General features: G+C 58.8%; 196 protein-coding genes, 2 tRNA genes, 3 pseudogenes and 1 riboswitch. Of the genes and pseudogenes, 95 read left to right on the plus strand and 106 right to left on the minus strand.

The window, feature by feature from the left end:
- Positions 1-47: 47 nt before the first annotated feature.
- Positions 48-1,490: an MATE family efflux transporter gene (locus tag ASQ50_RS09845; RefSeq protein WP_058092807.1), complete on the plus strand. Its 1,443-nt coding sequence runs from the start codon at positions 48-50 to the stop codon at positions 1,488-1,490.
- Here ASQ50_RS09845 and ASQ50_RS09850 read toward each other — a convergent pair.
- Complete coding sequence (locus ASQ50_RS09850; RefSeq protein ID WP_058092808.1) at positions 1,466-2,470, minus strand: GGDEF domain-containing protein; 1,005 nt, start codon at positions 2,468-2,470, stop codon at positions 1,466-1,468. The genes ASQ50_RS09845 and ASQ50_RS09850 overlap by 25 nt on opposite strands.
- Before the next feature lie 244 nt (positions 2,471-2,714).
- Here ASQ50_RS09850 and ASQ50_RS09855 point away from each other — a divergent pair, with 244 nt between their 5' ends.
- Complete coding sequence (locus ASQ50_RS09855) at positions 2,715-3,839, plus strand: HD-GYP domain-containing protein (protein ID WP_058092809.1); 1,125 nt, start codon at positions 2,715-2,717, stop codon at positions 3,837-3,839.
- A gap of 21 nt (positions 3,840-3,860) precedes the next feature.
- Here ASQ50_RS09855 and fghA read toward each other — a convergent pair whose 3' ends face one another.
- Together fghA and ASQ50_RS09865 are read right to left on the minus strand one after the other, a co-directional pair.
- Entirely contained in the window at positions 3,861-4,706 is an 846-nt protein-coding gene (gene fghA, locus ASQ50_RS09860; protein ID WP_058092810.1) for an S-formylglutathione hydrolase, read from the minus strand.
- A 29-nt stretch (positions 4,707-4,735) separates the two neighbouring features.
- Entirely contained in the window at positions 4,736-5,167 is a 432-nt protein-coding gene (locus ASQ50_RS09865) for a CBS domain-containing protein (RefSeq protein ID WP_058092811.1), read from the minus strand.
- A gap of 198 nt (positions 5,168-5,365) precedes the next feature.
- On the opposite strand from ASQ50_RS09865, the gene ASQ50_RS09870 reads away from it, so the two are divergent.
- Positions 5,366-6,727, plus strand: a complete 1,362-nt coding sequence (locus ASQ50_RS09870; RefSeq protein WP_058092812.1) for an alanine/glycine:cation symporter family protein — start codon at positions 5,366-5,368, stop codon at positions 6,725-6,727.
- Between the two features lie 155 nt (positions 6,728-6,882).
- Positions 6,883-7,536: a peroxiredoxin gene (locus ASQ50_RS09875; RefSeq protein ID WP_058092813.1), complete on the plus strand. Its 654-nt coding sequence runs from the start codon at positions 6,883-6,885 to the stop codon at positions 7,534-7,536.
- An 84-nt stretch (positions 7,537-7,620) separates the two neighbouring features.
- Here the strand turns inward: ASQ50_RS09875 and ASQ50_RS09880 are convergent, their stop codons facing one another.
- The 3 genes from ASQ50_RS09880 to ASQ50_RS09890 all read right to left on the minus strand — a co-directional run bounded on the left by ASQ50_RS09880 (position 7,621) and on the right by ASQ50_RS09890 (position 10,288).
- Positions 7,621-8,403, minus strand: coding sequence for a MetQ/NlpA family ABC transporter substrate-binding protein (locus ASQ50_RS09880; RefSeq protein ID WP_058092814.1), 783 nt, complete (start codon positions 8,401-8,403; stop codon positions 7,621-7,623).
- A 200-nt stretch (positions 8,404-8,603) separates the two neighbouring features.
- A complete protein-coding gene (locus ASQ50_RS09885; protein WP_058092815.1) occupies positions 8,604-9,281 on the minus strand; it encodes a methionine ABC transporter permease in 678 nt (225 codons plus the stop codon).
- Entirely contained in the window at positions 9,281-10,288 is a 1,008-nt protein-coding gene (locus ASQ50_RS09890) for a methionine ABC transporter ATP-binding protein (protein ID WP_058092816.1), read from the minus strand. The genes ASQ50_RS09885 and ASQ50_RS09890 overlap by 1 nt, the downstream gene beginning before the upstream one ends.
- A 210-nt stretch (positions 10,289-10,498) precedes the next feature.
- On the opposite strand from ASQ50_RS09890, the gene ASQ50_RS09895 reads away from it, so the two are divergent.
- Entirely contained in the window at positions 10,499-11,920 is a 1,422-nt protein-coding gene (locus ASQ50_RS09895; protein WP_058092817.1) for an HDOD domain-containing protein, read from the plus strand.
- Between the two features lie 27 nt (positions 11,921-11,947).
- Here the strand turns inward: ASQ50_RS09895 and ASQ50_RS09900 are convergent, their stop codons facing one another.
- Both ASQ50_RS09900 and ASQ50_RS09905 read right to left on the minus strand, forming a co-directional pair.
- Positions 11,948-12,556 carry a hypothetical protein gene (locus ASQ50_RS09900; RefSeq protein ID WP_058092818.1) on the minus strand — a complete coding sequence of 203 codons (609 nt, stop codon included), beginning with the start codon at positions 12,554-12,556 and terminating at the stop codon, positions 11,948-11,950.
- 142 nt (positions 12,557-12,698) lie between these two features.
- Positions 12,699-14,186, minus strand: coding sequence for an amidase (locus tag ASQ50_RS09905; protein ID WP_058092819.1), 1,488 nt, complete (start codon positions 14,184-14,186; stop codon positions 12,699-12,701).
- Positions 14,187-14,285: 99 nt separating this feature from the next.
- On the opposite strand from ASQ50_RS09905, the gene ASQ50_RS09910 reads away from it, so the two are divergent.
- Positions 14,286-15,053: a TSUP family transporter gene (locus tag ASQ50_RS09910; RefSeq protein ID WP_058092820.1), complete on the plus strand. Its 768-nt coding sequence runs from the start codon at positions 14,286-14,288 to the stop codon at positions 15,051-15,053.
- Here ASQ50_RS09910 and ASQ50_RS21735 read toward each other — a convergent pair.
- Positions 15,050-15,619: a GGDEF domain-containing protein gene (locus ASQ50_RS21735; RefSeq protein WP_227513300.1), complete on the minus strand. Its 570-nt coding sequence runs from the start codon at positions 15,617-15,619 to the stop codon at positions 15,050-15,052. The genes ASQ50_RS09910 and ASQ50_RS21735 overlap by 4 nt on opposite strands.
- A gap of 15 nt (positions 15,620-15,634) precedes the next feature.
- Positions 15,635-17,404, minus strand: a complete 1,770-nt coding sequence (locus ASQ50_RS09915) for a cache domain-containing protein (protein WP_227513301.1) — start codon at positions 17,402-17,404, stop codon at positions 15,635-15,637.
- A 155-nt stretch (positions 17,405-17,559) separates the two neighbouring features.
- On the opposite strand from ASQ50_RS09915, the gene ASQ50_RS21635 reads away from it, so the two are divergent.
- The 10 genes from ASQ50_RS21635 (at position 17,560) to ASQ50_RS21800 (ending at position 24,674) form a co-directional block, all read left to right on the plus strand.
- The gene (locus ASQ50_RS21635; RefSeq protein ID WP_058092821.1) at positions 17,560-18,345 is read left to right on the plus strand and encodes a MotA/TolQ/ExbB proton channel family protein; all 786 of its coding nucleotides are present in this window, start codon (positions 17,560-17,562) and stop codon (positions 18,343-18,345) included.
- Positions 18,332-18,727, plus strand: coding sequence for an ExbD/TolR family protein (locus ASQ50_RS09925; protein WP_058092822.1), 396 nt, complete (start codon positions 18,332-18,334; stop codon positions 18,725-18,727). The genes ASQ50_RS21635 and ASQ50_RS09925 overlap by 14 nt, the downstream gene beginning before the upstream one ends.
- Entirely contained in the window at positions 18,724-19,134 is a 411-nt protein-coding gene (locus tag ASQ50_RS09930; RefSeq protein ID WP_058092823.1) for an ExbD/TolR family protein, read from the plus strand. The genes ASQ50_RS09925 and ASQ50_RS09930 overlap by 4 nt, the downstream gene beginning before the upstream one ends.
- A complete protein-coding gene (locus ASQ50_RS09935) occupies positions 19,131-19,871 on the plus strand; it encodes an energy transducer TonB (protein ID WP_058092824.1) in 741 nt (246 codons plus the stop codon). Before ASQ50_RS09930 ends, ASQ50_RS09935 begins: the two co-directional genes overlap by 4 nt.
- A gap of 296 nt (positions 19,872-20,167) precedes the next feature.
- Complete coding sequence (locus ASQ50_RS09940) at positions 20,168-21,004, plus strand: formate/nitrite transporter family protein (protein WP_058092825.1); 837 nt, start codon at positions 20,168-20,170, stop codon at positions 21,002-21,004.
- Entirely contained in the window at positions 21,001-22,731 is a 1,731-nt protein-coding gene (locus ASQ50_RS09945; RefSeq protein WP_058092826.1) for a bifunctional protein-serine/threonine kinase/phosphatase, read from the plus strand. The genes ASQ50_RS09940 and ASQ50_RS09945 overlap by 4 nt, the downstream gene beginning before the upstream one ends.
- 204 nt (positions 22,732-22,935) lie before the next feature.
- The gene (locus ASQ50_RS09950; RefSeq protein WP_058092827.1) at positions 22,936-23,454 is read left to right on the plus strand and encodes an Hcp family type VI secretion system effector; all 519 of its coding nucleotides are present in this window, start codon (positions 22,936-22,938) and stop codon (positions 23,452-23,454) included.
- Positions 23,455-23,508: 54 nt separating this feature from the next.
- Positions 23,509-23,856, plus strand: a complete 348-nt coding sequence (locus ASQ50_RS09955) for a hypothetical protein (RefSeq protein WP_058092828.1) — start codon at positions 23,509-23,511, stop codon at positions 23,854-23,856.
- Between the two features lie 10 nt (positions 23,857-23,866).
- Entirely contained in the window at positions 23,867-24,316 is a 450-nt protein-coding gene (locus ASQ50_RS21010) for a hypothetical protein (protein ID WP_156509997.1), read from the plus strand.
- Positions 24,317-24,395: 79 nt separating this feature from the next.
- Positions 24,396-24,674 (plus strand): type II toxin-antitoxin system HicB family antitoxin, encoded by a 279-nt coding sequence (locus ASQ50_RS21800; protein WP_068351466.1) that lies wholly within the window; start codon positions 24,396-24,398, stop codon positions 24,672-24,674.
- Here the strand turns inward: ASQ50_RS21800 and ASQ50_RS09965 are convergent.
- Genes ASQ50_RS09965 through ASQ50_RS09985 form a run of 5 tightly spaced genes read right to left on the minus strand, consistent with a single transcriptional unit; the run spans position 24,649 to position 32,957 of the window.
- Positions 24,649-27,918 carry a type I restriction endonuclease subunit R gene (locus tag ASQ50_RS09965; RefSeq protein ID WP_058092829.1) on the minus strand — a complete coding sequence of 1,090 codons (3,270 nt, stop codon included), beginning with the start codon at positions 27,916-27,918 and terminating at the stop codon, positions 24,649-24,651. The two genes, ASQ50_RS21800 and ASQ50_RS09965, sit on opposite strands and share 26 nt — an antisense overlap.
- Positions 27,911-28,816 (minus strand): nucleotidyl transferase AbiEii/AbiGii toxin family protein, encoded by a 906-nt coding sequence (locus ASQ50_RS09970; protein ID WP_058092830.1) that lies wholly within the window; start codon positions 28,814-28,816, stop codon positions 27,911-27,913. Before ASQ50_RS09970 ends, ASQ50_RS09965 begins: the two co-directional genes overlap by 8 nt.
- Before the next feature lie 47 nt (positions 28,817-28,863).
- Positions 28,864-29,484, minus strand: coding sequence for a type IV toxin-antitoxin system AbiEi family antitoxin domain-containing protein (locus ASQ50_RS09975; RefSeq protein ID WP_058092831.1), 621 nt, complete (start codon positions 29,482-29,484; stop codon positions 28,864-28,866).
- A gap of 54 nt (positions 29,485-29,538) precedes the next feature.
- Positions 29,539-30,852, minus strand: coding sequence for a restriction endonuclease subunit S (locus tag ASQ50_RS09980; RefSeq protein WP_068351469.1), 1,314 nt, complete (start codon positions 30,850-30,852; stop codon positions 29,539-29,541).
- Positions 30,849-32,957 (minus strand): N-6 DNA methylase, encoded by a 2,109-nt coding sequence (locus ASQ50_RS09985; protein ID WP_058092832.1) that lies wholly within the window; start codon positions 32,955-32,957, stop codon positions 30,849-30,851. Before ASQ50_RS09985 ends, ASQ50_RS09980 begins: the two co-directional genes overlap by 4 nt.
- Positions 32,958-33,111: 154 nt before the next feature.
- Here ASQ50_RS09985 and ASQ50_RS09990 point away from each other — a divergent pair, with 154 nt between their 5' ends.
- On the plus strand, positions 33,112-33,810 hold the full coding sequence (locus ASQ50_RS09990; RefSeq protein WP_227513302.1) for a hypothetical protein: 699 nt from the start codon (positions 33,112-33,114) through the stop codon (positions 33,808-33,810).
- A gap of 7 nt (positions 33,811-33,817) precedes the next feature.
- Here the strand turns inward: ASQ50_RS09990 and ASQ50_RS09995 are convergent, their stop codons facing one another.
- Entirely contained in the window at positions 33,818-36,493 is a 2,676-nt protein-coding gene (locus ASQ50_RS09995) for a nitrate reductase (RefSeq protein ID WP_058092834.1), read from the minus strand.
- Positions 36,494-36,979: 486 nt separating this feature from the next.
- Here ASQ50_RS09995 and ASQ50_RS10000 point away from each other — a divergent pair, with 486 nt between their 5' ends.
- The 3 genes from ASQ50_RS10000 (at position 36,980) to ASQ50_RS10010 (ending at position 40,420) form a co-directional block, all read left to right on the plus strand.
- The gene (locus tag ASQ50_RS10000) at positions 36,980-38,344 is read left to right on the plus strand and encodes a CmpA/NrtA family ABC transporter substrate-binding protein (RefSeq protein WP_058092916.1); all 1,365 of its coding nucleotides are present in this window, start codon (positions 36,980-36,982) and stop codon (positions 38,342-38,344) included.
- Positions 38,345-38,356: 12 nt separating this feature from the next.
- Complete coding sequence (locus ASQ50_RS10005) at positions 38,357-39,349, plus strand: ABC transporter permease (protein WP_058092835.1); 993 nt, start codon at positions 38,357-38,359, stop codon at positions 39,347-39,349.
- A 192-nt stretch (positions 39,350-39,541) separates the two neighbouring features.
- Positions 39,542-40,420: an ABC transporter ATP-binding protein gene (locus tag ASQ50_RS10010; protein ID WP_058092836.1), complete on the plus strand. Its 879-nt coding sequence runs from the start codon at positions 39,542-39,544 to the stop codon at positions 40,418-40,420.
- A 50-nt stretch (positions 40,421-40,470) separates the two neighbouring features.
- On the opposite strand, the gene ASQ50_RS10015 is transcribed toward ASQ50_RS10010, so the two are convergent.
- On the minus strand, positions 40,471-41,769 hold the full coding sequence (locus ASQ50_RS10015; RefSeq protein ID WP_058092837.1) for a nitrate regulatory protein: 1,299 nt from the start codon (positions 41,767-41,769) through the stop codon (positions 40,471-40,473).
- A gap of 364 nt (positions 41,770-42,133) precedes the next feature.
- Here ASQ50_RS10015 and ASQ50_RS10020 point away from each other — a divergent pair, with 364 nt between their 5' ends.
- The 3 genes from ASQ50_RS10020 (at position 42,134) to nirD (ending at position 46,443) form a co-directional block, all read left to right on the plus strand.
- A complete protein-coding gene (locus tag ASQ50_RS10020) occupies positions 42,134-43,363 on the plus strand; it encodes an NAD(P)/FAD-dependent oxidoreductase (RefSeq protein WP_058092838.1) in 1,230 nt (409 codons plus the stop codon).
- A gap of 27 nt (positions 43,364-43,390) precedes the next feature.
- Positions 43,391-45,904 (plus strand): nitrite reductase large subunit NirB, encoded by a 2,514-nt coding sequence (gene nirB / locus ASQ50_RS10025; RefSeq protein WP_058092839.1) that lies wholly within the window; start codon positions 43,391-43,393, stop codon positions 45,902-45,904.
- Positions 45,905-46,074: 170 nt separating this feature from the next.
- The gene (gene nirD / locus ASQ50_RS10030; protein ID WP_058092840.1) at positions 46,075-46,443 is read left to right on the plus strand and encodes a nitrite reductase small subunit NirD; all 369 of its coding nucleotides are present in this window, start codon (positions 46,075-46,077) and stop codon (positions 46,441-46,443) included.
- Positions 46,444-46,462: 19 nt separating this feature from the next.
- Here nirD and ASQ50_RS10035 read toward each other — a convergent pair whose 3' ends face one another.
- Positions 46,463-47,128, minus strand: a complete 666-nt coding sequence (locus tag ASQ50_RS10035) for a nitroreductase (RefSeq protein WP_058092841.1) — start codon at positions 47,126-47,128, stop codon at positions 46,463-46,465.
- A 145-nt stretch (positions 47,129-47,273) separates the two neighbouring features.
- Here ASQ50_RS10035 and ASQ50_RS10040 point away from each other — a divergent pair, with 145 nt between their 5' ends.
- Positions 47,274-49,151: an MFS transporter gene (locus ASQ50_RS10040; RefSeq protein WP_058092842.1), complete on the plus strand. Its 1,878-nt coding sequence runs from the start codon at positions 47,274-47,276 to the stop codon at positions 49,149-49,151.
- Here ASQ50_RS10040 and ASQ50_RS10045 read toward each other — a convergent pair.
- Positions 49,132-52,287 (minus strand): efflux RND transporter permease subunit, encoded by a 3,156-nt coding sequence (locus tag ASQ50_RS10045; protein WP_058092843.1) that lies wholly within the window; start codon positions 52,285-52,287, stop codon positions 49,132-49,134. The genes ASQ50_RS10040 and ASQ50_RS10045 overlap by 20 nt on opposite strands.
- Positions 52,287-53,351 carry an efflux RND transporter periplasmic adaptor subunit gene (locus tag ASQ50_RS10050; RefSeq protein ID WP_058092844.1) on the minus strand — a complete coding sequence of 355 codons (1,065 nt, stop codon included), beginning with the start codon at positions 53,349-53,351 and terminating at the stop codon, positions 52,287-52,289. The genes ASQ50_RS10045 and ASQ50_RS10050 overlap by 1 nt, the downstream gene beginning before the upstream one ends.
- Before the next feature lie 186 nt (positions 53,352-53,537).
- On the opposite strand from ASQ50_RS10050, the gene ASQ50_RS10055 reads away from it, so the two are divergent.
- On the plus strand, positions 53,538-54,905 hold the full coding sequence (locus ASQ50_RS10055) for a WS/DGAT/MGAT family O-acyltransferase (protein WP_058092845.1): 1,368 nt from the start codon (positions 53,538-53,540) through the stop codon (positions 54,903-54,905).
- On the opposite strand, the gene ASQ50_RS10060 is transcribed toward ASQ50_RS10055, so the two are convergent.
- Together ASQ50_RS10060 and ASQ50_RS10065 are read right to left on the minus strand one after the other, a co-directional pair.
- Positions 54,906-55,313 (minus strand): NINE protein, encoded by a 408-nt coding sequence (locus tag ASQ50_RS10060; protein WP_058092846.1) that lies wholly within the window; start codon positions 55,311-55,313, stop codon positions 54,906-54,908. It abuts the gene before it with no gap.
- A gap of 143 nt (positions 55,314-55,456) precedes the next feature.
- Complete coding sequence (locus tag ASQ50_RS10065) at positions 55,457-56,563, minus strand: AraC family transcriptional regulator (RefSeq protein WP_058092847.1); 1,107 nt, start codon at positions 56,561-56,563, stop codon at positions 55,457-55,459.
- A 229-nt stretch (positions 56,564-56,792) separates the two neighbouring features.
- Here ASQ50_RS10065 and ASQ50_RS10070 point away from each other — a divergent pair, with 229 nt between their 5' ends.
- Positions 56,793-57,686, plus strand: a complete 894-nt coding sequence (locus tag ASQ50_RS10070) for a metal-dependent hydrolase (protein ID WP_058092848.1) — start codon at positions 56,793-56,795, stop codon at positions 57,684-57,686.
- 183 nt (positions 57,687-57,869) lie between these two features.
- Here ASQ50_RS10070 and ASQ50_RS10075 read toward each other — a convergent pair whose 3' ends face one another.
- From ASQ50_RS10075 to ASQ50_RS10095, 5 genes are all read right to left on the minus strand, one after another.
- Positions 57,870-58,643 (minus strand): class II glutamine amidotransferase, encoded by a 774-nt coding sequence (locus ASQ50_RS10075; protein WP_058092849.1) that lies wholly within the window; start codon positions 58,641-58,643, stop codon positions 57,870-57,872.
- A 50-nt stretch (positions 58,644-58,693) separates the two neighbouring features.
- Entirely contained in the window at positions 58,694-59,800 is a 1,107-nt protein-coding gene (locus ASQ50_RS10080) for a GGDEF domain-containing protein (RefSeq protein WP_058092850.1), read from the minus strand.
- Between the two features lie 94 nt (positions 59,801-59,894).
- Positions 59,895-60,710, minus strand: coding sequence for an SDR family NAD(P)-dependent oxidoreductase (locus ASQ50_RS10085; protein ID WP_058092851.1), 816 nt, complete (start codon positions 60,708-60,710; stop codon positions 59,895-59,897).
- A gap of 131 nt (positions 60,711-60,841) precedes the next feature.
- On the minus strand, positions 60,842-61,447 hold the full coding sequence (yfbR, locus tag ASQ50_RS10090) for a 5'-deoxynucleotidase (protein ID WP_058092852.1): 606 nt from the start codon (positions 61,445-61,447) through the stop codon (positions 60,842-60,844).
- Positions 61,448-61,470: 23 nt separating this feature from the next.
- Entirely contained in the window at positions 61,471-64,290 is a 2,820-nt protein-coding gene (locus ASQ50_RS10095; protein WP_082888472.1) for a DUF748 domain-containing protein, read from the minus strand.
- 176 nt (positions 64,291-64,466) lie between these two features.
- Between ASQ50_RS10095 and pdxH the strand changes: the two genes are divergently transcribed.
- Genes pdxH through ASQ50_RS10120 form a run of 5 tightly spaced genes read left to right on the plus strand, consistent with a single transcriptional unit; the run spans position 64,467 to position 67,247 of the window.
- Positions 64,467-65,102 carry a pyridoxamine 5'-phosphate oxidase gene (gene pdxH, locus ASQ50_RS10100; protein ID WP_058092854.1) on the plus strand — a complete coding sequence of 212 codons (636 nt, stop codon included), beginning with the start codon at positions 64,467-64,469 and terminating at the stop codon, positions 65,100-65,102.
- The gene (locus ASQ50_RS10105; protein ID WP_058092855.1) at positions 65,071-65,832 is read left to right on the plus strand and encodes a 4'-phosphopantetheinyl transferase family protein; all 762 of its coding nucleotides are present in this window, start codon (positions 65,071-65,073) and stop codon (positions 65,830-65,832) included. The genes pdxH and ASQ50_RS10105 overlap by 32 nt, the downstream gene beginning before the upstream one ends.
- A 15-nt stretch (positions 65,833-65,847) precedes the next feature.
- Positions 65,848-66,432, plus strand: a complete 585-nt coding sequence (locus tag ASQ50_RS10110) for a DNA-3-methyladenine glycosylase I (protein WP_058092856.1) — start codon at positions 65,848-65,850, stop codon at positions 66,430-66,432.
- Positions 66,433-66,489: 57 nt separating this feature from the next.
- A complete protein-coding gene (locus tag ASQ50_RS10115; RefSeq protein ID WP_058092857.1) occupies positions 66,490-66,795 on the plus strand; it encodes a DUF6482 family protein in 306 nt (101 codons plus the stop codon).
- Positions 66,792-67,247 carry a DUF3429 domain-containing protein gene (locus ASQ50_RS10120; protein ID WP_058092858.1) on the plus strand — a complete coding sequence of 152 codons (456 nt, stop codon included), beginning with the start codon at positions 66,792-66,794 and terminating at the stop codon, positions 67,245-67,247. Before ASQ50_RS10115 ends, ASQ50_RS10120 begins: the two co-directional genes overlap by 4 nt.
- 2 nt (positions 67,248-67,249) lie before the next feature.
- On the opposite strand, the gene ASQ50_RS10125 is transcribed toward ASQ50_RS10120, so the two are convergent.
- The 8 genes from ASQ50_RS10125 to ASQ50_RS10160 all read right to left on the minus strand — a co-directional run bounded on the left by ASQ50_RS10125 (position 67,250) and on the right by ASQ50_RS10160 (position 78,012).
- Positions 67,250-68,242, minus strand: a complete 993-nt coding sequence (locus ASQ50_RS10125; protein WP_058092859.1) for an RNA polymerase sigma factor RpoD/SigA — start codon at positions 68,240-68,242, stop codon at positions 67,250-67,252.
- Between the two features lie 241 nt (positions 68,243-68,483).
- Positions 68,484-69,935 carry an aspartate kinase gene (locus tag ASQ50_RS10130; protein WP_058092860.1) on the minus strand — a complete coding sequence of 484 codons (1,452 nt, stop codon included), beginning with the start codon at positions 69,933-69,935 and terminating at the stop codon, positions 68,484-68,486.
- Between the two features lie 50 nt (positions 69,936-69,985).
- Entirely contained in the window at positions 69,986-71,254 is a 1,269-nt protein-coding gene (gene ectB / locus ASQ50_RS10135) for a diaminobutyrate--2-oxoglutarate transaminase (RefSeq protein ID WP_058092861.1), read from the minus strand.
- Between the two features lie 180 nt (positions 71,255-71,434).
- Positions 71,435-71,950, minus strand: coding sequence for a diaminobutyrate acetyltransferase (ectA, locus tag ASQ50_RS10140; protein ID WP_058092862.1), 516 nt, complete (start codon positions 71,948-71,950; stop codon positions 71,435-71,437).
- Positions 71,951-72,097: 147 nt separating this feature from the next.
- Entirely contained in the window at positions 72,098-73,054 is a 957-nt protein-coding gene (locus ASQ50_RS10145) for a hypothetical protein (protein ID WP_058092863.1), read from the minus strand.
- Positions 73,055-73,075: 21 nt separating this feature from the next.
- A complete protein-coding gene (locus ASQ50_RS10150) occupies positions 73,076-74,479 on the minus strand; it encodes a sodium:solute symporter family transporter (protein ID WP_058092864.1) in 1,404 nt (467 codons plus the stop codon).
- Between the two features lie 283 nt (positions 74,480-74,762).
- The gene (locus ASQ50_RS10155; RefSeq protein ID WP_058092865.1) at positions 74,763-75,734 is read right to left on the minus strand and encodes a radical SAM protein; all 972 of its coding nucleotides are present in this window, start codon (positions 75,732-75,734) and stop codon (positions 74,763-74,765) included.
- An 82-nt stretch (positions 75,735-75,816) separates the two neighbouring features.
- A complete protein-coding gene (locus tag ASQ50_RS10160) occupies positions 75,817-78,012 on the minus strand; it encodes an FAD-dependent oxidoreductase (protein WP_058092866.1) in 2,196 nt (731 codons plus the stop codon).
- A gap of 189 nt (positions 78,013-78,201) precedes the next feature.
- Between ASQ50_RS10160 and ASQ50_RS10165 the strand changes: the two genes are divergently transcribed.
- From ASQ50_RS10165 to ASQ50_RS10175, 3 genes are all read left to right on the plus strand, one after another.
- Positions 78,202-78,822 (plus strand): RNA polymerase sigma factor, encoded by a 621-nt coding sequence (locus ASQ50_RS10165; protein WP_058092867.1) that lies wholly within the window; start codon positions 78,202-78,204, stop codon positions 78,820-78,822.
- Positions 78,816-79,091 carry a zf-HC2 domain-containing protein gene (locus ASQ50_RS10170; protein WP_058092868.1) on the plus strand — a complete coding sequence of 92 codons (276 nt, stop codon included), beginning with the start codon at positions 78,816-78,818 and terminating at the stop codon, positions 79,089-79,091. Before ASQ50_RS10165 ends, ASQ50_RS10170 begins: the two co-directional genes overlap by 7 nt.
- Positions 79,092-79,186: 95 nt before the next feature.
- The gene (locus ASQ50_RS10175) at positions 79,187-79,858 is read left to right on the plus strand and encodes a TVP38/TMEM64 family protein (RefSeq protein ID WP_058092869.1); all 672 of its coding nucleotides are present in this window, start codon (positions 79,187-79,189) and stop codon (positions 79,856-79,858) included.
- 30 nt (positions 79,859-79,888) lie between these two features.
- On the opposite strand, the gene ASQ50_RS10180 is transcribed toward ASQ50_RS10175, so the two are convergent.
- Entirely contained in the window at positions 79,889-80,563 is a 675-nt protein-coding gene (locus ASQ50_RS10180; protein ID WP_058092870.1) for an FAD-binding oxidoreductase, read from the minus strand.
- 241 nt (positions 80,564-80,804) lie between these two features.
- A complete protein-coding gene (locus ASQ50_RS10185) occupies positions 80,805-81,356 on the minus strand; it encodes a carboxymuconolactone decarboxylase family protein (RefSeq protein WP_058092871.1) in 552 nt (183 codons plus the stop codon).
- A 120-nt stretch (positions 81,357-81,476) separates the two neighbouring features.
- Between ASQ50_RS10185 and ASQ50_RS10190 the strand changes: the two genes are divergently transcribed.
- On the plus strand, positions 81,477-82,082 hold the full coding sequence (locus tag ASQ50_RS10190; RefSeq protein ID WP_058092872.1) for a TetR/AcrR family transcriptional regulator: 606 nt from the start codon (positions 81,477-81,479) through the stop codon (positions 82,080-82,082).
- A 58-nt stretch (positions 82,083-82,140) separates the two neighbouring features.
- On the opposite strand, the gene ASQ50_RS10195 is transcribed toward ASQ50_RS10190, so the two are convergent.
- Both ASQ50_RS10195 and ASQ50_RS10200 read right to left on the minus strand, forming a co-directional pair.
- A complete protein-coding gene (locus tag ASQ50_RS10195; protein ID WP_058092917.1) occupies positions 82,141-82,992 on the minus strand; it encodes a UDP-2,3-diacylglucosamine diphosphatase in 852 nt (283 codons plus the stop codon).
- Between the two features lie 135 nt (positions 82,993-83,127).
- Entirely contained in the window at positions 83,128-83,751 is a 624-nt protein-coding gene (locus ASQ50_RS10200; RefSeq protein ID WP_058092873.1) for a YbhB/YbcL family Raf kinase inhibitor-like protein, read from the minus strand.
- Positions 83,752-84,078: 327 nt separating this feature from the next.
- On the opposite strand from ASQ50_RS10200, the gene ASQ50_RS10205 reads away from it, so the two are divergent.
- The gene (locus ASQ50_RS10205) at positions 84,079-85,389 is read left to right on the plus strand and encodes an NAD(P)/FAD-dependent oxidoreductase (RefSeq protein WP_058092874.1); all 1,311 of its coding nucleotides are present in this window, start codon (positions 84,079-84,081) and stop codon (positions 85,387-85,389) included.
- Between the two features lie 25 nt (positions 85,390-85,414).
- Here the strand turns inward: ASQ50_RS10205 and ASQ50_RS10210 are convergent.
- Positions 85,415-85,488 (minus strand) — tRNA-Gly (locus ASQ50_RS10210).
- 71 nt (positions 85,489-85,559) lie between these two features.
- On the opposite strand from ASQ50_RS10210, the gene ASQ50_RS10215 reads away from it, so the two are divergent.
- The 3 genes from ASQ50_RS10215 to ASQ50_RS10225 all read left to right on the plus strand — a co-directional run bounded on the left by ASQ50_RS10215 (position 85,560) and on the right by ASQ50_RS10225 (position 88,441).
- Positions 85,560-87,272, plus strand: a complete 1,713-nt coding sequence (locus ASQ50_RS10215) for a potassium/proton antiporter (protein ID WP_058092875.1) — start codon at positions 85,560-85,562, stop codon at positions 87,270-87,272.
- A gap of 123 nt (positions 87,273-87,395) precedes the next feature.
- Positions 87,396-87,950 (plus strand): L,D-transpeptidase family protein, encoded by a 555-nt coding sequence (locus ASQ50_RS10220; protein WP_197492728.1) that lies wholly within the window; start codon positions 87,396-87,398, stop codon positions 87,948-87,950.
- Between the two features lie 209 nt (positions 87,951-88,159).
- Complete coding sequence (locus tag ASQ50_RS10225) at positions 88,160-88,441, plus strand: Lpp/OprI family alanine-zipper lipoprotein (protein WP_058092877.1); 282 nt, start codon at positions 88,160-88,162, stop codon at positions 88,439-88,441.
- A 75-nt stretch (positions 88,442-88,516) separates the two neighbouring features.
- Here the strand turns inward: ASQ50_RS10225 and ASQ50_RS10230 are convergent, their stop codons facing one another.
- The 8 genes from ASQ50_RS10230 to ASQ50_RS10265 all read right to left on the minus strand — a co-directional run bounded on the left by ASQ50_RS10230 (position 88,517) and on the right by ASQ50_RS10265 (position 96,791).
- Positions 88,517-89,296 (minus strand): slipin family protein, encoded by a 780-nt coding sequence (locus ASQ50_RS10230; RefSeq protein WP_058092878.1) that lies wholly within the window; start codon positions 89,294-89,296, stop codon positions 88,517-88,519.
- Between the two features lie 42 nt (positions 89,297-89,338).
- Positions 89,339-90,799 (minus strand): NfeD family protein, encoded by a 1,461-nt coding sequence (locus tag ASQ50_RS10235; protein ID WP_058092879.1) that lies wholly within the window; start codon positions 90,797-90,799, stop codon positions 89,339-89,341.
- Between the two features lie 22 nt (positions 90,800-90,821).
- Positions 90,822-91,574, minus strand: a complete 753-nt coding sequence (locus tag ASQ50_RS10240) for an SDR family oxidoreductase (RefSeq protein ID WP_058092880.1) — start codon at positions 91,572-91,574, stop codon at positions 90,822-90,824.
- Positions 91,575-91,617: 43 nt separating this feature from the next.
- Positions 91,618-92,658 (minus strand): L,D-transpeptidase family protein, encoded by a 1,041-nt coding sequence (locus ASQ50_RS10245; protein ID WP_058092881.1) that lies wholly within the window; start codon positions 92,656-92,658, stop codon positions 91,618-91,620.
- 60 nt (positions 92,659-92,718) lie between these two features.
- Positions 92,719-93,288, minus strand: a complete 570-nt coding sequence (locus tag ASQ50_RS10250; protein ID WP_058092882.1) for a TMEM165/GDT1 family protein — start codon at positions 93,286-93,288, stop codon at positions 92,719-92,721.
- Positions 93,289-93,373: 85 nt separating this feature from the next.
- Positions 93,374-93,478: riboswitch (yybP-ykoY riboswitch) on the minus strand.
- Between the two features lie 46 nt (positions 93,479-93,524).
- Positions 93,525-94,916, minus strand: a complete 1,392-nt coding sequence (locus ASQ50_RS10255) for a DHA2 family efflux MFS transporter permease subunit (protein WP_058092883.1) — start codon at positions 94,914-94,916, stop codon at positions 93,525-93,527.
- 3 nt (positions 94,917-94,919) lie between these two features.
- Positions 94,920-95,345, minus strand: coding sequence for a MarR family transcriptional regulator (locus ASQ50_RS10260; RefSeq protein ID WP_058092884.1), 426 nt, complete (start codon positions 95,343-95,345; stop codon positions 94,920-94,922).
- A gap of 162 nt (positions 95,346-95,507) precedes the next feature.
- Positions 95,508-96,791: an MFS transporter gene (locus tag ASQ50_RS10265; RefSeq protein WP_058092885.1), complete on the minus strand. Its 1,284-nt coding sequence runs from the start codon at positions 96,789-96,791 to the stop codon at positions 95,508-95,510.
- 248 nt (positions 96,792-97,039) lie between these two features.
- Here ASQ50_RS10265 and ASQ50_RS10270 point away from each other — a divergent pair, with 248 nt between their 5' ends.
- The 4 genes from ASQ50_RS10270 to ASQ50_RS10285 all read left to right on the plus strand — a co-directional run bounded on the left by ASQ50_RS10270 (position 97,040) and on the right by ASQ50_RS10285 (position 101,900).
- Positions 97,040-97,942 (plus strand): WYL domain-containing protein, encoded by a 903-nt coding sequence (locus tag ASQ50_RS10270; RefSeq protein ID WP_058092886.1) that lies wholly within the window; start codon positions 97,040-97,042, stop codon positions 97,940-97,942.
- A gap of 9 nt (positions 97,943-97,951) precedes the next feature.
- The gene (locus ASQ50_RS10275; protein WP_058092887.1) at positions 97,952-99,712 is read left to right on the plus strand and encodes an ExeM/NucH family extracellular endonuclease; all 1,761 of its coding nucleotides are present in this window, start codon (positions 97,952-97,954) and stop codon (positions 99,710-99,712) included.
- Positions 99,713-99,824: 112 nt separating this feature from the next.
- The gene (locus tag ASQ50_RS10280; RefSeq protein ID WP_058092888.1) at positions 99,825-100,712 is read left to right on the plus strand and encodes an alpha/beta fold hydrolase; all 888 of its coding nucleotides are present in this window, start codon (positions 99,825-99,827) and stop codon (positions 100,710-100,712) included.
- Between the two features lie 144 nt (positions 100,713-100,856).
- Positions 100,857-101,900, plus strand: a complete 1,044-nt coding sequence (locus ASQ50_RS10285) for an AraC family transcriptional regulator (RefSeq protein ID WP_058092889.1) — start codon at positions 100,857-100,859, stop codon at positions 101,898-101,900.
- 43 nt (positions 101,901-101,943) lie between these two features.
- Here ASQ50_RS10285 and queE read toward each other — a convergent pair whose 3' ends face one another.
- Positions 101,944-102,600: a 7-carboxy-7-deazaguanine synthase gene (gene queE, locus ASQ50_RS10290; protein ID WP_058092890.1), complete on the minus strand. Its 657-nt coding sequence runs from the start codon at positions 102,598-102,600 to the stop codon at positions 101,944-101,946.
- A complete protein-coding gene (gene queC / locus ASQ50_RS10295; protein WP_058092891.1) occupies positions 102,600-103,265 on the minus strand; it encodes a 7-cyano-7-deazaguanine synthase QueC in 666 nt (221 codons plus the stop codon). Before queC ends, queE begins: the two co-directional genes overlap by 1 nt.
- A gap of 150 nt (positions 103,266-103,415) precedes the next feature.
- Between queC and ASQ50_RS10300 the strand changes: the two genes are divergently transcribed.
- Positions 103,416-103,928, plus strand: coding sequence for a hypothetical protein (locus ASQ50_RS10300; protein ID WP_058092892.1), 513 nt, complete (start codon positions 103,416-103,418; stop codon positions 103,926-103,928).
- Here ASQ50_RS10300 and ASQ50_RS10305 read toward each other — a convergent pair.
- The gene (locus ASQ50_RS10305) at positions 103,897-104,133 is read right to left on the minus strand and encodes a hypothetical protein (protein ID WP_058092893.1); all 237 of its coding nucleotides are present in this window, start codon (positions 104,131-104,133) and stop codon (positions 103,897-103,899) included. The genes ASQ50_RS10300 and ASQ50_RS10305 overlap by 32 nt on opposite strands.
- A gap of 571 nt (positions 104,134-104,704) precedes the next feature.
- On the opposite strand from ASQ50_RS10305, the gene ASQ50_RS10310 reads away from it, so the two are divergent.
- Positions 104,705-104,977, plus strand: a complete 273-nt coding sequence (locus ASQ50_RS10310) for a hypothetical protein (RefSeq protein ID WP_058092894.1) — start codon at positions 104,705-104,707, stop codon at positions 104,975-104,977.
- A 25-nt stretch (positions 104,978-105,002) separates the two neighbouring features.
- On the opposite strand, the gene ASQ50_RS10315 is transcribed toward ASQ50_RS10310, so the two are convergent.
- Genes ASQ50_RS10315 through ASQ50_RS10325 form a run of 3 tightly spaced genes read right to left on the minus strand, consistent with a single transcriptional unit; the run spans position 105,003 to position 109,525 of the window.
- A complete protein-coding gene (locus tag ASQ50_RS10315) occupies positions 105,003-105,416 on the minus strand; it encodes a response regulator (RefSeq protein WP_058092895.1) in 414 nt (137 codons plus the stop codon).
- Positions 105,417-105,444: 28 nt separating this feature from the next.
- A complete protein-coding gene (locus tag ASQ50_RS10320; RefSeq protein ID WP_058092896.1) occupies positions 105,445-105,990 on the minus strand; it encodes a hypothetical protein in 546 nt (181 codons plus the stop codon).
- Positions 105,983-109,525, minus strand: a complete 3,543-nt coding sequence (locus ASQ50_RS10325) for a 7TM diverse intracellular signaling domain-containing protein (RefSeq protein ID WP_058092897.1) — start codon at positions 109,523-109,525, stop codon at positions 105,983-105,985. Before ASQ50_RS10325 ends, ASQ50_RS10320 begins: the two co-directional genes overlap by 8 nt.
- 164 nt (positions 109,526-109,689) lie before the next feature.
- On the opposite strand from ASQ50_RS10325, the gene ASQ50_RS10330 reads away from it, so the two are divergent.
- Entirely contained in the window at positions 109,690-110,703 is a 1,014-nt protein-coding gene (locus tag ASQ50_RS10330) for a hypothetical protein (protein ID WP_227513138.1), read from the plus strand.
- Between the two features lie 2 nt (positions 110,704-110,705).
- On the opposite strand, the gene ASQ50_RS10335 is transcribed toward ASQ50_RS10330, so the two are convergent.
- From ASQ50_RS10335 to ASQ50_RS10345, 3 genes are all read right to left on the minus strand, one after another.
- On the minus strand, positions 110,706-110,933 hold the full coding sequence (locus ASQ50_RS10335; protein ID WP_058092899.1) for a hypothetical protein: 228 nt from the start codon (positions 110,931-110,933) through the stop codon (positions 110,706-110,708).
- Positions 110,934-111,041: 108 nt separating this feature from the next.
- Entirely contained in the window at positions 111,042-112,328 is a 1,287-nt protein-coding gene (locus ASQ50_RS10340) for a serine hydrolase domain-containing protein (protein WP_058092900.1), read from the minus strand.
- 74 nt (positions 112,329-112,402) lie between these two features.
- Positions 112,403-113,623 carry a GGDEF domain-containing protein gene (locus ASQ50_RS10345; RefSeq protein WP_058092901.1) on the minus strand — a complete coding sequence of 407 codons (1,221 nt, stop codon included), beginning with the start codon at positions 113,621-113,623 and terminating at the stop codon, positions 112,403-112,405.
- 162 nt (positions 113,624-113,785) lie between these two features.
- Here ASQ50_RS10345 and ybaK point away from each other — a divergent pair, with 162 nt between their 5' ends.
- Positions 113,786-114,256, plus strand: coding sequence for a Cys-tRNA(Pro) deacylase (ybaK, locus tag ASQ50_RS10350; protein ID WP_058092902.1), 471 nt, complete (start codon positions 113,786-113,788; stop codon positions 114,254-114,256).
- A gap of 96 nt (positions 114,257-114,352) precedes the next feature.
- On the opposite strand, the gene ASQ50_RS10355 is transcribed toward ybaK, so the two are convergent.
- The 6 genes from ASQ50_RS10355 to ASQ50_RS10380 form a co-directional block, all read right to left on the minus strand.
- Positions 114,353-116,596, minus strand: coding sequence for an NADP-dependent isocitrate dehydrogenase (locus ASQ50_RS10355; protein WP_058092903.1), 2,244 nt, complete (start codon positions 116,594-116,596; stop codon positions 114,353-114,355).
- Positions 116,597-117,061: 465 nt separating this feature from the next.
- The gene (locus ASQ50_RS10360; protein ID WP_058092904.1) at positions 117,062-119,050 is read right to left on the minus strand and encodes an acetoacetate--CoA ligase; all 1,989 of its coding nucleotides are present in this window, start codon (positions 119,048-119,050) and stop codon (positions 117,062-117,064) included.
- A gap of 16 nt (positions 119,051-119,066) precedes the next feature.
- Positions 119,067-119,846 carry a 3-hydroxybutyrate dehydrogenase gene (locus tag ASQ50_RS10365; protein WP_058092905.1) on the minus strand — a complete coding sequence of 260 codons (780 nt, stop codon included), beginning with the start codon at positions 119,844-119,846 and terminating at the stop codon, positions 119,067-119,069.
- Between the two features lie 57 nt (positions 119,847-119,903).
- Entirely contained in the window at positions 119,904-121,274 is a 1,371-nt protein-coding gene (locus ASQ50_RS10370) for a TRAP transporter large permease (protein WP_058092906.1), read from the minus strand.
- 15 nt (positions 121,275-121,289) lie between these two features.
- A complete protein-coding gene (locus ASQ50_RS10375) occupies positions 121,290-121,904 on the minus strand; it encodes a TRAP transporter small permease subunit (RefSeq protein WP_197492678.1) in 615 nt (204 codons plus the stop codon).
- Positions 121,905-121,980: 76 nt separating this feature from the next.
- Positions 121,981-123,066 (minus strand): TRAP transporter substrate-binding protein, encoded by a 1,086-nt coding sequence (locus ASQ50_RS10380; protein WP_058092907.1) that lies wholly within the window; start codon positions 123,064-123,066, stop codon positions 121,981-121,983.
- On the opposite strand from ASQ50_RS10380, the gene ASQ50_RS21015 reads away from it, so the two are divergent.
- On the plus strand, positions 123,056-123,367 hold the full coding sequence (locus ASQ50_RS21015) for a hypothetical protein (RefSeq protein ID WP_156509999.1): 312 nt from the start codon (positions 123,056-123,058) through the stop codon (positions 123,365-123,367). The genes ASQ50_RS10380 and ASQ50_RS21015 overlap by 11 nt on opposite strands.
- A gap of 19 nt (positions 123,368-123,386) precedes the next feature.
- Here the strand turns inward: ASQ50_RS21015 and ASQ50_RS10385 are convergent, their stop codons facing one another.
- Complete coding sequence (locus ASQ50_RS10385; RefSeq protein WP_058092919.1) at positions 123,387-124,799, minus strand: sigma-54 interaction domain-containing protein; 1,413 nt, start codon at positions 124,797-124,799, stop codon at positions 123,387-123,389.
- 239 nt (positions 124,800-125,038) lie between these two features.
- On the opposite strand from ASQ50_RS10385, the gene ASQ50_RS10390 reads away from it, so the two are divergent.
- Positions 125,039-125,959, plus strand: a complete 921-nt coding sequence (locus ASQ50_RS10390; protein ID WP_227513139.1) for an alpha/beta hydrolase — start codon at positions 125,039-125,041, stop codon at positions 125,957-125,959.
- Here ASQ50_RS10390 and ASQ50_RS10395 read toward each other — a convergent pair.
- A complete protein-coding gene (locus ASQ50_RS10395) occupies positions 125,936-126,295 on the minus strand; it encodes a DUF6164 family protein (RefSeq protein ID WP_058092908.1) in 360 nt (119 codons plus the stop codon). The genes ASQ50_RS10390 and ASQ50_RS10395 overlap by 24 nt on opposite strands.
- Positions 126,296-126,378: 83 nt before the next feature.
- On the opposite strand from ASQ50_RS10395, the gene ASQ50_RS10400 reads away from it, so the two are divergent.
- From ASQ50_RS10400 to ASQ50_RS10420, 5 genes are all read left to right on the plus strand, one after another.
- Positions 126,379-127,791 (plus strand): DUF2868 domain-containing protein, encoded by a 1,413-nt coding sequence (locus tag ASQ50_RS10400; RefSeq protein WP_058092909.1) that lies wholly within the window; start codon positions 126,379-126,381, stop codon positions 127,789-127,791.
- Complete coding sequence (locus tag ASQ50_RS10405) at positions 127,788-129,218, plus strand: GTPase/DUF3482 domain-containing protein (protein WP_058092910.1); 1,431 nt, start codon at positions 127,788-127,790, stop codon at positions 129,216-129,218. The genes ASQ50_RS10400 and ASQ50_RS10405 overlap by 4 nt, the downstream gene beginning before the upstream one ends.
- 50 nt (positions 129,219-129,268) lie before the next feature.
- Positions 129,269-129,664, plus strand: a complete 396-nt coding sequence (locus ASQ50_RS10410; RefSeq protein WP_058092911.1) for an ectoine synthase — start codon at positions 129,269-129,271, stop codon at positions 129,662-129,664.
- 11 nt (positions 129,665-129,675) lie between these two features.
- A complete protein-coding gene (locus tag ASQ50_RS10415; RefSeq protein WP_058092912.1) occupies positions 129,676-130,866 on the plus strand; it encodes a CynX/NimT family MFS transporter in 1,191 nt (396 codons plus the stop codon).
- 69 nt (positions 130,867-130,935) lie between these two features.
- Positions 130,936-133,026: a site-specific recombinase gene (locus tag ASQ50_RS10420; protein ID WP_068351472.1), complete on the plus strand. Its 2,091-nt coding sequence runs from the start codon at positions 130,936-130,938 to the stop codon at positions 133,024-133,026.
- A gap of 64 nt (positions 133,027-133,090) precedes the next feature.
- On the opposite strand, the gene ltrA (ASQ50_RS10425) is transcribed toward ASQ50_RS10420, so the two are convergent.
- The 4 genes from ltrA (ASQ50_RS10425) to ASQ50_RS10445 all read right to left on the minus strand — a co-directional run bounded on the left by ltrA (ASQ50_RS10425) (position 133,091) and on the right by ASQ50_RS10445 (position 139,261).
- On the minus strand, positions 133,091-134,458 hold the full coding sequence (ltrA, locus tag ASQ50_RS10425) for a group II intron reverse transcriptase/maturase (protein ID WP_058092913.1): 1,368 nt from the start codon (positions 134,456-134,458) through the stop codon (positions 133,091-133,093).
- A 457-nt stretch (positions 134,459-134,915) separates the two neighbouring features.
- Positions 134,916-136,193, minus strand: coding sequence for a group II intron reverse transcriptase/maturase (gene ltrA, locus ASQ50_RS10430; protein ID WP_068351385.1), 1,278 nt, complete (start codon positions 136,191-136,193; stop codon positions 134,916-134,918).
- A gap of 904 nt (positions 136,194-137,097) precedes the next feature.
- The gene (locus ASQ50_RS10440) at positions 137,098-138,273 is read right to left on the minus strand and encodes a type III PLP-dependent enzyme (RefSeq protein ID WP_058091864.1); all 1,176 of its coding nucleotides are present in this window, start codon (positions 138,271-138,273) and stop codon (positions 137,098-137,100) included.
- A 169-nt stretch (positions 138,274-138,442) separates the two neighbouring features.
- On the minus strand, positions 138,443-139,261 hold the full coding sequence (locus tag ASQ50_RS10445; RefSeq protein ID WP_058091863.1) for an ATP-grasp domain-containing protein: 819 nt from the start codon (positions 139,259-139,261) through the stop codon (positions 138,443-138,445).
- Positions 139,262-139,408: 147 nt separating this feature from the next.
- Between ASQ50_RS10445 and ASQ50_RS10450 the strand changes: the two genes are divergently transcribed.
- Complete coding sequence (locus tag ASQ50_RS10450) at positions 139,409-139,780, plus strand: DUF6746 family protein (RefSeq protein WP_058091862.1); 372 nt, start codon at positions 139,409-139,411, stop codon at positions 139,778-139,780.
- 11 nt (positions 139,781-139,791) lie between these two features.
- On the opposite strand, the gene hrpB is transcribed toward ASQ50_RS10450, so the two are convergent.
- From hrpB to ASQ50_RS10485, 7 genes are all read right to left on the minus strand, one after another.
- The gene (gene hrpB, locus ASQ50_RS10455; RefSeq protein ID WP_058091861.1) at positions 139,792-142,266 is read right to left on the minus strand and encodes an ATP-dependent helicase HrpB; all 2,475 of its coding nucleotides are present in this window, start codon (positions 142,264-142,266) and stop codon (positions 139,792-139,794) included.
- Positions 142,267-142,640: 374 nt separating this feature from the next.
- Complete coding sequence (locus ASQ50_RS10460) at positions 142,641-143,843, minus strand: YbfB/YjiJ family MFS transporter (protein WP_058091860.1); 1,203 nt, start codon at positions 143,841-143,843, stop codon at positions 142,641-142,643.
- Positions 143,844-143,956: 113 nt separating this feature from the next.
- Positions 143,957-144,619, minus strand: a complete 663-nt coding sequence (locus ASQ50_RS10465; protein ID WP_058091859.1) for an SCO family protein — start codon at positions 144,617-144,619, stop codon at positions 143,957-143,959.
- Between the two features lie 34 nt (positions 144,620-144,653).
- Positions 144,654-145,574 carry a heme o synthase gene (gene cyoE, locus ASQ50_RS10470; RefSeq protein WP_058091858.1) on the minus strand — a complete coding sequence of 307 codons (921 nt, stop codon included), beginning with the start codon at positions 145,572-145,574 and terminating at the stop codon, positions 144,654-144,656.
- Positions 145,571-146,629, minus strand: a complete 1,059-nt coding sequence (locus tag ASQ50_RS10475) for a COX15/CtaA family protein (protein WP_156510065.1) — start codon at positions 146,627-146,629, stop codon at positions 145,571-145,573. The genes cyoE and ASQ50_RS10475 overlap by 4 nt, the downstream gene beginning before the upstream one ends.
- A gap of 64 nt (positions 146,630-146,693) precedes the next feature.
- On the minus strand, positions 146,694-147,335 hold the full coding sequence (locus ASQ50_RS10480) for a hypothetical protein (RefSeq protein WP_058091856.1): 642 nt from the start codon (positions 147,333-147,335) through the stop codon (positions 146,694-146,696).
- A complete protein-coding gene (locus tag ASQ50_RS10485; RefSeq protein WP_058091855.1) occupies positions 147,316-148,053 on the minus strand; it encodes an SURF1 family protein in 738 nt (245 codons plus the stop codon). Before ASQ50_RS10485 ends, ASQ50_RS10480 begins: the two co-directional genes overlap by 20 nt.
- 96 nt (positions 148,054-148,149) lie before the next feature.
- Between ASQ50_RS10485 and ASQ50_RS10490 the strand changes: the two genes are divergently transcribed.
- Complete coding sequence (locus ASQ50_RS10490; protein ID WP_058091854.1) at positions 148,150-148,359, plus strand: twin transmembrane helix small protein; 210 nt, start codon at positions 148,150-148,152, stop codon at positions 148,357-148,359.
- Between the two features lie 15 nt (positions 148,360-148,374).
- Here the strand turns inward: ASQ50_RS10490 and ASQ50_RS10495 are convergent, their stop codons facing one another.
- The 4 genes from ASQ50_RS10495 to coxB are packed head-to-tail and all read right to left on the minus strand — an operon-like array spanning position 148,375 to position 152,662.
- Positions 148,375-149,262 carry a cytochrome c oxidase subunit 3 gene (locus tag ASQ50_RS10495; RefSeq protein ID WP_058091853.1) on the minus strand — a complete coding sequence of 296 codons (888 nt, stop codon included), beginning with the start codon at positions 149,260-149,262 and terminating at the stop codon, positions 148,375-148,377.
- A 16-nt stretch (positions 149,263-149,278) separates the two neighbouring features.
- Entirely contained in the window at positions 149,279-149,881 is a 603-nt protein-coding gene (locus ASQ50_RS10500; protein ID WP_058091852.1) for a cytochrome c oxidase assembly protein, read from the minus strand.
- A 15-nt stretch (positions 149,882-149,896) separates the two neighbouring features.
- Positions 149,897-151,480 carry a cytochrome c oxidase subunit I gene (ctaD, locus tag ASQ50_RS10505; RefSeq protein WP_058091851.1) on the minus strand — a complete coding sequence of 528 codons (1,584 nt, stop codon included), beginning with the start codon at positions 151,478-151,480 and terminating at the stop codon, positions 149,897-149,899.
- A 57-nt stretch (positions 151,481-151,537) separates the two neighbouring features.
- Positions 151,538-152,662 (minus strand): cytochrome c oxidase subunit II, encoded by a 1,125-nt coding sequence (gene coxB / locus ASQ50_RS10510; protein ID WP_058091850.1) that lies wholly within the window; start codon positions 152,660-152,662, stop codon positions 151,538-151,540.
- A 217-nt stretch (positions 152,663-152,879) separates the two neighbouring features.
- On the opposite strand from coxB, the gene ASQ50_RS10515 reads away from it, so the two are divergent.
- The 5 genes from ASQ50_RS10515 to ASQ50_RS10535 all read left to right on the plus strand — a co-directional run bounded on the left by ASQ50_RS10515 (position 152,880) and on the right by ASQ50_RS10535 (position 157,405).
- Positions 152,880-154,202 carry an MATE family efflux transporter gene (locus ASQ50_RS10515; RefSeq protein WP_156510000.1) on the plus strand — a complete coding sequence of 441 codons (1,323 nt, stop codon included), beginning with the start codon at positions 152,880-152,882 and terminating at the stop codon, positions 154,200-154,202.
- A 185-nt stretch (positions 154,203-154,387) separates the two neighbouring features.
- Positions 154,388-155,029: a hypothetical protein gene (locus ASQ50_RS10520; RefSeq protein WP_058091848.1), complete on the plus strand. Its 642-nt coding sequence runs from the start codon at positions 154,388-154,390 to the stop codon at positions 155,027-155,029.
- 96 nt (positions 155,030-155,125) lie between these two features.
- Positions 155,126-155,512 (plus strand): DoxX family protein, encoded by a 387-nt coding sequence (locus ASQ50_RS10525; RefSeq protein ID WP_058091847.1) that lies wholly within the window; start codon positions 155,126-155,128, stop codon positions 155,510-155,512.
- Between the two features lie 225 nt (positions 155,513-155,737).
- Positions 155,738-155,968: a DUF1653 domain-containing protein gene (locus ASQ50_RS10530; protein WP_058091846.1), complete on the plus strand. Its 231-nt coding sequence runs from the start codon at positions 155,738-155,740 to the stop codon at positions 155,966-155,968.
- A 114-nt stretch (positions 155,969-156,082) separates the two neighbouring features.
- Positions 156,083-157,405 (plus strand): Na+/H+ antiporter family protein, encoded by a 1,323-nt coding sequence (locus ASQ50_RS10535; RefSeq protein ID WP_058091845.1) that lies wholly within the window; start codon positions 156,083-156,085, stop codon positions 157,403-157,405.
- 381 nt (positions 157,406-157,786) lie between these two features.
- Here ASQ50_RS10535 and ASQ50_RS10540 read toward each other — a convergent pair whose 3' ends face one another.
- Both ASQ50_RS10540 and prlC read right to left on the minus strand, forming a co-directional pair.
- The gene (locus tag ASQ50_RS10540; RefSeq protein ID WP_058091844.1) at positions 157,787-158,032 is read right to left on the minus strand and encodes a YheV family putative zinc ribbon protein; all 246 of its coding nucleotides are present in this window, start codon (positions 158,030-158,032) and stop codon (positions 157,787-157,789) included.
- Between the two features lie 55 nt (positions 158,033-158,087).
- Entirely contained in the window at positions 158,088-160,133 is a 2,046-nt protein-coding gene (gene prlC, locus ASQ50_RS10545) for an oligopeptidase A (RefSeq protein ID WP_058091843.1), read from the minus strand.
- A 201-nt stretch (positions 160,134-160,334) separates the two neighbouring features.
- On the opposite strand from prlC, the gene ASQ50_RS10550 reads away from it, so the two are divergent.
- Positions 160,335-160,874: a gamma carbonic anhydrase family protein gene (locus tag ASQ50_RS10550; protein WP_058091865.1), complete on the plus strand. Its 540-nt coding sequence runs from the start codon at positions 160,335-160,337 to the stop codon at positions 160,872-160,874.
- Between the two features lie 249 nt (positions 160,875-161,123).
- Complete coding sequence (locus ASQ50_RS10555; RefSeq protein WP_058091842.1) at positions 161,124-161,579, plus strand: Hsp20/alpha crystallin family protein; 456 nt, start codon at positions 161,124-161,126, stop codon at positions 161,577-161,579.
- A 20-nt stretch (positions 161,580-161,599) separates the two neighbouring features.
- Here the strand turns inward: ASQ50_RS10555 and ASQ50_RS10560 are convergent, their stop codons facing one another.
- The 8 genes from ASQ50_RS10560 to ASQ50_RS10595 form a co-directional block, all read right to left on the minus strand.
- Positions 161,600-161,917, minus strand: coding sequence for a PA4642 family protein (locus ASQ50_RS10560; RefSeq protein WP_058091841.1), 318 nt, complete (start codon positions 161,915-161,917; stop codon positions 161,600-161,602).
- A 109-nt stretch (positions 161,918-162,026) separates the two neighbouring features.
- Positions 162,027-162,860, minus strand: coding sequence for a flagellar motor protein MotB (locus tag ASQ50_RS10565; RefSeq protein WP_058091840.1), 834 nt, complete (start codon positions 162,858-162,860; stop codon positions 162,027-162,029).
- A 3-nt stretch (positions 162,861-162,863) separates the two neighbouring features.
- Entirely contained in the window at positions 162,864-163,637 is a 774-nt protein-coding gene (locus tag ASQ50_RS10570; protein WP_058091839.1) for a motility protein A, read from the minus strand.
- Positions 163,638-163,672: 35 nt separating this feature from the next.
- The gene (aroE, locus tag ASQ50_RS10575) at positions 163,673-164,500 is read right to left on the minus strand and encodes a shikimate dehydrogenase (RefSeq protein WP_058091838.1); all 828 of its coding nucleotides are present in this window, start codon (positions 164,498-164,500) and stop codon (positions 163,673-163,675) included.
- Positions 164,490-165,419: an oxygen-dependent coproporphyrinogen oxidase gene (gene hemF, locus ASQ50_RS10580; RefSeq protein WP_058091837.1), complete on the minus strand. Its 930-nt coding sequence runs from the start codon at positions 165,417-165,419 to the stop codon at positions 164,490-164,492. The genes aroE and hemF overlap by 11 nt, the downstream gene beginning before the upstream one ends.
- Before the next feature lie 8 nt (positions 165,420-165,427).
- Positions 165,428-166,000 (minus strand): L-threonylcarbamoyladenylate synthase, encoded by a 573-nt coding sequence (locus ASQ50_RS10585; RefSeq protein WP_058091836.1) that lies wholly within the window; start codon positions 165,998-166,000, stop codon positions 165,428-165,430.
- A gap of 45 nt (positions 166,001-166,045) precedes the next feature.
- Positions 166,046-167,191: a DNA-processing protein DprA gene (gene dprA, locus ASQ50_RS10590; protein ID WP_058091835.1), complete on the minus strand. Its 1,146-nt coding sequence runs from the start codon at positions 167,189-167,191 to the stop codon at positions 166,046-166,048.
- A gap of 84 nt (positions 167,192-167,275) precedes the next feature.
- Positions 167,276-168,292, minus strand: coding sequence for a LysM peptidoglycan-binding domain-containing protein (locus ASQ50_RS10595; protein WP_058091834.1), 1,017 nt, complete (start codon positions 168,290-168,292; stop codon positions 167,276-167,278).
- Positions 168,293-168,588: 296 nt separating this feature from the next.
- Here ASQ50_RS10595 and def point away from each other — a divergent pair, with 296 nt between their 5' ends.
- The 18 genes and pseudogenes from def to ASQ50_RS10680 all read left to right on the plus strand — a co-directional run bounded on the left by def (position 168,589) and on the right by ASQ50_RS10680 (position 189,324).
- Positions 168,589-169,095, plus strand: coding sequence for a peptide deformylase (def, locus tag ASQ50_RS10600; RefSeq protein ID WP_076657205.1), 507 nt, complete (start codon positions 168,589-168,591; stop codon positions 169,093-169,095).
- Positions 169,096-169,175: 80 nt separating this feature from the next.
- Positions 169,176-170,111 (plus strand): methionyl-tRNA formyltransferase, encoded by a 936-nt coding sequence (gene fmt, locus ASQ50_RS10605; protein ID WP_058091832.1) that lies wholly within the window; start codon positions 169,176-169,178, stop codon positions 170,109-170,111.
- A gap of 2 nt (positions 170,112-170,113) precedes the next feature.
- Complete coding sequence (rsmB, locus tag ASQ50_RS10610; protein ID WP_058091831.1) at positions 170,114-171,415, plus strand: 16S rRNA (cytosine(967)-C(5))-methyltransferase RsmB; 1,302 nt, start codon at positions 170,114-170,116, stop codon at positions 171,413-171,415.
- The gene (gene trkA / locus ASQ50_RS10615) at positions 171,412-172,815 is read left to right on the plus strand and encodes a Trk system potassium transporter TrkA (protein ID WP_058091830.1); all 1,404 of its coding nucleotides are present in this window, start codon (positions 171,412-171,414) and stop codon (positions 172,813-172,815) included. Before rsmB ends, trkA begins: the two co-directional genes overlap by 4 nt.
- A 135-nt stretch (positions 172,816-172,950) precedes the next feature.
- Positions 172,951-173,973, plus strand: a complete 1,023-nt coding sequence (gene glyQ, locus ASQ50_RS10620) for a glycine--tRNA ligase subunit alpha (RefSeq protein WP_058091829.1) — start codon at positions 172,951-172,953, stop codon at positions 173,971-173,973.
- Positions 173,973-176,054, plus strand: coding sequence for a glycine--tRNA ligase subunit beta (gene glyS / locus ASQ50_RS10625; protein WP_058091828.1), 2,082 nt, complete (start codon positions 173,973-173,975; stop codon positions 176,052-176,054). Before glyQ ends, glyS begins: the two co-directional genes overlap by 1 nt.
- Positions 176,055-176,141: 87 nt before the next feature.
- Positions 176,142-176,218, plus strand: a tRNA-Pro gene (locus ASQ50_RS10630).
- 119 nt (positions 176,219-176,337) lie between these two features.
- Complete coding sequence (gene hsdR / locus ASQ50_RS10635; RefSeq protein ID WP_058091827.1) at positions 176,338-179,865, plus strand: type I restriction-modification system endonuclease; 3,528 nt, start codon at positions 176,338-176,340, stop codon at positions 179,863-179,865.
- Between the two features lie 253 nt (positions 179,866-180,118).
- Positions 180,119-181,303: an AAA family ATPase gene (locus ASQ50_RS10640; RefSeq protein ID WP_058091826.1), complete on the plus strand. Its 1,185-nt coding sequence runs from the start codon at positions 180,119-180,121 to the stop codon at positions 181,301-181,303.
- Positions 181,304-181,309: 6 nt separating this feature from the next.
- On the plus strand, positions 181,310-181,474 hold the full coding sequence (locus tag ASQ50_RS21020; RefSeq protein WP_156510001.1) for a hypothetical protein: 165 nt from the start codon (positions 181,310-181,312) through the stop codon (positions 181,472-181,474).
- Positions 181,475-181,553: 79 nt separating this feature from the next.
- Positions 181,554-181,871 (plus strand): IS66 family insertion sequence element accessory protein TnpA, encoded by a 318-nt coding sequence (tnpA, locus tag ASQ50_RS10645; protein ID WP_058092800.1) that lies wholly within the window; start codon positions 181,554-181,556, stop codon positions 181,869-181,871.
- Positions 181,871-182,239: an IS66 family insertion sequence element accessory protein TnpB gene (tnpB, locus tag ASQ50_RS10650; protein ID WP_058092799.1), complete on the plus strand. Its 369-nt coding sequence runs from the start codon at positions 181,871-181,873 to the stop codon at positions 182,237-182,239. Before tnpA ends, tnpB begins: the two co-directional genes overlap by 1 nt.
- A gap of 45 nt (positions 182,240-182,284) precedes the next feature.
- Positions 182,285-183,907, plus strand: a complete 1,623-nt coding sequence (gene tnpC, locus ASQ50_RS10655) for an IS66 family transposase (RefSeq protein WP_058092798.1) — start codon at positions 182,285-182,287, stop codon at positions 183,905-183,907.
- Positions 183,908-183,912: 5 nt separating this feature from the next.
- Positions 183,913-184,176: a hypothetical protein gene (locus tag ASQ50_RS10660; protein ID WP_058092633.1), complete on the plus strand. Its 264-nt coding sequence runs from the start codon at positions 183,913-183,915 to the stop codon at positions 184,174-184,176.
- Positions 184,177-184,390: 214 nt separating this feature from the next.
- A pseudogene (locus ASQ50_RS10665) lies at positions 184,391-186,013 on the plus strand (N-6 DNA methylase).
- Positions 186,010-187,428, plus strand: a complete 1,419-nt coding sequence (locus ASQ50_RS10670) for a restriction endonuclease subunit S (RefSeq protein WP_058092632.1) — start codon at positions 186,010-186,012, stop codon at positions 187,426-187,428. The pseudogene ASQ50_RS10665 and the gene ASQ50_RS10670 overlap by 4 nt, the downstream one beginning before the upstream one ends.
- A 265-nt stretch (positions 187,429-187,693) precedes the next feature.
- Positions 187,694-188,473, plus strand: coding sequence for a HipA family kinase (locus ASQ50_RS10675; protein ID WP_058092631.1), 780 nt, complete (start codon positions 187,694-187,696; stop codon positions 188,471-188,473).
- Positions 188,470-189,324 carry a DUF3037 domain-containing protein gene (locus ASQ50_RS10680; RefSeq protein ID WP_068351479.1) on the plus strand — a complete coding sequence of 285 codons (855 nt, stop codon included), beginning with the start codon at positions 188,470-188,472 and terminating at the stop codon, positions 189,322-189,324. The genes ASQ50_RS10675 and ASQ50_RS10680 overlap by 4 nt, the downstream gene beginning before the upstream one ends.
- A gap of 46 nt (positions 189,325-189,370) precedes the next feature.
- Here the strand turns inward: ASQ50_RS10680 and ASQ50_RS20805 are convergent, their stop codons facing one another.
- Positions 189,371-189,553 (minus strand): lipocalin family protein, encoded by a 183-nt coding sequence (locus tag ASQ50_RS20805; protein WP_227513141.1) that lies wholly within the window; start codon positions 189,551-189,553, stop codon positions 189,371-189,373.
- Between the two features lie 156 nt (positions 189,554-189,709).
- Between ASQ50_RS20805 and istA the strand changes: the two are divergent.
- Positions 189,710-190,348, plus strand: a pseudogene (gene istA, locus ASQ50_RS10690) (IS21 family transposase); the annotation flags it as partial.
- Positions 190,349-190,459: 111 nt separating this feature from the next.
- Here istA and ASQ50_RS10695 read toward each other — a convergent pair.
- From ASQ50_RS10695 to ASQ50_RS10705, 3 genes are read right to left on the minus strand one after another with little or no spacing between them, the layout of a single operon-like run.
- Positions 190,460-191,476 carry a tyrosine-type recombinase/integrase gene (locus ASQ50_RS10695; RefSeq protein WP_058092803.1) on the minus strand — a complete coding sequence of 339 codons (1,017 nt, stop codon included), beginning with the start codon at positions 191,474-191,476 and terminating at the stop codon, positions 190,460-190,462.
- Positions 191,473-192,462 carry a tyrosine-type recombinase/integrase gene (locus tag ASQ50_RS10700; protein WP_058092802.1) on the minus strand — a complete coding sequence of 330 codons (990 nt, stop codon included), beginning with the start codon at positions 192,460-192,462 and terminating at the stop codon, positions 191,473-191,475. The genes ASQ50_RS10695 and ASQ50_RS10700 overlap by 4 nt, the downstream gene beginning before the upstream one ends.
- Positions 192,459-193,721: a site-specific integrase gene (locus tag ASQ50_RS10705; protein ID WP_068351350.1), complete on the minus strand. Its 1,263-nt coding sequence runs from the start codon at positions 193,719-193,721 to the stop codon at positions 192,459-192,461. Before ASQ50_RS10705 ends, ASQ50_RS10700 begins: the two co-directional genes overlap by 4 nt.
- Before the next feature lie 141 nt (positions 193,722-193,862).
- On the opposite strand from ASQ50_RS10705, the pseudogene ASQ50_RS10710 reads away from it, so the two are divergent.
- Together ASQ50_RS10710 and istB are read left to right on the plus strand one after the other, a co-directional pair.
- A pseudogene (locus ASQ50_RS10710) lies at positions 193,863-194,771 on the plus strand (Mu transposase domain-containing protein); the annotation flags it as partial.
- An 11-nt stretch (positions 194,772-194,782) separates the two neighbouring features.
- The gene (istB, locus tag ASQ50_RS10715; RefSeq protein WP_058092926.1) at positions 194,783-195,538 is read left to right on the plus strand and encodes an IS21-like element ISSpu5 family helper ATPase IstB; all 756 of its coding nucleotides are present in this window, start codon (positions 194,783-194,785) and stop codon (positions 195,536-195,538) included.
- A 97-nt stretch (positions 195,539-195,635) separates the two neighbouring features.
- Here istB and ASQ50_RS10720 read toward each other — a convergent pair whose 3' ends face one another.
- Positions 195,636-196,010, minus strand: a complete 375-nt coding sequence (locus ASQ50_RS10720) for a lipocalin family protein (protein ID WP_082888473.1) — start codon at positions 196,008-196,010, stop codon at positions 195,636-195,638.
- A 136-nt stretch (positions 196,011-196,146) separates the two neighbouring features.
- Between ASQ50_RS10720 and ASQ50_RS10725 the strand changes: the two genes are divergently transcribed.
- Positions 196,147-196,518, plus strand: coding sequence for a VOC family protein (locus tag ASQ50_RS10725; RefSeq protein ID WP_058093060.1), 372 nt, complete (start codon positions 196,147-196,149; stop codon positions 196,516-196,518).
- An 81-nt stretch (positions 196,519-196,599) separates the two neighbouring features.
- On the opposite strand, the gene ltrA (ASQ50_RS10730) is transcribed toward ASQ50_RS10725, so the two are convergent.
- From ltrA (ASQ50_RS10730) to ASQ50_RS10745, 4 genes are all read right to left on the minus strand, one after another.
- Positions 196,600-197,877: a group II intron reverse transcriptase/maturase gene (ltrA, locus tag ASQ50_RS10730; RefSeq protein ID WP_068351385.1), complete on the minus strand. Its 1,278-nt coding sequence runs from the start codon at positions 197,875-197,877 to the stop codon at positions 196,600-196,602.
- A gap of 773 nt (positions 197,878-198,650) precedes the next feature.
- A complete protein-coding gene (locus tag ASQ50_RS10735) occupies positions 198,651-199,043 on the minus strand; it encodes a globin domain-containing protein (RefSeq protein ID WP_058090942.1) in 393 nt (130 codons plus the stop codon).
- A gap of 122 nt (positions 199,044-199,165) precedes the next feature.
- A complete protein-coding gene (locus tag ASQ50_RS10740) occupies positions 199,166-201,424 on the minus strand; it encodes an ATP-dependent DNA helicase (protein WP_058090941.1) in 2,259 nt (752 codons plus the stop codon).
- Positions 201,421-203,133: a VRR-NUC domain-containing protein gene (locus ASQ50_RS10745; protein WP_058090940.1), complete on the minus strand. Its 1,713-nt coding sequence runs from the start codon at positions 203,131-203,133 to the stop codon at positions 201,421-201,423. The genes ASQ50_RS10740 and ASQ50_RS10745 overlap by 4 nt, the downstream gene beginning before the upstream one ends.
- Positions 203,134-203,235: 102 nt before the next feature.
- Here ASQ50_RS10745 and ASQ50_RS10750 point away from each other — a divergent pair, with 102 nt between their 5' ends.
- Positions 203,236-203,706, plus strand: coding sequence for a hypothetical protein (locus tag ASQ50_RS10750; RefSeq protein ID WP_058090939.1), 471 nt, complete (start codon positions 203,236-203,238; stop codon positions 203,704-203,706).
- 16 nt (positions 203,707-203,722) lie between these two features.
- Complete coding sequence (locus tag ASQ50_RS10755) at positions 203,723-203,950, plus strand: hypothetical protein (RefSeq protein WP_058090938.1); 228 nt, start codon at positions 203,723-203,725, stop codon at positions 203,948-203,950.
- Between the two features lie 5 nt (positions 203,951-203,955).
- Here the strand turns inward: ASQ50_RS10755 and ASQ50_RS10760 are convergent, their stop codons facing one another.
- A complete protein-coding gene (locus tag ASQ50_RS10760) occupies positions 203,956-204,396 on the minus strand; it encodes a DUF4864 domain-containing protein (RefSeq protein WP_082888474.1) in 441 nt (146 codons plus the stop codon).
- A gap of 149 nt (positions 204,397-204,545) precedes the next feature.
- On the opposite strand from ASQ50_RS10760, the gene ASQ50_RS10765 reads away from it, so the two are divergent.
- From ASQ50_RS10765 to recD, 4 genes are all read left to right on the plus strand, one after another.
- Positions 204,546-204,836 carry a DUF6482 family protein gene (locus tag ASQ50_RS10765; RefSeq protein ID WP_058090937.1) on the plus strand — a complete coding sequence of 97 codons (291 nt, stop codon included), beginning with the start codon at positions 204,546-204,548 and terminating at the stop codon, positions 204,834-204,836.
- A gap of 177 nt (positions 204,837-205,013) precedes the next feature.
- The gene (gene recC / locus ASQ50_RS10770) at positions 205,014-208,607 is read left to right on the plus strand and encodes an exodeoxyribonuclease V subunit gamma (RefSeq protein ID WP_058090936.1); all 3,594 of its coding nucleotides are present in this window, start codon (positions 205,014-205,016) and stop codon (positions 208,605-208,607) included.
- Positions 208,604-212,329, plus strand: a complete 3,726-nt coding sequence (gene recB, locus ASQ50_RS10775) for an exodeoxyribonuclease V subunit beta (RefSeq protein WP_058090935.1) — start codon at positions 208,604-208,606, stop codon at positions 212,327-212,329. Before recC ends, recB begins: the two co-directional genes overlap by 4 nt.
- Positions 212,326-214,575, plus strand: a complete 2,250-nt coding sequence (gene recD / locus ASQ50_RS10780; protein ID WP_058090934.1) for an exodeoxyribonuclease V subunit alpha — start codon at positions 212,326-212,328, stop codon at positions 214,573-214,575. The genes recB and recD overlap by 4 nt, the downstream gene beginning before the upstream one ends.
- A 127-nt stretch (positions 214,576-214,702) precedes the next feature.
- Here the strand turns inward: recD and ASQ50_RS10785 are convergent, their stop codons facing one another.
- On the minus strand, positions 214,703-216,496 hold the full coding sequence (locus ASQ50_RS10785) for an ABCB family ABC transporter ATP-binding protein/permease (protein ID WP_058090933.1): 1,794 nt from the start codon (positions 216,494-216,496) through the stop codon (positions 214,703-214,705).
- A gap of 252 nt (positions 216,497-216,748) precedes the next feature.
- On the opposite strand from ASQ50_RS10785, the gene ASQ50_RS10790 reads away from it, so the two are divergent.
- The 4 genes from ASQ50_RS10790 (at position 216,749) to ASQ50_RS10805 (ending at position 222,880) form a co-directional block, all read left to right on the plus strand.
- Positions 216,749-218,506, plus strand: coding sequence for an ABC transporter transmembrane domain-containing protein (locus tag ASQ50_RS10790; RefSeq protein ID WP_058090932.1), 1,758 nt, complete (start codon positions 216,749-216,751; stop codon positions 218,504-218,506).
- A gap of 60 nt (positions 218,507-218,566) precedes the next feature.
- The gene (locus ASQ50_RS10795) at positions 218,567-219,844 is read left to right on the plus strand and encodes an aspartate aminotransferase family protein (protein WP_058090931.1); all 1,278 of its coding nucleotides are present in this window, start codon (positions 218,567-218,569) and stop codon (positions 219,842-219,844) included.
- A gap of 435 nt (positions 219,845-220,279) precedes the next feature.
- Positions 220,280-222,016, plus strand: a complete 1,737-nt coding sequence (locus ASQ50_RS10800; protein ID WP_058090930.1) for a carbohydrate-binding module family 20 domain-containing protein — start codon at positions 220,280-220,282, stop codon at positions 222,014-222,016.
- 102 nt (positions 222,017-222,118) lie between these two features.
- Entirely contained in the window at positions 222,119-222,880 is a 762-nt protein-coding gene (locus ASQ50_RS10805) for a VC0807 family protein (RefSeq protein ID WP_058090929.1), read from the plus strand.
- Positions 222,881-222,968: 88 nt separating this feature from the next.
- Here ASQ50_RS10805 and gyrB read toward each other — a convergent pair whose 3' ends face one another.
- From gyrB to dnaA, 5 genes are all read right to left on the minus strand, one after another.
- Entirely contained in the window at positions 222,969-225,383 is a 2,415-nt protein-coding gene (gene gyrB, locus ASQ50_RS10810) for a DNA topoisomerase (ATP-hydrolyzing) subunit B (protein WP_058090928.1), read from the minus strand.
- Positions 225,384-225,451: 68 nt separating this feature from the next.
- The gene (recF, locus tag ASQ50_RS10815; protein WP_058090927.1) at positions 225,452-226,594 is read right to left on the minus strand and encodes a DNA replication/repair protein RecF; all 1,143 of its coding nucleotides are present in this window, start codon (positions 226,592-226,594) and stop codon (positions 225,452-225,454) included.
- Between the two features lie 98 nt (positions 226,595-226,692).
- A complete protein-coding gene (locus ASQ50_RS10820) occupies positions 226,693-227,964 on the minus strand; it encodes an ABC1 kinase family protein (protein WP_058090926.1) in 1,272 nt (423 codons plus the stop codon).
- Positions 227,965-227,982: 18 nt separating this feature from the next.
- Positions 227,983-229,086, minus strand: a complete 1,104-nt coding sequence (gene dnaN / locus ASQ50_RS10825) for a DNA polymerase III subunit beta (RefSeq protein WP_058090925.1) — start codon at positions 229,084-229,086, stop codon at positions 227,983-227,985.
- Between the two features lie 53 nt (positions 229,087-229,139).
- Positions 229,140-230,594 carry a chromosomal replication initiator protein DnaA gene (dnaA, locus tag ASQ50_RS10830; protein ID WP_412535741.1) on the minus strand — a complete coding sequence of 485 codons (1,455 nt, stop codon included), beginning with the start codon at positions 230,592-230,594 and terminating at the stop codon, positions 229,140-229,142.
- Positions 230,595-230,686 lie beyond the last annotated feature (92 nt).

A 230,686-nucleotide genomic window follows, 5' to 3' on the forward strand; every position in this document is an offset into this window, starting at 1 on the left:
GCCTCTGACAGGTACAACCCTGACGAACCAACATCGAAACCAGCACCATGGACGAAAACCACCAACCGTTACCCGAAGCCCGACAGCCCCTTGTTCGCCGCACGCTGGCGGAATGGAGAACCCTGGCCATTCTGGGCGGGCCGATCCTGATTGCCCAGGTGGCACAGATGGCCAATGGGGTTATTGATACCGTTATGGCGGGCCACGCCAGCGCTCGGGATTTGGCCGCGGTAGGCATTGGCAGCAGCCTGTGGATGCCACTATTCCTGTTTTTCATGGGCATGCTGGGGGCGCTGCAACCGATCATTTCCGGCTACAACGGTGCCCGGCAGCACTCGAAGATCATGCCGGCCACCTGGCAGGGCATTTACATCGCAGCCGGCGGCACGGTGATCATGGCGTTGTTGCTGACCAACGTACACCCGGTACTGGCGATGCTGAAGATGGATACAGAGACTGCCGGCATCACCCAGGGATACCTGAACGCCTTCGCCTGGGGCATTCCAGCCCTGCTTCTTATGAACGCTCTGCGGGGACTCACTGACGGCCTCGGCCACACCCGGGTAATCATGGCTTTCTCTGTACTCAGCACGCTGATCAACCTGCCGCTGAACTACATCTTCATTTACGGCAAGCTAGGCCTGCCCGCCATGGGCGGTGTGGGCTGCGGCTGGGCGACATCGCTGTCCAACGGGACGGCCGCCATTGCCTTACTGATCTACCTGAACCGGAGCCGTACCTTCCGCCAGTTTCACCTGCTGGCCGACTGGGTGAAGCCCAACTGGCGGGGAATTCGCTACATTCTGGGTATCGGCGTGCCGATTGGCTTCACCATTTTTGTCGAAGCCAGCATGTTTTCGGTCATTGCCCTGTTCCTGGCGCCCCTGGGGCCGGTGATCGTGGCGGGACATCAGATTGCGCTGAACGTGGTGTCGTTGTTGTTCATGCTACCGCTGAGCATAGGCATGGCACTGACGCTGCGGGTGAGTTTTCTGGTGGGTGCCCGGGCGCCGGATACCGCCCGGCTGATTTCCCGTAGCTCGCTCATCCTGGCCTCGGCGGTTGCCCTGATCTTTGCCACGTTGCTGTTTGTGTTCTCCGCACAGATCGCCGCACTCTACACCGGCGACCAGGCCGTGCGGGATGTCACCATTCGCCTGCTGGCGTTTGCCGCCATGTTCCAGGTTGCTGATGTGATTCAGGTAACCTGCATCAGTGCGCTCAGGGGCTATAAGGACACCCGCATTCCCATGTTCATTATGCTGTTTTCGTTCTGGGGGGTTGGCCTGCCACTGGGCTACGTTCTGACCTTTACAGACCTGCTTTGGCCGGCGTTGGGAGCGGCGGGGTTCTGGGTGGGGCTGACGGCGGGGCTGACCTCCGCCAGTGTTTTGCTGGGTTGGCGATTGTTCCGCTACCGGCCCGGAAACCACCATCACGGCGAACCCGACAGCCGGACTTCAGTTCAAGCCGGTTCGGCCACCAACTGAGTGTTCTTATCTGCAAATACAATCCGATCCCGCCCGGTCTCCTTGGCCTGATACAGCGCTTCATCAGCCCTCGCCAACCAGCTCTCCACGCTCTCGCCGTGGCCCAGCAAGGCGACACCAAATGACGAAGTGACCGGGCCACCGGGGTACTTGAGATGCCTGCGCAACACCTGTTGCAGGTTGTTCATAACCGCCTGCAGGCTGGACCCATCCACACCGGGCAGCAATAACACGAACTCCTCACCGCCATAACGGAACAGCTGATCAGACTTTCGTGTGTTGCGTTCAATCAGCGCCACCAAGTCCGTCAGCACATTATCACCGACGCCATGACCATACACATCGTTGATTTTCTTGAAGTGGTCGATATCAAGCATCACCAGGGCATAGGGTAGCCCGGATCGCTCAGCATTGGCGGCAGCCGCATCCAGCTCCTCATCCATGGAGCGGCGGTTCTTGACACCGGTCAGCGGGTCAATAGTGGCCAGGTGCTCCAAGCGTTCCCGCTGATCCTGGTTACGATAGGCAAAGACATAGGCACAGGCGCTGACCACCGTCGCCGTGGTCGCAAACGTCCACATTTGAACCGTTGAGCTGAAAGCCGTTTCAATCGACATCAGCGCCAGAACGGATAGCAGGTTCAGAATGGCCGCAAGTCGGCTGGATACAAGAAAGAAGGTTGTTACCAGGCAAGGGAATATCCAGAACAAACCCGCCTCACCCATAACCGCACCAACGGTGACCGCGCCCGCGCAGATGATAATCGCCAGGAACATGCCGCTGCGGTATGTGTCTCCGGTGACCCAGGCATAAGCGAGGCTGCCAACGATGCCAGACAGAATCCCGAGATCAACAAAACCGGCGAGCGGATTACCCTCGACAAATCGCAGGATCACGAACGGCGTGATGCCAACGATGGCACTGATGCCAAGCAAAGTGATGATCGATAATCGGAAATCATTTTTTAGCCGATGAAACATTCAGGGTGCGTCCGACTATGGTCTTAGTTAGTACACAAGCTTAGCGTAAGCTATGAAAGGGGGCGCTACCGGGCTACGATTCTTAACAATTCTATCTCTGAACACGACACAAAGTGACATGCATCACAAAAATGTGTCGGTTAGTATTCTAAATAAGCAAGCCTCTGCCGGTTTTGACGTCAGACTATTGAAAGAAGTATTTCGAAGAACAAGAATCGCTCTAAGACACCGTGGGATACTCAAATTGGATTCACTCATTCGCATCGCCCCTGGGGCATTGACCATAGGCCGCCCATTACCCTGGGATGTTTTCGACGCCGATGGAAACGTCTTGCTGCGTCAGGGCTATGTTATCCAGACCAATACCCAACTGGAGCAATTGTTTGAGCGGGGCCGGTTCAAACCCCGGAAAATCGAACGGAAAAAGGAAAAGATTCAGGAGGACCAACGGCAGCGTAACCCGTTTGCCGACTACGCTGACCTGCTGGCCACCCTGGAAGCAACCCTAAACGCCATCACCAGCGAAGATCCGTCTGCGCAAAAACGCTTGCTGGGGCTGGCGCGAATGCTAGAGCGCACCTGTCAGGAAGCCCCGGAAGCCAGCCTGGCCCTGGTGCATCTGTACTCCATCGGCCCCACCATTCACGAACAGATTCTTTTCTACGGCATTCTTTGCCACTTCACCGCCAAGGCATTTGGGCTGGATGAAAAACGTACCAGTGTGCTGACCGCGGCGGCCCTGACCGCCAACCTGGCACTGGTACCGGTGGCCGACCAGCTAAATGCCTCCACCCGCGTACTCACCGACGACCAGCGGGCGGTTATCCGCAAACACCCGCACCGCAGCATCCAGGCACTGACCTCCGCCGGCATCACCAATAAACTGTTGCTTAAAATCATCGCCCAGCATCACGAGCAGGCCGATGGCTCCGGCTATCCAGACGGATTAAGTGGCACTGATATTCTGCCAGAGGCGGAAATTCTGGCTCTGTCAGAACGTTATGTGGCGATGATCACCAAGCGCGCCTACCGCAACCGAATGACCATCACCGCTGCCCGCAAATTGATTGCCACCCTCGGTGACGGCAAGGTCCGCCCTGCCATTCCACGGTCACTGTTGCAAGTGCTCAGCGAATACCCGCCCGGCATGCTGGTGCGACTCGACAATAACGAAGTCGGCGTGGTGACCGGCCGCGCCGTCAGGGCCAGGGGACCGTTTGTCAAAGCGATTTTCGGGCCTCGGGGCAACCGCTACAGCGGGACGTTTGAACGCGACACCAGCATTCCCGAATACAACATCCAGAGCCCCGAAGAGCCAGAAGAAATGCCCTCCATGGATTTCAGCCTGCTCTGGGGCTTTCGCAACTGAAATCCGCCGAGGATAGCGGTCTCATGCCAATCCCAAAGCCTTGGCGTGATGATTCAGGTGATCCTCAATGAACGAGGCAATGAAGAAATAGCTGTGGTCGTACCCACGGTGCATGCGAAGGTTGAGGTGGTGATGGAACGTCTCACAGACATCCGCTAACGTTTCCGGGTTCAGCTGGGTTTCCAGAAACTCATCGGCCGTGCCCTGGTCCACAAGTAGCGGCAGCCGCTCCTTTGCGGTCGGAATCAGGCGGGTCGCATCCCATTCTTCCCAGTGGCTCTGGTCATCTCCAAGATAACCCTTCAGGGCTTTCTGCCCCCATGGGCACGCCATCGGGTTGGCAATTGGCGCGAACGCCGATACCGATTTGTAATACCCCGGATTCTTCAGGGCACAGATCAAAGCTCCGTGACCGCCCATGGAATGGCCGCTGACTGCCCGTTCGCCGCTGAGCGGCAACTCATCCTCGACCAGTTGGGGCAACTCCTTCACCACGTAATCGTACATGCGGTAGTGGGGTGCCCAGGGCTGTTCTGTGGCATTCACGTAAAAGCCCGCGCCACTGCCAAAATCGTAACTGTCGTGCTCGCCAGGCAGGTCCAGGCCCCGGGGGCTGGTATCCGGGCACACAATCGCCAGGCCCAGCCTGGCGGCCAGTTTCTGGGCACCGGCTTTCTGCATAAAATTCTGGTCGGTGCAGGTCAGTCCGGACAACCAATACAGCACTGGCGCTGGTTTGCCTTTCTCGCCCAGAGCCGACGGCGGCAGAAACACCGCAAACTCCATATCGCACTGGAGCGTGGCGGAAAAGTGGCGATAGCGGCGGTGCTCGCCGTCAAAGCAGACGTTGGTGGCTAAGAGTTCCATAACATTCCTGGCATTTGTGAGTGGACACGTCAGTCCTCAGCGTTGGCAAACCGCTGTTTCTCAATGGTATTACCGGATTTAGCCAGCTGGGACAATATCGCTGTACGGGTGACAATCCCCACCAGTTTGCCATGATCAACCACCGGGTACACTTTCGGCTTTCCGGCCCCCAGATTCTGCGCCAGATCAATCACCGACATCTCCGGCGATACCGTCAGCGGTTTATGGAACATCACATCGTCTACTATGGGTTCGCCCTCGCTGTGGTAGTTGCTCACCAACAGGGAATGAATGCAGTCCTGCTCCGACACAAAACCCAGAACCTGACGTTTGTCATCCACCACCGGCAAACCGGTGACATGGTTGGCCAGCAATGTCTTGACCACCTTGGTCAGCGGTGTGCCGCAGCGAATAGGCTCAATGTGATTCCACATGACTTCCGAGATTTTCAGTGAGCGCATAGACTGTCCCTTTTCGGTTTCTTTCAAGGCGCCGGAATTGGCACCACCGTTACTCTAAACATAGGCAATGGTGGGCAAAATGGACAACCCTCAGGATCAAAACGGTTTACACCACAAAATAGCCGACTAAACTCAACAGGTTATGCCCTCTGGGGCTCTAATCATATGACCTATCCGTGGTAAACAGTGGGAGAACCCATGGAACCCATTTCTGAATTTGTAAGTCAAATCAATAGCCTGGTCTGGGGACCGCCTATGCTGGTGATGATCCTCGGGGTTGGGCTATTTCTCAGTATTGGTCTGAAACTGATGCCAATCCTGAAACTGGGTGCCGGTTTCCGGCTGATGTGGAGCGGCCGTGCCCGCGGTGACGAGGACGATGGTGATATTCCGCCATTCCAGGCCCTGATGACCGCCCTGTCAGCCACCGTAGGCACGGGTAACATTGCAGGGGTTGCCACCGCCGTGTTCCTGGGCGGCCCGGGCGCCCTGTTCTGGATGTGGCTGACCGCCCTGGTGGGCATGGCCACCAAGTACGGCGAGGCCGTGCTGGCCGTGCGCTACCGGGAAGTGGATGAGCGTGGTGCCCATGTGGGCGGCCCCATGTATTACATCCGCAATGGCCTGGGCAAGAAATGGGCCTGGCTTGGGGTGTTGTTCGCGATCTTCGCCTCCATTGCCGCTTTCGGTATCGGCAATACGGTACAAGCCAACTCGGTGGCGGATGTGTTGTCTGCCAACTTCGGCCTGCCCCACTGGATCACCGGCGTTCTGCTGATGATTATGGTGGGCCTGGTGCTGATTGGCGGCATCAAGCGTATTGGCCAGGTGGCCAGTGCCCTGGTGCCATTTATGGCGGTGTCTTACGTGCTGGTTGGCCTGATTGTTCTGGCCATCAATGCCAGTGAAATTCCCGCAGCCGTCAGCATGGTGTTCAGCTATGCCTTCAGCCCGGCCGCAGCCGAGGGGGGCTTTGCCGGTGCCGCTGTCTGGGCGGCTATCCGCTTTGGTGTCGCACGCGGTATCTTCTCCAACGAAGCGGGCCTGGGTTCTGCGCCCATCGCCCATGCCGCCGCCCAGACCAAGAACCCGGTCAAGCAGGGCATGGTCGCCATGCTGGGCACCTTCATCGATACCATCATTGTGTGCAGCATCACCGGCCTGGTGATTATTACCTCCGGCGCCTGGACCTCCGGCGAGACGGGTGCGGCCCTCACCTCCCTGGCCTTTGAAACAGGCCTCCCCGGCTTCGGCAACTACGTGGTAGCGATTGCCCTGGCGATTTTCGCCTTCACCACCATCATTGGCTGGTCGTTCTATGGTGAACGCTGCATCGAGTTCCTGTTTGGTGTGAAGGCCATCGTGCCTTATCGGGTGTTGTGGATTGTCGCCATCCCCGTGGGTGCCACCATCAACCTGGGCTTTATCTGGCTGGTGGCCGACACCCTCAACGCGATGATGGCGCTGCCCAACCTGATCGCCCTGCTGTTACTCAGCCCGGTGGTGTTCAAACTCACCCGGGAGCACTTTGAGAAGCAGAAGGCATTGGGTGTGAAATAGTCGGCATCTAAGTCTGGTGCTCATAAGGATGTGAGCAAACCGTTGGATGCTCTGGATCAAATCGCCCTTGCATTCAGGGCATCCATCGCCACAGTGTCTAACGTACACAGAAAATAACACCGTGTTTGCCAACAACCTGTCTGAGGAGAACGACTATGAGTTTGCGTCTTGGAGACACTGCACCGGATTTTGAACAGGATTCCAGCGAAGGCACCATTCGCTTCTATGACTGGCTTGGTGACAGCTGGGGGGTTCTGTTCTCACACCCTGCCGACTTCACACCGGTATGCACCACGGAACTCGGCCTGACCGCCAAACTGAAAGACGAATTCGCCAAACGTGGCGTCAAGGCCATTGCCCTGAGTGTCGACCCGGTTGACTCCCACAAGGACTGGATCAAGGATATCAACGAAACTCAGGGCTGCACCGTCAACTTCCCGATCATTGCCGACCACGACAGCAAGGTGGCCAAGCTGTACGACATGATCCACCCGAACGCCGACAGCACCCTGACCGTGCGTTCGCTGTTTATCATTGATCCGAACAAGAAGGTGCGCCTGATCATTACCTACCCGGCATCCACCGGTCGTAACTTCAACGAGGTGCTGCGGGTTATCGACTCCCTGCAACTGACCGATGACCACAAAGTGGCTACGCCAGGTAACTGGGAAAAAGGCGGCGATGTGGTGATTGTGCCGTCACTGCAGGATGAAGACGAGATCAAACAGCGCTTCCCGAAGGGCTACAAGGCGGTGAAATCCTACCTGCGGATGACTCCAGACCCGTCCTCTAACTGGAGCGGTGACTGATCCTCGCTTTTCAGTAAGTTTTGTGCCAGTAAAAAGCCGGGCAGTTCTCACTGCCCGGCTTTTTCATTATCGGGTACCCGGATGTCAGAATGCCGGTACTACTGCACCTTCGTATTTTTCTTTGATGAACTCGCGAACGGCGTCTGATTTCAGCGCATTGGCCAGTTTCTGCATGGCGTCGCTGTCCTTGTTGTCCGGGCGGGCAACCAGGATGTTTACGTAAGGGGACTCGGCACCTTCAATCACCATGGCATCTTCAGACGGGTTCAGGCCGGCTTCCAGGGCGTAGTTGGTGTTGATCAGGGCCATGTCGACCTGGTTCAGGATACGCGGCAGGGTAGCGGCTTCCAGTTCGCGGAAGTTCAGGCGCTTGGGGTTGTCGGCAATGTCACGGGGTGTGGCGGTGATTTTGCTTTCGTCTTTCAGGGTGATCAGGCCGGCTTCCTGAAGCAGCAGCAGGGCGCGGCCGCCGTTGGTGGGGTCGTTGGGGATGGCCACTACGGCACGATCTTTCAGTTCGTCGAGGGAGCTGATTTTGCTGGAGTAGGCACCGAAGGGCTCAACGTGGATGCCGGCAACGGTGACCAGGTTGGTGCCACGGCCGCTGTTGAATTCGTCCAGGTACGGCTGGTGCTGGAAGAAGTTGGCGTCCATCCGCTTCTGGTCAACCTGGATGTTGGGCTGTACGTAGTCGGTGAAGACTTTCACATCCAGCTCAACACCTTGTTCGGCCAGCGCCGGCTTCACAAATTCCAGCAGCTCAGCATGGGGGACCGGAGTAGCGGCTACGGACAGTTTCTCTGCAACAGCAGCAGAGGAGAAAGTTGCTACGGCAGCGATGGCTACCAGAGTTTTCTTCAGATTCATTATTGCGTTCTCCTGTGGAGCATCGTGTTTAACTTTGGTTTACGGCACGCTGCTAGGAGGTTCCTTCCGAAAAACGCCCGTAAATACGTCCATGTAGGGCTCCGTCGCGCCATCCCTGGCGCTCCAGGTTTTCGGAAGGAACCTCCCAGCAGCCTGCCTATACCGGACTTTGGAATTGCCTGCCCGGCTCAATCACAGTCTTACTTTCTGCTGAAATACAGCACCAGACGATCACCAACCATCTGGAGTACTTGTACGAAAATCACCAGTAACGCGACGGTGATCACCATCACGTCGGTCTGGAAACGCTGGTAACCGAAGCGGATGGCCAGGTCGCCCAGGCCGCCGCCACCGATGACGCCAGACATGGCCGCGTAGGAGACCAGGGTGATGGCCGTCACGGTAATACCGGCGATGATGCCCGGAAGCGCTTCCGGCAGCAAGGCGCCGAAGATGATCTGGCGCACGTTAGCACCCATGGCCTGAGTGGCTTCGATGATGCCGCGGTCGACTTCCCGCAGGGAGGTTTCCACCAGGCGGGCGAAGAAGGGGGCACCGCCAGCCACCAGTGGCGGGATGGCGCCGGCCACGCCCAGTGACGTGCCAATGAGCAGTACGGTGAACGGGATCATCACGATCAGCAGGATGATGAAAGGCACGGAACGCAGTACGTTGACCACGAACGACAACACCGCGTAGGCCACCGGTTGTTCCAGGAGCTGGCGTTTGCCGAACAGGAACAATAATACGCCAATGGGCAGGCCGATCAGTACGCTGAACAGCAGGGACATGCCCACCATCACCAGGGTGTCCCAGCTGGCCCAGCCGATTTCCAGCCAGTCGACGTTGCCCATGAGGGTTTCCATTAAAGCTTCCATCAGCGCACTACCTCCACGTGAACATCGGCGGCTTCCAGCGCCTGCATGGCGACGTCGAGATCACCGCCCACCAGTGACAGGGTCAGCTGGCCGTAGGGGGTGTCTTTGATGTGATCGATCCGGCCGGAGAGGATGCTGAAGTCTACGCCGGATTCCCTTGCCACGCTGCCCAGCAGGGGTTTGTAGGTGGATTCGCCCTTGAAGGTCAGGCGCAGGATGCGGCCTTCGGCTTTCTGCAGGTCTTCCTGGAGTTCGTTGCGGTCGATGTTTTCGCTTTCGAACACAAAATCCCGGGTGGTGGGATGCTGGGGGTGCAGGAACACCTCGCTCACCGGGCCCATTTCCACGACGCGACCAGCGTCCATTACGGCTACCCGATCGCACACCCGGCGTACCACATCCATTTCGTGGGTGATCAAGACAATGGTCAGGCCCAGCTCTTTGTTAATGTCACTCAGCAGTTTCAGCACCGACTGGGTGGTTTGCGGGTCCAGTGCGCTGGTGGCCTCGTCGCATAGCAGAATGGTGGGGCGGCAGGCCAGGGCACGGGCGATACCAACGCGTTGTTTCTGGCCCCCGGACAGCTGAGACGGATACTTGTCGGCGTGGTCGGTCAGGCTCACCCGGGCCAGCAGTTCCTGTACCCGCTCCCGTATCTCGGTTTTGCTGTAGATGCCCGCCAGCTTCATCGGAAACGCGATGTTGTCTGCCACGGTTTTGGACGACAGCAGGTTGAAGTGCTGGAAGATCATGCCCACTTTGCGGCGGAAGGCTCTCAGTTCCGCAGAGTTGTACCGGGTAATGTCTTCGTCATCGATCAGGATGCGGCCGCCGGTGGGCGGTTCCAGCAGGTTGATCAGCCTTACGAGGGTGGATTTACCCGCGCCGGAATGGCCGACGATGCCGAATACCTCGCCGGTTTCAATGGTCATACTGGTAGGGTGCAGCGCGGGGATCGCCCGGCCGGCCACCTGGTATGACTTCTGTACCTGGTCAAATACAATCACGATCAGTGCCTTGGTCTTTGCCTTTGGAGTGCGTAGGGCGCGCAGCCGAAAACCGGCGATTATAGCCTATTCGATGACCAAACCCGAATCCCGGCGGTGTGTAGTTGCCCTTACACAAAAAGCTACCTGACACATCAGCCTGCCCTCAGCTAAACTGCTATTTGAAAAGAACATTAATAAACGACCACCCGTCCGAGGCGCGCCAGACCTGTGACTACATTGTCCGAGAATACGCCCTCAAGGATGAATTCCACCCAGGCATGGGTTTCCTACCTCAGCAAGGTAGAATTGCCGGTGTTGGCCAACACCCTCCGGCAAATCAACGAACTGACCGACAGCCGCAACAGCACAGTGAACGAACTGGCGAATGTCATTCTGAATGATGCCCAGTTGACCTCCCAGGTGCTTCGGCTTTCCAACACGGTGTTCTACAACCAGACCCGAACCCAGGTGAGCACGGTCAGCCGGGCCATCACGCTGATCGGTTTCGATGCCGTGAAGTCCATGGCGATTTCCTCGCTGATTGTCGACACCCTGCTCAAACGCAACGACCGGCCCCATTTGCTGCGCTGCCTCGCCCGCGCTATTCACGCAGCCGTTCAGGCCCGGTGCCTGATGCCCAAACGCACCGAACATGCGCTCGAAGAAGTGTTCATCGGGGCCTTGCTGATGAACATCGGTGAGCTGGCATTCTGGTCCTGCGAAACCGATCAGGCGACCGAGCTGGAAGAACGCCTGCGGCTGGACGAACCGCCCGTGGAGGCACAGAAGGCTGTGCTGCACACCACTTTTACCGAGATCACCCGGGGCCTGGTGGAAGCCTGGTCTCTAGGACCGTTTATCCGTGAAGTGGTTGCTCCCGGCAAGGCCAATTCCATGGCAAGCAGCCTGGTGCGCAGTACCGTGGAAATGGCCACGGTGTCCGAGCATGGCTGGAGCGGGCCAGAGATGGACAAGGTGCTGGAACGGTTGTCGGCAGATGTTGGAGAAAGCCCCGCCGCCATCCGGGACCAACTGAAGGTCAACGCCCAGGAAGCCACCAAAGTAGCCGTGTCTCTGGGCATTCCGCAGGTCACGGCGTTGCTGCCCGGCAATCAGGAGAGCGCCGCCGGACACGGCGCCGAAGCCCCGGTTATGGACCCCGCCCTGCAATTGCAGATTCTGCGAGATCTGACTCAAACACTCGCTGAAAAACCCGATATCAACGAAGTGTGCCAGTTGGTGATCGAAGGCATTCACCGGGCTATCGGAATGCAACGGGTAGCCCTGCTGATGAGTGACCGCACCGGACAAGACCTGATTCCCAGAAAGGTAGGCGGTCGTGGTACCGAAGAGTGGCGCGAACACCTGATTATCCACAAGGATGGCACCGGGCCACTGGGAGAGCTTTTACCCCATGGCACTTGTGCCATCTACAAACCCGGCAAACAGGCGGGCGGTGTTCCCTATGACCGCTGGCTGGGCAAAGTGCCGGCCCTGGTAGGCTCGCTTACCGCCAAGGGCCGACTGGTGGGCCTGTTCTATGCCGATAATGCGGCGGCGGGCTATGTGCCGTCGGAACAGCAGTTGGCAGCCTTTTCGCACTTTATCCAGAATGCACAACTGTGCCTGACCCTGATCTCCTCTCGCTGAGATCGGGTCAGGCCATGTTTTCGTCGTTCAGTGCAACGCCCGCATCTGCCGCGGGTAGAGCGCCGCGCTGACCTCGGGTTCTTCCAGCAAATCCGCCAGCTCGCGGTCGATATCGGTTTCCTCGCCTTCGTCTGGCAAAGGTTCGAACAGGGTGCTCAACCAGGCAGCCACGCTTGGCGCGCTGTCTCTGTCGTAGTCGGTGGACAGCGCTTTGATCCGGCGAAAGCCGATAATGCGCTGATGTTTGGGATCGCGGATTTGTTCAAAGCCCCGCCAATAGATTCTGTCTCGGGTGTGCAGCTGAACAAACAGGGTGTCGATGGGACCGTTATCATCATCGGCACTGTCTTCATCCTCTGCCTGGGCCTGGGATGTTTCGGCATCGGTCGGTTTTCGACGGATGGTGGTCCAGGCCGGGTAGAGTACCGCTACGGCGTCGGCTTCCACATGTTCGCGGGCCGCCCGCAGAATCAGACCCCAGCGGGCCTTGTCGGCATCGGTTTCCAGAGAGTTGATGGGCAGGTCGTAGCTCTGCTCACTGGACAGAACTATGGCCATCATCGGGGCGTCCAGTTCCCCCATGGCTTCGGCCTGTGCTACGGATACCAGATCGTCGATTGCCATCGATTGGTTCATAAGATGCTCGCCTCCTCGATGCCATCAGGGTAGTCAGGGAATCAGATCCCTGTGTTACAGCATAGCCTGTTCCACCAGTAAAGATAAACGTGGAGTTTGCCGGCGCGGATCACAACCCCGCACGGGAGTTTGTGTCACCGCGTCAGAATGCGTTTTCCAGGCGTTCGTAATTGGCGAACCAGGGGTTTGCTTCCTCAAGCTGGGCGGCCAGCTGCAACAGTCGATCCTCGCGGCCATGGGCGGCGCCGAACTGGACCCCTACCGGCAAACCATCGCGGGTCCAGTGCATGGGTACCGACATCGCCGGCGTGCCGGTCAGGTTCGCAAGCTGGGTAAAGGGCGTTCGGGCCAGGCTTTCTAGCGCCATCTGGTCCACCTGGCCGCTACGATGGACCAGTTTGCCCGCTTTCAGGGTTAGCACCAGCCTGGCGATCAGCTTGAGGTGGGCCGGCGTATCCATTTCACCGATCCTGGCCGGCAACTGGCCGGTGGTCGGGGACAGGTACAGGTCAAAACGCTCGAAGAATGCGCCCAAGGCACGGGAGAAATCGTTCCACTGCTGGCGACGACGAACATAATCCGGCAACGGCATTGTACGCCCCAACATACCCAGTAACCGGGTCTCCAGCTCAAAATCCTTGTCCTCGGCACCGAACTGCTCCCGGGCCCTGTCCATCATTGAGGACACTTCACCAAAGTAAAGGGCCAGGTAGCACCGTGCCAGGGCCATGCCGTCAAATTCCGGCCGGGCATACTCGACATGATGCCCCAGACCTTCCAGCATACGGGCGGTTTCTTCGACGGCAGCCACACACTCCGGCGCTACCTCGGTGTCGTAAGGCGACGAGGTAAACACACCAATCCTCAGCCGCCCCGGCGATTGCTGCATCAGGTCCAGCCAGGAACCCTTCGGTTCCGGAATGCAGAACGGGTCGCCACTGGCTGCACCGGCCAACACATCCAGCATGCTGGCGCTGTCTCTCACCGTCCGGGACACCACATGGTCGGTCGAAGCGCCGGTCCAGGCCTCTCCGGCGTGGGGCCCTACAGAGATCCGGCCGCGGGATGGCTTTAGTCCAAACAGCCCGTTGTAAGCTGCCGGAATGCGGATGGACCCACCGCCATCGTTGGCTCCGGCCATGGGAACAACACCGGCGGCTACCGCGGCACCGGAGCCACCACTGGAGCCCCCGGGCGTCAGTTCTGTGTTCCATGGGTTGCGGCTCGGGCCCCAAAGAGCAGACTCGGTGACGGCCTTGAGGCCGAACTCCGGCGTTGCCGTGCGACCGATAAACACCAAGCCGGCCTTACGGGCACGTTGTACGAACTGTGAGTCCCGGCTCGGAATATTCTTTCGCATGGCCCGGCTGCCATAGGTGCAAGGTTGCCCGGACTGTTCCTGGGCCAGGTCTTTCAGCAGCAGGGGTACACCAGAAAACGGCCCATGAGACACCGGCGCTTGCCCCATGGCGTCTGAGTACTGGGGATGGCAAATGGCGTTCAGGGCCCCATTGACATGATTGGCCCGCTCCACCGCAGCGTCGGTCACTTCTCTGGGTGTCACGTCGCCCCGGCGGATCAGATCAGCCAGCGCTGTTGCGTCGTATCTCAGGTATTCGGACTGGTTCATGGCTCACCACCCTGCTTGTTGTTATTTAGCCGCCCACACTGGACTTTTTAGACATAAACCGGAAACTCAGGAGCTTACGCCAATCCCAAAGTGAGTTCCATGGACCTGACCCTGTTTCCTGAGGCCATTAGCCCGAGCATTGCTATTTTCCTGCTATTGGCCTCTGCGGTGACCTCAATGCTGACCGCTGTGCTCGGTGCCGGTGGTGGCGTTTTGCTGCTGGTGCTGATGGCATCCTGGATGCCACCGGCGGCGATAATTCCGGTGCATGGCATGATTCAGCTTGGCTCCAATACCGGCCGGGCAGTGCTGACCCGGCACCACATCGACTGGAAGGTTATTGCTGCCTTCACGCCCGGCGTGGTCGCCGGCGCAGCCGTGGGCGCCTGGCTATTGGTGGATTTACCCGCGCACCTCTGGCAGTTGTTCATCGCCCTATTCGTGTTGTACCTGTGCTGGGGGCCGAAACTGCCCAAAGCATCGTTCGGGCCGATTGGCATTTTCGTGGCTTCCGCCGTTACCAGTTTTGTTAGCCTGTTTGTGGGCGCCAGCGGCCCTTTGGTGGCCGCCTTTATCAAGCAGATTCACCGGGATCGCTTTAAAACCGTGGCCACCTTCGCCGCTGCAATGACCTTGCAACATGCGCCCAAAGCGCTGGTCTTCGGGGTTGCCGGATTCGTGTTCTCGGACTGGCTGCTGTTCATTCTCGCCATGATTGCCTGCGGCTTCACCGGCACCTGGCTGGGGCTGCACGTTCTGAAATCCATCACCAACCGGTGGTTCAGCCTCGCCTTCAACCTGGTACTGACACTGCTGGCGCTGCGCCTGCTGTGGCAAGCGGCGGAGTCCGCCGGCTGGTTGACCTAAAGTCCCGTGTCGTCAGGCGGGGCGGGCACTGAGACCACCGCATTGCGCCCCCGAGATTTGGCGATATAGCACCCTTCATCCGCCCGTGCCATGACCTCCCTCGGGCCGCTGTCGCCAGCAGACACCGGCGTGAGCCCAATGCTTACAGTGACACCGAAAGAACGGCCATCATGCTGGACTTTCAGCGCCTCGACCCGGCTGCGCAGGTTTTCTGCCAGGGCTTCGGCCCGTTCCAGACCACATCCGGGCAACAGAACCGCAAATTCATCACCACCCAACCGAGCGACGGTATCCGATTGGCGAACCGCGCTCTGGAACAGCTCCGCCAGGCGTTTCAACAGGTCGTCGCCCACCAGGTGGCCGCCCTGGTCATTGACCGGTTTGAAATGATCCAGATCGATCATCATCAAGACAGGGGGCGTCGCCTGGTGTGGCGCCTCAGCCAGCGCTTTCAGCAACGCGGCAGTGAAAGCCCTGCGGTTCACCAGTTGGGTCAGCGCATCGTGGGTAGCCTCCCAGGAGAGTCGTTCTTCTTCCCGACGCCGTTCGCTGTCGTCCCTCAGCACAAAGACCAGGCGTTCCTAATGCTCACCCCTGCGCAAGTGCAACATGGTGAGATCAATGTCGAAGACCTGACCCTGCGAGTTTTCCAGAGTAACGTACCGGTTATCGATTTCCTCGCCTTCCTGAAACTCCTCCGGCTCCATCTTGTGGTTGTCATAACGAAAGGTCACGGTCTCGAAGAAGTTCTCACCAATGCAATCATCGCCCAACGCAAGAAATTCGCCGGCCGCGTCGTTGGCGTACCGGATCAGGCCTGCCTTGTCGACCATCAGAACGCCTTCTTGCAACACATCCAGGATCGAATCGGCCCTCTGCTGCTCTTCCCGGAGCGCCTGCTCAAAGCGCATTTCACGGGTGACATCCCGCACAATCGTGATGGTGCCAAGCGTCTGGTCCGGCAGGTCAATGACCGAGGTCATGGTATCTACCCAGACATACCCCGGTGAACGGGTGGTCAGCAACCGCAGGCGTCCGCGATAAAACCTGCGGCGGGTCAATGCCCGGCGCCAGCCCGCCAATGCTGTGTCGCGATCTTCATCCGCCACTTTCGAGGTAAGGTAGCGCTGGGTAACCTGTTCAGCCGTTTCACCGAGAATGTTCAACAGCGCCGGGTTAACAAATTCAATCCGGCCGAGAATATTGGAGTGGACAATGCCAATGGGGGCATCCTGGGTCAGTGAACGGAAGAACGCCTCCCGCTCCGCCAATGATCGCAGAATCTCGTCGCGCTCATGGTGGACCATGTTGAAAACCCGGGCTACATTCCGGATTTCCCGCCCTCCGATTTCCGAGACCGGCATCTGGCGTTCCCCGGTATGACGCTGATAGATCTGCAAGCTCAGATCGCGCAGTGGCCGCAACAAGCGATGGAAGAACCAGAATGCCAGGGGGACCAACACAACCAGTACCGACAGCAGTGTCCAACTGAAAGCGTCGCGCATACGATTGACCGACGCGAAGGCATCCGTCTCGGGCCAGACCGCCGCCACAAACCAAGGCACTTGGGCCATTTGCTCATAGGCAGTGATGGTCGGCATTTGCTGGTCAGACTCATCGCGAAGTGTACCTTCAAAGCCCTCCATGGCACGTACAATAGAGCTCTGCCCGGCATCCACCGGCACCATAACCCGACCGTCTCGGCCATCAGCCAGTACCACCCCCTGCCGGGTTATCAGGCGCAGATAGCCTGCATCCCCCACACGAATCCCGGAGATATCGCTCATGAAGTTGTCACCATCGAGCAGAATCAACCCGCCAATCATGCCGGTGAAACGTTTACGGTGATCAAAAAGTGGCGCGGCAATCATTACACCTGGCTCACCATCAATGTGAGTCAGGTAAGGCTCGCTGATAATCGGCACTAGCTGGCTGGAAACGGCTTTGAAGTATGGCCGTTCCGAGGCATTGAAACTGGGGATCAGGTAATCAAGGGGATTGGCGGCCAGTAGCTTACCCTCGGCATCCATTATAAACAGAGCATCAAACAGCCTGAGCAACGAGGCCTGCTGGCGCAGTATCACTCGCGCCCGATTCCGGAGCAGGGCTTCGGAGGCCGGGATTTCACTGGCAACGTGAGAGAGAACGTCACGCCGCAGGGCAAGTTTCTGGTCGAGGTCACGAGCCACCATTTCGACAATCGCTTCCACTTGCTGGTGCGCCTGATGCTCCAGTTCAGCCCGGCTCAGCGCAGAACCAATGCTGGCCACCACAACCGCGGTCACCAACACAAAAGCCACTACCAGGGCAACTGCCCGATTCGCCAGACTCGCAAACCACAACTTTATCAAATAACCAACCTCATGCTGTCCAAACCATACACACCGCATTCTACGAACTTTATGAAAGTGTAGCACAGACAGGTTTTTCCAATCAGATTCCCGCTTGTAATTTCAGTGATAATCGTTATTATTTAGATCTATTTTCATTTTCCGAGCGATTCTGTATGGATTCCATCAGCCCTGCATCCGCCGCACTGGCCCAGCACGGCCCCCTTGCCCAACTGATCGACATGGGCGGACCGGTGATGATTGTGCTCATCGCCATTGCCGTTATTGGCCTCGTCACCTTCGTTTATCTGATGCTTTTCGGCGCCTTGTACGCACCCCGATACACCCGCAAGCTGAAGCACCTTACCCAGCAGTGGCAGTCCTCCCCGGCAGATACCCGGCCCGAAAAGGTGCGGGAGCAGGCAGGCTTTTTGGGCCGTTGTAATCCTCTGATGCATTTGATGGTGAATACCATGTCGGCCTGCAAAGGCACCGCAAACACCACAGCGGTTCGGGAGACCGCCGTGCGGGATGCCCAACACGCTCTGGAACCCTTTGAAGCGCCGCTCAAGATCATTGAAGTGATCGCAGCCCTGGCGCCACTGCTTGGCCTTCTGGGCACGGTTATGGGCATGATGGAAGCCTTCAGCGCCATGGCCGCAACCGATGGTCGTGCCAATGCCAGCCAGCTCAGTGGCGGTATCTACGAAGCGCTGACCACCACTGCCGCAGGCCTGGTCATTGCCATTCCATTTGCGGCACTGGCGGCGTGGGTGGAGTTTCGCCTGCGACGCATTCACAAGGTTATTAACAGCACCCTGGTAAGCGTGTTTAACGTGCTGCCGGCCACAGAGCCGCAGCCTGTTACCGAGCAATCAACAGTTGCTTCGGAGCAGGCCGCTCAAGCCAGCCATAGCTACGACACCGCAGACAACCCGCGTTTTGCCCATGCAGCTGGTTGAGCCCCGACCAAACAGACCCATACCGATCCGGATTACACCACTAATTGATGTGGTGTTTATCCTGCTGGTGTTTTTCATGCTCACCACCAGGCTGTTACCTGTGGATTACCTGGAACTGGGCAACGACACCAGCCAGCGCAGCACCACCGCAGGCGACCCCCGCCCGGAACTCCGGGTAGAGGTAGATGGCCGCATCCTTTGGCAGAACACCCGCTACAGCCTGCAGGAGCTGGTGCCGGCCCTGACCGCCGCCGGCGTTTCCGAAGCGAACCTCGAGACGGCTCCGGAGGCCAGCCTGGCCAGCTTTACCCGCACGCTGAGCACGCTGGATAACGCCGGCATCACCCCCCACTGGAAACGTCGCGGCACACCCGAATCATGACCGACCTGGTTCCACCCCCCGCCACCTCCGGAAAAGGTCTGCTGGAACGTGTTGAAGATGCGTTGCTGCCGCTGATCAATCTGGTGTTCCTGTTGTTGATGTTCTTTATTGTTGCCGGCCAGCTCACTGAAGACCCATTACCGGAACTGCCGGGAAGCTCGCAGCTGAAAGAAGAGCGCGCTCCAGAGGCAGATCTGATGGTCAAGGCCGATGGCAGCTGGACAGTGGGTGGAGAAACGGTCAGCCGGAACCGACTGCTGGCAAGTTTGCCCGAACCTGAAGATCAGGCGTCTTTGCGCATTGCCGCCGACCAAAGCCTCACCATGGCGGACCTGGAAGACCTGTTGGGTGTTCTGGAAGCCGGCGGTTACACCGATGTGCTGCTACTGACGGAGCCTGGGGCATGACAACCGCAGGCCGGGGACCGAAAACTCTGATTCTGACCGCCGCCATTGTGGCGACGGTAGCCACACTGGCGCTGATGGCACCGGACGAACCCATGGAACTTCCGGTGCTGGGCGACAGCGCTGTCAACACTGCTCCGGCCATCCGGATCAGCCTTGCTGGCCGACAATCGCCAGAACCTCAACAGGAGCCCGTGGCGGAACCGGAACCCACCCCGGAACCCGAGCCAACACCGGAACCTGAGCCAGAACCCGAGCCAGAACCTGAGCCAGAACCCGAGCCAGAACCCGAGCCAGAACCGGCTCCGGAGCCAGAGCCCGTTGCCGAGCCAGTCAGCGAGCCCAGCACGCCAGCACCCACGGATTCAGCGGCTGTAGAAGAAGCCGGGGAGGAAGCAGATGCCGATAACAGCCAGGATGCGATACCCCTCCAGAACGCCGGGAATTCCAGCGATGTCGACAGCTACCTGAGCAAACTCAGCCGCCACCTGGCCCGCTATTACGAATACCCCCGGCGGGCCCGCCGCCTCGGGCAGGAAGGCACCCCGGTGATCGTCTTCGAATTTGCCCGTGACGGCTCGCTGGTCAGCCATTCGCTGCGAGACAGCTCCGGGCATCAACTGCTTGATGACTCAGCCATGCAGATGCTCGCCCAGGCAGCGCCCCTGCCCAAGGTTCCGGACACCATGCGCGGCCAGACGTTTACCTACGCGCTGCCCGTTCGCTTCAGCTTGCGCTGAACCCGCACCACAGAAGCGCAGATCGCACTGAGTCGGTGCAGGCCGGCAAACATCGTCCCGGGCACACAGCCCGCCGTCCTTTTATTACTTACTGAAATAAAAGCCTTTTCCCCGAAAAGCCCAGAGCTGGCACGGTGCCTGCTGAGTCCTGGTCAGCAGATCGAATTTGTCTGCCCAAACAGCAATCTTTCAGACGACGGCGTCTGCTCATGCCTGCCATTCACGGCAGCCCATGGGCGTCGTCGTTTTTTTTCGCCCACGGAAAAGCGGGCAAAGAAGGAACCAGGGGATAACCTATGTCTTACATCATGCCTTCGGAATTTGTCACCAAAATGGTGGACACCGGTGAATCAAAAATCTACATGGCTACCCGGGATGTACTGATCCGAGCGTTCATGGCTGGCGCCATTCTGTCCCTGGCAGCGGTATTCGCAGTCACCGTTGCCGTTCAGACAGGCAGCCCGCTGATTGGCGCCATGCTGTTCCCGGTGGGCTTCTGTATGCTCTACCTGATGGGTTTTGACCTGCTCACCGGGGTGTTCATGCTCACCCCCCTGGCACTGCTGGACAAACGCCCGGGGGTGGATACCCGCGGCATTCTTCGCAACTGGGGCTGGGTATTCCTTGGCAACTTTGCCGGCGCTTTAACCGTCGCTGTCATCATGGCCTTTGTCTTCACCTACGGCTTTAATACCGAACCCGGCGTGGTTGGCGACCGCATTGCTGCCATTGGCAAAGAGCGCACGCTAGGCTACGCGGAACATGGTGTGGCCGGCTGGTTTACCATTTTTCTGCGGGGCGTACTCTGTAACTGGATGGTGTCGATGGGCGTGGTCGGGGCGATGATCTCAACCACGGTACAGGGCAAGGTGCTGGCCATGTGGATGCCAATCATGCTGTTCTTCTACATGGGCTTTGAGCATTCCATCGTCAACATGTTCCTGTTCCCCTTTGCCCTTCTGATGGGCGGTGAATTCGGCATCATGGACTACTTCGTCTGGAACGAAATTCCCACCGTACTGGGCAACCTGGTTGGCGGCCTGTCGTTTACTGGTCTGACCCTCTATGCCACCCATGTGCGCACGGCTCCCAAGCGCACTCTGCCAGAACGCTTTAACACCAATGCGGTATGACCTCACAGCTCGCGGTCTCCACCGGCCAGCACACTGACCCGGGGCCCAAGCCGGTCAACCAGGATTTTCATGGACTGGTGATCCCGGGCGACCATCAGCTGGGCACCAAGGGTATCGCGGTGGCAATTGCCGATGGCATCAGCTCCAGCAACGTCAGCCATATTGCCAGCGAATCGGCCGTCGCGGGCTTTTTGAACGACTATTACGCGACACCGGACAGCTGGTCCGTAAAACAGTCTGCCCAGCGGGTGCTTCGGGCTACCAACGCCTGGCTGCACGCCCAGACCCGGCAAAGCCGCTACCGTTATGATCAGGACAGGGGCTACGTCTGCACCCTCAGTGTGCTGGTACTGAAATCGGCGACAGCCCATCTGTTCCATGTTGGCGATGCCCGTATTTATCGGTCGCAGGGGGGCTCGCTGGAGCAGCTAACCACCGATCACCGGGTATGGTTGTCACAGGAAGACAGCTGCCTGAACCGGGCCATGGGGCTGAGCCAGCAGGTCGACATCGACTACCTGGCGGTGCCGGTATGGCCGGGTGATACTTTTTTGCTGGCGACTGACGGCGTCTATGAACATCTGACCGAGCGTGACATGGCCGGCATTATCCGTGCGGCCGGTGACGACCTGGACGCCGCCGCCGGAGAGCTGGTCTGCCGCGCTCTTGCCGCTGGCAGCGACGATAATCTGAGTGTGCAGCTGGTTCATGTAAATTCGGTTGCCGCCGGAAAGAGCAGCGACGAAGTCGCACGGGATGTTCAGCAGTTGCCCTTCGCCCGGGAACTGGCACCGGGGCAGGTACTGGATGGTTATCGTATTGTGCGGCCGATTCACGCCAGTAGCCGCAGCCAGGTTTACCTGGCCGTCGATGACGCCAGCCATCAGCAAGTCGCCCTGAAAGTGCCGGCCATGGAACTGCGCGAAAACCCGGCGGGGCTGGAGCAATTTGCCACCGAGCAATGGGTAGCCCAGCGCATCGACAGCCCTCACGTGGTGAAAGCGTTTGCGCCGGAACGCCCACGCAGCTGCCTGTACCTGGCCACCGAGTACGTTCAGGGCATCAGCCTGCGGCAATGGCTTCTGGACCACCCGGCGCCGGCACTGGAAACCGTGCGCCAGTTGGTGGAACAGATTGCCCGGGGGTTGCGGGCGTTTCACCGTCTGGAAATGGTGCACCAGGACCTGAAACCGGAGAATATCCTGATCAACGGCGAGGGCACCGTGGTGCTCATCGACTTCGGCGCCACCCGCATCGCCGGCCTGCAGGAACTCCATGACCACGATGAGCCCACCTGGCCCCGTGGCGCTGCACTTTACAGCGCCCCGGAAGCCTTTCTCGGTGAAACTACCGGCTGGCAGGCGGACCAGTTTTCCCTGGGCGTAATCGCCTATCAGATGCTGACCGGCCAGCTACCCTACGGCACCCGCGTACCGGGTATTCGCAATCACCGCCAGTTGCGTCAGCTTAGATACCATCCCGCTCGCCTGCACCGGGAGGACCTGCCAGCCTGGATTGACCACGCCCTGGCCCGTGCCCTGCACCCGGAACCCCACAAACGCTACCCGGCCCTGTCGGAGTTCCTGTTCGACCTGCGCCAACCCAATCCACAGTGGCAGCAGCATCACCAAAAACCCTTGATGGAGCGCCACCCGGTGGCCTTCTGGCAGGGAACGTCTGCGCTGTTGTTACTCGCCTTGCTGGCATCATTCGCCTGGCGCCCCTGAGCGGGCAACTTTTTGCCCGGCCAGCAAAAGCTCGCCCATGGGCCAAGCAAGGGTTTGCTCACGACAAATTTCAGTGTCGCCACAAATTACTTAGGCGATTGTATTCAATCGTTTTTTTAGAGTTGGCACAGCGCTTGTAACCAGTAAGCGCGTCCAGGGAACAGCCCGGGGACAAACATTCACTTAAACGTCATGGAGCAGACTATGCCAACTCCTTGTTATATCAGCATCGAAGGTAAAACTCAGGGTAACATCACCGCTGGCGCATTCACTTCCGACTCCGTAGGTAACATCTACGTTGAAGGTCACGAAGACGAAGTGCTGGTTCAGGAATTCAGCCACGTTGTCACCGTTCCGACTGACCCGCAGTCTGGTCAGCCTTCCGGCCAGCGTGTACACAAGCCGTTCAAGTTCACTTCTGCTCTGAACAAAGCCACCCCGCTGATGTACAACGCCCTGGCTTCCGGCGAAATGCTGCCGAAGGTAGAGCTCAAGTGGTACCGCACTTCCGTAGAAGGCAAGCAGGAGCACTTCTTCTCCACCATCCTGGAAGATGCCACCATCATCGACATCAACTGCAACATGCCCCACTGCCAGGACGCCGCCAACGCTGACTTCACCCAGCTGGTAACCGTTTCCCTGTCTTACCGCAAGGTCACCTGGGAGCATGCCGTTGCCGGTACTTCCGGTGCAGACGACTGGCGTACACCGATCGAGGCGTAATGACCCCACAAGGGCTCCTGCGGGAGCCCTTGTGCTTTATTCAAGGATGAATCTATGGAAAGCCAAATAACCGCCGAAGACATTGATAAAATCAGAGCTATCATGGGGGCGTTCTACGGCCAGTCTGTTGCTTCGGGGTTCACTGAAAGCAGTGTAACCGAAGAAACCGTTCGCGCTATCGCCCATATGCTCGTGGAAACCGTTGATTGCAGTAGATGGATTGATGCTATTCCGTCTCCACAGGACCTGCTACGACCAACACGCAGGATCACGCAATGGGCTTTACGCCTGATTCGCGAGGCAGGGAAACCTTTTCTGCTGAACGAAGTGAAGGTAAGCTGGGTCTGTCGAACTGTTCGTTCAAGCCAGTTCAGATCCTCTATCGAAACGACATTAAGATGAGATTCCTACCATGCCAAGGATGGGCCTAGCTTTAGCATTTGTACTTCTTCTCTCCGGCTGTGCATCGCACTCTTCATTGGTGATTCAACCATACAGCGAATTAACCATAGAAGTACCAGATAAGATGTTCTCCTCTGTAAAGATGAGGGATGACGAACTTCTGTTTCTACGAAATGACCGGATCGTAGGTTTTGTGAAATCAGAAGACATCCCAAGTTCAGTAAGCTCAGGTTCAGCAATCGACACTTCACTGACCCTCTTTGAGAGCGCAAGTCAGGGCTCAATCAAACCAGTTTGGATAGAGCAGATTCCCGAAGCCCAGGTATTTGGAGTAGTTCAGGGAGAATTTAGAACCGTATTCATCGTACCGAACAGCCAAGCTCAATCACTTATTACATTTCAGGGGCCAGCTGAAAGCTCAACGTCATTGCGGATAAATGGCGCAAAAATTTTGGAGTAGTGCAGCCGGCTTGTAACTTTGCATAGAAAAAACTTGTAACCGAAATTTTATTTTCTTTATCTGTCAGAAAACAACGCAAATGATTTATGCTGTCTATATTTTTTTAGGCAATGAAACAACTGCCTACGGCGCAGAGATACCCGATATCCCCGGATGTTTTGCTGCATCTGATGAGTGGGATGACCTACCGGCTCATATGCTTGATGCCTTTCGTTTGAGCATGGAGGGTACAGCAGAAGAGCCACCTGCACCCTCCACCATATCCTCACTTGAGGCGCGCTACGATTTTCAAGGGGGCATTTGGATGCTCTTCAATACAGAATCCGGGGAACTTAGGCAACCCACTTCCGACCACTAGCCGCAAACTCCACGACCAGCTCGAAAACGTTGTCGCACTTCTCCTTGAACGCCACACGGTCGTAGCTCTCCGGCAGGTCTTTATCCAGAACTTCCTCAATGGCAGCCTTAACCGCACGCTGGGTCTGGCCATCTTTCCACCAATCCTGAACCAACACTTTCGGATGGCCTTCCAACAGTCGGATGATCAAATCCTTTGCCGCCAGCTTTACTCTCTGTTCCTCGGCTTTGGTGAGTTTTTCCTTTCTCAACAGGTCGTAGATCTCCAGCTCATCCTCGCTGAGACCTTCACGAATATGCCGTTCTGATTCTTCCCGAATGTTACCAACGTACTGGACCAGATCTTCATAGTACGCATCTGCCGAGGAGCTGCCGGAGTTGTACTTGTCGATGATCTCCTGCAACCGTTGGGCAAAGTCGGTACGGGTGCGGTTCTGCTCCAAAAGCTGCTGCAGCTTGTCTTCGATAAAAGCACGCAACTCAGCGATCTCAATGTGCTTGTACTCGGCTTTCCTGAAATCTTCTCGAAGCTTGTCGTAGTTGATCTTGCTCAGGTCCCAACCCTGGCCTTTTTGGACGATCTCATATTCAGCCCGGTGCTCCTTGATGTTAAACGCCTCGGCGTTGTCCACCACTACACTCTCGTCCAGCAGCTCCGAGATCTTTTGACTGACTTCATCAATATCAGCCTGCTCCAACAGCGCATCCACCACGCCACGGAGGTACTGGATTGCCGCAATCCGCTGATTATCATGCTGTTGGAAGATTTCCGGTTTACAAGCCTCATACAGCGCCGTCACAGTGTTTTCGTAAACGTTAAACTGCTTGCGCCAGTCTTCGTTGCTCAGAAGGGTATCGGCTGCCTGGTTAAAGAAACCGATATTCTTGAAGGTATCCTGCTTCTCAAACACTGAATTCAGCTCGATATCCCGCTCCCGGCAGAACTCGAGTGTTTGGCCAACCGCATCATCGAGTAGTTCAAAGAGCTCAGACTTTTCCTGAACCGGCTGCTCCTCGCCATCCGCGCCCTGCGCGTAATCTTTCAGTGCCTTGCGCATGTTGCGGAACACGTTGTAGTAATCAACGATTTCGCCGTTTTTCTTCTCGACCAGATCACCGCTGTGGCCTTTGACGCGATAGGAAGCCACCCGGTTCGCCCGGGCTATGGTCTGCATCAGGGTGTGGCCCTTCATGGGCTTGTCGAGATAAAGCGTGGATACGGTGGGCGCATCGAACCCGGTTAGCCACATGGCGCACACGAACACCAGTTGAAGAGGGTGCTCCGGGTCTTTGAAGTTATACTCAACATCGTGCATGTGCTCGTCAAGCTGTTCCAGGCGCTTGGTGTGCGGCTTGATATCCAGGCCCTGCTTTTCGAATTTCTCCTCGTCCGCTTTCGGATCACTGATCACTACGGCCATCTCGACCGTTTTCATGTAATCCCTGATTTTCTTGTAACGGGCCTTTTCAACCTCGTTGGTCGATTCTTTCATCAGCTTCAGCAAGCGTTTCTGCTCGTCTTTCCAGTGCTGTTGGACCTTGTCGTACATGCGCACGGCGGTGAACTTGTCCAGCGTGATGACCATACCCTTGCCAAGATAACCACGGCGGGGAAAGTGGTACACGATGTCGCGAGCAATGGTATCCAGGCGGTCGTCCCGCTTGATCACTTCCAGTTCACGGGCGTACTTTTTCTCCAGCTTCTCCTGCTGGGCTTCGTCCAGGTTTTCGCCCTCCAGTAACTCGTAGAACTCGTCCCCCAGATCGTCATTCTGGATCAGAACCTTCGGCACCCGTTTCTCATAGAACAACGGTACAGTAGCTTTGTCCTCCATGGCCTGCTGGAAGTTGTACTCAGACACATAATCGCCAAACCAGCTGCTGGTCTTGCGGTCGCGCCCCAGCAGTGGTGTGCCGGTAAAGGCCAGGAAGTGCGCACCCTTCAGTCCTGCCCGCATGTTTTCCGCCAGGTTCTTGTACTGGGTGCGGTGGGCCTCATCCACCATCACGATGATTTCCCGGTTTTCCTTGTCCGGATCGAACAGCCGAGGGTACTTGCGTCCCTTTTCGTACCGGAACTTCTGGATCAGGGTGAAAACCACCTTCTTGTTCTGCCCCAGGAACTTGCGCATTTCCTCGGCATTGGCCGGTTGCGCTGCATCTTCTTTGCGAACCGTCTCCGTATTGAGGAAGTTCCGGTAGATCTGCCCGTCCAGATCCTGTCGATCAGTCACCACCACAAAGCTGAAATTACCCGTCGCTTTCCGGAAAATCTTGCGGGCGTAGAAAATCATTGAAAAGCTTTTACCCGAGCCCTGCGTATGCCAGAACACCCCGAGCTTGCCGTCGTATTCGCTGCGTTTACGGAAACGCTCATAGGCGTTGTTCACACCCAAGAATTGGTGGTTCTGAGCAATGATCTTGGTTTCGCCTTTGTGGAAGAGGATAAAGTTTTCGACGTAATCCAGCAGGCGGGACTTTTCGCACAAACCGTCCGCGACGTGCTCCAGGCTGGTGGCCTGCTCGGTAATCTCCTTACGGTTTACCGCCTCCTTCTCGCTCTCCACCCGGAACCAGTTAAAGAAGTGTTCCCAGCCAGCAGTGAAGCTGCCCACTCGGGTTTCCAGGGCATTGGACAGCACGCAGAAGGCGTTACAGTGAAACAATTGGGGAATGTCGTGGCGGTAATTGCGCAGGTTATCCTCGAAGGCATTGCGCAACCGCACGTTGGAGTTCTTCAGTTCGATAAAGACCAGGGGCAGCCCGTTAACGTACAGGATGACATCCGGGCGACGGTAGGCAGCTTTGGGGGCCTGGCCCGCTGATTTGATCCACAACTGGGAGACCGCCAGCCAGCGGTTCTGTTTCGGATCGTCGAAATGAACCAGCCGGACTTTGTCGTGCTGTTTGATGCCTCTCTCATCATCAAACTGCACCGGCACGCCATCCCGGATCAGATCATACAGTTCCCGGTTGGCAGCAATCGGAGACATTGCTGCGCGCCGGTTCATCACCCGCTCAATGGCTTCGTCGATCTTGCTTTCAGGGATGTCGGAATTCAATTCCAGGCAGGCGGTTTTTAACTCGGCCGGGAAAATCACATCCCGCTTATCGGCACGGTGAGAGCCATCGTTCAGTTCTTCCGGCTTTGCGGTATAGCAATCCAGCACATTGAAACCATGAATGTGCTGAAGGCGCTGCAACAGCGCCTGCTCGATATTGTCTTCCGAAATAAAACTAGCCATCGGCCTGCCGACTCCATGGACCGGGTGGATGCCAGATTTCCTCGGGGGCGTCCGCGACGTTACCGTCCATCATCGGTCCAAGGAACTCAACCACCGCCTCTACAACTTCCGAAAATGCCTCCGGCACATGGTCCTGGCCAAGGCGTTTACGGAAAGCCTGCCAGTTTGGCTGTTTGCTGTCCACAAAAGCGGCAGAAAAGGGATTGGTTTCAGGGATTTCGGTCCCGCGTTTCTGGAAGGTGCCGTCAACAGCACCCTTCAGGTTTTCCAGCCGGAATTTGTGCTGGCGGGACAGCAGCCAGATATCGTAAAAGTCCTTCATCCGGCTGTTCAGCTCACCCAGGTTCACCATCGCCTGGAACTTCTCGGCAATAGACGATTCAGGTGTGTAGCACTGAATCCGTGCAGCCGGAAAATCCAATAAGGTTGGAAACTCCAGCCAGGAAGGGAACGGAAATACAGGATCACCAAAGCCAATATCCAGTTGCATTGGTATCCTGGCGTTGTCGAGAAAGCCGGTAAAGGTCACTCGCAACCCCTGGTAGTCGGCATCTTCAGTGATGGCCTCTGCTTTCAGGGTATCCGCATCAAAGCACAAGCCATCATCCGTCACCTCAGTCTCAATAATGTCCCGCACCTGGGCAAGAATCGCCTCTGGCTCATTGCTGGTCTGCCCCAGCATATCGATATCCCGGGTCGGTCGGCTGGTCGGCCCCTGCATGGCCCACAGCATTAAAGCTCCTTTAAGGGTAAAACAGCCGTTGTGGGGCGATTGACTGAGCCGATAGAGAAACCGCTCCATGGCGTAATACTGCAACAGCTCCAGAAAGGGGCGCTTTTCAGCCCGGGATTTATTCAGCAGTTTCTGTCGAACAGACGCGGCGGTGTTTTTTGCCATGGTGATCTCCTGTCACTAGGGTAACTCCATTGACCGGCTGCGCTCACCTAGAATTTGGCTTCCACGTAAGGTGCTATCACATTGGCGACGCGGCAGATTCTGGCGTATGCCATCAGCTTGCCGGGCCGAAAGGTTTTCCGGGTGCGGTATAGTTCCAGCGCTTCCAGCACCACATCCATGCCGATGCGGTTCCGGAACTTGAAACAGTCCGCCAGGGTTTTCTCCGGGTTGTACACGTTCAGAGTAATGCCATCTACGTCTACCTGATCAATGCCTGCACTGAAGGCCTGCCCGGAGAATCGGTACCCGGCCACCGGCGGATAGCCCAGTACCGGCAGGCGGGCACCCCGCTCCACCGCCAGATGCACCTGGTGGGGAACCTGCGTGGTGATGCCGTGCCAGTCCAGCGCGGAAATCAGGCAAAGCACGGCATGGGGGAAACGCGTCGCGGCGGTCACCAGATCCGGGTTTTCTATAGGAGGCAGGTCCGCCAGCCGGTACAGACCACGACTGACCGGCTCAATCAGACCCTCGTCCCGGAGCTGATAGAACTGATACCGGCTAAAGCCCCGGGCCAGTGCCTCGCTCAGGCGAAGCTGTCCGCCGTGCTGGCGGAACAGGGTTTGGAGTTGCGCCCGGGAAGTTCGGGCGGAGCCGGAGTCAGACAAACCGTCACCACTTATTGATATCTGGTGACAGTTTGTCTCATTAGCGTATAAGGTTCAAGCGGCGGCTTCGTCGGCTCTATCCGGCTGATCACTCTGCATGGAGGGCGGCAACTGAATATCCAGGTTTTCCACGGAGAGTTTGCCGGAAATCAGGCGGGGGAGGAGTTGGTTTTTAGTCTGCTCCAGTTTTTGATTCTGTGCCGCCAAACTTTCTATTTGTTTGAATATCGGAGACACCAGTTCATCAAACTTTTCGATTACACCTTGGTCCGGAGACAGGATCTCAATCCTTTTAAATGTAGACTTAGTCAGCTCCGGAAAAGTTGCGCCACCTGACAACATTTCAAAATGGGGTTTCGCAGCTTTGAGCCAGTGGTACAAATAAGTCAGTGGGTACCGATCATTCGGAATGCAGGTGATAAAGCCCTGGTTGGTACAAGCAGGTTTCGTATTGATGCCAATCGCGCCGATCGTTGCTCGGCTCGTCATCATTACCGAGTAGGCCGGAAACAGCTTGGCGGAGCTTCGCCGGAGACCTTCTTCGTTACATTGATACTCAGAGCTCGCCATAAACAACGAATTTGATTTCGTGATATCGGAAGGCGTATACCAATCGACATCACCGTTGCGCCAAAAACTATTGTTGTCTTTCGAGGGGGTACCGCCACCAGTGAAGTCGAATGCTCCCGCTATTTTCTGGTGTGTCCAGCCAGCAGGCTGCCCCTTCTCAAACTCCGCCTTCTGCCATCCCGGAAACCGGAACCGCACAAACCACTCGCGGTAGATTTCCTCGGCCATGTTTTCAAGCAGGGTGATGCGGCGTTTGTTGTTTTCGATCAGCTCGTCGTAGGTAGAGAGCAATCCCACAATCTTATTCTGAATATCAATCGGCGGAACCGGGACGTTAATCAGTTTCACAATGTCCTGATTCAAGGAGGCCATGGTTGCCCCGAATGCGCACACGGCAATCATCCAGTCCTGATGGGCTTGCGTTCGGAAGAAATAAGAAATGAATTTTGGGTTTATCCTGGATGAGTTGAACCTTAATCTCAGACAGTCAGAGCCCTGATACCAGCCTTCCTGTGCTTCAGTGATTAACCCATGCCTTTCTACGGCCCCTTTACGACCGAACACAATATCATTCTGCATCAATCTGTGTGTTGGCAACTTCTCCGCAATCCGGTCATCAATAAACTCCAAACTTTCTGTGCGGACATCCCCCAAACCGACATTTCGGACATTGATCACAGGATACCCGTGATCAGAGTAATCACTGGCTTTTAGCTGAGTACCAAAAGGGCCGGTCTGAATTTCAGCTTCACCAGATTCAATTAATTCGCCAATTTTGACTATTGGGAAGTCAATCATTTGCTATCAACCAATGCCGATACGTTCTTTCTTATTAAAGAGGCAAGAACCTCTGCCTCGGAATCCAATGATGTAAGCTCATCATTCAAATCTTCAATTCCTGTCAGAAACTCCTCCTCAGTCTTTCCATCCTCTTCAATCACCACCCCCACATACCGCCCAGGATTCAGGGAGTAATCCTGCTCTTTCACTTCCTCCGGTGTCGCCAGCTTGCACAGCCCCGTCACATCCTCGTACTCGGCATTCGGAAAGCGCTCCTGCAGCCAGTGAATGTGCTGGTAGTAGGCCTCGGCACTGCGAACTTCCTTGTGCAGCTCTTCCAGCGCCTCTTTCAGGCGGCGAGCGTTGCGGTCGGAGGTAGCGCGCTTGCCGGCTTGTCTGGCTTCTTCGGCTCTGGCCTTTTCGTGCTGGCGCACCACTTTGTCCAGTTGTTTCAGACCGGTGTGCAGTTGCTGGAAGAAGGGATCGAATGTCGCTCTCAATTGCTGCTGTTTGCGGTTGGCCGTTTCGATGGCCTCCGGCGTGGTCAGTTGCAGGTCAGCGGCTTGGATGTAGGCATCGCTGGCCCGCTGCAGGGCATTCAGGCCCTGCCACTGGCTGACCAGTTCGCCCACAGCCTGTTTGCCCTGGGCATCGTCCAGCACATCCAGTAACTGCTCACTGACGGGTTCCACCTTTTCCCGGTTGGCCAGCAGTTGTTCCATGCCTTTTCGGAAATAGCTGTCCACCAGCCGGATAAAGTCCGCCCGCTTGCCCTTGTGCAGCTTGCTGATGATGGCAATGTTCTGAACCTGTTCTTCACTGAACTCCCGATGGGCCCGGTCGATCTGGGTGAAGATGTTGCGGGCATCAATGAACAATATGCGGTCGTCCTGCTTGTTCTTGTCGAAGAACCAGAGGGTGGCGGGCAGGGTGACCGTGTAGAACATGTTGGACGGCAGGGTGAGCATGCCGTAGATCAGGTTATTCTCGATCAGGGTCTGGCGAATGTCCGCCTCGCTGTGCCGGGCATCGGAGGCGGAATTGGCCATAACCAGTGCCGCCCGGCCGCTGGCCGGGGTGTTGTTCTTCAGTGAGGTGGCAAACAGATTGATCCACAGGTAGTTGGCGTTGGGGACGGTTTCCTTGCCCTTCTCGCTGGCCTTGGCCTTGGTTTTCTTGCGGGGCAAGCCATAGGTGTTGAAACGGGGATCGTCTTCCACCGAAGCGAGGGGCACGTCATCCACGTTGAACGGCGGATTGGCCATCACGAAATCGAACTTGCCGAAGCCGTCAAAGGGGTTTTCGGTGTAGCTGTTGGCCTGGCGAATCTCGCCCCGAAGGCCGTTAACCGCCAGGTTCATCTTCGCGAGCTTGACGGTATCCAGGGTCTTTTCCTGGCCGTAGACGTAGAGCTGGTCTTCGTCGTGGGCCTCGCCCAGTTCGTCCAGCTTCTTGCGGTGGCGCTCCACGAATTGCTGGGACTGCACGAACATCCCGGCCGACCCACAGGCTGGGTCGTATACCGTGCCATGGTGGGGTTCGATGATTTCCACCATCAGTTTAACCACAGAGGTAGGGGTGAAGAACTCACCACCTTTCTGGCCTTCACTCAGAGCGAATTTGCCCAGGAAGAATTCGTAAATTTTGCCGAAAATGTCGCCATTGGCATCAGCCGGGATGTTGGAGAAGTTCTTCAGCAGTTCCGCCAGCAGGGTATTGCTGGTGCGGGTAAGAGCGAAGTATTCGTCCTTGGGCAGGATGCCATCCAGCTCGGTTTTGTATTCCTCGATGGCTTCCATGGCCTGTTTGATTTTTCTGGCCAGGTCTTCCTGCTCCGGCAGGCCCAGAAGGTAGTGGTAACGGGCATGGTCCGGAAGATAGAAACCGCATTTCTGGATAGCGATTTCGGAGATGGGTTTTTCCCGCCGGGTGCCCCTGAGTTCTGCGAACTCTTTGGTGATGTCCGGCTCGGCACGCTTGTACTTGTTGTCGGCGAATTTCAGGAAGATCAGGCCGAGTACCGGCGTGGCGTATTCGCTGGACTTGAGATCAGAATTGGCCCGCAGGTTGTCGGCGGCGGACCAGAGGTCATCTTCAAGCTGTTTTAGCTGTTCAGCATTCATGGTGGAAAGGTATCTCCTGAAACGACCACTACACAAAATGTGGAGAGACTCTAAACAACTCTGCCAACACGGGCCATAGCAATTTGTAAATTCCATGGTTACGCTTGCACGACCATTACCACTCTGTGCTTTTCAATCCAGATATCCAACGCGTATGCCAGTACCAACATCAACCACCCGAGCCATCGGCACTCTCATGTGCCAGGCCACCCGCGACATCCTGTGGACGCCCGTCGAAGCCCGGGTTCGGGAGCAAAACCCGGGCGCAGGGCTGGCGTTGCGGGTGGGGTCAGGCCAGGCCACCTATCACCGTTATGATCCGGCGCGTAAACAGCATCTGATTAACTACGGGGCGCGGATGATTGCCGCCAAGCAACAGCCGGAAACCGCCCAGGGCTGGTTATCGACGCGGGAGATCCGGGGCCGGGGCTATTTTGGGGGCGAGGTGAGTGTATTGAACCTGCTGGCCCACACCTGCTGCCATGAGTTTGCCCATTTGCTGCAATACAGTGCTGGCCAGCGGCACTATGGTTCGGTGCACAACCGGCATTTCTATGCAGCGCTGGACGGGTTGTATAGCAGTGGTGCAGCGCTCGCCACCCGGCAGTACCTCGAGGAGACTGCCGTAGAAGCGGGAGTGGCGCTGCCCAGCACACCGTTTGTATTCCCCAGTCCAGTCCGGGAGGTCCGGCAGTGGCAGGTCGGCGATGCGGTCTGTTTTGGTGAAGGCCGGCACGAGAAACGGGGCCAGGTCATCCGGGTGAACCGAAAAACCTGCACGGTTGCGGTGACTTTGAATACCCGCGGTTTGCGGTACCGGGTACCGGTTTCTCTCCTACGCCGACAGGGCTGATCCGGCTTCAGGCAGGCTCCCGATCCACCGATTTCGCCAGCAAGCCTCGAATTTCGGGGATGCAAGACCCACAGTTGCTGCCGCACTGCAGCCGCTGGCCCAATGCCTCAACGCTCGCGGCCCCCTCTTCGATTGCCTGGTTAATCTGGCGCTCGCCTACCTGGAAACAGCTGCAGACCAGCGGTCCGGTCGGTTCTGCATCAACTGAACCTGCAGCCAACAAGGATCGGCGCTGCTCCGGCGTCAGGTTTTCAGAGCCAAAACAGTCATCCAACCAGCCGAGGTCCGGCATGGATTGCACACAGGGCTCGACCAGCAATACGCCATCCAACCGGTTGCCGGTGAGCCAGGCTGCACGAAAGCGGCGCCGGGCACCATCTTGCATAACCAGCTCCGGTTCCCTGGCGAAAACCTGCCGGGCCCATTCGCGCCAGTCCATTGCCCGTCGACCGGCCAGCCACCAGGACCGGCTATGAGGCATTGCCTGGTGGCTCCAGTAATCCAGTGACGCGGCGTTCAATGCGGTATCCCCCGCGGCGGGCAGCATCAGCCGGGCTTGCCATCGGGTGATGAGTGGCCGAAGGGTGGCTACGCCACATTTCGCTTCCGGCTGCCCCGAAATCGGGTCGACAACGGGGGCGATCAGGTCGGAGGCCAGGGCTGAGGATGCAAACTGCCGATTCCAGTGAATTGGAACGAATACCTCTCCGGGTCGCTGGGCCTGGCTGGCCCGGACCCGGCCGGTAAATCCCTTTCGGGCTGGCCCTGTCAGGGTCGCCAGCGCGCCTTCAATCAAACCCAGAGTAGCGATGTCCTTCGGGTGAACCTCGATAAAAGGCTCACTACGATGGGCAAACAGTCTGGGCGCCAGTGCCGTGCGAGTCATCGTGTGCCACTGGTCCCGTATGCGGCCGGTATTCACAATCAGGGGATACCGGGCGTCCGGCTTCTGTCCGGGCGGCAGGTTCGAAACCGGCACCAGGCGGGCGCGGCCATCGGGCGTGGGAAACCGGCCATCGGAGAACAGCCGGCGGGTCTGCAACCAGGCGCCGGGGTTGCCTCCGGTAAGAGGCCATTGCACGGGTTGAAGCTGGTCATATTCCGTGGAGCTCAGCGTGGCCAGGGCAGAGATATCAAACACTCTCTCGCCGCCGTTGCCGTAGCCGGACAGTGCCGCGTGTTCCCTGAAAATATCCGCTGGTTCCTGATAACCGAAGGCATGACCATAACCCAGCGCCTGGGCGATATCCCGGATGATCTGCCAATCCGGGCGGACACCGTCCGGTAAAGGTAAAAAACGGCGCTGGCGTGAAATGCACCGTTCCGAGTTGGTCACGGTACCGTCCTTCTCGCCCCAACCGGCAGCAGGCAACAGGATATCGGCAAACGCCGTGGTATCGGTCTGGGCCACGCAGTCTGACACTATAAGCGTCTCGCATCGCGCCAGGGCCTCCCTGACCCGGGCGTTGTCGGGCAGGCTGACCGCAGGATTGGTGCCCATCACCCAGAGCACCCGGATGTCACCCCGATGAACGGCTTCAAACAGATCCACCGCCTTATAGCCCGGTCCCGCTGCCAGTTTCTCACTGTGCCAGAAGTCGGCAACCCGTTGCACCGCGCCGGGCGTGTCGTAATCCATATGGGCCGCCAGGGTGTTGGCCAGACCGCCCACTTCCCGCCCACCCATGGCATTGGGTTGACCGGTGAGCGAAAGCGGACCGGCGCCGGGCCGGCCAACACGCCCCGTGGCCAGGTGGCAGTTGATAATAGCGTTGGCTTTGTCGGTGCCAGCCACCGACTGATTGATGCCCTGGGAAAAGGCGGTGACTGTTCGATCGGTCTCGGCAAACCACCGATAGAAGCGTTCCACATCCGCAGCCCGAAGGTCACATCCGCGGGCGACCGCCATTATCGAGGGCGCACAGGCGCGGGCCACACTCAGAGTTTCCTCGAATCCGTTGCAATGCTGTTCCAGGTACTGTGTGGCCAGGGCTCCGTGTTCATGCAGCCAAACCAGCAAGCCATTGAACAGCAGGGTGTCGGTGCCCGGCCGCAGTTGCAGGTGCAGGTCAGCCATCTCTGTGGTTGCGGTTTGCCTTGGGTCAATGGCTACCACTTTGCGCCCGGGCCGGTGGGACGCTTTTATCCGCTGGTAAAGCACCGGATGCGTCCAGGCGGCATTACTGCCCGCCAGCACCAGCAAGTCCGCCAGCTCGAGGTCCTCATAGCAGCCGGGCACGCAGTCCTCACCAAACGCCCTCTTGTGGGCTGCCACGGCAGACGACATGCACAACCGGGAATTGGTATCCACGTGCGGGGTGCCAATAAAGCCCTTGGCCAGCTTGTTGGCGATGTAATAGTCCTCTGTGAGCAGCTGCCCAGACAGGTAAAAAGCCACAGACTCCGGGCCATGGTCTCTGACCGACACACGGATGGCCTCAGCTACCCGGTCAATGGCCTCCGACCACTCAACGTTGTGCCCTGCCACACGAGGGGCCAGCAACCGGTCGTGTCCGGTCACGGTCTCATGCAACGCCGAGCCTTTGACACAAAGCCGGCCCTTATTGGCCGGGTGCCCTACATCGCCCTGAACGGCGTCAGGTTTCGCCAGAACACCACAGCCCACACCGCAATAAGGGCAGGTGGTGGCGGTACTTCCGGGAGTGGTTCGGCGGTTTTTCATGATCAATCCTCTGCTTTACCCATAAAAAAGCCCGCCATCCGGGGTCTGTTTCCAGAGCCGGGGCGGGCTTCTTTGCCAAAATTGTCTGTTTTATGGAAAGCAATAACGGGGCCAGCGATTGCCAAAACAGCACTTGCCCGGCCGGCCTTGTGGCAACGCCCGGGCTACGGCCTTGTTCAGCAGATCCATCGGCTCCGGCAGGCCGGGATACACTTCTGCCTTGAGGTTTCACATTGGTGCGAAATCGCTCAGGTTGCACCAAAAACAGACCGGGCTCGATTGGCGTTTTCCTCGCTCAACACGGAATGGAATATCAAGCCTTTGAAAACTATGAATATTAAAAAATGGCACGGCTTATGCTGAGGTAACAGCGAACCATCAAGACATCACATCTCTCGTTCTAAGGCATTGGCGCCTGCTCTCCGGAAACGGAGGGTGGGCGTTTTTTTTGTGCGCCAGAAAAGAGAGACACAGAGAGGTAACAGCATGAACACACGCCGTCATCAACTCAGAGGCTTGCTCACCGCCGCGCTGATCGGGCTGAGCACACTGGCCCAGGCGAGCATCGGGCCAGCAGAGAAGCCAGACCTGAAACTGGGCTTCATCAAACTCACCGATATGGCACCCCTGGCGGTTGCCTGGGAGCAAGGCTACTTCCTGGACGAAGGCCTGTTCGTGGAACTGGAAGCCCAGGCCAACTGGAAAGTGCTGCTGGACCGGGTGATCACCGGCGAGCTGGACGGTGCCCACATGCTGGCCGGCCAGCCTCTGGGCGCGTTCATTGGCTATGGCACTCAGGCCAACATCATTACCGCCTTCAGCATGGACCTCAACGGCAACGCGATTACCGTGTCCAACGCGGTGTGGGACACCATGAAGCCCCACCTGGACATGGATGGCGACAAACCCGCCCACCCGATCTCCGCGAGCGCACTGAAACCGGCGGTGGAGCAATCCCTGAGCAAAGGCGAGCGGTTCCGGATGGGCATGGTGTTCCCGGTGTCCACCCATAACTACGAACTCCGCTACTGGCTGGCGGCCGGTGGCCTGAATCCCGGCTTCTACGCCCCACAACGGGGTGATACCAGTGGCACCTTGCAGGCCGATGTTCATCTGTCCGTTACCCCGCCGCCGCAAATGCCGGCGACCATGGAAGCCGGCACCATTCAGGGCTACTGCGTGGGCGAACCCTGGAACCAGCAGGCGGTATTCAAGGGGATTGGCGTGCCGGTTATAACCGATTATGAGATCTGGCCAAACAACCCTGAGAAAGTCTTTGGTGTGACCGAGACCTGGGCAGAGAAGCATCCCAATACCCACCTTCGGTTGTTACGGGCACTGATCCGCGCGGCTTACTGGCTGGATGAAAACGACAACGCAAATCGCCAGGAAGCGGTAGAGCTGCTTTCACGCTCCAGCTACGTGGGCGCAGACAAAAACGTGATCGCCAACTCTATGACCGGCACGTTCGAATACGAGAAAGGGGATGTGCGGGAGGTTCCGGACTTCAACGTGTTCTTCCGCTATCACGCCACTTACCCCTATCCCTCGGATGCCATCTGGTACCTGACCCAGATGCGCCGGTGGGGCCAGATTCCGGACGCCAAGCCGGATGACTGGTACATGCAGACCGCAGCCAGGGTATACCGGGGTGATCTGTATGCTCAGGCCGCACAGTCACTGATCGATGATGGCGTGATGAATGCCAGTGACTTCCCGGACTTTGACGCCGAGAACTTTGAACGCCCCTACCAGGGCGAGCTGATTGACGGTGTGCCTTTCACTCCTCGCGAACCGAACGCTTACATAGACCGCTTTGAGATCGGGCTGAAAGGCACCGAGACACCGTAAGGGGGGCACAACATGAGCACTTTAAGCATAAGAATTGGCCAGTCGATGGCCGCCAGGAGCCGCAACCTGCTCGCCCGGCTGAGCCCGAATGAATTGTTGGCGGCCGGCAAACAGACTTTGCTGCCCTTGATCGGAATTCTGGTGTTTCTGGGATTCTGGCATCTGGCAGCGCCCCAGGTGCAGACGTCCCTTGGTGCTTTCCCAGGGCCAGCTCAGGTCTGGGAGCAGGCGGGGCAACTCTGGCAAGAGCACGCCAACCAGCGGGAACGCGCCAGCCAGTTCATCGCCATGCAGGAGCAGCGTAATGCCAGGATTCTGGCTGACAACCCGGAGGCGGAGGTGCGGATCCGGTCTTATCCCGGCGCACCCACTTTTATCGATCAGATCGGTACCAGCCTGGTCACGGTGTTGTCTGGATTTGCCCTGGCCACGCTGATTGCGGTGCCCCTGGGAATTGTGTTCGGTCTTAACCGGTATTTTCAGGCGGCGGTCAATCCGCTGATCCAGATCTTCAAGCCGGTGTCGCCCCTGGCCTGGCTGCCACTGGTGACCATGGTGGTGTCTGCCACGTACGTGAGTGATGACCCGATGTTCCAGAAGTCGTTTCTGACGTCGATGATCACGGTCACCCTTTGCAGCCTGTGGCCGACGCTGATCAATACCAGCGTTGGCGTGGCCGCGGTGAATCCGGACCTGCTGAATGTGTCGAAGGTGCTGAAGCTGTCGTTCTGGACCCACGTTCGCAAGGTGGTGCTGCCTTCATCGGTACCGATGATTTTTACCGGGTTGCGGGTGTCTCTGGGTATTGCCTGGATGGTGCTGATTGCGGCGGAGATGCTGGCGCAGAGTCCCGGGCTTGGGAAGTTTGTGTGGGATGAGTTTCAGAATGGCAGCAGCCAGTCGTTGAGTCGGATCATGGTGGCGGTGCTGGCCATCGGGTTTATCGGGTTTTTGCTGGATCGGGTGATGTTGTTGATTCAGAAGAAGGTGGCCTGGAATGAGTAGCCAACACTCACCCACTGCTGCGTTTAACCTAGAAATCTCAAACGGCGGAGCATGCCGCACCGGGTGGGTAGTGCCTCCCGGGACACGCGGCGAGTACATCCATGTACGCTCCGCAAAAACATCCATGTTTTTGAGGGTCCCGGGAGGCACTACCCACCCGGCGCTCGTCCGACCTGTTTAGGGGATTCTGTTATGGCTAAATCACATTTAGAGTTAACGGGCGTTGAAATGGCCTTTGATACAGCCAAAGGGCCATTTATCGCTCTGGACAACGTGAACCTGAAGATACAGAAAGGGGAGTTTGTTTCGCTTATCGGCCACTCCGGCTGTGGTAAATCGACGGTGCTGAACATTGTCGCCGGGTTGTTGCAGGCCACCAAGGGTGGCTGTGTGCTGGACGGGCATGAGGTGAACTCACCGGGGCCGGAGCGGGCGGTGGTGTTTCAGAATCATGCGCTGATGCCCTGGTTAACGGTGTATGAGAATGTCGAGCTGGCTGTTCGGCAGGTGTTTCGTAAGTCGATGAACCGTAAGGAGCGCCGGGACTGGATTACCCACAACCTGGAGCTGGTGAATATGGCCCATGCCGCCAATAAGCGGCCGGGGGAGATTTCCGGGGGTATGGCACAGCGGGTGGGGATTGCCCGGGCGTTGGCGATGAAGCCGAGCGTGCTGCTGATGGATGAGCCCTTCGGGGCCCTGGATGCGCTGACCCGTGCACATCTTCAGGATTCGCTGATGGAGATTCAGCAGGAGCTGAACAACACGGTGATCATGATTACCCACGATGTGGACGAGGCGGTGCTATTGTCGGATCGCATCATCATGATGACCAACGGGCCGGCGGCGACGGTGGGGGAAGACCTGCACATTGATTTGCCGCGGCCGCGTAATCGGGTGGCGTTGGCGGATGACACCAAATATGTGCATTACCGGCAGGAGGTGCTGTCGTTCCTGTACGAGAAACAGCGAAAGCTGGAATCCCTGAGCAGCCGGCGGGCCGCCAGTGCCTCCACGCAGGGTGGCGAGAGGACAAAGTCGGAAAAGGAGAAACAGCCGGCGTCTGCCTGAGGCTGCACGGCACCGGGGCTACTTTGGCCCCGGTGCCCTCAGGGATGGCGTCAGCCCAGAACGCCGGCCATGGAGACCAGGGCCCGGGCCACATCGGGTAATCGCTTGCCCTGATCCATCGCCAGCTTTCGCAGCAATCGGTGGGCTTCGTCGTTGCTGATGTTGCGATGCTCCATCAATAGCAACACGGCCTTTTCCTGGGTGCGCCGGTCTTCCAGAGCTTCTTTCGCACTTTGCAGTTCTTCAGACATCTGGCGCAGGCGGCGGGTTTGCTCCTGAACCAGATCAAAGATAGACCGGCCTGACTGTTGTCCGACACCGTCGCCGGCCCAGGCATCTGCGGTACTCGCATCTACACCATTATCGCAAACCACCAATACCGGCATTGTCGAGGCGTTCCGTTGTTCCAGCGAGGCCAGCAGAGTTTCCTGGTGAGCCAGGGAGTGGCGCGCCTCGGTGTAGCGTTCCACGCAACGGTGGTGGAAGGCGTTTTCCACGGAATCTTCGATTTTCTTGAGATCATCCATACGGTCGGTCATCAGGTTAAACCAGCGATCGGCCATTTCCCTGTCCAGGGATTTATAGGGTCCGACCGACACCGCCTTCTGGCGCAACCGCTCTATTTCCAGTTCCCGCGGGTGAGACCGCAGCGCCTGCCAGAGAGCCAGGCTGTCTTCGCTGGCAAAGGCAACAAATACCTCGAAACACCGTTCCTGCGCTTCAACCAGGTGCATCATGCGCCGTGACAGTGCGTTTTCGAAGTGGCCACTGGAGAATCCCGCTGAGCCTGCCGCCCGCTCCTGGCCACAGTATTCCTTACCATTCATCACGTGCACCATGGCCACCAGCAGGCCGGCAATGGAGGGTTCAGCAACGGTTTCGGCGGCTTCAAAAACCACCGTAATCAGCTGATGGATGGTGTCGCAAAACCAGTCCGTAGCATCCACCACGCTGGCTTCCTGCCCGACCACTTTCTGCCTGAACTCGGCCAGCTGATCGAGGCTATGAAGGGCACTGGCAATATGACCCAGCAGCGGGCTGCTGACCGGATGGGTAGTCAGGTCTTCCTGTATGTCGGTCAGCGCCTTACGGAAGATGACAGCCAGTTGGTCATTCTCTTTCAGGATAACCGAACGCTCCCGGGCGAAACGCTGGCAACCGGACCCCAGATACAGGTTGGTAGCTCCCCGCTCCCGTTGCAGTCCGTGCACCAGGTTACCCACGCTCTGCACCAGCCGGCCCATCTGCAGAAAGTACTCCAGGTTGCGGATTTCGCACTGCCGGGAGGCCATCAGAAAGTCTGCGGCTGTGGCCGTCGCGGCCGTATTGGTCTGGCGTTTGCTGTTCATGGTGCAACTCCTGGTATCGGTACACAGCGGGTTCCTGTCTGACTGGACTGCAGCAATTAACAGGCCAGAACCACCGGCATCATCTTCGTGCGTTTCGCCCCATCCCGGGGCATCTTTTCTGCCCGGCACGGGTGCAATAGAGCCGCGATACCATCTAAGCAACTGAATTAAATGGAGTTAAAAAGTTGGCATGGAGATCGCTATGTCCTAATCAAGGACGACTGTCCCGGCCATGGAATCAGGCCGGACCATCAGATCATTGTTGTTGGCATTGGTGCCGGACCATCTGTTCTCTTCGGAGAGCATGATGCTCCGGCTTTTTTCGTTTGGTTTTCGGCAATTCGTTGAGTAAGGGAGCGCACCTATGGAACACACACAGACCCCTGCGCTGGTGATCTGCGGCCATGGCATGGTTGCGCAGCGATTGCTGGAGCAACTGGTGGCCACAGGGCACCCGTTCAGCCGCATCGTGGTGTTCAACGGTGAGCCTTTCGCTGCCTATAACCGAATCCAGCTGTCGTCCTTGCTGGCGAATCAGGTCCGGGAGTCGGAGCTGGAACTGAAACCCCGGTCCTGGTTCCGCCAGCACAAAATCGAGGTCTATAACCGTGAGCCGGTCACGGCCATCGAACCGCATCAGCGCCGGGTGACGACCGCCAGCGGGCGCACGCTGGCTTACCACACCCTTGTGTTGGCCACTGGCGCCAGTCCTTCACGTCTTGGCCTGCCCGGTGAGGATCTGGATGGCGTGATGACCTTCCGGGATCTGACCGATACCCGCACCCTGATTCACCGGGCGCAGACACATCGCCGTGCGGTCGTCATCGGCGGCGGTTTTCTTGGCCTGGAAGCGGCCGAGGGGCTCAGGGCCCGGGGCATGGACGTCACGGTTCTGCATCGCAGCGGTCACCTGCTGAACCGACAGCTCAATCCAGCTGCCGGCGAATTACTGAAGCACCAGTTACAGCAACGGGGCCTCACCGTTCTGACCGGTACAGAGCCGACAGCGCTGCTGGGCAAAAACCAGGTCCAGGCGGTACAGCTCAGCGACGGCACCGTGCTGGCGACGGACCTGGTGGTGCTGGCAACCGGTATTCATCCGAACAAAGCACTGGCAGAAGCCGCCGGCCTGGCCTGCGACCGGGGAATACAGGTGGATTCGCAGATGACCACTTCCAATCCTCATATCCACGCCCTTGGTGAATGCTGCCAGTTTCAGGAACACACGTTTGGCCTGGTGGAGCCCGGGTACGAGCAGGCGGCCGTGTTGGCCCGGCATCTCTGCCAGGTGTCCGGAAGCCCGGGTTTCACACCGGGAGAAATCGCCACCCGCCTGAAAATCAGCGACCTCCCCATTTTTTCCTGCGGGCCGATCACTCCGGGCCCGCACACCGAAACCATTGAGTGGCAGGACTACGCCCAAGCGGTCTACGGCCAACTGCTGGTGGAACACAACCGCCTGACCGGCGCCATTCTACTCGGAGACACCGGCAGCGGCCCCTGGTACAGCGAGTTGATTCGTTCAGGCACGGATATCTCCCGCTACCGGGACACCATCGCTTTCGGCAAACCCTATTGCGACGCAGCGGCCTGATCCGCTGCCATGAGAGAGGACAAGACTATGAGCAAACAGACCCTGATCGTGATCGGCAACGGCATGGTTGGCCATCACTTTCTGGAACAGTTCAGCCAGTCTCCGGCCGCTGACGCCTACAACATCGTGGTTTTCGGCGAGGAAAAGCAACTGGCCTACGACAGGGTGCACCTGTCGGAGTACTTCAGTGGCTCAAGCCATGCGGACCTGGCCATGGGCACCTCAGACTGGTATGCCGACCAGGGCATTGATCTGCACCTGAATGAGCCGGTGACCGGCATAGATCGGGACGCCCGGATGATCACCACACCCAAGGGCGAGTACCCCTACGATCAGCTGGTGCTGGCCACGGGCTCCTACCCGTTTGTCCCGCCCATTGAGGGCAACGATCAGGAAGGCTGCTTCGTGTACCGCACCCTGGATGACCTGGACGCCATCCAGGCCAGTGCGCACTCCGGAAAAACCGGCGTGGTGGTGGGCGGCGGCCTGCTTGGCCTGGAAGCGGCAAACGCGCTGAAAAGCCTGGGGTTACAGGCTCACGTAGTGGAGTTTGCCCCGAGGCTGATGCCGGTGCAGCTGGACGATCAGGGTGGCGCCCTGTTGCGCCAGAAGATTGAAGATCTGGGAGTGCAGGTGCATACCGAAAAAGCCACCACCGCCATTGTGCCGGGCAACGGCGCGCGGTTGCGGATGAATTTCGCGGATGACAGCCACCTGGAAACCGACCTGATTGTGTTCTCTGCCGGCATCCGCCCGCAGGATGCCCTGGCCCGGGCCTGTGGTCTGGAGGTTGGCGAGCGCGGCGGGATTGTCATCAACAACCAGTGCACCACGTCCGACCCGCACATTCACGCCATTGGCGAATGTGCACTCTGGAATAACTTCATTTTCGGCCTGGTGGCACCGGGTTACACCATGGCCCGAACCCTGTCGGCCGCCCTGAACAACGACACCAGCGCAGCCTTTACCGGTGCCGACATGAGCACCAAGCTCAAGCTGCTGGGGGTGGATGTGGGTTCCATCGGCGACGCTCACGCCCGGACTCCGGGCGCCCGCAACATTCGTTTTCACGATGAGCAGGCCGGCCATTACCGGCGCATGGTGGTGAGCCAGGACGGGAAAACCCTGCTGGGTGCCATTCTGGTGGGCGACAACGGTCCCTACGACACCCTTTTGCAATACACTATCAACGGCATCGAGTTGCCGGCGAACCCGGAAGCGCTGATTCTTCCTGAGAGCGAAGGCGGTGCCCCGGGGCTGGGTGCTGATGCCCTGCCGGACACGGCCTCGATCTGTTCCTGCCACAACGTCACCAAGGGCGATATCTGCGGCGCTATTGACGCAGGTTGCGCCGATCTGGGCAGTGTGAAAGCGGAAACCAAAGCCAGCACCGGCTGCGGTGGCTGCGCGGCGCTGCTCAAGAAGGTGGTGGACAGCGAGCTGGAGAAACGCGGCGTGGAGGTGTGTACGGATTTGTGCGAACACTTCCCCTACACCCGCCAGGAGCTGTTCCATCTGGTCAAGGTGAACGGCATTCGCACCTTCCGGGGCCTGCTCAGGCAATACGGCAAGGGCCAGGGTTGCGACATCTGCAAGCCGACGGTGGGCTCCATTCTGGCCACCTGCTGGAACGAGCATATTCTGGCCACCGACCACGTGCCGCTGCAGGACACCAACGATACCTTCATGGCCAACATGCAGAAGAACGGCACTTACTCGATCGTGCCGCGCATTCCCGGCGGCGAGATCACCCCGGACAAGCTGATTGTGCTGGGCGAGGTGGCCAAGCAATACAACCTGTACACCAAGATCACCGGCGGCCAGCGGGTGGACCTGTTCGGCGCCACCCTGAGTGAGCTGCCGGAGATCTGGGAGAAGTTGATCGCCGCCGGTTTCGAGACCGGGCACGCCTATGGCAAGTCGCTGCGTACGGTGAAGTCCTGCGTGGGCAGCACCTGGTGCCGTTACGGCGTGCAGGACAGCGTGGGCATGGCGATCACTCTGGAGAATCGCTACAAGGGCCTGCGGGCGCCCCACAAGGTGAAGATGGCGGTCTCTGGCTGTACCCGGGAATGCGCGGAGGCCCAGAGCAAGGATTTCGGGGTGATCGCCACCGAGAAGGGCTGGAACCTGTACGTGTGCGGCAATGGCGGTATGCGGCCGCGGCATGCGGATCTCTTTGCCACGGATTTGTCGGATGAGGAGCTGATCCGGACCATTGACCGGGTAGTGATGTTCTATGTGCGGACGGCGGATCGGCTGCAGCGGACGTCGGTCTGGATGGAGAATCTGGAAGGCGGTCTGGAGTATCTGAAGCAGGTGGTGCTGGAGGACAGTCTGGGGATTGGCGAGGAGCTGGAGCAGCACATGGCGGGTCTGGTGGAGACCTATCAGTGTGAGTGGAAGACCGCGGTTGAGGATCCGGAGAAGCGCAAGCGGTTCCGGGAGTTTGTGAATGCGCCGGAGCAGAAGGACCCGGTGCAGCAGTGGACTTCGGAGCGGGGGCAGCGGCGGCCTGTTTTGGAGGTGGCTTCTTCGTAGCCTTCTGGCTTGGGGGCGGAGCGCGGGGGCCGGGGTAATTTTCTTCTGGAAAAAATAACTCGCTTTGCTCAGACATCTTTTTTCCTGCCAGAAAATTACCCCGACCCCCGCGCTCGCAGACATAAGTGGGATAGGCAAGTTAAAGACATTGGGATTCAGGAGAACGTTTTATGAAAGCTCGGACTTGTTGGGAAGCCGTTTGTACGGTGGACGATCTGGTGGCTGACTCCGGCATTGCGGTTTGGACGGAGGACGGGCCGGTGGCGGTGTTTTATCTGCCACACCGGCTGCCGGCGTTGTTTGCCATCAGCCATACCGATCCGTTCAGTGGCTCGAATGTGCTGGCCCGGGGGATTACCGGGGATATCAACGGGGAGCCGGTGGTGGCATCGCCGTTGTATAAGCAGCATTTCAGTCTTCGCACCGGTGTCTGCCTGGAGGATGACAGTGCCCGTGTGAAGACATACCCGGTGTTGCTGGACGGTGATCAGATCCGTCTGGAGGTGCCGGTGGCTCAGGCGGCGTCGGTGGCCGCCTGAGATCTGAGAGACGCTTATGTCAGTTGATGAATTCGACGTTTTCAGACAGGGGTGCCCTTGGGCTGGTGATCTGGTTCACCGGGCTGTCGGGGTTGGCGTAGCCGATGGCCATGCCGGCGAAGACTTTTCGGTGTTCGGGCAGGCCCAGGAATTCGCTGATGGTTTTGGGGTAGACGGACCAGGATTCCTGGGCGCAGCTGTCGAGGCCTTCGGCGCGCAGCAGGAGCATGATGGTTTGCAGGATCATGCCCAGGTCGGACCACTGGGGCGGGCCCATGTTGTCGTCGACGGTGCAGAACAGGCCGACCGGGGCGCCGAAGAATTCGAAGTTGCGTTTGAACCACTCGAAGCGGGCGGCTTTGTCTTCCCTGGGGATGTCGAGCTGTCGGTACATGAGTTCGCCAATCTCGAAGCGGCGGTCGCGGTAGGGTGATTGCAGTTTGGGTGGGTAGATTTCGTATTCCGGCACTTCGTTGAAGCCTTTGCTGACTTTCTCCCTCATCAGGGTTTTCAGGCGGGCCAGGGCGTCGCCGGTCACCACGTACAGGTGCCAGGGTTGCAGGTTGCCGCCGGACGGGGCCCGGGTGGCGGTTTCGATCACTTGGCGAAGGGTGGCCTCGGAAACCGGGGTGTCGAGGAAGTCCCGGACGGATTTCCGGGACTGGACGGCTTGTTGTACATCCATTGAAGACATCTCCCCAAAAAAAGTCATTGTTGTTTGAACAGGCTCAGACTGTGGCCAGTATGGAGGCCGTTTCAATGCTTGACCACCCTCACCGGCGGGTTTAGTCTCCGGCAACATTACAAGGCCAATCGAGGGTGTTCGGGTCATGGAAGATCACAGTCAGTTTCGCCTGCTGTCACAGCGGCGGTTCCTGCCATTTTTTGTGACCCAGTTTGCCGGGGCATTCAACGACAACCTGTTCAAGAACGCTTTGTTGTTGCTGGTCACCTACAGCGCCGGGGGCCTATTCGGGTTGTCGGCAGATGTGGTGGTTAACCTCGCCGCCATGCTGTTTATCCTGCCATTTTTCCTGTTTTCCGCAATTGCCGGCCAGGTGGCGGATCGGTTCGAGAAGTCGGCGGTTATCCGTTGGATCAAGTTTGCCGAAGTGGTGATCATGGGCGTCGCCGCCGTCGGGCTCTGGTTTGGCTGGTACGAGATGTTGTTTCTGCTGTTGTTCCTCACCGGGGTGCAATCCGCCTTTTTCGGACCGGTAAAGTACGCCATTCTGCCCCAGGCCCTGAAGGATTCTGAGCTGGTGGGTGGCAACGCGCTGGTGGAGATGGGCACCTTTGTGGCCATACTGGTGGGCACGCTGATGGCCGGCGTGATGATGAAAGCCCCGGTGCCGGGCCCGGTGATTGCGGTGGCCGTGGCTTTACTGGCCATCACAGGCCTGATCGCCGCGCTGCGGATTCCCAAAGCGAAGGCTGCCGCGCCGGATCTGAAGATCCAGTTCCGCCCGCTCCAGGAAACCTGGAAGCTGATGGCCATCGCCCGGGATAATCACAATGTGTTCCTGAGCATTCTGGCCATTTCCTGGTTCTGGTTTCTGGGCGCCGCCTACCTGACTCAGTTCCCCAACTTTGCCAAAACCCACCTGATGGGTGACGAAACCGTGGTCACCATCCTGCTGGCTATTTTCACCATCGGCATTGCCGCCGGCTCCATTGCCTGTGAGCGGCTGTCCGGCCACAAGATTGAGCTGGGTATTGTGCCCATTGGTTCCCTCGGGCTCAGTTTCTTCGGCATTGACCTGTACTTCAACATGCCCGAGCAGCCCATTCCCTCCGACTGGTGGATGATCATCACCGATCCCCATTACCGCCAGGTGGCCATCGACTTGCTGGCCATCGGCATTTTTGGCGGGCTGTTTATTGTGCCGCTGTATGCCTACGTTCAGCGAGAGGCCTCGCCAGACACCCGGGCGCGGGTGATCGCCGCCCTCAACATTTTTAACGCCCTGTTCATGGTGATCAGTGCCCTGCTGGCCATGCTGATGCTGGGCGTGATCGGGCTGAGCATTCCCGAGTTTTTCCTGGTGCTGTCGATCATGAACCTGATCGTGGCGGGCTTTGTCTATCAGCAGGTGCCGGATTTTGCCCTGCGCTTTGTGATCTGGGTGCTGTCCCACACCGTCTACCGGGTCAGCCATCATCACCTGGACAGGATCCCCGAAGAAGGGCCAGCGCTGTTGGTGTGTAACCACGTGTCCTACATGGACGCCCTGGTGATTGCCGGTGCCGTGCGCAGGCCGGTGCGCTTTGTGATGGACCACAACATCTTCGCAACCCCCATCATGGGCAGCTTTTTCCGGCTGGCCAAGACCATCCCGATTGGTCCTAAATCCAAAGTCCCGGAAATCTACCAAGCGGCCTTCGACCGCATTGATGAGGAGCTGGCCGCCGGCCATCTGGTGTGCATTTTCCCGGAGGGCAAACTGACCAAGGACGGCGAAGTGGATACCTTCAAATCCGGCGTGGACATGATTCTGCAGCGCCGGCCGGTCACCGTCGTGCCGATGGCCCTGAGAGGCCTGTGGGGCAGTTTCTTCAGCCACTGCGGCGGCCCGGCATTCAGTCACCTGCCGAAGCGTTTCTGGTCCAGGATACACCTTCTTGCCGATCACCCTGTCGCTCCGGAGGAGGCCGGGGCCACTGTGCTCGAGCATAAGGTCAAAGCACTCAGGGGGTCTCAACCCTAGCCCGCCGACCCAACACCAGAATAATCAGCGAGGGCAGGAAGGTGACGGTCACGATCGCCGCACCCAATAGGCCAAAGAGCACAATCGCACCGACCCCGCGGTAGAGTTCCGTCCCCTCGCCGGGCAGAAAAACCAGGGGCGACAGGCCGCACAGGGTGGTCATGGTCGTCATGGCGATGGGCCGTAACCGGGTCTGAACCGCGCCGGTGACCGCCTCCACCACGGTCACGCCTTTGCTGCGCAGATTGTGACGGGCCTGTTCCACCACCAGTATCGGGTTGTTGACGACGGTTCCCATCAGAATCAGGAATCCCAACATGGAGATCATGTCAAACGGCTGCCGCAAAGGTTGCAGGCCGATCAGAGGCAGCATCCCGCCCACCAGGTTCATCAGTCCGAGCCCGACAATACCGCCGGCCACCCCCAGGGGGATCGCCGTCATAATCAGCAGCGGGAATCCCCAGTGAGCAAAAATGGCCACCAGCAGCAGATAGACAATGGCAATGGCGATCAGGAAGTTACCCGTCAGGGCATCGCGGGTGGCGTTGAGCTGATCACTGGCCCCGGAAATATCCACCGTCACGTTCGCCGGCAGCTCGCCACTGGCCCGCAAGGCATCCAGTAATTCTGTGCGCACCCTTTCCACGCCGGCCTCAAGGGGCACATCCGGCGGCGGTATCACGTTCAAGGTAACCGTCCGCCGGCCATCAACCCGGCGGACGGTGCTGGTATCCACTGTTTCTTCGATCGTGGCCAGGCTCGATAGTGGCAGAATGGCGCCCGAGGGCGTGTGCACGGCAACATCCGGCAGTTTGCTCAGGTCTGGTTGCTGCCCCTCCTGGCCATAGAGGTAGATATCGATCTTCTCGTCGTCCAGGAAGAAATCATCCACATAGCTGCCTTCGGTGAGAGTGGCCACAGTAAACCCGATGGCCTCCGCATCCAGTCCAAGCTCCGCGGCCCGGTCCCAATCTGGCCGGATCTGAATCAGCGGTTGGGCCAGCGTGAGTGTCGACGGCTGGCTCTGGATGCGAGGGCCGTCGAAGATCTGCTCTGCCCGCCGATAGGCGGCATTGGCAGCCTGATAGACCGACGCCAGATCCGGACCGGAAATGTCCAGATTAATACTGCGGGTGCCCCCGTCGTTGCTGGAGATGATCGAGCCTTTAGCGGCAAACGCGCGCATTCCCGGGAATTGCCGGTATACGCGAGTGATCTCGCTCATCAGGGCGTTGATGTGGGTGGGGTCCAGGGTCTCTGAAATGATCCGGACACGGGTTGGCGTAACCCCCATGTTCAGATAGGCAATCGGCGGCACTTGCGTTTCACCACGGGCATAGGCTTCGCCATCGGCATTCACGTGGGGCAGAAAATGCGCCTCTACCAGCTCCGCAATCGCGGCCATTTCAGTCAGGTTATAGCCCGGCGGCGCGGTCATGGCGGCAAAGGTTTTCGGCTCTTCGCCCTCTGGCAGGTACTCGGCTGGAGGCGTCAACACCAGAATGATCCACAGGCTGACCCCGGCGGTCACCGCGATCACCAACACCCGGCGCAGCGACCCATCCACCAGCCAGCGCACCAGCCCCATCACACGGGCAACCCATCCGCCCCCGGTGTCATTGCCATACTGATCGACCTTGTCGGCTTTGCCGCCAAAGTCGAGGCGGGCACATAAGGTAGGGATAATCGTGACGGCCACCAACATGGAGGCCAGTATCGCCGCCGATATGGCGATGGCGACGTCTGAATACAGCTGGCCAGCTTCCTCTTCGATGAACAGGATCGGCAGAAACACCAGAATCGTGGTGGCGGTCGAGGCGAGTACCGCCGGCCATACCTCCCTCACGCCCTTGAGCGACGATTCCATCCGGTCCAGCCCCAATCGCCGGTATCGTTCGATGTTCTCCAGCACCACAATGCTGTTATCCACGGTCATGCCAATGGCAAAGGCGACACCAGCCAATGAGATCACGTTGATCGTGCGCCCGGTCATCAGCAGACCAATAAACGCCGCAATCGCGCACAGCGGAATACCGACCACACCGGCAAAGGTGGCCCGCCCGGAGCGCAGGAACAGGTACAGCACCAGGGTGGCGAACACGGCACCAATGCCAAGATTGGTCCAGACATTGGCCACCGAGGCTTCGACATAACGGGCATCGTCAGACGTCAGCGTCAATTGAAGGCCGGCGGGCTCCAGCACCTCACGATTGATGGCGGCCACCTCCTCCAGCATCGCCCGCTTGATCTGAATAACGTTGGAGCCGCTTTCCCGGCGAACCTGTAAGCCAATCACACGCTGGCCGTTGATAATGGACAAGTCTCTCAACAAGGCATGAGCCTGGCGCACCCTGGCCACTTCGCCGAGCCGGACCACGCTGTCTCCGTCCCGTTGAACGACCAGCCGTTCCAGGGCTTCCACGTCGTCAAAACGCCCGACCGTCCGCAACAGATAACGGCGCTTGCCGGAATCCACTTCACCACCGGAGATGTCCCGGTTGCGCGCGGTGATGGCGTCGCGCAGGTCCAGCAGGCTCAAACCACGCTGAGCCAGGGCAGTCTCATCAACAATGATCTGCATCTGCCGATCGGCACCGCCGCCAACCGTGACTTCCGAGACCCCCGGCACGCTCTCCATGCGGGGGCGCACCCGATCTTCCACAAAGTCCCGCATCAATTCGATATCGAGCTCCCGGGGGTTGCCCTCCAGAGTCGCAATACGGAAATACATGAAGGCATTGGCGGAGAACGAGGCTGCGACAATCCGGGGCTGATCAACATTGCGCGGGTAGTCCGACACCTGGCTCAGTGCATTGTTGATCTGAATGAGGGTTTCGGTGATGTCGACGCCGAACGGAAACTCCAGCTCGATCTCAGAAGCGCCACTGGAGGCCGTTGCCGTCATCCGGCTCAGGTTGGGTACATTGCGCAGGAAGCGCTCCTGCTCAATCAGAATTTCCTTCTCGATGTCTTGGGGCGTGGCTCCCGGCCAACGGGTTTCCACGGTGACCGTGCGTACTTCCAGATCGGGAATCATCTGGACCGGAATTCGCATTGCTGCGGCCGCACCCAGAATGGCGACGATCAGCGCGATCACCGCCACCAGGATGCCGTGGCGGATAATACCGGCAAACATCAGTTCGCCTCCCGCTCGGCAATCCGGACCGTCACACCCTGGCTGAGATTTTCATTGCCCCGCACCACCACCTGTTGGCCGGCTTCCAGACCACGGGTAATTTCAATCCGGCCACTGAAACCGGTACCTGGCCAAACCCGCTTTTCACTGACCGTAAAGGTGTCGTTACCCTCAGGCTCGGCAATCCACACCGTTACCCGGCCTTCAGGGTACCGGTTGATCGCGTCCCGCGGCACCGTCAAGCCGCGCTCTCCGGTTGTGATTCTTAACGTTGCCCGGACCGCCATGCCGGGTAGCACGGGCAAGTTATCGGGCCGATCAGCTCGCAACAGGAAAGTCCTCGACTGAGCATCGTTGACCGGCACCAGGGTCACGATGTCGGCTTGCATCCGGTCGTTGTGATGGGAGATCCACAGCTCACTGTTTTCATTAATTCGGGCAAAGTAGTCCTGAGGAACCTGAAAATCCAGTGCCAGGTTATCGGTATCTACCAGGCGCAACAGCTCAGTGCCTGGCGTTACCCACTCGCCCAGGTCCAGTGAACGGTGACTGATTATGCCGTCGAATGGCGCCACCAGGCGGTGCCTGTCAACCTGTACATCAATCTGTTGGCGCTCGGCCTCAAGGCGCGCCAACAACGCCTCAGCCGCAGCTACCTCACTCTCCCGGGCACTGACTTCGGTGGCTGCGATATTGCGCCCTGCGCCAACCGATCTGGCCTCTCGCAGTCTTCTTTCCGCCTCCGCCAGTCGGGCTCGGGCTTCTTCCACTTCAGCACGGGCAGCGCGGCTTTGCCAGTCCACCAGTTCGTGATCCAGTTCCGCCAGCAAGTCGCCGGTAACCACACGGTCGCCAATATCCACATGCAATGCTTTGAGTAAACCGGCAACCGACGCGGAAATTCGTGAGCTGCGCAGAGCATTGACGGTACCATTGAGGGAAACCTCCTGAACCACCTCTTGCTCAACCACCGCTTCAAGGCGAACGATGGGCCTGTCCTGAGCAAGCACACCGGACGACGCACTTGTCAGAATGAACACTATCCAGATACAGACACGCTGCACACACGTCTCCCTATGCGTCCCGATTTAGATGCATTTAACACCCGACATTTATCCACTACGAGCAAAAGCAGGTTCCAGACCTGACCGGGCAAAAAGTCCCAATCGGTCATCCGGTCAATTCACTCTGCAGGCAACTCGGGTACTATCCACTCTAGTCTCAATAACAAGTTGCCAAAAGGTGCCGACGTGAAACCCCTGAGCCCCACCGACCAACTCTTTCTCTGGCTGGAAAAACGCCAACAACCCATGCACGTGGGTGGCCTGCAGCTGTTCTCGTTTCCCGAGGGCGCGCCGGATGATTACGTGGCACAGCTGGCGGACGAGCTGAGGCAGAAATTTGAGGTGACACCGCCGTTCAACCAGCGGCTGAGCTACAAGCTGGGGCAGCCAGTATGGGTGGAAGACGAACACCTGGACCTGGAACACCATTTCCGCTTCGAGGCCCTGCCAACCCCCGGTCGTATCCGGGAATTACTGGCGTTTGTGTCGGCGGAGCATTCCCATTTGATGGACCGGGAACGGCCCATGTGGGAGGTGCACTTGATTGAGGGCTTGAAGGATCGGCAGTTTGCCATCTACACCAAGGTGCACCACTCTCTGGTAGACGGGGTATCCGCCATGCGCATGGCCACCCGGATGCTCAGCGACAACCCGGAGGACACCGGACTTCCCCCCATCTGGGACCTGCCCCGAAGAGCCCGGCCAGACCGTGACGACGCGGGCAGCTCGCTGTGGCACAGCATCGCCCACGTGCTGGGGATGTCCGGCAAGCAGCTGGGCACCATTCCGACGGTAGCCAAAGAACTGCTCAAAACCATCAACCAGGCCCGCAAAGACCCGGCCTACGACTCGATATTCCACGCGCCGCGCAGCGTGTTGAACCAGAAAATCACCGGCTCCCGCCGTTTCGCCGCCCAGTCCTACTGCCTCACCCGCATCAAAGCGGTGTGCGAAGCCTACGGCACCACCATCAACGATGTGGTAACGGCCATGTGCGCGTCGGCTTTGCGCACGTATCTGATGAACCAGGATGCCCTGCCGGAGAAACCGCTGATTGCCTTTGTGCCGGTGTCCCTGCACCGGGACGACAGCACCGAGGGCAATCAGGTGGGGGTGATTCTGGCCAACTTGCACACCGACGAGAACGACGCCGGCCAGCGATTGGTGAAGATTCATCATGGTATGCAGGAGGCCAAGGACCGGTACCGGCACATGTCGCCGGAAGAAATCATCAACTACACCGCGCTTACCCTGGCCCCCGCAGCATTCCACCTGCTCACCGGCATGGCGCCCAAATGGCAGACCTTCAACGTGGTGATTTCCAACGTGCCTGGGCCATCCAAGCCGCTGTATTGGAACGGGGCAAAGCTGGAAGGCATGTACCCGGTGTCCATTGCCATGGATCGCCTGGCCCTGAACATGACCCTGACCAGCTACAACGGCCAGGTGGAGTTCGGGCTGATCGGCTGCCGCCGAACCCTGCCCAGCCTGCAGCGGATGCTGGATTACCTGGAAAACGGCCTCGCGGAACTGGAGACCGCCGCAGGCCTTTGATCAGCCGATCTGGTCGGCGTGGTTGCGCTCGGAGATCTGGCTGTTCAGGGTCCAGAAGTCGTACAGCACACCAATCAGGAACAGGCCGCCGGTCAGCAGGTAGATGATGCCGGTGATCCACTTGCCCATGTACATGCGGTGTACGCCGAACACGCCCAGGAAGGTGAGCAGTATCCAGCTGATGTTGTAGCTGATATTGCCTTCCTGAAAGCGTTTGTCGGCCTCACGGTCCATGCTCGGGATCAGGAACAGATCGATGATCCAGCCAATGAGGAACAGCCCGAAGGTGAAGAACCAGATGGTGCCGGTGATGGGTTTGCCGTAGTAAAAGCGGTGGGAGCCCAGGAATCCGAAGATCCAGAGCAGATAGCCTATAACTTTGCTGTGGGTGTCTGGTTGTCCGTTCATCTTGGTTCCTTTATTTGGATTGTGTTACTCCTGCCCTAGCCTGTGGGTTTGGGGGCGGGACTGGGGAGGTTGGATTATTTTTCCCTTGGAAAAAATTCTCTGACCACCCTGCGACCATGCTCCCAAACCAGAGGCGCAACAAATCAAGGCCCCACCTCCGGAGCCGGGTCCGGCCCACCTTCCCGAAACTCGGAGGCGGACTTCCCGGTCCACTTGCGGAATGCCCGGCTGAAGTTGGACAGGTCGGCATAGCCCAGCTCATAGGCAATCTCGCTGACCGACTGATTGGTATAACGCAGCAGCTGGATCGCCCGGTCTTTCAGCACCGCCTCGACGATTTCGCGGTAGCTGGTGTCTTTCTCCGCCAGCCGCCGTTTAAGCGTTCGGGACGACACACAGAAACGCTCTGCCATCGCTTCCAGGGACGGCAGCGGCCCCGGCGTCATGCGCAGCATGTTGCGGATCGCCAGCACGATATCGCCCTGTTCCTTCAGCGCCTTTTGCAGTTCAAACTCACACTGGTCCCGGGCCATGCGGGAGGCTTCGGCATCGGCCAGGCGCATGCGCACGTCCAGCAGCTTGCGAGGCAACACCAGCATTTCCTCCGGCTGGCCGTATTCGAAACGCACCGGTAACTGGCTGGCAAACCGGGCATAGTAGGCCGGCTCCGGGCTGGACAGGCGTACCGAGACCCCTGGTAACTTACCATCCTCCAGGGCAAAGCCCCGGCTTTCGGCATCGGCACGGTCCAGGAGCTGTTCGGTTAACAGAATCAGGGTGGCGCTGACGGTTTCGGCCAGGAAACCATATAGCCCCGGCACATCAAATTCGGTACACAACTGCACCAGCACCTGATCACCGGCCAGGGACTGTTTCATGCTCAGGAACGGAGCCCGCAGTTGCAGATAGCGGCGGACCGAATCCAGTGCCCCTTCAAAGGTCGGGCTAGTCAGGGCGGCAAAACCGAGGGTGCCGTGAATGGTCAGCCGGAGTTCCTTGGCCAGGTGGAAGCTGAGGCCATCCTTTCCGGCCAGCTCCAGGGCGCGCTGGGCCATCAGGATGGCATCGGTTACGAAGATGCGGCTGTCGTTGGCCTTGAGGTCGTCTGCCGTGAAATCCAGCCCCTGGTAAAGGGCCCGGTCGTTGTGGCCGAGCTGGCGTACCGTTTCACCCAGTACCCGCAGGTAAACGCCGGGTACCAGGAACAGCCCCAGCATTTGTCGTTCTTTGTCTGCACTGGTTGATGCCATGCGGTGTCCCTGATTGATATTTGTCGTGTTTCTGACTCTATCAGAAGCCACCGCCACTGGCAGTGGGGCGGCTCGCACCGATTCACCTGTCTCCCGGGCCAATTGTGCGGCGCTTTTTGTCCCAATGTGAACGGTAGCCGTCCCAACCTCGCATTCTGAAACGCCTTTGACTCCTCCACACTGGACCCATGACATCAGCCAAAGCGTTCAATCGCAGAGGAGTACAGACATGCTGACAACAACTCAAACAGACAAGCAAAACAAGATTTCACATACGCCGGACAATGTCTCGATCAAGCCGCAGCGCATGGGCTTCGAATTTGGAGAGCAGGTACCCCGGTACTGGTTGGATAACAACTACCTGATCAGTCATACCATGAATGCGCTGTCGGTGCTGTTCCCCGAGGGCGAGCAGTTCTTTGTGGATTCGGTACGAGCTTTCCGGGGCCAGATTCAGGACCCCAAGCTGAAAGAGGAAGTTCGCGGCTTTATTGGCCAGGAAGCCATGCATTCCCTGGAACACATTGCCATGAACCAGCACGTGCGTGACCAGGGCATGCCGGTGGAGGAAATGGAGCGTGACCTGAAGGTGATTCTGGACGTGGCCCGCAAGCTGCCCAAGCGTCACCAGCTGGCCATTACCTGTGCCCTGGAGCACATCACGGCGATGATGGCCGACATGCTGCTGGAGAGGGATGACGTGCGCGAAGACATGCACGAGACTATGCGCCCGCTTTGGGTATGGCACGCCATTGAGGAGACGGAACACAAGGCGGTGGCCTACGATGTCTTCCAGCAGGCTGGCGGCACCTACGCCGAGCGGGCGTTCTATCAGGTGTTCAGTACAGCCGCACTGGGCATTGTCGGTACCTGGTACACCGGCCGAATGATCATGCACGATCGCAAGCATTTCTCGTTGAAAGATGCCGCCAAGGGCATGTGGCGTATGTGGGGCAAGGACGGTGCGTTTTCCAGCCTGATTCCGACCTGGCTGGAGTACTTCAAGCCTGGTTTCCACCCCTGGGACAAGGACAACAGTGAGGTGATCGGGCGGTTCAAGGCGGAGATCGAGGGTTATATTGCGCCGCAGTATAAGAGTGGGAACCGGCGGACCTTGCAGTAAGGTCTGCCGCTCAGCGTGACTCCGGGGGCTCTGAGTTACGCTGGCGAGTGGGTGGGGTAAGCTTTTCTTCCGGAAAAAACAACTCGCTTTGCTCAGACATCTTTTTTCCTGCAGAAAAGCTTACCCCACCCACTCTCCTGCTTGACTGGACTTTTTACTCTGGGCTCTTTTCGGCCCAGAGTGTTACTTTCCTCCTGATGCTATCACTTCTCCCTTTTTCCACAGCCGCCACTCGCCTGGCTGGTAGACATCCCACTGTTCATCACTCGTTAGGGGTTCGGTGACGATCACACTGACAACGTCGTTGGGGGTGGTTTCAGATTCGAAATCGACGGTCACGTCGGCGTCTTTCAGGCGAGCCGGTCCGAAGGGGGCTCGGCGGGTGATGCTGGCCATTTTGGTGGTGCAGTAGGTGAACAGCCAGTCGCCGTTACTCAGCAGCAGGTTGAATACGCCTTCGCGGGCGTAGGTTTGTGACAGGCGCACCAGTCTCTCGACCACTTCCTCCAGAGGTGCATTGCGGTCACAGTGACTGCGCAGGTGGTTAAGGATGTCGCAGAACAGGGCTTCGCTGTCGGTGTCGCCCACCGGCTCGTAGAACCCCTCTGCGGCCCGAAAGTTGGAGAGCTGGCCGTTGTGCGCGAAGACCCAGTAGCGGCCCCAGAGCTCGCGGATAAATGGGTGGGTGTTGGCCAGGCAGATTTCGCCGACGTTGGCCTGGCGGATGTGGCAGATGGCCACTTCGCTTTTGATCGGGTGGGTCTGGACCACTTCGGCCAGGCGGGAGCTGGCGCTGGCGTCGGAATCGTGGAAGCTGCGAACGCCCTTTCCTTCATAGAAGGATACGCCCCAGCCGTCTTTGTGGGGGCCGGTTTCGCCACCACGGCGGGTCAGACCGGTGAAGCTGAAACACAGGTCGGTGGGGGTGTTGGCGCTCATGGCCAGCAGTTCGCACATGGTGAATTCGGTCCTTGGCTGTCGATGCTGTCCGCCCTAGGATACCCGATTCAGACCGTACCTCCAGCCACGGTTTTTTCGCTCCGCTCACGGTGTATTGGTCCCGCCGGGGCCACCCGATTTCGCCCGGCGCGTTTGCCGGTGTAAAGGCAGCGGTCGGCGACACAGAACAGGGTTTCGGCGTCCTGGCCATGGTCAGGCCACTGGGCAATGCCGAACGACGCCGTCACCCGGATACCGGCCTCACCGTAGCGTAGCTCCCGGCCGGCAATACGTTCTCGCAGTTCGTCCATCAGTTCAAAGGCGTCTGCGGGTTTTACGTCCCGCAGGATCAAACCGAACTCTTCACCACCAAGACGGCCCACGGAGTCAGTGGTACGAAGGCGTTCGCTCAGACATTGGCCAATGTTGCGCAGCACATGATCACCGGCATCATGGCCCAGTGTGTCATTCACCAGCTTGAAATGGTCGATGTCCATCACTACCAGCGCAAACCCGCTGCCGTTGCGTTCGCATTCGGCAATCGTGCGGGCCAGGGTGGACTGGAAATTAGCCCGGTTAGCGAGGCCGGTCAGGGCATCGGTCTGGGCCATGTCCACCAGCCGTTGCTCAGCCTCCTCCCGGCGCTCCTCGTACATATGCATGAACACTTGCATCAGCACGCCGCACAACACCATGTTCAGCAGATCAATCATGCCGTGGGCGGTACCGACGGTTTCCAGGAAGAAGTAGTAGACAACAAGCCCGACAACCATGAACGGCACGCTCAGGATCATGCCTTCGCATTTACCCAGCAGCAAATAGGCCAGCACCGGCATCATCAACACCCAGACAAACGCCGCGATGGAGGCGTCCGGCAACAACATGATGACAATAAAGAATGAGAAGATGGCCACCAGGTAGGCGTAGATCCACTGCTGCAGGTGGGGCGTGGTCTTCAGCCGTTGCGCGCCGAAGAACAGAAGGCCGCTGGCAAGCAGTTCAATGGCAGACACCCAGGGGAATCCGTTGAAAAACTGAAGCACAGCAAACACCACCAGTGCGGAACCGGTGACAAAAAACAGTAATCTTGCGAGTGTACGGCGGTGATTGTCCCGCAAACCGGAGCGGCTGTGTTCCAGCGCCGCGCCCAGATCGGGATGCTTTGGCGTATTCATGCTGACTCTTCCCTGGATCAGTCTCAGAGTATAGCCCTTGAAGACTGGTTGTAAAATAAGCAATCGGTATTCAAGGGCCGGGGGTTAGAACCGATCAGACGTACAGGTTCTTTCTGGAGAAACGCTCCACCAGTGGCTGATAGGCAGAGCCCAACAGGCGGTTGATGGCATCAATACCCCAGGCATCCGGGCCCACCAGGATGCGGGATTCGTTCTTCAGAATGCCTTTGACGATGATTTCGGCCGCCTTGTCCGGGGTGGTCATGGCCAGCTTGTCGAAGCCCTTACGCTGGGCGTCGGCGTTTTCGGACTTGCCCATACGAGCGGCGTTGGCAATGTTGGTACGAATGCCACCCGGGTGCACACAGCTGACATGCACGGGCTGGTTCTCCAGCTTCATTTCCTGGCGCAGGGATTCGGTGAAGCCACGAACGGCAAACTTGGCGGCGTTATAGGCGCTTTGCTTGGGCACACCAATCAGGCCAAATACGCTGGAGATGTTCACCACGTGGCCGTCGCCGGAGGCGATCAGATGAGGCAAAAAGGCCCGTGTGCCGTGGGCAACGCCCCAGAAATCGATGTCCATGACCCACTTGAAGTCGTCGTCAGTCATTTCCCGCACCGTGGCAGACAGCGCCACACCCGCGTTGTTGATCACCAGGTTTACCTGGCCAAAATCTGCCTTCACCTGTTCGGCGTGGGCGTAGATCTCGTCACGGTCAGAGACGTCCAGGCGGTAGGTTTTCACACGGTTCTTGTCCAGGGTGGCGACGGTTTCCGCCAGGCCAGCTTCGTTGACATCCGACAGCGCCAACCGGCAGCCCCGGGCTGCCAGGGCATGGGCCAGGGCACGGCCAATGCCGGAACCTGCACCAGTCACCACGGCGACTTTGTTTTTCAGATCTTTCATGGCGGGAGCCTCTTGTTGTGGTCTTTCCAATTAAAGCAGCGTCTTGGTACTTCGCCACTTTAGAGAGCCACCCGGACCAAACCTATGGCAGCGGACTCCGCCTGGTGCCGGCAGCGGGGCCAGTCAACAGGCTATTCCAGCAGATTATCCAGAGGCTGGTCGTAACCCGGTGCAAAGACCTCCAGAAAGTAGCGCACCTCCGGCAATCCGTCTGCGTCCAGCCGGGCGCGGATCTGGGCTTCGGCGGGCGCGAATTCCGGGTTGCCGGCACGGATTTCCGCCCGGCACTTGAGCCAGGCCGAGAGCCGGTCAGCCGCCTTGATCAATTCCTTTTCCTGCTCAGCCAGCCGGGACTCCCGAACGTAGGGCGAGAAGTCATCCCGGAGATCGGCCGGCAACAAGGCCAGTAACTCCGCTTCTGCCTTGTGTTCGATATCACCGAAGGCTTCCCGCATCACTTTCGAATGATATTTCACCGGTGTCGGCATATCGCCGGTGATCACCTCGGTGGCGTCGTGGTAAAGCGCGGCAGCCGCGATGCGGTCCGCGTTGACCTGGCCGTCAAAATGCCGGTTGCGGATCAGCGCCAGGGCGTGGGCGATGGTGGCCACTTCCCAGGAATGGGTGGCGACGTTTTCTTCGATGGCATTACGCATCAAGCCCCAGCGCTTGATCCAGCGCAAGCGGGAAACATAGGCAAAGAAGTGGCTGGCAGTGCGCTGTGTCAGACTGGCCATAGAACTACCTGATTCAATTAGGATTAACGGACGTTCAGCGTGAACTGCACGGTGACAAGCCCCTGTTCATCGGTAACGGCCTGGCGGGACGGCTCCAGGGTGAACAGCTGGGTCGGGTCTACTTCATGGGTTTCCTGCAGCAGGCGGCGAACCGCCAGCCCCCGGTTGGTAGCCAGTTGCCCCAGGGCCTCTGGCGGCAGCGGGCGCTCACCCTCGCGCCAGGCTTGTTGTGCCTGGGCCCAGGCTTCGTCGGTCAGTTCCTCGCCCCGGGCTTCCATCCGGGCGCGTAGTAGCGCCAGGGCGTCAGCTTCCGGATTCACGCCGCCGCGAACGTTCAGCACCAGCTCAGGGCGCTCTCTCAAAGCCTGTGCCAGGGCCGACAATTTGGCAGCCTCACCCTCTGCCAACTCAACGCTACCGGGCACAAAACTGACCTCGCCCAGGTCTTCACTACTGAATCCCGCCAGATCGGCCAGGGAGCCCAACATGCTGAAGGGGGATGCGGCGGCTTTCACCAGCAGGTTCACAAAGGCGCGCATGACGATCTGGCCGACCCGAAATTCCGGATCGGAGACATCGCCCTGGATCGGCAAATCAACTTCAATCACACCCTGCCGGTCTGTCAGCAGGGCCAGTCCCAGCTTCACCGGTGCGTTAATGGCCTGGTCGCTGGCCACCGCCTGGCCCAGCTCCATTCGATCGAGAACGACCCTGTTAGAGGCTTTCAGCCGGGTGCCGGTAAACTCGTAGTCCAGATTCATTCGTAGCTTGCCGGAGTCCACCCCATAGCCCAGATAACGGCCAAAATAGGGTGACAGCACCGGCAACGCCAGATCCTCCATGGCCAGGCGAATGTCGCTGGTATCCTCGGTGCCCAATGCGCCCAGCGTGCCTTCAAAGGTGACGGGGGCAACGCCTGCGAGCCGGCCCTTGAGGTTCACCCGTCCTTGCTGTGGCGGCACATTACTGATGCCGCTGACGGCACCGGTGAGATTATCGAAGTTGGTACTGAACGGCGGCTCGAGTGTGCGATCGGAGTAACCGACGGTGCCGTCGTCAACCACCAGTTGATTGATCCGGAAAACAAACTCCGGTTCGCCGGAGCGGGCTTCGGGGCCTGTCGATTGCGCTGATGCACGCTCACTACCGGTATCTGGCTGCCCGCGAACGATCCGGGCCAGATTGTGTACGCCATCCAATGAGCGAACGACGTTCAGCGAGGGCCGTGCCAGGGTTACCGTGCCGATTTCCAGCCTTGGCGGGTAAACATTGAATTCGATTGGCGCCAGGCGCAGGGTACGCCAGCCCAACATGGAGGCATCGCCATCAGGCAGCCTTAAATCCAGGTTTCCGACCTCGCCGGTGCCGCTGAAGGTACCGGTCATCGGGTCATCCTGGCTGTCCAGGTCCAGATTGCCGTCGAAGCTCAACTGGCCAGCAGCGATGGCCAAATTGGCGCCTTCTTGAAGATAGGGCTCAAACACCGAGAGCTCAAGCTGTGAGCCAGAGACCGCTGCTTCCAGAGTAAACGGCATGGGCGTCAGCTGGCCATTGGCAGACACACGGCCACCGCTTGCGAGCCCGGAGCCGATTCGGTAACTCACCGGCTCGTCCAGCAGGTGGGTCAGGCCGCCCAGGGTAATGTCCACTCCCACCAACTCAAGCTCGGCGGGCGATTCCGGCACGGCATCCCGCCAGCGTACCCGGCCGCCGGCCAACTCAAACCCCTGCACCGACCAACGGAAGGACTGACCTGGGCGGCTAGGCGGCTGTTCCGCGGTGCGCTCAGCGTCAGCGCCCGGCAGTGATGCCAGCCAATCAATCCGGCCCTCGCGGTCCCGGGCAGCGGCCAGAAAGGGCTGCTGTATATTGATCTGCCCAACGCGGGCGCTCAGGGCTGACAGATCGAAACCAATGCCCTCAACATTCACCGTTTCGGCAGCAAAAGCCGCCTCATCGGTGGTGTCGTTCAGACCAAGGGCGATATTGCTGATCGTCAATGTGCCATCGGAGGTAATCAGCTCAAACGGCTCTCCGCCGCCAAGCTGGTAGCGGGTCTCAATGGTTAGCCGGCCATCCTGCCAATGCCAGGGCAGAAACGGTGCGAGAAAATGACCAAGGGTGTCATGGCCCATATCGGAAATCCGCAGCCGGCCTTCAGAATAGAGCGGGGCAATACTCAGTTCGCCATCCCATTCAATGGTCTGCTCACCGAGTGCCGCGATCATCGAATACTGGCTACCAGCCGCTTCCCGGGGCCAGGTGGCCAGATCGCTGATAGACAGATCGAGCGGGGTAATACGGAATTCGGCGGGTTCGGCCTGGCTGAAGTCCCGAAACAGCAAGACACCGCCCTCGATGACCAGTTGCTGAAACAATAATTTGAACGGGGCAGCCGCCGAGTCACTGGCCGTTTCCACCTCAGGCTCGGGGGCTTCTGGTCTTGAAGCATGCCAGTCACGGGCAAAGTTGATGCCGTAGTCTTCCAGCAGATCCACCCGGATGAACGGCTCCTGCAGGCTGATGTCCTGAAAACTCACAATCCCGCGGAACAGCGGGAAAAACCCGAGGTTGACAAACAGCCGATCAAAACCCAGCACCGGCTCACCCGCGCGATCCTTGGCAGATAATCCGGTGATTTCAGCGGTCAGGGTGAACGGGTTGGTTCGTAGCTTGGCCAGCTCCATCTGCCAGCCCATCTGTTGACCAAACTGCTCGGGCAGTGTTTTTTTCAGCCACCAGGGCAGTGCCAGGAAGCCGACAAGCGCGTACAGAGCTGCCAGAACCAGTGCCACAATGGCCAGGTTTCTGGGCAAACGACTGGTGAGTGGGCTCCGGGCCACGAAACTCTCCTTGGTAGATGGCGAACTGACAGGGCCGGGCAGCCCCTTGCCTGATACAAGGATAGTCCTCCCGGCGGCCCTTTGTCAGCCGCTGACAGCTCCCCGTGAACCCGTTATGCTTGGGCGTCGTACTTGAAGACACTTATTAGTCGGTACCGCAAGACGAGGAAAAGTACATGGACATCGGCGACATGCGTCGGGATTTTGAAAGTGAGGGGCTGGACAGAGAACACCTGAATGACGATCCGGTAGCCCAGTTCCAGGCCTGGTTTGAGGATGCCCGCAACGCAGGCATTCTGGAACCCAACGCCATGTCGTTGGCCACCAGTGGCACCGATCAGATGCCGGACCTGCGCACCGTGCTGCTCAAGTACTTCGATAACCATGGCTTTGTGTTCTACACCAACTATGGAAGCCGCAAAGCCCGACAACTCGACGAGAATCCGCGGGCAGCGCTTCTGTTTCCGTGGATTGGTCTGAACCGTCAGGTTCGCATCCAGGGCATGGTGGAAAAGGTCAGCAAGGCCGAATCCCTGCGGTACTTTGCTTCTCGCCCCCGGGGCAGCCAGATTGGCGCCTGGGTGTCTGAGCAAAGCCAGGTGATTACATCCAGGGGCTTGCTGGAACAGAAAGTAGCGGAAATTAAACGCAAGTTCAGCTCCGGGGAAATTCCCTTGCCCAGTTTCTGGGGAGGGTATCGGGTGGTGCCCGAACGCATCGAGTTCTGGCAGGGGCGGCCAAGCCGACTTCACGACCGTTTTGAATACGTGAGAGAGGGCAATGGCTGGACCATCCAACGACTCCAACCCTGATCGGCCCAATATCTGGCTGTGCCATCAGATCAACCGGGATGTAGAGCAAGCGCCATCGTGGATGACCGGCTTTGAGGCTGAAACGCTGGCGCGACTGGCGAGCACCCGGCGGCAGGAATTCCTGACCAGCCGCTGGCTGATCAGGCAAAGCCTGGCGAAAACCAGCGGCCTGGCACCGGAGCACTGCCGGCCGGTAGACGGGCGCCCGAAACGCGCAGTCAACCCGGAAGGCCAGTATCTGTCATTGAGCCACAGCCAGGGGCTCTGCGCGGTGGCCACCAACACCAGTCAGTTGGGTATCGACATTGAGCCAAGCCAACGGAGGCCGGATTGGGTCGCCGTTGCCAGACGCTGGTTCTCCCCCATCGAGCAGGAGTGGCTGTTTCGCGCCGATGACCCCTTCAATTTCCTAAAAGTATGGACACTGAAAGAAGCCTGGCTCAAGGCAACCGATCGTGGCATTGCCGGTAACCTGCAAACCCTTGAAGTTCGCAACCAATTTGAGCTCTATGGCGATCAGCCCGACCAGACCTGGCTGGCCAGTTGCTTCTACGTGGAGGGTTTTCTGGTAACGTTGGTCTATCGAGGCAGGGATCAGGGCGGCCCGGGCAGCTGGCCCGGCATCACCCTGCTGGAACCACCCCCGGATGACTACAACCTGGCACTGGCGGGTACCCAGGAAGCAAGTTGGGAACCCATATTCCACAGGGTTATCCGTTCAAAGCGATAACCGGGACTCACTGTTATGACCCAAGATAGCGAACGCTGCCCCTGGTGCGGCACCGACCCACTCTACGTGCACTACCACGACACCGTCTGGGGCCGCCCGGAGTACGATGACCAGGCGCTGTTTGAAAAGCTGTGCCTGGACGGCCAGCAGGCAGGTTTAAGCTGGATCACCATCCTGCGAAAGCAACAGAGCTATCGCGACGCTTATGCCAACTTTGATCCGGAAACCGTCGCCCGCTTTACCGAGCAAGACCAGCAACGCCTGCTGCAGAACCCGGGCATCATCCGTAATCGACTGAAAGTACGTTCGGTGATCAACAATGCCCGACGCTACCTTGAACTGCAGGAACAGGGCATTGGCTTTTCCTCGTTTCTCTGGCAGTTCGTTGACCACCAGCCAATCCAGAACACCTGGCAGCGATTCGAGGAAGTTCCGGCGGTTACCAAAGAATCCGAGGCCATGTCCAGGGCCCTGAAAAAAGCCGGCTTCACCTTTGTTGGCCCGACCATCGTCTACGCCTTCATGCAGGCCACGGGCATGGTGAATGATCATCTGGTTCAATGCCCGGCCTATCAAGCCTGCTTTGAGATGTCACAATGATCTTACCGGAGCGCTTGCACGTAAATCCCTGGGTAACACCACTTCGGGAGCCAGTCCGTGCGCATCACCCTCAACCAACTCAGGAATCTCGAGCAGCCGGTTATTGAACTGCTTGAGATTATTTCACTGGAAGGCCAGCATTATATGGCCAGACTGCACGGGCCAGATGGCTTGATGCTGTTGTCTGACGACAAAGGTAAAACACGCCTGTTTCGCAGCGCCTGGCAACTGCAGGACACCCTGAGCGATCTGGACGTGCGTGAGACCCAGATTGTTCACCCGTCCGCCTACCATGAAATGGTGGGTATGGAGCCAACAGAAATTGAACCCATGCGGATACAGGTTCAGAGGCAACGGTCGTGATTGCAGTTGCCCGTCTCGCCATCCTGGTCGGCATTGCCGGCCTGATACCGTTTCTTGCCGGAACCGCCGGGCTGTTTGCGATGCCGGGGAAAAGCATCATCATTCTGAGCTGGTTCTACGCCTACAGTGCTGGCATTCTCGCCTTCATGGCAGGCATCTACTGGACTATCGCCCTGCAACTGGAGAACCGCTCCTATCCCCAGTCGCCACTGGTGTCGATGTTACTGAGCCAACTGTTTTTCGTCGCCGCCGGCGTCGGCCTGTTGTTGCAAACACCCCACAAGATTGCCCTATACACCTTCGCCTACCTGCTGCTCTACATTGTCGATGCTCGCTGGATGCGGCCGTACTGGCCGGTATGGTATCTGCGACTGCGTCTGGTGCTGACCACCGTTGTGCTCGCCTGCCAGGTGACCGTCGGCGTATGGTTCTATCTTAACCACGGTGCCTGATATCAGGCACCGTGGTTCGGCTCCGAAAACCACTGTTGCAGTTTCTTTAATGCGGTCTTCTCTATCTGGCGTACCCGCTCGCGGCTGATGCCCAACTGATCCGACAGGGTTTGCAGTGTCTCCGGTTCGGATACGCCCAGCCCGTAACGTCGGGACAGAATATCCCTCTCCCGCTCAGTCAACTCCCCCATCATGGCCTGCAGGGTAACCTGCCGGTCCCGCTGCCGCAGTGGGTGGTCCGGCGACATGGCTTCACCACTGGCCAGGCTGTCGCCGAGGGTAATGGAACCGTCTTCAAGCAAAGGCACATCGGTGGACACTTCCCGGGCTGCCAGTGCTCTCAGTTCGCCGATACGCGAGGGTGAGGCTTCCATGGCTTCGGCCAGTTCGGTCTGGGATGGCGTGCGCCCCAAGTCCTGATGTAACCGCATGGAAGTTTTCTGGAGCTGGCGTATTTCCTCAACGACGTTCTCCGGTGTGTGCACTACCCGCACGCCACGTTGCAGGCAACGGCGCACCTCCTCGCTGATCCACCAGTAAGCATAGGTTGAAAAGCGGAACCCCTTACCCGGGTCGTAACGTTCAACCGCCTTGATCAACCCCACGTTGGCGTCCTGGATCAGGTCAGACATGGGGATACCGTGCTGGCTGTAACGGCGGGCTATGTGTACCGCCAACCTCAGGTTGCACTGAATCAGCCGGCGCCGACAGGCCATGGCCAGGTGATAGGCCCGTCGACAGCGGCTGGAGAAGGCGCAGGCGTCCCCCAGGCTACCGACTACTTCACGAAGGGTTTGTGGTGTGTCTGCGGGCAAGCAAAGTTCCTGGCTGATCACCCGCAAGCTGCGAATCAGCTGGCGCGCCAGGCGGCGCTCCGCGGCATCGCTGAGAAGTTCATGTCGGGACGCATCCCTGAAGTACAACCCTACCAGGGAATCCCTTTCACCATCGTGGGGAAGAGTCGGAGACGGTCCCTGCCGATCATGTATCTGCATTGGCTAAGGTACCCGTTGAAACTTTGTCGAATATACGGTGCGGTCGTGCGCGCAGATTGCCCTGGAAGGGGTGGAAAACCGAGACAAACGAGCGGGGAAGTGAGGAGATCGGTCACGCCCGGCCATGTTACTTGCCCGGTGAAAACACCAGGCAAAACGGCCGACCGGGCGCCCGATCAGGAGGCAAGACGTCCTCCATTACCCACCGGCAAAGCGACCGGTTTCGCCAGCGGGTAATTCTTCAGGTGGTTGAAGCTGCCACAATGGCGTACTCGTGATTGTGGGGTTCAATCAGAGCACCGTGCAGGGCCACAATCGCCTGGTTGTAGTGGTCTTCCTCAATCACAAACTGAATATCCACCTGTCGCATGCACTGGTGAATCGCCAGAACGCTGATGTCTTGGTCGGCCAGCGATTTCACTGATCGCGCCAGGATACCCGGCACCTTCATATCACTGCCGATGGCAGACACCAGGGCCACTTTACGGGTACTGATCTCGGCATTGGGGAACTCTTCCTCCAGCGCCTTGACCACACGTTTCACATGCTTAAGCGTGGTGTCCACATAGTGAGTGATGGTGTTGGCATTGGTGTCCTTGGACATGAAGCGCACTTTGAAGCGATTCAGCACATCCAGAATACGGCGGTCGGAACCTGGCTCGCCCTGCATGTCCTGATCGAACACTTCGATGGCGAACACGCCCTTGGCGCCGGCCACGATTTCCACCTGCGGCTTTTCACTGACGTAGTCGCCGGTGATCAGTGTACCGGTGTGCTCCGGCTCGAAGGTATTCATCACCCGCAGCGGAATCTCATTCTGGCGCAGGCCCTTACCGGCACGGGGGTGGATGGCTTCCATCCCGAGGTTGGCCAACTGGTCGGCGACGTCGTAGTTGGTGCGCCCCAGGGGCACCACTTTCTCTTCGCCCACGATATTGGGGTCGGCGGAACTCAGGTGATATTCCTTGTGAATAATCGCTTCACGGGCATTGGTGATCACCGCCACCCGGCTGAAGGTCATTTCACTGTAGCCCCGGTCAAAGGTGCGCATCAGGCCTTCCTTGCACTGGGCGTAACCGGTCACTATTGGCAGTTCGCGAGTCAGATCAACGTTGTCGAATGCCTGTTTGAGCTTCTCGTCCAGTGGCAGCAATTCACTGTCGCGCCAGCCAGTCAGGTCCACGAAACGGGCGTTGATACCTTCCTGCTGCAGCTTCAGTGCCGTATTGAAGGCACTGTGAGCTTCGCCGATACCGGCAAGCATTTCCCGAACCGTCAACAGGTGCTCTTCCAGCTGGAACTGGCCATAGGAACACAGGCGCTGGAGATCGATCAGGCAACCGCGAACCCCTTCAATGCGGTCGGTGATGAACTGATCCGCCTGCTGCTTGAGCATCGGGTCTTCGAACAGTTCGCCGTTGATGTCGGTTAGAAACTGGATCAGTTTGGTGAGGTCGTCACCCCAGGCCCAGTCCGATTCGGCATCGGCAAACAGGGCATAGACGCCCGGTTCACCGGTTTTCTTGTGTTCCAGCAGCTCGTTGGTCACGCCACCGTAGGCGGAGACCACGAAAATACGCTGATAGAGGTCGCTCTTCTTGCGCTTGGCAATGATGATATTGTCGCGAACGGCCTCATAGTTACTCATGGACGTGCCGCCGATCTTTTCGACGGTGTGTTGTGCCGTAGTCATGTTGTCGCCTTTGCTATCCTGCGGAATGTTAGTGTGGGATCGCGGGCGTCTTACGACGCCTCGCTGACACCTTCCTGCATGATTTCATCAACACTCTCGGCCAGGATGCTCACACCCAGGCGCAGATCGTCCTCACTGGTGGTCAGTGGCATCAGGCACTTGATCACTTCGTCGTTCGGACCACTGGTCTCGATGATCAGGCCTTTCTGGAACGCACGCTTGGTGATCGGGCCAGTCAGGTCCGCATGTTTGGCTTCAATACCACGCATCAGGCCACGGCCTTTCACCCGGAACTCACCCGGATACTTGTCGCAGATAGCCTGCAGGGCATCACCCAGCACCTTGGTCTTGGCTTTTACCTCCTTAGCGAAGGCGTCGTCCTTCCAGTAGGTTTCAACGGCAGCACGGGCAGTCACGAAAGCCATGTTGTTGCCACGGAAGGTACCGTTGTGCTCACCGGATTCCCACACGTCCAGCTCCGGCTTGAACAGCACCAGCGCCATCGGCAGGCCGTAGCCACTCAGAGACTTGGACACGGTTACAATATCCGGCTTGATGCCGGCAAACTCAAAGCTGAAGAACTCACCGGTACGGCCGTTACCGGCCTGGATATCGTCCACAATCAGCAGGATGTCGTGCTTCTTGCACAGCTCGGAAAGACCTTTCAGCCACTCGGCACGGGCAGCGTTCAGGCCACCTTCACCCTGAACCGCCTCAACAATGACTGCAGCCGGCAGTTCAACACCCGAAGAACTGTCTGACAGCACTTTGTCCATGATGGTCAGGGTGTCAACGTCTTCACCCAGGTAGCCGTCGTAGAACATGAAGTCTACATGGCCAAGGGGAATGCCAACGCCGCCCCGGTGATGTTCGTTACCAGTGGCCGCGACCGCACCGGTGGTCACACCGTGAAAGCCATTGGTAAAGGAAATGATGTTGGTGCGCCCCTTCACCTTACGCGCCAGCTTCATCGCCGCTTCCACACAGTTGGTGCCGGTGGGGCCGGTGAACTGCATCTTGTAGTCCAGGCCACGGGGATCAAGGATGTACTTTTTATACGCTTCCATGAAATCGTGCTTGGCGGTGGTGAACAGGTCCAGCCCCTGGCTCACGCCGTCTGCCTCGATGTACTCAAGCAGCGCTTTCTTCAGGATGTCGTTGTTGTGGCCATAGTTCAGGGAGCCGGCACCGGCCAGGAAGTCCAGGTATTGCTTGCCGTCCTCGGTGTACAGATGCGCGTTCTTGGCGCGGTTGAAAATCACCGGGAAGGCACGGGAATAAACGCGTACTTCAGATTCAGTGGACTTGAAAATTTCCATTGTCTTGCCTCTTAGCATGTCAGGTTCGAGGTAAATGCGCGGGGCGCCTGCTGGTAAAACGTGTCGGTCGCAACAGGCCCGCCGTGCGTTGATGTCAGCCCTTTGGCAGGCCCACCCCGGGTGGCCTGCCGGCTGTTTCAGATTCGCGAACGGCGATTCACTGACTGTGAATCAGGGCTCTCAGACAGGTTTCGTGAAAGGCCCAATGCGCAGCAAGAACTCGGAATCGTGCTTGCCACCAAAGTGGGTCTCTTTCTCGAAGTGCTCGTGATAGGTGAGCTCGGCTCCCAGATCACGGGCAAATGAGCGGAACAGCGCCCAGGAGGCCTCGTTGTCTTCGGTAATCGTGGTTTCCAGATGCGTGACGTTCGTGCACGCTTCGCGACCCACGATTTCCTTCAGCATCCGCTTGGCGAGGCCTTGGCCACGACCTTTCTCGTGAACCGCCACCTGCCAGACAAACACGGTCTCGGGCTGTTGGGGAGGGATGTATCCGGAGATAAAGCCGACCAGATCGCCTTCCTTCTCCGCGGCCACGCCGGTCTCGGCAAAGTGGCTGCACTGCAACAGGTTGCAGTAAATCGAGTTGGGGTCCAGCGGCGGGCATTCCGCTACCAGCTGATGGAGCCTGTAGCCATCATCCTTTGTCGGTTTGCGCAAGGTGATGGCGGTGGTATTCGATCCTTCTGATGTCATAACGTGATCAATTCGCTTCAAAAGTTAGAGTTGAATTATATAGACCACAAAATATATTTCAAGTCGCCCCCAACAGCTACCCGGAGCTACCGGAGTTCGATTCTTTCAGAATAGACCGAATTGAAGCATTCGCCAGTGACAGACTGGTTACGGAATGGAAGGAAAAACCACATTGCGAGGATCAAGGCCGGTGCCACCGACCAAACGGCTCCGATAGGACACTGCCGCAGGCGAGCCTTCCGGCCAGAGCCGGTCAAACTGCGACAGCCAGGCATTCACATCGTAAGCCACAGGCATCAGGGAAACGTGCAACCCAGGCCGCGCCAAGCCTGCCACAGGCTCAGAGAAGGGGCTTGTAAAGCCAATGCGGGTTATCAGACCGCGTGAGTCAGAGCTGAGGTTACCCATACCTGCCGCGCCGTTATTGGTCACCAGACAAGGGCGGCCATCTACGTCGCCAGACCAAAGCACCGGCAGGCAGGTGTGAGTGCTCGCGATCACATCGGCACCGGTGGCGCGAAACCAACTTGCCAACTGCCGGTTGTTACCGGCGGCGAAAGCTTCATGCGACAACCCCCAACCGGCCAGCGACTCAGGGTCGCCATGCAACACCAAAATCTTTAGGCCTCCAAATATCAGGCAGCGGTATCTTGGCAATAGCGAAAGTTTCTTTTGGATATCGGGGTGTTGATCCGCCAGTGCCTGCAGGCGTTCCATCATCTGGTTCGAACGCGCCACCACAGCATGATCCACGTATTCCGGGTAGGCACAACCGCAGCCCGCTCCGGCGTTGGGAAGCGATAGCTCATAATCCACATTGCCCAGAATCGCGGTATGATCCAGAACCCGGCTGTTGATCTCGCGGAACAGGGTGTTGTTGGCGTTGAACCAGTTGAAATCGCCGTTGAACACCAATTTAACCCGGTGGCCATGGCGCTCCTCTGCCCGCACCATGGATTCGATTTCATCCAGGGCAAAGGGGTTGCCGTATAGCCCGCCAACAACATACAGCACGCTTTCCGATACGTGGATGGGCTCCCGACAAAGCTCTTCCGGCCGGTAGCGGTAAGCCAGCGGGCAGTTGCGCCCTTCTTTATCAGTCATTGCCTGCCCCCTCCCGTTTTATCATGCGCCCTCAGCAACCACAGACTTTCCGGCCAGGCGGCGCAGCAGCAAAGGCAGGAAGAAACACGCCGTACAGATCAGAAAGCCGTAGGCATTCACCCCCAGCAACATGGCGTAGGCACCGTCACCAATCGCCCAGCTGGAGGGAATCAGGCCCGCCGCCAGCAGAACACCCAGCCCCAGCCCGGTCCAGAAACTGAGGTGAAAGCTCCAGGGCGACCACTGGGTAAAGCCATAGAACAGGAACACCGGCGCCAGGCCCATCACCATGGTGCCCGAGATGGTCGTGGCCTTGAGGATGTCGGTTCCGGCGAACATGGGCAGGTTGCCAAGAAACGCGAACACCACCATCACCACCGCACCCACTCGCATACTTGGCAGTTTGTCCTTGGCGCGACGAGCCAAGCGGGGCAGATCCACCGCCAGGGACTTGGCCAGGGAGGTGAAGGTGGAATCAAGGGTCGAGCCTGCAGAGGTCATCATCACCACGCTCATAAAGAACAGCGCCGCCAGACCAAGGGATTGACCAACCGCCGCTGGCGCATTGCCCATGGCTTCGATGCCATTGAGGCGCGCGTGCACGCCCACCAGACTAAAGATAAACACCGCCACAAACCCCAGCAAGCCAGCCACCACGAAGCTCTTGAGCATGGTCTTTTCCTTGTTCACAAAGCCCCGGTCAGTCAGCACCGGATCATGGAACGGGTAACTGAACAGCTGCAGCAAAGCCACCAGCAACAGATCGAAGCCGGCGTTCAGGCGGAACTCGCCATTGGTCAGCAGCGCGCTCGTGTCGTTGGCCGGAATAATCAGGAACAACACCGCGCCCACAAAGAACACGAACACGAAGGCCTGAATCACATCGGTGAAAATCGACGACCGAAGCCCGCCTTTCAGGCTGTAAGCCAGGGTAAAAACGGTAAACAGCATCGCCGCAGCGTAGTATTCCCACTCACCGGGCAAGCCGAAATAACCGCCCACCACCGCGGTGTTACTCCACACTTCGTTATACAACCGGATCAGAATCGCCGCCGCAAACGCCAGCGCTGCGAACCGACCAAACCGGGAGGTCAAAAAATCCTGCAGGCTCCTGGCCCCGGTCTGAGTGCGGATCAGATAGATAACGTAACCCGCCACCGGAATCGACAACCAGTAACTGGCGTAGGCCAGGCCACCGACCACGCCATAAGCGGCGCCGAGGTTGGCGGCGTTGGTCACCGATTTGGCAAAGATCCAGCTGATAAAGATACTCGCCGTGAGCGACCACTGGCCCACCGGGTTGCCGTGGTCATCCGCGCCTTTGTAGAACGAATTGGCGTTCTTGCTCTTGGGCGACAGCACGTACATAACCACGCCGTACACCAGCAGAAATCCCCAAAACAGGGAGGCTTCAGTAAAGTTCATTTTTTTATTCCATTGTTTTGGTGCAGGTCATTGAGCGGTGGAGGGGGTTCCAAAACGAAAATCGTGGATTTTCTAATGGTTTTGGAACCCCCTCCACCGCTCAACGCCCCCGACATCGATAACGGCTTTCCGGTAAACCACCGGTATTCAACAAGGCCGTTGGGGTTGGGGGATGCCCTCCAAAACCATTAAAAAATCCACGATTTTTGTTTTGGAGGGCATCCCCCAACCCCAACAGCCGTAACTCCAAAGCTCCAGAACCCCAGAACTCCGAAACGAGACATCAACCAGGCGCCGAACAACTAGCCCCAAACCGGTAACAGGAGAAACACCGGTGATGCCGCAACATAATCCGCTCGTCCATGCTCTCGGCCAGCGTGCCGCCCAGATCGTACTGCGGATCGTCATCCACCAGCGTGCAGGCATACACCCGAACCTGATCTCCCTTCTTCACCAGCATGCGCGTGTAGGTGCACATGAAGTGGGAACGGGCCTCTTTGGTCGGGTACTTCTCCATGCACGTCTCGGTAATCTCCGGGCTGCCGTCTTCAGATCCCGGCGTGCCCAGGTCCGGAAACGCGGTGAACGCCAGGTTCTCCGGAATGTTCCACTGACGGAAAATCTCACGGAACGCGGCTTCCACCTCCACCGGGTTTTCGCCGGGGTCGGTCTGTCGGGCGATAGACACTTTGAAGCCCTGGTCGATCAGCCACCGGATACCCTCCAGCGCTTGGTCAAAGCTGCCTTCGCCGCGATCTTTGTCATGTCGGGCACGATCCGGGAAGTCCAGGCTGACCCGAAAATGAATCGGGTAGGGGTTGTCCAACAGCGGCAACACCTGGTGTTGCCGTTTATGCAATGGCTCGGTGGCGTTGGTCAGCACAAAACAGGGCCGGTGCTGGCTGGCGTAATCCAGAATATTCACGAAATCCCGGATCACGAACGGCTCTCCGCCGGTGAAAGAAAACTGCTCCACGCCCATGTCGATGGCTTCGTGGATGAACGGCTTTACATCGCTGAGCTTCATGCCCGGAATGCGGCCATCACCGGGATGGGAACCCTCCAGGCAAAAGGGGCAGGCCAGGTTGCAGGCGGTGCCTGTGTGTATCCACAGTTCTTTGAGCTTGTCCGCGTCGATGTAACCCCGGGGGTCGCCGTTGCGGGTGTGGGTCCAGCTGTCTCGCGCCCGGGGTTCCAGGACTTCCACAGCCGGAATGCGTTTACTGCGGGCCGGTCTCGTTAAAGTCAGGGGCATAGATGCTCCTCGGTCGTTCAGTTTCGTGAGGCCACAGGCACGGGCGAAGTCGGTTTGTTACCAACATCGCCCGATATGTCTCTCAGCCCGTGGTCACTTCTTTATTCTTTTCCTGCCGGACTCTGGCTTTGCCACGGCGCCAGCCATGAAGCTTTTCCAGCAGCCTCAGAATACCCTCGGGCGCATGGGCGCGCTTCCATTCACCCGCCGCGTACTTGGCTGACTCGTTCCAGGTCGGGTACGGGTGAATGGTGCCCAGAATCTTGTTCAACCCCAGGCCATGTTTCATCGCCAGCGTGAACTCGGCAAGAATTTCCCCGGCGTGGGCACCCACCACCACGGCACCCAGAATCTTGTCTTTGCCCGGTGGCGTCAGCACTTTGATGAAGCCGTAGTCTTCGCTCTCGGCGATGGCCCGGTCCAGATCATCCAGGCCATAGCGGGTGACCTCGTAAGCAACACCTTGCTCCTGCGCCTCGGCTTCACTTAAACCAACCCGCGCCACTTCCGGTGAAGTAAACGTCACCCAGGGCATGACCCGGTAATCCACCTTGAACCGCTTGAACTGGCCAAACAGCCCGTTCACTGCCGCGTACCAGGCCTGATGGGCCGCTGCATGGGTGAACTGATACGGGCCAGCCACGTCGCCGCAGGCAAACACATTGGGATACCGCAAACTCATGTCGTCTTCCACTGGCACGGTGCCGTTGGGCAATGTGTCTACACCAATCCTTTCCAGATTCAAGCCGGAGGTATTCGCTGCGCGCCCCACCGCCACCAACACCTGATCAAAGGGAATCCGGATCTTCTCGCCTTCATAATCGCAATAAGCGACCTTCTCTCCATTCTCTATACGGAACTCGGCGGCGGAATGTTTCAATCGGACGTCAATTCCGTCAGATTCAAACTGTTTGAGCACCAATTCAGAGACATCAGCATCTTCTTTGGCCAACAATCGCTCGCCTTTCTCCACCTGGGTCACCCGGCAGCCAAGCCTGGCAAACGCGTGCGCCAGCTCCGAGCCGATGGGGCCGCCGCCCAGCACCAGTAGGCGTTGCGGTTGCTCCTCCAGTTCCCACAAATTATCGGAGGTCAGTGGCTGCATGTCGTTCAGGCCGGGTATGGGCGGTACAGCAGGTTTGCCGCCGGTCGCCACAATGATACTGCGGGCGGTCAGGCGTTCGGTGCGGCCGTCGTTATGCTTGACCTCCAGCTCCCAAGGCGACACAAAACTCGCCTCGCCGGAAATACAGTCCACGCCCAGCTTCCGGTAGCGCTCAGGGGAATCGTGAGGCTCCACTTTCGCGATAACATCTTTGACCCGGTTCATGATATTTTTGAACGAGCCTTTAACGGGCACCGATTCCAGTCCGTAACGGTTGGCATGACGCATAGTGTCCGCTGCCTTGGCACTGCGGATCAGGGCCTTGGAAGGGACGCAGCCGGTATTCAGGCAGTCGCCACCCATCTTGTGCTTTTCGATCAGCGCCACCTTGGCTCTCACTGCGGCGGCAATGTAGGCAGAGACCAGACCGGCAGAGCCACCGCCAACGACCAGCAGGTTGTAGTCAAAATGCTCCGGCTTCTGCCATCCGGCATAGACTTTGCGGCGGCGGATGAAACCCACCACAAACTTGGCGATCAGCGGGAACAACCCCAGCAGGGCAAAGGACAACAGTAAGTTGGCCGAGAGAATATCACCGGTGGACTGGATCTGACCCAACTGGGTGCCTGCATTCACGTACACAAAGGTGCCAGGCAACATGGCAATCCAGCTCACCAGGGCATAGGTGCGCAGCTTCATGGCGGTCAGGCCCATAGCCAGGTTGATCAGGAAGAAGGGGAACACCGGCACCAGGCGCAGGGTGGCCAGATAGAAAGCGCCGTCTTTCTCAATGCCGCGGTCCATTTTGGCCACTGTTTCCGCGTAGCGCTTGCGCAGGGTATCCCGCATCAGGAACCGGGCAACCAGAAAGGCCAGGGATGCGCCCACGGTCGACGCTATGGAGACCGCCGCCAAACCGTAGAGGTTGCCGAAGAAGGCACCACCGGCCAAGGTCATGATGGTGGCGCCGGGCAGGGATAGGGCGGTCACGACTACATAGATAACCGCATAACCGGTGACGGCCAGTATCAGATTCTGGTCAATCCACTGCCCGATGGCACTCTGGTGCGACTGGAGGTTTTCCAGAGTAAGAAGTTTGTGGCCATCGAATCCGAGAAAGATCCCCACGATGGCGGCAATAATCAGAAGAAGTAAAAGCTTGCTGCGATTCATATCCATGCCTGTAAGAATTGAATAAACCAATACGCTGTTATAGCCAAGACACGATCACCGGCTGGATGTTACACAGCCCCTGAACTATTATTTTTGAGCATTCGCTACAGAATACCGGAACTTTTGCCGATTCCGAAACACTATACAAAGACAAACAGCCATACTGACAGCGACAAGGGACGGAAACCCATGGACACAGCGGCACGCCCTGAAGTTGAAGCATCACTGATCGACGACCTCAAACAGGGCGAGCCTAGCGCGTATCGCCGGGCAGTACGCGAATACTCACCCGGCATGCTGGCCGTTGCCCGGTTTTACCTGGACCACTCCAGCGCGGAAGAGGTTGTCCAGGACTGCTGGGTAACCGTGATCGATGCCATCCAGAAGTTTGAAGGCCGTTCTGGCCTTAAAACCTGGCTGCACCGCATCGTTGCCAACCGGTGCAAAAACAAACTGCGTTCAAGCAATCGGGAAGTGGCCACGGATTTCTCGGAAAGCCTGGAGCCAGAACTGGCCGACCGCTTCAATGCCAGAGGCCGTTGGGACCTGCCTCCAAAACTTCAGTTCCATGAATCAGCAGACAGCCTGATGGAAAATGGCGCCCTCAGCGATTGCCTGGACAAACACCTGTCTGCGCTGCCGGAAACCCAGCGTTCTGCTCTGATGCTATACGAAGCTCACCAGCATAAATCCGATGACGTCTGTAACATTCTGGATGTCAGTGCCTCTAACCTTCGTGTACTGTTACACCGTGCGAGGCAGAAGATCTTTCTCATGGTGGAGACCTTCCAGGAGACGGGCGAATGTTAATGTGCAGGGACCTGGCCGAAATTGCCAGTGACTACATTGATGGCGAACTCAGCGGCCGGCAGAACCTGTCTGTGAAAATGCACCTGATGATGTGCAAGGACTGCCGGACGTTTATTGGCAACCTGCGAGCAAGCAGTAATCTGTTGAGTGCGCACTCTTCGGGGCGCGCAGACGAGGAATTCCTTCGCCGGATTGATGAGCGGGTTTCCGAGGCTCTGAAGACTCAAGCCAAAGGCCCAAATGACTCGAACGACACGCCTCAATCATAGTGATATCCTGAGTTTCACTGATGCGACACGCTCATGCTTGAGTAATCAGCCCCGTTACGCCAGAGCTAACCCGCCACTTCCTTGAAGGTTGTTCAATGACTCTCAGAATCACAATTCTGGTCGTGGTTCTTGTTGCGCTGGCAGCATCCTGGTGGTTGTTACAGAACCTGGGCATGCCAACGAACCTTTCTCCGGATGTGCTGTCCGCCTGGCTTGGTAGCCAAGGCGCAATCGGTCCTCTACTGCTGATCATGTTGATGATCATCGCGGTGGTGGTGGGCCCCATCCCAACCCTACCTGTCAGCGCAACGGCCGGACTTGCCTTCGGCGTTGTGTGGGGTACAGCGATTGCGGCGACCGGCGCGCTGGTTGGCGCCATGGCGGCCTTCTGGATTGCCCGAAACCTTGGCCGCGATGCCATCTGCAAACGGTTCCCCGACAACCCCGTGCTGGCTCAGGATGGGTCTCAGCGTTTTCTGACCATCGCAATTCTGCTGACCCGGCTGATTCCTGTATTTTCCTTTGCCCTGATCAGCTATGCCGCCGGCGTTACTGCCATTAAAGCCTGGCGTTTCGCCGTCGCGACTCTACTGGGCATGCTCCCAATGACAGTGGTCTTCGCCGGGCTGGGGAACACCTTCAGGCTAAACCCCATGCTGACCGTGCTGGCCGGCGCTGCAATTCTGGCCGCCATGGTATGGTTACCCTGGTCGATCAGCCGACGCCCCGGCTCAAGGCTGGCCCGTTGGCTGCAACTAAATCAATAACGACAAAAGGGTGGGCCAGCCTCACCAGACCTACTTCTCGAATATCAGCGCTTCGGGGCTCGCCCCCAATTCCTCAAGTGAGGCTATGATGGCCTTGTTGAACGGATCGGGGCCGCACACGTAGAAAGGCTTGCCGAAATCTTTGATGTGAGACTTCAAAAACGCCTTATCGATAACTCCATCCAGAAAAACGTGTTCACTGGAGGGCTTTTCCTGCGTAATGACGTTGGTGAACTGATCACCCAGAATAGTCTCGAACTCCTCTTTCAGAATTATGTCCCGCTCAGTCTTGTTGGAAAAGAGCAACTGGTTATTCCCGATCTGGCCCTTGCGATGCAGGTCACGCAGAATCGCGATAAACGGCGTCACCCCTGCTCCGCCAGCCAGGAACACACCCTCGCCCTTGTACTCGACGGTCCCCCAAGGGTCGCCGATAATCAGGTTGTCGCCCGCACTGAGCTGCCCGATCTGGTCGGTCACGCCTTCGTGGTCCGGATAGATCTTGATGACAAATTCCAGAAAGGGATCTGTGTCGAGGGAGGTGAATGTAAAAGGCCGTCCCTCCTCCCGCCAACCCTCGCAATCAACGGCAACCTCGGTAGCTTGGCCTGGCGTAAAGGCGTATCCCTCCGGTTTTTCGAGCCGAATCTGCAGGACGTCATGGGTAACGTTTCGAATATCCTTGATTGCCAGCGTGTAACTCATGGTTCACCTCGTGCTTGGTGTTTAACGGAGGGAGCGCGCACGGATAGACACTTCAAGACTTGCAAAACGCCCAGCTCTGCATGCCAATCGGTAGCAGCCATAGTGGTGCGTTACGCAGCGGTGGCCATCCGGCCCCTGACATTCATATACGTTCATTAGTAGTTGTTTGTGCGACTGGCATAGATTTCAACTGTGCAGCGGCAACATCCGTACTCACCTCGGCGTCTCGGACCGGCTCAGATCACGCCCTCTTCCATTCAAACTTTTTGAAAGGCTCATCGACCGGTGTTTTCGCAATGTGATTGATGTAGTTACTCATGATTTTCTGAGACAACGTCATGATCACTTCCAGAACGTGCCGGTTATCGTAACCTGCCTCGAAAAACGCGGTTAGGTCATCTTCGCTCAGATTGCCTTGCTTGCGCATGACCGCCAGGGTGAAATCACGCAGCGCTTCCAGTTTGTCGTTCGGAAGTGGGGTCTCGTCACGCAGAGCATTGGTGATGTCGTCAGACACTTCCATCATCTTCGCGATCCCGGTATGAGCGGGGACACAGTAGTGGCAAGCGTTCTCAACGTTGATGGTCTGCCAGACCACAGTTTTTTCATCGTTGGTGAAACTGCTGTCCAGTACCAGCTGATGCAGTTTCTGGTAGGCCTCAAGCACTTGCGGCGATTCCGCCATGACCGCATGCAGGCCGGGAATCATACCGAAGTTCTTTTGGGAATTTTCCAGGAACGGCTTGGCTTCCTCGGGAGCGGACTGGGCATCGTGTAATTTGAAATCTGCCATTGCGGTACTCCAATCAAGTTTATGAATGATCGCTCAACAATTAAAGCCTATCTGTTTTTGAGCAGTCACTCAAGTTATAATTGAGTGAACATTCAAAGCTCACACGAAGGCGGTGTTGTTATGCCAAGACCTCCAAGCTACGACCGGGATACAGCCCTGGCCAAGGCCGTCAGTCTGTTCTGGCACAAGGGCTATCACGGCAGCTCGATGAAGCAGATTGAACAGGCGTTGGATATGCGCCCCGGCAGCATCTACGCCACGTTTGGTAGCAAAGACGGCCTGTTTTCCGAAGCTCTGGCCAATTACGCAGAGCAGGGCGGAGCCGACCTTTCAGAACACATGGCGGGTTATGACAGCATCGTTGAAGGGTTGCAGGCGTATTTGCGGCAAATCGCCGGCAGTTGCGCGGGCGTTGACTGCGCCCCCGCCCGCGCCTGCCTGATCGTGAAAACCCTGCTGGAAGCCAGCAACACCAACCCGGCACTGTATTCACAGGCCCAGAGTGTGCTGGCCGCCATTGAAACGTCCTTTGCTGAGCTGCTGGAAAGTGCAAAAAATCAGGGAGAAATTGCCGCCAAGACCGATTGCCGGCGGCTGGCAAGGCTGCTTCAGAGTCAGATTATGGGGCTGCGCTCCATGGCTGAACGCAACCTGTCGGCCACTGAGCTGGAACACCTGGGCGACGACATGGCGGCAATTCTAGAGGTCTACAAGGTACAGAACTGAACTCCAGCCAGGTGTCCTCTGCCAAGTTGAAGCTCCTTACCCCCCGTTCAATCAGCCGCTAGCGCACGGGGCCATTCAACTGCTCCAGAAACGCCGCGGGCAGGGCGTCGATCACCGGCCGGGCGTGACCGGCCAGTTCCGGATTGGGGTGTTCCGGTTCCCGGCTCAGGGTCACCGGCGATTCTGACCAGTGCAAAAGCTCCAGCTTGCCGTCGTCCCGCTCACCCAGCGCGGTGCAATGCTCCACCCAGTCGCCATCGTTGCAGTAGAGGCCATCTTCACTGCGCAGGAAGCCTGCCGAGTGGATGTGGCCGCAGATAAAACCGTGGTAATGACCTTTCTCTGCAGCCGTCAGCGCCGCCAGCTCGAATCGCCGGATAAAGGTTCGGGCCTTGCCGATCCGGCTTTTGATCCAGGCTGCAAGCGACCAGTAAGGCCTGCCCTGGAGCCTGCGCAAGGCATTGAACCAGCGGTTCAGGCGAAGCAACAGGCCGTGGGCGCGGTCTCCCACCAGCAGCATTAGAGGACTGCATCGCACCACCTGGTCAAACTGGTCACCGTGGCAAACCAGAAACTGACGACCGTCGGCGGTGGTGTGCACCGCCTTGTATTGCAGCTCTATGCCGGAGAAGGTTTGACCGCAGAAGCGCCGGAAAAACTCGTCGTGATTACCGGGAATGTAAACCACCCGGGTACCCGTGGCGGCGAGCTCCAGCAGCCTGTGGATAACCTGCCGATGACTGTCCGGGAAGTGAGCCCGGCGCTGCATGGCGATCAGGTCGATAATGTCGCCGACCAGGTACAGCGTCTGGCAGCGAACGTTGTTGAGGAAATCCAGCAGGTAGTCGGCCTGGCAATCGGCCGTTCCCAGATGAACATCGGAAATGAATACGCTGCGATACGCTCGCATGGTGCCTCCCGTGGTGTCAGGCCTGCCTTCGGTTTCCTGTAACAACCTTGGCAAGCTCCGGTGACACCCGGGTGACAATGGCAAGTCAGTTTTATGAAGCCGGGCGCTAAACCATCAGCCCGGCAACCGACGGCATTAACGCAGGTCCGGATTCAGGGTGTAAGTGCCGGTTACCCGGGCACTGGCCAGCACGTGCCCGGCCATGGCCTGGCGGACATCGTTGCCGTCAAATTCACCCTCCAGCCCCAGGCTTTCGACATCCAGCGCATGCACTTCGAAATGGTAGTGGTGGATGATCTCGTCGTTCCAGGGCGGGCAGGGGCCGTCATACCCGGCATAGGTGCCCGCCATATCCGGGTTGCCGGCAAGGAACTGGGTGTAATTATTCACGCCCCGAACGCCAATCGGCCCCGGTCCGTGGTCCTTGCCCTTGGGCAGCACGCCGTCACTGTCTTCGCCTTCCGGGATGCGGCCGATATTGGCGGGAATGTCTGTCAGTAGCCAGTGGAAGAAATCCACCCGGGGCAGGTCGGCGGGCACGGTTTTGCCTTCCTGGTTTACATCGTCGGCCACACTGGGCACATCCGGATCAAACATGATCACCACAAAGCTTTTGGTGCCTTCCGGTGCGCCAGACCAGACCAACTCGGGGTTTCGGTTGGGGCCAAAGCTCATGTGGTCCTGCTCGCTGAAAACCCCAAAGGCAAACTTCTCCGGGATGGGTTGTCCCTCTTCTACACCACGAACCTCTAGTTTCACGATCGTCTCTCCTGTCGAGCGGCTTTTGATTGATTCAGCCATCGCCGAATGATACGGGACCGGCCGGTGTTCCGGTTTTATCAACCACGTCAGGTCTTTGTCCAGATTAGCAAACCAGCGGCAGAAAACACGGCTTCTACGCTCAGGTGTAAGCCAAAGCACCCGCCAGGCAACACTTCTGTCCAATTGTCATCCCGGGCCGTCAACGTTAGTATAATGGCGTTAGCAGCCTACCTTTTATGCTAACAGGTCAGACTGATCAGAGCAGACAGCCAAGCGTTTTCCCGCGAGAGCGCTTGGCTCTCATCTTCTGAAGGTCTGACTGCTATGGAAAACCTGCATCACATTGTTGTCGTTGGCGGTGGCGCCGGAGGCCTGGAACTGGTCACCAGCCTGGGCAACAAACTCGGCAAAAAACACAAGGCTCGCATCTCCCTGGTTGACGCCGGCTTGACCCACGTCTGGAAACCTCTGCTGCACGAAGTGGCCTCCGGCTCACTGGACGCCAGTGCCAACGAAATCAATTACCGCGCCCACGCACGGAAACATCACTATGAATTTCAGCTGGGGCGCATGAACGGCCTTGATCGGGCGGCCAAGGAAATCATCATTGCGCCGTTTCTGGACGAAGACGGCCATGAGGTGGTGCCCGAACGTCGGATCCAATACGACACGCTGGTGATTGCTGTGGGCAGTACAGCCAATGATTTCGGCACACCCGGCGCCCAGGAACACTGCCTGTTTCTCGACAGTCTCAGGCAAGCAAGGCGGTTCCACAACCTGATGCTCAACGCGTTCCTGCGCAAGAACCACGAGGCCAATCAGGGCAAACCCCATACTCTGAACATCAGCATCATTGGTGCTGGCGCCACAGGTGTTGAGCTGGCTGCCGAGCTGCGACTGGCATCCAGAGAATTGCCGGTCTATGGCATGAACCACCTGCAGTCCTCGGATGTCTCCATCAGCGTGATCGAAGCGGCAGACCGGATTTTGCCGGCCCTGCCCGGGCGCCTGTCGGCGGCAGCCACCCGTGAGCTGGAACGCCAGAAGGTCAAAGTACTGACCGGGCAGCCGGTCAGCGAAGTGCGCGAGAACAGCCTGATCATGAAAGACGGCACCGAATTGCCATCTGAAATGACCATCTGGGCCGCGGGCATCAAGGCTCCCCCGTTTCTGGCTGAGCTCGGCGGCCTGGAAACCAATCGCAGCAATCAGCTGTTGGTGAAGCAAACCCTCGAAACCACTCGGGATACCGACATCTTTGCCTTCGGTGATTGTGCTGCCTGCCCGCAGCCGGGCTCAGAGCATACGGTGCCGCCAAGGGCCCAGGCCGCGCACCAGCAGGCAGACGCTCTGTTCAAAACCCTGTGTAATCGCCTGGAAGGCAAAGACCCAGTGGCCTTTGTCTACAATGACCATGGCTCGCTGATCAATTTCAGCCGTTACACGACCGTCGGCAACCTGATGGGCAACCTGTCTGGCCGCAGCATGTACATCGAGGGAAAGGTGGCCAGGCTGTTCTATGTATCCCTGTACCGGATGCATCAGGTTGCCCTGCACGGGTTCCTGCGCACAGGCATTATCTGGCTGATGGACAAGATAAGCCGAGCGATGCACCCTCGCCTGAAGTTGCATTAGGCAACATGCGATTTGAGTGTGGGACTGGAGCGGGCGATGGGAATCGAACCCACGTCGTAGGCTTGGGAAGCCTCTGCTCTACCATTGAGCTACGCCCGCCTGCATAATGATTGCCACAGCAATATAGGCCCGGACCAGCGTTCGGGCAAGTCCCTTTGGTCAGGAGTCTGATGGATCCCACGTTCACTCTGATTGGCGCCTTGATGCTTGTGTTCAGCATCGTTCTCAGTCCGCTTTCAAGCAGGGTCGGCATGCCGGTGCTGCTGGTTTTTCTGGCTGTCGGCATGATGATGGGCGAAGACGGACCGGGTGGCATCCAGTTCAATAACTTTGAGCTGGCGTTTCTGATCGCCAATCTGTCGCTGGCCGTTATTCTGCTGGATGGCGGCATGCGCACCCGGGTAGAAACCTTCCGGGTAGGTCTGCGGCCAGCCCTGGTACTCGCCACACTTGGCGTTGCCCTGACCGCAGGTGGCGCGGCCATCGTGGCATGGTGGGTGTTCGATTTGCATTGGATGATGGCTTTGTTGATCGGAGCCATTATTTCCTCAACCGACGCAGCCGCTGTGTTTTCCCTGCTGCAGGGCCGGGGCCTGCACCTGAACGAGCGGGTCAGTGCCACCCTTGAGATCGAGTCTGGCAGTAACGACCCGATGGCCATTTTCCTCACCCTGATGCTGGTGACCTTGATAGGCCAACATGAGCAGGGGTCCATACTCTCCGGCCTGACCATGCTGGTACAGCAGTTCGGCATCGGCGCTGCAGCTGGCGTTCTGGGTGGCTTTCTGGTGGTGGAGCTGGCTAATCGGATGCGTCTGACCCCCGCACTGTACCCCCTGCTGGTGGGTGCGGCCGGCATTTCGGTGTTTTCTGCCACCAACGCTGTCGGTGGCAGCGGATTCCTCGCCATTTACCTGTGCGGTGTGGTCATTGGAAACCGCCATGTCCGGATGATGCCGATGATTCTTCAGGTGCACGACGGCATGGCCTGGCTGGCACAGCTCTGTCTGTTCCTGATGCTGGGTCTTCTGGTGAACCCCTCAGACCTGATCCCCCTGGCAGGTGCCGGTTTGATTCTGGCCCTGGCGCTTATCTTTGTTATTCGGCCATTAACCGTGCTGATCACGCTCTGGCCTTTCGGCTTCAACCGGCGGGAGCTGGGCTTTATCAGTTGGGTGGGCCTGCGCGGTGCGGTGCCGATCGTACTGGCGCTGTTCCCGATCATTGCCGACCTGCCGGACGCGCAACTGGTGTTCCATGCAGCATTCTTTATCGTTCTGGTGTCGCTGATCGTTCAGGGCACCACCATGGCCCCTCTCGCCCGCAGGTTGCGGCTTGAAGTTCCCGCCGGCGAAGATCCCTACCGGCGGCTGCCACTGGATGCGCCCGCCGCCGGCGACCATGAGCTGATGCTGTTTCCACTCCGAGGCAAGAGTTGGGATAAGCCCAGAGCCCTTGGCCAACTGCGCCTGCCGGACAACACCGCCGTGGCCGGCGTATTTCGCGACCGCAAGTGCCTGCAGCCCACCAAGGATCTCGAAGTAACCGCCGGCGATATGTTGGCCATGTTCGCCACGCCGTCGGTTCTGCCTGATCTCGGCAAGGCACTGAGCGGGCGACAAGCCCCGAAACATCTGGCAGAGCGTGCGTTCTTTGGTGACTTCGTGCTCAACGGTGACGCCCTGCTGGGCGATGTTGAGCAGGTCTATGGTATTGAATTTGACGAGCTGCCTCCGGAATTATCGCTGGCCGAGTGTTTTGCCAAACGCACCAAAGGGCATCCCGTGGTTGGTGACACCGTCATATTGGGGCCAGTAACGCTGGTGGCTCGAGCCACCGAAGCCGATCGGGTAACCAAGGTTGGCCTGAAAATGGATGCGTGACGCTCGTCCGGTTCGTGCAGGAAAACCAAAAACCGTAACAAAACCCCTTATCAATCCTCGTGCTGGCTATGCTATAAACACACGTGAACAAAGTTTAACCATTCAGCGACGTGTGCTTGCATCATGATCTTCAGAGTTTTTCTATCACTGTTAGTTGTCTTATTGCCTGCCATGGCCAGTAGCTCGGAGCTGCTGGCCCGAGCGGACACCCGCATGGCTATGCCTGGCAGCGAACCTACGCTGGAAGAGCACCTGAACATCACCAAGGTTCTGGTTCACAAAAGTGAGCGCAGGCTTTATCTGTTGAGCGGCGAGCATGAGGTGCGCAGCTATCGTATTTCTCTCGGCGGCAATCCGTTGGGACACAAGCTGTATGAGGGCGACAAACGCACGCCGGAAGGGGATTACATTCTGGATTGGCGTAATGCCAACAGCGATTTCTACAAATCCATCCACATCTCCTACCCCAATGCCCGTGACCGGGAGTTGGCTGAGGCCTGGGGCCTTGATCCCGGCGGCAGCATTATGATCCACGGCCTGCCCAACGACGCCGGCGATCTGGCTTTCGCCTACACGGGACTGGACTGGACCGAAGGCTGTATCGCGGTCACCAATGAAGAAATGGATGAGATCTGGGCGCTGGTCGATAACGGCACCCCCATTCGGATTCTTCCCTGAGCGCAGAACCCATCCCGTTCATGACGGAAGTATTAAGTTGTTGTCATAGCCTAAGAAAATTTACGTATCCTTAGTTAACATTTTGTCTCTGAGTGTTTTACACTGTTTGACGACTCCGGTAGTCAACGCCTATCGGGCTTAGCTGACAGGAAGTCGTCTTAATGACTTCTGGATCACAGGAAATAAAACGACCAATAAGGGGATTTACCATGCGTAAACTGACGATCGCCGGGTTTGCAATGGCCGCTGCTCTGACTGCAGGTTGTGCCACTACCGAGCAGGCTGCCATCGACGAAGCCAATGCAACTGCAAGCTCCGCCGAGCAAACTGCTAACAACGCTCTGAATACTGCTAACAGCGCTGCCAGCGCCGCTCGCACTGCTCAGCAGACTGCTGAAGAAGCCCTGGCTGCTGCCCGTGCCGCTCAGAAGTCCGCTGACGAAGCGAACGAGCGCGCCAAGCGCATGCTCGAGCGTGCCAGCCAGAAGTAAGGCTGCCGTTTAGCAAAAAAGGCCGGTTCAACCGGCCTTTTTTGTGCGCGCTTGAAAGCCCGGGAGCTACTGCTCCTACTTGCCAGGCGCTTTATTGCCCGACTGATTATCCAAAAAGTTCTTGATCATATCCATCGGCAGCGGGAACACGATGGTGGAGGAGTTATTGTTGCTCATGTCCGCCAGTGTCTGCAGGTAACGTAACTGCATGGCTCCGGAGTTGGCCGACATGACTTCTGCAGCCTCTACCAGCTTCTTGGATGCCTGCAATTCACCCTCGGCGTGAATGATCTTGGCGCGACGCTCGCGCTCTGCCTCTGCCTGGCGGGCAATCGCACGAATCATCGACTCATTCAGGTCAACGTGTTTGATTTCCACATTGGCTACCTTGATACCCCAATCCTCGGTCTGGGAATCAATGATTTCCTGAATGTCCGAATTGAGCTTATCCCGTTCAGACAACATTTCGTCCAAATCGTGTTTGCCGAGCACAGAGCGCAAGGTTGTTTGTGCCAACTGACTGGTCGCAGCGCCATAGTCCTCCACCCGGATAATCGCCTTCTCGGGATCAACCACGCGGAAGTACAACACCGCATTCACTCTGACCGTCACGTTGTCCTTGGAAATCACATCCTGGCTTGGGACATCCAGGGTGATCACCCGCAGATCCACCCGGACAATCTGCTGAATACCGGGGATAACGATAATCAGGCCGGGGCCTTTGACGCCCTGAAAGCGGCCCAGGAAAAACACCACACCGCGCTCGTATTCCGGCAGGATCTTGATGGCGGAACCGAGAATCAGAAGCAGCACCACAGTCGGTGCGATATAGGGAATAATGTCACCCAGGTTCATACGGCCTCCTTGATTTGCCGTTGGTTAGTACGAGTTGCTCGTTCAATGACCTTGATCAGAATCGGGCCTGGCTTCAACCAGAAGGGTCAGCCCCTCCATACCATTTACCTGCACCTGCGTGCCCTTGGTGATCTGATGCGGGCAACGGGCATTCCAGCGCTCCCCGCTGACTCGGACATGGCCCTTATAGCCCTCGTAAGAGGACTCAAAGTCATCCAGTGCCACGCCCTTTTCTTCTGCCATATGTTCACTGCCACTGACCGGTGTGCGGCGTCGCAAACCGATGAAGCGGGTAACCGTCCAGAGAATAAATCCTCCCGCCACAACCGCCGTGCCGCCGACGGTGGGTAACGAAATATCCGTGTGGCTGCCATCCATCAGAATCACCGATCCCGTGACAAAGGCGACTATGCCACCGACACCGAGAATGCCGAAACTGGGCATGAAGGCTTCCCCCACGATGAACGCCAGCCCCAACAGAATCAAGGCAAGGCCGGCGTAATTTACCGACAACACCTGAAAGGCGAACAACGCGAGTATCAAACAGATAGCACCGATCACCCCGGGGAACACGGCGCCGGGATTCGACAGCTCAAAAATGATGCCGTAGAAACCGATGATCATCAGAAAATAGGCAACGTTTGGATCGGTGATCACCGACAGCAAGCGGGTGCGCCAGTCCGGCTCTGAGCGGACCAGTTCCAGGTCCGCTGTAACCAGCTCCCGCTCACCTGTGGCCATCTGAACGGTGCGACCGTCAATGGCCTCCAGCAATTCCCGGAGATTGGGCGCTACCACATCGATGACATTCATCTCCAGCGCCTCGGTTGCGCCCAGGTTAACCGCTTCGCGGACCGCCTCTTCCGCCCAGTCGGCATTCCGACCATGGCGCTCGGCCAAGCCACGAATGTAGCTGACGGCATCCTCCAGAACCTTACGTTCCATGGCCGTGTCGCCCCGGCGTTTCTGTGGTTCGGCAGCCGAGTCGTCGGCACTGGTCTCTGAGGCTTCGTCATCCCCGGCGGGCTGCTCAGGTTCCTGCTCTGGCGAGCCTGGCAAGCCACCCATCTGTACCGGTGTTGCCGAACCCAGGTTAGTCGCAGGGGCCATAGCGGCAATGTGGCTGCCGTAAAGGATAAAGGTGCCGGCACTGGCGGCGCGGGCGCCCTGAGGGGAGACATAGGTTGCCACCGGCACTTCGGAGGCCAAGATGGTTTTGATGATTTCCCGCATGGAATCCATCAGGCCACCCGGCGTATCCATTTCCAGAATGACCAGGCCAGCATTCTCCTGCTCGGCCCGCCTGATGCCCCGGGTGACATAATCCATGGTCGCCGGGCCGATTGCACCCTCAACCGTCAAGACCAGTGCGGTTCTCGGCGTGTCCTGCTGGGCAATCGCCTGCCAGGAAGCCCCGATCAGCCCCAGCAGCCCTCCCACGAAAAAAATCAGGGACCAGAAGGGCAAGCGAAGGTTCTGACGTTGCATCGGGTTTGGCTTCATGACGATCTCCCAGGCAGAGTGATCAGAATATTCGGGCCAGCACGGACTCCGGCAGTCGCCTCAGTATGAAACCTATGGGCGTCCAGGGCCAACCTGGCACAAAACGTTCGGCCTTGCCGGACTCAATGGCGCGAACCATGGCCCGACATCCGGTCTTCGCGTCCACAATGAAAGGCGTGTTCTTGACCTTTTCGTTGATCTCAGTCCGGATATACCCTGGGTAGAGTGTGGTCACGCGAATGGGAGACCGCCGCTTTTTCAGTTCGACACGCAAACCCTCGCAAAGTGCCGCCAATCCGGCCTTGGTCGCCGCATAGGTGGTGACGTTGCCAGGCATCCCCCGAACAGCCGTTACCGAAGATACGGCAACCAGGTGACCATGGTTCTGTGCCCGGAAAATCTCCATGGCGGCTTCGATCTGGGCCAGGGCGGCGACAAAATTGGTTTCGGCCGTCTGACTGTTTGCATCAAAACGCCCGGTTCCCAGGGGCTGCCCTTTACCAATACCGGCATTGACGATGACTCTGTCGAGCTGACCAAACTCCTCCCGGAACGACTGAAAAACCTCGGCCACTTGTGCGTGATCATTCACATCCAGGGCCCGCACACTGATCTTCACCCCCGGATGGGCACCCTCCAGCTCGGTCCGGAGCTGATCCAGCCGCTCGGTACGACGGGCACACAGGGCAAGATAATCGCCCCTGGCAGCAAACTCCCGGGCCATGCCTTCACCCAGTCCGGAACTGGCCCCGGTAATCAGTATAGTACGACTCATGAACACTCCTGCCGTTTGGTTATTATTGGTTGTGGCGCCGGGGTCAAAAGTACAGCTTTTGCTCCGGCTCTGCTGGCTCTTCCGGATTGCTTTCCGTCTGCCCCTTGTCAGAGGCCACCCGGGTCAGTCGCTCACCAACCATGGTGGGAATGCCATCGGCCTGATCCACCACCAGTTCGATGGACCGGCGCTGAACTTCCACGTCCGGATGTTGCTGGCGGAAGGCTTCCAGTTTTTCCAGTGTCACGCGCCACAGCTGTTCGCGGTCCTCAGGCGAGTAGTCCTCATGGGGCCGGTGCACTTCAAGCCACACCTCGCCGCCAGACAAGCCAAGCTTGACGGGTTCGCGGATAATCTGGACAGACGTGCCCTTCTGAACCTGATAGACAAACCGGGAAATGTCTTCGTTGTACATTCGGAAACAGCCGGCACTGACCGGCAGGCCGATACCGAAACGCTTGTTCGTTCCGTGGATCAGATAGCCTTTCTCGCTCAGCATCAGGGCATGAGTGCCCAGCGGATTATCCGGGCCGGGCGGGATCATACGCGGCAGATACTCTCCACGGGCTTCATAGGATGCCCGGATACTGGCCGGCGGATACCACGCAGGCGATTCCAGTGGCATGGTTACCTTGGCGTCGGTCAGCGGTGACGGATTCTCTTCGCGCCCGATGCCCACCGGATACACCTGAACGCCACCGTCGGTGAAATAATAGAGCCGGTACTCAGCCAGGTTGATCACGATGCCTTCACGGCGGGCATCGGGCAGCACGTACATGCGCGGCAAGGTAATGGTCGTGCCGTCGCCTGGTAACCAGGGGTCAACACCCGGATTGGCCTTGACCAGCTCCAGATAACCCAGAGCCTCATCATGACCGATGGCAGCAAAGGTATCTTCGTAGCGGGTCGTGAAAACCTGCAACTCCCCCGCCAGATCGCCATTAAGAGCAAACGTTGGTACCCGGGGCGAACGATCGTTTTCCACCGTTGCAGTGTCTGACGGCTTTTGGCTTTGCGCGGCATTGACGGCAGACACCAGGGACATCAGGCACACCAGCAGGGCGGCACATCTTTTCAACCACATATCAACCAGTTCCCATAAACATTCATTCCGGACCTCTGCTCTGAAAGACACGGTTCAGTGTCAGGAGTTCACCAGGGTGGTCCAGACCGTTACCACCGCCAGCACTACAAACAATACGCTGGCACTGATCCTGGCGGTAGCCAGCGGCATGCGCACCATGAGCCAGCGCCCGGCCAGGATCACCGGAATATTGGCCAGCAGCATACCCACCGTCGTGCCGATGATAACCCATAACGTTTCCGTATACCTTGCCGCCAGGACCACCGTAGCCACCTGGGTTTTATCGCCGATCTCCGCCAGGAAGAACATTACCGTAGTGGCCCAGAAGGCGCCCATGCCGAGAAACCGAGATTCGGCACTGTCATCTTTATCCGGTATCAGCAACCACAGGGCGATGGCGACAAAACTCACCGCGAGAATCCAGGGCAGCCACTGGGACGGAATCCAGCTGGCCACCCACGCCCCCAGCCACGCCGAGAGCGCGTGATTGAGCACCGTTGCGACCAGAATACCAAGAATGATGGGGGTACGCTGTGCGTATCGGGCAACCAGGAAAAGAGACAGGAGCTGGGTCTTGTCGCCAATTTCAGCGATAGCGACGGCAAGGGTTGAAGCGAGAAACGCATCCATTCGAAGAGACCTCAGGGCGGAAATCGTCAGACATGAGACAGCTCACCTTCCGCCCATTGGAGGTGATCTGCCTCAGGTCTTGCCAATTCCATGATCAATCATAGAACACGGTAGCCATGGAGAATGAGCTCCAAGTATGTTGACTACCGTTCGCTGCTGTTACCCAGAAGCGAAGGCTACTCCCCCGAAGTTGGGCACATGCTAATGAATCCCGCCAGAAATGGCAACTGGCCACCTTATACCCGCATTTTCCAGACCGGTACGGCCGCCAGCGCAACGAACACCGCCACCAGCCACCAGGCCGCCTCGAACGCGGCAGCGGTAGGCACACTGCCCTGATGTTCACCGAACTCGATGGTCAGTGCCACCACATTTACCCCCAGGGCACCCCCCAGTTGACGGGCGAAATTGATGGTGCTGGACCCGGCGCCCAGTTGTTCCTTGGGCAATGGATTCAGCGCTCCGGTAGACAGGGCCGGCAACATAAAGCCGATGCCAATCCGGCCCAGCACCGCCCAGAGCGCCAGCCAGCCAAACCCGGCGTACTGGCCGGTCAGAGCAAACAGCACAGCAGACAGGGCGAACACCGCGATTCCAAACAGCACCAGGCTGCGGGCGCTGCGCTTGTCTGCCAGCCGGCCCGACAGCGGAAAAACAATACCCAGCACCACCCCGGCGGGCAGCATCAGCAGACCCGCCTCCGTCGCCGAGAAGCCCAGCGTGGTCTGCACAAACAGGGGAATCAGGTAGGTTGAGCCAAACAGCGCCAGCCCAAGCGCCATGGCGCCCAGCGTGGCGAACAGAAACACCGGTTGGCGCAAAAGTAGCAGGTTAACCAGGGGATGCTTCGCCGTGCGTTCCCGAAAGACAAAAGCGAACAAAAGGCCAAGGGCCAACGCCCATTGCATCACGATTCGCAGTTCCTGGCCTGGCCAGGCCTGCATTCGGGTCAGGGTATCCAGGGTCAGGGCGATGGTTGCCCCAAGCAACAACAAACCGGGCAGGTCAAAGGGATAAGGCGCAGGGCGGGAGCGGGGCAGCGGCAGGAACCGCCAGGCCATCCAGACACCCAGAAGGGTGACCGGTGCCGGTGCAAACATCACGTAACGCCAGTTGAACTGATCCACCAGAAACCCGCCCAGAACAGGCCCCAACGCCGGCGCCAGAATCACCCCCATGCCATAAATGCCCATGGCCTGACCACGCCTGTCTGCCGGAAAAATCCGGAACACCAGGTACATGCCCATGGGTTGCATCAACCCGGCCATGGCGCCCTGGCCTATCCTGGCGGCAATCAGCTGTTCGGGAGATTCGGCAAAGCCGCCGACAAGGGAGATGACGGTGAACACCGCCATGGCAACACCCAGGGTCAGGCGCACACCAAAACGGTCCAGCAGCCAGGCGGACGCCAGCATGGTGGTGGTCATGGCGGCGATGAATCCGGTGGCCAGCCAGTGCACCTGGCCCTGGCGAATGCCGAACTCCATCATGATGTCATGGAGCGCTACATTCACCACCGTGGCGCTGAGCACCGTGGCCATGGTGCCAAGCACAACCGTAGCAACGGCCAGCCAGCGCCAGCGTTCGCCGTAACGGGCGGTCAGGCCCTCGACAGAATTATCGCTCAAGCGTTACTTCTGCTTCTCGGCGTTATCCATAATTTTGTGGAACACCTTGAGCGCACATTCGATTTCCTTGTCAGTCACGCCCTCAAGCATCTCTTCACGCAACACAGCGGCCCGCTCAGACAACTCATCCATGAACTCGGCACCGGCCTTGGTCAGATGCAACCGGCGGGCGCGCCGATCGTTCGGACAGGGGCGCCGCTCAATCAACTCCTGCTGTTCCAGGCTATCGAGCAACCTGACCAGAGTCGGATTTTCAATCGCCATCAGACTGGCCAGTTCGCGCTGGGTAAGGCCCTCGCCGCCCTGCTGCAGATACACCATGGTGCTCCAGCGAGCCTGCGTAACGCCAAGGTCTTTCAATCGCTCATCCAGCATCTTGCGCCAGCGGCGGGTAACCCGGGCAACGGCAAACGGGAATTGATCTCTCATGGTTAAACACTCCTGATGGTGATCCGGCATGGGACTAGCAAACGCCACCCCGAAAACCGAGAAAACACTTACCTTATTGGAAATTCACCAATAGTAAGCTAACCATTGAAATAAAAACAGATATGGGGGTGAAAATATAATTGGGGAAAACCGAGAGTTGCGTCAGCCAGCCTGGCGCAACTCCTCCTGCATCTGCTCCACTTCAGGCGACTCGTGGAACTCGGTATTCCGGGGGTCCAGCTCAGAAAGCACCGGAGAGGCCTCCGGCATGGCGGGCACGAAGTGCTCCTGCTTCTCTACCGGCACATCGTCGGTGTGGCTGATCCGGTAACTGGTAACCACCGCCAGCAGCACCAGGAAGCCGGCATTGCCATAGAACAGGCCGGAGGGCCCCATGATATTGATTAACTCCGCCATGGTGATCGGCCCGATCACGCTGCCGATGCCGTAGCTCAGTAACAGCGTGGCACTGGCGGCGACAATCCGGTTGCTGTCCATGCGGTCGTTGGTAATGGCTACTGCAATCGGATAGAGCGTGGCCGACAGGCCAGTGAACAGCCCTACCAACAAGGTGAGTAACGGCAAGCTGGCAGCCCCGAACACGCCAACGCCGACGGCTGAGGCGGCCGCCATCATCGCCACCCAGAACATCACCCGGCGCCGATCAAAGCGGTCGCACACCCGGCCCAGCGGCCAGGCCAGCAACATAGCCGCAACAATGGCACTGGCCATAAACGTGGACGTTCTCGCGACGTCCAGACCAACCAACGTGGCATAGACCGGCCCCAGTGCGTAGAAGCCGCCAATCATGACACCGCTGATCAGCGCGCCGGCGACACCGGAAAACGATTCACGCCCGAGTTTGAAGATGGACATCCGTTGCACCTGCTCAATCGCCGGTGCTTCCATTCGGGTAAGAGCCAGAGGAATCAAGGCCAGAGTCAGCAGAATGGCCGCCAGCGAAAACGGCAGGAAACTGCCCGGGTCACCCACGTTCACAATCAACTGGCCGCCGGCGGCCGACAGGTAGAAAACAATCTGGTAAACGGCAAAGAGCGCACCCCGGTTGGCATTGGTGGCGCGGCTGGAAAACCAGCTTTCAATCACCACCAACACACCGGCGATGGTGAAGCCGGACAGAACCCTAAGGACCGCCCAGAAGATCATCGACACCGCCATCGGATACATCAGCGACACCACCGCAGCCATGGCGGCGAATGCGGCAAAGGCACGAATGTGGCCAACCCGGCCAATGATCTTGTGGACATACAGGGTGCCGAGGACAAAACCGACGGAATAACACACCAGCACCCAGCCAATGACATTAGGGGAGACTTCTTCGATACTCAGACGAATACCCAGAAGCGTCATCAGAAACGCATTGCCGCTGACCAGCAAGACAATGCTCAGGATCAGTGCCGAAAGGGAGGTGACCATTCGGGTCATGAGGAGCTCCGGGTAACGAGTTACATCTGGGTGACAGTAAAGAAAAGATAGCAACGTTATCAGTTGTCTGCTGGCCGGTATTTAACCAGCCATCGGCAGGCGACTCCACTAAGCAGTTGCCGAGACCCTGAACCCAACAGTGGCGCGGCATTTGACAATGTTTTACATTAATGGGCCGTAACAGAACCCGATAGCCGGAGCGGGTAACATAAACGTCAAGCTACTTATCGGACCGTGAGCGCCTGGTTATGAAGAAAACGGACTGGCCCATTCGCTGGGATTTACTGCTTCGCTATCGACTGATTGAGATCATCGCGTTGTGGGAAGGACGCCTGACCACCAACCACATCTGCCACAGTTTCGGCATTGGTCGCCAGCAGGCATCGAAGGATATCAACACCTACTTGCGGGAACTGGCTCCCGGCAACCTGGTTTACGACCGGCACCTGAAAGGCTATGTGCCGGCAGCCGATTTCAAACCGGTAGTAACCCGCGGCCAGGTTGGTGAGTATCAAGACCTGCTTGCACGGCAACAGAGCCTGAGCGACACGTTTTCTGATCTGGAACTTGGCCTGCCGGGTAATGCGGTCATCCCCGAGCCCTCCCGGCGCATCGCGCCGGAAACCATGCGGGCCGTCGTGAACGCTACCCGTTATCATCGCCAACTCAAGGCCAGTTACGTGTCCCTGAGCCGGCCGGAAGCGGCCGACAGCCTGCTTGAGCCGCATTCGCTGGTGTGCACCGGCAACAGCTGGCATGTGCGGGCCTGGTGCAACGCCAACCGGGAATTCCGGGATTTCGCCCTGAGCCGTTTTCAGGGTCAGCCGGAGGCTCTTCGGCAAAAATCCAAGCACACCGCGCAGCAGGATGAAGACTGGCAACGCCTGGTCAGCCTGGAGATCGCACCTGATCAGCGCCTGACCGAGGCCCAACAACAGATCATTGCCAATGACTACGGTATGGAACAGGGTTACCTCAGTATCCAAACCCGCGCTGCGTTGGCACCCTATGTCCTGTCCCGGCTCGGAATTACCTTTGACAACAGCCATCCAGACCCACTGGTGCAGCAGCTGGAACTGGCCAACCCGGACCAGCTTGGCTTTGGCAGCAAGCGCGAACGGGCACTCAAAGCGGTGGCCGGTCTCTGCTAGACTGGCCCGGTGACGATACTTTCCAGACTTCTGCTCAACGCCGCCCTCGGCCTGGTTACCACGCTCTGCATCCCGACGCAGGCTGTGGCCGAGGCTTGCGGTGCGCCGGCCACTGCCATTCACGCCATTCAGGGTAGCGGCGCTGCCTCGCCCATGGTTGGGCAAACCGTCACCGTCGAAGGCATCCTCACCCAGGACTGTCGCCATAAAGGTGGTTTTGGCGGTTTCTACCTGCAACAGGCCGATACTGAAACGGACCAGGACCCGGCCACCTCCGAAGCCCTGTTCATCTACACACGCCAGGCAGCGGGCAAGCCCGGCCAGCGCCTGCGACTGACAGGGACCGTCAAGGAATATCATGGTCTGACGGAGCTGGTGGATATCGGCAAGCTGACCGTCTGCGGCGAGGGCAGGCTGCCGCGGCCCATCGAGGTGTCCTTGCCCTGGTCGCAACCACCGGAAAGCCTTGAGAACATGCGGATTCGTTTTGCCGCCCCGCTGACCGTTATTGATCATTACAACCTTGCCCTTTACGGAGAGCTTGCTCTGGCCGCCGAGGATCAAGTCATCCCGACGGAATACCTGGCACCGGGGCCAGCAGCCGTCAGGCAGGCCCGCAACAACCATCAACACCGCGTGTTTCTGGACGATGGGCTGGCCGTGCGCAATCCCGATCCCGTGCCCTGGCCACCGGGCGGGCTTGATGGGCAGAACACGGTACGCGCCGGCGATACCGTCTCGCAGCTGCAGGGCGTTCTTGATTTCCGCTTTGGCCAGTGGCGTGTCCAGCCAGACAGGCAACCGGTCTTCAAAGCCAGCAACGAGCGCCCGCAACCACCCGGCAAGCCCGATGACGTCCACCTGCGGATCGTCACCCTGAACCTGGAGAACTACTTCAACGGTAACGGCCAGGGTGCCGGCTTTCCCACTGCCCGGGGGGCAGAGAGCCTGGCCGCCTTCCAGGACCAGAGCCAGCGGCTGGTGGCAGCTCTCACCTTACCAGACCCGGACATACTGGCAGTCACCGAACTTGAAAACGATGGTTATGGCCCAGACAGTGCCGTTGCCGAACTGGCCGCGCAGCTTGGCGCCGAGTGGCGATTTGTGGCGACACCCGGCGATGACGGCTCCGACGCCATTCGCAGCGCCCTGTTATACCGGACAGACCGGGTAACCCCTGTCGGCGGCGCCGACCGACAGCCGTCAGAGCCCATGGGCAGGCCTCCCCTGGCCCAGATGTTCCAGGCCCGGCACAGCGACCAGGCTGTTCGCATCGTAGTGACGCACCTGAAATCCAAATCCTGCCGAAATGCCAGCAGCAAAGATTCAGATCAGAAAGACGGCCAGGGTTGTTTTAATCATCGCCGTACCCGGGCCACCGACGCCATGCTCCGCTGGCTTGATTCACTTCCCGTCCCGGACGTGCTCGCTGGCACCCTGATCACCGGCGACCTCAACAGCTACGCTCAGGAAGACCCGGTGCAGGTGCTTTTTCAACAGGGCTTTACCAGCCTGGTGCACCACTTCCATCCCTGCCAACCGGACCACTGCCCACACCACAGTTACCGATACCGGGGAGGAAAAGGCAGCCTCGACTATGCCCTGGCTTCAGCCAGCCTGATGCCCCATGTTACCCACGCCCAAACGTGGAACATCAATGCCGATGAACCCCGGGCCCTGGGCTACGACCAACCACCTCGGATACCGGTCAGCGGCCCCTGGCGCTCTTCGGATCACAACCCGGTGATTACGGATATCCGGCTGCCATAGCCTTGAACCCGGTTGCCGCACCGACGCCAGATCGGGGCGGGCAGGCAATAGCACCCCACAACAGGGGCGGTAAACTGGAATTCGGATTTACCATCAAGAGGTTGTCGTATCCATGAAAGTCCCGACCCCGAACCTATGGCCGGTCGCCCGCACCGGACAACGCTGGCTGCTGCGCGCGCGACGCCAGGAGGCCATTGTTGACGGCCACCGCATGGTGTTCCTGGAGCGCGGCAAACCGGCACCCGGGCGGCCAACCCTGGTGCTGATTCATGGCTTTGCCGCCATGAAAGAAAACTGGGCCTTCTGGATGCAGAAGCTCCCCACGGACTGGCACCTGCTGGTTCCCGATGTTCCGGGGCTGGGCGAGAGCCAGTACCATGCCGACGCCTGCTACCGCTATGAAAGCCAGGCCCGACGGCTGAGTGAGTGGCTATCCGGCTACGCGACAGACAACCTGCACATTGCCGGCAGCTCCATGGGGGGCGCCATTGCGTCGATTCTGGCCCATAAGCTGGAACAGCCTCCCCGGTCACTGACACTGCTTAACAGCGCCGGTATCCCGGAACATGCGGATGTGGATATTGACGCGCCCTTTGAGTCTGATCGCGATGCCATCCTGATTCCCCAGGACTGGGCCGGGGTCTACCGGATGTTCAACAGTGTGGGCACCGGCAAACCAACGTTACCCGGGCTGGCCATGGCCGGATTACTGGGCCCGGACCTTCTGAACCGCCGACAAGCGCTGAGACACATATTCAACGACATGCTCGCTGACGCCCTGGCTCCGGCCCGGTATCTCGGCCCGGGCACACCACCGCTGCAGGTGCAGTGGGGCGAGAAAGACGTGATCACCCCGACCCGTTGCGTAAACTGGTTCAGAACCGCCACACCAGACGCCGATGTGCATGTATTCCGGGGCGTCGGCCACCTGCCCATGCTGGAAAATCCTGGCCGTTCCGCCCAGGTTCTGGAAACCTTCATCCGGCGCCATAACCATTGAAATGACTGACCGGAGAGGTGCCGAATTGGCCTCTCTGGCCCATTGACCCGTCAATCAAGTCATGGGGCTGGCCCGGGCAAACGGTCATAATCAGCAATACTGAACACCCTTACATAACAAGAACAGTCGCTGACGAGGAAACCCATGCGCGTCTCAGTTTCTACTGTACAGGATCTGGGCATGCCGGCCATCTACCTGCATACCCTGGCCGAATTGCTGCACACCATTGGAGTGGACGAAAGGGATCTCATTCTTCGGGTCGGTCTTGACCCCACCCGCCTGAACTCAACGGAAGTAAGAGTCAGCCAGGCCCAGGCCAGCGAGTTTGTTACCCGCGCCATCATCGAGAGTGGCGAACCGGGCCTTGGCATCATGCTCGCCCGGGAGCTCAAGCTCCCCCTGCATGGCGCCCTGGGGACGGCGGTCATGAGCAGCAGAACCCTGGAAGAGGCACTGGAGCTGATGACCCGCTACCTGACGCTGCGAGCGCCCCACCTGAAAGTTCAGAAACGGGTATCCGGGCAGAACGCCTGGTATAACGTGACCTGCGACATCGAGCTGGGGCCACTGCAGGGTTTTGTGCTGGATGCGGTTCTGTTTGGCTGCGTCACCATGGGCGCCCAACTGACCGGCACCCTGGTGCCCGGCACACGGGTGCTTCGGCGCGGGCCAGAGCCCAACCACTTCCACCGCTTTCGCAATCGTATCGGGGTGCCGGTGGAGTATGGCGCGACCGAGAACGCGCTTATCGTGCCCGTCAGCCAGCTTTGCCTGCCAGTGCGATTCAGCGACGACCAGCTTGCTGCCAGTTCACGGGCGCAGTGTGAGGAAGCCCTGAAGCAGTTAAAGGAGGATGCCGGCTTTGCCTGCCGGGTTCGACGGGTCATCGAGACCAGTCATCCGTTTCCTCCAAAACTGGCGCGGGTAGCCGCTACTCTGTTTGTGTCCGAGCGCACCCTGAAACGCCGCCTTCAGGAAGAAGAGGCCAGCTTCCAGCAACTGGTGGATCAGGTTCGCCTTGAGCGGGCCAAGGAACTTCTGGAAAACACGGGCATGAACCTGAGCCAGATTGCCGATGCCCTTGGCTATGCCGATGCGGCCAACTTTACCCGGGCCTTCAAGCGTTGGACCGGCCTGAGCCCCAGCCATTTCCGCACCCGGGAAACGGCCCTGCGCCGAACGGCCTGAAGCATGACCGGAGAGTGCCTGCGGGGCTCACCCGGGCATTCGGTCAGTCAATGCCCAGGATCTTGTGCATTTGCAGGGTCAGGCGCCATTGCGGATGCGCCAGGCAATACTCGGTCGCTTTGCGGGTGTTGCTGCGTTTGACCGGGTCATCATTCTGATCCGGCACAGACGGCGAGGCCATCGGTGACAGGAAATAGTGCCTGGCCCAAATACCCAGAAACCGTTCCGGCTGGGCCAAGGGCTGGGGATACACCAGTTTCAGCTCATCACATTCGGTAATCACCACCTCGGCGTCGGCCTTTGGGCTGACACACAACCAGTCAATTCCCTCCGGTGCCGGCAGGGTACCGTTGGTTTCCACCCCTACCTCGAAACCCGAAGCGTGGAAGGCATCAATCAATGGTTTGTCCAGCTGCAACAGGGGTTCCCCACCGGTGCAAACCACGTAGGGTCGGCCCGGGGCGTCGGGCCAAAGCTTACGAATATGTTCGGCCAGCTCCACGGCAGTCTCGAAACGACCGCCATTCTGGCCGTCAGTACCGACAAAATCGGTATCGCAGAAGTTGCAGACAGCCCCCGCCCGATCCTTCTCCCGTCCGGTCCACAGATTGCATTTGCTAAACCGGCAGAATACCGCTGCCCGGCCCGCCTGGGCGCCTTCCCCCTGCAGGGTGTAAAACGCTTCCTTTACCCGGTACATCAGGCGCGACTCTCGTAAGCCAGAGGATCTTTCAGGCCATGAGCCGCAAACGCCTCCAGGCGTTCAACGCAGGAGCCGCAGCGACCACAGGCCAGTTCCCGGCCGTTGTAGCAGGTCCAGGTCTGGCTGTAGTCCAGGCCCAGCTTCAGCCCCTCACCCAGGATCTCACCCTTGTCCAGCGCCATAAAAGGTGCCTCAACCGCCACCGGCTGGTAATTGGCCACCCGGCACACCGCATCCATTTTTTCGATAAATTCCGGCCGGCAGTCCGGGTAAATAGCATGATCGCCGCCATGGGCACCAAACCAGACCGCCTGTGCACCGGCCGTGACGGCATAGCCGGTGGCCAGCGACAGCAGGATCATGTTGCGGTTGGGTACCACCGTAGACTTCATGCTGTCTTCCTGATAGTGCCCCTCCGGCACGGCAATGTCTGAGGTCAGTGAGGACCCCGCCATCACCTCACTCATGGCGCGGATATCAATCACCTTGTGGGGAATCGCCTCCGCCTGACACACCGCAGCTGCCGCCTCCAACTCCCGTACATGGCGCTGACCGTAATTAAACGACAGTGCATGCACTTTATAGCCACGGGCCCGGGCAAGATGGAGCAGGGTAAAGGAGTCCATGCCCCCGGAATAGATAACGACAACGGTGTCAGTCATGGGGTATTCACCAGGAAAAGAAGGGGATTTGTCATTGGGCTTTTACAAACCATGGCTATATTGTAACAGCGCCAGAGCCGCTTGGGTTCGCGTCATGGGAAGATCAGGGGTAAACTCGATGGAAAACGACAAACAGCCAGCAACGATTCAATGAACTCAGACAGCAGCCCGGCATTCATCGACTTTGAAGCATCCAGTCTCGATCTGATCGCAAGTTATCCGATCGAAGTTGGCGTGTGCATGCCCAATGGCAGCCTGCACAGCTGGCTGATTCGACCACACGTGCTTTGGCAGGACTGGTCTGAGAGCGCGGAAACCATACACGGCATTTCCCGTGCACGGCTGGAGCAGGAAGGCACACCGGTAGGGGAAGTGGCCCGGGCGCTGAACAGGCTGTTGCCGGAGCAGATCTTCTGCGACGCCTGGACCTTTGACAGCTTCTGGCTGCACCGGCTGTTCCGGGCCGCCGGCGAAACCCCGGAGTTCCAGCTGGAATCGGTGTCCATGCTGCTGAACCCGGCCCAGGTGCGGCAGTGGTCGGGCACCCGCCAACAAGTCATTGCCGACCTGGGACTACCGGTTCACCGGGCCGCCAACGACGCGCTGATCCTGCACAAAACCTGGGAGCGGGTTATTTGCCAGGGCGAAGCCGCAGTGCAATAACTTCCAGGCCGTCACGGACGGTGTGAAGCGTCCAGTAGGTGGCCAGGGCCATCAGGGCCGCGCCCACCACGGTGAACGACAGATTTTCTCCAACTGCCTGCCCCTGAGCCATCATCAGATAAACGGCCACAGCGACAATCAACGCAAGCTCAACCATGAAATCGGAACGGAATTTGTTACGGGCAGATCCGGGTTCGTCGGGCATTTTCTTCGGTTTCAACCTCTGGGTTTCGGATAATTCAATGCATTAAGTTAGTGTACGAATTATCGCAAAAACGACCCCAAGAGGCTGTACGGACTAGTGGCTACGAACTAACCGAAACCACCCTGGCCTGCCAATATCCGGGCAAAAAAAACGCAGCCAATTCGGCTGCGTAGAAAGGAGAGATCCATTCGATACCTGATACGGAGGTACCGCGGATTGCACAACGTAAAAACACGTGACGCTGGGAATTATCCCGATCGACCTTCGCCACGTCTGTACGGGTTTGCCGAATCACCGGGGCTATTGCAAACCGGCCAATTGCCTATACACTGGTAAGTGAACCGAATCCAAAGAGCTGATATGACCAGGATGATTACCAAGACCACCGCTTACTCCGCCACCGGTTGCCGTCACGGGCAGTCTGTGCGCGCCATGGTGAAAGACATCTAACGGCTTTCGGTCAGTCCCGGGAGCCATTGCGGCGACCGGGGCAGCTTCTCTGCCAAACCCCGGTTGCCTCAGGCCCCGGGGTTTTTTGTTTTTGCAGCCGCAAAACGACAAGGAGAACATCATGAGAAGACATCCGACAACCCGCGCAGCCAATCAGCCGATCAGCAATCGTCAGGCTCCGATCAAGCGCCCGGAAAAGTTGCCGCTGCTGGATGCAATTTGTAAGAAACTCAATCAGCGCGTCAATCTGGATGACGAACAGCGGGTGCTGGGCCTGTATGAACGAGGCTGGATTTTCAAAGGGGTTCTGAGCAATCTGGATGGATCCGAAGCGCGTTACGTGCGTGCCCTGGCCACCCGTTATAACTCCTGGATTGCCCGCCAGGTCGCCTGATTGCATTGACGATGCGCTGAACCGGTCAGTGGCGCCGGTTCAGCCCTTGCATCATCGCCATATCGCCGCCATGCACGATGGCGTAGTTATTCACCACATCGTGAATTTTTTCCTGGGAGTAGGGCTTGACCACATAGCCATTGGCACCGGCACTGATTGCCCGCTGAATGCTCTCAATGGAGTCATCGGCGGTGACCAGCACGATATGCTGATCCTCCCGAATCTGCTTGAACCTCGTCATTAGCTCATGGCCATCCCCATCTGGCAAACCCAGGTCCAGCAGGACAATATGGTACTCGCTGGCATCGAAAGCCGCCCGGGCCGAGGCCGCATCGGGGCATTCAGCCACTTGTGTGGCGCCCGCCTTGTAGAGCATTTCCGCGAGCCGTTCCCGCATCACGGGCTCATCTTCCACTACCAGTATTCTCAGATCCGTCATCCCTTGTCTCCTGTATTATCCGCACCGATCAGTAGCCATCGTTGCCGGTTCGTCTGGGCAAATCCAGGGGCGCGGGCCGGGGACGACCATCTTTCGACTGCGACGTGGCTTCAGACACCTCCGCCCCTGACTGCCCCTGGTTGGTACGCACCAGAATATTGGCGATACTCACCGCCGTGGTGTAGAGCGAAATGGCCACAATCAACAAGACCGGCTGCACAAACGCCACAAATCCCGGGACCTGTGCGTTGGCTGTGATACTCAGTATCAGGATAATCGCCGGGCCCAGCACCACGAACAACGTCAAGGCAATAAAGAACACAATACGCTCTTTGTAACGCCCAAGCTCTCGATTGGTCACCAGGCCAAGCACAAATTTGCCAATGGCCAGACCCGCCAGTATCGCCGCCGCGATGCTCAGGTCCGGGCGCATCAGCGTCTGGTAAAGATTGCCATCCCACAACCGCTGCATGGCAATCACCAGAAACGGAAACAGCACGAACAACACGTCGGCGTAGGTACCATACATCATGCTGAGGGAATACTGTTCCTGTTGCTGTCGGTTTTCAGTCATTGGCCTGTTCCTGTGTTGTTTCCCGCTCATCTGGCGCTCCCTGCAGCGCCCGTTCAATCATCTCGTCCAGAGTTCTCAGTTCCTTGCCGATTCGCGCCCAATCCGGCGGATTTTCCCTCAATCGGTTTTCCAGGCTGGTCGCCTGGCGCGTCATCAAGGGGTAGCCCATGGCACCGGCCGTGCCTTTGATCTGGTGGCTTTCCATCTGCAGTGCGCTCGCATCCCTGGCCCGGAATGCCAAACGCATGCGTTCCCGCCGACCCTCAAGCCCGCCCAGAAACCGGGGCACCAGGTGTGCCAGATCATCGGAAGTGACCGCTGAGGCCGGTGACGCCACCAGGTACCGTTCCAGAATGGCCTGCAAATGCGACTGGTCGATCGGTTTGTTCAGCACCCCATCACAGCCCGCCGCCAGCAGAGCATCGTTCTCTGTCTGATCCCCGGCCGTGAAGGCAATGATCGGGCGGCGGAACCCGGCCTGGCGCAGCAGGCGGGTGGCGGCTACACCGTCCATTTCCGGCATATGGCGATCCATCAGGACCAGATGCACGGTGTCGGCCAGCGCAAGCCGGACGGCCAGATCGCCACTGGCGACCGGAACCGGCTCAACACCAAAGCGCCGCAACATCCGCTCAACCAACAAACGATTGTCGTCGTTATCTTCGGCAACCAGCACCTTACCCGAGTACTGGCGCGTATCGCCCTGATAGTCTTCAGGGCAAACCGTCAGGTACCGCGCCAGCACCTCGTAGAAGCGTTGTTTGTCGATGGGCTTGGCCAGATGCTCATTACAGCCCGCCAGCCGGTACTCGGCAATGTCTTCCGTCATTACGTTGGCTGTCAGGGCGATGATTGGGGTATTTACCCCGGCTTCTCTCAATGCCTGGGTGGCATCCCGGCCGTTCATCACCGGCATCTGGATGTCCATCAGAATCAGGTCAAAACGCTCCCGGCTAGCCAATTCCAGCGCTTCGGCCCCGTTACTGACGTGCACCAGTTCGGCACCGGTTCTGTCTACCAGCATGGATACCAGGCGCCGATTCACGTCGTTATCTTCAGCACACAGAATCCGGCCTTTGAGCCTGGGGGCCAACACCGAGGCGATACCCCGTCGGCGCTGGTTCAACTCCGAGGCGTCACGCAGAAAATGAACGTCGGCAAGGTCGCCGGTGCGAATGCAGACGTCAAACTCACTGCCCTCACCGTAGGTACTGGATACCCGGATACTGCCGCCAAGCAACTCGGCCAGCCGGCGGGAAATGCTGAGTCCCAACCCCGTCCCGCCGTATTGTCGGGAGATAGCCGTGCTGCCCTGGGCGAAGGGATCAAACAGCCGCTCCAGTTGCTCCGGCTTCATGCCAATGCCGGTGTCCACAACCCGGGCACAGAGGGTTTCGGCTTCTCGGTCACAGCGCAAAATCAGAGAAATTGTTCCTTTTTCGGTGAATTTAAGCGCATTTCCACACAGGTTAATGATGATCTGCCGAAACCGGGTTGGGTCGGTCAGAATCTGCTCGGGCAGGGGAAAGTCGCAGATAATGGTGAATTCCAGGCCCTTTTCCCGGGCCCGGGGCTCGAAAAAGGCGCGAATCTCATCCAGCAAATCCGGCAGCATGACCGGTACCACATCGACATCGAGCTTGTTGGCATCGATCTTCGAGTGGTCAAGGATGTCGTTGACCAACTCCAGCAGATGTCGGCCACTGCGCACGACAGTCTCGGCACTGCTGCGTTTCTCCCGCTCATCAAGGTCTGGGTCCAGCAGGGTTTCGCCATACCCGATAATGGCCGCCAGCGGTGTCCGGATCTCATGGCTCATGTTGGCCAAAAACTGGCTCTTGGCCTGGGCTGAGTGTCGGGCCAGCTCTTTCTCCAGGCGCTCCTGCTCACGCTCCCGCTCGATTCGCTGGCGCTGGTGACTCTCGGTCGCATCAATGCAGGTACCTTCAAGGTGCAGGGGCTCGCCATCCAGATCGTAAGCCGTGTGCAACGAGATGGTGGCCCAACGTTCAACACCACTGCGGGTGAAATAGCGGGCCTCAATACCCTTGACCATGCCCCGGACTTCCAGTTGCTCTATCACCAGGCGCCGCAGCCTGTCATCGGCGATGCAGGTTTCCAGCACATCCGGGTTGTCCTGCAGTAACTCGCGGCTGCTGCTGTAGCCCAACAACTCGGCCATCGCCGGATTGGCGGTGACAAAGCGCCGGTCTGGCGACATCTGGAACACCCCTTCAATGGCGTTATCAAACAGAGACTGGTAGCGCTGGAGATTAGCCAGTGCCCGCTGGTTCCAGGCCAGCGCTTCGCCCTGAACCTGCTTGATGCGATCGGCAAGGGCGAAGGAGAACAGAATGATCTGAGCCACTAACCCAAACTGGGGAGCATAGGTGGTGAAGGTGTTCAGGGGCACATACCCCATGACCGTCAGCGCATAGATCCCAAAACCGATCAGCGCGATGGTCCAGGCAAAGAAGTAGGACCGGGCCGCCGGGTTGTAATAGCGCCATGACAGGTAACTGACCACAATCAGGATCAGGCTCAACAGAATGGACCCCACCACAATCCATTCCATCGCCACCGAGTAGGGCATGAAGAACGACAACACGAAGGTGGCCGCCACCGAATACAGGCACAGGCGGATGACCTGGTCCAGGTCCGGGGAACGCTGTTGGGTCTCGAGCAGAGAGCGGGCCATCAGCAACCCGAAGAACCAGGTCAGGATGATCTGAAAATGCAGGTAGGCCTTGTCCAGAATCGGTGGCCGGTTGTCCAGCAACTGAACCCCGTGCACCTGTTCGGTGCCGATAAACACCGCCGCGCAGACCAGGTACAGCACATAATAGATGTTGCTGCGTTCCCGGACTGACACAGCAACAAACAGGTTATAGGCGAGGATCGCCAGGATGGCCCCCAACAGCACGCCCCTGACCGCTTCATCGATGGAGACTTTCTCAATGTAACTGTCCGGGTGCCAGAGTGTTACCGGCAACCTGAAGGTATTGGTGGTGGTGGTTCGCAGATACACGGTGGTGGTGGCATCAGGCATCAACTGCAGGCGGAAGGTCGGGTTGGGCACGGCCAGATCCCGGTCGTCCCAGTTGTCGAGGTAGCCCGCACGGCGCTGCTCAACCACCCGACCGTCACGCACCACATACAGCCAGACTTCATCCACCAGTGGCAGCGCCAGTTCCAGGATCCAGTTGCTGGCAACCTGGCTGCCGCGGGTGGTCAGATCAAAACGGGTCCAGTAGGCCGAGTCGGTATAACCGAAATTAAGCACGCCCCCCCGGTGCAGGCTGAACTGCTCCTTCGGCATGGCCAGGATGTCGTCAATGACCAGTTCATGGCCGGCATCTTCCAGATACCAGATACAGCCATCGAGATTACGCACACTGCTGGTCGTACTATCCAGCACCACCGACCCGGCAGGACAGGCGCTTTTCGCCTGCACCAGAGAGGGCAGGGAAACAACAACCAGCATCAACAGGGCGACGAGCACCCGGTTGAGTGTTTCGGAAAACCGTTGCTGCAAAATGTGATCTCCGCGCGGGTAGCTGCGTGCTTTATCGTTTATTGTCAGCACAAGTCACTTTAGCCTTTCACCCGTTTTTTCGCACCCCGGGGCCACCTGAAATGAGACATTCCTGCCTTTTTGTTGCTGTTTCCCTGTCCGTCCTTACCCTGTCGGGGTGTCGGATGGAAAGCACCGGTTCCTCCGCGTTCAACCCGGCAACCAATGTTGACCTGGTGTTCTCAACCTTTGACCTGACCAACACCGAGCAGGCACCGGATACCCTCAGCTTCACCCGGTTCAGCGATTTCTACCAGGGCATACAACCCACTGGCGATAACGCCGACAACGAAGACCATCTGGCTACGGTGGAAGAAATCCGGCGGCATATCGATATCTTTATCGGAGCACAGCCAGACGACACTGGCCAGGACTATACCCGGGTGCGTAATCCCCTGGACCTGATGAACCAGGTGATCGGCGTGGGCGGTATTACCAACTTTGATGAAGGCAGGCGCTATATCCGGGATCGTATCGCGCTGTCCCAGGCCGGCAACTACAACACCCGCAGTGCCGGCGCCCGTATCCGGTTTACCGACCAGGCAGCGTCCTTCAGTCTCCAGCCCCTGAACGACTACGAATGGAACTACCAGACCCTCGATTGGCGATATCTGCCCGAGGGCCCCGAAGGCAGCGAGCTTACCGAAAAGGTCTATCGGACCATTCAGTATGTGGCCCGGAGCGTCAACGATGACGTCAGGGAAGAGCAGCCGGAGCTGCTGAGTGTGCTGGCCGGTTCGCGCTTTGACGCCTTGCAGTTTGTTGCCAGTGGCTACAACCAGCCGGAGTATGCCACCGCCGATTACGTCAGCCGGAATCATGGGGGCATCGAGCTACGCCAAACCTTTGTAACCGACGCTCAGCTCGACACACTGTTCATCAAGAATACCGAGCAGACGGTCATAGACCTGAGCCGGTACGGTGCGGATAACACGACGCCAGACTGCCTGCGCGTTGAAATCAACTACGCCATGGATACTGTGCATATCTACACTTCGGATGGCGAGCCTGCCCGTGTACCGGACGACGGGGCGGAAGACGACGATGCAACAAAGCAGAATCCCGATAACTGCGTCTACCAGAGCGAAGATTTCGCCATCGCCACCTGGAACGCAGCGTCGGCCTCAACCCGCAAATAGGCTCACAGGTCCCAGTTCTGCAGAAAGCCTTTCTTCCGGCTGATCATACGCTCGTAGGTGGAGATCATGATGGCCGCATGGGGGGCTTTGGTCAGTCGCAGGGTTTCGATACGGCGTTCCAGGCGCTGGACCTCGTCGCATACCTGCTGTTGTACATGGCTGCGTACGCTGTCGTGCTGGTCCAGCTTGACGCGCTGAAGTTCAGGCGGGGGAAGTTCCGGTTTGTCCATGGTGCCTCATCCTTTGAGTCTGGTGAATAATCCGTTTCAGAATGCCTGATTTTGCAGAACTGTCAGACAAAGTGCAATTAGAATGAACAAGGTTTCACTTTTACTGACTCAGGCAGCCACCAGCCTTCGCTTGTTTTCCGGCAACACCGGGAACTGCCTGCACACAGTATAGACAAATCTGGCCAGTGCAGGTAAGTGATGACCCACGATCGGAAACCCGGTGTTGAGCAGGCTCACGGAAATATCCCGGGCCGGGTCCGCCCAACACAACTTGTTGATCAGACCGACATGGCCAAAGGCATAACGGCTCTGCTGCCCCCAGAGTCCTACCGGGTTGCCGCCCAGCATCATGCCAGCACTGAAGCGCATGGGGATCATCATGGTGCGGTCTATCTGCAATGAACCGAACTGATGGATGGCACGGCGGACGGTTAATTCACTGCAAATTCGCTGACCATTCCAGACCCCGCCATTGAGCATCATCTGGAAGAACCGGCCCATTTCCTCCGCGGTGCCACAGAGATTACCGGCGGGTATAACTGCCTCCTGGAAGCGCGGGTCGTTGGTGACTTTCTCCACCGTGCGAATGTCGCCGCCCAGGGCCCGGCTGACGATCCACGACAGCGGAAACATCGGGGTCGGGCCGGTTGCATAATTGGTAGCCAGTTCGTGCAGCTTCTCCGGGGCGATTCCATAAGTGAACCACTTCATACCCATGGGTTTGCGCAGATACCGGTCCAGGTAATTTTCGATGGTATCGCCAGTTACCTTCTCCAAGACCCGCTGCAACACAAAGCCACCGGTAATGGCATGGTAAGCCACCTTCGCGCCATCCACCTCGACCGGTTTGGCAGCGCACAGCAGGCGCCAGATTTCATCACGCTCCCAGAGCACGTCTATGGGGGTCTCACGGGGAATCGCCGGAATACCGCCCCGGTGCGAGAGAATCTGGTGCACGGTGATGGTGCGCTTTCCGTTCTTGGCAAACTCCGGGCAGTAGCAGGAAACCGGGTCCATCAGATTCACCAGGCCCTGCTCTGCGAGCATGTGCATCAGCAGCGCCGTCACCGCCTTGGAGGCGGAGAAATAGCAGATCGGGGTTTCCGTGGTCATCGGCAGCCTGGGCAGAGCGGCGGGATCATGGGGGCCGTTGCCCCGGGTATGGCCCATGGCGCCATGCAGCACCTGCTCGCCCCGGTAACGGAGCGACAGCTGGATTCCCGGGTGTACACCGGTCCGGTACAAGCCCTCCACACTGCGCCATACGGATTCCACTGCGTCCTGCGGTAAACCAACCCGATCCGGGTGTTCAGTGTCACGATTGCGGAACGTGACCGAGGTCAGGTCTTCCGGAATATCGCAGGTGTGCAGGGCACGGCGGGCGAGTGAATGCATAACGGACGCCTTTTATCGTTATTGAGAACTGGCCCCTCCCGGGACACTTGCTTGGGCCGACATTTCAGCCTTTATCAGGTTTCATTATGAACCGGCTCGATCGGCTGCGCCATGGCCACACAGTTGCGACCCTGCATTTTGGCCTGATACATCGCCTTGTCAGCAGCGCCGCAAAGTGTTTCCACTGTGTGACCATGTACAGGATAAACCGCGACACCCACGCTGATGGTCAATGGCACCGAGTGGCCAGACTCCAGCGGTATAGGCGCGTTACCTACCCGCTGGCGCAAACGCTCGGCGGTGTCCCGGGCACCCTCCACATCCATTTCGGGCAGCACAATAACGAATTCCTCGCCACCAAACCGGCCGACGGAATCGACACTTCTTACCCGGTCGGTGAGGATCTCGCTCACCGCACAAAGCACGGTATCACCGGCGGCGTGGCCCCAGCTGTCATTGATGTCCTTGAAGTGATCAAAATCAATCCATAACAGCGCCATCGGGCGCTCATAGCGGCGGGCGCGCTCCAACTCTTCTTCGAGCACCCTGGAGAATTCCCGCCGGTTGAGCAGGCCGGTCAAAGGATCCCGGGTAGCCATCTCCTCTAACTCGGTTTCCAGCTGTTTGCGGTCGGAGATATCCAGCACGATCCCTTCCAGAACGACACTGCCGTCGTCTTGCTCAATACCGCAGCCACGCTCCCAGACCCACACCTTACGGCCGTCTTTGCGGGTAATGGCGTACTCCAGGGAAAAAGACCGGCCTTTGCGCACCGCAATGGCAACCTCTTCGGACACCTGTTCGATTGCATCCGGGTCCATCAGGCTGGCATAGCTGATGAGCTTGTTGTTGATCAGGTCGTCGGGCAGATAACCGGTCAGCGGCTCACACCCGCCAGACACGAACAGCATGGTCCAGCTGTGGTCGTTCCGGCAACGATAGGCCATGCCCGGGAGGTTATCCATCAATACCCGCAGTTGCTGCTCCCTCTGGCGCAGCGCCCGCCGCTGGCCCAGCTGGAGCGACAGCAACAAACGATCCTTGCTGAGCAAGCGCAGCATAACCGTGAATAACACCAGCGCGGTGACCACGACAAACAGAAACCCTTTCCAGGTTTGCATGGCTGACAGGGACCAGGGATCCGTAAACCAGATCTCCACCATCCGGTCAGAAAACGTAATCCAGATGATACCTGCCACCAGGTACACAAGGGTGGCCGACAGGGCTCGGCGCATAGGGCTTTGACCGCTACTCCAGCCGGTTTCTTTCCCTAGCTCTGGTTGTTCAGGCTGCATAGTCTTCCTTTTGCCTTGGGGGCTTTCCTATAGAAAAAGTAGACAGTTTCACACGTTCAGTCGAGGCAAGGTTGCATTTTCTCGCCATAGCTCCCGGAGGGATGACGTTACCGGCAGCACATGCTTTAATTTCGCCCACCTTCGATCAGTACGGAAATCTGCATGACCCCTGGAATTCTCGCGGCCAAAAGAGCCAAAGTGAACTACACCATACATGAGTACGACCACGACCCGGCGACCGAGAGTTACGGTGGTGAAGCCGCGGCGAAAATGGGCGTGGCGCCGGAGCGCGTATTCAAGACGCTTGTGGTGAGCCTGGATGACAAGGAACTGGCGGTCGGCATTGTGCCGGTGACCGCCATGCTGGGCCTCAAGCAGATCGCAAGGGCAGCCGGGGCAAAGAAAGCCGCCATGGCGGACAAACAGCTGGTCCAGAAAACCACCGGTTATGTTCTGGGTGGTGTCAGCCCTCTGGGCCAGAAAAAACGGCTCCGAACGTTTATCGACAGCACCGCCCATCACTTCCCGACGGTGTTCGTCAGCGCTGGCAAACGTGGCCTTGAGATTGAGCTGGCGCCAGACGATCTGGCACGCCTGACCAATGGCCTGTTAGTGCCGCTGCAGCAGGACTGACCCTGGTAGCAAGCACAAAAAAACCGGGCAACCATGGGCAGCCCGGTTTTTGTCGGTCACGGCCGGAGCGGGCTCCGGCCGGCTGAAACACTGGCCTTACTTCACGGAACCCCGTGCCTCGGCCAGGATCCTGTTGAAGGTCGCGCTTGGCTGCATCACCTCACACACCTTCTCCATGGGCGGGTGGTAGTAACCACCGATATCGGCCGGATGGCCCTGCACCACGGTCATTTCTTCCAGGATCTTGTCCTTGTTCTCCTCCAGCTGGGCAGACAGCTTGGTGAAGAATTCTTTCAGTTCCTTGTCTTCATCCTGTTTGGAGAGCTCTTCCGCCCAGTAGCGGGCCAGGTGGAAGTGCGAACCGCGGTTGTCCAGCTCGCCGGTCACACGGGACGGCGACTGGTTGTTCTCCAGCAGGCGCTCGGTGGCCTTGTCGAGGGTCTGGCCCAGCAGGCGGGCGCGCTGGTTGTTCTGCTTCTCGCCCAGCTCGTCCAGGGACACCGCTGTGGCCAGGAACTCACCCAGGGAATCCCAACGCAGGTGGTTTTCCTGGATCAGCTGCTGTACGTGCTTGGGTGCGGAACCGCCAGCACCGGTCTCGTACAGGCCACCGCCGTTCAGTAGCGGTACGATAGACAGCATCTTGGCGCTGGTACCCAGCTCCAGGATCGGGAACAGGTCAGTCAGGTAGTCACGCAGCACGTTACCGGTTACGGAGATGGTATCCTGACCACGGATCAGACGCTCCATGGTGTGACGGATCGCCATGACCGGCGGCATGATGCGGATGTCCAGGCCTTCGGTGTCGTGGTCTTGCAGGTACTTCTCAACCTTCTTGATCAGCTGGGCGTCGTGGGCACGCTCGTTGTCCAGCCAGAACACCGCAGGCATACCGCTGGAGCGGGAACGGTTAACCGCCAGCTTGACCCAGTCGCGGATCGGCAGGTCCTTGGTCTGGCAGGCGCGCCAGATGTCGCCCTGCTCGACGTTGTGCTCGGTCAGCACGGTGCCGTCTTCAGCCACCACGCGAACAATACCGTCTTCTTTGATTTCGAAGGTCTTGTCGTGGGAGCCGTACTCTTCCGCCTTCTGGGCCATCAGACCGACGTTCGGCACCGTACCCATGGTGGTGGGATCGAACGCGCCGTGGGTCTTACAGAAGTTGATCACTTCCTGGTAGATGGTGGCGTAGGTGGACTCAGGCATAACCGCCTTGGTGTCTTTCAGCTTGCCATCACGGGCCCACATCTTGCCGGAGTTGCGGATCATGGCCGGCATGGAGGCATCAACGATGACGTCGCTCGGCACGTGCAGGTTGGTGATGCCTTTAACCGAATCGACCATGGCGATTTCCGGGCGGTGCTCGTAGCACGCGTGCAGATCTTCCTGAATCTGTTCCTGCTTGGACTCCGGCAGCTGCTTGATTTTCTCGAGGACGGAGGACAAGCCATTGTTCGGGTTAACACCGATTTCCTTGAACAGGTCGCCGTATTTGTCGAACAGCTCCTTGTAGAAAACCTTCACCGCGTGACCGAACACGATCGGGTGGGAGATCTTCATCATGGTGGCTTTCACGTGCAGGGAGAACATCACACCGGTCTTTTCGCAGTCTTCGATAGCGTCTTCGAAGAACTTCACCAGTGCCTTCTTGCTCATGAACATGCCGTCGAGCACTTCACCTTCCTGCAGCGGCAGGTCAGACTTCAGTACGGTCTGTTCGCCTTTCTTGTTCTCGAACACGATGCGGGCGTTGGTGGCCTTGTCCAGGGTGACAGACTGCTCGCTGGAGTAGAAGTCGCCACCGCGCATGTGCGCCACGTGGGTACGGGAAGCCGGGCTCCACTCACCCATGGTGTGCGGGAACTTGCGGGCAAAGGCTTTTACCGCAGCCGGTGCACGGCGGTCGGAGTTACCTTCACGCAGTACCGGGTTAACAGCACTGCCCAGTACCTTGCTGTAACGGGCGTGGATTTCTTTCTCTTCGTCGGCCTCCGGGTTTTCTTTGTACTCGGGAACCTTGTAGCCCTGCTCGTTCAGCTCTTTGATAGCGGCACGCAGCTGGGGAATAGAAGCAGAGATGTTCGGCAGCTTGATGATGTTGGCGTCCGGATCCTTGGTGTACTCACCCAACTCAGCCAGGGCATCCGGCACCCGCTGGTCTTCCTCGAGGTAGTCCGGGAAGTTCGCCAGGATACGGGCCGCGAGAGAAATATCACTGGTTTCGAAGTCGATACCAGCCGGCTTGGCGAAGGTTTCCAGGATGGGAAGCAGTGACCGGGTGGCGAGGGCGGGGGCCTCATCGGTCAGTGTGTAGACAATCTTGGCTTTGGATGTTGTCATTTTCGTCCTCAGGCTATGGGGTGGGTTCAGGACGGTCATGGCGCATTCGGGCGTCTTGTGAACGTCCGGTTTTGCCAGTGACTGATTCGGAACTTTTGATAGACCTACTAAGATAGCATTTTTTACAAAATTTTGGTTACGATCTTAGTATAAGAACGGACTTAAAATGCCTGATCTTCCGTGACAGGACGATGAAATGGCGGGAATTTACGAAACTTTCTAACATTTGTCAGGTGTGGTGTCAGCGTGCCAGGGGGAGGGTTTTCCAAAACACGCTGTGAATACTTCCCTGTACGCTCTGCTCCGCCATCCATGGCTCCGCAAGGTTTTGGAAAACCCTCCCCCTGTCACTCTCAAACGCTGTACGGGTAGTCCGATGACATCGTCTCAGGGTTCGCAGACACGGGCTGTTTTGTCGACAAAACAGCCCGTATTAGTGCATCTCTCGCTCACATTTATCCTGACTCAGTCGGGTAATAACCCCACCTCCACCAACCGCTCACGTATCCGGTCCAGGGCTTCCGGGTTGCCAAGGGCATCCCGGTTGTCCGCCTTGTTCGAGCCATTGACCAGCCGGGCCACCGCGAGTTCCACTTTTTTGCCGCTACGGGTGTAGGGAATGTCGGGGACCTCGACGATGTGTTTGGGTACGTGCCGGGGGCTGGCGCCTTCGCGGATTCGGGTTTTCAGGGTTTTGATCAGGTCGTCGGTGACGGTCTGGCCATCGGCCGGAACTACGAACAGGACGACTTCCACGTCGCCGTCGATCTGGCGGCCGACTACGAGGCTGTCTTTGACCTCGCTGATGGTTTCTACCTGGCGGTAGATTTCCGCGGTGCCGATTCGGACGCCGCCGGGGTTAAGGGTGGCGTCGGAGCGGCCGTAGATGATGGCGCCGCCGTGTTCGGTGAATTCGATGAAGTCGCCGTGGGCCCAGACGCCAGGGAAGGTGTTGAAGTAGGCGTCTTTGTAGCGTTCGCCATTCAGGTCCTGCCAGAAGCTGACGGGCATGGAGGGCAGGGGTTGGCGGCAAACGAGTTCGCCCCGGCCTTCGCTGACCGGCTGGCCGTCGTCGCCGTAGGCCACGGCGTCCACGCCCAGGAAGCGGCACTGGATTTCGCCTCTTCGTACCGGCAGCAGTGGCGTTGATCCCACAAAGCAGCCGCAGATGTCTGTGCCGCCGGCGATGGAGCCTAGCAGTACGTTGGGAGCGCCATCACTGTAGACCCAGTCGTAGTCTTCCGGCAGCAGCGGGGAGCCGGTGGAGAACACCACCCGCAGGTGGCTCTGGTCCAGGGTTTTGGCCGGTTGCAGTTCGGCTTTGCGGCAGCCGGCGATGAAGCGGGCGCTGGTGCCGTAGTGGGTCACCCGCTCTTCGGCCACGGTTTCCCACAGGAAGTTGAGGCTCGGGTAACCCGGGGAGCCGTCAACGGTAATGACGGCAGCGCCGGTCATCAGGGCGGAGGCCTGCCAGTTCCACATCATCCAGCCGCAAGTGGTGAAGTAGAGAAAGCGGTCGTCCGGGCCCACGTCGCCGTGCAGCATAAGCTCTTTGGCGTGGTTGACCAGCAGGCCGGCGGTGCCGTGAACGATGCACTTGGGTTTGCCGGTGGTACCGGAGGAATAGAGGATGTAAACCGGGTGGTCTGGGTCGACTGGGGTAAAGGAAGGTGCCTGACCTTCCCCGGCTTTCAGGGCGTCGTCCCAGGTGGTGACCATCTCGCCGGGGATCGGGGCTTCGCCTGGCAGTTGCGCAACGCTGACCACCACTTTCAGGGACGGCAGGCCAGCGATCAATTCGGCAAAGTCGTCCTGGCGGGCAAACACCTTTCCGCCATAGCCGTAGCCATTCACCACGATCAACGCTGAGGGTTCGATCTGGCCGAAGCGGTCGTTGATGGCGCCGATGCCGAAGTCCGGAGAGGCGGAGCTCCAGATGGCACCGAGACTGGTGGCTGCAAGCATGCCGACCAGGGCTTCGTAGCCGTTGGTGACCACGCCGGCCACTCGGTCGCCTTTCTGGATACCTTTGCTGCGCAGGAAGGCTTCGAGGGCGCCGGCGTCGGTTTTCAGTTCGGCGTAGGTCTTGCGCAGTACCGGGCGGGTTTCGCAGTAGGCCACCACGGCTTCTTTGTCAGCATGGTCACCGTCCGCCAGCCGCAGCAGGTTGGCGGCAAAGTTCAGCTTCATGCCGGGGAACCATTCCGCGCCGGGCATCTCACGGCGGCCCAACACCCGCTTGGCGGGGGTGTCGCAGACCAGGCCACAATATTCCCAGACTTTCTGCCAGAAGGTGTCCAGTTCGGCGATCGACCACTGGTGCAGGGCGTGGTAATCGGCAAACGGGCCAAAGCCCTGTTGCTCAAGCCAGGCCTGGAACTGGCCCATTCGGGAACCGGTGAGGGTTTCCTGGCTCGGGGTCCAGACAACCGGTGATTGTTCTGTGTTGCTCATCCGTCTCTCCAGAAAATTACTGCATATGCCAGCCGTGGCTGACCACGATGGACTGGCCGGTGAGGGCGGCGGACGGGAAGGCCGCCAGGTGCACCGCCAGCTCCGATACGTCTTCGAGGGTGGTGAACTGGCCGTCAACGGTGTTCTTGAGCATCACCTTGCTGATCACCTCTTCCTCGGAAATGCCCAGCTCTTTGGCCTGCTCGGGAATCTGCTTGTCCACCAGCGGGGTGCGTACAAAGCCGGGGCAGATAATGTTACTGCGCACCCCGTGCTCGGCACCCTCTTTCGCCACCGCCCGGCACAGGCCCAGCATGCCGTGCTTGGCGGCTACGTAGGGCGCTTTCAGCGGCGAGGCCTCCAACGAGTGTACCGAGCCCATATACAGCATAGTACCCCCACCTTGGCTGTACATCTGGCGCAAGGCGGCACGGGTCACCAGAAAAGCGCCGTCCAGATGCACGTTCATCACCTTGCTCCAGTCGGCAAAGGCCAGTTTATGCACCGGGTCAATGTGTTGGATGCCGGCGTTGGCCAGGGCCACATCGAGCCGGTCCCATTGCTCAATGATGGCGGCAACCCCCTGGTCCACCGCCTGCTCATCGGTGACATCCATGGCCAGGGCCATGGCGGTGCCGCCGGCCTGCTCGATGGCCGCGACGGTGTCGGCGGCACTTTCCAGCGTCAGGTCCGCGACCGCTACCCGGGCGCCCTCGCGGGCGTAATGTTCTGCAATGGCCCGGCCAATGCCCCGGCCAGCGCCGGTGATGAGTGCAACTTGGTTGTGAAGACGCATCACACTGTCTCCTTGTTGATGATCGGTTTGTTATTGGTCTTGTTCAGGGCGGTCATATCAGCGACCGCCGTAGACTTCGTTGGGTAGCCAGGTGGCCAGGGGTTCGAACCAGAACACCAGGGTCAAGCCCAGTAGCTGCAGGGCAATAAACGGCAGCACACCCAGGTAGATGTGGCGTGTGGTGATCCCCGGCGGGCACACGCCCTTGATGTAGAACAGGGAGAACCCTACCGGCGGGGTCAGGAACGAGGTCTGCAGACAGATGGCGAACATCACCGCAAACCAGACCGGCTCTACGCCCAGGGAGAACACCACCGGGGCCACCAGGGGCAGGATGATCAGGGTGATTTCCACCCAGTCCAGGAAGAAGCCCAGCAGGAAGGTAATGAACAGCACGGTGATCAGAATGCCAGTGGTACCGAACGGCAAACCGGTAATGGCATCGCGGATCACATCATCACCGCCCAGGCCGCGAAGGACGGCGGCAAACACCGTGGCGCCGATAAAGATGCCGAAGATAAAGGCCGTGGTGCGGCTGGTCTGGTACAGGGATTCCCGCAGCACCTTGACGTTTAAACGCCGGCTCAGAAGTGCCATCAGCAAAGCACCGAACGCCCCTACGGCCGAGGCCTCGGTGGTGGTGGCAATGCCAAAGAAAATGGAACCCAGCACCGCGATGATCAGCGCCATCGGCGGTACCACCGCCAGGAATACATCCAGAAGCGCCCTGAGATCCAGCGGCTCCCGGTTTTTTGGCGCCGGAGCCAGGTCCTTTTTGATGAAGGAGGCAATCAGGATGTACAGGATGTACATGGCGCCGAGCATCAGGCCCGGAATCAGCGCCCCCATGAACAGCTTGCCGACAGACGCATCAGACGTGCCCAAACGATCCGCCATCAACACCAGCATGATGCTGGGGGGCACCAGGATACCCAGGGTGCCCACGGAACACGCAGTACCCACCGCCAGGGATTTGTTGTACTGGGCCTGCATCATCGGCCCCAGGGACAACATGCCCAACAACACCACCGAAGCCCCGACAATACCGGTGGATGCCGCCAGCAGCACACCGACAATCACCACGGTAATGGCATAGCCACCACGCAGGGGTCCGAGTACCCGCACCAGGCTGTGCATCAGCTTCTCGGCAATGCCGGAGCGGTCGAGCATGATGCCCATGAAGATAAACAGCGGTAGTGCCACCATCAGTTCATTGGCCACCACCCCATACAATCGGGCATCCAGAACGCCGATGGTGCCGTTCCAGGTGAACCAGAGGTCGGCATCAAAATGTTCAATCAGAAAGTTCGCCAGTACGGCAAACACCAGGCCTATGCCCGCCAATGACCAGGCCACTGGAAAACCCAGCAGCAACAGCACCATGAAGGCGGCGAACATGGCAATAACCAGAAGTGTTTCCAAGCCCATGATTCTTTTGCCTCGTTACGGATGCGGGTGTTCGCCGTTGCCATAGCCCTCGGGCGTGGCAATCTCGCGGGGAAAACGGAACAGCAGCGTGCAGCAACGCAGGGCCCGGGACGCCAGGGCAATACCCACCAGGGTCATGCCGATGGGCAGCACGCTCTTGAAGATGAAGCGATAGGGCAGGCCGCTGGGGGCCTGGGAACGCTCGTTGTAAACATAAGAGCTGTAGGCGTAGGGAATCAGGGTTTCCACCATCAGGTAGACGATGGGCAGGGCCAGCAACAAGATGGCCGCCAGTTCTATTCTCGCCTGCCATTTCAGGGAAAACCGTTCCCGCAACACGTCCACCCGAACGTGATCGTCTTTCACCACCGCAAAACCCAGCGTGAGCATCATGACGGCACCGAAGAAGTGCCAGGACAACTCCTCAAGCCAGATGGAACCGGCATTGAGAATGAAACGGCTGAACACGTTGGCCAGCACCACCACCAGCACGGCAATCCATAGCCAGGAACTGAGCTTGCCAACGCCAGCCACAAACCGGTCCAGCCACCATGACAACCGGTTGTAGGGCAGGCCAGACCCCGCCTGAGCAGGCACGGGCGCCTTGGGGGATTCGTGCTCGTGAGTCACAATCACCTCGACATAATCAGGGAAAATTCGGGGTGGATGCCGGCAACGCCGGCACCCACGGGTTCAGGCCTTGGTATCAGTCGTACTGATAGAAGTCCCGGGGCAGGTAGCCCTTGGAGTGCCAGATGGAGTGATGTTCCATGAACTCACGCTGGCTGGTCAGAACGCGACGGAACATTTCGTCTCCGGCTGCGATCTCGTCCAGTACTTCGTTGGTGACTTTCTGCAGCTCACGCAGTACCGGCTCCGGCAGGGTCTGGGCGTTTACGCCTTCCTTCTCATAATCCCGCAGCGCCGTGGGCTGGGCCCATTCGCTTTCGGCGAAGCCTTTCAGGGTTGCCGATTCGCAGCCCATTTCGATCACGGCGCGGGTTTCAGGCTTGAGTTTGTTCCACACGTCCTTGTTCACCAGCAAGTGGGAGGTGGTCAGGGTCTGGTGCCAACCCGGCATGATGTAGTTCTTGATGATCTGGTCCAGGCCCAGCATCTTGTCGATGGCCGGCTGGGAAAACTCGGTGGCATCAATGGTTCCTCGCTCCAGAGCCTGATACAGCTCGCCGCCCGGAATCATGGTGACGGAGGCTCCCAGCTTTTCCAGCACCTTGCCGCCAATGCCGGCGAAACGGATTCTCAGGCCATCGATGTCATCCAGGCTCTCGATCGGCTTGGCGAACCAGCCGGCACCCTCGGGGCCGATGATCGAACAAAGCATGGGATGGATGTTGCGTTTGGCGTAGATTTCTTCAAGCAACTCGCGGCCCTCGCCCTGGTAATACCAGGCCAGGTAGGCAGGGGGTTCCATATTGAAGGGGGCGCCAGAGTATAGCGGCAACGCGGGAATCGTGCCCTGATCGTAACCTACCCAGGTGTAACCGGCGGGGTATTTGCCCGTGCTGACGGCCTCCATGATTTCAAACGGGGGTACCAGCTCGCCCGGCTCATAGTAACGAAGCTGGATATTGCCGCCAGAAACCGCGTTCAGATTCTCGGTCAGGTGTTTGACCGGAGTAGTCAGGCCTACCAGATGCGACGGGAAGGCCAGAGGCACCTGCCAGCGGACTCTTTCCGATGCCAGGGCATCGCTGCTGATCAGGCTGCCGGAAATCACAGCCGCAGCGGTAATACCATAGGTAAGACGCGAGAGCTTTTGCTTGATCGACATGAAATGGATCCTTCTTGTTGTTGTCATCCACCTTCCGGTCTTGGTGCCGAAAGGCTGGTCTGAATTGAATCAGACAACGCACGAAACCGCGACTGACCGGTTCGGGTCCAACGAATGTGCGCCAGTGTTGTTTTCGAGCGTTGTTCTGACGTCCTGCATTCAGGCTATAGCAGACACCGTGCCATCAAAACAAAGTCTTTATTTATCAATTGATTATGATTTTTCCCATTTTTCAGAAACATCGGAGCGTCTGGCTGACCGGACACTTCAAGACCTTGGTCGGAACGAAGTGTCCGAATAACAGGACACATGTCTTGAATTCAGGACAGCTTCGCCAGCTTTTCATAGAAAACCGATCGGGAAATGCCCAGCAGACGGGCTGCCTTGGTACGGTTACCCCGGCAGGCCAGCAGCGCCTGCTCGATGGCCTGGGCCTCCGCCTCGGCCAGGGTCTGGGCCAGCGGGCGCACCGGCCTGGGCGCCATGGCCGGCACGGTGCGCTGGCTCGCCCTGGGCAACACCTTGAAGATGGCATCGGCATCCAGCAGGTCGCCATCCTCACTCATGGTCAACGCCCGCTCCAGCACGTTGCGCAATTCCCGGATATTGCCCGGCCAGTCGTAGCTGCCAAGAGCCGCCACCCCGGCATCGGTAATTTCCCCCCGCAGCCCCTGGCCCTCGCAGATTTCACCCAGCAGCGCCTCGCACAGCACGCCGAGATCCGCCAAGCGGTCCCGTAGCGGCGGTATGTTGATTTCCAGCACGTTCAGGCGGTAATAGAGGTCTGACCGAAAACTGCCTTCCGCAATCATCGATTCCAGATTCCGGCTGGTTGCCGCGATGACCCGAACATCCACATTGGCCACCTTATTTGAACCCAGGGGTTCGATTTCCCCCTCCTGGAGGGCCCGCAGCAGTTTTGCCTGCAACGGCAGCGGCATGTCGCCCACTTCATCCAGGAACAAGGTGCCCCCGTCGGCCAGTTGAAACTTGCCATCACGGGTACGTCGGTCGGCTCCGGTGTAGGCACCCGGCGCCACACCAAAAAACTCCGCTTCCAGCAGATTTTCCGGAATGGCCGCCACGTTCACCCCAACGAAGGGCTTGTCGGCCCGGGGCGATACCGCGTGAATCGCCTGGGCCAGAACCTCCTTGCCGGTACCGGTTTCCCCCAACAGCAGCACTGGCATGTCCCGGCCAGCGGCCAGACGGGCACGCCGTTTGACTTCCAGGGCAGCGGGACTGCCACCAACAAAGTCCCCAAGGCTGTAACGGGTGCCCCGGGCCTTCTTCGCCAGCGCCTTGCGGGCGGCGGCGAGATCACGGTGCAGGCGACGGTATTTTGATACCAGTGGCGTCAGCGGTTGCAGGTCATCATAAAGGACGAAGGCAACCGCCCCCTCAATCTCACCCTGCGGATCGTAATAGGGCAGCCGGGTAACCACCAACTGCTGCTGGTTGTGTTCCATGATGTCCAACAGCAGGGGTTTGCCGGTTTCGACCACCTCCGGCATTCGGGTTTGAGGAATCACCTGGCGCACCGGTTTGCCGATCGCCTGGGCCGGGTCGCCAAGACCCAGCAGGTGGGAATAGCTGTTGTTGATCCAGGTAATCCGGGTGTGCCGGTCCACGGCAATGGCGCCGGCACTGGCTTCCTCGAACATGGGAAACAGCGCTTCTATCAGGTCTCTTGTCAGACCACTCTTGTTTTTATCGGTAAACAGCTCGGTCATGTACCGCGTACTCACGGGCCGGAATTGGTTCATGGGGCAACCCTGGGCGTCCGGATTTCCGGACGCAATCACGGAAGTATAGAAAGCCCCCGGTCCGGGGGCAAATCAAAAGGCGAGAGTGACCTTCCGGCTTTTCAGACAGCGTCCTGCGATCCGGACACACACCGATCCCATCAACATCCATCTTCAGCGGCAGCTCGTATCATCGGGGTAATCGGCAGGCCTTAAGGAGGCAGGGGGTGATCGTTCGTAATGTCAGGTATATCAGTGCCATCATGGCCATGTCCGCCCTGTTTCTGACAGGTTGCGCCAGCCACCAGCCAACGCCATCACACTCGGTTACCTTGCCGGAAACCGAGTTCTCTGTGCATCCCTCGCTCCGATATTCGCCGGATACCTGGCCAGAGCCGCTGTACGCCGATCTCTACGTACCTGAGCGCACTGATCCTGCCCCGGTAGTTCTGATGGTTCATGGTGGTGGTTGGGAGCGTCGCTCCCGGAGCGATATGACCTGGGTGGCGGAGTCCCTCGCCAGCCAGGGATTTGCCGTACTCAACGTGGATTACCGGTTCGCCCCGGACTTCACGTTTCCGGCACAGCTGCACGACCTGCAGATCGCCCGCCACTGGCTGAACCGGAATGCCGGCCGCTATGGCCTGGACACCTCCCGGGTCACCGGCTTCGGCTTCTCCTCGGGCGCTCACCTGGTGGCCCTGCTGGCCACCGTGGCCAGTACAGACAGTGACCTGAACAGGCCCCATGGCGGCCCGGAAACAGCTCTACAGGCTGCGGTGGCCGGCGGGCTTCCAGCGGACTTGCCCGCCTTTGGCTCTGGCCGGCTATTGCGCCAGCTTCTGGGGGCTGAATTGGAAGAACAACCCGATCGTTACCAACAGGCGTCTCCGGTTACCCATGTGAGTGCAGCAACACCGCCATTTTTCCTGTTTCACGGCACCATGGATATGTTGGTTCCGTTCAGTCAAGCCAAGCGTTTTGCCCAGGCTCTGGATGCCCAGGGGGTATACCACGAGATCTACCGGATGCGTCTGCGAGGTCATGTCACCAGCTTTCTGACCGCCGGCAATGCGGTCGATCAAGCGGCCCGGTTCCTGGCTCGCCAGGGCGCCGGGCCGCAATCAGCCCAGGCGAACGAACGGTAACAGGCTCAACCCGAGAATAACGGCAATGGCGATGAGCGCCGCCAGGAAGGTGACCGGCCGGCTTCGAAACTGATACCAGAGCCCGGTTTCACCACGCTCGCAACGGGCCAGATACTCTTCGCGCTGTGCCTGCAGGCGCCGTGCCTGATAATCGTCCAGCAGCGCCCGGGCGCGGGTGGCCTCGTCATCGTCATGCACCCAGAAACCGCCCATGCTGATGCCCCAACGGCTGGGTGGTGTTTCGTAGTAGCGTACTTCGTGCTCTTCGAACAGGGCGCGGATATCGTCGGCCTCGTCGTCGGGTACGTTACGCAGGTTCATCAGGTGGTGGGGCATAGGGCGTTCCGGCTGGCTTAACGGGCGTTGTTGGCTATATCCTAGCAGGAAAGCATAACCGACCGAATGCAACAGGATTCTGCATGAGCCACCACCCCCTTCGTCTGCTGCTGGAGTTTGATGACCGCATCCAGCGCGACAGGGAGCAAGCCCCCGCCTTTCTGCACCGCCGGGACCGGCGTTTTGCACTGGACTGCGAACAGCAGGGCATTCGCCCCGACGCAGCGGCCTGGCTGGCACACATGCAGCGACTCAGCGGCCCCGGCAGTGCAAGCCAGGCGAACCACAAGCTCGAGTTGCAGTGGCAAAGGATTCAGCGTGGTTTTATCGCAGCCGGGGCACTGTTCGGGGTGATTACCATGGCCGGCCTGCTGTTCTACGATGGCGGCCAGCGCATCAATATCACGGTGTTCCTGGCGTTTGTGCTGCTGCAGCTGTTGCTGGCGGCGGCCACCACCGTCCAGGCGGTTACCGGCTGGCAGCCCTGGGCTTGGTTGCAACGGCGGTTGCAGCCGCAACTGCCGGGGCAAACCCTGGCACAGTTGCAACCGCTGCTGATGGCCCGTGCCGCCCACGCAGGCGGTACCGCCTTCGCCGCCACAGGTCTCCTGACCTTGCTGGTGTTGCTCACTATTCAAGACCTGGCCTTCGGCTGGAGCACCACACTGGACACGGCCGCCAGGGGATACCACACACTGATACAGGCGGTCGCCAGCCCATGGGGCTGGCTATGGCCGGCAGCTGTGCCGTCCCAGGAGCTGGTCGAGGCCACACGGTTTTTCCGGGCGGCTCCGGAAAGCGCCAGCACAGCCCCGGCACAATGGGGCCAATGGTGGCCATTTGTCGTCATGCTGTGGCTAACCTGGGTACTGGTGCCCCGTTTGATGCTGCTGGCTTTCAGCCACTGGCTGATCACCCACAAGGCCGTCCGGATTCTGCAGCAGCATCCCGGCATGCAAGCGCTGGCCTGGCGCATGGAAACCCCGACCCTGGACACCGGCAACCAGCACAACGACGCCGACGACCTTCCCGACACCACCACCCGGGCCCGGACCGTCGAACTATCAGACACGGACCATATTGTCTGTTGGGCCGGCGCCGGTGAGCCGGAGTTACCGCAGCAACTACTTGGCAACCAGACCCAGATCCTCAAGGCCGGAGGACGCGCCTCCCTGGAAGAGGATGACCGGGTGCTGGCAACCCTGGCGCAGGCCCTGGCGCAGAGCCCGGACCCCAGCGTTATGTTGATCACCCGCAGTTGGGAGCCCCCCACCGGCGAACTGCACGACTTCCTGGACCACGCCCGGGCACAATGGCCAGGGAATACCGGTGTACTGATACTGCCGCTGGCCTCCGACGCCAACCGGGCGCCGGCCGACCACTTGCTCCAGCCTTGGCTGCGCTTTACCGAGCGACTACCGGAGGGCTTTGCTCAGGTCGCCGCATTGCCATCGTTACCGGATAACCCCTACCAGACTGGAACCGAACGCTCATGAGCCAGCAGCCGGTGTTTGCCGTGGTCGGCCACCCCAATAAAGGCAAGTCCAGTGTGGTGGCCACCCTGTCACAGAATGACGCCATCGCCATCGCCCTGGAACCGGGCACCACCCGGGCCCGACAGGCCTACCCGCTGAGCGTTGATGGCCAGCAGCTCTACACCCTGGTGGATACCCCTGGCTTCCAACGGCCCCGGAGGGTACTGCAGTGGCTGGAAGCCCACAGCCTGTCGGCCTCCGACCATCCGGAAACCGTCCGGGCGTTCGTGCTTCAGCACCAGGGGGATGATCGCTACGTGGATGAATGCGAATTGCTGACGCCCATCATCGAAGGTGCCGGGATCATCTACGTGGTGGATGGCTCCGTGCCCTACAGTGCCGAGCACGAGGCGGAAATGACCATCCTGCGCTGGACCGGCCGACCAAGCCTGGCCCTGATCAACAGTATCGGTGATGACGACTACAGCGATACCTGGCAAGCCGCACTTGGACAGTTCTTTCAGGTTGTTCGCAAGTTCGACGCCGTTCGCGCTCCATTCGAGCAACATCTCAGCCTGCTCAAAGCGTTTGGCCAGCTTGAGCCAGACTGGGAGCAGACCCTGGCCCAGGCTACCGACCTGCTGGCCCAGCAGCGACAGCAGCGCCGCCAGCAGGCAGCTGTTCTGATGGCGCGAGCCCTGGAAGACATGATGGCCTACCAGGAGAAGCGCACACTCACCCTGGATCAGGTCGCCAGCATCAGCGATGCCTCCCTGGCAGAAACCCTGCGGGACCGCTGGTACCGGCACCAGCGCCAGCGTGAACAGACCCTGCGGGTGAACATTGAACACCTGTACCAGCATCAACGCATCCGGCGCCAGGAGGCAGAGCTGGAATGGGCCAACCAGCACGATCTGTTCTCCGAAGACACCCGCAAACACTGGGCAGTCAGCAAAAAATACCTGGCCGGCGCCGGCTTTGGCGCGGGCGCGGTCGGGGGCGCCGGCATTGACGCGGTAACCTTCGGCACCTCATTGGGCACCGGTGCCCTGGTGGGTGGGCTGATCGGCGCCGCCGGCAGCTATTTTTATGGTGACCGGCTGCTGCTCCCGGCACTGAACATCGGCCCTCTGAAAGACGGTTTGAAAAGCGCCACGTTCGGCCCTGTACAGGACAGTCAGTTCGGCTATGTTGTCTTGGGCCGAGCCGTCGACCACTGGTGGCACATCAGCCACCGAAACCACGCCGGCCGGGATCTTCTGGAGCTGGAACCGGCCGATCAGCACTGGCTGGACAGGCTGGACAAACCCAGCCGCCGAGAAATCCAGAAAGCCTTCGACCGGTGCCGCAAGCAAAAACCTCTGGGCCACCCGCAACGGGAGAGCCTGGCAATCGCCATTGAGCATGCCATGATGGTTTACGACGATTGGCGGTTGAATCGGCCTTAACCGGCGTGTTTATACTGTATGGCTATTCCATCACAAAATGGGGAATGCGAATGAAAATTGTACGAGTGCAAGACATCATCGGTACCGAGCGCGAAGTCACCGGCCCGGGCTGGACCAGCCGCCGCATGCTGCTGAAAAAAGACGGCATGGGCTTCTCCTTCCACGAAACCATTATTCCCGCCGGTGCCGAGCTGAACCTCTGGTACAAGCATCACCTCGAGGCGGTTTACTGTGTTGCCGGTAACGGCAAAATCCTGGACAAGGCCACCGGTGAAACCCACGAGATCACCGACGGTACCCTGTATGCGCTCGACAAGCACGACCAGCATACCCTGTACGGTGGCACCGAAGACATGCGCCTGATCTGCGCCTTCAACCCGCCGGTCACCGGTCGCGAGGTACACGACGAAGACGGCGCCTACCTGCCCGACACCGGCGAAGACTGATCCCGCTGATCGTGACAAGCCCTTCGGCAACCACTTCACCGCCATCGACAGCCAAGCTGCTGCCGGTGGCGGTGCTGCTTTGGTTGGCCGGAGTTTACCTGCGAATTCCGGTACTGGTAGCACCGCCACTGGCGCCGTTTATCTCAGATGAACTGGCACTTACGCAGGCACTGACCGGCGCCCTCACCACATTACCCATTCTGATGCTGGCCGTTGGCGCCATGCCCGGCTCCCTGGCCATTTCCCGCATCGGCCCCAGAAACACCCTGGCCCTGGCCATGGTGATCATGGTGATCGGCTCCGCGGGCCGCGGCCTGGTGCCGGACACGACCACGTTGATGGTCGCCAGCGCGGTCATGGGGCTCGGCGTCGCGATGATGCAACCAGCATTACCGGCTTTGCTGCCGCGCTGGCTGGCGCCCCATCACCTGGCTTTGGGCTCCGCCATCTACATGAACGGCATGTTGATGGGCGAATTCATTGGCGCCGGCATCACCCTACCGGTGCTCATGCCACTACTCGATAACAGCTGGCGCGCCACGTTACTGGCGTGGTCGTTACCGGCACTGCTGGTTGCTGCGGCGCTGTTTCTGCCCAAGCGGGATCTCGCCCGGCCAGTGCGCCGCAGCGCCTGGCTACCAGACTGGCAAAACCCACTGACGCTGCGTATTGGCCTGTTGCTGGGCTTGTCCGGCTCCATGTTTTTTGGCCTCAACGCCTACATGGGTAGCCTGTTGGAACAGCAGGGGCATTTCGAGAAGCTGGCAGACGCGCTTTTCTGGTATAACTTTGCGCAAGTGATGGCCTCGCTGCTGATGCTCAAGATGGCCCGATTCTGGGTAGGTAAGCGCAGCATGATCATCTTGATGGCGGTGCTCAGTATCGCCGGCACCGGCGGCACCCTTGTCCTTGAGGGGAGGCCAGCCATATTCAGCGCCACCCTGATGAGTTTTGTTGCCGGTATCCTGCTGATTCTGCTGGTTGCGCTGCCACCACTGCTGGTACGCTCGGAGGAAACCGGTAGGCTGTCGGCCGGCACGTTTCTGGTGGGCTATACCCTGGCGTTTTCAGTGCCCATGATCGGCGGCCTGATTGCCGACTGGAGCGGGGATATCCGCCACGCCATCATGGTGATGGTAGGGTATAGCCTGCTGGTGTTACCCATAGCCTTTACCCTGGATCTGCGCCGTCAACCGGCCTGAGTATCATCTGTCAGCCAATAAACATCGTATGGAAGCCGTTAAGCTCCATGCTCAAGCAAGGACTCTGTGTTGAAACTGGCCACCCTGATTAACCAGCTCGCGGATGAAGACACCAGTGCTCTGAAAACACTCAGCCTGGTGGTGGACTGGATTCGCCCGCAACGGGGCGAAACCGTGCACAACGCCGTTGACCGCATGAAGCAACTGGAAGGTGCCCTGACCGAGAACCTGGACGTACACCTGGCAGTGTCTGGCCGGCTGCAGGAATGGCTCGACCAGGCCCAGTTTTTCCAGTTGTTGTCTGGCCTGGGGCTCTATTCTCGCCGGGGCTTCCTGAAAGAAATCGGCGAGCGCCTTTACGAGCGGATCAACCCGGCCCCCAAAGACCGCAACAACGTCAAGAACGTGCTGTTTGTGGTGTTCCACCGCAAAGACGATGCCGAATGGATTCACCGCATCCCCGATGAGGCTTTAATCCGCCTGTTGACTACCCTCTGGCACTTTTCACCCTCGGCCCTGGAACGCACCCGCAATCGCATTTACAGCCAGATGCTCAACGCCCTGGAGATGATGTCTATCTGGGTCGCCGCCGAAGAGCTGGAACCCAACATCCTGCGGTTGAACCCGAAGATTATCGACCGGGAATCCGCGTTCGTGGCTTTGCAGCGGGAGATTGCCGCGCTGGTGCAGTCCTGGGGCCATGCGCTGCAGGAGAAGGAGAGTGTGGAGCTGGACGATGCCCACGCCCGGGTGCTGATCGAACAATGCCGTGAAGAAATCGACCGACTTCAACGTAAATCCGTCACCGCCGGCTCCACCATGGCGCTGACTCACCTGCTGGAGCGGCTACACCAGACCCTGGACCGGATTGAACACCTGCTGGATATTCTGGACCCGGCAGACCCAGCGAAGCGACTGAACCGATCCGTGGAACTGTTCAAGACCCTGGTCCAGGCCAGCGCTGAACGCCACGGCGTCAGAGCCCTCTGGCGCGCCAATCTCCGACTGATGTCCCGCAGCGTCACCGAGAACGCCAGCGACCACGGCGAACACTACATCGCCGGCAGCCGTAAAGAATACCTGGCCATGCTGGCCTCCGGTGCCGGCGGTGGTTTCATCATCGCCTTTATGGCACTGATCAAGATCCAGATACTCCAGCTGGACCTGACCCGGGGCTGGGAAACCCTCTGGGTCAGCCTGAACTACGGCATCGGCTTCATGATCATCCACATGCTGCACTGCACCGTGGCCACCAAACAGCCCGCCATGACCGCCGCCAGCATCGCCGAAAAAGTCGAGCAGGGCGAACAGGGCCGGGCCAACGCCCGGAAACTGGCGGAACTACTGGTCCGGGTTGGCCGCACCCAGTTCGTCGCCATCATGGGCAACGTCGCCGTCGCCCTGTCTGTGGCTTTCGCGGTTGGCTCGTTATACAGCCATGTACAAGGCGTTCCACTGATCAGTACCGAACGCTACGACTACATGCTCACCGGCATTCACCCCTGGCAAAGCCTGGCATTGATGTACGCCGCCATCGCCGGTGTCTGGCTGTTCTTCTCAGGCCTGGTGGCCGGCTACTTCGACAACCGCGCCGCCTACCTGAACCTGGCCGAACGCCTGGAACAACACCCCCTGCTGCGCCCCCTGATGCCCCCGGAAACCCGCGCCCGCTTCGGCGCCTACGTGGCTGAACACTACGGTGCCCTGATGAGCAACTTCGTGTTCGGCGTACTGCTCGGCGTCACCGGCTACATCGGCTACCTGCTGGCCCTGCCCATCGACATCCGCCACGTCGCCTTCTCCTCCGCCGACGTCGGCTACACCATGTCCGTGTTCATCCCCGGCGCCAGCGACTTCGCCCTGTTCACCCTGTTCGCCCTGCTGATCGGTGGCGTCAACCTCATCGTCAGCTTCACCCTGGCCCTGAACGTTGCCTTGAGAGCCAGAAACACCCGGATATCCAGCTTCCCGAAACTGATCAAAGCCTGGTTCCAGGTGGTCGCTGAAAACCCCATGGCGCTGGTTTACCCCCCAAGAGATCCGCTACCGGAACCAGACGACCTCAAAGAGGCCCAACCCGACAGCCCGCAAACCAAGGCCGAAAACAAAGAACAACGCCAAAAAGCCCTGCAGAAAATCGGGATAGGGGGGAACCAATAAGTTCCGCCCCTCCCACACCACCCGGCATGCGGGTCCGCACCGGGCGGTTCGAGAAGTTGAGGTTTCACGAGAGTCTCGGCACTCCCAACCGATCGAAGTAGGCAATGGTCAGCACATTATGGATGGCAGAGCGACTGTTATGCCACCAGCGACGACTCAGCGCCGCCACGGATTCCGCAACCCAGGAACTCGCGCCTAAGCGGGTTAGCTCCCGGTAGATTGTCTTGCCCCGTCGCCAGTGCCGGAGGTGGAGCATTCTCAGGCGGCGACGTATCCACTCATCCAGTGATCGCCAGATGCGTGGCGTTTGTGCCAGCCTGAAGTACCCTTTCCAACCGAGCAGATAACTACGGAGCTTCGCCACCACCTGTGCCATGCTGCGACCACCTGACCCCCGGGTCAGTTGCCTGATCCGGAGCTTGAACGCCTGTAACGCCTTGGTGGATACCGCGCGTCGGACCTCTGCGTTCCTCCCTTGCCATAAGGTATAGCCGAGGAACTGGCGACCGAACACGCTGGCGACTGCACTTTTGGCTTCGTTGATCACCAAGCGCAGTTTGTTGTAACACCGGCGTAGCAGGCGCATCACCCGTTCTCCCGCCTTCTCACTGCGAACGTAAACGTTGCAGTCATCAGCGTAACGGGCGAAGCAGTGCCCCCGACGTTCCAGCTCCTTATCCACCTCGTCCAGCAGAACGTTGGCCAGCAACGGCGAGAGCGGCCCGCCTTGCGGCGTACCCTCATGCCGATCCATGACCACACCGCCATCCATGATGCCCGCGTTCAGATACGCACGAACCAGCCGGATGACTCCAGGATCGTTTATGCGCCTCTTCAGGCGGTCGATCAGGATGTCGTGGTTAACCCGGTCGAAGAACTTCGACAGGTCGACGTCCACCACGATGTGGCGGCCCTGTTGGGCGTAGCGTTGCGCAGCCAGCACCGCATCGTGGGCCCGGCGGCCCGGGCGGAAGCCGTGGCTGTGCTCGCTGAAGGTGGGATCAATCAGAGGTTGCAGCACTTGCAGCAGTGCCTGTTGAATCAGACGGTCGGTGACGGTGGGGATACCCAGTTCCCGCTCACTGCCGTCCGGTTTCGGGATGCCTACCCGACGAACGGGTTGTGGTTGGTAGGAGCCGCTCAGCAGTTGCTGGCGAAGCTCCGGCCACACCCATCGCAGGTGTTCGGCGGTCTGGGCAATATCCAGCCCGTCCACACCTGCCGATCCCTTGTTGGACTTCACGCGCTTCCATGCCCGCTGCATATTCTCTCGTGCGAACGCCTGCTCAAGCAGGCTTCGCCCTGCGCCCTCCGGTTCTCGCCGCGGGGGCCCTGTTTCATCGCTGATCGCCTTCGGTAAGGCTTCACCTTCCCGTTCCGCGACCCGCCCCGCTGGCGCGGGCATCTGATGCGTTACAGTGCTCATCGACAAGGCGTTTGACGCTCCTTCTCGTTCAGCCCTTCGCCCTGACCAAGCAGCTACTATGGCTTCTGCTGACTTCTCGCTCCGTGTTGCCACGTCGCCCTTTCAGGCATGAGGCGAGATCTCCCCGGGTAAGAACACACTCCTTCACCGCACAACCGCCGGATATACACCGCCTCGCCTTGGCCACAAGAGCTTCGCGGCTTCTTGCCCGCTCGCCCTGCTCGGCAGTGCCTCATATCCGATTCTTGTTCATCGGCTCACGGTTTATGCTCCACGCTTCCTCCCCACGGTCGGTCGCCCTTCCGCAGTTGCGCTTCACTTCGTTCGCTGTGGCCAGCTCACGGGAGGACTTGCACCTCCAGGAGTGCGCCCGTGCCGGGCGCACTAACGAGTAGGGTGAGGCGTCACCGCCTCATCCCTCTCACAGAACCGTACATACGGACCACGTATACGGCTCATGCCATTAACTTGCCCTGAACTCGGGGACAGGGATGCCGGTTCGTACTTTGGTCAGATCCATCAACCTCAGCTCATTGTGCAGATAGGCGTTGGGTAAGGCCAGGCTTGCCAGCGGTGAAGCCGCATTACGCCAGCTTTGCATCTTGATGAACTTAAACGGCGGGCGATAGCCCAGCTGTTTCAGCCTCCGATGCAACCGGCCCGGCTTCTTCCACTGCTTGAGCTGGATGCAGCGCAGGCGCCGCCTTAACCAACTCATCACCTGCTTCAGCACCCTCGCGCAGTTCGCCACCCGGAAGTAGTTGGCAAAGCCCCGTAGCACCGGATTCAGCTCGCGGATAATCGCCGCAAGCCCGATGCCCCGGTTACGCTTTGTCAGCGCTTTCAGCTTCTGCTTGAGTTTCACCACCTTCTTGTCCTGGATGCGGGTGTAGTTCGTGTAGATCACCACGCCCAGGAACTTTACCCCCTCATCGCTGTGGGCGATGTGGGTCTTGGTGACGTTCACCGTCAGCTTCAGCTCTTCTTCCAGATAGCGTTGGGCCACCCGTAACGCATTCTCCGCGCCCGCTCGTGAGCCGCACAGGATCAGGATGTCGTCCGCGTAGCGGACGATCCGGTGCCCCCGCGCTTTCATGAACTGGTCGAAGGCGTCCAGGTAGGCGTTTGCGATCAGCGGACTGATCACGCCACCCTGAGGGCTTCCCAGTTCCGTCTCTTCGAGGTGGTATCCCACCATCACGCCACTTTCCAGGAACTGGCGCAGCAGTGACAGGACACTGCCGTCCGTGATCCGTTGGCGGAACTGGCGGATGATCAGGTCATGGTTGAGCGTGTCGAAGCATTTCGACAGGTCCATGTCCACAACCCAGTCACGCCGGTATCGGCGGATAAACAACTCCGCCTTGCCGATGGCGTGGTGACCACTGCGTCCCGGACGATACCCGTAACTCGACGGGTGGAAATCCGGCTCGAAGATCGGTTCGATAATACGGCGCAGCGCCTGTTGCACAACCCGGTCCCGAACCGTCGGAATGCCCAGCAGACGCTCACCGCCGTCATCCTTGGCGATGGCTACGCGTCTGACTGGCTGCGCCCGATAGCGCTTTTCCTTCAGCTCGAGCAACAGGCACGACAGCTCCACCTCCAGATTCGCCTCAAACCCACTCAGGCTCTGCCCATCGATTCCGGCCGCGCCCTTGTTGCGTTTGATGTGTCTGAAGGCTTCATACAGGCGCTGTTTTGACAGCAATTGCCCGTACAGACTGTAGTATTTCCTCATGCCTGCTCATCTCCGCGATGACGGCTTCGAGGGTTGGCTTGGCTGCCGGTGTGTTTCAAGCGATCCGCCCGGGTGCTAGCGCTCAGGCAATCTGCCGCCACGGTATCGCTCTACTCCCTTGTTCGGAGAACACCAGAGCCACTGCGTTCCCGCAGTACCCCAGTGCACGTCCCTGCCCCGTCGGGCAGCTTGTGAACACAGCGTCCACCTCTCACTCGTCGTCCGTCATTCTCGTTAATGACTTCCGCCCTTCGCATCCGATCAGAGCTTTTGACCCTGACCGGTCCGCTGAACCTCCGTCAGCGGTCATTCCGGTTTTATCCTCCACGCTGTTACCAGGCTTCTCAGGCCGGAACTTCCTCACTACTACGGCTTCATCTGCCACCTCGCACCAACTGCGGCCTCGGCTTTCACCTTGCGCCACAGCCTCCGACAACGCCGGATTCGGTGTCAGGCTTCCCCGGTTACTGCACCGGCTCCCTGTTAACGATGCCACCCTCAAACACAGCCCAGGTCTGACTGAGTATCGGGCGTCGCGTTATTTCGCACGCTGGCCCACCTGACCTGCCGAAGCAGGTTCACTTGCGTTGTGTACCGTTAACTTCCTATGGCTTCCTTCAGACCCCACCGTTGGCCAGTGACGCCCTTGCCAGTCGGATTGTCTTCCCCTCAGTCGGGGTGACGCCATCTTCTTTCAGATGGCCGGGTTTGCCGGCTTCGCCGGGCAAACAAAAAAGGGCCGCCAAAGCGACCCACAAAACAGTAGCAAAATAAGACTTCCCGAACCGAGCCGACAGGCCGTGGGGCGGGGCGGTCTTTTCCGCCGGAAAAAAGATGTCTGAGCGAAGCGAGTTGTTTTTTCCAGAGGAAAAGACCTCCCCGCTCCGCGGCCAGACTCCCAAGCTTAGATGTAGTAGTCCTTCAACGGAGGAAAGCCATTAAACTCCACCGCACTGTAAGTGGTGGTATAAGCCCCGGTCGACAACCAGTACATCCGGTCACCAATCGCCAGATTCAACGGCAACGGGTACTTATGGTGCTCGTACATAATATCGGCACTGTCACAAGTCGGCCCCGCAATCACACAGTCCTCGCCCTCACCGGTCTTCTCGGTCCAGATCGGAAACTTGATCGACTCATCCAGCGTCTCAATCAGCCCCGAGAACTTACCCACATCGGTAAACACCCATCGGTGCAACGCGGTACGGGACTTCCGGGAAATCAGCACCACCTCACTCACCAGCACACCGGCGTTAGAGATCAACGAACGGCCCGGCTCAATAATGATCTCCGGCAGATCGTCACCAAAATCTTCCCGCAGGAAACGGGCAATTTCCTCCGCATACACCGCCAGCTCATTGGTGCGGGCAATGTAGTTGGCCGGGAAACCACCGCCCATGTTGATCATTTTCAGCTCAATGCCGTCTTCTTCCTTCAGACGCTCGAAAATCACCTTCACCTTATTCAGGGCCGCGTCCCAGGCGCCGATTTCCCGCTGCTGGGAACCCACGTGGAACGACACGCCGTAAGGCACCAGGCCCAGATCACGGGCCAGAATCAGCAGATCCATGGCCATATCCGTCTGGCAACCAAACTTGCGAGACAGCGGCCAGTCGGCAGTCAGGGTGCCTTCGGTCAGGATGCGCACATACACCTTCGAGCCCGGCGCCGCCTTGGCAATGTTACGCAGGTCCGCCTCGGAATCGGTGGCGTACAGGCGCACACCCTTCTCGTAAAAGGTGCGGATGTCCTTCGCCTTCTTGATGGTGTTGCCGTAGCTGATGCGATCGCCGGTGACACCCAGCCCCATAACCTTGTCCAGTTCATACACCGACGCGATATCGAAACAGGCACCTTTATCCCGCAGCATGGTCAGAATCTGCGGCGCCGGGTTGGCTTTAACCGCATAGTAAACCTTGGCGTACGGGAACCCTTCCACCAGCTCCTCGTACTGACGGTCAATGGTCTGGGTATCGATGACCACAAACGGGGTTTCCTTGCCGTCGGCAAAGTCCTTGATCCGCTTGAAGGTCTCGGCGCTGTAGTAATCGGCGATATCAGCGTTGGGGGTCTGGTTCATGGGTGGTGTGTCCCTCCACAGGGTAAACGGGCATAAAAAAGGGTAGCACAGACCCGCTGTGCTACCCGTGAATGGCGCGATCATCAGGCTTTTTTCTGACCACCGCAAATGCGCATATATACCCATAAATCCGGCAACGGAAGCCGGACCTCTGGCACAGCATTCTTTATCACACCGCCACCGGCCAAAGCGGCGTCGGCTCTGTCGGCCCGTCCGGATCCTGGGGGCAGCTCTGCCTGTTCAGGTAATCCAGAATGGCCTCTTTCAAATCACTACCCAGACCCAGCCCCTGGTTACCGAACAGCCGATTAAACTCAAGCACATACGGGTAGCCATCGACCAGCGCTATATCGAAACCGGCGTGGTCCACACCCAGCTCCCTGGCCAGCCGCAAAGCCAGCCCGGTGACCACCTCCGGTACCGGGCTGGTATCAATTTTCCCACCCCGGGCCACGTTGTTGTAGAAGCCCTGTTCCGCCTGGGTTCGCCAATAGGCCGTCAGCACCCGGTCACCCACCACCACAACCCGCACATCACGGTCGATCGGCAGGTATTCCTGGGCATAAAGCACGTGGGTACGTTCGCAGTACCGGCGCCAGTCGTCACGATTTTCGATCAGCCACACCCCTTCACCCATACTGGCCTTGGGCAGTTTTGCCACAAAGGGCAGGGCCATGGTGTCCCAGATCAGATCCCGCTCCTGGGGGCCGTTGGCTTCGATCAGCGTCCAGGGGGTGTGTTCCGGTGCTACGGTCTGGAACGCACGGGTCATCTCCACCTTGTCGTGACCAATGCGATAGCTGGCCTCGCTTGGAAACACGCGGCGCTTGAGACCGTGGACCAGGGCATTCAACTGCCAGTATTCCGGGAACAGCACCCAGTCGGCATCTCGCAGCAGGTCCTTGTGTCTCAGAAACTGCTCCGGCTTGAGTACTGTGGTGTCAGGAAAGCCAAGGGTACGGAAGATATCAAAGGAAACCAGGTGCATGGTGTCAGCGGCACTCCAGATAGGTTGCGCGCATTTTATACAGAATCCGGTTCCGGACAAGCTACCTCAGGAAAAATAATTGACCGGCGTCATGGACAGAGCGAATATAAATGATAATGCTTTTCATTAACTAAAAAGGAGCTACCTATGACCAAGAAACTGATGTTTGCCACTCTTACCTGCGCCGCCTTCGCATTCAGCGCCAACGCCCACGCCAGTGACGTCGAACACTTCAAGGGCAAGCCCTCTGACACCCTGGAACAGGCGGTTAGCAACTTCTCGGAATACAACAACAAGTTGGAAAAGGTGTTGGCCGGAGACATGACCCCCGAGGCCATGAACGAAGTCCACGAACTGACCTATACCCTGGAAAACGCTCTGGGCAAGATCAGTGAAGAACTGCGCGAACTGGCGGATGTGCTGGAAGAAGTTCACGTTGCCTCCGAGCACGCCGATGGCAACGCTGTTAAAAAGCACGGGCAGAAGTACCTTGAAGTCAGTCGGGAAGTGATCAAATAACAGATTGCATGTCAGCGAGCGGGGCGTTTTTTCGTTCCCTGCTGAGCCTGGGCGGTGAGTGGGTCGTCCGGCCAGGGGTGTTTGGGATAGCGGCCACGCATGTCCTTGCGCACCTCCGGATAGGCGTTCTGCCAGAAACTGGCCAGGTCGGCAGTGACCGCTAAAGGCCGCTGGGCCGGTGACAAAAGATGAATCACCACCGGTACCCGACCACCAGCCACTGTCGGCGTTTCCGTCCAGCCAAACAACGCCTGCAACTTGACCGCCAGCACCGGGCCGTTGTCGGCGCTGTAATCCAGGGTGACGTTCTGGCCGGTGGGAATGGTCAGAGCTCGGGGCGCGAGTTCGTCCAGTTGCTGCTGTTGCGGGTAGTCCAGCAGGGCATGCAGGGCCTGAACCAGGTTGATGCCCGCCAGGTCAGACCAGCGCTTCATACCAGCCATAAACGGCGCTAACCAGGTCTCCAGAGTGTCCAGCAAGAACTGGTCGCTGACCTCTGGCCAGTCGCCGGGGAATTTCTCCGCCAGCAATCGCACCCGGGCAACCCACTGGCGGGCCGTATCACTCCAGGGCAGGCTGTCCAGACCTTTACGGCGCACCGCGTCCAGCAGGCCCTGCTGAACCAGTTCCGGGGCAACCTGATTCAGCGGCTTCTCCGCCAGCACCAGTGCCCCGAGCTTGCGGACCCGGCGGGCGACGATGGTGCCGCGTTTGTCGTCCCACAGGGCTTCCTCACGTTCTTCGATATGGTTAGCCAGGTCCTGTTCAAGGTCCGTGAGATCGACCGGTGCCGCCAGATAAATCGTCGCTTCCCGGGCCTTACCATCCAGATCCGCCGTCACCAGCCAGTCCTGCCGAGCCAGGGGATCGTCCTCCCGCAACACCGCACCCTTGCCGTTACTCAACTGATACCGGGGCATGGCCCCTGAGCGGCGGCGGGCAATACGGTCCGGATAGGCCTGGGCCAACACCCGCCCAACGTCGGTTTCCGAGGGTAAATCCTGTGCCAGCGGGCCACGGCACAGTCGTTTTGCCGCCTGCCGAACCGCCTGCAACCGTGCGGTGTCCAGGCCGCGATGACCGCGTTCGCCCCGCAGCACCCGAATCCGTTCATGCAGATCCGCGCCGGAGCCTGGCCCGAGCAAGTCCCGCTCCTCCAACAGCGCGGCCAGCTCGGCCGCCAGCTGGCCCAGCCCCAGGGTACGGCCTTTGATCACCATATGGGCCAGGCGAGGGTGCAGGCCCAGCTCCCGGGCCGCCTTGCCGTGATCTGTGATGGCTCCCTCGGCATCCAGCAGATCCAGCCACTGCAACAACTCCACCGCCTGCTGCCAGTGCGCATTCGGCGGGGCATCAATCCAACCCACCTGCTCCGGGGAACGGGCCCCCCACTGGGCCAATTCCAGCACCAGCGGCGCCAGGTCGGCTTCCTGGATTTCCGGCGGCGTGTAGTCCGCCAACCCGAACTGCTCCGACTCACTCCACAGCCGGTAACACACACCCGGCTCAACCCGACCGGCCCGGCCCTTGCGCTGCTCGGCAGACGCCTTTGATACCCGCCCGGTCACAAGGCGTGTCATACCGCTGTTGGGATCAAACACCGCCCGGCGCTGCTGACCGGCATCAATCACCACCCGCACGCCTTCAATAGTCAGACTGGTCTCAGCAATCGCTGTGGCCAGCACAATTTTGCGGGCACCGTCCTGTGCCGGCGAAATCGCCCGCTCCTGTTCTTCGGCTTTGAGATTGCCATACAACGGCGCCAGCACCACGTTAGCCGGCAACTGACCCGCCAGCTGCTGCGCCACCCGGCGAATCTCCCCGGCCCCGGGCAGAAATACCAGCATGGAACCGGTCTGCGCGCCCAAGGCCTCCTGAATCACCGCCACTATCTGGTCCACCATCCGGGCATTACGGGGCAAAGGGCGGTACAACACCTCCACCGGAAACGCCCGGCCCTCGCTGGTGATTACCGGTACATTCCCCAGCACCCGGGCAATGGGCGCGGTATCCAGGGTGGCCGACATCACCAGCAATCTCAGGTCTTCCCGCAGGGCCTGCTGGCTTTCTCGCACCAGGGCCAATCCCAGATCGGCTTGCAAGGAGCGCTCGTGAAACTCATCAAACAGCACAGCGGCATAGTCTTCCAGCATCGGGTCGTTCTGAATCAAGCGCGTCAGAATGCCCTCGGTCACCACCTCAATCTTTGTGCTGCCTGACACCTTCGTATCGAGGCGAGTCCGATACCCCACCGTTTGCCCCGGCGCCTCACCTAACTGCTTCGCCATATACCGGGCCGCCGACCTGGCCGCCAGCCGCCTGGGCTCCAACATCAGGATCTTCCGGTTGTCCCGCCATGGGGCATCCAACAGAGCCAGCGGGACCCTTGTCGTTTTACCGGCACCCGGTGGTGCCTGCAGCAAGGCTGTGGTGCCTTGGTTCAGGGTTTGTTTTAGCTCTGGGAGTATGTGTTCTATTGGGAGCATGGGGTGTGGTTGGGTTTAGCCTTGGAGTTTTGGGGGTGGCGCGGGGGTGTTTTGGTTTTTTTGGCCGAAAAAGAACTCGCTTCGCTCAGACACCTTTATTCGGTCAAAAAAACCAAAACACCCCCACACCCTGCGTAACTTTAAGGGTATATCCAGAGGTTACCATGGTCGTACTTGGGTTAAGCCGCTTATGCCGTCAAGCTCACCCAGCAAATTATCTTTTTCAGCGGAACCGCTGTGGTCAGCTAGAGCGGGGTGGTGGGGTATTTTTTTCCGCCGGAAATGAATGTCTGAGCGCAGCGAGTTTCATTTCCAAGGCAAAAAATACCCCACCACCCCGATCAATCCCCCACAACCCGCCGTCTGGGGCCGAATCAAGACCGCGAACGCCACAAGTCAGCCCGGGGCACAAAGAACGCAAACAAAAGCCCAAACGCCAGCGCCGCCACCCCAATACCGAAGGCAGACCCCAGGGTACCGCCCGCATCCAGCCATTGTTTGGTGAGCCACGGCCCAACCATCTGGGTGAAACCGTAAAGTGCCACCATCGCCGCCGACAACCGGGGCCCCTGGTGAGGATGCAACGCCCGCCCGATACGCTGAGTCAGCAGCACCGTACCCAGGAACGTGCTGCCTACCAGGGCTGCACACAGCACCAACCCCACGGCTCCCGGCCAGACTACTGCCGCCAGTACCCCTGCCAGCTGGATCAGGAAATTCAACCTCAATGCCGGCAGATCCCCCATCAGGGCCCCCAACTTGTTCCAGAGCCAGGGTGCGGGAATGGTAAACAGGGCTACGATCACCCAGGTGCCGTCCAGTAGCCCGTGGCCCTGAGGCAAGGTCAACTTGGCCAGCAGCGGCAGGAAAGTCATGGGCAGGATGTACCCCAGGCCAGCCCCGGCATAGGACAGGAACAATGGAATACTCGCGCGATCCAGTAACGGGGTGTTGCTGACGACCTGCCCGGAATCGTCGTGCTGGCGCACCGGTACCTCCAACCTGCGCAACTGCAGGGCGCCCCACCAGGCAAGCGGTATCGACAACAACGCAGCCGGCCACCAGCGTTCAGCCCCCTCCAGCCGCGTTGCAGATCCGGTCACCAGTCCACTGGACACCAGCAGGCCGATGCCCACCCCGATGTAGACCAGGCCGCTGAGCGAGGCCCTGTTGCGCAACACCAGCCACTCCAGTATCAACGCGGGTGCCTGCACGAACACCACGCCGTTGGCCACGCCGTTCAGCCAGCGGCTTGCGGATATGACAGTGAGGTTGTCGGTCTGGGTTATGACCAGTGTGGTGACCACATGGATCGCCAGGAACAGCGGCAGCATGACACGGATCTGGTCAATCCGATGCCAGCGAATGGCCAGCATGGCGCCCATCAGGTACCCAAGATAGTTCCAGGTGGCGACGGCAGCGCCATCTGCTGCGCTGAATTGGCCGTCGGCAACCAGATAGGGCAACAGCGGGGTGTAAATAAACCGGCCGAGGCCATGCACCACCAGTAGCACCAGGGCGCCGGCGGTCAGAACGGTAAACAGCTGTCTTGGGTCAGCAGAGTGCGAGTTGGTCATAGCGCAGCCCGGAGGTCGTGTCGATCAAGGAAACGGCCGAGCAGTGTAGGTCACTACCGATTAATTGTCAGTGTGACTTTGGCAGGATAGGGGCCGCCGAACGGGCCACGGGCTCAGGAGCCGGGGTTGCGGGCCTTGGCCCACTGGGTGATGCGCTGATAGGCCTGAGCCAGCTCTTGGGGTTTGTGGGGCGGTTGAATCAAGGCCTGAAGCTGTCCCTCGGGGTTAAGCAAAGCGAAGTGACCACTGTGGTCCACCAGCAGTTGCCCGTCCACCTCCCGATGAACAAACACCGCACTGACACTCTTCGCCAGTTCACGCAGGGTCTCCAGGTCGCCGGTCAGGCCATGGAAGTTTTCACCGAAAAAGCCGGTGTAGGCTTTCAGCTGTTCCGGCGTGTCGTGTTCCGGGTCTGCCGTGACCAACAGGTAGTCCGGTTTGGGCACATCCGCAGACAACAGCTTATCGGTCTGGCGCAGGTTGGCCATGGCCGCCGGACAGATATCCGGGCAGTTGGTGTAGCCCACAAACACGAACGTCCACTGGCCCTTCAGGTCATCGCGGGTGACGGTTTCACCCTGTTCGTTGGTAAGGGTGAACTCCGCCAGGGGTCTTGGCTGCTCGTACACATAAGTGTTGTACTGGCTCAGGTCGGGCGCCGCCACTGGCGATTCACCGGCTCCTTTCAGGAACACCTGCCGGCCAACTGTCAGGCCGAATACCAGCATGACCACCAGGAACAAGACAAACAACGTGATGCGTAACGATCGCCCCATGGGGCCTCCACTTTATAAACCCGGAAACTGTCATTCAAAAATAGACAAAATGATCCACCAGCAGCACCACAAACAACGCCATCAGGTATGTGATGGAGTATTTGAAGGTGTTCAACGCCACCCGCCGGTCATCGCCCTTCAACAATCGGATGGCGTATTGCAGGAACCTCAAGCCTAGTGCCAGTGCGCCGATCAGGTAAATACCTCCCGACATCCCTGTGACAAAAGGTAGCAGGCTGACCGCCAATAGCATCAGGGTGTACAGCAGAATGTGCAGCTCGGTGTACTTGTTGCCATGGGTCACTGGCAGCATGGGAATACCAGCCTTGGCGTATTCCTCTTTACGGTGAATGGCCAGGGCCCAGAAGTGCGGCGGTGTCCAGGCAAAGATGATCAGTACCAGCAGCAGGGCGTGGCCCTCCACCTGACCGGTAACGGCGGTCCAACCCAGCAAGGGGGGCATAGCGCCCGCCAAGCCACCAATGGTGATGTTCTGTGGCGTGGCCCGCTTCAGGAACAGGGTGTAAACCCCGGCATAACCCACCAGTGAAGCCAGGGTGAGCCAGGCCGTCAGTTCGTTCACCTGCCAGACCAGCACAATCATGCCCACGGCTGCCAGTACGGTGGCAAACAACAGGGCATCAATCGCAGCAATCCGTCCGGTGGCCACCGGGCGCTTGCGGGTGCGGGCCATCACGGTGTCGATCTTCTGGTCGACGACGTGGTTCACAACGGCGGCGGCCCCTGCCAGCAGGGCAATACCCAGGTTGCCATACAGCAGCACACCCCAGCCGGGCACGCCAGGCGCCGCCAGCAGCATGCCAATAACCGAGGTGAGGATCATCAGCGCGACCACCCGGGGCTTGGTCAGCTCCAGGTAGTCCCGCCAGGAAATGGATTTGCTCAGGGAACTCGCATGTTCCTCGGCCGGCAGCGCTTTAACTTGCTCGCTCATGCCGTTACCTCCCGGTTTATGGTTGTTGTGTGGGTTGCGGGGGATGTTTCAGGTTGTGGCAGCTGCCGGTGCTGCCAGATCAGGTGAACAACCGTCAGCAGCAGTCCTGCCCCCATGGCGTTGTGGGCGACGGCGATAGACAACGGAATGTACAGCCACACATTGGCCAGGCCCAGACCGATCTGCACCGTAAGCGCCGCCGCAACCAGCGCGATGCTCCGGTCCAGGCCGCTATCGCCCCGATGCCGCCACAGTAGCGTCAGCAGGACGACAAAGTAGCCGAGTACGATAACCGCACCCAGGCGATGGGTAACATGGATCGCCACACGGCCGTCCGCCGTCAGCTGGCCGCCCAGATAGTTCGGGCCAACCTGCTGGGTAATATCAAAACCATGCCGGAAATCCATGCCTTCCGGCCACCATTGCCCCTGGCAGGTAGGCAGGTCCGTGCAAGCCACAGCGGCATAGTTGGCTGCGGTCCAGGCACCCAGCGCAATTTGCATGATCACCAGCAAAAGGCCGCCGTACAACCAGGGGCGCAGGCGGGCGAGGGCCGGCGGTGCGGCGCCTGAAGGGGCAGAGCCCCGGGATCGTTTGCGCAGACGTAGCGTTAGCAATAACAGCAGAGTGAGCGTGGTGAACCCACCCAACAAATGCAGGGCGACCACCTGTGGCCAGAGTTTGAGGGTCACGGTCCAGGCGCCAAATGCACCCTGCAAGATGATAAAAGCGGCGATGAATAGGGGCAGCTTGACCGGCACGCCTGCCCGGCGGTTGCGTACCGCGGTGGCGGCCAGGCCAAACACCACCAGGCCCAGTATGCCTGCGGCGTAACGGTGGATCATTTCCGGCCAGCCCTTGGACACATCCACCGGCGTCTCGGGGAAACGGGCATTGGCGATGGCAATGCGGGTTTCACTCTGGGGCACCGTCAGGAAACCGTAACACCCCGGCCAGTCAGGGCAACCCAGCCCGGCATCCACCAGTCGGGTCCAGGCACCGAGCATAATCACCACCACCGTCAGCAGGCAGGCAGCGGTGGACCAGCGGGCCATTTTCTTAACCGTTTGAGCAGATTGCTCACGGGAAAACTGTTGCGTCACGTTCCGTTCTCCCTGGTCAGCCAATCTGCGACAACTTCAGCAAATGCTTTAGGTCTTTGAGCATTTGCTTGCCAGTGTGCTCGGTGCCGTAATGCATCATCACGTTACCGAAAGGATCGATCAGCAAGATCCGGGGGGCTGTCTCAGGTGACACGCCAGTGGGCCAGGCCGCTGCCGCGCCGGGCGCCGGGCGCAGTCGCTCCATGGAGCTGTACTCTGCCTGCCAGCGTTGCTCGAGCCCGGCTGGCACAGAGCCCAAGGCTGCTGCCCGGCTGACCCGAGGTGCATTTTTGCCAAGGGCGATGTTTACCTGGCGGGCCAGATACAGCAGCTCCTCGCAATCGCTGCCGCAAGTACCGGAGACCACCAGCATAAGCCAGTTAGGGTCAACCTGATCAGCACCGAAGCGCTCTGCCAGCGGCACCCCGTTTGAGGTTTCCAGATTCAATGCCTGCACCGGCACAGGCGGCATCAGGAGCTCGCCTTCATTGGTATGACCAACCGGATTCAACCAGCCGGTATAAAACATGATGGTGGCCAGAATCATCGGCCCAAAACCCACCGCAAACAGCAGCAAGGCGGTGCGCCTGCCACGACGAACCTGTTCCGGGCTGAGAGGGTCCTGCCCGGTCACGGAATCAGCCGTTGTCGTTGTCATTATCGGCTCCTGTCTTTCGGATTCTTTCATTTTTTTTATAACTCGCCACTAACGTCAATATAGTCAGTGCTGCAGCAAGCGCAAACCATTGCACAGCATATCCGTAGTGGGTTTGGGGGCCCATCACATCCGGTGCATGATCAGCGCGGTAAGCACCCGGCTGCTCGCTGTCTGAGAGCTTTAGGACCATCCCGGCCGGACTGGCCACCGTGTCTTCAACAGTGGCCGCAGGTAATGCCTGTACCCGTCTTGGCCAGCCACTGGCAGGGCCGGTATCCTCCGCCAGCACCGGAGGCACCGGATAATCATCCAGCCGCCCCTCCAGGGTAAACAGTCCGCCCGGGGTGTCGATTTCCGGCAGTTGATCCCGAGTGCGGGGGCCGCGAACCCACCCACGGTTGACCACCAGTGACAGCCCCTCTACCGGCGTAAACACGGTCAACACCTCGTATCCGGGCACGCCGTCACGGGTTCGGTTATCCAGCAGCCAGGTGTATTCGGTATACCAGCCGGTCAGAACAACCGGCTGCCCTTTCTCTAATCCGCCAGAGACAAGTGTCGGCCAATCACCCTGGCTGGCTTGTTGCTGCCAGGCTGCCAACAGCATCTGCTTTTCCTCCGCCCGGTTGAGTTGCCAGACGCCCAGGCTCAGCAGCACCGGCAACAGCAACCCGCTGAACATCAGCAATCGCCAGTCAAACTGCCATCGGCGATTCATCAACCGCACCTACCCATGCTTTGCTATAGTGATATCAGGTTCCCATCGTGCACCGGGGACTCTGTCCATATAACCATTCAACAACAGGGACACCCCATGCTAAAGCTTTTAATCGTTGTACTGCTGCTGGCGGTTATGGTCAGCCTGTTCAGCGGCCTGTTTTTCCTGATCCGCGACGGTGGTAAAACCAGCCGGGTGGTTAACTCCCTGGCGGTTCGGGTGGCGTTGAGCGTGTTGCTGATTGCCGTGGTTCTGACGTCCTTGTGGACCGGGGATCTGATACTGAACCCGACCCCGGTCCCGTGATGGTCAACGTTGTTGTCAAATGACATAGACGAATACAAACAGTCCCAGCCAGACCACATCCACAAAGTGCCAGTACCAGGCTGCCGCCTCAAAACCAAAATGGTTGTCGGCCGTGAAGTGCCCCTTGTTGATTCGTATCAGCATGATCACCAGCATCAAGGTGCCAAGGAATACGTGAGCACCGTGGAAGCCGGTCAGCATAAAGAAGGTACTGCCGTAGATACCGGATTGCAGGGTCAGGTCCAGATCCCGATAGGCGTGCAGGTATTCATAGGACTGCACGAACATGAACACAACCGCCAGCGCAATGGTCGCCATCAACCAGAGTTTGATCTTTGCCCGGTCACCCGCCTTCATGGCGTGATGGGCAATGGTAACGGTAAAGGATGAGGTGACCAGCAGGATGGTGTTGATCAAAGGCAAGCCCCAGGGGCCGATGACTTCCGTGGGGCCCGGATAGGCTTGCGGGTCCGGATTGTTCACCAACGGCCAGCTGGCCTGGAACCCCTCCCAGAGCATGTTGGTGCTGCCTTTGTCACCTTCACCACCCAGCCAGGGCACCACAAACACCCGAACATAAAACAACGCGCCAAAGAAGGCGGCAAAGAACATCACTTCCGAAAAGATAAACCAGCTCATACCCCAGCGGAACGAACGGTCCATCTGGGGGCTATACAGGCCGGCCCGGCTCTCGCGGATGACCGCGCCAAACCAACCAAACAGCATGTACGCCATGATCAGGGCGCCTATCATGAACATGATCCAGGAGCCGGTGGTGCTTTCACCCTGTTTGCCATTGACCATGATTGAAGCCACCCCGTAGAGGGTCACCCCCAGCCCGACAGTGGCCACGATGGGCCATTTGCTCTGTTCGGGAACGTAATAGGTCTGGTTATCCGCCATAACTGTCTCCGATGGCTTAGCCGTTATTGTTAGTTGTTGTCTGCGCCCGGTCGGACTTCGAAACTTCCGCCTGCTTGCCCTGATCGTACAGGGTGTATGACAAGGTCAGTTTGGTGATGTGTTCCGGTAAGTCCCGGTCAACAATAAAGATCAGCGGCATTTCCACACTTTCCCCCGCTTCCAGCGGTTGCTGGTTGAAGCAGAAGCACTCGGTCTTGTGGAAGAACAGAGTGCCTTCGGAGGGGGCCAGGCTGGGTACCGCCTGGCCAACCATGGGCTGATCGGTCGGGTTCTCGGCATAGTAATTGATGGTTACCGATTCCCCCGGATGCACTTGCACACTTCGAACCACCGGGCGGAATTTCCAGGTCATACCGGGGCCGTTACTGGCCAGGAACTGAACGGTTACCGTCCGGTTCTCATCCACCTGCTGGGTGGCACTGGCTTCGTACCGGCCACCGGTTTTGCCATTAATGCCGGTGATCTCACAGAACACCTCATACAACGGCACCAGCGCAAACCCGAAGGCAAACATGCCCACCACCCCTGACAGGCACCAGCCAATTACCCTCGCATTGCTTTTACGCTCTGGCGTTTTCTCGCCTGCTTGCTCAGACATGGTGTAGCCTCCCGGTTATTTCACTTCCGGTGGAGTGGAGAAGGTGTGGTAAGGCGCGGGTGACGGCACGGTCCACTCAAGACCTTCAGCACCATCCCAGGGCTTGGCGGGCGCCTTCTTGCCGCCCTTCACACACTTGACCACGATGAACAGGAACAGCAACTGGGTTGCTCCGAACATGAACGCCCCGATACTGGAGATCATGTTGAAATCGGTGAACTGCAGGGCGTAATCCGGAATCCGGCGCGGCATACCCGCCAGCCCCAGGAAGTGCATGGGGAAGAACGCCAGGTTCATACCGATGAACGACAACCAGAAGTGCGTCTTGGCCAGGGTTTCGTCGTACATGTGGCCGGTCCACTTGGGCAGCCAGAAGTAGGCAGAGGCAAAGATGCCGAAGATAGCACCCGGCACCAGTACGTAGTGGAAGTGTGCCACCACAAAGTAAGTGTCGTGGTACTGGAAGTCCGCCGGCGCGATGGCCAGCATCAGTCCGGAGAACCCGCCAATGGTAAACAGGATGATAAAGGCCACCGAGAACAGCATCGGCGCCTCAAAACTCAGGGAGCCCCGGAACATGGTGGTCACCCAGTTGAACACCTTCACCCCGGTGGGCACCGCAATCAGCATGGTGGCGTACATGAAGAACAACTGGCCCGCCAAGGGCATGCCCACAGTGAACATATGGTGCGCCCAGACCATGAACGACATGATAGCGATGGCGCCCACCGCATACACCATGGAGGCATAACCGAACAGCGGCTTGCGGGAGAATGCAGACACAATGTGCGAGATAGCCCCGAACGCCGGCAGGATCATGATGTACACCTCGGGGTGCCCGAAGAACCAGAACACGTGCTGGAACAGCACCGGATCACCGCCACCGGAAGCATCAAAGAAGCTGGTGCCGAAGTGGATATCCATCAGCATCATGGTGACCACACCAGCCAGCACCGGCATGACAGCAATCAGCAGGAAGGCAGTAATCAGCCAGGTCCACACAAACAGGGGCATTTTCATCAGGGTCATACCCGGCGCCCGCATGTTCAGAATGGTGGCAATCACGTTGATGGCACCCATGATCGACGACACACCCATGATGTGCACCGCGAATATAAAGAAGGTGGTACTCGGCGGCCCATAGGTCGTCGATAAGGGTGCGTAGAAGGTCCAGCCAAAGTCCGGAGCACCGCCCTGCATGAACAGGGTAGAGACCAGAATCAGGAAGGCACAGGGCAGCAGCCAGAAGCTCCAGTTGTTCATCCGCGGCAGGGCCATATCAGGCGCCCCCACCATCAACGGCAACATCCAGTTGGCCAGGCCGACGAAAGCCGGCATAACCGCACCAAACACCATGATCAAGCCGTGCATGGTGGTCATCTGGTTAAAGAATTCCGGCTCGACAATCTGCAGGCCGGGCTGGAACAGCTCGGCCCGAATAACCATCGCCATGCTGCCACCCAGCAGGAACATGGCGAAACTGAAGATCAGGTACATCGACCCGATGTCTTTATGATTTGTGGTCAACAGCCAGCGGCTAATGCCTTTGGCCGGGCCATGATGATGGTCCTGGGTGTGGGTATCTGCAACCGCACTCATGAAAACCCCCGTTACCGCCGTGTGTTATGGCTGGTGATTGTTGTTATCTGGCGTTGATTACTGTTGGTTCTTGTAATCAAAAATCTCTTTGGGCGTGACCATTTCGCCGGTGTTGTTACCCCAGGCATTCCGCTCGTAGGTAATCACCGCGGCCAGGTCGACCTCGCTCAACTGGTTGCCGAAGGCCTGCATGGCTGTACCAGGCGCACCGTTCACCACGATATCGATATGGCCCTCCATGTCCTCCAGCGCCATCTGGCTGCCCTTCAGAGCCGGAAACGCCGGAGGCAGACCGGTACCATCAGCCTGGTGGCAACTGGCACAGGCGGTTGCATAAGCCCGTTCGCCACGCTCCATTAGTTCATCGAGGGTCCAGTCTTTCTCGGTCAACTGGCGCTCCATTTCGGCCATTTCTCTCTGCTCTGCCACCCATTCGTTGTATTCCTCCTCAGGCACCGCTTTGACGACCACCGGCATAAAGCCGTGGTCCTTGCCACAAAGCTCGGTACACTGGCCACGGTAGGTGCCGGGCACATCCACCCGGGTCCAGGTCTCGTTGATAAACCCGGGAATGGCATCCTTCTTCACACCAAACGCCGGCACCCACCAGGAGTGAATGACATCGTTGGCGGTGAGCAGGAAACGGACTTTCTTGCCGACCGGAATCACCAGCGGGTTATCGACCTCCAGCAGGTAATGTTCACCCTTGGCCTGACGATTGCGGATCTGGTCGCGCGGCGTCGACATGTTGGAGAAAAAGCTGAAATCGTCGTCAATGTACTCGTATTGCCAACGCCACTGGTAACCGGTGATCTTGATGTCGACATCCGATTCAGTGGTGTCGTACATCTCGACCAGGGTTGCGGTGGCGGGAATCGCCATGGCCACCAGGATGGCCAGTGGGATAATGGTCCAGAGCACTTCCACCACTGTGTTCTCGTGGAAATTCGCGGGCTTGGCGCCCCGGGATTTACGGTGGGCAAAAATTGACCAGAACATGACCCCGAAAACGATGACGCCAATGGCGACACAGATCCAGAGAATGGTCATATGAAGGCTGAAAATCTGGTTACTGGTGCTGGTCACCCCGGGTGACATGTTCATGGTCCAGTCAGCCATGACAGTGACCGGCAACAACAGACCAGCGGCTAGGGCTACTGCCCGCTTGGCATGCACGCGCATACTGTGTCTCCACAGAGTGTTATTCTTGTCGGATTTTGCGTCATCCCCCTGCTGCACACCCCGGCGCTCGCAACACCGGATGGCCTCAGAGTGAAAGCCTGATTATGGATACATCAGGATCGAGTATAGACACAGATCAAGAAAAGGCTAAAAAATCCTTAAATCCAAAACGGATAAACCCGGAATCTTGAGAACCATAACTCATAAAAGGCCCATAATGACCAGTACAGACCATCGCCTGTGGGCACTGGCCTGGCCGCTGATGCTGACCAATCTGACCGTGCCGTTGCTCGGCCTGGTGGACACCGCCGTGCTGGGCCACCTGGATAGTCCGGAATACCTTGGTGCTGTAGCGGTCGGTGCCAACCTGTTCAGTATTCTGTATTGGACATTCGGCTTTATGCGCATGGGAACCACGGGGCTGGCGGCCCAGGCCTGGGGCAAACGTGACCCCTTCGCCCAGGTAGCTCTGCTGCTGCGCTCCATCGTGCTGGCGGTCGGCATCGGCCTGATGCTCATTGTATTTCATAAGCCCCTGATCAGTGTGGGCCTGACCCTGATGAACCCCAGCCCGGCGGTGGCCGAGCTGGCCGCCGAATACGCAGCAATCAGGATATGGAGCGCGCCGGCGGTACTGTGCCAGTACACCCTGGTGGGCTGGCTCATTGGCACCCAGTTCCCCCGGGGGCCTATGGTGATGCTCATCATCGCCAACGGCATCAACATCGTGCTCGATGTGTTCTTTGTGACGGTTCTGGGCTGGAACAGTCGCGGCGTGGCCCTGGCCACGGTCATCGCCGAGTACGGTGCCGCCCTGATCGGTTTTGCCATCGTGCTACGCAGAATGCCCGAAGGCCAGCGGCTGACCCGGGCGCTGATCGGCCAGGTGTCCGATTATCTGGCGATTCTGCAGGTGAATCGTTACATCATGGTCAGGACCATCGCACTGCTGCTGGTACTGGCTTTTTTCACTGCCCAGGGCGCCCGCCAGGGAGATGTGATACTGGCCGCCAATGCTGTACTGATTACCTTTCTGCTGGTGATCTCCAATGCCCTGGACGGCTTCGCCAATGCCGCCGAGGCACTGATTGGCGAAGCCGTTGGCAAGGGCAGCCGGCGACGCTTTCGCCTGGCTTTCCGAAGCGCCCTGCGCTGGTCTTTATGGGGCTCGCTGATACTGACCATTGTCTTTGTCATTGGAGGTCGATGGCTGATCAGCCTGCTCACCGGGCTGGAAGAGGTACGCACCGCAGCCTGGCAGTACCTGCCCTGGCTGTGGCTATTGCCGCTGGCTGCGGTATGGGGTTTCCTGCTGGACGGTGTGTTCATCGGCGCCACCCGCACCCGGGAAATGCAGAACACCATGCTGTTTTCTGCCCTTGGCGTGTTCCTGCCGGTCTGGTGGCTGAGCACTGGCTGGGGCAACCATGGGCTCTGGCTGTCGCTCATAGCCCTGATGCTGGCAAGAGCCGCCAGCATGGGCTGGCTCTGCTGGCGTTATACCCGCCAGGACACCTGGTTCAGCCAGCGCCGACCCTGAACCGCGCTCTGGCCGTGAAAGGTTAACTTCTGTCATAACCCCAGCAGAGCCCGAAATCTTGGCTACACTGATCAGAAACGGCGGGGGCGTTTGTGTTTCAGCATTGGCGCCTTTGCCCGTGTACTCCTCGACCCAGGGGGAACGCCTTGCGACCTCAACTTGTTCATACACTGGCATCTCCTGAAATGACACCAAAGGCTGTTCTCAACATCATTGACCAGGCAAGGCGAAAGGAAGCCCGCTCCGGCGCATTTCTCCGGCAGATGAAGGAGAAAGCCGCGCAACTGCCCACAGCGATCGTGGTTGACGGCTATCAGCCGGCCACCTCACTGTTCCAGTTTGCCGTCGAATACATCGAGATGGCGCCAAGACTGATCGAGTGTGTTGATGCCTGCGCACGGGAGGCCGGCAAGTCCGAGCTATTTCAGCCTTTCGTGGACGCCGCGACCCGATATTTCACCCAGCCTTCTGTACTGTTAGTGCAATACGACGGTCTGGACGGCCTGCTGATCCGTGCGTACCTGTGCCATCGGCTGATGGAAGAGATGCACGATAACAACCGCTCAATCCGGGCCGGCGAGCTGATCGACCTGGAAGCCACCCGGGCCAACCTGCTGGCCCATGAACTGATTGGCGAGCCATTCGCCAACGAACTCGATGACTCCATTACCGTCACCGTGCTGCAGATCGCCGGCACACCGGATTATTACAATCTTGATCTTGACCCCTTCATCGATCAGGTCAACAACCGGGCCTGGGACTGGATGCGGCATTACTGGGAAAATCTGCTGGAACGCAATCACATCCGGTTTTCCCTCGGCTATTAACCGGGGCCCTGGGGTGTACTACAAACAAGTCACTGAATTATCACTCAGAAACACGGTATCCTTCGGCTTTCCACTCACTCATCTGGAGGCCTCCCTGTGCTCGAAAACGCCGATTTTGGAAAACTGATTGTCCGGCTCACCCTGGGCGGACTGCTGCTGTTTCATGGCATCGCGAAACTGTTGAACGGCGTTGGCTTCATCGAAGGACAGCTGGCCGCCCACGGCCTGCCGACCATTTTCGCCTACGGCGTTTACATTGGCGAAGTCATTGCACCGCTTATGGTGATACTGGGCTACCAGACCCGGACTGGCGCGTTGATAATCGTTTTCAATATGATCGTCGCCATTGCCCTGGTGCACGGGCATCAGCTGTTGAGCCTCAGCAGCAACGGAGGCTGGGCACTGGAGCTGCAGGGTTTCTTCCTGTTTATTGCCTTTGCAGTGATTTTCCTGGGGCCCGGCAAGTACAAGCTAAAAAACTGACGCTCAGGAATCGGCGGTGGGGGCCGGTTCAGCACCCGGGCGGCACTGATATATTGCCATTCATTGTTGTCTGTTATTCCCGGCTCTGGAGTCTTGAACTACACTGGGGAACGGCTGCACGGCTACAGACCCAAACCCCAGCGTCTGAGTTAAGTGTAGACGTAACTGGCGCGGGAGTCCGCCGAAATTAAGGGGTAATCCCCGGTTACCACCTGAGAGGAAGGCATGTTTGACAAAAAACACCCCATCACCCCCGGCCGATACCGCCATTACAAAGGCAAGGATTACGAGGTTATTGGCGTAGCCCGGCACAGCGAGACCGAGGAACCCCTGGTGGTGTACCGCTGCCTTTACGGGGACTACAGCCTCTGGGTGAGGCCGCTGGCCATGTTCCGGGAAACCGTGGAAGTGGCCGGTGAACAGGTTCCCAGGTTCGCCCGCCTCGACACCGAGTGATCGTTACACAACCGCTTTGACTGCCGCAGTCATTTCCTGCACATTAGCGCACTTTTCGTGCTGCCGGCGCCCATAAGGCGCTGGTAAAACCTCAATTCCTACCCGGAGCTTGCCATGAATGCCGTTGTTGCTGCGGTACTGATCATGCTCGTACTGAGCCTGTGCCGCATCCATGTTGTCGTCGCCCTGATCATTGGTGCCATTTCCGGTGGCCTGATGGCAGGAATGTCTCTGGAAACCACCATCAATGCCTTCAACACCGGCCTGGGTGGCGGTGCCACGGTAGCGCTGTCGTACGCTACCTTGGGTGCCTTCGCCGTGGCCATCGGCAAATCCGGCCTGGCCCACGCCCTGGCGGATAAAGCCCTGGCCATAGTCGGCCGGCAGGACGACGGCGGTGCCGCCACCGGCATCCGGTTCATGATCATCGGCCTGCTGCTGGCCGTGGCGATTTCCTCCCAGAATATCCTGCCAATCCACATCGCCTTCATTCCTCTGGTGGTTCCACCACTGCTGTACGTGATGGCCAAGCTCAACATGGACCGCCGGCTGGTGGCCTGCGTGCTCACCTTCGGCCTGATCACCCCCTACATGTTCCTGCCCGTAGGGTTTGGCGGTATTTACCTGAATGAGATCCTGCTGGCCAATGTCGGCGATAACGGCGTGGATGCCAGCGAGCTGAACGTCATGTCCGCCATGGCCCTGCCAGCCCTGGGTATGTTCATCGGCCTTCTGATTGCCGTGTTCTTCAGCTACCGGGGCGGCCGGGGCTACGACATGAAACTCATCGAACGCACCGAGCGGGTGGATGTGAAGTACAGCCCCAAAACCCTCGTGATGGCGCTGGTGGCCATTGCCGTGGCCTTCGTGGTGCAGCTCTGGCTGGGCTCCATGATCCTGGGCGCCCTGGCGGGCTTCGTGCTGTTCAACATTTCCGGTGTGGTGAAGTGGAAGGAAGCGGATGACCTGTTCACCGAGGGCATGAAGATGCTGGCGATGATCGGTTTCATCATGATCGCCGCCAACGGCTTCGCGGAAGTGATGCGGGAAACCGGCGAGATTGCCAGCCTGGTGGAGGGTTCGGTGGCCGCGATTGGTGATAACAAGGCCATGGCAGCGCTGCTGATGCTGGTGGTGGGCCTGCTGATTACCATGGGTATTGGCTCGTCGTTCTCCACCATTCCCATCATTGCGGCGTTGTACGTGCCGCTGGCCCTGCAACTGGGCTTCAGCCCCCTGGCCATCGTGGCCCTGGTGGGCACCGCCGGTGCCCTGGGTGATGCGGGCTCGCCGGCGTCTGATTCCACCCTCGGGCCCACTGCCGGCCTGAACGTGGACGGCCAGCACAACCACATCTGGGATACCGTGGTGCCGACGTTCCTGCACTACAACCTGCCGCTGCTGGCCTTTGGGTGGTTGGCGGCTATGGTGCTTTGATCGATCTTTGGTGATCGTCGCCTTTTTGGTAGCCTTCGGTTTTAGGGGGCAGTTTTGGGGTTGGTGGGGGTGTCAAAACGGAAAACGTGGTTTTCCTGATGGTTTTGACACCCCCACCAACCCCAAAACGTTGATCTTCACGGGAATCGCTAGAAAAACGCGTATAGCAGGACCTATCTGCAGCACTTTTGTGAGATTCCAGCACCCAAGCGGTTCTGAAAAAGCCAAATAAAAGGGGTTCGGGAGAGGGTTCCAAAACAATCAGGAAAACCACGTTTTCCGTTTTGGAACCCTCTCCCGAACCCCGACCATTCGCCAATCAAGCAGGCTACCCGCCCATCCCCAAACCAGCAGGCCACAAGGCCAAACTCCAAAACAAGGTCAGTCCTCAGAGCCAGCCTTAAAAAACACCACCTGCTTCACCGTATGGTCATCGGTATTGGCCTTCTTGTTTACCCGCGTTTCGATTTCCGGGGCCTGGGGCTGGTCAGACAGCGCGTCGGTATAGTTACAGGCCACGCACTCGCGAATCTGGTCGCCGGCGTCGTTGGTGAACATGGTGATTTTGTCCATCTCGGCGCAGCGGGGGCACACGGCGCCGGCGATGAAGCGTTTCGGACTTGCCATAACGTTACTCCAGTAAAACACCCGGTTGCCGATACGACAACCGGGGTGGATTGTATCAGGCAGCTTCGTCCGTGATGCCGGATTGTTTCAGCAAGGCATCCACCTGCGGTTCGCGGCCGCGGAAGGCTTTGAACAGTTCCATGGGCTCCCGGGAGCCGCCTTTTTCGAGGATGTTGTGCAGGAAGGCCTGGCCGGTTTCCGGGTCGAAGATGCCTTTTTCCTCGAACAGGGAGAAGGCATCCGCTGCCAGCACCTCAGCCCACTTGTAGCTGTAATAACCCGCCGCGTAGCCCCCGGCGAAAATGTGGGAGAATGCATTCGGAAAACGATTGAACTCCGGCGCCTGAACCACGGCAATCTCTTCCCGCACCTTGCGGTGCATGTCCAGCGGGTTGGTGGGGGCTTCGTCGGTGAATTCCGCGTGCAGGCGGAAGTCGAACAGCGAGAATTCCAGCTGTCGCACCATGCCCATACCGGACTGGAAGTTCTTGGCCGCCAGCAGTTTCTGCAGCAGGTCTTCCGGTAGTGGTTCGCCGGTTTCGTGGTGGCTGGCAATCAGCGCCAGCGATTCCGGGTTCCAGCACCAGTTTTCCAGGAACTGGCTGGGCAGCTCCACCGCATCCCAGGCCACGCCGTTAATGCCCGACACGTCCATCACCTCCACCTGGGTGAGCATGTGGTGCAGGCCGTGGCCGAATTCGTGGAACAGCGTGGTGACTTCGTCGTGGGTCAGCAGCGACGGCTTGCCGTCCACCGGCGGGGTAAAGTTACAGGTCAGGAACGCCACCGGCAGCTGCAGCTTGCCACGCTGGTTGCGCCAGCGTACCCGGCAGTCGGCCATCCAGGCACCGCCGCGCTTGCCTTGGCGGGCGAACAGGTCCAGATAGAACCAGGCAATGGGCTGGCCGTTACGGCTGATGCAGTAAGCTTTGGCGTCTTCGTGCCAGGTTTCTACGTCTGCGTGCTCTTCAATTTGCACATAAAACAACTTCTCCGCCACCCGAAACAGGCCCGGCACCACTTTATCCACCGGGAACCAAGGGCGCAGGGTTTCCGGGGAGATGTCGTACTGCTTCTGGCGCAGCTTTTCGCTGTAGTAGCCGATATCCCAGGCCTGCAGGTCGTCTACACCGTATTCATCTTTCACAAACGCCTTCAACTCGGCAAACTCTTTCTCTGCCTGGGGCTTGGACTTGGCCGCCAGCTGGTTCAGGAACGCCAGCACCTCGTCGACACTCCGGGCCATCTTGGTGGCCAGGGAACGCTCGGCGTAGTTATCAAAACCCAGCAGCTGGGCCAGCGCATGACGCCGCTTGAGGATCTCTGCCATTACCGGTGTGTTGTCCCAGGTAGCCGCATCCGGGCCCTGGTCTGAGGCGCGGGTCACAAACGCCTCGTAAACCTCCCGGCGCAGTTCCCGGTTGTTGCAGTAGGTCATCACCGGGTAGAAACTGGGGAAATCCAGGGTGATCACGTAGCCATCCAGGTCCTTCTGCCGCGCCGCCTGCCTGGCGCCCTCAATGGCGGTTTCCGGCAGGCCGGACAGCTCGTCTACGTCGGTAATCTGCTTGAACCAGTGCTGAGTGGCATCCAGCACGTTATCACTGAACTTGTTGGACAACTCCGCCAGCTCCCGGGACAGGTCCGCGTAACGCTTCTTCTTGTCTTCCGGCAAGTCGACCCCGCCCAGGCGGAAATCCCGCAGCACGTTCTCGATGGATTTACGCTGAGGTTCACTCAGATCTTTGAAGTCGTCCCTTGTGGCCAGTTTCTTGTATGCCTCACACAGGGCACCGTTCTGGCTGACTTCGGTACTGTACTCGGTCAGCTTCTCCAGACAGTTCTTGTACACCTTGCGCAGGTCGTCGTTGTTCATCACGCCGTTCAGGTGTGAAATGACTGACCAGGCGTTGCTGAGCTTGTTCTCTAACGCTTGCATCGGCTGGGCCAGGGTGTCCCAGGTGGGATCTTCCTGCTGGGACAGCTCGGCAATTTTCATTCGATTCTCGCTGAGAATCTGGTCAATCGCCGTTTCCATGTGCTCGGTGCGAATGTGGCCGAACTTCGGCAGCAGATCGTCAGTCAGTAGCGGGTTATTCATAAGTCCCCTTCTCAGCTGTTCGTGAATAAGATAGCTTGCACCAAGCTACGGGGTGCCGGTGGGGGATGGCTTTCAGAAACTGTGCGGAGCCATGGATGGCGGAGCCCAAGCGCCACATGGATGTGCCGAAGGAGCGTGTTTCTGAAAGCCATCCCCCACCGGCGCCTTGCACCGTATTTGGACAGCATTGAGGTATATGTAATGGCAAATGTACGAACTCACAAGGGTATCACACCACAATTTGGTGAACGGACCTGGGTAGATGAGAGCGCCGTGGTCATCGGTGATGTGGTCATGGGCGAAGACTGCTCGGTCTGGCCCATGACCGTCATCCGCGGTGACATGCACAAAATCCGCATCGGCGACCGCTGCAGCATTCAGGATGGCTCCGTTCTGCATATCACCCATGCCAGCGACTTCAACCCTGGCGGCTGGCCGTTGATCATTGGTGATGACGTGACCGTTGGCCATAAAGCCCTTTTGCATGGCTGCACCATTGGCAGCCGGGTGCTGGTGGGTATGGGCTGCACCGTTATGGACGGCGCAGTGGTGGAGGACGACGTGATTATCGGGGCCGGCACCCTGGTGCCACCGGGCAAACGGTTGGAATCCGGCTACCTTTACGTGGGCTCGCCTTGTAAGCAGGCCCGGGCACTGTCAGACAAGGAACGCACGTTCTTCAAATACACCGCAGCCAACTACGTTAAGCTCAAGGACCAGTATCTTAATGAAGCGTCATAAAGTGGTCTGAATACCGTGGCGCTGCTGAGCAGCAACTACTCTCCTGACCCAGTTTGGCGAAGCTTCAGAGCCCTTGATGCAGATCAAAAAGTAACCAGAGGGGTGCTTGAAAACACACCGGGCGATCCTATATTCGTGAATAGCAGAAGTTCACGGAGTCCATCCGGCTGGCGCCACCGGTATGGAGCTGTTCCGCGAGCGAAGCTGATGAAAATCTCAGGTTCGACATCGTTAAAGGAGGAGTTCCCTATGAGCAATCTGACCCGCTGGAATCCGATCGGCGAATTCGAAGACATGATGAACCGCTACAACCGGATGTTCGGGCTTGCACGCACCAATGGCGAACGAGAAGGTAAAGACCTGTTCAGTCGCAGCGACTGGGCCCCGGCTGTGGATATCAAGGAAACGGCCGAAGCCTTCACTGTGGAAGCCGAATTACCCGGCATGAACAAGGACGATGTGAAGGTGACAGTGCACGATGGCGTGCTCACCATTCAGGGCGAGCGCAAGCACGAGGAAGAGACCAGTGACAAGAAGCACCACCGCATCGAGCGGGTCTACGGTAGCTTCCTGCGCCGGTTCACGTTGCCGGACAATGTGGACGAGAACAGCGTGAAAGCCAACTTCAAGGACGGCCTGCTGACTTTGAGCATCCAAAAGGCCGAACCCAAAGAGCCCAAAGCCATCGAAGTAGAAGTGCAGTAAGGCGATGTTCGGGCCGGGGCTCAGTTCCCGGCCGTTGCCTTTTGTTTTGCGCCGGCTTTTTCCAGAGCCCGGGCGTAGTCGCTGCTGCGACGGTGCTGTGACACCCGGTCCAAGATGGTCTGGCCGTGCTCATCTTCGGCGTTTAGATCGCGTCCGGCTTCCACAAAGAACGCCAAAAACCGTTCGAAATCACCTGCCCGCATGGACTCATAGGCGCGAATCAGCACGAAATGATCCGGGTTCAGGTTCTTGTCCCAGGGTGACAGATCGAGAAAGCTTTTAACCCGCTCGTCACTCCACTCTTCTCCAATAACCTTCGGTTTATCTGGTCCGCTCATGCTGAAAACTCCCGTTATCTGCCAAGGTTTGAGCGGCACAGTATAAGGCTTTGAATCTGCATCACTTATATGAATGCACTATGAGAATCTGCACTCAGGCTATAAGCGTTCAGGGGATGATTTCCACAGGCAAGTCGCGGGTGGGCACGGCATCGTCACACTCGGGATTACGAACCGATATTTCAACCCGCCGGTTCACCGCCCGGTTCTCCGCGCTATCATTGGCCACCAACGGCCGGGTTTCGGCACGGCCGGCCGCCACAACCCGCTCAGCCGGTACCTGGCGGTTCAGCACCAGTTCGTGGACGACAGATACCGCCCGGGCAGCAGACAAATCCCAGTTTGAGCGATACACGCTGCTGGATATGGGCACATCGTCGGTGTGGCCAGACACCACCACATCCCCGGTACAGGCCGACAGCACGGTAACCACCCGTTCGATGATCGGAATCATACCCGGCATGATGGCGGCATCGCCAGAACGAAAGGTGGCTTCTTCGGAGAAACGGATAACCACCTGGTCTTCATCGTAATTGATGTGCAAGGTATCGGAGGCAACTTCGGTTTCCAGCTCCTGGATCAACCGGCTGGCCAAGTCCAGGACACCACCGGGAATCTGTCGCGTTTCCGAACGCTCGGTTCGCTCGTCAATGAACTCCGGCTGGTCCTGCAGGTTTTCAGAAGGCTCCGGCAGCGATACGGTATCGGCTTCAATCAGGGTCAGGGGTGTACCGCCGATGTCTTCGGCCACCACATTGCTGGAACCAAACGCCAGGGACATGGAGTTCGCCATGGCGCGGTACTTCTCGATATCCATCTCGGCGAACGACAACAGCAGGATAAAAAACGTCAGCAGCAGGGTTGCCAGATCCGCGAAGGTGACAATCCAGTCGGGTGTACGCTTTTTGAGTGCGTTTTTTTTCAGTGGCCGCGCCGGTTGCAAACCTCAGGCCTCCCGCTCCGGTTCCAGGTTGGTCCGGTGCTCTGGTGTTACGTAAGACGACAGCAGCTCTGTCATCACCCTGGGGTTCTCGCCACGCATGATGCTCTTGATGGAGGTGATAATGAGCATCTGGTTGCGGGAATCGTCTTCCGCCTTGAGTTGCAGTTTATCCGCCAGGGGCAGAGCAATGAGGTGGGCAATAAAAGCCCCGTAGAGGGTGGTCAGCAGAGCAATGGCCATGGCCGGGCCAATGGACGAAGGGTCGTCCAGAGTGTTCAGCATCTGCACCAGCCCCACGAGGGTACCCAGCATACCGATGGCCGGCGCGGATTCACCAATACCCCGAAACACTCGCTCAGCCACTTCATAGCGCTCTGCGGTTTGCTGGGTTTCCTGTAGCAGAGCCTCTTCTACCAGTTCCGGCGGGTGGCCATCTACACAGAGGTTGATGGCTTTTTGCAAGAATTCATCGTCGGTTTCGTGGTTCTCCAGGCCCAGGATGCCCTCTTTGCGAACCACCCGAGCCAGTACACCCGCTTCCCGAATCAGTTCCGCCGGGTGGGGTAACCGGTCAGTAAAAGCCGTACGAAAAGCCAACCGGAAGGCGCTGGCTACCGAGGGCATCCGGAACTTGATCAGTGTCACTGCGAAGGTGCCACCCAGAACAATCGCCAGTCCGGGCAGGTTCAGGAAGGTGATGGCCGTGGCGTTGGCCAGCATCGCCAGGACAACAATCAGGATTCCGGCAAGCAATCCGACAAGCGTGAGAATGTCCATGAACACCCCTTATGAAACGGCCGGAACCCGCGGCCTCAATCGGTTCGCAATTCTTCAATCACCGGCGCGGTTTCCGGGCGCACGCCCCGCCACACAAAAAACGATTCTGCAGCCTGTTCCACCAGCATTCCCAAGCCGTCATGCACCCGGTGGGCACCATTATCCAGAGCCCACTGATTGAAGGTGGTGGGCTGCAGAGAATACATCATGTCGTACACCACCGTAGCCGGTCCGATCACATTTGCAGACACCGGGGGCAAGTCTCCCTGCAAGCTGGCGCTGGTGCCATTGATGATCAGGTCAAACGGTTGATCCGGCGCCTCGAAACCACAGGCGCTCAATACCGTTGCACCGGCATCTTTCGCAAACAGCCTGACCAGCGCCTCCGCCTTGGCCACCGTTCGGTTGGCAATGGTAAGCCCTGCCGGCTGCTCGGCCAGTATCGGGCCAATGACACCCCGAACGGCACCGCCAGCGCCAAGTACCAGCACCTTCAAGCCTTTCAGCGCCACCCCGTGATTATTCTGCAGATCACGGACAATACCGACACCATCTGTGTTATCGGCCACCAGCTCGTTTTCTTGATCCAGGAAGAGGGTATTGGCGGCGCCGGCCTTCTCTGCCCGCGGCGTCCGGTGGTCCGCCAGGGTCCAGGCCTGCTCCTTGAACGGCACGGTCACATTCAGCCCCTTGCCGCCCCGCTCGAAAAAATGCCGCACAGTCCCGGAAAACTCATCAATCGGAGCCTGAATGGCGGTGTACTCCACCGGCTCGCCGGTCTGGCAGGCAAACAGGCTGTGAATTCTCGGCGACTTGCTGTGGCTGATGGGGTTACCCACCACCGCGTAGAGCTCATTGGTCATTGGTGTCCTCCAGCCAGTTACGGCCAGTAAGGAAGTAATCTGTCAGCCTGGCTTCCTCACTCCCAGGCTCCGGCCGTCTATCATAATCCCAGCGCACCAGTGGCGGCAGCGACATCAGAATGGATTCCGTACGGCCACCGGACTGCAGGCCAAACAGGGTGCCCCGGTCATACACCAGGTTGAACTCCACATACCGGCCGCGGCGGTACAGTTGGAATTCCCGTTCCCGCTCGCCCCAGGGCTGGGCCATCCGGCGCCGCACAATCGGCTCGTAGGCTTCTATGTAACTGTCGCCCACCGCCTGCATAAAGGCAAAGTCCCGGGCAAAATCACCGGTATTGAGATCGTCAAAGAACAGACCACCCACGCCTCGGGGTTCCTGCCGGTGTTTCAGATAAAAATAGTCATCGCACCACTGCTTGAACCGGGGGTAAACGTCACCCCCAAACGGGACGCAGGCGTTGCGGGCGGTCTGGTGCCAGTGCACGCAGTCTTCCTGGTGGCCGTAGTAGGGCGTCAGGTCATAGCCACCGCCAAACCAGTACACCGGCTCGGCATCTTTCGGCGTGGCGATGAAGAATCTCACATTGGCGTGGGAGGTCGGCACGTGGGGGTTTTCCGGATGGATCACCAGTGACACGCCCATGGCCTGCCAGGGTGCACCGGCCAGCTGGGGTCGATGCGCGGTGGCGGAAGCCGGCATGGTGTCGCCCATCACGTGGGAGAAATTCACACCACCCTTCTCGATCACCTTGCCACCGCTGATCACCCGGCTGATACCGCCGCCACCCTCCGGGCGCTGCCAGCTGTCACGGATAAACGTTGCCCCGCCATCGACCGCCTCAAGCCGCTGACAGATGCGTTCCTGAAGCCCGATCAGATAGTCTTTGACGGCTTGGGTATCCGGCTGCTGTGACATGCACTCTCCTAGCGAAACTGTTTTCCAGTGACAATATCGATGATTCGGCTGGGCTTGCGGTTGCCACCCAGTGCTCCGGGCACAATGCGGTCCAGCTCATCACCGAAGTAACGACGTACGTGCCAGATGCTGCGGGCCGGCGCCCGGCCAGCGGGGTTGCAGGACGTGGACACCAGCGGCATACCGGTGGCATTACACAGAGCCTGGACAACCGGATGGTCACTGACACGAACCGCAATGGTGCGGTGCTTGCCGCGCACCCAGTCCGGTACCTGCTCGAGCACATCCGGTACCAGGCAGGTGATTGGTCCCGGCCAGTGCTGCTCGGCCTCCCATTGCAGCACCCTGGGCAAAGGGTCCAGCAGAAAGCGCACCTGATCAATAGATGCAGCCACCAGAATCATGCCCTTGTGCATCGGGCGCTGCTTTAATTCGAGGATGCGCTCAACCGCCTCGCGGTTCCAGGGATCACATCCCAGCCCCCAGACGGCCTCGGTGGGATAGGCAATAACGCCGCCGGCCAGAACGGTGCGGCGGGCACAATGGAGCTGCCATGAATGCAGGGGAGACGTCGCTGACATAACGAAATTGTACTATCCGGTTGTTCGAACCCAAATAATGCACCGTCAGCCCGCCCGGAGATAACCACCGGGAGCGGAATTAGCCAACCCTTCCAGCTCCAGCAACAACAAAGACTGCATCAGCTGATCCGCTGGCAGACCCGTAGCCTGGCTCAGTGCATCGGTAGATTGTGGATCATACCCCAAAGCCTCAAGCACCGCGATTTCCCGACTGTCCAACCCGGACAAATCCTGCTCTGCGGGGCCGGCTTGATCACATTCCGATGCGGGCTGCATCGACCACCAGGTGCCCAGTTCCTCCAGAACGTCATCGGCGGTCTCCACCAGCCGTGCGCCCTGTTTGATCAACTGGTGACAGCCTCGGGCCACCGGACTGTGCACCGAGCCGGGAATGGCGAACACCTCGCGCCCCTGTTCCAGCGCGGTTCTCGCGGTGATCAGCGAGCCACTGCGCAGGCTGGCCTCAACCACCAGCACGCCACGGCTCAGGCCACTGATAATCCGGTTCCGCTGCGGAAAGTGGGCGGCCCGTGCCTGTGTTCCGGGCGGGTATTCCGAGACAATAAGCCCCTGCTCAATGATGCGCCCCGCCAGCTTTCGGTGTTGTGCGGGATATAACCGGTCGAGACCGCAGCCCACCACGGCAATGGTCTGAAAACCAGCATCCAGAGCGCCGGCGTGGGCGGCTCCGTCAATCCCCAGCGCAAGGCCACTGGTGATCAGAAGCCCACGTCGGCTCAGTTCGGCGGCAAACTGCCGGGCGTGCTCCAGACCAGCCCGGGTGGCATTGCGACTGCCGACAACGCCAAGCTGGTCCTTGTGTAGTAAGTCGGGATCACCCCGACCGTACAGCAACAACGGGGCGTTGTGGATGTGCCTGAGCGCATCCGGATACCCGGCTTCACCATAGCCCATCAGGAAAATTCCGGACGCCCGGCAGGCCGAGCATATCCGGCTTGCCTCCACCAACACCGGGTGCCCGGAATCGTCAGCCTGCCAGGCTATCACGGCATTGATGGCATCGGTGGCCAACCCCAGAGCTTTCAGGGTGGCGGCATTCATGTCGAGAATATCGGTCAGCTGTTCGGTATTCGCGTCTATCCGCTCACGCAGGCGAAGGCCAAACCGGGGCAAAAGAGACAACAGCAGCCAGCGGTCGCTGGCCGATTCCAGGCAGGTAGGTGCAGACATCTTTTTCATCCTTGAAAACGATAATGGCCGGGCGCTCCGGCCCGGCCATTCTATCTCATTACAGACAAGCCCATACAGGGGTGATCAGGGATTCTTGACCCGATCACCCACCGCCAGCGGGCGAGTCGCCTGAAGAATCAGGCCATAGCTCATCTTTTCGTAAGACTGGAACACCATCAGCAGGCCAGCCCGCTCGGACGGCAGCTCAATGGTTTCACCGGTGACCGGGTCACGGACCAGGTTACCGCTCTTCATCACTGCCAGCACGTTGCCCGGCATCAGGCCCTCACGTTCGCCGCGGTTGATAGCCACCACGTTGTACTGACCAATCTGGTTAACACCACCATCCACGGAAATCATCCGGCCCTCGATCTCCTCATCCGGAGAGCTGGGCACGAAGTTGGTGGTCAGGCGACGATCTTCGTTGACCAGCAGGCGGTCACCGATGCGCACTTCCTCGCTGGAACGGGTCAGGGTCATGGTCAGTACATCACCGTTTTCCGCAGTAATGTTACCCTTGGCAATGCTGCGTGCCTCCAGCCCCAGGAATTCACCGGTTTCCGGATCCACAAATTCCTTGCTCCGACGGAAAACGCCAACCCGGTCGGCCGGCTTTTGGCCACGGGCATAAACCCGGTCACCGGCACCGGTGATGATGCGACCATCTTCACCTTCGAGCACGTAAGGTGCGCCGTTGATTTCAGCCGGCGAGACAATGCGGGTGTCGGTCAGGAAACTGCTGATGGCATCCAGCGGGATGGCTGGAATCGGGGTATCGATCGCTTCCGAGCGGATTTGCGGTGACAGCTTGACGACATCGCTGGTAGACACCTTGGTAATGCGGGGCTTGCCATCGATGTACACCAGCGCCAGGCGATCACCCGGGTAAATCAGGTGGGGGTTGGCAACCTGCGGATTAACGTGCCAGATTTCCGGCCAGTACCAGGGGTTGTTCAGGAATCGCGCTGAAATGTCCCAAAGGGTGTCCCCCTTGACGACAGTGTAACGCTCAGGATGATCAGACCTGAGCTCCGGTTGTGCCTGGGCCCAGGAAGTAAACAGCAGCGCCGTCGCTGCCAGAGCGTACAACAATTTCCTCATTGTCTATATCCTTGATCGCGTGCCTTGAATCTTTGCGTTGGGTAACGTCGCAGCGGTATCCCCGCAGCTTATTACGTTGTTATTTCCGTTACTATAGAAGATGTTCGGGTATTTGTGATGTTATCTTTTGTTCTTCCAGTAAATTCTTCAGTATGGCTGAAAGATTTTAACTATTAACTGATCAGTTTGTACTCAATCGACAATTTATCGGATAATAGAGCCATTACGTTCTCCCCATCATAGATTCGTGGAGAAAATTTGCGCAGACCGCCGTCGCATTTCAGAGAAGCCAAAGCATTATGATTTTAGAGATTCTTGAGTATCCGGACCCGCGCCTTCGCACCATCGCCAAGCCGGTGGACGAAGTGACCGACGACATCCGCAAGCTGATCGACGACATGTTCGAGACCATGTACGATGCCTCCGGCATTGGCCTGGCGGCTACTCAGGTCAATGTGCACAAGCAGATCATCGTTATGGACCTGTCGGAAGACAAGAGCGAGCCCCGGGTGTTCATCAACCCGAAAGTAGAAGTACTGGACGGTGAGCTGGAAGCCATGCAGGAAGGCTGCCTGTCGGTTCCCGGTTTCTATGAAGACGTGAAGCGCATCGAACACTGCCGGATTACCGCCAAAGACCGTAACGGTGAAGACTTTGTACTCGAGGCTACCGGCCTGCTGGCGGTGTGCATCCAGCATGAAATGGACCACCTGAACGGCAAGCTGTTCGTGGATTACCTCAGCTCGCTCAAGCGTAACCGCATTCGCAAGAAGCTGGAAAAGCTCCACAAGCAAAGCGCCTGAGGCGCCGACAGTACAGAACCGAATTCGGACCGGGTTACGACCCGGTTTTTTCGTATCAACGACACAGAGAAGCAACCACCGTGCGCATTGTTTTTGCCGGAACGCCGGATTTTGCCGCCACTGCCCTAAAAGCCCTTCTGGAAGCCGGCTATAACCTGGTGGGCGTCTACAGCCAACCAGACCGCCCCGCCGGCAGGGGCCGCAAATTGATGCCCAGCCCGGTCAAGCAGGTCGCCCTGGACGCCGGCATTCCGGTGTTCCAGCCGGTCAGCCTGAAACCGGAAGACGCCCAGCAGGAGCTGGCTGCGTTAAAGCCAGATGTGATGATTGTGGCCGCTTACGGCCTGATTCTGCCCAAAGCCGTGCTGAACATCCCCACCCACGGCTGCCTGAACATCCACGCTTCCCTGTTACCGCGCTGGCGCGGTGCCGCGCCGATCCAACGGGCCATTGCCGCCGGCGACGCCGAAACCGGCATTACCATCATGCAGATGGACGAAGGCCTGGATACCGGCGATATGCTGTTGAAAACCAGCACCCCGATCCATGCCGACGACACCGGCGGCAGCCTGCATGACCGCCTGGCGGACATGGGCGGCAAAGCTATTGTGGAAGCGCTGGTGCAACTGGCAAACAGCGAGCTGGCCCCTGAGCCACAGAACGATGCCGACGCCAACTACGCCCACAAACTGTCCAAGGAAGAAGGCCACATCGACTGGTCCCGCAGCGCCATCGAGATCGAACGCTTGATTCGTGCCTTTAACCCCTGGCCCGGCACCTTTACCGATCTCGGCGAGCAACGCATCCGCCTTCATCAGGCCACCGCACTGGATCAGAGCAGTGACAAGCTGCCAGGCACCGTGATCAGTCGCGAGAGAGAAGGCGTTGAAGTCGCCTGCGGCACCGGCACCCTGAAAGTCACTTCGGTCCAGTTGCCCGGCAGCAAAGCCCAGAGCATCAGCGACCTGATCAACGGCGGCAAGCAGGTGCTGCTGCCCGGCCAGGAGCTGAACTGACCATGGCTTACCAGGCCCTGCCATTCCGTGCCGTCGCTGCCAACGTGTTGCTGGCAGTGGAAAACGGCCAGTCATTGACCCAATGCCTGCCGCCAGCCCTGAACCAGTTACCCCCGGAACAAAGGCCGCAACTTCAAGCGATCTGCTACGGCACCTGCCGCTGGTTTCACCGGCTTGAGGGCGAGCTCAACCAGCGCCTGAAAAAGCCCCTGCGCAAACCGGACCGGGTTATTCACCATCTGATGCTGGTCGCCCTGTTCCAGTTGCGGTTCAGTGAGCAGGCCACCTATGCCGTGCTGAACGAAACCGTGGAAGCCTGCCGGGCGCTGGACAAGCCGCACCTGACCGGCCTGGTCAACGGCGTGTTGCGGGCCGCTGAAAGGGAAGGGGCGCCGGAGCCGAAAGACGACAGCAGCCGCTACAGCCATCCGGTGTGGATGGTGGAAAAGCTGCGCCACAACTGGCCCGATAGCTGGCAAGCCATTCTCGATGCCAATAACCAGCAGGCTCCCATGACGTTGCGGGTCAACGCCCTGCGCTTTACCCGCGATGAGTACCTGGAGCTGCTGGCAGAAGCCGGTATTGAGGCGAATCCCACCCGCTTCGCCCCCCACGGCATTCAGCTTGAACGCCCGGTGCCGGTAGAACGTCTGCCCTGGTTCGAAGACGGCGGTGCCAGTGTGCAGGACGAAGCCGCCCAGCTATGCACCACTCTGCTGGACCTGCAACCAGGCCAGCGTGTACTGGACGCCTGCGCAGCTCCCGGCGGCAAGACCTGCGCCATTCTGGAGACCTGTGGCGAACTGGACGAAGTGATTGCCATCGACGAATCCGCCGAGCGCCTGCCCCGTGTACAGGAGAACCTGGACCGGCTCGACCTGCACGCCACCCTGACACAGGCCGACGCCGCCGACATTGACAGCTGGTGGGATGGCAACCCGTTTGACCGCATCCTGCTGGACGTGCCCTGCAGCGCCACCGGTGTGATTCGCCGGCACCCGGACATCAAGCTGCTGCGCCGTGAATCCGACATCGTACCCCTGGCTAGCATTCAGCTTGGCCTGCTGGACGCCATGTGGTCTATCCTGAAACCCTGTGGGCGGTTGGTATACGCTACCTGTTCGGTGTTTCCCCAGGAAAACCACCGTATAATCCAGCGGTTCCTGAAACAGCAGGACCAGGCCCGGCTGATAGAAATTGATGCCGACTGGGGTCAGGACATGAACACCGGGCGCCAGTTACTGCCAGACCCGGACAGCCATGACGGCTTTTTCTACGCCGTGCTGGAGAAACCTGAACTATGAAAATCCTGATTCTCGGTGCGGGCCAGGTAGGCGGCACCCTGGCGGAAAACCTCGCCAATGAAGCCAACGACATTACGGTGATCGACAGCGATAGCGCCCGCCTACGTGAGCTTCAGGACCGGCTGGACATCCGCACCATGCACGGCCGAGCCTCCTACCCCACGGTACTGCGCCAGGCCGGCGCGGAAGACGCCGACATGGTGATCGCTGTGACCAACAGCGACGAAACCAACATGGTGGCCTGCCAGGTGTCCAAGCTGCTGTACAAGACGCCCACCACCATCTGCCGGGTGCGGGCGAACGCCTATCTGGCCAAATCCGAGCTGTTCTACCGCCGGGATATGGACAAAGACCTGGACAGCCTCCGGGGCTTTCCCATCGACGTTCTGATCAGCCCGGAACACCTGGTCACCAAACACATCACCCGGCTGATCGAGTACCCGGGCACCCTGCAGGTGCTCGAGTTCTCCAAGGGCCTGGTCAGGCTGGTGGCCATACGTGCTACCAAGGGTGGGCCACTGGTAGGCCATGAGTTGTCCTACCTGCGCACCCATATGCCCAAGATCGATACCCGGGTGGCCGCGATTTTCCGCAAAGACCGGGCCATCATGCCCCAGGGCGACACGGTTATCGAAGACGGCGACGAGGTGTTCTTTCTTGCCGCCTCCGATCACATTCGCTCGGTGATGAGCGAGCTTCAACCCCTGTCCAAGCCCTACAAACGCATCTTTATCTGCGGTGGCGGCAACATTGGTTACCGGCTGGCCAATACCCTGGAAAGCCGATACCAGGTGAAGATTCTTGAGCGGGACCACGACCGCTGTGTGATGTTGTCCGAACGTTTACGCAAAACCGTGGTGCTGGAAGGCAACGCCGCCGACAAGGACATCCTGCTGGAAGAGAACATCGAGAACACCGATGTGTTCTGCGCCGTCACCAACGACGACGAAGCCAACATCATGGCATCCCTGCTCGCCAAGCGACTGGGTGCCCGCAAGGTACTGACCCTGATCAACAACCCGGACTACGTGGACCTGATCCAGGGCGGCGATATTGACGTCGCCATCTCGCCCCAGCAGACCACCATCGGCAGCCTGCTCACCCACGTGCGCCGGGGCGATGTGGTGAACGTTCACTCCCTGCGCCGGGGCGCTGCGGAAGCCATTGAGGCCATCGCCCATGGTGATCACCGGTCATCCAAGGTGGTCGGCAAGCGCCTGGACGAAATCAATCTGCCACCAGGCACCACCATCGGCGCCATCGTTCGCCACAACGAGGTACTGATTGCCCACGACCATATTCGAGTGCAGCCCGATGACCACGTGATCCTGTTCCTGGTGGACAAAACCCGTATCCGGGACGTGGAAAAGCTGTTCCAGGTGGGCCTCACCTTCTTCTGATTGATCTCAAGCAAAACAACACCCTGGCTGGCACTTAGAAATGCAACGCCAGCCAGCGTATAATGCGCGTTTTCAAATTTCGGAGTGCCCCGCAAAGCGGGGCGCCACACACAGACTGACCAGCAGGCAAACGTCGTGACAGACAAGGCAACCAACAACTCCGCGCCGGACATCAAGACCTTTCAGGGTCTGATCCTGGCACTGCAGAATTTCTGGGCGCAGCACGGCTGCGTGGTTCTCCAGCCCCTCGACATGGAAGTGGGCGCCGGTACTTTCCACCCGGCCACCTTCCTGCGTTCCATCGGCCCGGAAACCTGGAACTCCGCCTACGTCCAGCCCAGCCGCCGCCCAACGGATGGCCGCTACGGCGAGAACCCGAACCGCCTGCAGCACTACTATCAATTCCAGGTGGTTCTGAAGCCGTCGCCAGACAATATTCAGGAACTGTACCTGGATTCCCTGCGCGCCCTGGGCCTGGACCCGCTGGTACACGATATCCGCTTTGTCGAGGACAACTGGGAATCCCCCACGCTCGGTGCCTGGGGCCTGGGTTGGGAAATCTGGCTGAACGGCATGGAAGTGACCCAGTTCACCTACTTCCAGCAAGTCGGCGGCCTGGAATGCTACCCGGTCACCGGCGAGCTGACCTACGGGCTTGAGCGTATCGCCATGTACCTGCAGGGCGTGGACAGCGTGTACGACCTGGTGTGGACCAAAGGCCCGGATGGCGTGGTCACCTACGGCGACGTGTTTCATCAGAACGAAGTGGAGCAATCCACTTACAACTTCGAACACGCCGACACCGAGTTCCTGTTCCACAGCTTCGACGTGTACGAGCGGGAAAGCGCCCGCCTGATCGAAGCCGGCCTGCCACTGCCCGCCTACGAACAGGTACTCAAGGCCTCTCATACCTTTAACCTGCTGGACGCCCGCCACGCTATTTCCGTGACCGAGCGCCAGCGTTTCATCCTGCGTGTACGCACCCTGGCACGCTCCGTTGCCCAGGCCTACTTCGAGAGCCGCCGCAAACTTGGCTTCCCGCTGGCACCTGAGCATCTTCGCAAGGAAGTGCTGGCTGCCGCCGAGGCTGCTGACGCCAAGGCCAACAAGAAGGGCAAGAAAGCCAACAAGGCACCGCAGGAACAGGGGAACGCATAATGGCAACACAGGATTTTCTGGTCGAACTGGGCACCGAAGAGCTGCCTCCGAAAGCCCTCAAACCGCTGTCTGACGCCTTCACCCAGGGCATTGTTAAGGGCCTGGAAGAGGCGGGCGTTGAATTTGGCAGGGTTGAAGCCTTTGCTGCCCCACGTCGCCTGGCCGTGCGCATTCGCGACCTGGCCGATGCCCAACCAGACAAGCCGGTAGAGAAGCGTGGCCCAGCCGTGAAAGCCGCCTTTGATGACGCCGGCAACCCCACCCGGGCCCTGACCGGCTTTGCCACCTCGCTGGGCATCACCCCGGACCAGCTCGACACCCTGGAAACCGACAAAGGCGCCTGGCTGGTGTACCGCACCGTGGAGCAGGGCAAGCCAACCGTAGAGCTGATGCCCGAACTGGTGGAGAAATCCCTGGCGGCGCTGCCGATTCCCAAGCGCATGCGCTGGGGCGCCCACAAAACCGAATTCGTGCGCCCGGTACACTGGCTGATCCTCCTGTTCGGCAACAAAGTGATCGACACCCCGGTGATGAACCTGAAGCCCGGCAACAAAACCCGTGGCCACCGGTTCCATTGCCCGAAAGAGCTGATTGTACCGACCCCGGCCGATTACGAAGTGGTACTGAAGCAGGAAGGCTACGTGCTGGCCAACTTCGCCGAGCGCCGCGAACAGATCCGCCAGGGCGTTGCCCAGCTGGCAGAGAAAGAAGCCAACGGCAAAGCTGTGATCGACGAAGACCTGCTGGACGAAGTCACCGCCCTGAACGAATGGCCAGTGCCACTGATGGGCCGCTTCGAGGAGCGCTTCCTGGACGTGCCCGCCGAGGCGCTGATTTCCTCCATGAAGGAGCACCAGAAATACTTCCACGTGGTGGATGCCAGCGACAACATGCTGCCGCTGTTCATCACCGTGGCCAACCTGGAAAGCAAAGATCCGGCCCAGGTGATCTCCGGTAACGAGAAGGTGATTCGCCCGCGCCTGTCCGACGCGGCCTTCTTCTACGACACCGACCGCAAGACCAAACTGGAAGACCGCATCGAGGCCCTCAAGCCCATCGTGTTCCAGGACAAACTCGGCAGCCTTTACGACAAATCCGTGCGGGTGGCTGCGCTGGCGAAGAAGATCGCCGAGGCCATCAACAGCGACCCGGCCTTGGCCGAGCGCGCGGCCATGCTGGCCAAGACCGACCTGGTCACCGAAATGGTGCTGGAGTTCACCGACCTTCAGGGCATCATGGGCAAGTACTACGCCACCAACGACGGCGAACACGCCGATGTCGCCAAGGCCCTGAACGAGCAGTACATGCCGCGCTTTGCCGGCGACGGCCTGCCCACCACCCTGACCGGCTGCGCCGTGGCCATCGCCGACCGCATCGATTCCCTGGTGGGCCTGTTCGGCATCAACCAGCCGCCGTCCGGCACCCGGGACCCATTTGCCCTGCGCCGGGCGTCATTGGGTGTGCTGCGTATCATCATCGAACGCCAGCTGCCCCTGGACCTGCAAACCGTGTGTGAGTGGGCCGAACAGAACTTCACCGTGCTGACCGAGAAGAATACCGCCAGCACCGTAGTGGACTACATGCTCGAGCGCTTCCGTGCCCACTACGACGAGCAGGGCATCGGCGCCGAAGTGTACCTGGCCGTACACGCCCGCCGCCCGACCCGCCCGCTGGACTTCGACCGCCGGGTGAAGGCCGTGGAAGCCTTCCGCCAGCTGCCGGAAGCCCTGGCCCTGGCCGGCGCCAACAAGCGGGTGTCCAACATCCTCACCAAGCAGGGTGGCGACAGCATCGGCGAGACGGTGGATAACGCACTGCTGCAGGATACCGCCGAGAAGACCCTGGCTGCGAAGGTAGAAGAGCAGGCGCAGCAAGTTCTGCCGCTGTTCGAGCAGGGCGACTACGCCAGCGCACTGACCTCCCTGGCCAGCCTGCGTGAGCCGGTCGACACCTTCTTTGACGACGTGATGGTGATGGCAGACGACGAAGCCGTGCGCGATAACCGCCTGGCACTGCTCAACCGCCTGCGCAACCTGTTCCTGCGAGTGGCCGATATCTCCCTGCTGCCAACGGCCAGCTGAGGTACCGCTCCGCAGTTATACGGATAAATTTCCCCAGGGACGGGGGTAGTAAAACGGCCGGCAATCCGTATAATACCGGCCGTTGATCGGCGTGTAGCGCAGCTTGGTAGCGCACTTCGTTCGGGACGAAGGGGTCGGAGGTTCGAATCCTCTCACGCCGACCATTTTCCCGCTTTTGTCTCTCCTTGATTCTTTTTTCGTCGTGATCCTCACGGCCTCCACGTTTCTGTATCCTTGATAAGTCTGCTAATGTTCTCCCGTGCAACTGTCGCGGAGGGATACATTGAACAAGGCAACGGAATTCAAGTCCGGCAACTTTTCGTTTTTGTCAGAACACGATTCCTTATTCGTGGAACTGGCCGAATCCGCCGAACGTGCCTTCGCCAGTGACCCCAACACCACTCTGATCAAACTCCGCCAGCTAGGCGAAGCCCTGGCCCAGCATCTGGCCGCACTCTCCGGTATCGAGTTTGACGAACAAACCAGCCAGTCCGAACTGCTCTATCGCCTGAACCGGGAATTGCGGCTGGAACCGCAGATCAAAGAGCTGTTCCACATCCTGCGCATTGAAGGCAACAAGGCCACCCACCAGTTCCGCACCCAGCACAAAGAAGCGATGGATGGCCTGAAAGTGGCGCGGGCCCTGGCCATCTGGTTTCACCGCTCCTTCGGTAAAGCCGGTGCCAGCTTCAAGCCCGGCCCTTTCATACCCCCCGCGGACCCGAGCGCCCAGTTGCGCCAGCTTCAGGGCGACATCGAAAAGCTCCGGCACGACCTGCAACACGCCAACATGGCGCTGGACAGCAGCCAGCAGCTCAGCCAGCTGATCGAACAAGAGAAGGCAGAATACGAAGCCCTGGCCGTGGCCATGGATGAGGAATCCCGCTCCCTGGCGGAACAGGCGCGCCAGCACGAACAGGCCCTGAGCCAACAGCAACAGGCCTACGAGCAAAAGATCAAAGCGCTGCAACAACAGCTCACGGAGCAGGGCGAGCAGACGGTTAACCAGCAGCGCCAGCAGGTGGCAAAACAAACCAAAGCTGCCACCGACACCCTGGTACTGAACGAAGAACTCACCCGCATTCTTATCGATCAGCAACTGCAGGACGCCGGGTGGGAAGCCGACAGCCAGGATATCACCTTCCAGAAAGGCGCCCGCCCGGAGAAAGGCACCTATCGCGCGATTGCCGAATGGCCCACCAACCACAACGGCGAAAAGGGCAGGGCGGATTACGTGCTGTTTGTCGGGCTTACGCCTATCGCCGTGGTGGAAGCCAAGAAAGAAAACACCAACGTGGCCGGTAAAATTCGCCAGGCCGAGCGCTACAGCAAGGGCTTCAAAGTGGAAGCTCCGTTAGTCGGCGCCTGGGAGTTGATGGGCCGCACCATCGCCTGGCCCGCCGATGAAAGCGGCCATTACCACGTGCCCTTCGTGTATTCCTGCAACGGCCGGCCCTATGTGCCACAACTGGCAGAACAGTCCGGCACCTGGTTCCGGGATGTCCGCGAACCCAGCAACCTGCGCCGGGCACTGCCGCAGTTCCACACGCCGGGCGGGCTGCTGGATTTGCTGGAACGGGACAAAGAAAACGCCGAGAAGCTGCTAAAGGAAGAGCCTTTCGGCTACCTGAAACTGCGGGATTACCAGCAGAAGGCTATTGTCGCCACCGAACACGCTCTGGCCCGAGGCGTTCGCACCGCCCTGCTGGCCATGGCCACCGGCACCGGTAAAACCCGCACCATCATCGGGTTGATGTACCGTTTCCTGAAAGCCGAACGCTTTCACCGCATCCTGTTCCTGGTGGACCGCACCGCCCTGGGCCAGCAGGCCATCGACGCCTTCAACGAAGCACCGCTGGAGCAGAACCACACCCTCAGCAAGATCTACAACGTCGCCGAACTGGGTGACATGGCCGCTGAAGCGGAAACCCGCATCCAGGTGGCCACCGTGCAGGCCATGGTCAAACGCATCTTCATGAGCGACAACCCGCCGCCCATCGACCAGTTCGATTGCATCATCATCGATGAGGCTCACCGAGGGTACACCCTGGATCAGGAAATGACCGAGGGCGAACTGGCCCTTCGGGACACCAGCCAGTACCTGTCCAGCTACCGCCGGGTGCTGGATTACTTCGACGCCGTAAAAATCGGCCTCACCGCCACACCGGCCAAGCACACCAGCGAGATCTTCGGCAAGCCGGTGTACACCTACTCCTACCGGGAAGCGGTGGCGGACGACTGGCTGATCGACCACGAACCGCCCATTCGCTACGAAACCCTGCTGACCCAGAACGGTATTACCTTCGAGAAGGGCAAGCCGGTCGAAGTCATCAACCGCCAGACCGGAGAAGTGGACACCACCGAGCTGGAAGACGAACTCACCTTCGAGGTCGACGCCTTCAACCGCCGGGTGATCAACGAGAATTTCAACCGGGTCATCTGCGAACAACTGGTGCAGGAGCTGGACCCGTTCGGCGATGAGAAGACCATGATTTTCTGCGCCACCGACCTGCACGCGGATATGGTCAAACGCTTGCTGGATGAAGCCTTCAAAGCTCTCTACAACGGCCAGTACAACGAAGCCGCGGTTGCCAAAATCACCGGCCAGAGCGACAAGGTAGACCAGCTCATCCGCCGCTACAAGAACGAACGTTACCCCAACATCGCCATCACCGTAGACCTGCTGACCACCGGCATCGACGTGCCGCGCATATGCAACCTGGTATTCATGCGCCGGATACGCTCACGCATCCTGTACGAACAGATGATCGGCCGCGCCACCCGCCGCTGTGATGAGATCGGCAAGACCGTGTTCCGCATCTACGACCCGGTAGACATCTATGCCGCGCTGCAAGATGTGAACACCATGAAACCCCTGGTGAAAGACCCCAACATCACCCTGGAACAACTGGTAAGCGAACTCACCGACGACGAGCAGCTGGAAAAGGCCCTCAACAGCCCCGGCGAAGCTCCCGATGAAAACCAAGCTGACGTGTTACTCAGCCAGCTCAGCCAGAAGCTCATGCGGGTGCTGCGCAAGGCCGACAACAAAGCAGAAAACCGCCCGAAACTGAAACAGAAACTGGACGAACTGCATCAGAGCTGGGGCGTGGAACCCAAATCCCTGCATACCCACCTGCATCAGCTCGGCCCGCGCCAGGCCTCGGAATTCCTCAAGCAGCACAGTAGCCTGATTTATCAACTAGCAGAGGTGAAACATCTGGTTGGCAGCGAGTCCATGCCGCTGATCTCCGACCACGAAGATGAGCTACGTTACCGAGGCCAGAACTACGGCGAGTACGACAAGCCCGAAGATTACCTGGACGAATTTAATCGATTCATCAAAGACCAACTCAACCAGTCTGCCGCGCTGGCCGTGGTGGTCAACAAACCCCGGGACCTCACCCGGGAACAGCTACGGGAAGTAAAACTGCTGCTGGACAACCACGGCTACTCCGAAGCCCGCCTGCAAAGCGCCGTGCGCAACCAGACCAACAAGGACATCGCCGCCAGCATCATCGGCTACATCCGCCGCGCCGCCCTGGGCGAACCGCTGATTCCCTTCGAACAGCGCGTGGCCGAGGCCATGGACCGCATTCTCACCCAGCACAACTGGACCCCGAACCAGCGCAAATGGCTTGAACGCCTGGCCAAGCAGTTGGTGCATGAAGTCATCATCGATCGAGAGTTTGTGAACCATCGCTTTGCCGATGACGGCGGCGCAAGGCAAATGGACAAGGTGCTGGGAGCGCAGCTGGATACCGTGCTGGAAGAGTTGAACGAAGCGATGTGGCCCGAACGGAGTGCATGATTCAAGCATGTTTACGGCATCGACATTGACTCGATCTATGTCGATTTTTTGCGGTTTTTTCGACATCGCCTGAACGACATGTATAGAAAACCGGCTTTTCTATGCATGTCGCCAGCAACGTGCATGCTTTTTTCCGTTTTTTATGCTTGAATCGCACACCAATGGGGTGCGGGGCAGACTTTCCAGGTGATTTGCTTGATTTGACAATGCTAAAAGCCCAGAATCAACGAAAATACGTTGAACTAGTGAAAATATGATAAAGAATTTGAGCTTTAGAAATTTCTATAGCTTTGCAGACGAAGCCGTGATCGACTTTGCGTTGGGCAAAAAACCCACGCCATCAGGTTACGACATTACGATCGATGGCGAACGCTATAACAAAGCCGTTGCCGTCGTCGGTGCAAACGGCTCAGGCAAAACCCAGTTTCTGAAACCACTTGCATTTCTTCGCTGGTTTATCAGCGAATCCTTTTTAGGGATCGCCCCTGACCGAACCATTCCCTTCTTTCCCCATCAATTGCACCGCGATGAATCCAGCTATTTTGAGCTGGAGTTTATGCTCAAGGGCGTCGATTACCGTTATCAACTGGAATTGACTCCGGAAGCCATAATTTTCGAAGCGCTGTACGAAAAAACCAGTTCTCAGTTCAGCTACCTGTTCAAAAGAGAAAAAACCGAGCAGGGTTATCGGTTCAGACAAAAAGGCTTCCCTTTTTCCAGGGCACAGGCTGAAAAACTGCGTGGTAACGCTTCTCTGCTGGCAGCTGCACACAGCTATGACGTCGCCGAAGCACGCCCTTTTATCGAGTTTTTCAATCGGATTGAGTCGAACGTCATCAGCTCAGGGCGCCGTCATTTCGAGCATGGTGCTCTTATCGAGACCGCAGAGCGATTCCGAAAGGCGCCGGAACTGGCCAAAAAAATGTCCGCTGCTATGAGCCAGTTTGATCTGGGCTTGCATGCTGTGGAGATCAGGGAAATGACGAGCCTGGATGAAACCGGTAAAGAGGAGAAAGTATTCCTTCCTTTCGGTATGCACAAAGCAGGCGATGGGCAAAGCTTCGAACTTCCCTTCTTCGAAGAGTCCAGCGGAACTCAGTCCGCCTTCGTACTGCTTGGTCCGGTCCTGAAAACTCTTCAGTATGGCGGTATTGCCGTCATAGATGAGCTGGATAATGACCTGCATCCGCATTTGGTTCCGCTTCTTCTCGAGTGGTTCGAATTCGACCACAGTAACCCGCACCAGGCGCAGCTGATCTTCACCTGTCACACGCCTGAAGTCTTGAACTTACTGCAAAAACATCAGGTATATCTGGTCGAAAAACGCAACCAGAACAGTGAAGCCTGGCGCCTGGATGATATGACGGGCCTTCGCGCTGATGACAACCTGTACGCGAAATACATGGCCGGGGCCCTCGGCGCCACCCCGGAGTTGTAACACCCTATGGCAAGGAAGCGCACGCAGCGGAATCAACACCGCCAAGCCAGCAGAACAACTCTGCTGATTGTAGGTGAAGGCCCGGATGATCAGGCCTTTATCAAGCACATGAACCAACAGTTCCGGGCTGACAATGCCGGCGTAAAACCAATGATAGAAAAACAATCGTAAGCGCCCATAAATTAGCACCTACATTCGGTTATCAAGATTGCCCACACTGATTTCCTCGTCAACATCAGGAGGAATCAGCATGACACACGCCGAACGCAAGCGTCTCTGGCAGCAACATATCGAAGACTGGCAGGCGTCCGGTTTGTCCGGCATGGCCTACTGCCAGCAGCAGTCACTGACCTATTGTCGCTTTGTTTACTGGCGCAAAAAGCTGGCTGAGCCGGAGACCGTGATTGCGGAGCGCCCGGCTGGGCTCTCTGGCTTTGCCAAGGTGGCGGCGTTGCCTGGCCCGAAATCGTCGGAAGGCTTAACCGTGTCGTTGCCCGGTGGTGTCTCGATCACCGGGCTGCACGCCGGTAATGTGGAGTTACTCGGTGCCGTGCTGAGGCAACTGTAATGCGCCATCGGTACCTTCGCCCCTCCTGGGATCTGCCAGAGATTTACTTGTATCGTCAGCCGATTGATTTCCGCAAGCAGGCCAACGGATTGGCACTGATTGTCGAGCAGGAGTTAGGCCATAATCCGTTCTCCGGCGCGCTTTTCGCCTTCACCAACCGGCAGCGCAACAAGATCAAGTGCCTGATGTGGGAAGACAACGGCTTCGTGCTCTACTACAAGTCTTTGGCTGAAGAAAAATTCAAATGGCCGGGCCCAGAGGATGAGCTGATGTCGCTGAACGGCGAGCAGATCAATTGGTTGCTGGACGGCTACGACATCACCCTGCTTAAGGGCCATAAAACTCTGTATTATGAGAGTGTTGGATAGCACTTTTTAAGTGTGTCAGGGCGTTGTTTTTGCTATAATTTCAGCATGAAAACAACGCCTGATAACACCTCCAAAACACCCGATTTCAGCGGTCTCTCCACCGCTGAAATGCTGGCTGTTATCAGCGATATGCAAGAACAACTGGCCGCAAAAGAAGCCGAGCTTCAGCAGCGCGACCAAGCGGCCAAAGCACGTGAAAGCTACATCGCCATTCTCGAAGAGTTGCTGCGCTACAAAAAGATCCAGCAATTCGCAGCCAGCAGCGAAAAGCAGCCCAGCCAGATCACTCTATTCGACGAAGCCGAACTGGAAGTCGGGATTGACGAGCTACGCGATGAGTTGCCTGAGGATGTTGAAGAGGCCGAGGCACCGCCGCGTTCCCGCAAACGCCGTCAACGTGGCTTCTCCGACACGCTCTTGCGTGAGCGTATTGAGCTGACCCTTAGTGACGAAGAGAAAGCCGGAGCCAGCAAGACCTTCTTCACCAAGGTGAAAGAAGAGCTGGAGTACATTCCCGCACAGTTGAAGGTGCTGGAATACTGGCAGGAAAAAGCCGTCTTCGAGCAGGGTGGCCAGGAGCATATTGTGGCTGCACCGCGCTCAGCCCACCCACTGGGCAAATGCATTGCGACCCCGTCACTGCTGGCTTACCTGATTACCTCCAAATACGCCGACGGCCTGCCCTTGTACCGCCAGGAGCAAATGCTCAAGCGCCTGGGACACGAAGTCAGCCGAACCAGCATGGCGCACTGGATCATCCGCCTGAACGACGTGTTCAAACCGCTGATGACCCTGATGCGGGAAACCCAGAATGGCAGTGATTACCTGCAAGCTGATGAAACCCGGATTCAGGTGCTCAAAGAAGACGGCAAGAAAGCCCAATCGGATAAATGGATGTGGGTGACCCGGGGCGGCCCGCCCGGAAAGCCCTCGGTTCTGTTCGAGTACGATCCCTCTCGCGGTGGCCAGGTACCGGTGCGCCTGCTGGATGACTTCCAGGGCATCCTGCAAGCCGATGGCTACTCCGGCTATGGACAGGTATGCCGCGAGAACAAGCTGACCCGCATCGGTTGTTGGGATCATGCCCGGCGCAAGTTCGTGGACGCGTCCCGGGCAGCGCCAGCCATGGGCAAAAAAGGCCCGCCCTCAAAAGCCGACGTGGCCCTGAGCCACATCCGGAAACTGTACGCCGTCGAGAAAGCCGCGAACGAACTGAGTGACGCCGAGCGCTATCGGGTGCGTCAGGAAAAAAGCCTGCCGCTGCTGAACACCTTCAAGGCTTGGCTGGAGAAAAACGCCAGCAAGGTGCTGAAAGGCTCGCTCACCCGCAAGGCGATGGACTATACCCTGAGTCAGTGGGGTACCCTGACGGGGTATTGTGAACGCGGCGATTTACAGATCAGCAACGTGCTGGCCGAAAACGCCATCCGGCCCTTCGCCGTCGGTCGTAAGGCCTGGCTGTTCGCCGATACCACCCAAGGCGCGAATGCCAGTGCCACCTGTTACTCGCTGATCGAAACGGCCAAGGCGAACAACCTGGAGCCCTCCGCTTACATCCACCATGTGCTGAAGCACATTGCCGAAGCGGATACCCTCGAAAAACTGGAAACATTGTTGCCCTGGAATGCTGAGTTGCCAGCTTCAAAAAAAGTGGCTCAGTACGATTAGGGCAAGTGGGTCGGTTTATTGGCGCTTACAAACAATCCGGCGGCTCACCCGGTAATATTATTACCAACGCCGCGAGAAAGTATGGTCACTTGCCCTTTGATCAGCGGTTCTTTGTGCTGGACTCTGATATTCCAATCAGCCAGCAAGACCATGACAAAGCTAAAAAGCACGGCTATCACATCATTCTTTGGTCACCGATATGCCTGGGGGCGCACTACTGGATGTATTGGGTGAAAAAATCGGTAGCGATGAACCTGCTGCCTCATTAAAAAAGCGACTTCACCCGTTGCTAGACGGGCACCACACAGACAGTAATGCATACCAAAGCCGCTTCCCCAGAGCCGTACTCGAAAAGGCCACAAATGAATCGGTAGTCGCGGTAAAAAAGGCACTTGTGAAGGAATCCGCCTGACTCTTGGCCTCAGCCTAAAATAATCGGAAGCCTTAGTTCATCTTCCGGCCCAACCTAAAATAGTGAGCACCATGACCAACAACGACATCGTCCAGAAACTCTGGAACCTCTGCGACGTTCTGCGGGACGACGGCATCAACTACTCGGACTACGTCACCGAACTGGTGCTGCTGCTGTTCATCAAAATGGTCCACGAGAACACCGAAGCCGGCACCCTGAAAAAGCACCCGCTGCCGGAAGGCTGCCGCTGGAGCGACCTGAACGGTAAATCCGGCATCAACCTGCTGAACGATTACAAACGCATCCTGCTCAGCCTGTCCACCGGCAAGGATGGCGACGGCACGCTGGTACACGACGACCCGCTGATCAGCGCCATCTACGCCGATGCCCAGACCCGCCTGCGCGAACCACGCCACCTGTAACAGATGATCAAAACCCTGGACCAGATCGACTGGTTCAGCGCCCAGAAAGACGGCCTGGGTGACCTGTACGAAGGCCTACTGGAGAAGAACGCCAACGAAACCAAATCCGGCGCCGGCCAGTACTTCACCCCCCGCGCCCTGATCAACACCATGGTGAACTGCCTGAAGCCGAAACCCGGCGAACGCATCCAGGACCCGGCCGCGGGTACCGCAGGCTTTCTGATTGCGGCTCACGAATACATCAAAGGCCAGACCGACGACCTGTACGACCTGACCACCGAACAGAAAGCCTTCCAGACTACCAAGGCCTACGTGGGTATCGAACTGGTGCCCGGCACCCGCCGCCTGGCGCTGATGAACTGCCTGCTGCACGGCATGGAAGGAGATGCAGAGGGCGTGGTGCACCTGGGCAACGCCCTGGGCCAGACTGGCGCCGGGCTGGAGAAGGCCGACGTGATCCTGGCCAACCCGCCGTTTGGCACCAGCAAAGGCGGCGATGCCAGCATCACCCGGGACGACCTGACCTACAAAACCAGCAACAAACAGCTGGCCTTCCTGCAGCACATCTACCGCAACCTCAAACCCGGTGGCCGCGCCGCCGTGGTACTGCCGGATAACGTGCTGTTCGAAGCCGGCGTGGGCACCGACGTGCGCCGGGACCTGATGAACAAGTGCAACCTGCACACCATCCTGCGCCTGCCCACCGGCATTTTCTACGCCCAGGGCGTGAAAACCAACGTGCTGTTCTTCACCAAAGGCAGCGCCACGGACAAGTTCCAGGAAGAGAACTGCACCGAAAACGTCTGGGTCTACGACCTGCGCACCAACATGCCCAGCTTCGGAAAACGCACACCCTTTGGTGACCAGCACCTGAAGCCGTTTGAAGACGTGTATGGTGACAGCCCCAACGGCGACAGCGAGCGCAAAGAGGGCGAATACAGCTTCCATTCCGAAGACATCGAACTGCCCGACCACAACGACGAGAACGAAGGCGTTGATCCGCGCCTGGCCCACAGCCGCTGGCGCTGCTTCAGCCGCCAGTGGATTGCCGAGCACAAGGGCGACTCGCTGGATATTTCCTGGCTGAAAGACAGCGACAGTGTGGATGCCGCCAATCTGCCGGAGCCGAGTGTGTTGGCGGGTGAGGCGATGGGGGAATTGGTGCAGGCATTGGGGGAGCTGGATGCGTTGATGCGGGAGTTGGGGGCTGAGGAGGAGGCTGATGGGGCGAGAGTGCTTTTGGGGGAAGTGATGGGTGAGGCTGGAAAATGAGCCTGCTCCAAACTCCGGACAACTGGAATTCTGAACTACTCGAAAACCTTCTTGTTCACATCATTGGTGGAGACTGGGGAAAGGCTCCCGATCACCAAGAAAAGGACTATCAAGCCGTTGCGTGTATTCGAGGCTCTGAATTCAGAAACTGGTCCAACGAAAGTGGTCGCACTGCGGTCCTCCGCAAAGTGAAAGCAAGCAGCCTAGATAAACGATCATTGCTTCCAGGGGATATTCTTCTCGAAATCTCCGGAGGCGGCCCAGATCAACCGGTGGGACGAACTGTACTCATTGACCAAGCTGTCCTAGATCAATTCCATACTCCAGTCATTGGAACTAACTTTCTTAGGCTTCTGCGTCCATCAGCGGCTCTAGATCAACGATTCCTGAATAAATATCTGGAATTGTTCTATAGCTCAGGAGAAGTCGTTAAGTACCAAGGAGGGAGCAATAATCTCAGAAATCTAAAGTTCAAAGAGTACTCGCAGATTTCCGTGCCGGTACCACCTCTCGCCGAACAAAAAGTCATCGCCGACAAACTCGACACCCTGCTGGCCCAGGTGGAAACCACCAAAGCCCGCCTCGAACGCGTCCCGCAAATCCTCAAACGCTTCCGCCAGTCCGTGCTGGCTGCGGCGGTGAGTGGGCGGTTGACGGAGGAGTGGCGAGACCTGAATAGTGTAAGCATTACTGATTGGGTCGCTCTCACTGTTGGTGATGTTGCAACCGTTGCAACAGGAAAAACCCCAAGCCGAAAAGAGCCTAAATACTGGGAAGATGGTGATGTGCCATGGCTGACCAGCGCCAGTACAGGAGCAATTTATACAGATTCAGCGGAACAATTTGTAACTAAAAGGGCCGTTGATGAGTGCTCTCTTAAGGTCTTTCCACCAGGCACACTGCTGTTGGCAATGTACGGTGAAGGTAAAACTCGTGGACAGGTAACAGAATTGAGACTGTCCGCCACATGTAACCAAGCCTGCGCTGCCGTCACAGCCGATGAACAAAAGATCCTGCGCAGCTATCTGAAGCTAAGGCTTCTTGAGAATTACGAGGAAACCCGAAAAGCAGCGGCCGGTGGGGCTCAGCCAAACCTTAATCTCAACAAGGTTCGTGCCATTAGCATTTCAGTACCTGATAAAGAGGAACAAACCGAAATCGTCCGCCGAGTAGACCAACTCTTCGCCCACGCCGACCGCATCGAGCAACAGGTCAACAACGCCCTGGCCCGCGTCAACAACCTCACCCAGTCCATCCTCGCCAAGGCCTTCCGGGGCGAGCTCACCGAGCAATGGCGCAAGGATAATCCGGAGCTGATCAGTGGGGAGAACAGTGCGGAGGCGTTGCTGGAGCGGATCAAGGCGGAGCGGGCGACCGTCGCGTCAAAGTCCAGGCGCCGCAAAGCCAAAGCGTAACGGCCCGATCATCCATAGAGCCGTATTTGCCTTGAAAGCTCCGGAATAGCCGGGGCTGATCATTTCCGTGGCGTCACGAAAATGATCACGCTGGATAGCAAGTTCTGAAGCAGTTTCTCAGAAGCCCGTTTGACAACCCAACTCGGCCATATCAGACTTCGAATCACATCCGTCCCTTTGCAGTAAGCCTCCCTCAACTATCCCGAGGGTGTGCCGAGCCCCTGGGGCTTTTCTGTTTCTGGAGCACCAAGGCGCATACAGCGCCATGGAATATGGGGAAAGGACAATACCCTCAGTGACCAAGGCCTTATCCACTGTTGAAATCGTAGAGGTCATCCGTCGGTCGGAACACGGGATGACCAAACCCTTCATCTGCCGGGGCAACGACGACAACTTCTACTTTGTAAAAGGTATTGGCGCAGGCCGGGACAGTCAGATCAAAGAATGGGTTTCGGGTAACCTGGCACTGAGCTTCGGTATACCTGTTGCGCCATTCAAAATTGTAAACGTGCCGGAAGAAATTCTGGAGGTATTGCCTCCTGGCCATGCAAGAGATCTTGGTGCTGGGCCCGCATTTGGCTCTTTAGAGAAACGCCTCACGGAAATAACCATTCCCCAGATTCGAGAGGTTCCGCTAGAGACCAGAAAAGCCCTTCTGTGTTTTGACTGGTGGATTGCAAACGGCGACCGGTGCTTTTCCGAGAACGGTGGTAATCCGAATCTGTTCTGGGAGCCAGGCAAACGAGAACTGGTCGTTATCGATCACAATCAGGCCTTCGATCCAGAGGTTACTGCAGAAACCTTTTTCCGTGACCACATCTTCCACGAGGCGGCTGCGGACATTGCGGATGACTTGGTTGAGCGGCAGATCTACACTGACAAAATGAATGAAGCACTCTTCCATTGGGATTCGATCGTTGCCGGGTTGCCAGAAGAGTGGTTTTATATTGATCCTGAAATGACGATTGAGCTGGGTCTGAGCACCGATGAGCTTAAAACCCATTTGTTACGTTGTCTAAGAGATGACTTCTGGAACTGGAAATGACTAGGTTTGCTTGTAACTACGCCATTGTGCGATTCATGCCATACGTCGAAACCGGCGAGTTTGCCAACGTTGGCGTTTTGCTGTGGATACCCAAGCAGAAAACCCTGTTGTTCAAACTTCTACGACGTAAGTACGGCCGAATTACTCAATTCTTCGAAGAGCTGGATAAACAGGTCTACCTGAAGGCCATGGCTGATCTGGATACCGAGCTTCACCGAATCGAGGGGCTGCTGAAGGAAGGTGCTGCGGTAACCGCCAATCCAAATCTTGAATACGGCTTCCATAAGGGCGTTTTCGAAGAGATCATCCGACCCCGTGAGACCATTGTCCGCTTTAGCGAGCAAAGGGCCATTCTGACAGAGAATCCGACAGAAACACTCGCTGCACTCTACGACTACTACGTTGGCCGCAACTTCGTGACCAAGGAGTATCAGGAAGGGCTGATGGAGAAGGGTATCAAGCGCCTGCTAGATCAGGAAAATCTTGGCAAGCGCTATCAAAAGCGAAAAGTTCAGGACAAGGTTTACGGTGTTTCCTTCCCCTTTGTCGAAGAGCAGAATCAAAAGGCAGTGAGGGTGATCAAACCATTATTTCTGGGCCAGGCCGATTCAACCGCGATTATCGAGCATGGTGGTCAGTGGCAACTTAAGGTCGAACAACTCAGAAAACGGCAACTACTTCATGGCCCAGTTTTATTTCCCGTAAAAGGCCCCGAGGATGCTAAAGCCGGCGACCACCGCCAAGAGGCTTTCGAAGAAACCAAGCAGAGCCTCTCAGGTGAAGGCATAGAACTGGTTGCCTTTGAAGAGCACAAGAAGATTTTGGACTTCGCTTCTCAACTTGTGCATTGAACGACCATTTTCGTGATATCACGAAAATGGTCATCTTTTATTCCCGTCAACGCAATTGCTCCACCACAATCAACTCCCCAAGCTCAAACCCCTCCGCCTCTGCCCTTTCCATGAACGTCTCCAACACCTCCTCACTCACCTCCGACGTGCGCGACATCAGCCACAGGTAGTTTCGGTTGTAGCCGGTGATATAGGCCGTGGAGTGCGTATTCCAGACCAAGGTTGCCACTGATTCCAGACGAAGCCTGCCACCCATTCCACGCGAAAGCTGCCACTGATTCCACGGCAAAGCTGCCACCCCGGCAGGCTGCCTGATTTCCCCATCAAAACGTCCGGCGCGGGATAACTAACGGTACTCTGCTCCTTTTCATCCGGAGAGGGCCAGATGCCAGCGAAGAGGTTATCCATGCGTAAAATCAAAGAAGTCCTTCGCCTCAAGTGGGAGCGAGGGCTGAGCAATCGTCAGGTTGCGGCGGCCTGCGGCGTCAGCCGCCCGACCGTGAGCGAATACCTGCGCCGCACAGCTGAGGCCGGTTTGAGCTGGCCGTTGCCAGCGGACTTGGACGAGGCCCAACTGGAGCAACGGCTGTTCCCGCCACCACCGGATCTGCCGGCACAGGCCCGAGGCATTCCGGACTGGCAGCGGATCCACGATGAGCTCCGGGGCAAGAACGTCACACTGTTCCTGCTCTGGCAGGAATATCGGCAAGCCAACCCCGATGGCTATCAGTACAGCTGGTTCTGCGAGCACTACCGGGCCTGGCGGGGCAAGCTGGATCTGGTGATGCGCCAGGACCATCGGGCCGGTGAGAAGCTGTTCGTGGACTATGCGGGCCAGACCGTGCCCATTATTGATCGCACCACTGGAGAAATCCACGAGGCGCAAGTCTTTGTGGCCGTTATGGGCGCGTCCAACTACACCTATGCCGAAGCCACCTGGAGCCAGTCGCTGCCAGACTGGATTGGCTCCCATATCCGGGCCTTCGAGTTCCTGGGCGGCGTGCCGGAACTGGTGGTTCCGGATTATGTGTCCCGGCACATAATCCGGATTATGTTCCCTATCCCATTATGTTTCGTTCACTTTGGAAGACCTTGAAACCATAGGGAGGCCCCCTTGCACTGGGGCACATAACGATCACAGGGATTCCAGCCATTGCAGCAGCTCGGAATTGGATCGCCATACTGGCTTTCGGTGGGACTCCGCCGGAGAATCCCAAATAGGCTCACAGGTGCGGAGCGCGTCCACTTTCATTCGGAGGGTGATCTCGGCGTATCGGTTGGTGGTCTCCAAACTGACGTGTCCAAGCCAGGCGCGGATGACGTTGACCTCGACACCTGCTTCAAGCAAATGCACGGCCGTCGTGTGGCGTAAGACATGGGGTGAGATGTGCCGCACTGTGCCATCTGCGCTTTTCTTCACCACCTTGACGGTATGACGCCGCACGATCTTGTAGATACCAAATCTGGTCAGCGGCGCACTGTTGCGGGCTAGGAAGACAGCGTCATTGGAGTGGCGTCGTTGCCGATTTTGCTCCAGTAAGTCCTGCATCAGACCCGCCGTTCGCGTCCACAAAGGACAGGTACGCCATTTGTCACCTTTACCATGCAGCCGTACTCGGGGCTCAGAACCGAGTTCCAGGTGCGTTGCGCGCAGATCCGCTACCTCCTGTACGCGTGCTCCGGTGTTATAAAGGAAGCGAAGCAAGGCTTGGTCGCGCAGAGCCTGAGGGTGGTCGGTGGGCAAGGCAGCGAACAGAGCATTAATCTCGTCGCGTTCGAGATACAGAGTCTCGCCCGGTTGCCAGCGTTTGACGGGAATGGAAGCAATTTGCTGTGCTTCCCCGAGCACGCAGGGCTCACGGCCGGCAAGATACTCGAAGAAGGTATGCAGCGCCGCCAGGCGCTGGTTTCGGGTTCTAACCCCATTACCACGTTCCTGTTCAAGGTGTTGCAAAAAATGGCGCACTCGCTCGCCAGTGAGATCAGCCAGTTCCAAGCGGGTGATCCGGCAATGCTTATCCTTTGCAGCGAATTGCAAGAACAGGCGCAGGCTCTCCTTATAACTTCGGATACTGGCCGGGCGCAGCCCCCGTTGGCATTTAAGGTGATCCTCTACGAAGGCAAAGACGAGACGCCCCAATTGATCCGTCATGATAGCTCCTCCTCTCTGCGGGGATCGGCGAATCGCTCGAACCGTTGGCTCGCCTCCCGGAGCAGTGCTTCGGTGATGGTCAGATACCAGGCAGTCGATGCCGGGTCGGCATGGCCCATGAAGGTTGATAGATGAAAGAGCCGTTGATTGGGATCCACGCCGGTGCGATACCAGCGGAGCAGAGTTGCGACCGCGAAGGAATGGCGCAGGCAGTGCAGATGAGGTTGGCGTACGCCAGGTGGCACGTACGGATCCATCTTCAGTATCAAGTGGTGAAATGTCTGACTGACCGTCTCAATACGCATTGGCTTGCGCTCTGGGAAAAAGCTGAAAGAAAATACCGGATCATCCGGCTGCCATGGCCCATACCGATCAACGCCAAACTGTAGATAGACAGCGATCTGTTGCGCCATGCGCGGGCCAAAGGGGACCAAACGCGTCTTGCCAAACTTGCTCTTGTCGATCACCAGAAGGCTGCGCTGGCAATCGACGTCGCGATACCGAAGATGCACAATCTCGCCGACACGCAGGCCCAAACCGTACATCAGCGAGAAGATTGTTCGGTAGACCATGCCACGACAGGGTGCCCGGGAATTGTCCGGAAGCTGTGACGCCAACGTCAGGATGTCTTCCACCTGAGCCGGTTCGAACAGGAAGGGTTTAAGCTGGGAAGTCACCGGCTGAGGGTGAGCACGAACCGGAGAATGCGCTAGCCGCTCCTGGGCCACCTGCCAGGCAAAAAAGCAGCGGAGCACCCCCAAGAGGTGGTTATAGCTGCGTGGGCGAGTGCGTGGCCGCGAAGCGAGAAAGGCCTCAATCAACGCCGGTTGCACTAACGCCGCATCACTCACCCGTTCCTCGACCAAAAAGCGATCGAATAATTGCAAGGCGAGCTCTTCAGTATCAAATTTTCGGCCCAGCGCGCGCTTGTAACTCAAGTAAGCCGAAAAATCCTTGCCCAGTACGCTGTGGAAGGAGGCGGTCATGGCAGCACCTCCTCGTGGCCCAGCGCCACCATGCGCAGGGTTTCCACGTCCACCTTGGTATAGATGCGGGTGGAACTTGGCGATGCATGACCAACGTAATCGCCGATGACCTTGAAGTTGAACTCGGCATCGACCAATCGCTGTACGCAAGTGTGGCGCAAGGTGTGCGAACCTGGGCGACGGACATTAATACCCGCTTTGCGCAGGTAGTGCGTCGCGCGGCTGGACACAGTAACCGCCGTCACAGGTCGGACGGGCGCCAGAACCCGGAAAAACAGCCTTCGCTCCTCGACGTGTGGGCGTGCATTTTTTAAGTAGTCGAGAATAGCTTCGCCTACCACTGAAGAGAGAGGGTACGCAGTGGTGTGTCCCGCCTTGCGCTGCGGCACCAACAGGCGTTCTCTCTTCCAGTCAATATTCTCCAGTGTCAATCCGGCCACCTCATGGCCGCGCAGTCCATACGTGACGAGCAAAAGTAGAATGGCATAGTCGCGCTTGCCCAGAGCACTGCGCCGATCAACAACATCTAGCATGCGCCGGACGTCGTCCCAGGAGATCGAACGCGGGAGATCGGCCAGCTGATACCGACGCGGGGACTCTACGGTAGCGCCGAGATCGCGATTGATCAGCTGCTCGCGGTACAGGTAGCGCAGGAAGACTCGCAAGGAGCTGCACAGCCCCGTCATAGAATGCGGGCTCAATCGGCGACCGCTCTCCACCACAAATGCACTGAGTATGGCTGGAGTGAGCTCGGACAAATGCAGCAGGTTGATTCGCGCCAGGTAGGCTTCCAGGTTATGCAGATAATGGCCATAGTGCCGGAGAGACAGCTCGCGCAGGCCCCGTTCTTCACGCAGATAAACAAAGAACCCCGGTGCCTGAACCAGGAAGGGATCTTGACTGGTCCGTCTCCGACCTGTTCCGCGGAAATCGGGCAACATCAGGGACAGCAATTGCTCGATCGGTGTACGAGCATCATTAGCCACCCATCGCTTTGCCTGGTATGCGTTCTTGGCGTGAACCTTTACCCAGTGCTTTACATAAGGCTCGACATGAGTCGGAAGCTCGCTCCACTGCGTGGCACCATGATCGCGAGCAAACTCGCCAAACTGCCTCAGGAGTGGGACTCGCCGCAAGATTACCCTGGGCCTGTATCCGTGCCCGGCTAACCACGCAACGTACTGCTCAATCGGTTCCGCGATCCAGGAAGCGCGGATCGCATCGATGGTATCGGGCTTAACGAAGTAATGTTCTAACATGACAATCTCCTTTCTGGATGTAGGAAAGGAAATCATGCGCCCAAACGGCATCTGTCGTTATGTGTCCTTTTACACGGGATCCTCCCTATGGATTCAAGGTCTTCCAAAGTGAACGGAACATAATGGGATAGGGAACATAATCCGGACAACCTCCGCTCCGGCGTTACCAAGGCTCACCGCTACGAGCCGGATCTAAATCCAACCTATCAGGACATGGCCGCCCATTATGGCGTGGCCGTTGTCCCCACACGGGCCCGTAAGCCCCGCGACAAGGCCAAGGTGGAAGGTGGAGTACTGATCGTCGAACGCTGGATCCTGGCGGCGTTGCGCCATCGTCAGCACTTCTCACTGGGGCAACTCAACGCCACCATCCGCGAGCTGCTGGAGCGACTCAACAGCCGGCCCTTCCGCAAGTTGCCCGGCTGTCGGCGCGACCACTTCGAGCAGTTGGATAAACCCGTTCTACAGCCATTGCCCGCAGAGCCGTATGTTTACGCGGAGTGGAAGAAGGCCCGGGTGCACATCGACTACCATGTGGCCATCGACGGACATTACTACTCGGTGCCCTACACCCTGATCAAGAAAGAGGTAGAAGTCCGGATTACCCACAACACCATCGAATGCTTTTACCGGGGCAACCGGATCGCCAGTCACCGGCGCTCCGACCAGAAGGGACGACACACCACCATCGCCGCTCACATGCCTGAGTCTCATCGCCACGCTGGTGACTGGTCACCAGAACGTCTGATCGCCTGGGCGGCCAAGACCGGCCCGGCTACCGAGAAGCTCATCCGCACGGCCCTCGGAGCCCGCAAGCACCCGCAACAGGCCTATCGCTCCTGTCTGGGCATACTACGGCTGGGGCAGAGCTACGGTGAGTCGCGGCTGGAAGCCGCCTGCCAGCGTGCCCTGATGCTGGGCAGTTGCCGTTACAAGAGCATCGAATCCATCCTCAAACACCGTCTGGATCAGCAGCCTCTGGAAGAACAACAGGAACTGGCCTTGCCCGACACACACGACAACATCCGCGGCCCTGCCTACTACCACTGAAGGAATCTGACATGCTAAAACATCCCACACTGGATAAGCTCCACGCCCTCAAGCTGACCGGCATGGCCGCCGCCCTGGCGGATCAGTCAGCCACCCCCGACATCACCGATCTGAGCTTCGAGGAGCGCCTCGGGCTACTCGTGGACCGGGAAATGACCGAGCGAGATAACCGGCGCATGACCAGCCGGTTGCGCCGTGCCAGGCTGCGGCACAATGCCATCCTCGAAGACATCGATTACCGGAACTCACGGGGCCTGGATAAAGGGCTGGTGCAGTCACTGGCCGGCTGCCAATGGGTAAAAGAGCACCTGAACGTGCTCATCACCGGTCCCACCGGGGTTGGCAAAACCTGGTTGGCCTGTGCCTTGGCACACAGGGCCTGCCGGGAAGGCTACACCGCACAGTATGTGCGCCTGACCCGGCTGCTACGGGAGCTGACCATTGCCAAGGGCGATGGCCAGTACGCCAAACTCCTGACCAACCTGGCCAAAGTCGACGTCCTGATCCTGGATGACTGGGGACTGATGAAGCTGAGCGCCGAAAATCGGCGAGACTTGCTGGAGGTACTGGAAGACCGGCATGGCAGGCGCTCCACCATCGCCACGAGCCAATTACCCATCGAGGAATGGCATGGTGTAATCGGTGACGCCACTCTGGCCGACGCCATCCTGGACCGGCTCGTTCATAACGCCTACAAGATCAATCTCCGAGGCGAATCCATGCGAAAACGGCAAGCAAAGTTGACGGACACTGAGATTTCGGAGTAAGAAGAGAAACCCCGCGTCGCTACGCTCCGATGGGTGGCAGCCTTGCTCCGGTCCGGGTGGCAGGCTTCACGTGGAATGGGTGGCAACCTTCAGCGGTTTACGCAGTGGAGTAGTCGTCATCCAACTCGAACACCACATAAGAAGCATAAAAAGGCCCAAAGAACGACACTTTCAGATGGCCAACTTCGCTGTCACCCACAAACTTTGCCCGGCCCTGGGCTTCTTTCCACTCGCCCTTTTCTGCGTTGTAACCGCGGTTGATGACCTTAATGCTGCCGTCATCGTTCAGGGTGTAGTCGGCGGTTACCTGGCTCAGGCTCCGCTCGAAGGAGTGGTCCAGCCGGGCGATTTCGTACCAGGTGCCCAGGTAGCGGTCCTGGTCGAAGCCGGTGACCGGTTCGATGCCTTTTGGCAATCCGGTGCAACCGGTCAGTAACAGGAGTAGGGTGGTTAGCAGAGCAAAGGGTTTCATCAGGCGCTGTCCTTAGTTCAGGAAGTTGCACAAACAACCATAACAAAGCGCCGGCGAAAACACTGCTGTGATTGCCTGAGCTCTGGAATGCGAAAAGCGACGTATACTGAACCTCAACCAATCAAGGAGAACAGGCATGATCGGATACGTAACCATCGGTGTCAGCGATATGGGCAAGGCCAAGCAGTTTTACAGCGATCTGCTGGGGGATCTGGGCGGCAAGGTGTTGCTGGATATGGAGCGCATTGCGTTCATTGGCGAGAGCATGGCCAAGCCCATGTTGGCGGTGTGCGTACCGTTCAACGGTGAGCCCAATCATCCGGGCAATGGCAACATGGTGGCCATCCCGGCGGGATCCAAAGAAGCTGTGGATAAGTTTTATCACAAAGCCATTGAACTGGGCGCAACCTGCGATGGAGAGCCAGGACAACGTATTCCGGATATGTTCTACGGCGCCTATGTGCGGGACCCGGACGGTAACAAGCTGGCGTTCTTCGAGTTCGGCTAAGCGTAACGAGTAGGGTGAGGCGTCACCGCCTCATCCCTCTCACAGAACCGTACATACGGACCACGTATACGGCTCATGCCATTAACTTGCCCTGAACTCGGGGACAGGGATGCCGGTTCGTACTTTGGTCAGATCCATCAACCTCAGCTCATTGTGCAGATAGGCGTTGGGTAAGGCCAGGCTTGCCAGCGGTGAAGCCGCATTACGCCAGCTTTGCATCTTGATGAACTTAAACGGCGGGCGATAGCCCAGCTGTTTCAGCCTCCGATGCAACCGGCCCGGCTTCTTCCACTGCTTGAGCTGGATGCAGCGCAGGCGCCGCCTTAACCAACTCATCACCTGCTTCAGCACCCTCGCGCAGTTCGCCACCCGGAAGTAGTTGGCAAAGCCCCGTAGCACCGGATTCAGCTCGCGGATAATCGCCGCAAGCCCGATGCCCCGGTTACGCTTTGTCAGCGCTTTCAGCTTCTGCTTGAGTTTCACCACCTTCTTGTCCTGGATGCGGGTGTAGTTCGTGTAGATCACCACGCCCAGGAACTTTACCCCCTCATCGCTGTGGGCGATGTGGGTCTTGGTGACGTTCACCGTCAGCTTCAGCTCTTCTTCCAGATAGCGTTGGGCCACCCGTAACGCATTCTCCGCGCCCGCTCGTGAGCCGCACAGGATCAGGATGTCGTCCGCGTAGCGGACGATCCGGTGCCCCCGCGCTTTCATGAACTGGTCGAAGGCGTCCAGGTAGGCGTTTGCGATCAGCGGACTGATCACGCCACCCTGAGGGCTTCCCAGTTCCGTCTCTTCGAGGTGGTATCCCACCATCACGCCACTTTCCAGGAACTGGCGCAGCAGTGACAGGACACTGCCGTCCGTGATCCGTTGGCGGAACTGGCGGATGATCAGGTCATGGTTGAGCGTGTCGAAGCATTTCGACAGGTCCATGTCCACAACCCAGTCACGCCGGTATCGGCGGATAAACAACTCCGCCTTGCCGATGGCGTGGTGACCACTGCGTCCCGGACGATACCCGTAACTCGACGGGTGGAAATCCGGCTCGAAGATCGGTTCGATAATACGGCGCAGCGCCTGTTGCACAACCCGGTCCCGAACCGTCGGAATGCCCAGCAGACGCTCACCGCCGTCATCCTTGGCGATGGCTACGCGTCTGACTGGCTGCGCCCGATAGCGCTTTTCCTTCAGCTCGAGCAACAGGCACGACAGCTCCACCTCCAGATTCGCCTCAAACCCACTCAGGCTCTGCCCATCGATTCCGGCCGCGCCCTTGTTGCGTTTGATGTGTCTGAAGGCTTCATACAGGCGCTGTTTTGACAGCAATTGCCCGTACAGACTGTAGTATTTCCTCATGCCTGCTCATCTCCGCGATGACGGCTTCGAGGGTTGGCTTGGCTGCCGGTGTGTTTCAAGCGATCCGCCCGGGTGCTAGCGCTCAGGCAATCTGCCGCCACGGTATCGCTCTACTCCCTTGTTCGGAGAACACCAGAGCCACTGCGTTCCCGCAGTACCCCAGTGCACGTCCCTGCCCCGTCGGGCAGCTTGTGAACACAGCGTCCACCTCTCACTCGTCGTCCGTCATTCTCGTTAATGACTTCCGCCCTTCGCATCCGATCAGAGCTTTTGACCCTGACCGGTCCGCTGAACCTCCGTCAGCGGTCATTCCGGTTTTATCCTCCACGCTGTTACCAGGCTTCTCAGGCCGGAACTTCCTCACTACTACGGCTTCATCTGCCACCTCGCACCAACTGCGGCCTCGGCTTTCACCTTGCGCCACAGCCTCCGACAACGCCGGATTCGGTGTCAGGCTTCCCCGGTTACTGCACCGGCTCCCTGTTAACGATGCCACCCTCAAACACAGCCCAGGTCTGACTGAGTATCGGGCGTCGCGTTATTTCGCACGCTGGCCCACCTGACCTGCCGAAGCAGGTTCACTTGCGTTGTGTACCGTTAACTTCCTATGGCTTCCTTCAGACCCCACCGTTGGCCAGTGACGCCCTTGCCAGTCGGATTGTCTTCCCCTCAGTCGGGGTGACGCCATCTTCTTTCAGATGGCCGGGTTTGCCGGCTTCGCCGGGCAAACGAAAAAGGCCCCACATCGGGGCCTTTTTTGTTGGTTACGGGGCTCAGTAAGCGCCGCGAATCAGATCAATCCCCGGCTTCAGCACGTCCCGCCAGGCTTCCCTCAGCTCCGGTGTGTATTCCGGGTCGTGTACCCGAACCGTTTTCAGCAGGGCTTCTTCCCACAAACCGTACCACTCGGGCTGAATGTTGTAGTTGTGGCGGTTATGGCTCTGGCCAAGGTCCTTCAATTTGCGGTCTGACATGCCCCGGGCCACCAGGATGATCTGCATCACTCCGTTGCGCAGCAGGTGGCGCTGGGCAGACATATCGGTATCAACAAACCGGTTGCGGATGGCGTCGGAACTGGACATGAAGAAGTCGTAGAAATCGACGAAGAATTCATCTTTCCGGCAGCAGCGGCCATAGCTCTGAAATACGAGATCCGTGGGAGTCATTTGCAATCTGTGTCCTTGATCAACGGTGGGATTGTCATTAAAGGCCACGGATTCTAAGCAAGCGAACAGGTTTTTCTATAGCGATATGTAACAACTGACGCCGACCGCGACAATTTGACGCTTCAAGGCTCCGAGTTGCTGAACCACCACTTCGGTAACAGGTTGCGCACCTGCCCCTGCAGGAACCGGTCATCAATCAGCCAGATCACGCCCCGGTCGTCCGGCGTGCGAATCACCCGGCCGGCGGCCTGGGCCACTTTCTGCAGGCCGGGGATCAGGTAGGTGTAGTTGTAGCCTTCACCAAAGCGTTGCTGCAGGCGGTCTTTTAGGATTTCGTGCCAGGGGTCGAAGGGCGGCAGGCCGAGGGTGGCCACGAAGGCACCGATCAGCTGGTCGCCAGGCAGGTCGATGCCTTCGCTGAACACGCCGCCGAGTACTGCAAAGGCGACACTGCCTTCGGGCTTCTGGAACTCTGCCAGAAACTGCCTGCGTTGGTCCGGGCTCATGCCCGGCTGTTGGGAGCGCTGGGGGATGTCCGGGGCTTGGTTCGCCAGCGTATCGCTCACTTCTTTGGCGTATTTGAAGCTGCTGAAGAACGCCAGGTAATGGCCTGGCCGCCCCCGGTACTGTTTGGCGATCAGTTCGGCGATGGGTTGCAGGCTGGCCTGCCGATGCACCTGTCGGGTGCTGATGCCGGGGGTAAACTGCACCTGCAATTGCTCGGCGCTGAACGGGCTGGGCAGGGTGGTGAAGCGGGCGTCTTCCGGCAGGCCGAGTAAATCCCGGTAATAGACGCCCGGGCTGAGGGTAGCGGAGAACAGCAGTACCGAGTGGGCCGATTTGAAGCGCTCAGTGAGGAAATCCGCCGGGATCAGGTTCTGGATGGTCAGGCTGGCCCGGCCTCGGCCGCTGCGCTGAAATTCACACAGGGAATGGTCACCGAAGCTGTCTGCCAGTTTCATAAAGGCCACGCTTTCGAACATTACTTCCTGCAGGGCCAGGTCCGGCGGGTTGTCAGCCAGGTAGTCAGTGATCACCGAGACCAAGGCCTGCAATGCGCCCAGCAGTTGCGGCGGCAGTGTGGCCAGGAACACCGGTTGCGCCTGTTCGCCATGGTCCCGGATTAGAGCCTGCCAAGCTCGGGCGGTGCGGTCCAGGGCCGATTTCACCAGTTTCGGCGCGGTCTTCTTCAGTTTCAGTAAGCGCTGTTGCTCCAACTGCACCGAATACATGCCCCGGGCACGATCCACCAGGTTGTGGGCTTCGTCCACCAAAACGCTGGCCCGCCAGTTGTTCTGGCGAGTAAGGCCGTGCAACAGGGCAGACTGGTCGAACAGCCGGTTCACATCGCCAATTACCAGGTCACTCCATCGGGCCATTTCCTGGGCCAGAAAATACGGGCAAATGTCGTGACCTGCGGCGATTTCCGCCAAATTATCCTGTTTTAATGGCTCTTTGCTTTGCACCGCCTCGGCCCGGGCATCCGGCAGGCGGTCGAAAAAGCCCTTTGCCAGGGGGCAGGACTCGCCGTGGCAGGCTTTGTCCGGGTGTTCGCAGGCGTCGTCTTTTGAGACCAGTTCCAGGGTTCGCAACGGCCAGGGCTGCAGCTCATTCTGGGCGTGTCGCAACTTATCCACAGCATCCAGCACCAGTTGCCGGGCGGTGTTGCGACAGGTGAGGTAGAACAGCCGGTCCTGCCGCGCCGCGGGCATCGCCATCAGGGCGGGGAACAGGGTGCCCAGGGTTTTGCCCAGGCCGGTGGGCGCTTCCAGCAGCAAGGTGCCGGCTTTCACTGAATTCTTGTACACCGTCTCCGCCAGTTGCCGTTGCCGGGGGCGAAAATCCGGGAAAGGGAAAGTGAGATTGGCCAGCAGGGCGTCGCGCTGCTCCCGGTGGTGTTCTTCCTGCTCGGCCCAGGCCTTGTAAAGGCCACACAGGGTTTCCAGTTCCTGCCAGAGCTCATCCGCCTTGGCGGTTTCGGTGAGCACGGTTTCCTTGTCCCGGCCGGTGTCGTAATACACCAGCGCCAGTTCCACGCTTTTACGGTTTTCCTGCCGGCACAGCAGGGCACCGTAGGCCCGCAACTGGGCCCTGTGCAGGGCGCGCTGGTGGGGGCGAATTCGGGACACATCGCCCCGGTGGGTTTTGATTTCTTCCAGCCGGTTCTTGTGCGGATGGTAGCCATCGGCCCGGCCGGAAAGCTCTAGCTCCATGCAGTTACCGGTAAGTGAATACTCGCTTTTATAGCCATAACCGCGTTTTGCCTGGATAGCCTGATGGCCAGCAATGCCCTCCTCGGCACTTGGGGCCGGGGTGTAGCGGAAGTCCAAATCACCGTGGCGGGCAGCGAACTCACACAGGGTTCGGACGGCGACTTTCACGAGCTTGCCTCATCGTCCTGCCAACGCACATAACAGACGCTGGCCGGAATGCCCTGTTGGGCGAAGAACTGAAGCCAGCGCACCTGGTGGTCCTGCAGGCGGTCGCCGGGGCCTTTTACCTCGATCATTTCATAGCGTTGTTCGGGTTGCCCGGCGTCCGGTACCAGCCGGATCAGGTCGGGGAAGCCGCTGCGGTGTTCCTTGATGTTGTTGAGCAGGCGGCGGAACAGGACCTCCAGGTGGCCCGGGGGAATGCAGTGCAGGGCCAGCTCCAACAGCTCTTCATCGAGTACCGGCCAGAACACGAAGGGATTGGCGATGCCTTGCTTGGTCTGAAAGGCGTCGAGAATGTCCCGGCGATAGGCGCCGGTTTCCAGCAAACGGAAACGTTGCTCGAACGCCTGCTGGCGCCGGGCCACAAAATCTTCCCGGGTCAGGTCTGCCGGGCCAATGTGGAAAGGGTGGAAGAAAGCGCCGGGCAGGGGCTTGAAGATCACCGGCCAGCACAGAAGCCCGAACAGGGCGTTGATCAATGTGTTTTCCACATAGAACACCGGGGCCTCATCGGTGCCCAAATGTTGCAGCGCTGCCAGCTCTACCGTACCCGTGTCAGGCTTCGGCAATGTGAGGGTGAATTCCTGCAGTGGGGGGTTATTCACAGGCTCGGGTTTGTCCGCCCCCACCTTGGGCGCCAGCCGTTTCAGCAGGCGGGCCAGGCCCTGGGCTTCGGCATCGCTCAGCTCGGCCGTCTGCCATTGGCTGGCAATGGCCCAGGCTTGCTCAAAACGCTTCATCCGCTCCAGCAGTCGTAGCTGTTTCAGCCGCGCTTCCCGATGGCCGCTGTTTTCCCAGGCCGTCAGTGCCAGTTCCCGTTCACCCTGGCGCTCCGCCTGCCGGCCCAGCTCCAGCAACAACCGGTCCCGGCGGCTGGTAAGCCAGGGGTTATCCACAGGGCCGGGGACATCGGGCCAGACGTCCGCCGCCGGTTCGCCGTTGTCGAGCCGTTCCCGGCATTCATGCATCCGCAGGTAACAATCCACCTCTGCCCGCTGCTGGAAGGCCCGGGATTCCGGGGTGAAGGGCACCGGCTCAAATTGCTGGACGCCCAGTTCCACCAGCACAAAGTCGGTCCAGCTCTGGCGCAGGTTGCCGAAGAACATGAGGCGGATACGGTCGAACAGGGCCATGTCCTGGAGCTGTACGACGCCCGAAGCGTCACCGGCATCGCGCAGCCATTCCTGCAAGGGCCTTGGCGCACTGAATGGTTCCGCCACCAGCTCGAGCATTTGAGCCTTTCCCAGGGTTTTCGGATGGCCCTGTTGTTGCAGCCAATCGGCGAATACCGGCCTTAGTTCCGCCAGGGTAAACAGCCGGAACAACTCCTCCAGGCTCAGATCCGGACTGTTATCCAGCCAGCCCTCCTGTATCAATAACGCGAGTGCCTCGGCCTCCGGCACCTGGAGTTCCGGGTAGCGCAGCTTGTCGGCCCGAAACAGCTCGCCGGTGCGCATCACCATGCGCGTCAGTAACGCCCTCGCGCCGGTCGCCAGGTTGGCAAACGCCGCCAGCCGGTTTCGCTCCCGTTCGGTCAACAGATCTGCGTGATGGTCGGCCACCCAGGACACGATGGTGTCCATATTGCTGAGGTAATACAGGGGGTCTTCAAGGTTTGCTGTTTGCGGGCGCTGGCCCGTGAATTCTGTCGTCATAGGGCTGGAACTTTAATCCATGCACAAAAATTAATCATCACACGCCTTGCCAACCCCTCTAATGATAACTATTATCATTTGCATCAAGACAAGGAGGACGCCATGAAATTTCTCTGCCCGCGCCATCGCCAAATGTTTGCCCGACTCTCCATCAACGAACAGAACGATCTATGGCTGTTCTGGATGGAATACGCCTTCACGTTCTGCGAAACCGAGCAGACCGAGAAGATGATCGCCGCCACCGGCAGTGCCTTTGACCTTGCCTGCCTGGCCAGGGCGGACCACCCGGAATGCATGCACGTGGAACTCACGCTTTCCGCCATACTGGTGTGCCGTGCCCTGCGAGACCGTGGCGATCACCACGCTGCAGATTACGTGCTGTTCAGTGCCCTGGAAAGCCTGCAATCTGCCGAGCCGTGCTATGGCAGCCCCAGCGGTGGCTGCAGCACCGATCAGTGTATTGAAGTGCTGCTGGATACCTCCCGGCAAGCCAGCTTTTTTGCAGAATACCTGAACTGGCCCGCCACGCCACTGGCACCTCGGGCACAACGTTCGGCAATGGTCGCTCACTAACGCTAAGGAGGGGGTTATGGGAATGGTATTCAATATCCCGCAAACGTCCCGGACGAATCGGGCAGAACAAGTATCGTGGCTGGATTGGAAACCCGGTAGTCAGGTTTGTATCAGTATCGATGCCGACTGCCTGGCCAGACTGATGGCAAAAAAACAGCTGCACATTCAGGACTTTTCCTGCACCGACGAGGCCTCAAAACAGATTGTCAGGGGCCTGCTGCTGGATTGTCTCCGGGTACGCTAAGATCGTCAGATACCCAGGTCCGCAGGCTGCAAGCGAACTCCGGCAATCTTCCAGTCTCCGTCCGTCATCTCCATGCGGTAATAGGCGTCCCAGCGTTTGCCCTCAGGGCCTTGCAATCGAACCACCTGGATATCAAAGCCATCATGGGGAACCCGCTGGGCAAACTCGATGGCGGTGGCGCTGTGAACGGCGGGGTAGGCTTCGCGCACCATCGCAAGAAAACCTTCAGAGGTGCCGAATCGCCGTTTGATCCCTTCAGAGGCATACTCCCAGGCCTGTACCTCATCGTCGTTAGCGAACGCTTCAATCTGGCTGAGGATGGCATTCTGGATATCGGCATCCGCATCATCCGCCAGCGGTCTCGAGGACCAGGCCAAGGCAAGCACCAACGCCATCGTAAGGGTCAGGATAACGCCGGTTTTGATGTTAATGATGTTAAGCCCCATGACGACCACCCATACTCTGTTCAACTTTTAATCAATACGCTACCACTGCGGCTGCGGATTGATCCATCACTGTTGCTGCTCACTAATTGACCTGCCAGACGCCCGGCGTCGTATTCCTTACTACGACAACAAAGACAATGGAGACTGCCATGCAGATGACCGAGCTTGAACTCAGATCCCACAAGCACGACACGATCGCTTCGCTGGAGCTTGTATCGATGGAGGGGCGATATTACATGGCCAGGTTCTATCTGGACGGCCAGGGCTATGTTTTGAGCGATCCATACGAAAAAGCGGTTCTGTTTACCGGTGCCGCCGCGGCAAGGGACTTTTTCCGGGATTTCCATGTGGAGCATGTGGAAATCATCCCACCAACCGGCACCGACGAGATGATCGGCATGCCGGACTGCCATGGCGAAACCATGAGGGTGCCGTTATAAGCGAGCAACTTCGGCCAACTGAGCTCCCTCACTGACCTCCCGACAACCTGCGACGCAGGTTGTCGTCCCCGCCATCTATAATTCCCTGCGTTCTGCCGTTACAGACTGTCCGCATCTGTGGTCACATACGGTAACCTGTACCCTCAGGATTGACTCGAACACCAGACAAGGAATCCCATGGCGGCTGCACCCACCATCGAACCCGGCTTTCACGCCATACACGCCAATCATCTGGAAGACCTGCGCCGGGCCGTGGTCTATATCTGCCGGCAAAACCCCATGCCGCCGCTGCAGAGCGAGACCTTCCTGGTACAGAGTAACGGTATCGCCCAGTGGCTGAAGCTGGCACTGGCGGAAAAGCGCACCGAGGATGGGGTGGAAGGCGGCCTGGGCATTGCCGCCGGCATGGATTTCCTGTTTCCCGCGCGGTTTATCTGGCAGGCCTACCGGGCGGTGTTGCCCGATGGCGAAGTGCCGGAGCAGTCGCCGTTCGACAAGCGCCGTCTGGTGTGGCGGCTGTACCGGTTGTTGCCGGAACTGGTGGGGGAAGATGAGGCCTTCACGCCACTGGCGCGGTTTCTGGATGGCAGCGACACCGACCTGCGCAACTTCCAGCTGGCCGAAAAAGTGGCAGACCTGTTCGATCAGTACCAGGTGTTCCGGGCCGACTGGCTGGCGGCCTGGGAGCAGGGCAAGGATGTGGTGATCACCGCCCGGGGCGAGGAGAAATCCCTGGATATGGAAACCCGCTGGCAGCCGTTGCTCTGGCGCGCGCTTGTGAAAGACATAGGCAGCGAGGCCCACACCAGCCGCTCGCAAATCCACACCCGCTTTATGGAGCAGGGCCAGCGCATTACCGAGCCGGCCAATCCCGCCCGCTTGCCCAGGCGCATCGTGGTGTTCGGGGTGTCGTCCCTGCCCCGCCAAGCATTGGAAGCCCTGTACGTACTGAGCCGGTTCAGCCAGGTGGTGCTGTGCGTTCACAACCCCTGCCAGTTCTACTGGGCCGACATCATCAGCGACCGGGAGCTGCTGAAAGCCGAGCGCAAGCGCGGCGTCGCGCACCCGGTGCTGTCACAGATTGATGACCCGGACCAACTGCACCAGCATGCCAACCCGTTGCTGGCCGCCTGGGGCAAACAGGGCCGGGACTACATTCGCCTGCTGGATGAGTTCGACAACCCGGACGACTACCGCGCCAGCTTCCAGACCCCGGGCCAGAAGATCGACATCTTCACCGACCATGGCGATGTGGATAACCCCTGCCTGCTGCACCAGTTGCAGAACGATATCCACAACCTGACGCCACTGCAGGAAATCCGCCAGCAGCAGCGCACGGTGGATCTGGCCCACGACCATTCCGTGGTGTTCCACGACGCCCACGGCCCCCAGCGGGAAGTGGAAGTTCTGCACGACCAGCTGCTGGCCGCCTTCAATGCCGATCCGACACTGCGACCCCGGGATGTGATTGTGATGGTGCCCGACATCAACGTGTACGCGCCTCACATTCAGGCCGTATTTGGCCGCTATTCCCCCGGTCGCAAGCGCCACATTCCGTTCACCATCTCCGACCAGGGCCAGCGCCACCACGAACCGGTGCTGATTGCCCTGGAAACCCTGATGTCGCTGCCCCGCAGTCGCTTTGGTGTAAGCGAAATCATCAGCCTGCTGGAAGTGCCCGGCATTCGCGACCGCTTTGATATCAGTGAGGATGAAATTCCCCTGGCCCGGCGTTGGGTCGAGGGCGCCAACATCCGCTGGGGCCTGCACGGCGCACACCGGGAAAGCCTGGACCTGCCGGCAGAGCTGGAACGCAACACCTGGCAGGCTGGCCTGCGGGCCATGCTGCTTGGCTACGGCATGGGCGATGACGAGCCCTGGGGCGGGGTGGAACCTTACGGAGAAATCGGCGGGCTGCAAGCCAGCCTGGCCGGGCGCCTGGGCGAGTTCGTACACCAGCTGGAAACCCTGTGGCAGGCACTGCAAACCACCCGCACGCCCGGTGAGTGGGAAGCCCTGTTCTCCGCCATGCTCGAGCAGTTTTTCCACAAAGTGGAAGGCCAGGACCTGCTGTTGCTGAACCGCTTCCGCCGCCAGCTGGAGCAGTGGCTCGAAGATGCCCTCGCCGCAGGCCTTGATCATCAGCCGCTGCCCCTGAACATCGTCAAGGATGTGCTGCTGCAAGGCCTGGACGAAGGCGGCCTGAACCAGCGTTTCCTGGCCGGCAAGGTGAACTTCGCCACCCTGATGCCGATGCGGGCCATTCCCTTTCGCAAGGTGTGCCTGCTGGGCATGAACGATGGCGACTACCCCCGCACCCGGCCGCCGGTGGATTTCGACCTGATGGCCCAGGACTATCGCCCCGGTGACCGTTCCCGCCGGGAAGACGACCGCTACCTGTTCCTGGAAGCCCTGCTGTCCGCCCGGGAACAGCTGTATATCAGCTGGGTGGGGCGCAGTATCAAGGACGACTCTGAACGGCCACCCTCGGTGCTCATCGGCCAGCTGCAGGACCACCTGGACAGCCTGTGGGCGGTGGCAGGGCAACCGGGAGTTACGGTGACCAAGGCTCTGACCACCCAACACCCGTTGCAACCCTTCAGCCGGAGCTATTTCCCGAAAGCCAACGGCGTGGGCGAAGGCGACGAGGCCCAGCCCAGGCCGCTGGCCGAGGTGTTGAAGGCCCGCGGCCTGTTCACCTACGAACGGGAATGGCGAAGCGCACACGGTGTGGAAGCCCTCGAGCAGGAACACCAAGCCCTGCCGTATCTGGCGCCGGAAGAACCCATCAGCCTGAACGATCTGGCGAGCTTTCTGAAAAAGCCCATCGACACCTTCTATCAGCGCCGACTGCAGGTACGGTTTGAAGACGTGGAAGACGACGACACCGACAACGAAAACTTCGACCTGAACGGTCTCGACCGCTGGCGCCTGGATAACGAGCTGATTCAGGAAGGCGTGGTCAAAGCCGCCAGTGAGGAAGAATTTTACGAACGGCTCGAAACCACGCTCGACCGCATGGCCAGGCGCGGTGACCTGGGCATGGGCGTCACCGAACACCGTTTGCGCTCGGAACTGGCCGGCCGGCTGCCAGATCTGTTCGACCGCTATCGCAGCACCCTGGCAGAATGGCCGGAAGCGGTGACCGAACCCTTGCCGTTCGAATATCGCTATTCGGATGGCACCGGGACGGTTGAGGTGGCCGATTTAATCGATAATCTGCGTTGTAATCCACAAGGGCAATTGTGCCGGCTGGTGATTGCCAGTTCCGGCCTGCTCACCGGCTCGGGTTACTCGAAGAAAGTGCGCTACGCCAACCTGCTGCGGGACTGGCTGATTCACCTGGCCGGTCAACTCAGCGGCCAGCCCTTTGAAACCCTGATCCTCGGTAAGGAAGAAGGCCGCAAGTTCCAGTTCCCGGTGATGCCACCCGATCAGGCACGAAACCATGTCGAAGCGATTCTGAGCCGCTGGATGGACGCCACCACCCGAGCCCTGCCGCTGCACTGCGAGGCCGGCTTCGCCTGGATCACCAGCTACTACGGTGGCAAGAAATTTGTCGGCGACCACGAACGGGCCATCAGTGAGGCAGAACAGGCCTACGCCACCGCCCTGGACCGGGACACCGGCTACCTGCTGGGCGCCTTCGAAAGCCCCGAGGCGCTGATGGCCAGCGGCGAGTTTGAAGCCCTGTTGCACCAGCTTTATGTCCCCTTGTGGGAAACCGAACAGGGCAAGTCGGCGGCGGAGCAAATTGGGAGCATGGAATGACCGACCAGATCACCAAACGAAACCCGAACCTGGACCCCCTGGCCCTGCCCCTTAACGGCAGTGCCCTGATCGAGGCCAGCGCCGGCACCGGCAAAACCTTCACCATCGCCATCCTGTATGTGCGCCTGGTGCTGGGCCATGGCCAGGCAGAAGACAGCCCGCTGCAGAATCTGCTGCCGCCGAACCTGCTGGTGGTGACCTTTACCGACGCCGCCACCAAGGAGCTGCGGGACCGCATCCGCACCCGGCTGACCCAGGCCGCCGAGGTATTTTCCGACCCCGCTGACCACCTCGAACCCACCCCGGAAACCGCACTTATCCACAAGTTGCGGGATAACAGCTACCCGGACCCGGCTACCTGGCCCGACTGCCGCAAGAAGCTGCTGCTGGCCGCCGAATGGATGGACGAAGCCGCGGTATCCACCATTCACGGTTTCTGTAATCGTATGCTCAGCGAACACGCCTTCGACAGCGGCAGCCTGTTCAGGCTGACCCTGGAAACGGACCAGAGCGACCTGCTGGACGACGTGGCCCGGGACTACTGGCGCACCTTTGTTTATCCGTTGCCGCCGGCGTTGATGGACGAAGCGCTGAGCCACTGGAAAACCCCCAGCGACCTGCGCAAGGCGGTGCGTAACCTGATTGACGACCCGGCCGCCCTGGGCACACCGCCAGAGAGTGTCCACCAGGCCATCAACCAGGTGGTCAGCGAACGGCTGGCACGGGCCAATGAATTGAGGGCACACCCTTGGGCCCAATGGCAGCAGGAAGTCACCGATCTACTGAACGGCCTGAACAAAGCCAAGCGTCTGCACGGTGGCAGCAAAAACGCCATGCTCAAGGTCTGGGACAGCCTGCTGGCCTGGGCTGAATCCGACGAGCTGCTGCCGGAGAAGCTGGACAGCGCCGCCGGTTACAAGAACCAGACACCCGAGGGCCTGGCCAACATCCTCAAAGGGGACGACCCGGCACCCCATCACCCGGCCTTTGACGCCATCGAAGCCTTGCTGGAATTCGGCCAGAACCAGCCCAGCGCCAAGTCCGACATCCTGCGCCACGCCAGCCACTGGATTGCCGAGCGGCTGGAAGCAGAAAAGCAGCAGCGCTCGGAAATGGGCTTTGATGACCTGCTCACCCGCCTGGACGACGCCCTGCATGGCCCCCGGGGCGACCAGCTGGCCGCCACCATCCGCCGGCAGTTTCCGGTGGCGCTGATCGACGAATTCCAGGACACCGACCCGGTGCAGTACCGCATCTTCAACCGGATCTACGCAGTGCAGGACAACAGTGCCAACACCTGCCTGCTGATGATCGGTGACCCGAAACAGGCCATCTACGGCTTCCGGGGCGCCGATATCTACACCTACCTGCAGGCCCGGCTGGGTGTGCAGGCCCGCACTTACACCCTGGGCACCAACTTCCGCTCGGCCAAGACCATGGTCAGCGCCGTCAACCGGGTATTCGAGTACAGCGACCAGCACAGCCCGAGAGGGGCCTTCCTGTTCGGCAAGGGCGACAGCACCCCACTGCCATTCCAGGGCGTAAAGGCCAACGGCACCAAGCGGCTGTGGGCCGTGAACGGAGAGGTTCAACCCAGCCTGGCGTTCTGGACCCACGAATCCGATGAAACCGACAAGGATGGCAACCCCAAAGGCCTGGCCAAAGGCACTGCCACCGCCGATGTCGCCGAAACCAGCGCCAGCGAGATTGCCCGGCTGCTGACCCTGGGCCAGGCCGGGCAGGCAGGCTTTGTCCTGCCGGATAACCCGGCCGACCTGGAGCCCGTCGAACCCAAAGACATCGCCGTGCTGGTGAACAACCGCAACGAAGCGGCTGCGGTGCGCGATGCCCTTGGCCGCCGGCGCATCAAGAGCGTGTATCTGTCGGACCGGGATTCGGTGCTGACTTCCCGGGAAGCCAAAGAAGTGTTGTGCTGGCTTCGCGCCTTCGCCGAACCCCGGCAACTGGCCTTCATCCGCGCCGCCCTGGCGACGCCGACCCTGGGCCAGAGCTGGCAAGCGCTGGATCGGCTGCTCACCGACGAGCTGATACTGGAGCGGGAAATCGAGCGCTTTCAGGGTTACCAGCAACAGTGGCAAAGCCAGGGCGTGTTGCCCATGCTGCGCAGCTTTTTGATGGACTTCGAGGTGCCCGGCCGCCTGCTGCAGCGCCCGGACGGTGAGCGAAGACTGACTGACATCCTGCACATTGCCGAACTGCTGCAGCAGGACAGCCTGCAATTGGATGGCGAACATGCGCTGGTGCATCACTTCACCCAGATCCTGCGGGCGGCAGACGAAGAGGACGAACACCGCACCCTGCGCCTGGAAAGCGACGCCGGGCTGGTGAAGGTGATCACCGTGCACAAATCCAAGGGCCTGGAATACCCGCTGGTGTTCTTGCCCTTCGGCACCGCCTTCCGGGCGCAGAATCAGAAGCAGGCGTATGTTCGCTACCACGACGACACCGGCAAGCTGGTGACGGTGTTCGACCCAACGCCGGAGGACATCGCCCAAGCCGATCAGGAACGCCTGGGCGAGGACATCCGCAAACTCTACGTGGCCCTGACCCGGGCCCGGTTTGCCACCTGGGTGGGCGCGGCGGCTGTGGATAACTGGCACCAGAGTGGCCTGGGCTATGCGATTGCCGGAACACCGGAGCAGCCCATCAGCGAAGCACTGGCTCCGCTGGCGCAGGGCCGCCCGGAAATCCGGATTACCCCGCTGCCGGAAGCCGAAAGCACGGTATTCAGCGAAACCGCCCCGGAAGCCCTGGGGCCGGCGCTGATCTCCAACCGCGAAGCGAAGGAAGACTGGTGGATTGCCAGTTACTCCACCGTCGAATACACCGGCATGGCAGGCACCGGCATTACCTTCACCGGAGAGGTGGAAGACGCCCAGACCCAGAACCTGCTGGAAGAAAGTGCCCAGAGCGACACCGATGAGGCACTCGCCGTGCCTACGGTGCGCAACCATCACCATTTCCCCAAAGGCGCCGGCCCCGGCACCTTCCTGCACGAGTTGCTGGAGTGGTGTACGGCCCAGGGCTTCCAGCGGGTTGTGGACAACCCCGAACTGCTGCACGAGCAGCTGGCCCGCCGTTGTGGCACCCGGGGTTGGGGCGACTGGGTGGAACCCCTGCAACAGTGGTTGCTGGCGCTGATCCGGAAACCGCTGAACCTGGACCGGGAAGGGCAACAAAGCGCCAGCCTGGAAGAGCTGGACAGCCTGCGCCCGGAACTGGAATTCTGGTTTGAAAGCCGCAAGGTCAGCATCCGGCAACTGGATGCCCTGGTCACCGGTTATACCCTGAACGGTGCCGATCGGCCCCGGGCCGAGGCCAACCGCTTCAACGGCATGCTCAAGGGCTTTATCGACCTGGTGTTTCAACACAAGGGGCAGTATTACGTGCTGGACTACAAATCCAATTCGCTGGGTGAGGACGACACCGCCTACACCGACCAGGCCATGGGCCAGGCGATCCTGGACAAGCGCTACGACCTGCAATACGTTCTCTACCTGCTGGCCCTGCACCGGCTGCTGAAAGCCCGGCTGCCCGGCTATGACTACGACCAGCACATCGGCGGCGCAGTGTACCTGTTCCTGCGCGGGGTTAATTCCGCCAGCGGCGGGGCGTTTACCGACAAGCCACCGAGGAAACTGATTGAGCAGCTGGATGCCCTGTTCGATGGCGAAACCCTGACCGGGGAGGTGGCCGAATGAGCCGTACCCGCCACACTGAAAACCAGTTTGCCCTGGATCTGGGCGACGACGCTCCGCTGAAGCCGGCGGCCACGGAATCGCCGGAGGCTGTGGATAACTCACACCTCCTGGCCAGTCTGAACGAAACCGAGGCTCTGTTAGGACAATGGCAACAGGCCGGCTGGATTCGCCCGCTGGATACCGGCTTTGCCCGGCTGATCCGGGAACTCAGTGAAGAGCAGGGCGAGAGCCCACAGCCTCTGGTACTGTTGTTGGCGGCACTGATCTCCCATCAGGTGGGCCGCGGCCACGTGTGCATCGACCTGGCCACGCTGCTGACCGATGCCGGCCATACGCTGGCGTTGCCACCGGAAGAATTCGCGCACACCGGGCTGTCCGAAACCGAGGCGGCCAACCTGCAAGGGCTTTATCCGCAGGCGCTGCTGGCTCGAGTGAAGCTCTCTGATTGCCTGACAGCCCTTCAGGGTTCCCTTGCCGTGAGCGATGGTTCGGTATCAACCCCACTGGTACTCAACGGTACCCGGCTGTATCTGCGGCGGTTCTGGCGCTATGAACAGCGCATTGCCGAAGGTATCCAGCAAAGGCTGGCGTTGCCCTCACCCCTGGCGGACCCGCAATCACCGGTCGCGCAAACCCTGTCGCAGGCACTAAACAAACTGTTCCGCTCAACCGACGCGGTGGATTACCAGAGACTGGCCTGCGCCCTGGCCGCCCGGAACCGCTTTGCGGTGATCACCGGCGGCCCGGGTACCGGCAAGACCACTACCGTGGTGAATCTTCTGGCGGCCCTGCAGGCGGTGGCCGGGGAAAGCCCGGAACGGGCGGGGCGTAAATACCGTATTCGCCTGGCGGCGCCCACCGGCAAGGCCGCCGCCCGCCTCAACGAATCCATTGGCGGCGCGGTCAGCAAGCTGCCGTTGACAGACCTTCCCGGCTCCGTGCAACTGGACGATATTCCCACCAAGGTCACCACATTGCACCGATTGCTGGGCAGCCGGCCCGACACCCGCCAGTTCCGCCACAACCAGGACAACCCCCTGCTGGTGGATATCCTGGTGATCGACGAAGCCTCCATGGTGGATGTCGACCTGATGGCCTCGGTGTTCGACGCCCTGCCCGCCAGCGCCCAGCTGATCCTGCTGGGCGACAAAGACCAGCTGGCCTCAGTGGATGCCGGCGCGGTGCTGGGCGAACTGTGCCAGCGGGCCTTCGACGCCCACTACACCCCGGACACCGCCAGCTGGCTGGCCGCCATCACCGGCACCCAGATACCGGCCAGCCTTGTGGATAACGCCGGCCAGCCACTCGACCAAGCCGTGGCCATGCTGCGTAAGAGCTACCGCTTTGGACAGGACAGCGGGATTCGCCAGCTGGCAGAAGCCGTCAACACAAGCACGCTCACCAGCCAAGTGCTGGGACAGATCCGGGATGCCGAGTTTGACGATGTGATCTGGCTCAATGGCGGCACGCCGAAACCCGATCCGGAACAGACCCAGGAGCTGATTTGCCGCCACGCCATCACCGGCTCGCCGGAGCGTTTCCGCAACGCCGGGCAGGGGCGGGCGATGAATGGCAAAGCGCTGCCAGCGCCGGTGGGCTATCGCCATTATCTTGAAGTTATCCACATCTCCGGTTTAACCGCCGACAGTCCGCGAGAAGCCTGGGATGCCCACGCCGCTGAGGTGTTGGAAGCCTTCAACGATTTCCAGGTGCTGTGTGCGTTACGCAAAGGCCCCTGGGGCGTGGAAGGCTTGAACCAGCGTATCGCCCAGAAGCTGCTGGCTGAAAAACTGATCGACAAAACCGACGGCTGGTATGCCGGCCGGCCGGTACTGGTCACCGGCAACGACTACAACCTGGGCCTGATGAACGGGGACATAGGTATCACCTTCAATGTGCCCTGGGATAGAACCGCGAATGGTGAGCCCAAAGACACTCTTCGGGTAGCTTTCCCCAGCGGAGACAACACAAACGGCATCCGCTGGATTTCCCCCAGCCGTCTGCAGCAACTGGAAACCGTTTACGCCATGACCGTGCACAAATCCCAGGGCTCGGAGTTCAACCACACCTGCCTGGTGCTGCCAGATCGCCTCAGCCCGGTGCTCACCAAGGAGCTGGTCTACACGGGCATCACCCGGGCCAAGAACTGGTTCAGCCTGATTACCGGCGATGCACAGGTGTTCAAGGACAGTGTGGGGCAACAGGTGGTGCGGGCTTCGGGTCTGGCTCTTCGGTTAACGGAGTAAGGGTCCCGGGGTTCAGCGGGGGAGGCCTTTCCAAAACACGCTGTGAATACATCCCTGTACGCTCTGCTCCGCCATCCCTGGCTCCGCAAGGTTTTGGAAAGGCCTCCCCCGCCGAACCCCTAGCTTCTCAGTGATCCTCACTCCGGTGCTGTTGTTCCCATAGATGAGCGTAATGACCACCGCGGGTTAGCAAGTCGTTGTGGCTGCCGCTTTCCACTATTTGGCCACCATCCATCACCAGAATGGTATTGGCATCGCGAATGGTAGACAGCCGGTGGGCAATCACCAAGGTGGTTCTCTGCTGGCTGACTTCTTTCAACGCGCCGAGAATTGCCTGCTCAGATAGCGAATCCAGAGACGAGGTAGCTTCGTCCAAAATCAGCAGCGGCGGGTTCTTCAGAATCACCCGGGCAATCGCAACCCGCTGCTTTTCGCCGCCGGATAACTTCAGGCCACGCTCGCCAACCTTTGTGTCGTAACCTTCCGGCAGGCTGTGGATAAAGTCTTCCAGGTGGGCCATGCGTGCAGCCCGGTGTACTTCTGCCTCGCTGGCCGCTGGGTTGCCGTAGGCCAGGTTGCGGTACAGGGTATCGTTGAACAGCACAGTGTCTTGCGGCACCACACCAATGGCCGAGCGCAGGGAGTCCTGGGTAACCGTCCGGATATCCTGGCCATCGATACGGATAACCCCCTGATTCACCTCATAGAACCGGAACAGCAAGCGGGCGAGGGTAGACTTGCCGGCACCGCTGGCACCCACCACCGCCACGGTATGGCCGGCGGGAATGGTGAAGTTCACATCCTGCAGAATGGGGCGGTCGGGCCGGTAGGCGAAGTGGATCTGTTCGAAGCGTACCTCGCCGTTATCCACAGCCAGGGGCTTGGCATCCGCTGCGTCCTGGATGGCGGGTTTATCCCCAAGCAGTTTGAACAGCCGCTCCACGTTCACCAGGGCCTGGCGGATTTCCCGGTAAACGAAGCCTAAGGCGTTCAGGGGGATGAACAACTGGATCAGGTAGGCGTTGATCATGGTGAAGTCGCCCAGGGTGATCTCACCACTGGCCACTTCGCCCACCGCCATGGCCATGATCACAATCAATGCCACGCCGATGATCAGCGCCTGGCCGGCGTTCAGAGTGGCCAGGGACAGCCGGTTCTTCAGCCGGGCCTGTTCCCAGTCGTCCAGGTCCTGGTCGTACAGTTCGGCTTCGTAGCGTTCGTTGTTGAAGTATTTGACCGTTTCGTAGTTCAGCAGGCTGTCGATGGCCCGGGAGTTGGACTGGTTATCCCGGGCGTTGGCTTCCCGCACGAACTTGGTTCGCCACTCGGTGATTTTGATGGAGAACACCACATACACCACCACCGCCACCAGAATGGCGATGACGTAACCGACGTTGAATACGACCAGCAAGATGGCCGCCACCAGCAGTATTTCCAGGATGGTGGGCACGATGTTGAACAGGGTGAAGCGCAGCAAAAAGCTGATACCGTTGGTGCCCCGCTCAATGTCCCGGGCCAGGCCTCCGGTTTTGCGGTCCAGGTGAAAACCCAGCTCGCGCTGGTGCAGGTGTTCAAAGATGCGCAGCGAAACCCGCCGCATGGCCCGCTCTGCCACGCGGGCAAACACGGCATCCCGCAGTTCGCTGAAAAGTGTCGCTCCAAAGCGCAGGCTGCCATAGGCCACCACCAGGATGATGGGAATCCACAGCAGCATGTCGGCTCCGCGGTTCTGGTCCAGGTAGTCGACGATGTATTTCAGGGCGACCGGTGTGGCGACCGTGGCCAGTTTCGCCAGTACCAGGAAGGACAACGCAAGTACCACCCGGCCACGGAACTCGGCCAAGTAGGGCCAAAGGCCGGCAATCACTTTCCAATCGGGCTTATGATCAGCAGGGTAGTCGTTGTCAGCGTAGGCGCGCACTCTGTCTTCCTTCGGTTTCGGAGAAGTCGAACGCACGGGTGGGTGGGCCTGCCAGGACACGCTGTAAATACATCCATGTACGCTCGGCAAAAGCCATACCTGGCTTTTGACGGTCCTGGCAGGCCCACCCACCCGCGCGCTCTTACGTAGCTGTATGATAGGTCTTGTCAGGAGAACAAACCGTATTGAAGCTGGAGTCTACAGCAGCTAACACCTTGGAGGCACATTATTAACACTCGTCACCGCAAGGCTCTGAAACTCGTCATTGAGTTTATCAGCCCCTACCGCCGCGCCGTGGCCGGAGCACTGCTGGCACTGGTCATCACTGCCGGCATCACGCTAGGTCTGGGCCAGGGCCTGCGTATTCTGGTGGATCAGGGCCTTGCCACGCAATCACCGGAAAACCTGGCCAAAGCCATCGGTCTGTTTTTTGTGCTGGTGCTCGGCCTGGCTTTTGGTTCGTTTGCCCGGTTCTACCTGGTGTCCTGGATTGGCGAGCGGGTGGTGGCGGATATTCGCAAAAAGGTGTTCAACCACCTGATTGATCTTCACCCCGGCTTTTTTGAGCAGAACCGGGCGCTGGAAATCCAGTCCCGGTTTACCGCCGATACCACGGTGCTGCAATCGGTGATCGGCTCCACCGTGTCTATCGCCCTGCGCAACACGCTGATGCTTATCGGCGGGCTGATTTTGCTGTTTGTCACCAACGCCAAGCTGGCCGCCATCATTCTGCTGGGGTTCCCCCTGGTGATTGCGCCGATCCTGTTCTTCGGCCGCCGGGTTCGGCAGTTATCACGGCTGAGCCAGGACCGGGTGGCGGATGTCGGCAGTTACGTGGGGGAGAACCTTTCCCAGATCAAAACCGTGCAGGCGTTCAATCACCAGCCCCACGACCGGCGGTTCTTCTCAGAGGTGTCTGAGAAGGCGTTCGACATTGCCCGCGAGCGCATCCGTCAGCGGGCCTGGCTGACCACGCTGGCGATTTCCCTGGTGATGGGAGCGGTCGGCATTGTGATCTGGATTGGCGGGCTGGACGTGATTCATGGCCGGATAAGCCCCGGTGAACTGGCCGCGTTCGTGTTCTACAGCCTGCTGGTTGGCGTTGCCGCGGGGGCTATCAGTGAGGTGATTGGTGAACTGCAACGGGCTGCCGGGTCTGCGGCCCGGCTGTTTGAGCTGCTGCAGACCGAACCGGCGTTTGTCCGAGAAGGGGAACAGCAGTCTTTTACCGGGCCGGTCAGCGGGGAGATATCCATCGAGCATCTGGGCTTCAGTTACCCAGGCCGCCAGGCCCAACCGGCGATCGCCGATCTGTCGCTGCATATCCGCCCCGGGGAGACCCTGGCCCTGGTTGGTCCTTCCGGGGCCGGCAAGTCCACGCTGTTCGATCTGTTGCTGCATTTCTATCAACCGGACGCCGGGCGGATTCTGATCGACGGGATAGACACCGCCGATCTGACTTTGGCAGCGCTAAGGCGCTGCTTTGCCCTGGTGCCCCAGAACCCGGCGTTGTTCCATGGCACGGTGGCGGACAACATTCGTTATGCCCGCCCTGACGCAGCGCGATCCGAGGTTGAGCAGGCGGCGCGGATTGCCCACGCCGATGAGTTTATTCAGGCGCTGCCACAGGGCTACGACACACCGCTGGGGGATGCCGGGCTGGGGTTATCCGGTGGGCAGAAGCAGCGCCTGGCCATCGCCCGGGCGCTGCTGGCGGATGCCCCGATCCTCTTGCTGGATGAGGCCACCAGTGCCCTGGATGCCCAAAGCGAGCACCTGATCCAGCAAGCCATGCCGGCGCTCACGGCCGGGCGTACCACCCTGGTGATTGCCCACAGGCTGGCAACCGTCAGAGACGCCGATCGCATCGCCGTGCTGGAGCATGGCAGGCTGCTAGCGGTCGGCAGCCACGATGAGCTGATGCGCGATAACGAACTTTACCGGCGCCTGGCCAGCCTGCAATTCCGGGACGAAGCCGCAGACACGGACAATGGTCGGTTTGTGTGTTGAGTGCGTACTCCCTACACTGTTAAGAGAATTTCTCAATCCTGAACCAGGGAGAACAGCAAAGTGAGCAACAAAGAATTGCAGGCACTCAAAGAGCGATACGTCGCTGCGGGCGCGGCAAGCCCCAATGATCAATTTGCAGATCATGCCCTGAACGCAGAAATCTGGGACGCCGACGGCAAGCGCATCATCGACTTCGCCGGCGGTATCGGCGTGCTGAACATCGGCCATCGGCACCCGAAAGTGGTCGAGGCGGTTAAAGCCCAGCTCGACAAGCTGATGCACACTTGCCAGACGGTGATGCCCTATGAGGGTTACGTGAAGCTCGCCCAGAAGCTTAGCGAAGTCGTGCCGGTGAAAGGCCACGGCAAGGTCATGCTGGCCAACTCCGGGGCCGAGGCTCTGGAAAATGCGGTCAAGATTGCCCGTGCAGCCACCGGCAAGAACAACGTGATCTGCTTCGATGGCGGCTACCACGGCCGCACCTTCTTCACCATGGCCATGAACGGCAAAGCTGCCCCTTACCAGACCTCCTTCGGCCCTATGCCCGGCCTGGTATACCGCGCGCCTTACCCGGTGCCGTACCACGGCATCACCGAGGAAGACGCCCTGCGCGGCCTGGCAATGACCATGAAAGCCGATTCCCCGGCCCACGAAACCGCCGCCATCGTACTGGAGCCGGTTCTGGGTGAGGGTGGTTTTTATCCCGCCCCAGTCAGTTTCCTGAAAGCCCTGCGCAAAATCTGCGATGACAATGACATTCTGCTGATTGTCGACGAAGTGCAAAGCGGCTTTGGCCGTACCGGCAAACTGTTCGCCATCGAACACAGCGGCGTTGAGCCGGATATCATGACCATGGCCAAATCCATGGCCGATGGTATGCCGATCTCTGCCATCGTCGGTACCGACAAGGTCATGGACTCCTCGGGCCCGAATTCCCTGGGCGGCACCTATACCGGTAGCCCCACTGCCTGTGCAGCCGCTCTGGCGGTGTTTGATGTGATCAAAGAGGAAGATATCCTCGGCAAGAGCCAGCGCCTGGGTGACAAGCTGAGGGCCAGGTTCGACCAGTGGCAGGAGCAGTTCACTCACGTGGATAACGCCCGCAACATGGGGCCGATGGCCGCGTTTGAGCTGGTGGAAAGCAAGGAATCCCGCAAGCCCATGCCGGAACTGGTAGCGGCGATAACCAAGAAAGCCAAAGAGAAGGGCCTGATACTGCTCAGCTGCGGTATGTACGGCAACACTCTGCGGTTCCTGATGCCAGTCACCATCGAAGATGAGGTACTGGAAGAGGGCCTGAACATTGTTGAGGAATGCCTGAAGGAGGTGGGCGCCTGATATTGGCGCTTTCTTTCAGTTCCAGAGAGCCGGGCTTGTGCCCGGCTTTTTTATGACAGTCTGAAGGTCACTCTTATTGATACCTGCACAATGACCGGGACCGCTGTGAGGTAGTGCTCTCCAAAACTGTGCGGAGCCATGGATGGCGGAGCCCAAGCGCCACATGGATGTGCCGCAAGGAGCGTGTTTTGGAGAGCACTACCTCACAGCGGGCCTTGCACGATCTTCGAAAGGCGGAGATTTCCAGTCGATCAGACAGTCGATGTGACCAAAAAATATACCCTCCTAGGCTCTACGCCCCTTTTATCTGCTCCAAGGATGTGTTGGCTAATCATTGATCATTGCATGTTGTGAATATCAGCCCGTTTGAACAAAAAACCGACAACCGAGGCTGATCCCAAATGCACCACAACAATGACAACACAGGAGCATGCAATGATCTCACTCTCCCGATTGGCAACCGGTACCGCGCTCGGACTGGCACTGACATTGCCAACACAGCAGGCCCAGGCCGGTGCCTTTGTGCATCTGTTTGAATGGACATGGAGCGACGTCGCCCAGGAATGTGAAAACTTCCTGGGGCCCAAAGGGTTCAGTGCGGTTCAGGTATCGCCGCCCCAGGAGCACATCCAGGGCAGTGCCTGGTGGACCCGGTATCAGCCGGTGAGTTATCAGCTGAACAGCCGCAGCGGCGATGCCAGCGCGTTTGCCGACATGGTCCAGCGTTGTAACGCCGCCGGCGTGGATGTGTACGCCGATGCTGTGATCAACCATATGGCCAATGGCAGTGGTACGGGCACTGCGGGTTCGACGTACAGTTCAAGCACCCTCAGTTATCCTATCTACAGCAGCAATGATTTTCATACGCCTTGCGGTATCAATCCGGAAGATTACGGCACCGACGCCTGGCGTGTTCGAAACTGCCAGCTGGTGGGGCTGCCCGATCTCAATACCGCAGACAACTACGTTCAGAATACCCTGGCCGGGTACCTGAACCAGCTGACAGCGCTTGGTGTGAAAGGCATTCGAATTGACGCCGCCAAGCACATGTCGCCCTCGGATATCAGTGGCATCCTGACCCGTGTGAACAACCCACTGTATGTATTCCAGGAAGTGATAGACCTGGGCGGTGAGGCAGTGAGCGCCGGTGAGTATACCGGGCTTTCCGATGTTACCGAGTTCCGCTACAGCGCGGCGATTGGCGACGTGTTCAAGAACCAGCGCCTGGCGAACCTTATCGGGTTTGGTGAAAGCTGGGGATTCCTGGCCGGTGGTGATGCCGTGGTGTTTACCGACAACCACGACAACCAGCGCGGCCATGGCGCCGGTGGCAGCAATATCGTTACCTACAAGGATGGCGGCCTGTATAACCTCGCCAATGTGTTCATGCTGGCCTGGCCCTATGGGTATCCGAAGGTGATGTCGAGTTACAGCTTTTCGGATGGCGACCAGGGGCCACCCGCCCAGACGGTTTATCAGAATGGAAGCGCGCAATGCGGCAGCGCCTGGATATGTGAGCACCGTTGGGATTCCATTGCCAACATGGTGGCTTTCCGCAATGTGACGGATGGTTCCGGCGTCAGCCATTGGTGGGATAACGGCAATAACCAGATCGCCTTCAGCCGTGGCAACAAGGGCTTTGTGGCCATCAACCGGGAAGGGAGTACCCTGTCTCGAACGTTTACAACCGGCCTGCCCGATGGCAGCTATCGTAACGTGGCCGGTGACGGCAGCTGTGTCACCGTGCAGGGCGGGCAGGTGACCCTGTCAGTTGTGTCCATGGAAGCCGCGGCGCTGCATGTTGGCGCAGACTGTGATGGCAACGACGGCTCCGGTGACGGAAACAACGGTAACGGTTCAGAAGGGGAACAGGCCAACGTTGCCTTTCAGTGCAGTAATGGCACCACCAACTGGGGCCAAAGTGTCTACGTTACCGGCAACAATGCCGCGCTGGGCAACTGGTCGCCTGCGAATGCGCTGAGGCTGGATCCAACCAATTATCCAACCTGGTCCGGCAGCTTCGACATGCCTGCAAACTCGCAGGTAGAGTGGAAGTGCATCAAACGCAGCGAGTCAGACCCGGATGCCCAGCTGGTGTGGCAAAGCGGCGCCAATAACCAGGTGCAAACTGGTGCGGCTGGCTCATCCGCCAGCGCGTCCGGTAGCTTCTGAGGCCGGTTACGTTCAGTGTTCAATTCGTCGTATACTGCCGGAAGCTCTTTCCGGCAGTGCCTCTTCAGGCACCTGCCGTCGATTCATCGATAGGCGGTAACCATGACGTCCCAGACTAACCCTTCCATTCCCGACCACAAGCCCAGACCCTGGATTGACCTTCTGGTCAGTATCATCATTCCCTCTGTGATTCTGATGAAGTTCAGTGGTGACGAACACCTCGGCAGTGTCAACGCGCTGGTCATTGGCCTGGCGTTTCCCCTTGGCTGGGGGCTGTTTGAACTGATTCGTTACCGCAAGAAAAACTTCATCGCCCTGCTGGGCCTGATCAGCGTTGGCCTGACCGGTGGTATCGGGCTACTGGAGCTGGACGCCGGCTGGCTGGCCATCAAGGAGGCGGCGGTACCTGCGGTGATTGGTCTTGCCGTATTGATATCCACCCGCACCAAATACCCACTGGTACGAACGCTGCTGTACAACCCGAACATTCTGGATGTGGATAAAATCCACGCCTCGCTGGAAGAGAAGGGCTGTACCGAGGCGTTCGAGGCGCGGCTGCTCAATGCCAGCTATTTCTTTGCCGGTACCTTCCTGTTCTCCTCGATCATGAATTATGTCCTGGCCAAGTGGATTGTGGTCAGCCCTTCGGGCACTCAGGCGTTCAACGAAGAATTGGGGCGGATGACCCTGGTGAGCTATCCGATGATCGCCATTCCTTCAATGATCATGATGATGCTGATCTTCTACTACCTGTGGCGCACCATTCGCCGCCTGACCGGGTATACCCTGGAAGAGGTGATGGCTCAGCACCTGGTTGAAAAGGAAAAAGAGAAAGAACAAAAACGCGCCGAGTCTTCGAAGTAATCTATCGGAATAAAAATTCCTGACTGATAACAAAAAACGGTGGCCCCGTCAGGTGCCACCGTTTTTTTATGCCAGTCTGTCAGTGTGGTTACACGTCCAGATTGGTCACTTCCAGGGCGTTGGTCTGGATAAAGATCCGGCGCGGCTCTACGTCATCACCCATCAGGGTGGTGAAGATCTGGTCGGCAGCGATGGCGTCTTCAATGGTGACCTTCATCATGCGGCGACTTTCCGGGTCCATGGTGGTTTCCCACAGCTGTTCCGGGTTCATCTCACCCAATCCCTTATAGCGCTGGATGTTCAGGCCCCGCTGGGCTTCTTTCATCAACCAGTCCAGAGCACCCTCAAACGACAGCACCACCTGCTTGCGCTCACCACGCTGCACGTAAGCACCTTCGTCAATCAACCCTTCCAGCGTCTCTCCCAATCGGGCAATCGCCTTGTAAGAGGATGACTCGAAGAAGTCATGGCTAAAGACGTGTTCATGGGGAATACCGTGCACATAGATGGTAACCATCGGCAGATACAGGCCACGCTCTTCGTCCCGGGTCACCGAGAACACGTATTTGGTGCCGGTGCGGGTGTCCAGTTCAAGGCCATCACCCAGGTGCGCAACCCACTTGCCAACCGCTGCCTCTTCTTTCAGTTGCTCCGGCTTGAGCGTGGTGTTGTACACCATCTGCTGCAATACCTTCGCCGGATAGGCCCGGGACAGGCGTTCGATCATCGCCATCACCGCCTGATAATCCTTGACCATGGTTTCCAGGGCGGAATCCTTGATCGCTGGAGCCTCCGGATTTACAAACAGCTGAGCGCCGTCCAGGGCAGTCTGGGTGAGGTAGGCTTCTTTCGCCTTCTCGTCTTTCAGGTACTGCTCCTGCTTGCCACGCTTGACCTTGTACAGCGGCGGCATGGCAATGAACACGTGCCCGCGCTCGATGATTTCCCGCATCTGGCGGAACAGGAAGGTGAGCAGCAGGGTGCGGATGTGCGACCCATCCACATCGGCATCGGTCATGATGATGATCGAATGGTAACGCAACTTGTCGGGGTTGAACTCTTCCCGGCCGATGCCGCAACCCAGTGCGGTGATCAGGGTACCCACTTCCGCAGACGACAGCATCTTGTCGAAGCGGGCTTTTTCCACGTTCAGGATCTTACCTTTCAGGGGCAGGATGGCCTGGGTTTTACGATCGCGACCCTGCTTGGCACTGCCTCCCGCAGAATCACCCTCCACTATGAACAGTTCAGACAGAGCCGGATCTTTTTCCTGGCAATCAGCCAGTTTGCCGGGCAGGCCTGCGATATCCAGGGCGCCTTTACGGCGGGTCATGTCCCGGGCCTTGCGGGCAGCTTCCCGGGCCCGGGCTGCCTCAACCATCTTGTTGACGATCAGTTTGGCCTCGTTGGGCTGCTCCTGAAGGTACTCGGCAAAGCTCTGGTAAAGTTCCTGCTCAACGGCGGTTTTCACCTCAGAAGAAACCAGTTTGTCCTTGGTCTGAGAGGAAAACTTCGGGTCAGGTACTTTCACACTGATGATGGCGGTGAGGCCTTCACGGGCATCGTCGCCGGTGGTGGCGACCTTGGCCTTTTTGCCCAGACCTTCATGATCGATGTAGTTATTCAGGGAACGGGTCAGGGCAGCGCGAAAGCCCGCCAGGTGCGTACCACCATCCCGCTGGGGGATGTTGTTGGTGAAACAGTAGAGGTTCTCCTGGAAGGCATCGTTCCACTGCATCGCCACTTCAACCGAGATGCCGTCTTCCCGATCACGGGTGAAATGGAACACCCGGTTGATTGGCGTCTTGTTGGTGTTCAGGTGTTCCACGAATGCCCGCAAACCGCCTTCATACTCGAACACTTCTTCCTTGCCGCTGCGTTCATCGGTCAGGCGAATGCGCACGCCGCTGTTCAGGAACGCCAGTTCCCGCAGGCGCTTGGCCAGGATATCGTAGTGGAACTCAATGTGCGTGAAGGTTTCCGGTGAGGGAATAAAGTGCACTTTGGTGCCGGACGCTTCTGTTTCACCCACTTCTGCCAACGGTGCATTGGGCACGCCATGGGTATAAGTCTGCTCGTATACCTTGCCATCACGTCGGATGGTCAGGGTCAGGGTGGAGGACAAGGCGTTTACCACCGAGACACCCACACCATGAAGACCACCGGAGACTTTGTAGGAGTTATCATCGAACTTACCGCCCGCGTGCAGCACGGTCATGATGACTTCGGCAGCGGAGACACCTTCTTCTTCGTGCAGATCCACCGGAATGCCCCGGCCGTTATCCTTAACGCTGATAGACTCGTCAGGGTGAATGATGACCCCGATCTCGGAACAGTAGCCTGCCAGAGCCTCATCGATGGAGTTATCCACCAATTCAAAGACCATGTGGTGCAGGCCGGTGCCATCATCGGTATCACCGATGTACATGCCCGGGCGCTTACGCACCGCATCCAGTCCTTTCAGGACCTTGATACTGGAGGAATTGTAGTTCGATTCACTCATTAATGAGACTCCTGAAGGTGATACCGGCCAGGTTCAGCGGAGAAACGGTATATGCCGCCTGTGCCAGTCTATTCTTCCGTCAATTTTCCATGTTCCACGTGGAACATTCTGTATTCCGGTGCATCACGGGCGCCCCAGAGCACGTCAGGTTCCGGATGCTCAATAGAGGTGATAAACACCTGACAACGTAAATCCTGAAGCTTATGCGCCAGCATGATCCGATGGCGCACATCCAGTTCGGCATTAATGTCGTCCAGCAGGAACGTCACCTGCTTACCAAGATCACTCAACACCTTTCCCTGGGCAATCTTCATCAGAATGACCAATGTCTTCTGCTGCCCTCGGGAAAAGGTTTCCGCTACCGGCCTGCCACCTAACTTGAGACGGATATCTGCTCGATTAGGGCCATACAACGTATGCCCCATCCGACGCTCCTGCTCCCGGTGGCTCGCCAGTATGTCCACAAGCGAACGGGACCGATCCCAACCCGGATAAAACTCAAGTTTCAGACCTTCCGTCCAGCTGGCATCCAGCTCCTGCAGCACCGCATCGAACGCCGCCTTGAACTGCCTGAAAACCTGCTCTCTGACATCGCTCAGGGTTTCCGCCAGGGCACCGAACTGGCTGTCCCAGACCCGGAGCAGCGATTCGTCCAGTCTACCATTTCTGAGCGTTTGATTCCGCTGTGATGTCACTCTCTGGCATTGTTGCCACATTACCGAAAAGGAAGGTTCCACGTGGAACACTAACCAGTCGAGAAACTGTCGACGTTTTCCGGGGCCACCGGCCACAATGTCGAATACCCCTGGGTCAATCACCGACACGGGCAGATGCATGGCCAGGGATGACAAACTGCGTACCGCTTCGCCATCCACCCTTAGCGATGTTTCCTTCACAGATACATCCCGGGATATTCCCAGCCGATGGGCGATGCCGGTGCTGCCTCCCGCCGTACCCCTTTGGTCCTCATTGTTGCTGAGCCCAGTGTCCAGAGCGCCAAACACCGTTAACTTGCTGTGACCATGGCTTACTACGGCCTGATGCCGGCTCACCCGAAAAGATCGACCCAGGCCAAGGTAGGCAATGGCTTCCAAGGCACTGGACTTACCGCTGCCATTAGCGCCGTACAACAAATTAAAGGAAGGTGAAAAACCGACAGGGTCCGGCGCCAGGTTTCGGAAATTCTGGGTCTGGAGTTTCACAAGCGCCATAAAGGAGGACTTCTCATCACCGGAGTCGGAGCACAAAAAAAGGCAATGCCGGAACGCGACATTGCCTTAGTGTACAAGATGCGTGACGGCGACGCTCGTTAATGGAGCATAGTCAACCGTTCATCCATAAACACATCCATCTCCGGTGCCAGGATATGCACATACCGATCGAAATAGAGGAACTGTTTCAGCAACAGCGCAAATTCCCGTGGAAAGTGCAGGCCATGGCTTTCGCCCACCTTAACCATGTCCATCAGTATGTTATTGACGTCATCTTCCGCCTGACCCATTTCATAGGGAACGTCATCCGGAACCATTCGGTCCATCTGACGATACAGGCGTTGCAGATCGGCAGAGAGCTCATCCACCTTCACCGTGCGACGGGTGACACCAATCCGGATCATGGCGTCGGCCATGCCATCAAAATTACCCACCATAATCGCAGAGATAAAATCGCTGACGGCCTGCCAGGTGTCCGGCCTGATGCGCCCGACAATACCAAAATCGATAAACCCGACGCGCCCATCCTTCAGCACCATCAGGTTGCCAGCATGCACATCCGCGTGGAAAAACTCGCACTGGGTCAGGCTGGCGAACCAGGTATTCATGGCAGTGATCAGGGTACGTTCGGGATCCTTGGAAAAACCGCGAATGCTGTCGAGATCCGTCAGCGGAACGCCATAGAAACGCTCCATGGTCAGGATCCTGCGGGTACTGCACTGGTCATATACCCGGGGTACGGTCGCGTCGTCGTTATGGGTATTCAGCAAGAATTCCCGGAACACCTTCAGATTATTGGCTTCCTTGATGAAGTCGCATTCCTCCATCATGGTCTGCTGAATTTCTTCAACAATGCCAGACAGTGAGGTCCACGACAGTTTCGGCGCCAGGGTTTCCAGAATTCGCGCCGACAGGTATAGAAAGTTCAGATCGGTCAGCAGAATATTTTCCACGCCAGGCTTCTGAACCTTGATCACCACGTCTTCGCCAGTCACCAGTTTCGCCGCATGGACCTGCGCAATGGATGCCGACGCCAAAGCCACCGGATCAATCTCCGAGTACACCTGATCGATCGGCCGCCCCAGTTCCTCACGAATGATGCGCTTGATCACCCCAAATGGAAGACTGGGGGTTTTATCCAGGCAATACTGAAACTCTTCCACGTACTCTTTGGGAAAGAACGTGGGGGAGCTGGCAATAAACTGACCAAGCTTGATGTAGGTGGCCCCAAGGTTCTCAAACGTCTGGCGCAGCAGTTTCGGGGTAGGGGGGCGATCGCCCCGAACCCAGTTCAGACCGGTACGGCCTAGCACCGACAGTGTCTGACCAACCCTGAAAGCACCTTTGATTCCGTTCGTTACGGCACCCATTACATTCCTCCGGAAAGGTTACAGCCGCATCGGCATGACCACATACAGGCAGCTGTTATCGTTCTCTGCTTCGATCAATGCGCTGCTGTTGGGATTGGACAGGGTAATCTTCACCTGCGCCTCATCCAGCGCATTCATCACGTCAATCAGATAACCTACATTAAAACCGATCTGAAGGGATTCGCCCTGATAGTCCACCGGCAGCGCGTCTTCGGCCTGTTCCTGGTCCGGGTTGTTCGCGAACACCTGCAGCTCTCCCGGCGCCAGGTTCAGGCGCACACCGCGGATATTCTCGTGGGAGAGAATACCGGCCCGCTGCAAGGTGTTCTTCAGCGTTGCCCTGTCAGCGAGCACCACCTTATCGCCGCCCCTGGGGATAACCCGGTTGTAATCCGGGAACTTGCCTTCAATGAGTTTCGAGGTAAAGGTATAGGCGCCCACCGTCGCACGCAGGTGGTTGTCGCCAATCACCAGAGTGACCGGCGATTCCACATCATCCAGCAGGCGGGCCAGCTCCAACACGCCTTTTCTGGGCACAATCACCTGTCGCGGTTCCGGGCAACCGGTTTGCAAATCGGAATGGGCCATGGCCAGCCGATGGCCGTCGGTCGCCACCACCCGTACATGGCCGCTGTCGACTTCCAGCAGCAGGCCGTTGAGGTAATACCGAACATCCTGCTGCGCCATGGCAAACGCCGTGGCGTCCAGCATGCGGCCGAGCTCTTTCTGCGGCAGCTCAAGGCGAAAGCTTTCCGGCTCGTCTTCCACATTGGGAAAGTGCTCGGCCGGCAGGGTCGACAAGGTAAAATGGGAGTTACCCGCACGCACGTGCAGGCGGTCGCCTTCCAGCGCCAGATCTATCGGGGCTTCGTCACCCAGTGCCCGACAGATGTCAGACAGCTTCCTGGCCGGTACCGTGATCCTGCCAGGCTGGTCCACGTGGACCGGCGTAACCCGCCCGACCAACTCAACTTCCATATTGGTACCGGTGAGTGTCAGTGTGTTGTCTTCAGCTTCCAGCAACACGTTGGACAAAACCGGCATGGTCTGTTTCTTTTCCACAACGCCAGCAATGCTTTGCAGAGGAGTAAGAAGGGATTCACGGCTTATGGTCAGTTTCATGGCACTCGGCTTCAGTTGTCGGAAGTGAATGTTGTTGGTTGATCGCCACCTGGTCAGGTGGTCAGCAATCGCATAAAGTTCTGGTAGTCCTCACGAATTCCAGGGTCCGTTTCCTGGAGTTCCACAATCTTCTTACAGGCATGCAACACCGTGGTGTGGTCACGGCCACCAAAGGCATCGCCGATTTCCGGCAGGCTGTGATTGGTCAATTCCTTAGCCAGGGACATGGCCACCTGGCGGGGGCGGGTCACTGTCCGGGTGCGGCGTTTGGACAATAGATCGGCCACCTTGATCTTGTAGTACTCCGCCACCGTGCGCTGAATGTTATCGATACTGACCTGTTTTTCATGCAACGCCAGCAGATCTTTCAGGCTTTCCCGAATGAAGGGCGGGGTAATCTCGGAGCCAGTGAAGTGAGCATTCGCTATCACCAGACGAAGCGCTCCTTCAAGCTCTCGCACGTTTGAGCGAATTTTCTGGGCAATAAAGAACGCCGCCTCGCTGCTCAGTTTCACGTTGGCCTGCTCGGCCTTTTTCATCAGAATCGCCACCCGGGTTTCCAGCTCCGGCGGCTCCACCATTACCGTCAGACCCCAGCCAAACCTGGATTTCAACCGCTCTTCCATATCGACGATTTCTTTCGGAAACCGATCACAGGTCACGATGACCTGCTGGCCACCTTCAAGCAGCGCATTAAAGGTATGGAAAAATTCTTCCTGTGAGCGCTCTTTACGGGCAAAGAACTGGATATCGTCAATCAGCAACGCATCCACAGAGCGGTAGTAACGTTTGAACTCGTTGATGGCGTTCAACTGAAGCGCCTTGACCATATCCGCGACAAACCGTTCAGAGCGAAGGTAAGCGACTTTCGCCTTGGGATTGCGGCGCACGATTTCATTGCCGATGGCGTGCATCAGGTGGGTTTTACCAAGACCGACACCGCCGTACAGGAACAGCGGGTTATAGGCTCCGCCGGGGTTCTCTGCCACCTGCATTGAGGCCGCACGGGCCAGCTGGTTGGACTTACCCTCAACAAAGGTCTCGAAGGTGAAAGTCTCATTGAGAAAGCTCTGATGCTTGATGTCACCTTCCACCTGCACCGGCCGGCGCTCACCATTGATTTTCTGCGCACTGCGGCTAACACCGGCAGAGGTAGAACCCGCGACAGTTGCCGCGACACTCTTCTCTTCCTCGGTTACCCGCTGCCCGGTTTCCTCTGCCAGACTGGCCGGCTTCGGCTCAGCCACCGAGCGCACCACCGGTTCACTTTCCCGGGGCGCCGAGCCTACTTTCATCTGAACCCGCGGCGCCTGGCCACCGTTGAGGTCCTTCAGAACTTCCTCTATACGGCGCAGATACTTTTCATTCACCCAGTCCATCACAAAACGGTTCGGCGCAAACAGCATCAGCTGCCCCTCTCGGAGATCCGACTGAAGGGGTCTTAACCAGGTATTGAACTGTTGCGCGGGAAACTCATCCCGGAGTACTTCAAGACATTGATGCCACATACTGTTAGGCACGACCGCCTGCTCCCGAAACCTGACTGTTCTCACATCGGAAAAGGCTTTTTCCGACGCTCAAGGTGACCCCGGATTCTACC

This window comes from Marinobacter sp. LQ44, from assembly GCF_001447155.2.
Classification (GTDB): domain Bacteria; phylum Pseudomonadota; class Gammaproteobacteria; order Pseudomonadales; family Oleiphilaceae; genus Marinobacter.

Coding starts and splice junctions, on each gene's coding strand:
- ASQ50_RS09845 (WP_058092807.1), top strand. CDS start 48: ATGGACGAAAACCACCAACCGTTACCCGAAGCCCGACAGCCCCTTGTT.
- ASQ50_RS09850 (WP_058092808.1), bottom strand. CDS start 2,470: ATGTTTCATCGGCTAAAAAATGATTTCCGATTATCGATCATCACTTTG.
- fghA (WP_058092810.1), bottom strand. CDS start 4,706: ATGGAACTCTTAGCCACCAACGTCTGCTTTGACGGCGAGCACCGCCGC.
- ASQ50_RS09865 (WP_058092811.1), bottom strand. CDS start 5,167: ATGCGCTCACTGAAAATCTCGGAAGTCATGTGGAATCACATTGAGCCT.
- ASQ50_RS09870 (WP_058092812.1), top strand. CDS start 5,366: ATGGAACCCATTTCTGAATTTGTAAGTCAAATCAATAGCCTGGTCTGG.
- ASQ50_RS09875 (WP_058092813.1), top strand. CDS start 6,883: ATGAGTTTGCGTCTTGGAGACACTGCACCGGATTTTGAACAGGATTCC.
- ASQ50_RS09880 (WP_058092814.1), bottom strand. CDS start 8,403: ATGAATCTGAAGAAAACTCTGGTAGCCATCGCTGCCGTAGCAACTTTC.
- ASQ50_RS09885 (WP_058092815.1), bottom strand. CDS start 9,281: ATGGAAGCTTTAATGGAAACCCTCATGGGCAACGTCGACTGGCTGGAA.
- ASQ50_RS09900 (WP_058092818.1), bottom strand. CDS start 12,556: ATGAACCAATCGATGGCAATCGACGATCTGGTATCCGTAGCACAGGCC.
- ASQ50_RS09905 (WP_058092819.1), bottom strand. CDS start 14,186: ATGAACCAGTCCGAATACCTGAGATACGACGCAACAGCGCTGGCTGAT.
- ASQ50_RS09910 (WP_058092820.1), top strand. CDS start 14,286: ATGGACCTGACCCTGTTTCCTGAGGCCATTAGCCCGAGCATTGCTATT.
- ASQ50_RS21635 (WP_058092821.1), top strand. CDS start 17,560: ATGGATTCCATCAGCCCTGCATCCGCCGCACTGGCCCAGCACGGCCCC.
- ASQ50_RS09925 (WP_058092822.1), top strand. CDS start 18,332: ATGCAGCTGGTTGAGCCCCGACCAAACAGACCCATACCGATCCGGATT.
- ASQ50_RS09930 (WP_058092823.1), top strand. CDS start 18,724: ATGACCGACCTGGTTCCACCCCCCGCCACCTCCGGAAAAGGTCTGCTG.
- ASQ50_RS09935 (WP_058092824.1), top strand. CDS start 19,131: ATGACAACCGCAGGCCGGGGACCGAAAACTCTGATTCTGACCGCCGCC.
- ASQ50_RS09940 (WP_058092825.1), top strand. CDS start 20,168: ATGTCTTACATCATGCCTTCGGAATTTGTCACCAAAATGGTGGACACC.
- ASQ50_RS09945 (WP_058092826.1), top strand. CDS start 21,001: ATGACCTCACAGCTCGCGGTCTCCACCGGCCAGCACACTGACCCGGGG.
- ASQ50_RS09950 (WP_058092827.1), top strand. CDS start 22,936: ATGCCAACTCCTTGTTATATCAGCATCGAAGGTAAAACTCAGGGTAAC.
- ASQ50_RS09955 (WP_058092828.1), top strand. CDS start 23,509: ATGGAAAGCCAAATAACCGCCGAAGACATTGATAAAATCAGAGCTATC.
- ASQ50_RS21010 (WP_156509997.1), top strand. CDS start 23,867: ATGCCAAGGATGGGCCTAGCTTTAGCATTTGTACTTCTTCTCTCCGGC.
- ASQ50_RS21800 (WP_068351466.1), top strand. CDS start 24,396: ATGATTTATGCTGTCTATATTTTTTTAGGCAATGAAACAACTGCCTAC.
- ASQ50_RS09965 (WP_058092829.1), bottom strand. CDS start 27,918: ATGGCTAGTTTTATTTCGGAAGACAATATCGAGCAGGCGCTGTTGCAG.
- ASQ50_RS09970 (WP_058092830.1), bottom strand. CDS start 28,816: ATGGCAAAAAACACCGCCGCGTCTGTTCGACAGAAACTGCTGAATAAA.
- ASQ50_RS09980 (WP_068351469.1), bottom strand. CDS start 30,852: ATGATTGACTTCCCAATAGTCAAAATTGGCGAATTAATTGAATCTGGT.
- ASQ50_RS09985 (WP_058092832.1), bottom strand. CDS start 32,957: ATGAATGCTGAACAGCTAAAACAGCTTGAAGATGACCTCTGGTCCGCC.
- ASQ50_RS09990 (WP_227513302.1), top strand. CDS start 33,112: ATGCCAGTACCAACATCAACCACCCGAGCCATCGGCACTCTCATGTGC.
- ASQ50_RS09995 (WP_058092834.1), bottom strand. CDS start 36,493: ATGAAAAACCGCCGAACCACTCCCGGAAGTACCGCCACCACCTGCCCT.
- ASQ50_RS10000 (WP_058092916.1), top strand. CDS start 36,980: ATGAACACACGCCGTCATCAACTCAGAGGCTTGCTCACCGCCGCGCTG.
- ASQ50_RS10005 (WP_058092835.1), top strand. CDS start 38,357: ATGAGCACTTTAAGCATAAGAATTGGCCAGTCGATGGCCGCCAGGAGC.
- ASQ50_RS10010 (WP_058092836.1), top strand. CDS start 39,542: ATGGCTAAATCACATTTAGAGTTAACGGGCGTTGAAATGGCCTTTGAT.
- ASQ50_RS10015 (WP_058092837.1), bottom strand. CDS start 41,769: ATGAACAGCAAACGCCAGACCAATACGGCCGCGACGGCCACAGCCGCA.
- ASQ50_RS10020 (WP_058092838.1), top strand. CDS start 42,134: ATGGAACACACACAGACCCCTGCGCTGGTGATCTGCGGCCATGGCATG.
- nirB (WP_058092839.1), top strand. CDS start 43,391: ATGAGCAAACAGACCCTGATCGTGATCGGCAACGGCATGGTTGGCCAT.
- nirD (WP_058092840.1), top strand. CDS start 46,075: ATGAAAGCTCGGACTTGTTGGGAAGCCGTTTGTACGGTGGACGATCTG.
- ASQ50_RS10035 (WP_058092841.1), bottom strand. CDS start 47,128: ATGGATGTACAACAAGCCGTCCAGTCCCGGAAATCCGTCCGGGACTTC.
- ASQ50_RS10040 (WP_058092842.1), top strand. CDS start 47,274: ATGGAAGATCACAGTCAGTTTCGCCTGCTGTCACAGCGGCGGTTCCTG.
- ASQ50_RS10045 (WP_058092843.1), bottom strand. CDS start 52,287: ATGTTTGCCGGTATTATCCGCCACGGCATCCTGGTGGCGGTGATCGCG.
- ASQ50_RS10060 (WP_058092846.1), bottom strand. CDS start 55,313: ATGAACGGACAACCAGACACCCACAGCAAAGTTATAGGCTATCTGCTC.
- ASQ50_RS10065 (WP_058092847.1), bottom strand. CDS start 56,563: ATGGCATCAACCAGTGCAGACAAAGAACGACAAATGCTGGGGCTGTTC.
- ASQ50_RS10070 (WP_058092848.1), top strand. CDS start 56,793: ATGCTGACAACAACTCAAACAGACAAGCAAAACAAGATTTCACATACG.
- ASQ50_RS10075 (WP_058092849.1), bottom strand. CDS start 58,643: ATGTGCGAACTGCTGGCCATGAGCGCCAACACCCCCACCGACCTGTGT.
- ASQ50_RS10080 (WP_058092850.1), bottom strand. CDS start 59,800: ATGAATACGCCAAAGCATCCCGATCTGGGCGCGGCGCTGGAACACAGC.
- ASQ50_RS10085 (WP_058092851.1), bottom strand. CDS start 60,710: ATGAAAGATCTGAAAAACAAAGTCGCCGTGGTGACTGGTGCAGGTTCC.
- yfbR (WP_058092852.1), bottom strand. CDS start 61,447: ATGGCCAGTCTGACACAGCGCACTGCCAGCCACTTCTTTGCCTATGTT.
- pdxH (WP_058092854.1), top strand. CDS start 64,467: ATGGACATCGGCGACATGCGTCGGGATTTTGAAAGTGAGGGGCTGGAC.
- ASQ50_RS10105 (WP_058092855.1), top strand. CDS start 65,071: ATGGCTGGACCATCCAACGACTCCAACCCTGATCGGCCCAATATCTGG.
- ASQ50_RS10110 (WP_058092856.1), top strand. CDS start 65,848: ATGACCCAAGATAGCGAACGCTGCCCCTGGTGCGGCACCGACCCACTC.
- ASQ50_RS10125 (WP_058092859.1), bottom strand. CDS start 68,242: ATGCAGATACATGATCGGCAGGGACCGTCTCCGACTCTTCCCCACGAT.
- ASQ50_RS10130 (WP_058092860.1), bottom strand. CDS start 69,935: ATGACTACGGCACAACACACCGTCGAAAAGATCGGCGGCACGTCCATG.
- ectB (WP_058092861.1), bottom strand. CDS start 71,254: ATGGAAATTTTCAAGTCCACTGAATCTGAAGTACGCGTTTATTCCCGT.
- ectA (WP_058092862.1), bottom strand. CDS start 71,950: ATGACATCAGAAGGATCGAATACCACCGCCATCACCTTGCGCAAACCG.
- ASQ50_RS10145 (WP_058092863.1), bottom strand. CDS start 73,054: ATGACTGATAAAGAAGGGCGCAACTGCCCGCTGGCTTACCGCTACCGG.
- ASQ50_RS10150 (WP_058092864.1), bottom strand. CDS start 74,479: ATGAACTTTACTGAAGCCTCCCTGTTTTGGGGATTTCTGCTGGTGTAC.
- ASQ50_RS10155 (WP_058092865.1), bottom strand. CDS start 75,734: ATGCCCCTGACTTTAACGAGACCGGCCCGCAGTAAACGCATTCCGGCT.
- ASQ50_RS10160 (WP_058092866.1), bottom strand. CDS start 78,012: ATGAATCGCAGCAAGCTTTTACTTCTTCTGATTATTGCCGCCATCGTG.
- ASQ50_RS10165 (WP_058092867.1), top strand. CDS start 78,202: ATGGACACAGCGGCACGCCCTGAAGTTGAAGCATCACTGATCGACGAC.
- ASQ50_RS10170 (WP_058092868.1), top strand. CDS start 78,816: ATGTTAATGTGCAGGGACCTGGCCGAAATTGCCAGTGACTACATTGAT.
- ASQ50_RS10175 (WP_058092869.1), top strand. CDS start 79,187: ATGACTCTCAGAATCACAATTCTGGTCGTGGTTCTTGTTGCGCTGGCA.
- ASQ50_RS10180 (WP_058092870.1), bottom strand. CDS start 80,563: ATGAGTTACACGCTGGCAATCAAGGATATTCGAAACGTTACCCATGAC.
- ASQ50_RS10185 (WP_058092871.1), bottom strand. CDS start 81,356: ATGGCAGATTTCAAATTACACGATGCCCAGTCCGCTCCCGAGGAAGCC.
- ASQ50_RS10190 (WP_058092872.1), top strand. CDS start 81,477: ATGCCAAGACCTCCAAGCTACGACCGGGATACAGCCCTGGCCAAGGCC.
- ASQ50_RS10195 (WP_058092917.1), bottom strand. CDS start 82,992: ATGCGAGCGTATCGCAGCGTATTCATTTCCGATGTTCATCTGGGAACG.
- ASQ50_RS10205 (WP_058092874.1), top strand. CDS start 84,079: ATGGAAAACCTGCATCACATTGTTGTCGTTGGCGGTGGCGCCGGAGGC.
- ASQ50_RS10215 (WP_058092875.1), top strand. CDS start 85,560: ATGGATCCCACGTTCACTCTGATTGGCGCCTTGATGCTTGTGTTCAGC.
- ASQ50_RS10220 (WP_197492728.1), top strand. CDS start 87,396: ATGATCTTCAGAGTTTTTCTATCACTGTTAGTTGTCTTATTGCCTGCC.
- ASQ50_RS10225 (WP_058092877.1), top strand. CDS start 88,160: ATGCGTAAACTGACGATCGCCGGGTTTGCAATGGCCGCTGCTCTGACT.
- ASQ50_RS10230 (WP_058092878.1), bottom strand. CDS start 89,296: ATGAACCTGGGTGACATTATTCCCTATATCGCACCGACTGTGGTGCTG.
- ASQ50_RS10235 (WP_058092879.1), bottom strand. CDS start 90,799: ATGAAGCCAAACCCGATGCAACGTCAGAACCTTCGCTTGCCCTTCTGG.
- ASQ50_RS10240 (WP_058092880.1), bottom strand. CDS start 91,574: ATGAGTCGTACTATACTGATTACCGGGGCCAGTTCCGGACTGGGTGAA.
- ASQ50_RS10245 (WP_058092881.1), bottom strand. CDS start 92,658: ATGTGGTTGAAAAGATGTGCCGCCCTGCTGGTGTGCCTGATGTCCCTG.
- ASQ50_RS10250 (WP_058092882.1), bottom strand. CDS start 93,288: ATGGATGCGTTTCTCGCTTCAACCCTTGCCGTCGCTATCGCTGAAATT.
- ASQ50_RS10260 (WP_058092884.1), bottom strand. CDS start 95,345: ATGAGAGATCAATTCCCGTTTGCCGTTGCCCGGGTTACCCGCCGCTGG.
- ASQ50_RS10265 (WP_058092885.1), bottom strand. CDS start 96,791: ATGACCCGAATGGTCACCTCCCTTTCGGCACTGATCCTGAGCATTGTC.
- ASQ50_RS10270 (WP_058092886.1), top strand. CDS start 97,040: ATGAAGAAAACGGACTGGCCCATTCGCTGGGATTTACTGCTTCGCTAT.
- ASQ50_RS10280 (WP_058092888.1), top strand. CDS start 99,825: ATGAAAGTCCCGACCCCGAACCTATGGCCGGTCGCCCGCACCGGACAA.
- ASQ50_RS10285 (WP_058092889.1), top strand. CDS start 100,857: ATGCGCGTCTCAGTTTCTACTGTACAGGATCTGGGCATGCCGGCCATC.
- queE (WP_058092890.1), bottom strand. CDS start 102,600: ATGTACCGGGTAAAGGAAGCGTTTTACACCCTGCAGGGGGAAGGCGCC.
- queC (WP_058092891.1), bottom strand. CDS start 103,265: ATGACTGACACCGTTGTCGTTATCTATTCCGGGGGCATGGACTCCTTT.
- ASQ50_RS10300 (WP_058092892.1), top strand. CDS start 103,416: ATGAACTCAGACAGCAGCCCGGCATTCATCGACTTTGAAGCATCCAGT.
- ASQ50_RS10305 (WP_058092893.1), bottom strand. CDS start 104,133: ATGCCCGACGAACCCGGATCTGCCCGTAACAAATTCCGTTCCGATTTC.
- ASQ50_RS10310 (WP_058092894.1), top strand. CDS start 104,705: ATGAGAAGACATCCGACAACCCGCGCAGCCAATCAGCCGATCAGCAAT.
- ASQ50_RS10315 (WP_058092895.1), bottom strand. CDS start 105,416: ATGACGGATCTGAGAATACTGGTAGTGGAAGATGAGCCCGTGATGCGG.
- ASQ50_RS10320 (WP_058092896.1), bottom strand. CDS start 105,990: ATGACTGAAAACCGACAGCAACAGGAACAGTATTCCCTCAGCATGATG.
- ASQ50_RS10330 (WP_227513138.1), top strand. CDS start 109,690: ATGGAAAGCACCGGTTCCTCCGCGTTCAACCCGGCAACCAATGTTGAC.
- ASQ50_RS10335 (WP_058092899.1), bottom strand. CDS start 110,933: ATGGACAAACCGGAACTTCCCCCGCCTGAACTTCAGCGCGTCAAGCTG.
- ASQ50_RS10340 (WP_058092900.1), bottom strand. CDS start 112,328: ATGCATTCACTCGCCCGCCGTGCCCTGCACACCTGCGATATTCCGGAA.
- ASQ50_RS10345 (WP_058092901.1), bottom strand. CDS start 113,623: ATGCAGCCTGAACAACCAGAGCTAGGGAAAGAAACCGGCTGGAGTAGC.
- ybaK (WP_058092902.1), top strand. CDS start 113,786: ATGACCCCTGGAATTCTCGCGGCCAAAAGAGCCAAAGTGAACTACACC.
- ASQ50_RS10355 (WP_058092903.1), bottom strand. CDS start 116,596: ATGACAACATCCAAAGCCAAGATTGTCTACACACTGACCGATGAGGCC.
- ASQ50_RS10360 (WP_058092904.1), bottom strand. CDS start 119,050: ATGAGCAACACAGAACAATCACCGGTTGTCTGGACCCCGAGCCAGGAA.
- ASQ50_RS10365 (WP_058092905.1), bottom strand. CDS start 119,846: ATGCGTCTTCACAACCAAGTTGCACTCATCACCGGCGCTGGCCGGGGC.
- ASQ50_RS10370 (WP_058092906.1), bottom strand. CDS start 121,274: ATGGGCTTGGAAACACTTCTGGTTATTGCCATGTTCGCCGCCTTCATG.
- ASQ50_RS10380 (WP_058092907.1), bottom strand. CDS start 123,066: ATGTCGATCAAGCAAAAGCTCTCGCGTCTTACCTATGGTATTACCGCT.
- ASQ50_RS10385 (WP_058092919.1), bottom strand. CDS start 124,799: ATGACCGAGCTGTTTACCGATAAAAACAAGAGTGGTCTGACAAGAGAC.
- ASQ50_RS10395 (WP_058092908.1), bottom strand. CDS start 126,295: ATGCCCCACCACCTGATGAACCTGCGTAACGTACCCGACGACGAGGCC.
- ASQ50_RS10400 (WP_058092909.1), top strand. CDS start 126,379: ATGAGCCACCACCCCCTTCGTCTGCTGCTGGAGTTTGATGACCGCATC.
- ASQ50_RS10405 (WP_058092910.1), top strand. CDS start 127,788: ATGAGCCAGCAGCCGGTGTTTGCCGTGGTCGGCCACCCCAATAAAGGC.
- ASQ50_RS10410 (WP_058092911.1), top strand. CDS start 129,269: ATGAAAATTGTACGAGTGCAAGACATCATCGGTACCGAGCGCGAAGTC.
- ltrA (WP_068351385.1), bottom strand. CDS start 136,193: ATGAGGAAATACTACAGTCTGTACGGGCAATTGCTGTCAAAACAGCGC.
- ASQ50_RS10440 (WP_058091864.1), bottom strand. CDS start 138,273: ATGAACCAGACCCCCAACGCTGATATCGCCGATTACTACAGCGCCGAG.
- ASQ50_RS10445 (WP_058091863.1), bottom strand. CDS start 139,261: ATGCACCTGGTTTCCTTTGATATCTTCCGTACCCTTGGCTTTCCTGAC.
- ASQ50_RS10450 (WP_058091862.1), top strand. CDS start 139,409: ATGACCAAGAAACTGATGTTTGCCACTCTTACCTGCGCCGCCTTCGCA.
- hrpB (WP_058091861.1), bottom strand. CDS start 142,266: ATGCTCCCAATAGAACACATACTCCCAGAGCTAAAACAAACCCTGAAC.
- ASQ50_RS10460 (WP_058091860.1), bottom strand. CDS start 143,843: ATGACCAACTCGCACTCTGCTGACCCAAGACAGCTGTTTACCGTTCTG.
- ASQ50_RS10465 (WP_058091859.1), bottom strand. CDS start 144,619: ATGGGGCGATCGTTACGCATCACGTTGTTTGTCTTGTTCCTGGTGGTC.
- cyoE (WP_058091858.1), bottom strand. CDS start 145,574: ATGAGCGAGCAAGTTAAAGCGCTGCCGGCCGAGGAACATGCGAGTTCC.
- ASQ50_RS10475 (WP_156510065.1), bottom strand. CDS start 146,629: ATGGCCCGCTGGTCCACCGCTGCCTGCCTGCTGACGGTGGTGGTGATT.
- ASQ50_RS10480 (WP_058091856.1), bottom strand. CDS start 147,335: ATGACAACGACAACGGCTGATTCCGTGACCGGGCAGGACCCTCTCAGC.
- ASQ50_RS10485 (WP_058091855.1), bottom strand. CDS start 148,053: ATGAATCGCCGATGGCAGTTTGACTGGCGATTGCTGATGTTCAGCGGG.
- ASQ50_RS10490 (WP_058091854.1), top strand. CDS start 148,150: ATGCTAAAGCTTTTAATCGTTGTACTGCTGCTGGCGGTTATGGTCAGC.
- ASQ50_RS10495 (WP_058091853.1), bottom strand. CDS start 149,262: ATGGCGGATAACCAGACCTATTACGTTCCCGAACAGAGCAAATGGCCC.
- ASQ50_RS10500 (WP_058091852.1), bottom strand. CDS start 149,881: ATGTCTGAGCAAGCAGGCGAGAAAACGCCAGAGCGTAAAAGCAATGCG.
- ctaD (WP_058091851.1), bottom strand. CDS start 151,480: ATGAGTGCGGTTGCAGATACCCACACCCAGGACCATCATCATGGCCCG.
- coxB (WP_058091850.1), bottom strand. CDS start 152,662: ATGCGCGTGCATGCCAAGCGGGCAGTAGCCCTAGCCGCTGGTCTGTTG.
- ASQ50_RS10515 (WP_156510000.1), top strand. CDS start 152,880: ATGACCAGTACAGACCATCGCCTGTGGGCACTGGCCTGGCCGCTGATG.
- ASQ50_RS10520 (WP_058091848.1), top strand. CDS start 154,388: ATGACACCAAAGGCTGTTCTCAACATCATTGACCAGGCAAGGCGAAAG.
- ASQ50_RS10530 (WP_058091846.1), top strand. CDS start 155,738: ATGTTTGACAAAAAACACCCCATCACCCCCGGCCGATACCGCCATTAC.
- ASQ50_RS10535 (WP_058091845.1), top strand. CDS start 156,083: ATGAATGCCGTTGTTGCTGCGGTACTGATCATGCTCGTACTGAGCCTG.
- ASQ50_RS10540 (WP_058091844.1), bottom strand. CDS start 158,032: ATGGCAAGTCCGAAACGCTTCATCGCCGGCGCCGTGTGCCCCCGCTGC.
- prlC (WP_058091843.1), bottom strand. CDS start 160,133: ATGAATAACCCGCTACTGACTGACGATCTGCTGCCGAAGTTCGGCCAC.
- ASQ50_RS10550 (WP_058091865.1), top strand. CDS start 160,335: ATGGCAAATGTACGAACTCACAAGGGTATCACACCACAATTTGGTGAA.
- ASQ50_RS10555 (WP_058091842.1), top strand. CDS start 161,124: ATGAGCAATCTGACCCGCTGGAATCCGATCGGCGAATTCGAAGACATG.
- ASQ50_RS10560 (WP_058091841.1), bottom strand. CDS start 161,917: ATGAGCGGACCAGATAAACCGAAGGTTATTGGAGAAGAGTGGAGTGAC.
- ASQ50_RS10570 (WP_058091839.1), bottom strand. CDS start 163,637: ATGGACATTCTCACGCTTGTCGGATTGCTTGCCGGAATCCTGATTGTT.
- aroE (WP_058091838.1), bottom strand. CDS start 164,500: ATGACCAATGAGCTCTACGCGGTGGTGGGTAACCCCATCAGCCACAGC.
- hemF (WP_058091837.1), bottom strand. CDS start 165,419: ATGTCACAGCAGCCGGATACCCAAGCCGTCAAAGACTATCTGATCGGG.
- ASQ50_RS10585 (WP_058091836.1), bottom strand. CDS start 166,000: ATGTCAGCGACGTCTCCCCTGCATTCATGGCAGCTCCATTGTGCCCGC.
- dprA (WP_058091835.1), bottom strand. CDS start 167,191: ATGTCTGCACCTACCTGCCTGGAATCGGCCAGCGACCGCTGGCTGCTG.
- ASQ50_RS10595 (WP_058091834.1), bottom strand. CDS start 168,292: ATGAGGAAATTGTTGTACGCTCTGGCAGCGACGGCGCTGCTGTTTACT.
- rsmB (WP_058091831.1), top strand. CDS start 170,114: ATGGCTTACCAGGCCCTGCCATTCCGTGCCGTCGCTGCCAACGTGTTG.
- trkA (WP_058091830.1), top strand. CDS start 171,412: ATGAAAATCCTGATTCTCGGTGCGGGCCAGGTAGGCGGCACCCTGGCG.
- glyS (WP_058091828.1), top strand. CDS start 173,973: ATGGCAACACAGGATTTTCTGGTCGAACTGGGCACCGAAGAGCTGCCT.
- ASQ50_RS10640 (WP_058091826.1), top strand. CDS start 180,119: ATGATAAAGAATTTGAGCTTTAGAAATTTCTATAGCTTTGCAGACGAA.
- ASQ50_RS21020 (WP_156510001.1), top strand. CDS start 181,310: ATGGCAAGGAAGCGCACGCAGCGGAATCAACACCGCCAAGCCAGCAGA.
- tnpA (WP_058092800.1), top strand. CDS start 181,554: ATGACACACGCCGAACGCAAGCGTCTCTGGCAGCAACATATCGAAGAC.
- tnpB (WP_058092799.1), top strand. CDS start 181,871: ATGCGCCATCGGTACCTTCGCCCCTCCTGGGATCTGCCAGAGATTTAC.
- tnpC (WP_058092798.1), top strand. CDS start 182,285: ATGAAAACAACGCCTGATAACACCTCCAAAACACCCGATTTCAGCGGT.
- ASQ50_RS10670 (WP_058092632.1), top strand. CDS start 186,010: ATGAGCCTGCTCCAAACTCCGGACAACTGGAATTCTGAACTACTCGAA.
- ASQ50_RS10675 (WP_058092631.1), top strand. CDS start 187,694: ATGGAATATGGGGAAAGGACAATACCCTCAGTGACCAAGGCCTTATCC.
- ASQ50_RS10680 (WP_068351479.1), top strand. CDS start 188,470: ATGACTAGGTTTGCTTGTAACTACGCCATTGTGCGATTCATGCCATAC.
- ASQ50_RS10695 (WP_058092803.1), bottom strand. CDS start 191,476: ATGACGGATCAATTGGGGCGTCTCGTCTTTGCCTTCGTAGAGGATCAC.
- ASQ50_RS10700 (WP_058092802.1), bottom strand. CDS start 192,462: ATGACCGCCTCCTTCCACAGCGTACTGGGCAAGGATTTTTCGGCTTAC.
- ASQ50_RS10705 (WP_068351350.1), bottom strand. CDS start 193,721: ATGTTAGAACATTACTTCGTTAAGCCCGATACCATCGATGCGATCCGC.
- istB (WP_058092926.1), top strand. CDS start 194,783: ATGCTAAAACATCCCACACTGGATAAGCTCCACGCCCTCAAGCTGACC.
- ASQ50_RS10720 (WP_082888473.1), bottom strand. CDS start 196,010: ATGAAACCCTTTGCTCTGCTAACCACCCTACTCCTGTTACTGACCGGT.
- ASQ50_RS10725 (WP_058093060.1), top strand. CDS start 196,147: ATGATCGGATACGTAACCATCGGTGTCAGCGATATGGGCAAGGCCAAG.
- ltrA (WP_068351385.1), bottom strand. CDS start 197,877: ATGAGGAAATACTACAGTCTGTACGGGCAATTGCTGTCAAAACAGCGC.
- ASQ50_RS10735 (WP_058090942.1), bottom strand. CDS start 199,043: ATGACTCCCACGGATCTCGTATTTCAGAGCTATGGCCGCTGCTGCCGG.
- ASQ50_RS10745 (WP_058090940.1), bottom strand. CDS start 203,133: ATGACGACAGAATTCACGGGCCAGCGCCCGCAAACAGCAAACCTTGAA.
- ASQ50_RS10750 (WP_058090939.1), top strand. CDS start 203,236: ATGAAATTTCTCTGCCCGCGCCATCGCCAAATGTTTGCCCGACTCTCC.
- ASQ50_RS10755 (WP_058090938.1), top strand. CDS start 203,723: ATGGGAATGGTATTCAATATCCCGCAAACGTCCCGGACGAATCGGGCA.
- ASQ50_RS10760 (WP_082888474.1), bottom strand. CDS start 204,396: ATGGGGCTTAACATCATTAACATCAAAACCGGCGTTATCCTGACCCTT.
- ASQ50_RS10765 (WP_058090937.1), top strand. CDS start 204,546: ATGCAGATGACCGAGCTTGAACTCAGATCCCACAAGCACGACACGATC.
- recC (WP_058090936.1), top strand. CDS start 205,014: ATGGCGGCTGCACCCACCATCGAACCCGGCTTTCACGCCATACACGCC.
- recB (WP_058090935.1), top strand. CDS start 208,604: ATGACCGACCAGATCACCAAACGAAACCCGAACCTGGACCCCCTGGCC.
- recD (WP_058090934.1), top strand. CDS start 212,326: ATGAGCCGTACCCGCCACACTGAAAACCAGTTTGCCCTGGATCTGGGC.
- ASQ50_RS10800 (WP_058090930.1), top strand. CDS start 220,280: ATGATCTCACTCTCCCGATTGGCAACCGGTACCGCGCTCGGACTGGCA.
- ASQ50_RS10805 (WP_058090929.1), top strand. CDS start 222,119: ATGACGTCCCAGACTAACCCTTCCATTCCCGACCACAAGCCCAGACCC.
- gyrB (WP_058090928.1), bottom strand. CDS start 225,383: ATGAGTGAATCGAACTACAATTCCTCCAGTATCAAGGTCCTGAAAGGA.
- recF (WP_058090927.1), bottom strand. CDS start 226,594: ATGGCGCTTGTGAAACTCCAGACCCAGAATTTCCGAAACCTGGCGCCG.
- ASQ50_RS10820 (WP_058090926.1), bottom strand. CDS start 227,964: ATGGGTGCCGTAACGAACGGAATCAAAGGTGCTTTCAGGGTTGGTCAG.
- dnaN (WP_058090925.1), bottom strand. CDS start 229,086: ATGAAACTGACCATAAGCCGTGAATCCCTTCTTACTCCTCTGCAAAGC.
- dnaA (WP_412535741.1), bottom strand. CDS start 230,594: ATGTGGCATCAATGTCTTGAAGTACTCCGGGATGAGTTTCCCGCGCAA.